Here is a 230686-nt window from a genome sequence, read left to right on the forward strand (position 1 = left end):
CGACAAGGGCTACCACGGCTACGACGACACTGGCAACCACGTGATCACACCCTACAAAGGCCGCAACAAGCCCGAATCGCAGAAGGACGCCAACCGGAACCACGCCCGTCTGCGCGGCCCCGGCGAACGCGCCCACGCCCAACTCAAAACCTGGCGCATCCTGCGCAAACTCCGCTGCTGCCCACGCCGCGCCGGCCGACTCGCCAAGGCCATCCACGTCCTACAGAACTACGAACTCGCCGGATGAAAAGGGCTCAGTGTTGTGGGTACCTTGCTTGCGAGGGCAGGTAACGACTGCAACGATATTCATGCAGCGAATACTCAGGCGCGCATTGCCTTCATGTGTGCGGATATGGCAAATCACAACGGACTGCGGGCGCGGATCCGAGGGCTGCAGTCGGCCGTTGCCCATTGGGCTGGCCAGCCAAAGCAGGCGCTCCGTTATGCTCAGTCGGGAGCGGTGTTCGCGTCGGGTATTCGTAGTACATCCGCTGTGCGGCTCCCTATGAGCGAGGCTCGGGCCTGGGCGGTGCTGGGCAACGCCGAACAGGCCTACGCGGCCATCCTGCGGGCAGAACGGGCCTTGGACCAGATCGAGCCTGACGAGCTTGACCAAATGGGCGCGGTTTGCGCATTCGGTCACGCCCGGCAGTTGGAGTTCGCGGCAATGCACTGACCTGGCTGCCAGGGAACGAGATAGTCGCCGAGCGATACGCCGCCCTGGCGGTCGCGGCATACGAGGATACATCGGCTCCGGACTGGTCTTTTGCTTCCCATGCGGCTGCCCATACAGATCTAGCGATAGTACGGATCGCTCGTGGTGAGCTGGAGGGTACATTGGAAGCGTTGCGGCCAGTGCTGCAACTGTCTCCAGAGCACCGAGTGAATAGTCTCATCTTGTCTACACGGCGAGTACAAGATGCGCTCAATAGTGCAACAGTGAACAGCGCCAGCCGTGAATTACACGAACAGATTGAGGATTTCGCTCGTACCTCAAACCTGCTCCAGCACGGCGTTTGGTGAGCTCCGGCCCGGGCTGCTCTAGATCGCCGGTGAGCGAGTCGCGGGTGGGCGGCAGCTGACGCCGCCCGAGGTGCAGCCATACCACGAAGATGGCGGCGTCGAAGAGGTTGCAATGCTGAAGTGGCCGACTTCAGCGGGCTCCTGCGGTTCAGGAGGGGCGGGACCATCGGTTGCCGCCAGGCCGAGCTAACCGTCGCTGGACGACGGGAGGGCTAGGCGGCTCAGGCGGCTCAGTACGACGATGTCGGCAGTCAGCGGTTCGACGAGGGTCTGCGCCATCGGCGCCAGCGACGCGGTCTCCGTGCTGTCGCCGAGGCGGTGCGATGGAGACGGTGCTGGCGTCGAGGTGGTCAGGCCGGCTCTCGACGGTTCCCGACGGCCTCAGTGGTCTTACCTGGGAGGGCGAGCCGGTGGCTGGTTGCGCAGCCCATGCCGCGGCCGTATTTCCTGTGGGTTCCTGAACCCAGCCTTGGTAGGTGAGACCGGCGACTTCGACCCGGATGATTGGGTGGAAATTCCGACCGTCGATGTTGTCGTATCCGTGCCTGATGATTGACCGGTAGATGTCGTCGGAGACCACCAGCACCGCGGGTTCGGCGGTGGTCGTGAGGATGCGTTTGAGTTCGGGTGCGTCGAGCAGCCGGCAGGTGACGTCAATGGCCTCACCGTAGGTGCCCCACTGGTCGTAATGGATCTCTCCGGCGTGCACTGCCGCCCGCAGCTGGAATTTCTGGCTGGGGTGGTACGCGTTGTGGTCGGCGAGAAGTTGCCGCAGCACGGGGATGAGGGTGGTCAGCAGGATGGTCTTGGGTGCCTGGTCACAGGCATGAATCAGGATTAATGCCCCATCGCCACGGTCGACCGGGGGGTCATGGTGTTGCTGGGTGATCCCGGTGATTTTCAAGGCTTGGTTGAGCAGGCTGTACATCTGGGCGCGGAGTCGGGCCCTGCCCGGGTTGGCCCGGGTTGTGGAGCCCGCGATGTCCACCGCGACGATCGTCCGGTAGCGCGGGGTGCAGGGCAGCATATGTTCCCGAGCTGCGGGGAGCTCGGCGGCGTGGTCCGCCCGAATGTCGCGCGAGAGATCGATCATTGCCGTCCTCCGTCACCCGTCCGCCGGCTGGGGCAATCGCAGTCAAACGGTTCAGACCTGGGCATGGAAGGGATGGTGGTGATGGCCGCACAAGTCAGCGTGACCATGCCACGGCACGAGCTGTACGGGGTTGTGCGGACAATTCCCACTGCCTTCCGCGCCGACACAGACCGTGATCTGCTGACGTCGAAATTGACGTCAAGTTGCCATTTCGGGATCAAGAACAGGACACCGGCTAACGGGGGAACCGGTCCCACGATCGCTGGGACGGACGGCGGCGCACCAGAGGAGCCTTTCGTGTCGGACACCAATTCTGATCGTGACCCCGCGATGATCGCGACCTCCATACGATCGCGACAGGACTTCGCTCATTTTCTCACCGAGCTTCGGGAGCGGGCCGGGTTCACCGTTCGGGACGTGGCCAAGGCCGTGGGAATTCCGGACAGCACAATTGGCGGATACTTCGGCGGGCGGCATCTCCCTCCGATCAAACCGGCACGGTTGTTCACCGACATCCTCCGCGTGTGCGGTGTCGACAGCGAGGACGAGTTCGAGGCGTGGCGGCAGGCGCTCGGTCGGGTTCGCCGGGCACCGGGCCGGCGACCCTCCGATGCTCCGGTCCCGTACCGCGGGCTGGAGAGCTTCCAACCGGAGCATGCGCAGTGGTTCCACGGCCGCGACAAGCTGGCCCGGGTTCTTGTCGAGCGCGTGGCGCACCAATGGCCTCACGGCGGCCCGGTGATAGTCGTCGGTCCGTCCGGATCCGGAAAGTCGTCGTTGCTGCGGGCGGGGTTGATCCCAGCGTTCTGCGGATGTGAATCACCGGTGGCCGGCGTGCCGTCGTGGCAGGCGGTACTGTTCACGCCGGGCGCGCACCCGACCGCCGAGCTGGACGGCCAACTCGCCCGCGTTTCCGGCGACGACGTCGGCCTGTTGATCGTGGTCGATCAGTTCGAGGAGCTGTTCACGCTCTGTTCCAGCTACGCCGAAAGACGCGCGTTCCTGACCGCCTTGTCCGACGCGCAGCGGAGTTCGCGGGCAACGCTGGTCGTGCTGGGGTTGCGGGCCGACTTCTACCCGCACGCATCCCGGTACCCGGAACTGGTTGACGCGCTTCAGGACGCGCAGGTCCTGGTCGGCCCGATGAGTAAGTCCGAGCTACGACACGCCATCGTCGAACCGGCCCGGACAGCGCGAATTGACGTCGACGAAGGCCTGGTTGAGTTGCTGCTGCGGGAACTGGAGCCGAGCCCGCACGGATCCCCGGAATCGGCTCACGAGCCGGGCGCGCTGCCGTTGCTCTCCCACGCCCTGCATGCCACCTGGCAACGCGCCAGACGGGGAACAATGACCATCGTCGACTACACCGCGACCGGTGGGATCAGCGGCGCGATCGCCTACACCGCTGACGCGGTCTTCGACAGCCTCACCGAAGCCCAGCAACCTGTCGCCCGGCGACTGTTGCTCCGCCTCGTCCACCTCGGCGACCGGGTGGCAGACACCCGCAGGCACGTGCCGTACACCGAGATCCTGCCCGAAGGCACCAACGACGAAGCCGCCGCCGTAAGCGAGGTGCTGGACACTTTCGTCGAGCAACGACTGATCACCGCGGACACCGAAACTGTCAACATCACCCATGAGGCGTTGCTGACCGCCTGGCCTCGCCTGCGCGGCTGGATCGACGCCGATCGCGCCGGCCTACGCATCCACGGACAACTCGCGCAGGACGCAAAAACCTGGCGGGAGGCCGATCGCGATGTCAGCGCGCTCTACCGCGGCGGCCGGCTGATCACCACGCAGGAATGGGCCACCGATCCGGACCACCGGCGCGACCTCAACCCACTCGAACGCGAGTTCCTCGACGCAAGCATCCATCAGCAGGACACCGAGCAACGCGCCCAACGCCGACGCACCCGACAATTACGCCGACTGGTCGCCGCTCTCACCGCTCTCGTTCTCATCGCCGCCGGCCTCACCACATACGTGTTTCGCCAGCGCGCCACCGCGATCACCGAACGCGACATGGCCATCTCTCGCCAGGTGGCCGGGGAGGCCAACCGGCTGCGCGACCACGACGTCGCCCTAGCCAAGCAACTGGCCGTCGCTGCCTACGCGATCAGCCCGACACCCGAGGCTCGCGGCAGTCTGCTCGACGCGACGGCGAATACCTCTGCCACGCGCATAGTCGGACCCGAGGGTGCCATGCAGGCACTCGCAGTCACTCCCAACGGGCAGCTCATGGCGACCGGAGGCACCGATAAAACCGTCCGGCTGTGGCGGCTGGGCCACCGCAGCAGAGCAACCCCGCTCGGCACGCCGTTGACCGGACCCACCGAAACAGTCTTCACGGCGTCGTTCAGCCCCGACGCCCATCTCCTCGCCGCAGCCGGCGGTGACCGAACCGTGCGACTGTGGAACATCACCAACCCCACTGCACCAGTGCCCCTGAACCCGCTGCCCGCAGCCGGCAACACCATCTACTCCATCGCGTTCAGTCCCGACGGCCGCATGCTGGCCGCCGGGAGCGCGGACAACCAGATCCACCTGTGGAATCTGACCAACCCGACGGTGCCGGTCAGCATGGGGTCGCTGAGCGGGTTCACCGACTACGTTCAAACCGTGGGGTTCAGCACGGACGGCGCCACGCTCGCCGCCGGCAGTGCCGACGGCACAGTGCGCTTGTGGGACACCAGCAGCGGAATCCGAGCCGAACCACTCGGCGCGGCGCTGACCGGCCCGGCCCGGAAAGTGTTCTCGGTCGCCTTCAGCCCCGACGGCCACACCCTGGCCGCTGGCAGCGCCGACAAGAACGTCTACCTGTGGAACATCGCCCGACGGGACGCACCAAAACCGCTTGGCGACCCCCTGACCGGCGCCACCAGCTGGATCAACGCCATCGCCTTTAGCCCCGACGGCCAGACCCTGGCCGCGGGCAGTTCAGACGCAAGCGTACGACTGTGGGATTTGGCCACCCGGACAACCAGCCTCAAACTCCCCCACCCCAGCCCAGTCACCGCCCTCAGTTACACCACGGACGGCATGACACTCGCGACCGGCGCCACCGACGGCGTAGCCAGGCTCTGGACCATCCCCGGTCCGATCATCACCGACTCCGCCGACACGATCTTCAACGCCATCTTCGGACCCGATGGCAAGACACTGATCACCGGCAGCGGCGCGACAGACGCCAAGTTCAGGCTATGGGACATCACCGACATCCAACGACCAACACGACTCGGCCCACCACGAGAAAACCCCATCGAAAGCAACCGAGCCGTCGGCTCAACCGCACTGACACCCGACGGCCGAACCCTGGCCTCCGGCGGCGTCGACGGCCGCGTACAACTCTGGAACATCGAAGACCCCGAACACGCCACGCCGCTAGGCCCACCCCTGCCCGGACCCACCGCACAGTCGCAATTCGTGACCTTCAGCCCAAACGGAAGGCTACTGGCAGCCAGCGGCGACGAACACACGGTCTGGCTGTGGGACATCACCAACCGGACCCACCCTGGACCACCAACCGCCATCACCGGCCCGAGCAACAACAACCTCACCCTCGCCTTCAGCCCCGACAGCCAAACGCTGGCCGCCGGCAGCCTGGACAAGACCGTGTGGCTGTGGGACATCACCAATCCGACCTCCCCCAGCCACCTGGCGACACTGACCGGACCGGTCAACTTCATCTACTCCGTCGCGTTCAGCCCAGACGGCCACACCCTCGCGGCCAGCAGCGCGGACAAGACGGTCCGCTTCTGGGACATCACCAACCGGGCGCACCCCACACCACTCGGACCAATACTCACCGGCCCCAGCAACTACATCTACAACATCTCCTTCCGACCAGATGGCCGCATGCTCGCCGCCAGCGCCGCCGACCAGACCATATGGCTGTGGGACATCACCGACTTCCATCAACCCGAACACCTAGCCACCCTCACCGTGGCCGGAAGCGCCGTCAACTCCGTGATGTTCAGCCCCGACGGCCACATCATCGCAGGAAGCAGCTACGACCGAACCGCCCGCCTGTGGCTGGTCGACCCCGAACAAGCGATCACCTACATCTGCACGATATCCGGCGACCCCATCACACCCGCCGAATGGAACCAATACATCAAGGGCATCCCGTACCGCGCCATCTGCCCGCCGTAAGGCCCGAGGACAACGTGCGGCCGTCCGGGTCCTCCGTTCGTTGGGAGCGCACACCAGATGAGGGCTAATAGCCGTGCCGCATGACAACGGCGTCTCCAAGCCACCCTTGCCCTGTACCCGTGGTCCTCCCCGGTCCACTCAGGCAGCGCACACAACACGCCCCAGTGCACACCTCAACCCCGATATGAGCTCATGGATACCAGTAGGGAATTGGTGAGTTGCCTGGAGTGTCTAGGACGATCGCCACGCTCTGCTCGGCCCTGGTGACGGCCACGTAGAAATCCGCCGCTGCTCGGTCCTCGAGTCGCGCGCCGCTGCGCAAGAATTTGCAGATGTTGCCGGTGGGCCAGATCATGACCCGGGGCCAGGACAGGCCTTTCGCCAAGCGGAAGTTCATGAAGTTGTACGGCTTGTTCTTCGCAGAGCCTGCACTCTGACGCAGCAGAAGCGGGTCGAATCGTTCAAGATAGGCCGGCACGTCCCCTTCGCGGACGAGGAAGAGACCGTCGTGGTCGGTATGCGTGGTGTTCACCGAGATTGTCGGCGAGAATTCCCAAGATGGGTCGAAGAGACTGTCCGCGAAGGAGGCGATCTCCTGGCGGCACCGCCAGGTTTGGGAACGCTGCTCGATGAGCAGGTGTCCTTTCTTCTGCTGCTCGCGAAACCAGTCCCAGATTCTCATGTACTGGTAGCGCTTGTGCTTGCTTTCCCGATCGTTGGTCAGTATGGCGGCTTGGCGAACGTCACCGACCATGCGCACTGCGATAGGCGCTTTCATGAGCTGGAGGAGGATTTCCAGGTCATATCCGCATAGGTCCTGCGTTTCGTCGATGTAGATTGTGTTGTAGATCCGGCTGAGACACGCTACGGCTGCTCCCCTGCTCGCGTCCGCGACGCGTGTGGCAAGTTGCGCCAGGTGCACCCGCCGGGCCTGTGCCTGCGCGTTGAAGTACCTTCCGTATGCCTTGTTGCTGGTGTAGTGCTGCGGATCGCTGGCAAAGTCGAACCCTGCGACACGTGCGCCTGGGTAGACGAACGGCAACGCTGGCTTGACGAAGTGGCGGATCAGGAACGTGAACCAGCCCATGATCTCGATGGGCGGACGTGACCCGACTTGGCTTACGATGCGGCGCCGCAGCTCGTCCTGGTTGGCCGTGGTGTAGGTCAGGACCAGGATCCGCTCATCCGGCGACGCCGCAGCGCAGGCTTCCACGATGCTTTGGGTCTTCCGCGAACCCGCGACCGCCAAGGTGAGCTGGTTGTCAGGCATGGTGGATGAACTTGACGGCGTCGGCGATGTACTCCGGCGGCGTTAGGTTGTGCGACGAGTCGGCGATGCGGATGGCCGCGTCAGTCTTGTTGTTCGTCATCCAGGTCGCTGTGTCGGCCTGGGAGGTAATGCGCAGTACCCGTCGCGCGTTCGCATCGGAGTTTGCGTGCAGTAGCTGAGGCTCGAGGGTGTGGCCGTGGGACGGGGCACCAATGAACACCTCGCGACGAGTCCCGTCGAGGTAGTGCGCGAGGCCCGCACGGAGCACTTCGGGTGACTGGCCGTCGTTGTCGCGCAGGACTACGCAGCGCTTGTCGAGTGCGGCAGCCAGTTCCAAGCAGCGCTTGAACGACAGTCCGCGCATGCTGAGTACGTCGATGCCATCCTCGATCGGACGCCTCTGAAATTGGTCGCGATAGAAACGCTCGAACACGATCTCGTCGGATGGCCCCTCGACGAGGACCACACGGTCTGCAAGAACCAGCCGCAGTGTGTCGTAGCCTGGCAGCTTGCGGAAGTAGGCCACCGTCTCGTCGCTGATGTCGCCAAACGTGCACGTGCTGCCATCGTTCACCAGGCGCAGTGCATCGAGCCCCAGCCGGTTGAGCACGTACGAACTGTGCGTCGACATGAAGATCTGTTGGTTCTCACCGCGGAGATCACGGATCTTCGACACGAGCCTGTTTAGGCTCGTGTGCGAAAGGTGGTTCTCTGGCTCCTCGATGGTGACCACCCGTGCCGTGCTGCTGTTGCGGTCCATTGCGAGCGCGAGCTTGATCGACACCTGCTGGCCGAGGCCGGCCATGGCGAAGGGCAACTCCGAGACGTGGGGCACAACGCTCAGGTCCCATGCCGACCGGGAGGACTGGTCCATCGCCAGGCTGAGCTGATGGCCGTCGAGCGGACCGTCCAGGTCCCGAAGCATCTGGTTCACACCCGCCAAGTGCTGCTGGGTCATCGCCTCTTTGACCGACCGGTACGCCACGGGCACCGCCGCGCGCTCCGCCGGCGCCAAGCGCTCATGCAGTAGCTGACGGACGTGGTAGTCGACGGCATTGGTGGATCGAACCGTGCGCGAGTCGATGACCGCTACCGTCAACTCCCGAGGTCGGGCGCGGAGCACCTCGTCTCTGAAGGTTCGCCAGATAACTCTGAAGTACTCGACAGGTAGGACTCCTGTCCCGGAGTCTAGGTGCTGCTCAACCTCCTCGGCATACGCCTGATCCGGCTCGACAGCGAGTTCGACACCCGGACACATCCGAACGGGACGATCCGAGTGGTTGGCGCCGGCAAGCGTCTGCAGAGCGTCCTCGTCCTTCAGAAAGACCTCGATCGAGATGGTCGGTAGCGTCGGTTGCTCACCGGCCCGCCGGGCAGCGAAAAATTCCCGGACCAAGCCATGGTTGAACCAATACGGGCTCAGCTCTTCTGCGACCGAGCGTCCATTGATCCGGCCTGTCAGGGCCATGGCGACCGCTTCGAGGATCGTCGACTTGCCGCTCTCGTTGTCACCCACAAAGATGTTCAGGTCACCGGACGCCGCCACCGTGATGTCCCTAAACTTCCGATAACCGCGAATCCGAACCCTCTCGATCACCGATAACCCTTCACCGCAAGCTGATCTCGCCCACACTCGACCGCAAGATCGCCTGGTTCAAGATGAGACTTCAAGGCCCACTTGATCTTCAGTCACGAACTGAGTCGCGCCACGATGGCGGTCCGTTACCACCCTTGTGGCGAGTTTGGGATAGGTTGTCAGCAGGGCAGGCCTTCCGCGCACCCACCGAGATCCACAATCACATCACCGACAAGGTGAAACCGCCTCCCACAGCACAACCAGAACCGGTCCGCTGACCAAGACACTCCGCCCAGCCAACATCGACCCTATCCAGGCTGGTTGCCGAGCGCGGCCGACCCTCGCGACAACGGACCTGGACACCGAATCACCTGTGATCCCAGTGGGTGCCCGTAATGACCGTCATCGACGCACCGCTCAGCTGCCCCTCTCGGCAAGGTCTCCGGCCGCCCATGCTCGCATCGGTAGGCCCTACTCCCCTGCCGTACGGGCAGTTCGCAACCATTGAGCACGACCACCACCGTGCGTCACTACCTCATCTCGTCGCCGTCTAACTCGAACTGTCTCAAGGCCCGCCACGTGTAGACAACCTCGGGCCTAATCCAACCGATCGAGGGGCGTCAGCTTCTCTCGACACAGGCAGTCGCAGAACACTGTCGCAGCGCGCTCCCGATCGCGTCTGGATCACGCCCGCCATCAGGTTCCTCGGCCGCGTACGGCCGTGTCGCCACACGGCGAAGGTCATCGACGGCAACCGGATCACTCCATGGAGTGATCCGCCAGGGAAGGAACGTGGCCGACTCTTGACGCGGCGACAAGTGCTGTCGCTCTGGCCAGTGCCGATAGCCACGGTGGTCGCACTGTGGTCGCGGCGTGCGAACAGCAGGACTTGAAGGCACCGAGTGGCCAGTGCTTCGATCCCGAGAGCCGACGACCATGAAGAACCCTACCCGCGGACGGGTATACCGACGCTGCGGCTGCCGCGACGCCGACGGCAACCAGCTAGGTGCCCGCTGCCCAACCCTCGCTACCCGTAATCACGGGCGATGGACCTATGCCGTCGATCTGACCACCACCACTGGCACGCGCAAGACGCAGCGTCGTGGCGGCTTTTCTACCAAGCATGACGCGCAGGTCGCCCTGGGCAAGGCGTTGGAGTATGAACGTACCGGCGTTGCTGTCGATGATCGGCAGACGGTCGGCGAATACCTTGTGGAGTGGTTGCGTGCCAAGGAGTTCTTGCTCAAGCCGACCACAATGGTCAGTTACCGCACCTACGTGACCAAAGATCTTGTCCCCTACCTCGGCAGTATCCGGCTCGAGGCGCTCTGTCATCAGCACGTGATGCTGTTCGTTCGCGATCAGTTGGCGGCCGGTCGCGGTGCCACAACTCTGCGCCGCTGTGTGGCGACGTTGTCCAGCGCGCTATCGACAGCCGTTGCCCAGCACCGACTGCCGCACAACGCTGCTCGCCATGCCGTCATCCCACGGTCACCCAAGTACGAACCAGTCTGTTGGTCAGCCGGCGAGGCGGCCCGGTTCTTGCGCTACTGCGCCGACCACAAGGAGCCCCTCGCCAACCTCTTCGAGTTGATCATTGGCACCGGCATGCGCCGCGGAGAAGCGCTCGGGTTGCATTGGGCCGATGTGCATCTCGACGAGCGGCTGCTGTTCGTGCGCTACACCCTGTCCAACGTCAACAACGCTACCCCGGTGTTCACCGCACCCAAGACCCGTAGCAGCCGCGCCTGGATCAGCCTGTCGCCGCGAGTCGCCGCCGCGCTGAGCAACCAATCCAGCCGCCAACGCGGCCGCGACCTGGTCTTCATCCAACCCTCGGGGAAGCCCCTGCGGCCCGAACGCGTGCTGCGCAGGTTCCGCGCCCTGACGGCCGCAGCCGGTCTGCCCAAGATCAGGATTCACGATCTGCGGCACTTCGCCGCGACCACCATGCTCAGCGCCCACGTGCCGCTGGTCATGGCCTCCAAGACCCTGCGGCACTCCACCGTCTCGGTCACCACCGAGGTTTATGCCCACCTGCTGCGACCTATGGCCAACGACGCCGTCAACACCATCGAAGCCGCGCTCAATGCCGCCGACACCGAGGCCGCCGGACGCGACCACAAGGCGACCACATGCGCCTAGAAACAGACCAGCGGGTTTGCTTTCGGCAGCAAACCCGCTGGTCAACGCTGTCGGGCTGACAGGATTTGAACCTGCGACCCCTTGACCCCCAGTCGCATAAAGTTCAGCGCTGTACTCAGAGCCGTTTGTCCAGCTCACCGAGAAGCGTACCACCCCAAGTTTTCGGGTCTGACACTCGCACCGAAAACCCCGCCATAGACTCCATTTAGTCAAGTAACGTTTCCGCAGATCAAGTGCAGTCTAGCTGATCGACATCTCATCGTGACAGCCGTGCAGGCACGCTCCATAGACCACTTTACTACCCGTCGCCCAGTCCTACGCCGAACACGCCGTCGTTCGCAGCAGCGCCAACTTAGCTGTCAGTGCCAGCTGTCGACAGCAGCATCGATACCAGTGCCAATCGCCCATCGCCGACAGCCGCTGGCCCCACCAGCCCTGACCACCATCCCGCCTGTCACCCACCGAGTGCGGTCACTTCTCACCGACATTGATCAAGCACTTGATCGGCAAATGCGGTCACAACACACAAACATCCGCGGTCACTTCACACGGACAAAGCCAGGTAGTCCATTGCCAGGGCCGCGTAGCTACGCTCGGCGAGGTGATCGGCGCGGCGGCGCTGAATGTCGTTGAGACCGATTCCGTCGTGCCCAATGAGCACCGCTGACCAGGCCCCTCACCGTCCGGTAACGCTAGATGACCGACCATCGTCAGACCGTCGGCATCGTAGGTGGCCTCGCGGTGTGATCACGCAGTGGACGCTAGCGAGTGCGGACCGCCCGCGGGTTGGCGTTCACTCTTGGCCGAGCCAACTGCGGCGCCTCCGTGTCCCACTGCTGGGTTCATGATGGCTGGTCGTTGTCCTTTTGCGCCGGGAGTAGGCGCGGTCCAGTTCGTGGTCGAGGAGCAGGCATGCGCTCTGCGTGATCAGAACAGTATGTGGGAGCGTGGTCATCTGGATCCGATGATGACCACGCACAGTGTTGCCGCTAGCAGAGCCACACCCAGGACTTCGGCTGACATCGCGGCAAGGAGGAGCAGGGCCTTGAGGTCATTGGCGCTTCGGGCGGTCGCCAGCAGCCGCGCGGTCGTGGACGTGACACGAGCCCGCGCTGTTGATTCGTGGTCAGCCCAGTGTTCCCGCATCGTCTGGACCATGGCGGCCGCATTGATCGCCCGGTGCCGCAGCGGCGCGTTCGTGACCAACGCCAAGATCGCCGCGACCAGCAGCGCGACCCCGCCGCCGACCAGCAGGTACGCGCTCGGGCCCGGCATCGGTACGGCGTCACGCTGTCTGAACAGAGCCAGCGAACCGAACCCGAGCGTCGCCAACACCCCGCTGGAGGTGATCACGGCCAGTCCGCGCTGCTCCAGCGACGTTCTGCGTGTCTCCTCCGCAGCCAGTTGGTCCTGCATGAACACCGCATACACCGCCGAGCCGGCATCCCCCGGTTCCACTGCTCAGCGCCTATCCTGACCGCCGCCCGAGCGGAACACCGAGTCGTCGAGCGTGAAACCCTCCCACGGGTCATCCACCGTGGCGCCTTCAACGGGCGCAACCGCGCCAGACACCTCCGCCCCCTCCTGTGAAGCCCTGTCCGGGTCTTTCCGCTGCTCAGTGATGGTCTGCTCCTCACCGGTCGCTGTGGACATCACAGCGTAGCGGACAATGCTGTCATCCCGACCCATCCGAGATCCGATGGAACACAGTGATGCAAGATGCGTGACCCGCTCATAGCGTCGATCACAGCACGGCTGGCGCGTGCCGAGGCACAACAGGTTCCCGGAGTGGTTCTCGCGCCGGGCGCACTCCTTGCTGCCGAACGGCTTGCTGAGATCGCGCGTGATGACGACGACGACCTCAAAGCCCGCCATGTGCTCGGCTGGTTTCACTGGTACCGCTACCTCGCCCTGTCAGACGGCGCGGCACAGGGCGCCCTTGACGCCGCATGTCAAGCGCTCACCCCGTGCTTCGTCGCCGGAATCGAACAACTGCCCGAGCCACTGTTGGCGTTACTCGCCGAGGAAGCCACCCAGACCGCCCATGCCTGGACCGAGCAGGTGCCGACCACGACCGATCTCGCTCTGGTCTCCGCCGCGATCGGGCTGTGGCAACGGATCCTCGCTTCGATCGGTGCCGACCACCCTGAGCGAGCGGCTTACCTGGCCAATCTCGCGATCGTCCTGAGGGTGAGCTATGAGCGAACGGGCAACCACGAAGACCTCGAGCACGCTATCCGCATAGGGCGTCATGCGGCGGAACTGTGTCCGAGCGATCATCCGGACCGAGCCGGCATTCTGTCCAACCTCAGCAGCACTCTGCTCGCCCGGTTCGAGCGAGCCGGCAACCGCGAGGATATTCAGGAGGCGATCGGCGCCGCGCGCTCAGCGGTCGCCTGCAGACCGTCCGACGATCCCGACCGGGCCGCCTACCTGGCCGTGCTCTGCGCCGGGCTGCTCCATAACTTCAGGCAGACCGGTATCACAACCAATCTGGACGAAGGGATCCTCGCCGCCAAAGCAGCAGTGGAAGCTACTCCAACCAGCACCCCGGACCACTTCAAATACCTGACCAACCTGGCCGCGTCATACCTCGAGCGGTTCACGCATCTCGGCAGTGAAGCTGATCTCAACGATGCGATCAGCGTTGGTCGACGCGCCGCGGAGGCCATCCCGGCCGGTGACCCCGATCGTGTCGCCGTGCTGTCGAATCTCAGCGCCGCCCTGCGAACAAGGTTCACCCATACCGGGGCTTCGGCTGATCTGGACGAGGCCATCAGCATCACGCGAGCGACCATCGGCACTACTCCGGCCGATAACCCCTGGCAGGTGGCACTTCTCATTCAGCTCGGTGGCGCTCTGCGGACTCGGTTCACGCGAACCGGTGATCTGACGGACCTGGCCGGAGCGATCAGCAATGCTCGGGAGGCCATCGAACGCATGCCTCGTGATCACATCAATTTCCCCCGGTGTCTGCACAATCTCGGCGCTGCGCTACTCAACCGGTTCGAGCGGCTAGGGGATCGGGCGGATCTGGACGAAGCAATCGACGTCGCGCGGGCGGCGGTGGACAGCGCTCCTGCCGACCTGCCGGATCGAGCGCGCATGTTGTCGATGCTCAGCGGCGCCCTCCGCGACCGGTCCCAACTCACTGGCACCGTAACGGATCTCGATGAAGCGATCAGCGTGGCTCGGGCTGCGATCGACGCCGCGCCTCCTAACCACGCCGAGCGAAACAGCTACCTTGGCAACCTCAGTGCCGCGCTACGCATTCGATTCGAGCACACAGGTGCCCGTACCGATTTGGACCAGGCGATCAGTGCGTTGCGGGAAGCAGTCGAGGCGATGCCGGTCGGCCACTCCGATCGGCCGGGCTTGCTGTCGATGCTCGGCAGCGCTTTGGAGATTCGGTTCCAGCGGTCAGGCTCAGCTGCCGATCTTGACGAAGCTATTGCCGTCGGGCGCCAAGCCGTCCACACCGCACCCGTCAACCAACCCGACAGGGCTAATTACCTCACCATTCTCGGCAACTGCTTAAGTACCCGATTCATGCGCGCCAGAGCCATAGCCGATCTTGACGAGGCCGTCATGTTCGGGCGGCAAGCACTCGATGCGGCACCCACCGATCACCGGCTCCGGGAAGCATACCTGTCTAACCTCGCGATCGCCCTGCGCTTCCGCGCCGAACACACCGGTCGGGAAGCGGACTGGGAGCAGGCGATCGCCCTGAGCCGCCAGGCGGTCGCGACAACTCCCACCGATCAACCCAACTACGCAGAACGCTTGATCAACCTTGGCAACGTACTGAACAGCCGAGGTACACCAGCAGCCCGCGAGGAGGCGATCACCACTTACATCCAGGCGGCAGCCCTGGCGTCGGGGAAACCATCGGTCCGACTCAATGCCGCTCAGGTGGCGGCCGCCCTGACCACACCGACGCAGGCCGGCCGCATGAGTGGCCTGCTGGAAACGGCGGTCTGGCTACTTCCCGAAGTGGCGTCCTTGCGGCTCCACCGCAGCGACCAGCAACACGCTCTCAGCAAGGTCGCCGGCTTGGCAAGCGATGCCGCAGCGGCGGCGCTCGCCCACGAGGTGGCGGGTGAACCACCAGCAGTACGGGCGTTGCGCCTGCTGGAGTTAGGCCGAGGGGTCATGCTCAGCCTGGCTTTGGGCGCCCGCAGCGACGTGACCGATCTACGAGTCCGCCATCCTGAGCTGGCTGACCGGTTCATCCACCTGCGAAACCTGCTCGATCACATCGATACTGACGCATCGCTAGCAGCCGGGGTGACCGGGTTTGGACAGCAAGCCGAGGACCGGCACCACGTGGCAAGTGCGTTCCACGCGACGATCGCCGAGATCCGGGCCTTGGAGGGTTACAAGGCTTTTCTCTTACCCCCTGAGCCAGCACAGATGGTTCGCCATGCCGAGCGCGGGCCCATCGTTGTGATCAACGTCAGCAGATACCGCAGCGACGCCATTCTTGTTCAGCAGCAAGGAGTCACCTCAATTGCGTTACCGGACGTCGGCCGTGACGTACTGATCGATCGAATTCGTACCTTCTATCACGCCCTCGATTCAGCACACGAACCCGGCTCCAACCCAGAGCAGCGACGCCACGCACAGGAAATGATCCATGAGGTCCTGGCTTGGCTGTGGGACGCCGCAGCCAAGCCGATTCTCGACGAGCTAGGCTATTGCCACACCCCGGAGCCGGGAGCCGCGTGGCCACGACTGTGGTGGGCATCCGGCGGCATCATGGGGTTCCTGCCGATCCACGCTGCCGGCCATCACGCCGAGGCGCGCGGAGCCTGCGATCGCCCAACGGTCATGGACCGGGTGATCTCCTCTTACACACCCACCATCCGTGCGCTCGGATACGCCCGAGAGTGCGACACCGCAATGACCGCACCCGAACAAGCATTAATCGTGGCCATGCCGACCACACCTGGCGAGCACAGCCACCTTCCCTACGCCGGCATGGAAGCCGATCTGGTGCACGCTCACCTCCCCTCGGCCACCCTGTTGATCGAAAACTCCGCAGCCGACGCCCAGTTACCGACCAAGACCGCGGTCCTCGCCCACCTTCGCGAATGTGCAATCGCGCACTTCGCCTGTCACGGCGGCAGCGACCCGGACGACCCATCGCAAAGCCGGCTCCTCCTCCACGATCACGACACGGACCCGCTCACCGTCGCCAGCCTCGTACCGATACAACTCGAGCACGCCAAATTGGCCTACCTGTCCGCCTGCCATACCGCGTTCAACCCGTCATTTGACCTGGCCGACGAAGCCATCCATCTCACTACCGCCTTCCAACTCGCCGGCTACCCCCACGTGGTCGGCACTCTCTGGCAAATCAGCGACCAACTGGCTATCCGAATTGCCGATGCCTTTTACGCGGCGATCACCACGCACGACAATAGAATCGACACCAACACGGCGGCCGAAGCCATCCATCGCGCCGTACGCGTCATTCGTGACAAGCTACCCACCACACCGTCACTATGGGCCGCCTACCTTCATGCCGGTACGTGAGGCCCTCTGCCGGTTCGTCGGGCGAGTGGCGCGAATCCCACGCGCTCCCCCGGTATGAACCCCATTCGCCGCTGGCTGGAATGTGAGGGCTGCAACCAACCATCCAAGCGTGGACTGGGCACGCATGTGCGCCTGGTGTGACGCCCCATCCTGTGCGCTCGGCAGCATTTAACCGAACTAGCAGTTGATCTTGCTCGAGGTTATGCCTCATGCGTCACCACTTCCGGCTGGTTAACGCAGCTACGAGCTTTCTGCTAGTGATATTGGTTCCTGTCCAGACTGGGGCGCGAGGTAGTGGCGAAGGGTGGCTATTACTGATTCGAGAACCGGACTGTGACCAGCGAGGTAAACCTTGTCGGGACCGACCGCGATCACGGCCTGGAGTACTCCAGAGAGACCGATTTCACGGGTGCCGTTCACCGCGAGGATCTCCTCGACGACAGCGTTGGCTTGGTCGCTGTCACCTTCCCGGAGTACGCGAATCAGCTTGCCCAGCCAATTGCGGAGCGGCATGAGTGGCCATAGCGTCGGAGGCACCAGGTTGGAATCGGCCAGCGCGGCCAGCGTTCGGCGGATGATAGCGATATCAAATTGGTCACCGGCTACCAGGTTCCAGCCCCGTTCGCCAGCATGGATGCTTTGAAGCGCGCGAGCCAACGCTTTCCAGGTCTTGGTCTTTGATTCGGTTTCCCGTAATGTTTGGTCAACCAGTTTTTTCGCTTGCTCGTCCCCGTCTGCCGAGGCGACGATGCCGGAGATGATCGGGTCCCATGTGGCGAGAAACTGTACGAGGTCCAGGTCGTCTTTTGCGGCGGATGCCAGAATCGTGTCCACCATGTTGGCGAATGCTCGTTTTAGGTTGTCGCGATTGGGCCAATACAAGGATAACAACTGGCCCAATCGTAGGCCGTCGAACTGATCTATTTCCTCCTGTACTGCGTCCAGCGTTGCTGGGACTGCACCCACGGCACGTAGACCTTTGGCAAGCCGGGAAAGCGATTCTGGCACCAATGCTCGACCGATGAGAGTACCCAGGAACGCGCCGACCAGCGTATGCAGGTAGCCGTCCGAAAAGTCTTTCGCATAAACGATGAGGCAACGGCCGAGATCGCTGTGCCCGTCCGCGATGTCTGTGACGTCTCTCGTCAGGTAGAAATAGCGGAGAGCGGTTCGGAGGTGCTCGATCGTGACGTCGCCATGACCCCGTTGGTCTTCGACATGTCCGAGTGCCGCGTGGGTCTTGCCGAGGTGACGCATATCCCGGACCCGTTCGAAGACTTCGCGGCATTCGGATAACACCATGCGGGCCTCTTCGATCCGGCCGAGGCGCAGTAACGGTCCGTAGCAGCTGAATCGGGTGATCGCCGTGTGACCGACTGGTGCGTCACGACGCTTCTCCAACTCGCAGACGGCAGCATAGTAGTCTAGGGCCTCCTGCCAACGTTCGGCCTGGAGGGCCACATTCGCTGATGTCAGTAACAGCTGCTCACGCACCTGCCAGGGCTGGAAGAACTCTCCTTCGCCATCACCTTCCCCGAGTTCGTCCGACTCCTCGCGAAGCTGCCGCATTTCCTCGACAGCGTCGAATTCCTCATGCAGTTGGACCCGGAGTAGCACGCGCTCAGCGCGGAAGCAGAGTCGTGTCTGCGGCCCGCACTCACGCTGAAGCAGATCCTCAATCTTGGAAAGTGACTCGGCCAGCCGCCCGCTCGCCTGGTAGTAATGAGCCAGTTTGTGAGTCATTTTGACGATGTCGGAATTTCGGCCGAACCCGGGCTTCGCAAGCGCGGCAAGAGCCAGGTTCTCCGCTGCGGGCGGGTCTACGACGAGGAGAGCAGACACCAGCAGGCACTGCGCCGACATCTCATCATCGGTGTCTCTAGCGCGGTCGACGATGGCCCGGGTAGCGGGCAACATAGCCTGGACGGTTTCGACTGAATGATCACGGGCAATCAGCTGCTCTAGCATCGCTGCCGCTGTCTGCCAGTCACCGAGACGCAGCAGGTAGGGCACCGCGCCCCGACTGGCCTTACGTACCAGCCAGCCCGTGCGCACCAACCAGTTGTCGTTACCGTCATGTTCGTGTCGACTCGCCACCACAATGCCCGACAGCCACCCGTCGGCGGCTAAGCGGTCCACCTGGGCGCGGAAGTCTGCTTCGGCCAGCGCGTGGCCAACGGCCGCGACGGCGGGATGCACCTGATAAACCAGGATGTCGCCGCCGGGGAATAAGCTGGCCGTGACAAGCCCGGAAACGGCTAGCACTCTCAGTGGCGAGCCAAGGTCCGGCACCTCGGTCTCGCCCATCTGGTGCAGCTTCTCCCAGATACCCTCTACCACCGGCTGGAGCCGGTCATCGCCCTCGAGCAGAGACAGCATGATGAACAGCCGCCCTGCGTCTTCCGTCAACGACCCAACCACGCCTCGGGTCCACGTATCCAGCACCCTTAGGTAGTCATCGGCAACGGCACCGGCCTGCCCGGTGCCGAAAAAGTCCTCCATACGGATGCCGCTCTCACTCCACACCTGATCAGCTTCGGCCAACCTGGCCCGCAGCAACGCCAGCCGCCCATGATCGGCGGCTTGGCGGTCGGCCAGCTCTAGCAGCGCTGGATGGCCTTGGGCGGTGCGCAGGACGCGTACTGCCAACTGCCTGCCATCATCGATCGCCAGGCCAGGAACCGTGCCCTCGATCAAGGCACGTAGATGAGGGAGCTCGCGCGCCAACAGCAACACCTCGTCCGCAGACAGCGGGTTCACAAGGTGCGCTGATATCCGGTCACCGAGGCCGACGATCAGCCGTCGCGAGGTGAGCAGCACTCGTGACAATCCACGGTGTCCGATCAATGCGGCGATCACCTCTCCCCACCGGGCATCTCGCCAGACACCATCATCGGTGACCAGCGACTCCAGGTTGTCCAAGACGAACAACACCCGCACAGTCCGACAGAACTCTGTCAACGTCGGGAGGAAACGCCTCAGTTCATGCGTGTCGTCCAGCCGGTGCCGAAGCGCTAAGCCGGGCAGCGCGGCTTCCAGGCGCTCAGCGAGATCGGCCAACGCATCGGCGACATGGTCGCCCTTGGTGGGTGCCCGGTACCAGACCATGGCGCGGAAACCCTCGCGGTGGGTGTATGCCAATTCCAGCGCGCTGGCGGTTTTCCCGACGCCAGCCATTCCGTACAACAGCACTCCGGAGTGTCCGCTGCCGGGCGCGAGCACCTGACCCGCCTGGGTCAGCACCATCGACCGGCCGACAAAGCGTTCTGGTTGCTCTGGGAACCGCGCCATCTTGCGTACCTGGTGCTCGTCGAACACGACCGGACCGCCCGGCGGTGCAAGCACCACCGCATCGACCGCGCGTGAACCGAACAGAGCGGGTGTGCCGACGGAAATCGCAGGCCATGACGGTGTCGCGGGATCGGGCACAACCTTCGGCAGCGCGAGCGCAAGGGCGCGGGCGACCGGTTGTCCCCGACCCAGCAACAGGCCGTACAACTCCGCGGACAGGCCGATCGCGAACTCGTCCGTGATCGGGTATCGCATTCCAATAGCTGCCACGTCCAACCGGTCGGCAAGGTCGGCTGCCAGCACGGGTATCACCTGGCCAGGCTGCGAACCCTCTGGCCATGACTGCTCGTCGGATAACGGCGATGGTCCCGCCGGTGCTCTGCCGAGCCCGAGCAGGCGTCGATGCTCGGCGATGGTGAGCGCCGCAGACGAGCAGGAAGACAACGTCACCAGCCGCACCCGGTCGGCCGTTGCCCCTAGCATGTCAACCAACTCGCGACCGGTAACTAGGTCCGGGGTGCCATCCTCGTTCTCCAACAGCAGGCCTCCTCCCAAACCGTGCGCCGAAATGTGGATCACGTCCCAACCGTCGGCCTCCTCAACCACTTCCCGTAGTCGTGCCCTGGTAACGCCGTACTGCACTACGCGGAGCAGAATTGACCGATTCTGAGTCTGGGCAACGGCCTGGACAAGGCGGGTCAGTCCGTGTCGTTCACGCCGCAGGTTTAGCACCGAGGTACCCGTCGGCAGGCTGAACAGACCGAGCATCCGCACATGGTCAGTGATCGGTGCCTTGGTGCGGACAGGCCCACGGGCACCTGCCTCAACCTGCATGACCAGACTGACTCGTGCCAGCGCGAGAACCGTGTTTTGCACGCGCGCCAATTCCAGCGGACGGAACGCCAGCACGCGGGCTGCCTCGGGAATCACAACCCGCACGGTGACCGGGGCTCGCGCGACCAGAGCCTCACCCATCGGGCCGAAAACTTCACTGCCGATCCAGCGCCCGAGTTTCGCCATTATGTCGGCTTCCGACACGGTCCGACGATCGGGCGCCGCGTGCAAGCGAAGGTATCGATAGGCGTCGGTAAACGCCTCGTACTGCCAACACGACTCGTCCAGCGACACCTCGTGGTCGGCCAGAAACTCGCCACCGGGACCACTCAGCACCCACCACCACCGACCAGGTCCGTCGAACCGCTTCACTTTCAGCGTGAGCACCAGAACTCCTAGCCAACGCGAACAACGGCGACCGCATTATGGCGCGGCCACCGACGCCCAAGCTGTTCGCATGAAACATGGGGCCAGCCGATGGAGGGTCGAACCACCAGTCGGCCCGATAGCCGTTGCACGATCCGCTTGGCGCACAGTCGGGTCCCCCGGCCCTGCTGAGCTGGGCGGGCCGCAGCACGCTCAAAAGGCCGCCCGCACCGCGGCACAGTACGCTGAGCAGCGTAGAAGCCTCCATACGCACACCCCTTGGTGTCTAAGGTTGAGCCAGGCAGACCAGAGGGGCGGCCGTTGCCCGAGCAACCAACCCTTGAGCAGCTTTTCCTTGCCCTGCGGGAGCGTCTGGAATATCACGAGCGCACCGGCGACACCAAGGCGGTACTGGATCCGCAGGCGTGCGCCCAGGCCGAGGCGTTGCGGGACTTCGGCGTGTACCTGCCCAAGGACGGTGCTTGGCCGCCGCTGGTGCTGGATTGGAACATCACCCGTCTCCTGGCCACGTGGCACTACGCCCGGTCGGAGCTGGACGCGGCGGCATTCCTTTTCTCCTTGGTCGACCGGGTGGCACCGGACGCCGTCCCGGAGCCGTTGCGGGCACGAGTGCGCGCCCTACCCACGCCGGAGGTCGCCGACCTGCCCGGCGTATCCGCCCAGTTCCGCGACGCCTTCGCCCGCTGGGAGGCCGGCGACGTGGACGCGCTGGAGATCATGATCCGGTTGTCGTCCTGGGCCACCGCAGGGACCCCGGACGGCCACCCGGGCAAGCCGATGCTGCTGTCCCACCTGTGCACGGGCCTGCGCTGCCGGTTCGTCCTCAACGGCGACCCGGCCGACCTGGAAGGTGCGGTCGCGGTGGGCCGGCGCTCGGTGGAGCTCGCGCCGGCCGACCACCCGGAGCGGGCGATCATTCTGCACAACTGCAGCTTCGCGCTGCAGGACCGATTCGGCACGACGCGGTCGGCTGAGGATCTCGACGCCGCCATCGACCTGGCCAGAGACGCCGTAGCGGCCATGCCCGAGGACGCGCCGTACCGTGCGGTGTGCCTGTCCAACGCCGGCATGACGCTGATGCGTCGGTTCGAGCGGCGCGGCCAGCGTCCGGATATCACCGAGGCCGTCGCGTCGCTCAGGGCGGCGCTGCGCGCGGCGCCCGCCGGCAACCGGCCGCTCCGGGCGACCCTCCTGATCAACACCGCGCTCGCTCTGCACGCGCGGTTCACGTGGTTCGGCAACCCGGTCGACCTGGACGCCGCCGTGCGCGGGGCCACCGCCGCGGTCCGGGTCTGCCCGCCGAACCACCCCGACACGGCGCGCTTCCTCGCCCACCTCTGCCAGGCGCTCATGACGAGGTTCGAACACCTGACGGACCCGGCCGACGCCGACGCCGCGGTGGACGCCGCCCGGCGCGCCGCCGCCTCGGACGACCGCCCGCCGCGGGCGTACCAGCTCGACACGCTCGGCGCCGCGCTGCGGCATCGCGGACAGCACCGGCACGACCTCGGTGATCTCACTGAGGCCGTACGCGTGCACGAGCAGGCCGTGTCCGCGGTGCCGCACGGATCTGCCGAGCACGCCGGATGTCTGGCCAGCCTGTGCACCAGCCGGTTGGCGTTGTTCGAACACACCGGGCAGCTCGCCGATGTGGACGCTGCCGTGGACGCCGGCCGGCAGGCGCTGCACGACGGCGCGGACGCCGCCGAGCGGTTCGTCATTCTGACGGCCCTCGCCGCGGCGCTGCGGGCCCGAGCCGAACGCACCCGGTCCGCCGGGGATCTCGACGACGCCATCGCGCTCTTCGAGCAGGCGAGCCGAGCCGTCCCTGACGGGCATCCGGCACTGGTGACCTGCCTGTCCGAGTTGGGTTCCGCGCATACGAGCCGGTTCCGGCACACCGGCGACATCGCCGATCTCGACAGGGGCATAACGGCAAGCGAGCGGTCCGTCGAGCTGGCCGGGCAGCACGACACGCGACGCATGATCGACGCGACCAATCTCGCCAACGCATACCGGCTGAGGTTCTTTCACGCAGGAGATCTCGCGGACCTGCACGCGGCCATCGACTGGGGCCGGGAAGCGGTCCTGGCGTCTCCTGACGACGACCCGAACCGGGCGAGCGCGGAGTTCAACCTCGGCAGCAGTATGCAGGCGCGATTCCAGCGCACCGGATCCCTCACCGACCTCGACGAGGCCGTCCGGCTGATGGAGCTCGCCGAGCGGTGCGTCCACTCCGACCACGAGCGGCACGCGGTACTGCTGGCCGGCCTTGGCGCTGCGCTGCGGCTCAGGTACGAGCGCCTGGACCGGCAGGCGGACGGGGACCGGGCGATCGAGTTGTGCCGGCGGGCGGTGGACGTGCTCCCGGCCGGCCACCCGGACCGGGCCGGCCACCTGACCAACCTGGCCGGCGCGCTGAGCGCCCGCTGCATCAGGACCGGGGCGCCGGAGGATTCCGAGGCCGCGGTGGCGGCCGGCCGCGAGGCGCTGCGGCTCACCTCCGGCAAGAACGTCGACCTGGCCACCACCCTGGCCACCCTGGCCAACGCGTTGCGCGAGCGGTACGAGCAGACCTTCGCGCTGTCCGACCTGGACGAGGCGATCCAGGCCCACCGCTCTGCTGTCGACGCCATACCCGCCGACCACCCGTTATGCCCGCTGCTGCAGTCCAACTTCTCCGGTGCCCTGATGTCCCGGTTCCTGCGCACCCGGGACCCGGCCGGTGTGAACGAGATGGTCGGGCTGGCCCGCTCGGCGGTCGAGGCCACACCCGCCGGCCACGCCGACCGGCCGAGGTACCTGTCCAGGTACACCTACGCCCTGCACCTGCGGCACGGCACAACCATGGACTCCGAGGACGCGGAGGCGGAGTTGGCCGCCATCCAGGAAGCGGTGCGGCTCACCTCGGACGACCACCCGAACCGCCTGCTGTATTTGGGCAACCTGGCCGCGGCGCTGCACGACCGCTACCTCCATTCCCAGCGGCGCCTCGATCTCGACGCCGTGATCGAGGCGGCCCGGGCCGCCCTGCGGACGGCCCCTGCCGGCCATCCCGACAACGGCCGAATTCAGCACCACCTGGGCTGGGCGCTGATCAACCGCGCCGAGCGGACCGGGTCGCTTACCGACTTGCAGACCGCGATCGGCCAGTTCCGGGACGTGGCCCGCGCCGCGGCCGCACCGACCGAACTGCGCATCCGCGCCGCCCGCCAGTGGGGCGCCGTGGCCAGCTGGCTGAAACGCTGGGCGGAGGCGGTGGCCGGCTACCGGACCGCGATCGAGCTGCTGCCGCTGCTGGCCTGGCACGGCCTCGACCGCGCGGACCGGGTCAGCGCGCTCGGCGAGTTCACCGGGCTGGCCAGCACGGCCGCGGCCGCCGCGCTGATGCTCGACGACCCGGGGCAAGCGCTGCAGCTACTCGAGCAGGGCCGGGGTGTGCTGCTCGCCCAGGCGCTGGACGCCCGGCGCGACCTGAGCGAGCTGGCCGCGCTCGACCCGGACCTGGCCGCGCGCCTGCGGACCGTTCGGGCCGAGCTGGACTCAACGGGCCCTCCCGCCGCCGACGACGAAGGCGCCGAGCGGGCGCTGGCCGACCGGCGGCGGGAGCTGGCCCGCGAATGGGACACCCTGCTGACCCGGGCCCGGAAACTACCCGGGCTGACGGACTTGCTGCGTCTGCCGTCACTAGACCGGTTGCATGCCGCGGCCGCCGGCGGCCCGGTGGTGGTGATCAACGTCCACCCGCGGCGATGTGACGCTTTGATCGTGACCGCCACTGGGCTGAGCACCGTACGGCTGCGCGGGCTCGACCCGGAGCAGGTCCGAGACCACGCGACCACACTGCTCGACGCCCTTGCCGGCACGGGCGACTCGGTGGCCGGCGCGTGGCGGGCCCAGCGGGCGCTCGACAAGGTGCTCGCCTGGCTGTGGGACACGGTGGCCGAGCCCGTCCTCGACGCGCTGCCGTCCGATCCGGCGCGGCTGTGGTGGTGCCCGACCGGCCTGCTGACCTTCCTGCCGGTGCACGCCGCGGGCCACCACAGCTCCGGTTCGGGACGCACGCTGCTGGACCGGGTGGTCTGCTCCTACACGCCGACCCTGCGGGCGCTCGCCGAGGTCCGGTCCGGCCCACCCGCGCCGGTCAGAATGCTGGCCGTCGGCCAACCGGCGACCCCCGGTCTGTCCCCGCTGCCGCAAGCCATGACCGAGGTGCGCCGGCTGGCGTCCCTGGTGCCCGGGACCACCCTGCTCTGCGCCGACGCGGCCACCCGCCAGGCCGTGCTCACTGCCCTGCCCGACCACACCCACCTGCACTTCGCCGGCCACGGCGGGCAGAACCCGCGCGATGGCGGCGGCGGCGCCCTGTACTGCGCCGACCATCAGCCGGCCGGGCCGATCACCGTCGCGGACATCTCCGGTCTGCGGCTCGCCCGGGCGGAGCTGGTGTTCCTGTCCGCCTGCGAGACCGCGCGCGGGGTGATCTCCGTGCCCGACGAGGCGGTGCACCTGGCCGGCGCGTTGCGGCTCGCGGGTTTCCCGCACGTCGTGGCCACCCAGTGGATGATTAGCGACAAGCACGCGGCGGACATCGCGGAGCACTTCTACACCGGCCTCACCGGCGAGTCCGGCCGACTGGTGAGCTCACGAGCCGCAGCCGCATTGCACGCGGCAGTGCGGCGACTGCGTGACCAGCACGCGTATCCCCTGCTGTGGGCGTCATATATCCACACAGGACCCTAGAATGGCAGCCGCACCAGCCGCGTGGGTTATGTTCACTGCTTGCCAGACCGCATCATCGATGCTGGTACAACGTGCAAGTACAGCTTTTCGGTGGTGACCGGGTAGTCGAGCCGCGGCAGCGCCTGCGAACACAGGTTGAGCAGTGCGATCACTTTGTCACGGGGGCCAGTGGCGCCACACTCACGGCAGTACCAAAGCACGACGAGCAACTCGTTCCGCGAAATGGAATCGGCTTTGGATCGAAACCCGCATCCAACAAGCGCTGAAACAAGCCTGGCTCGACGCCCGCCACACCATCGCCGACCACCCCACCCCACCACCCGTGCCGCCGCGCGACGGGATCATCCGACGCCACCTACCCGAGGACGACAACAGTGCCATGCACCCCACAGGGACCGTCATGAGTGCCACCATCCCAATCCCCCAACCCAGGACGCCGACTAGCACCAACACCACGACACCAAGAAGAAACGCAGATCAAATATGGAGCACAGTACCCCAGAGACACCCCATATTCGATCAAGCCCACAATTGAAGATGATCAACGAAGATCAACAGAGCTGACGAGAAAGGCCGTTGACCTGGTACGACCACGTCAACGGCCACCACACGCCGTCGGACTGAGGGGATTTTGAACCTGCGAATCCTTGACCCCCAGACCACCCCAAGTTTTCGGGTCTGACACTCTCCCCGGAAAATCCCGCCATAGACCCCATTTAGTCAAGTAACGTTTCCGCAGATCAAGTACGGTCTACTCCGTCCACTCTCACATAGGGTGGTCGTGCAAGCACGCACCCCAAGTACGTGAATACCGCCTGAGCCGGTCGCTGTCGCTCGTCGTGTTGCTCGAGCTTCGCTGGTGGGGGCCGTCACATCCCGAACTGGCCGTAGTAGTTCTCGCGCTCACCTTCCTCGATGGCCTCTACCGCACGCAGCAGTTCGGCCGCTCGGGCAGCTACAGTTTGGTCCTGGTCAAGGATGAGCTTGCGGGCAAGATCATTTGGAACGGCGCGCGGCTCGATCCTGGCTACCTCGAGTAGGTCTGCAGCTGCGTATTCTCGGTCGTCCGGGTCATGGCTTGCTGCCATCCGGTCGAAGACCGCTCGGGCTGCGGCGCGGGCCAGCAGCAGCTGTTTCGCACCGGCTCGGGCCGCAGCATGCACGTACCAGTCCTCCGTGCTGGGCAGAGTAAGCCTGCCCAGCAGGGCGATGGGCACGCGACCGGGGATGGCCTTTGCCCACTGCCACATCAGCACTGCCGCACTGCTTCGTAGCGAGTCATCGGCTGACCGGGCGAGACCTTCCACGTCGTCGATCGTGATGAGCATCGGGTCCAGCCGATCAGCGGCCTCCAGCAGCGAGCAGGCGAGCAGCTGAGTCGTGTGATCCCTCGTGGCAGTGGCCACCCGGATAATCGCCTCGACTGCGGCGCGCTGCTGGTTTCGAAACAGCGGCAAGCACAGCCGGTTCACGCGGCGTTCCGCTTCGTCATGATCACCGAGGACGAGGCCGTGCAGCAACTGCTCCACATGAAGCGCAACATCGATATCGGCCATCGCCAGGGAAGCACGTTGTGCAGGTGGGTAGGCGGTGTCCAGCCGATCGAGGGCTTCCTGGATTGCGACCCCGATCTGGCGAACCGCGTCATGGGTCTGCTGCACCTGCAGATGGGTCACATCGTGGTTCAGCTGTGCCGCCAACGGCTTCAGCGGGCCACCCCGCGATGCCCGCGTGACGACTTCCCGCACCAGGTGGGTGGCCAGTGTCTCAGCCAACACCTTGCCCGACACTCCGAGCACATCGGCCGACGAATGGCCCTGCCCAGTCAGCGTGGCGTCGTCCAGGACCGCCAGTTAGCCACCGATGCCGGACCGCAGCGCGTCCAGCACGCTGGTGTGGTTGCCGAACACGTCCTCCGGCACCGGCTTGCTGAAGACCTGATTGATCACCCTGCGCTAGCTGCTCGGCCTGCTCATCGTCGGTTGGGTGCAGATCTCCGGCCGTCGATTGAACCGCCGCCGAGGCGGCCGAGCGCAGTGCCCGCTCCTGCTCCGTGCCGAAGACGAGTGTGGTCAGCTTCTTTCGGCCTGACTCGGCCAGCAACTTGATTACCCAGGACCCAAGATCGAACATGTGCTGCAGTATCCCAGACCCGTTACATTGCACAGGCACCGTGAGCAGCGCCAGGGTGTGGATGCCGATCGAGGGGCCGATACGCGACCGGTGCGGCAAGGCGTGCTCGCTGTTTATCGAAGCCGATCCGACCCGGCGGCGATTCAGTCAAGGTCCGAGGAGTCCTGTACTCGTCCGCTTCGGCCTTCGTGGACCGGGGTCGCGCTTCCCACTAGGCAACCGCTGGCCATGCGACGTCGTCTACCCCCGGCACGCAGACATGTTGACGCGAAACGTCAGGCTAACGATAACTTCAACAGGCCAATGGTCGTGTCTCATTATTGTTCTGCCGACAGAAAGGTCACGAGAATAGACCCGTAGCGGGACTCCACGGGCAATTTATAAAGAGCATAGCTACTGGGCCAGTAGACGCCATCTAGTCAAATCGGTGACCCGACGTAGTCAAGGGGTCAAGCCGAGTTAAACGGGTCTATGAGCGCTGTACCCCAAAGATAACGTCGCTGCGGACGTCATGAAGATCAACAAAAGCGGCTCCCGCAGCCTCCGAGCTGCGAGAACCCGCTTTCGCCGTCGGGCTGACAGGATTTGAACCTGCGACCCCTTGACCCCCAGCGGGCCAAAGGGTTCCACAGATTCCAATTCAGTCCGATCGGCTGGTCAGAGCCCAGAGAAAGTCCAGGTTAGGGCCTCCAATCCGGCCCCGTCCCAGCAGTCTGTGAGACGTGCGTGAGACGTGGACCGCCTAGGAGGTCCACAATGGACGACTCTCGCCATCCAGAACCGCCCACCGTCAACGGGCATCCCGATCCCATCTTGATCCAAGAGAACGGCGCCCCGCCCGATCCCTCGGACCCGGGAAGGTCACACGGAACCGCTGCCGGAACCAACCAGCAACTGACCGACCAGATCCGCAGGTTGCGAGCCGAAGCCCGCCAGGCTGGTGAGCGAATCCCCGGGCGGCCGGCACTGGCGGCAGCGACCGGTGCAACCGAGCACCAGGTTCGAAAGGTCCTGGATGAGATCGCCAGCGAAGACGCCACCAGCCACCAGGCCGCACCAGCTCACACCAGCAATGGCGACAACCCCCACGGAACCCCTTCCGAAGCCTCCCCCACACCCACCCTCGACGAAGATCAACCGACGGAACCGACACCAACCAGCACCAGCCAGGTTCGCCATGGTGCCGATTCGCAGCGCCATCGGCGACCACCCTCGTGGCCGCTGGTGATCATCGGCCTCGCCGCCGCAATCTCCGTCTGGTCCGGCTGGGTCGGCCTCGGCCAACTCGCCGGCTTTGGCATGATCCAACCCCTCCCCGGCGTCTGGGACGACCTCCGCATCAACACCGCGGTCGTCCTCCCCATCTCCGTCGAGGCCTACGCCGCCTACGCCCTGCGCTGCTGGCTCACCACCCGCACCATCACCCCACGCGCCAGAACCTTCGCCCGCCGCTCCGCCATCACCAGCCTGACCATCGGAGCCACCGCCCAAATCGCCTTCCACCTCATGACCGCCGCCGGCCTCAACCACGCCCCCTGGCCCGTCACCGTCGGCGTCGCCACCATCCCCGTCATCGTCCTCGGCCTCGCCACCGCTCTCGCCAACCTCATCAGCGACACCCGAGGGGGTACGGCGTGAGCACGCAACTCCCTCCCCTCCCACCCGGCCCAGCCGACACCACTCACCCTCGTCGAGCGCTCGCCCGGCTCGCCCTGTCCCACGCCTACTACGAAGCAGCCGACTTCGCCGCTGGCGGCGTACCCACCATTAGCGACGAGTACGGCGATCCCTGGGACTACGTCGACCACGCGGCCCGCCTACTCGCCATCGCCCAGGACGTCCTGGCCTGCGTCGCTGGCGTGGCCGGGTGGATCAACTCGACCAGGTTCGCCGCATCCTGACCCGCGATCCGGACTCGCGGCAGGCCGTGATCCAGTTGTTCGATCCCGAGCGCGACACGCGTGGCCACCGAGACGTGCCCTGCACCCTGAACTACCGGTTCTTCCTGCGCGATGGCCGGCTGCACATGCACACCACCATGCGCAGTCAGGATCTCTGGCTCGGCTTCCCCTACGACGTCTTCGCCGCGACCGTGCTCCAGGAGCTGCTCGCGGGCTGGCTGGATGTCGAACTCGGTGAATACCACCACTTCGTCGACTCTCTTCACCTGTACGAGAAGCACACGAACGCGGCAGCCAACCTGGCCGTCGACCCGCCGCCATCACCGGCAACGCCACCGATAGCCACCGAGTGGGAGGGTCTGGCAACGCTGCTGTCCGATGTGGTCGCCGGGTGCGTCCCACTGCACGCCGCCGCGCCATGGCGGGTATTCGCGGCGGTCCTGGCCAGCTACCGATGCTGGACCAGTGGCGACCGCAGCCAAGCCCGAACCACTGCCGCGGCGATTCCCGACGAGTTGGGCCGCGCTCTCGAACGCTGGTACGGCCATCTCGCTGGCCTGATGGCAAGCACCGCTGCCGAGGCCGCGCGATGATCCGGCATACACCCAGGAGTTGCGTTCTCGGGCTGTGCTCGTACACCCACGACTCTGCCGCCGCCCTCATCATCGATGGCGAGCTGGTCGGGTTCGCCGAAGAGGAAAGGCTCGTGGGCGACAAACACACCTCGGCCTACCCCGCGCAGGCCGTCTCCTGGCTCCTTGCCGAAGCTGGAATCGCACCGGAACAGATCACCGTGGTCGGCTACAACTTCCAAGCCCACCGCTACCTCGGCACCCTGGCCCAGACGCCCGGCCAACTCCTCCGTTCCACGACGCGCGGCCGCGCCATCCCGCGAGCACGCAGCTTCATCCGGGTTGCCCGACGCACCCGAGCCCGCCTCGCCGACCTGTCCGCCCGTTTCCCACGGGCCAGGCTCACAGCTGTGCAGCACCACCGCGCCCACGGGTTGTACGCCTTCGCTTCCTCCGCCTACGAGGACGCCGCAGTTCTCGTGGCAGACAGCCTCGGCGAGGTGCAGACCACGACCATTGGTCACGCCCGCGCTCCGCTCAGCGGAGGATGCGAGTACCGCATAACGGAGGCGATCGACGACCCCGCCTCCCTGGGCTACGCCTACGGAGCCGTCACCGAACACCTGGGCTGGCGACGCGGTGACGAGGAGGGCACTGTCATGGCCCTGGCCGCCCTCGGCGACCCGGCCCGCTTCCGAAAGCTTTTCGCCGCAGCCATTCCGCTCACCGACACCGGATTCGCCCTGAACTCCGAGTTGCTGCCCCTGCGCGTCTTGTCCAGCCAGTACGCCCGCATCGCCAGTGCGTTCACCGGTGCCACCTGCCCACCGCGCCGCCCGGACGAACCCCTCGAGCAGGTGCATCGTGACCTGGCCGCTGCGCTCCAGGAACGCACCGAACAGGTTATGCTTCACCTCGCCCAACGCGCCAGGCGCCTAACCGGTTCGGGCCTGCTGTGCCTGGGTGGCGGGGTTGCGGCCAACTGCGTCGCAGTCGGCAAGATCGTCGAAGCCGGGATCTTCGACGAGGTCCATGTGCCGCCCGCCCCCGGCGACTCCGGCACTGCGATCGGCGCAGCCATCGCGCTGCACCTGGCCGGGTCTGGCACGCTGCCCGCCGGCGTCACCGATCGCTGCTATCTCGGGCCGGCCTACCCAGATCTCGACCCTCCCGCCGAACTCCGCCCTGGCCTGTCCGCCCACCGACCCGCCGAGCCGGCCCGGACGTTGGCCCGCCACCTTGCCGACGGCCGCATCGTCGGGTTGTTCCAAGGCAGGCTGGAAGCCGGGCCACGGGCACTGGGCAACCGATCGATCCTGGCCTCTCCATTGCTGCCCGGCGTCGTCGAGCGACTCAACGCCACGGTCAAGTTCCGCGAGCCGTTCCGCCCGTTTGCCCCGATCGTGCTGGCCGACGCGGCTGCCGACTACTTCACCCTCCCCCAGCCTGCGCCCTTCATGTCCATCGCCTCCGGCGTCACCCAACTGACCCGCGACAAGATCCGCGCGGTCGTCCACGTCAACGACACCGCCCGTGTCCAGACACTCACACCCGAGCAGAACCCGTTCCTGGCCCAGGTCCTGACCGAGTTCGCGACCTTGACCGGCCTCCCCGTGGTGATCAATACCTCGCTCAACGTCAAGGGCAAACCGATCTGCGGTACCCCCGAGATGGCCCTGGACTGCCTGGCCGGCAGCGGTCTGGACGCGCTGTTGATGGAAGGCTGGTGGATCACGAAGTGAAGATCGGATACAGCTTCTGGGGATTCCTCGGTTCCGGCGTGACCGACACCCCAGACGGCGGCCGAAGCCACCGTCGGGTCCTGATCGACGGCCTGCGCTCCCGCGGGCACGACCTGTTATTCCTGCAACCCGACCGGGATTTCATCGAGGCTGGCCTGGACCTTTCCGGGACCTACACCTGGGACGTTGGTCTGCCGGAGATCGACATTCTGTTCCTGGAATGGCGCTGGCCGATCCCCCGCCGCAACACGACCTGGTGCGGCGCCGCCGGCCACACTTGCGACCTGCACCGCCAGCAGGAGCTGCTCGACCACTACACGTACGGTCGCGGCACCTTGACGATCTTGTGGGACAAGGACCGACAGCTACCCGCCGATGACCCACTGCGCACCACCGGCAATGTCGTTGTCTGCGAGGCCGCCGTGCACCCAACTCCAGGAGCTGTCTCGCTGCTGTTTCCCATTGCCGACGCCGCGCTGACCGCCGCCGACCCAGCCGCGCTGGCCGCCCGGCAGAGAGACCTGCCGCTGGCCTACGTCGGCAACCAGTACGACCGGGATGCCGCGTTCGACACGTTCTTCGCGCCGGCCGCCGCGTCCCACCGGCATGTCGTCGCCGGGAAGTGGACCCGGACGGACGGCTGGCCCCACGTGACGTTCACCGGCCGCGTGCCGTTTGCCGAGGTAGCCGAGATCTACGGCCGGGCTCTGGCCACAGTGCTGCTACTGCCGGACCGCTACGCCCGCGCAGGGCAGATGACCCAACGGCTGTTCGAGGCGGCCCTGACCGGGTGCCTGCCCCTGACCCCGAGCATGATCCGCAGCGCCGATCGGTTCACTCCTCGATGGCTGCACGTCGACGATAGCTCCGAGGTGGTGGCCAAGCTCACTCACCTGGAGCGCATCGCCGGGACCAGCGAGCATGCGGAGTTGATCAGCGTCTGTCTGCAAGCACTCGACCTGTTCCGCGTGTCGCGTCAACTCGATGCCCTGGACAAAATCCTCGCAGGTTCACCCGGTCGTGAGGTGGCTGCGTCGTGAACCGTCGTGTCTCCGCAAGCCGATCATGGGATGCCGGTAACGTCCGCCCGCGTGGACAGAATCACGATCATCGGCTGCGGAGGATCTGGCAAGACGTACTTGGCCAACAGACTGGCTGCGCTGCTCAGCTTGCCTTTGACCCATTTGGACGGTGTCTACTACGACGCCGACTGGAATCCGTTGCCGCAAGAGGAATTCGCCGCCAAACAGCGCGACCTGGTGTCACCGCCACGATGGATCATCGAAGGCAACTACGCCGGCACCCTGCACATCCGGCTGGACGCTGCCGACACCGTGATCTTCCTCGACCTGCCACCGATCACTTGCCTGATCGGGATTGCTCGGAGGCGGTGGCGCTACCGCGGCGGTCAACACGCGCAAGAGGGTGTCTACGACCGCCTGACCTGGAACTTCATCCGCTACATCTGGGGATATCGCAAGACCATGCGCCCCCGGGTTCAGGGGCTCCTGGCCGAGCATGGGGGCAATGTGCGGTTGATCACCCTGACCAGCCGCAGGCAGGCAGACCGGTTCGTCGCGCAGCTCGAAGCGGAGGCCGCCGCCCGTACCTGATCGCCACCGGGTGGGTGGTGACCCCGAGGATGACGGATTCTCCCTTCACCGACCCCGGTCTGATCGCCGGTTCGCTCTACGCCACGGCCGACCGGCTCACCCAGCGCACCAGTGCACTCCACGCCGCCAAGATCACCGGCGAGGACGCGACGGAGACGATCGCCGACCTCGCCGCGCGATATGGCCCAGCCGAGCCGGTCATGTGTGACATCGGCTGCGGACGCGGCACCACGACGCTGCGCCTGGCCAGCCGTCTTGCCCCGGCACGGCTGATCGCCCTGGACCGTTCACCAGCGCTGCTGACGGTCGTCGCCGATCGAGCGGGCCGTGCCCGGCACCCTGTCGAGACAGTGTGTGCGGACTACCACCACCTGCCACTACTCCCGGCCAGCATCGACACCGCCATCGCCGCCTTCTGCCTCTACCACGCCCTGCACCCCGAGAAGGTCATCGCCGAGATCGCGCGCTGCCTGACCCCAACTGGGCACGCCATCCTGGTCACCAAGTCGGCCGACAGCTACCACGAAATCGACCAAGTGATCGCCGTCTCCGGACTCGACCCGAAGGCGACAAGCCGGCCCAGCCTTTACGCCAGCTTCCACGGCGACGTCGCCACCGAGATCACCGCAACCACGCTCCATGTTGAGCACGTCCTACGGCAACGTCACGTCTTCCGGTTCAGCGGACTCGATCATCTCGCCGCGTATCTGGCCACGTCGCCCAAGTACAAGTTGCCCGAACACCTCACGGGCAAAGCCGCTGAACTGGCCACGGAACTCCGGCACCGGATTCCGGACGAACCGATCACGGCAACGTCCACCATCACCTACCTCGTGGCAGTGCGGCTGTGACCAACGCAAGGTTCGTCAAGCCTTACTCGAACCCAGACCGTGCCGCTGCGGCTCGTGTCCACTGGCGCTGGCTGGCCAGGCTGGGCTCCGACGTTCGTCTGCCTCATCTCCACTCGGCAACAGCTCACGAGTTGGTCTTCGAACACCTCGGGTCGCGGTGCCCTCGTGCTCATAACCTCAGTGTGCTGGCCGCGACCCTGGGCAGACTGCACGCCGCCGCGTACCGCAGACACCTACACGCCGCTCGGCTCGACGAGCCGTTCCCTACCCAGGACGGCCTGATCATCAGCGACTTCATCTCTCCGCGCCGAACGGCGCTGGAGAAGATCCCTCTGCCCGTGAACGGGCTGCCAGCTGCGCTGTACAAGGACGCCAACATCCGCAACTTCCTCCTCACCGCCGACGGTGCCGCCATCGTCGACTTCGATGACCTGACGCTCGCCCCGTTCGGCTACGACCTGGCCAAGCTCCTGGTCAGCACCGCGATGACCCACGGTCGGATTGATCGACACCAAGCCGATTCGGCGCTCGCGGCATACAACTCGCACACCGCCCAGGAGGGCCCCCAAACAACGTGCTCCGTCGAACAACTGCGGGTCTATGCGGAGTTCCATCACCTGCTCACCGGCCCATATCTGGGCCGAAACGGGTACCGCTATCCCTGGCCCGAGGTTCGTCCCTGGCGAGATTCGGAGGTGCCCCAATGACCGCGGTATCGACCTCCCCGGCACACGCCGGTCTTGGCCGCGTTCTGGACGACATCACCGCCGAACGCGAATCCCAGTACACCCTCTGGAGCTTCCAGCATCAGATGCCGGACGGTACGGGTCCACAGTGGACCAATCTGGCCGATACGGCGCGCCGCGAATGCGAGCACGCCAGCGAGACCGGACAGCTTTCCTGGCGCCACGTCCTGGTCGAAGAGGTCGCCGAGGCTCTCGCCGAAGCAGACCCGGCTCGATTGCGCCGTGAACTCGTCCAGGTCGCCGCCGTCGCCGTCCAGTGGCTCCAAGCCATCGATCATCGCAGCACGCCAGCCGCACAGAACGGGGAGAACGTATGGCCCTCACCACCGAGCTGCTCCTCGCCCGCCACGGCGAGGCCGTCTGCAACGTCGCCGGGATCGTCGGCGGCGACCAAGGCTGCACCGGCCTGACCACCCGAGGCCGCTGGCAGGTTGAACGACTGGCCGCCCGACTCGCCCGCGACCACGCCGACCGTCCGATCGATGTCATCTACACCACGCCGCGCCGCCGGGCGCAGGAGACCGCCGAGGTCGTCACTCGCACGCTCGCCCTGCCGGCCGTGATCGAAGCCGATCTCCGCGGCCCCGACCACGGCGAAGCCGACGGACACCCGTGGCATGAGGTCAAGTCCGCGTTCGGCGGACCACCGCAACACAACCCCGACCAGCCCTACGCGGCCGGCTCGGAATCCTGGAACACCTACCTCGATCGGGCCACCCGCACCTTGGAGGACATCCTGTCCCGCTACGACGGACACCGCGTCCTCGTGCTGGCCCACGGCGAAACCATTGAAGCCGCCCACACCCTCCTGCTCAACCTCCCACCCGGCACCTGCCGCCACGCCAGGTTCGTGACCGACCACGCCTGCCTGACCCACTGGCAGCGGCACATCAACCGCCTCAATCAAGCAGTGTGGATGCTCCTGGCCCACAACGACATTCGCCACCTCTCCGAGGACCAACCGTGACAACGGCACACGATTTGCTGAACCTCTGCCGCCAGCACTTCGACCCGCGTGCCGAACCGATCGCACACTCCGCCGGCCGCGAACAGACCGCGGTGCTGCGGGCGGCCACCCGCCACGGCGAAGTGATCGTCAAAGCCCACCGCGACCGTGAACGGCACAACAGTGAGCGAAACGCCTACCGACGCTGGGCGCCGGCACTGGGCGAACGGGCGCCGCGTCTGCTCACCGAGATCGACGATCCGCCAGCGGTCGTCATCACCGCCCTACCCGGCGCCCCAGTCGCCGGGCTCCCACTGCCGCCCGACGCTGAGCGCGACGTCTTCGCCCAAGCCGGCGCCATCCTCGCGGCCTGGCACACCGCAGGACCACCACACGACACGCCGAACATGGCGGCCTGGCTCGCCGACCGCGGCACGCAATGGCTCCAGCTCGCCGACCCGATCCTGCCCGCCACCCGTCGGTTCGAGATCCGCGCACATCTACGCGACCTCGCCACACTCGGCCCGATTCCCACTGTGCCGTGCCATCTGGACTTCACCCCACACAACCTCATGCGCGCACCTGACGGCGCCGTTCGCATCATCGATTTCGAGCACGCCCGGTACGACCTCGCCGCGCGCGACCTGGTCCGCATCGCCAGCCGGATCTGGCCGGACCGCCCCGACCTCGAAGACGCTTTCCTGGCCACCCACGGGCCGTTATCCGATCTCGACCGGCAGGTCATCGAGCACTGCACTCACCTGGACAACCTCACGGCCACAGTGCGCGCCACCGGCCGCGCACTGCCCGCTGTCACCCCGACGTAGACACCCGGAGCGTTCATGATCCCCACCACCCGCATCACCGTCATCGGCAGCGGCTACGTCGGGCTGACTACCGGAGCCTGCCTGGCCTCTCTGGGCCACACCGTGACCTGTGTCGACAACGACCCGGACACGGTCGGGGCACTGCGCAATGGCCGAACACACCTCGCCGAGCCGGACATGGACAATCTCATCCGCGGTGGACTCGACAGCGGCACGCTCAAGTTCGACACGGCAACCGTTACCGCCGTCGCCGACGCTGACATCGTCTTCCTATGCCTACCAACGCCCGGCCACGCGGACGGTTCTGCCGACCTGTCAGCTATTGAGCAGACCGTCGCAGCGATACGCGATCGGCTGCGCTCCGGCACCGTCCTGGTCATCAAGTCCACGGTTCCAGTGGGCACCAACAACGCGCTCCGCGCAGCCCTGGAACGGCCGGACATCGCGGTCACATCCAACCCGGAGTTCCTCCGCGAAGGCCACGCCGTCTACGACTTCCTCCACCCCACCCGCATCCTCATCGGCGCGGAAGACCCAGCCGCAGCCAAGAAGGTCACCGCGCTCTACGACGCCGTGCGCGCCGAGACCATCATCACCGACCCAGCCACCACAGAGCTGGCCAAGTACGCCGCCAACTGCTTCCTCGCCACCAAACTCTCCTACGTCAACACCCTCGCCGAGCTGTGCGAGACCTTCGGCGCCGACATCACCGACCTGACCTACGTACTCGGCGCCGATCCCCGTATCGGCGCCGACTACCTACGCCCCGGCCCAGGCTGGGGCGGCCCCTGCCTACCCAAGGACGCGCGCGCACTCCTCCACCAGTCCCAGCAAGCCGAAGTCAACTTCCCCATCCTGGCCGCCGCGATCGCCAGCAATGCCCACCACCACGACCGCGTGATCGCCCGCCTCACCACCGAACTTGGTCACTGCCTCGCCGGAGCCCACATCGGCGTCCTCGGCCTGACCTTCAAGGCCGGCACCAACGACCTACGCGCCTCCCCCGCGACTCAGATCGTTCAAGCGCTGACCGACCACGGCGCCATCGTCACCGCCCACGATCCCACCGTCGACCGTGACGTTCTCGGGCTCACCGTGGTCTCCGACCCGCACGACGTCGCCACCGATGCCACCGCGCTCGTGTTGCTCACCGACTGGTCCGAATACCGCACACTCGACTGGACCCGCATCAGCTCCCGCATGACCGGCGACCTGGTCCTGGACAGCCACAACGCGCTCGACGACCGACGCCTGGCCGACGCCGGCCTGCGTTACCTCGGCGTTGGCCGCCGGTCGACAGGCTAACCGCGCTTCCTGTGCCGACCCGACCGCCTTACCTGCTAGAGATCCGACTCCGCTCGCTGCACAAACGCGGCAGAGCACGATGGCGTCGTGGTGAGCGACGATGTCCACGCGGCAGCCCGGCGACTGGCCGCGCAAGCCCACGAAGTCGGTCGCGCGTCCGGCCGGAATCGGTGGCATAAGGCCCTGCAGCGGATCAGCCGAGGAAGACTCGCCCAGCCAAAGGGCGGGCCGACCGCTTCTATCTCAGGCACGCCATGGCAAGACACACCCTCGCATGAGCGGCAGGGATGGCTCGAGCGAGCCGCCAAGCTCGACGGCGAGATCGTGTTCGCCGTCGACTACCAGATCTGCGATCGCTGCCGATGTGGCTGGGTCGAACAGCCTTACACCGAACCAGAGTATCAACGGTGTGGCCTGGCCAGCGCAGGTCTGGCCGCACTGCGCGCCGAACATCCAGGGCTAAGTTGGCACACCCTCGGCGGGCACTTCCGCGACTCAGAAGCATTCTGGACAGCCGTCGGTACCGGCATACCCGGTGGTTATCAGCAGCGGCTGCCCTGTCCGCACATTGACTCAAGCTGACTTCCTACCCAGGTGCGCCCCATGGATAACCTGGCAGGCGAGGCACGTACTGGCAGGCTCGGGTATTCGTTCGAGCGTATTCGCGTCGTCTCATCTCGTTCCGGCTGCGTGTGGTCAGTAGGACGCTGCTGCTGCTAGCACCACCGTGGCCAAGAGCAGGCTGATCGAGGCCAGCAGTAGCCATGTTGCTCTGCGGAGTTTGAGGTAGCGGTAGCGGTGCAGGTGGGAAATTCACCACAACTCGTCAAGGGCTCCTTGGAGCTGTTGTTCCGCAGATTGAGCCATCATCGTCACTCGGAACTGCTCGAAAGTTGGCCACCTGCGACTGATGCCGGACAGGTCGTAGAGCGTCGATGCGTCGCTGCGCGGCTCGGAGAATCTGCGTTCGGTGCGACGCAGCATGACCAACGCCTGCGTCGCGTGCGCGACCGAGCCAGCGACGAGCAACAAGGTGCCGAGCGTCGCTGCGAACACCCACGGGCTCAGCGACCCGGATCCTTTGAGCGAAAACGCCAGCGCTGTCCCGGCAACAACCAGCGTGTTCGTATTCAATACCGCCCCGGCCCGCGTCGACACGGCAGTACGCTGCCCATCTTCCCGAACGAGGTGCCAGTGAACGGTTTCGAGGGCCATGCCTCTTGCCCTGTCGGTAGAGCCTTCTGTAGTCACCAAACGATTATCGATATCAAGTCGCGGATGACATTGGGTTTGCCGGTCGCCGCCGAGGATCACATGGGCTGTCGACATGGCGGGTGTTCATGTTCGGGCGCTTGGGTCGCGCTAGTCGAGGGTGTAGAGACCGCTGGTCAGCGCGGGTGCTCCGAGCTCGGCTCGTGCGGCATTGACGAATGCCGCTTCGGCAGCGCGCAGTCCAGCCAGTCCCTTATCACCGACGACTCCGTCGGGGTTGTTGGCCCGGGCCACGGCCAGAGCAAACAGTGTGGTTCGCAGGTTCCGCGCACTCTGCACGGTCTCGGCGCTGCGAACAACGAGCAGCACTTCAGCTGAAGCGCTCTCCAACTCGAGGTGGAAAGTTGGGTCTTGGAGAACGTGGATCGGTCCGGCCGACCCCAGGTGGGGCACGATGGTGATCTCCGTGTTGAGGTCTTTGACGTAGGAGACGAACCGCCGTGCGGCAGCCACGTAGCCGCCGCCAGCGGCGCGGATGGCGTCTCGTTCACGCCGCTCCTGCTCGCGTTGCCAGGTCTCACGCTGACTGCGTGAGGAGAGCACTCCACCGATCCAAACTCCGATCAATGCAGCAATCGGTCCCATCACCAACGTCAGGCTGGTCATGTCGTTGGTATCGCCGAATCGCGGCGCAAGTTGCACCCCGCCCCCGGACAGTGCAGCTGACCTGGCACCTCGCCATGCAGAACGTCGCCCTCGAGCAGCTCCGCGCGGACCGCGTTCTCCACGAAGCCCTCGCCGTTGACGCCGACCCCCTGCACCTCGCGAAGGCGTTCGGCGTGAGCACACAGACCGCGATCGACTACTCCGAGATCGCCCGCACCCTGCTCGCCCGCCCCGTCGAGGACCAGCCACCAACCCTCAACAAGCAACCACACCCAACACCCCCAACACCGTCCATGCCTCGCGTTCGAGAACCGGATTCATACGAACCCACCGCGTTCTAAACACTGGCGACCAAAATTGGTTGGGTTCCCACCAGTAAAGCTTCAGCCCCAGTGAACACGAGCAAGTCTGCCGGGCAAGTCTGCTACTGGCAGGCTCGCGTATTCGTTTGACGCGTATTCGTTTGACGCGTATTCGCGTGTGCCGACTACCTAACGCTGCAATGGCGACGGGCGCTGGTGGGTCAAGTCTTGCGGACAGCGCTGGTGAAACCGGCGATGAACAGGGTGGCGAAGGCCCACGCCGACAAGCGCAGTGTCCAGCCGGTGGCCATGAGGACCTGACCAGTGGTGGTGTCGGTGGTGTCGCAGCGTGCGCGAGCGCCAGTGGTGATCAACGGGGTGCCCAAGTCGAGGCCGACGCTGATTCGTTCCACCAGGGTGCAGCCGAGTGATGTGGATGTTGTTCGAGTCTGCATGAGGCCGCCGTGGCCACCGAGGATGACTGCGAGCACCACAGCGATGAAAACGACGGCGAACAAGCCGATGAGTGCCCGCCACGGTTGGTAGCCGTAGCCGAGAGTGAGTCCGGTGATGCGAGCCCAGGCACGTTCGGTGCGTTCGGTGATCGCTCCGCGGCGGATCTGGTTGCGGCGTTGTTCCATCAGGATCCGGCGAGCTTCGCTGTCGTGTCCGGCAGCGCGGTGTGCAGCGGCTAGTTGCTGGTAAGGCTGAGCCGCGTAGTCAGGGGTGCCCTCAGACAGCAGCTTCAGCCATGAACCGGCGGAGAGGCCGACGGGGAGCTGTCTGTAGGTCAGCCCATCGACATTGAGCCGCGCTTGTGGATCGGTTAGGTGCTCGAGCTGCGCCGGGTTGAACACCAGAACGCCATTCACCCGAGCATCGGCCAGGTAGACAGCGACATCATCGCCGGCGCCAGTCGCTTTAAACCGGCCACGCAGATACACGATCTGGTCGACCTGGAGGCCGCCAGCGTTGAGGGCGGGCCCGGAGTCGTTGCGCAGTGTCGCGTCGCTGCAATCCAGCAGGCCGATGTGGGCGGCAATCAGCCGGACTGTCGCGAACTCACCTGCGCCGGTCGCCTCGAACCCACCACACAACGACACGGACTGGTCGACCTTGAGGCCACTGGCGTTGAGGGCGGGCCCGGAGTCGTTGCGCAGTGTCGCGTCGGTGCAATCCAGCAGGCCGAAGTGGGCCCAGTATGCGTTTATTGCGCCGTCGTTGCTATGTCCCTGGACCGTTGCGGAGTCGACAGCGAGCACGGCGGTGGTGAGCCTAGCTACGTGTAACGCGGGCTCATGAGGGTGCTCGAGTCGACACCCAGACAGGACAAGCCCAGCGAGGTGGGCGTCATTGGCCACGAGTCCCTCGGCGAGCAGGCAGTCGGACAGTTCGAGCCAAATCTTGCTCATAATCTTCTCAAGATCCACGCGGCCGGCGATACGGGCTCCACGCAGACGCAGCCCGTGTGGGTCCGGGTCGGTGGCTAGTCGTCCTCGCATGATGTCGCGCACTACCCACGCGCGGATGGTTCGTGACATATCCCATCCACGCATAGCGGCTTCGTTGACGGGTTGCTCACCGGCCAAGTCGAGGAGCTCTCCGCGCTCGACGTACTCGACCAATAGCCGCTCTACGGGTGTAAGCGCACCGAGTTCCTCAGCCGCAGTAGCCATGTCCATAGGTCGACGGGAAGGCCCGTCCCCGTTACTGCCGATGCGGCAGAAGTTAACCGCTCGGCGTCCACAGCCGCAGCACTGACGTGCCCGAGTAGGCATTCGATCAGAACCAGGCTGTGAAGGTTCGCGTCGCGAGCGTTGATGCCCCTCGTCGAGGAACACAGCTGGTGAACTCAAGCGAGATTGTGCTGGGTTAGGTCGTCCAGGTCGAGCCAGCCAGCGACGCGGGCTCCCCGCACCCGCAGACGTGCGGGTCGAGATCGGCAACGACCTGGCCGCGCCGGATATCCCGGAGCAACCTTGCGACACCGTTCGGGTCGTGCCCACCCCCGCATAGCGACCTCATCAACCAGCCCATCTGCAGTTCATTGCCGCTTCGGTTAGCAGCGCGCAGCGCGCCGCGCGACCTTGCCGGACGTGCGCACGTCGCGCGCCGTGAAGCTTCAGGGGATCGACGAGCGCTCCGACCACTACACCTCCGAGCGCGGCCGCGGCGCCGATCAATGCTGGTGTCACAAACTGCCACATGGCCCTAGAGATCCGGCGATCTTGGCGTTGGTGCTACCCGCCAACCGAGTGATTCGAGAGCGAGGAGTTGCAGGCACACTGGTTCGTCTGCCGCCACTGTTACGTAGGTTGCCGCTGGTCGGTGCATGCCGGCGGGCGAGCGTGTTCTTTGCAATGCCAAGCTACCCGTAATCGCATCAGACGGAATACGCCACTTTGCTACTGGCAGGCTCGCGTATTCGATCGACGCGTATTCGTGCCTGATCGGGTGGCGGGGTGCTGGTGGGCCGGTTGATGGGTGGGGTGGCTCAGGTTTTGCGGACGGCGGTGGTGAAGCCGGCGACGAACAGGGTGGCGAAGGCCCAGGCCAGCAGGCGCAGAATCCAGCCGGCGGCAGCCAGGGTTTGGCCGGTGGTGGTGTTGGTGGTCTGGCAACGAGTTTGGGTGCCGGTGGTGATCAGGGGGGCGCCCAGGTCGATGCCGACGCCGACTCGCTCGGTCCAGGTGCATTCGGTGGACGAGGTGCGGACTTGGGTCAGGCCGCCGTGGCCGCCGAGGATGACCGCGAGCGTCACGGCGGTGGTGGTCACGAGTGCCAGGCCGAGGAGGGCTCGCCAGGGTTGGTAGCCGTAGCCTAGGACCAGTCCGGTGAACCGGGCCCAGGTTCGTTCAGCACCTCCGGTCAGCGCGCGACGGTCGATCTGGTCGCGGCGTTGCGCCATCAGGATCTGTCTGGCCTCCCGGTCGTGTCCGGCCGCGCGGTGCACAGCGGCAAGGTGCTGATAGGGCTGGGCTGCATACTCCGGGGTGCCCTCCCGCAATAGCTCCAACCACGCCCTACCGGAAATCCCTCGGGGTAGCCCGGGGTAGACCAAACCGTCTACCCGCAGCCGACGGCGCGTGGTGACACGGTGTTCCAAGCGCCGGGGATCGAAAACCAGCACCCCACCGACCCGCACACCAGTCAGGTCAACGGCAACATCATCACCGCCGCCCACGACCTCAAACCCCGCGCAGAGCAACACGTTCCGGTCGACCTTGAGGTTGCCGGCGCGTAGCGCGGGTCCGGTGTCGTTGCGCAGGCTCGCACCGACACACTCCAGGATGCCGAGGTGGGCGCCGTGCAGCCGAACCGCACCCAGCCTGCCGGCACCAACCGCGGTAAACCCGTCACGAAGAAACACCCTTCGGTCGACGCGCAGTCCGTCGGCGTTCAGCGCGGGGCCGGTGTCGTTGCGCAGGTTCGCCCCATCGCATTCCAGCCTGCGGATGTGGGCGCCGAACAGTCGGACCGCACCCGGCTCGCCGGCACCTACCGCGGTGAAGCCGCCACGGAGGAACATGTTCTGGTCGACCTCGAGGTGGTCGGCGTGCAGGGCAGGGCCGGTGTCGTTGCGCAGGCTCGCACCGCTACCGTCCAGGCTGCCGAGGTGGGCACCGAGCAGCCGGACAGCACCGAGTGCGGTGTGCGCGCGGGCAGTTGTGTGTGCAAAGCCGAGCACGGTGGCGGTGAGCCGTGTGGCGTCCAGTGCCGCAGCGCTGGGGTGTTCGAGGAGGCATTCGGTTAGGACCAGGCGATGCAAGGTGGCGTCGCGAGCGTTGATGCCCTCGTCGAGGACACAGTTGGTGAGCTCGAGTGAGATGACGCTGGTGAGGTTTTCCAGGTCGAGCCGGCCGGCGATGCGGGCTCCGCGCAGTCGCAGTCCGTGCGGGTCGGGATCGGAAACGAGCCGGCCGCGCAGGACGTTACGGATCAACCTCGCCGGCACCGTTCGGGTCGTACCCCACGAACGCATGACGGCCTCATCCACAGCTCCATCGCCGACTAAGTCGAGCACCTCACCACGCTCGACAGCGTTGATCAGCCGCTGCTCGATGTCGTCCGCCCAACCTGATTCATCTGGTGCGATTGCCGCCACATCCACAGCATCGCCACACCTTCAGCGACGTTAGTGCACCCCACATGTAATCCCGGTCCACACCAGTCCGGCCGCGACCTTGGCGGCAACCCCGTCATCGTCTTGCGCTGCCGGACCCACTAACTCGTTCAGTTCGGGGTTGAATGTCGCGTTCCGCCTGCCACCCGGCGCCGCATTTCTGCCGATGCGGGGGTGGCGCGGTGGAAAGCTAGGCGTCTGCGCCACGACCAGCGGGCAGACGCCAGGACAGCTGGCGCAGCACGGTTTCCAGAATCCAGCACACCGTAATCGCATCAGATGCAATAGGCGTCACGATACTGGCAGGCTCGCGTATTCGTTTGACGCGTATTCGACGTCAGGTTTTCCGGACGGCGCTGGTGAAGCCGACGATGAAGAGTGTGGCGAAGGCCCATGCCAGCAGTCGGAGGACCCAACCGGTGACGGTCAGGATCTGACCAGTAGGGGTGTTGGTGGCCTCGCAGCGGGCCTTAGCGCCGGTGGTGATTAACGGGGTACCGAGGTCCAGGCCTACCCCGATCCGGTCGACCACGGTACAGCCCATTGGGGTGGGTGAAGGCGGGTTGTGGACCTGGGTTAGGCCGCCGTGGGCGCCCAGATGGACCGCCAGCAGCACGGCGGCGATGACGACCGTGAGAAGGCCGATGAGGGCCCGCCAAGGTTGGTAGCCATAGCCGAGGGTCACCCCAGTGAACCGGGCCCAGGCTCGTGCGGCTCTGCCAGTCAGGGCTCTTCGCCAGATCTGGTCGTGGCGTTGGAGCCGCAGCACGCGTCGCGCCTGGCCGTCGTCTCCCGCAGCTCGGTGCGCCGCAGCGAGCTGCTGGTAGGGCTGAGCCGCATAGGTTCGTGTGCCGGCGCGCACTAGGGTCAACCACCCGCCGGGCCCGACCCCTCTCGGCAACCCGGTGTAGACCATTCCATCCACGGCGAGCCGAGCAATGGGGTCGCTACTGTGCTCGATCGCAGCCGGATCAAGCTCTAGGAGGCCGCCGACCTGCACGCCGGTGAGATCGACAGCCACGTTGTCTCCGCCGCCGATCGCCGCAAACCCACCACGGAAGAGCAAGCTCAGTTCGATGCGTAGCTGGCCAGCCGTGACGGCGGGGCCGGAGTCGTTACGCACGCGCGCTGCTCTAAAGTCCAAGTGGCCGAGGTGGGCGGCGGGCAGCCGGACTGCACCCAGTTCGCCGGCACCGATCGCCTCAAACCCGTCACGGAGGAACACGCTCCGGTCCACGTGCAGGCGGTCAGCGAAGAGGGCGGGGCCGGAGCCGTTGCGCAGGTTTGCGCCGTCACATTCCAACTGTCCGAGGTGAGCGTCGAGCAGCCGGACTGCACCCAGCTCGCCGGCACCAATCGCCTCAAACCCGCGACGGAGGAGCAAGCTCAGGTCGACACGCAGACTATCGGCGAGTAAGGCGGGGCCGGAGCCGTTGCGCAAACGTGCGGTCCCGCAGTTCAGTTGTCCGAGGTGTGCGCCGAGCAGTCGAACCGCACCTAATTCGCCGGCACCGATCGCCTCTAACCGGCTGAGGCGCATGCTCTGGACGACGCGCAGGTGGCCAGCATCGACGGCGGGGCCGGAGTCGTTGCGCAAACGTGCGGCCCTGCAGGTCAGGCCGCCGAGATGGGCGCCGGACACTGTGATTGCCCCGCGGGCGTTGTGAGCCGTTGCTATAACGCTTGCGAGGTTGAGCACCGTAGTGGTGAGCCGATCGGCGTCCAGCGCAGGTTCGGTGGGATGTTCCAGGAGACACCCGGTCAATACAAGGCCTGCAAGTGTCGCGTCTCGAGCGATCATGCCTTCCTCGAGCAGGCAGTTGTAAAGTGCGACCCCAACAGTGCTGGTGATGTTCTCCAGATCGATGCGGCCGCTGATCCGCGCTCCCCGCAACCGCAGACCATGCGGGTCAGGGTCGGGTGCGAGCCGACCGCGCACAATGTCGCGGATCACTGCGGCGGACACCGTTCGAGACTGCCCCCAGGTCCGCATCACGGCCTCGTCTACCGGCGCATCGCCTGCTAGATCAAGAAGCTCACCGCGTTCGACGTGCTCGACCAGCATCCGCTCGACGGGTTCCAGAGCCCGGCCGTTGTGATCCTCAGTAGTAGCCACGCTCACTGCATCGCTCCGCGACGTCCAGTGTTAGACGCCAGTACCGTTCCGAGCTCATATGGTCATGGGTCGGACCTAGAAACGGACGCCATTGTGCTGACGCGCGAATCGGTAGCCTTCATAGAGCGCCCTGCAGCGCCGATGAAACCGGCGACGAATAAAAAGGCAACAACACCCCGGTTTGAGCGCAGTGCGCGCCGTCGAAGGCTTGGTCTGGATGGTCAGGGCCTGGGCCAGTGTCCCGGGCTGGAGTACTAAGTTCGTGCGAACCCGCAGCGTTTCGCGCATCGGTGCCCAGCAATTGGTTTGGGTTCCTACCGACAAAGTTTCAGCCCACGTGAACACGAGCAGATTTGCTACGGGCAGGCTCGCGTATTCGAATGTCGCGTATTCGCCAGGTATGAGTGCGTGTCCCCCACTGGTCGAGCTGCCTCAGTTAGGGTGCTGAAGCGGTTGGAGTTGCTTCACGCCAACACTTGACGGCACGTTCGATGTCGCCGGTGTGCTGCAGCGACGTGCCCAAGGTTTCCAGAGCAGTGGCGGAGCTTGGCGGATACCGGTGATCGCCTCCAATGCTCAACGCCTGCTCGCATAGCGCGATTGCCTCAGAGTGCGCGCCCATGCCCTGCCTGGCCCGCGCAACTTGAACTAACGCGAGGGGTTCGCCCGCCCAGTCGCCGGCCTGCCGGCGGAGGGCCAGGCCGCGTTCGGCGTGGGACAGGGCCTGATCGTGGTGGCCCAAGTCGATGAGGACGGTGCCGAGATTGCCTTCAATGACGCCTTCCAGCCGTCCGCGTTGCGCGTCTGTGCTGAGCGGTAGTGCTTGCCGGAGATAGTCGAGCGCCTCAGCATAGCGACCCTAGGGGTGGTCGGGCCGGCTGATCCACGCCACCGTGGCGGTTTCCTTTACGAGGATCCGCGCCGAGCGATAGGTGGTGGAATCGCAGGCCGGCCTGTGGCGGACCACCTCGTCGAAGAACCAGCCAGAGGTAACCATGGCGAGCACTCCCGGGGATTCGGCCAGTGCGACCCTCAGCGGAGCGGCGTCAAGCAGGCGAAACGCCAGGTTGACCGCGGCCGCGGTGACGCCGTGCTTGTCGTAGTGCTGTGCCTCAGAAGGTTGATGAGGTAATTGCCCCTGGGTTGGCGGGTGGGTAGTGCCTGGCAGGCTGCTGGCGGAGGTGGTGCTGGGTGGCTCGTCAGCCTGAGGTGTTTGTGCATGCGCTGGAGCCGGAGCAGGCGCAGAGGTTGGTGAAGATCACGCGGTCGACGCGGGATCGGGTCCGGTTGCGCGGTGCTGGGGTGGTGTTGGCCTCGGTGCAAGGCCGCAGCGCGGGCGAGATCGCGATGATGTTCGCCGCGACCGAGAACTATGTGCGGGAGGTGATCCACGCGTTCAACGAGCAGGGGTTCGCGGCGTTGGACCCAAAATGGAACGGCGGCCGACCACTTAAGTTCGGTTCGGCCGCCCGCGAACTCATCTGCCGCATCGCGCGTAGCGCCCCGAGCGGGCTGGGCCAGCCCTTCACCACGTGGAGCCTGTCCAAACTGGTTGCCTACCTGGCCGAACACCACCGGTTGGTCGTGTCGGCCGAGACCGCCCGACGTGTGCTCCGCCAGGCCGGGATCACCTGGCAACAGACGAAGGCCTGGAAGAGCAGCCGCGACCCGGACTTCGCGACCAAGATGGCCCGCATCCTCGATCTCTACGATCATCCACCCACCGACGGCCGGGTCCTGTGTGTGGACGAGTTCGGGCCGCTCAACCTGCAACCCCGACCTGGCCACGGCTGTTTCCGGCGCAGTCAGCCGGCCCGCCGGCGGGCTACCTACACCCGCCCCGCCGGGGTGCGGCAGATGTTCGCCGCGCTGGACCTGGCCTCCGGGCAGCTGTTCTACCGGTTCCGCGACCGCAAACGCTGGCCGCAGTTCCTCGACTTCTGCAAACAACTCCGCCGCCGATTCCCCGCGGGGACGTTATATCTGATCTGCGACAACTACGGCCCACACGGCAAGGCCGAAGTCACCGACTGGTGTACCGGACATGCCATCGAGCTGGTCTACACACCCACCAACGCCTCGTGGCTCAACTGGGTCGAGTCCGAGTTCACCGCGCTGCGTTACTTCACCCTCGACGGCAGCGACTACCCCACCCACACCGCGCAAGAAGCTGCCATCGCCAGCTACCTCCGCTGGCACAACCGCCGCTGCCACCCCAAACGCAACTTCGCCGCCAACTCCAAGATCCGCCGACCCGATTACCTACCCAACGTTGCGTGACGCGGCAGTAGGTGACTTCACCAGCGTGCAGGGCCATCCGCAGCCGGATCCGCGCCTCCACCGAGTGAGTGGCATTGTGCTCACGCAGCGCCCTCACCAGCCCGTCCGGCACTGCATCCGCGAACAACGCCTTGGGCACCTCGGCAGGTGCCAGAATGACGACCCCACCACCGCGATCCTCATGATCGCAGGCGGCCCACGACACCCCCGCGTGCTCGAAAGCCTGCTGTAGCACCCGGTACAGACCAGCGCGAACCGCGACCTGGTGCGCGTTGGTCCGATGCCGATCACCGAACCCTTCAACATCCACCACAACGATCGTGCGATGGACCGCCGGGCCCGGTCGCTCCATCCCTTCTCCTACCTAAGAAGACGCTGGCTTTGCTCAACTCGACCAGCGTCACACCGGTCCGCATGTCAACGACCGCACCTGGGCCAATCTGTCGGCCATATAGCCACAACTTGTCAAGTTGCCCACAATCGCATCAAACGGAATACGCGACGTGCTACTGGCAGGCTCGCGTATTCGTTTGACGCGTAATCGCGGGCTGCGGGAGCAGCGGCTCTGTCCCACGGGCACAGGCGCCTGACCGTTATCCCCAGTGCAGGCGACGCTGACGACCGGCACACTGGCATCCAAGGACAGCAGGGTGCTGGAGGAACGCGTGTCGAAGGAGAAGCGGACGCCCAAGGGTGGACACCGCGTTGGACGCGAGTGGGGAGTCGTTGTGCGGTTGACCAACGGGTCCACCGCGTACTACTGCCGCGACGTTTCCAGACGCACCCGCGACGGCAACCAGCTCGAAAGCTGGGGCCGACTCACCCAAGCGCACCGGTTCCCGTCAGAGCAGGAAGCTCACCGGGCTGCGGCAGCCATGCCGACCAACGCGATGGCGAAGGAATACACCGTTGTGCAACTCCCGGTGAACCAACCGACGACCTGAGCAGATCCGGTCACGACAGGGAACCCATCGTTTGACGCGATGCGTAATCGCTAGGTCCTTGAAGCCGCACACCATCGTGAATTCGCATCAGATGAACCGGCGACGTGTTACTGGTAGGCTCGCGTATTCAAATGACGGCGTATTCACTGGTGCCAAGGGCCTGCTGCACCACGCGCATAACAACGTCATCGAACTCGGCTCAGCCGGGTCAAGATGAGCCCTGCAGCACGACGCAACCACGCGCCCATCTCATCAAGCGGTACCAGCCTGCGTGACTGGTGGAGAGTCGACGACGAACACACCGCCGAGGATGAGCCGAGCTTTGTTCAGCTTCCGAAGTAGGAGTGGTGTGTCTGGTGACAATGGCACCGAACGGCAGGCAAGTCTGAAGTTACGGGCGCCCGCCGGCATAGTCGTACCCGTGTCCCTACGTGTCGTTGCCTGAGATCCTCGTTCTCCCGTGGGGAAAGCCCCGAGAAGCGACGTCACCCGAGAGGCGAACTGCTGCCACTCTGGCGGCGAGGCAAGTTGGAGCGTCAACGGCAGCGTCAGCGTCGGATCAGCGTGCACCTCCACGTTCACGTAGAGCACATCGGGAGAGACTGGCCAATCACCCCGACTCCGCCATTCGGAAAGCGGTAGCGGCGCGACGGGCTGCGTCGGCGGCAAGCTTTGCCGCTGGACATGATGCCACTCGATCTGCAACGGACCGAGTTGCACCGGCGCGACCTCGTTGGTCTGGACACTCCACACACCGATCTCGGCGAGCTTGTCCGCGCTGGCGGCAAGCTGGCTGGTGAACCAGAGAGCAGGGCTGGTGGGGACAGAGAGTTTCGCCAGTTCCGGTGGTACCCCGCTGTGAAACCTTTGTGCCAGCACTCCTGCTTCCCGGAGCATCTGCACTGCCAGGCCGGTGGCTTCGACAGCAGCGGACCGGATGGTGTCGAGCTCCATGCGCACTTGGTGGCCAACTTGCCTGCGGGGCACACCCTGTCGTTCAACTTGCTCGGTTGCCTTCGCCAGAGCGGCCTGGTGCTGATACGCCTGCGCAGACTCCAGCACGGTCTCGAAGGCGGCGCTATTGAGGCGGGCAAGGGCGTTGCGGGCAGCGTCATCGCGCCCGAGCGCGAACGCGCACAGCAACAAGTACCGCTCGGCGAGTGCGATCTGAAGCTTGGAGCGGGCGGACGCACTCGCGTCACGGAAGATGTCCCGCGCGCGCAGGAACTCGTCCTCGCGAATCTTCGGATCAATGGCCGTTCCCGCATCGACCAGGGTGCGTAGGCCGCTTCCGATGGCCGTGATGTAGGACTGCTCCAGCACCTCGTCCAGGCGGCTTTCGATAGCAGCCAGCCGGACACCCAACCGGTCCTCGCTGGCCGACAAGGCGCCAAGCAACTCCGCTGTTAGGTTACCTAGACCGGGATTCCCAGTGATCGCGCCGATCAGCTGCTCTAGACCATACTGGGCCGCCACCATCGTGACCGCCGTCAACGGCTCCACTCACGCAGACTATACAGACCGGCCAGGAGTGCGGCGTCAACTCAGTAACCCATGGCTACTGCGGCACCCCCAAGAACGAACGACCCGGCTACCAGGCCACTGCCGATGCTGGTCCGGAGGGCATCGACGCAGATCGAAACCCTCGCCGAGGTTCCCACGCGGGTGCACATGTACTGCGCCGCCGGGGACGGGAACGTTGAATGGCCACGCTACTGGCAGGCTCGCGTATTCGTTCGAACGTATTCGCCGTCCAGCCGTATGCGGCTGTGCCGGTCGGGGTTCAGGTTTTGCGGATCGCACCGGTGAAGCCGGCGATGAAGAGGGTGGCGAAGGCCCAGGCCAGCAGTCGCAGCACCCAGCCGGCGATGGTGAGGACCTGGCCTGTGCCGGTGGTGGTGGGCTCGCAGCGGGACCGGGCGCCGGTGGTGACCAGGGGGGTGCCCAGGTCCAAGCCGACGCCGATGCGGTCGACCACGGGGCACTCCGAGGATACGGCTGGGGTTGGGGTGCGGACCTGGGCCAGACCGCCGTGGCCGCCGAGGAGTATGGCGAGCACTATGGCACCGGTGATCACGATGAGGAGGCCGATGAGTGCGCGCCAGGGTTGATAGCCATAGCCCAGCGCGAGCCCGGTGAAACGGGCCCAGGCACGTTCAGCGGGCCCGGTGATGGCGTGGCGGTGGATTTGATCGCGGCGTTGGGACATGAGGATGTGGCGGGCTTGGCTGTCGTGCCCGGCGGACCGGTGCGCGGCAGCGAGTTGTTGGTAGGGCTGGGCGGCATATTCCGGGGTACCTTCGCGCAGCAGGCGCAACCAGTCTGGGGTGGACTTTCCTTCTGGCAGGCCGGCATAGAGCAGTCCGTTTATGCGCAGCCGTCGCTGCGGATCGGTGGTGTGTGCAAGACGTTTCGGAGCGAACACCAGCACACCGCCCACCCGCGCATCGGACAGGTCAACCGCAACGTCGCCACCGCCGCCGACGACGTCGAACCCGTCACGGAGGAACATGTTCCGGTCGACCCGCAGGCTGTCGCCTTTCAGGGCGGGGCCGGTGTAGTTGCGTAGCCTCGCGCCCGCGCAATCCAAGCCGCCGAGATGCGCGCCGAGCAGCCGGATCGCGCCATTATCGCGCCCGCCGATCGCCGTGAACCGATTGGTGAGGACGACGCTTTGATCGACTCGCAGATTGTCGGCATGCAGCGCGGGCCCGGCGTAGTTGCGCAGGCTCGCACCTGAGCAGTCCAGTTGGCCGCCTATGTACGCGCCCTGCAGGCGGACCGCGCCATCCGCGCTCATCCCGATCGCTTTGAACCCATCCCGGAGAAACACGGACTGATCGACGCAGAGGTTGTCGGCGTGCAGTGCGGAGCCGGCGTAGTTGCGTAGCCTCGCGCCGTCACACTCCAACCTGCCGACGTGCGCGCCGAGCAGCCGAACCGCGCCATTATCCTTGTCCCCGCCGACCGCCGTCAACCCTCGAAGAAGCACGCTCTGATCCACTCGCAGTTTGTCCGCGTGCAGTGCGGGCCCTGCCTTGTTGCGCAGGCGCGCGCCGTTGCCTTCCAAGGCCCTGAGGTGGGCGCCGAGCAGCCGAACCGCACCCGCCTCGGTCGCGCCGACCGCCCTGAACCCATCGCTGAGGAACACGCTCTGGTCTACTCGCAGGTTCTCGGCATGTAGCGCAGGCCCGGTATCGTTGCGCAGACTTGCACCAGCGCAAATCAACCAGCCGACATGGGCGCCGTGCAGCCGGACCGCACCCATCTCGCCCCTGCCGACCGCCCTGAACCCATCGCTGAGGAACACGCTCTGGTCTACTCGCAGGTTCTCGGCATCCAGCGCGGACCCGGTGTCGTTGTGGAGGTGCGCACCCCTACACCTCAGCTCGCCGAGGTGGGCGCCGACCAGCCGGACCGTACCCCGGATCGTGGCGTGCTCGAGGTTGAGCGTTGGAGCGGTAAGCCGCGCCGCGTTCAGCGCAGGTTCGCTGGGATGTTCAATCACGCATCCGGCCAGCTCGAGGCATGCGAGGGTCGCGTCGCAAGCTATCAAGCCGTGCTCGAACAGACAGTGGTCGAACTTCAGAGCCACCCCGCTGGTGATGTTCTCCAAGTCGAGCCGGCCGGAAACCCGTGCTCCGCGTAGACGGAGTCCGTGAGGGTCGGGATCGGTTGCAAGACGGCCACGCGCGATGTCGCGGATTACCCAGGCATGAACCGTTTGGGATGCATCCCACGAGCGCATCGCGGCCTCGTCCACCGGCAGGCCACGGGCCAGATCTAGGAGTTCACCATGCTCGACGTGATCAACGAGATCGCGTTCCACCGGTTCCAACGAGCCAGTTTCGTCCACCGCGGTAGCCACGCCCATCGCATCGCGGCCCAGGACGCGGATGTTAGAGCCCACCCGTTCATGCCTGAACGTTACGTTGCTCAGGATCTTGTTGTGACGTAGCGGTTCCAAGTACCGCCTGCGTGGTGGTTTGCCGTGGGGTGGTGGTGTGGTGGAAGCCGAGGGCGTGCGCGGCGACGGGCGCCGGAACCTCCAAGACGAGTTGGCGGAGGGCGGCGACTCGCGCGAGGCGGAGTGGGATGCCGAGGTCGCGGAGGCGTCGGGCGAGGCCGCGGTCGGACATGGGTTGGCCGATCGAGCGGCCGGAGAATAGCCACCGATCTCCGCCAGCGCGGGTGCGCTGGTCGACGAGTTGGAGTAGCAGGCCGGCGAACGGCTCGGGGACGGGCGATGGTGGGTCGCCGAGCCGCAGGACGACGTCGGTGTCGGTGTGGGTGATGTCGTCGAAGGTGATGGCCAGGATGCGGGTGATGGGCTGGCGTAGAGCAGCACGATGCACCCGGCGACGCGCGGCGCGAGGTGCTTTTCGTCGCCATCGATCAGTTGGCGCAGCAGGTTACGCTGCCGCGACGGCTACACTGCCGTCCTTGAAGCCGCATGCCGTCGTGTATTCGCATCAGATGTCTTCGTGTGCCGATACTGGCAGGCTCGCGTATCCGACCGACGCGTATTCGCGGAGCAGCAAACTCAGCCGTGATCCGTGCCGTCCAAGACTCCGGTCAGGTGCTGGCAGTGCGCTCACGCTTGCGGTGCCGGGCGACGAGCCAAACGCCTGCGATGAAGATCGGGACCATCACCATGAAGTACACGTTGAGGAAGAACTCGCCGTTGCCGAGCGTTGCCGCTCCGTTCCATATGGCGTGAAGTATCACGGCGCCGAGGTAGCCATATATTGGACCGAAGACCGTCGCCCGACGCTTGGTTGTCATGGCCGCCAGCCCGATTCCAACGCCGACTATGCAGGTGAACAGGGGGTGGGTGAAGGGTGAAAGCATGCCGCGCAGGATGAAGGAAGTGACCAGTCCCGCCGTGTTGGTGTCGCCCAACCCGTGCTCAGCGAAGGCCCGGCCGAAGTAGTAGATGTTCTCCGTGAAGGCGAACCCTGCACCAACGAATCCAGCGTAGATGACGCCGTCAATCACGCCGTTGATCTTGGACTTGACGAACAGCAAGATTCCGAGCACGAACACGCCCTTGGCGGCCTCCTCGAAGAGTGGAGCGGACACGATCGAACTCACCTTGTCGCCGTTTCCCTTACCCAACAGCAGATCCCCGACCGCCTCGGCGGTGTTGTTGATCACGAGTGCGGTGGTGGTCGCGATGCATGCTCCCCAGCCGAAGCCCAGCCAACGCAACCCGACCTGTCCCCGCTTCCAGCGGCCGACGCGGTGGAACACGACGACGACCGATACGACCGCGAGCAGTGCGCCGCCCAGCCCTACCAACTCGGCCACCACGCCGACCCGGGCTGTACTGATTGCCAGCAAGGTGACACCGCTGCTGGCGAGCACCACCAACCCGGCCCTCCTCCGAAACTTCTGTCGGCGGGCGTCGCGGCCGAGCCTAGAGACGAGGCCGGCAACCGAGCGGTGTGCGCGATGCGCCACTGCAGAGGCGGCGAATCCAGCTGCGCACAAGAGTTTCAGCAACTTGCCCGGTGCGTTTCCTACGACGTCCTCGAGTTCTTCGGCCCTGATGGCCAATCGCTCAGGGTCGTGTCGGTAACGCAGCCGAGCGGACCACCTGACCAGTCGCCGAGCCAGCCACGGCGAGACTTCGCCTAACTCGTTCGTGACGAGTCCGAGCGCAATACTCAGAAGGACGATCTGCCCGGTCAAGGCTCACCACCTGCAACCCGGGGACGTGGCTCGGTAGCGATGTGCCGTGTAGTCAGCTTCCGCAGACGGTCCGGCCTTCGCTCGTTGAGAAGCTTCCGCGCTAGCACCAGTCCTTCGGGATTGAGCTGATAGAACCGGCGACGAGGCTTGTTTGGTTGAGGGTTCTGAGCTTCCCAGCGACCCGCGATCAAACCTGCATCCTCAAGCCGGTCGATGACGCCATAGACCGTTGGCCCTGACCGGTCGACCTGTTTCATGATGGCCCAGCCGTGAAGTTCTTCGCCTTGCATGAACGCATCCACCAACACCTCCAGGACGTCCAGGAGAGGTTGGGTAATCCGACGAGGCTCACCGACCACCCGCTAATATTATCTAGGTCGAGCAACACGCACCATCGTCCAACCTGGTGATCTGATTGGTCAGGTCCTGGTGGTGATGTAGCGGTTCCAGGTGCCGCCGGCGTGGTGGTTTTGGCGGTGGGTGGTCGTGTGGTGGAAGCCGAGTGCGTGCGAAGCGACGGGCGCAGGAACCTCGAGGACGAGTTGGCGGAGAGCGGCGATTCGCGCGAGACGCAGGGGGGATGCCGAGGTCGCGGAGGCGTCGGGCGAGGCCGCGGTCGGACATGGGTTGGCCGATCGAGCGTCCGGAGAACAGCCACCGGTCTCCGCCGGCTTGGGCGCGCTGGTCGGCGAGTCGGAGTAGGAGGTCGGCGAAGGGTTCGGGGACCGGTGATGGTGGGTCACCGAGCCGCAGGACAACGCCGGTGTCGGTGCGGACGATGTCGTCAAGGGTGATGGCGAGGATGCGGGGGATGGGCTGGGCATAGAGCAGCAGGATGCACCCGGCGACGCGCGGCGCGAGGCGCTGGTCGTCGCCGTCGAGCAGGTGGCCGAGCAGGTCGAGCCGGCGTTGCTGGTCGAGGGCTTCGCCAGTGCGGAACCGCGGCCTGGCGAACTGCAGCCGGGGCATGCGCTTGGTGGTGATCGCCCAGTTCAAGAACCCGCGCAGGGACTGCCGGTAGGCCGTGCTGAGACCGCCGTAGTAGCGGTCAAACGTGGGCTGGCTGAGCTGGTCGAGCCGGTGGTCGTGCTCGGCAAGCCAGGTGCAGAACTCGACTGCGCGGTTGAACTCGAAGACGGCGTAGGTGCGTGCGTTGGGGCTCAGTGCCTGCTGCTGGGCTTTGGCGCGCATCTTCGACAGTTGGTGCCACACCCCGAACTGCCGCAAGACTCGTTCGTGCGGGTGGCCGGCGAGCTTGGAGAGGCGGTTGCGCAGCCAGGTCTCGAAGTTGTGCATGGCGCGATCAAGGTCGGGCAGACAGCCGGCAGCGACGAGCAGCGCACGGAGGTAGGGAATGCTGCGCTGGTCGGGATAGACGTCCAGGGCAGCATGGTCGACGGCGACGCGACCGGTGGCCAGCGCGGCCAGAAGCTGTTTGGTGCGGCCAAGGTTGAGCCAGGCAAGGCGGCTTCCGGGTGGGGTCTTGTAGCAGCTGGCGAGCACGGCGACGAGCGGTTGCAGGTCGGGCCGGACGGTGCCGGTGCCGTCGTCGAGGCGCTCAGCGGCGAGGTCGTGCAGCCTGCAGCGGATGCAGACCTTGCGGTAGTAGAGCCGGCCCTCCGCGCCGCAACGGACGCAGTCGAACGAGCGAGGAACAGCCGCGCAGTCCCGGCAGATGGCCGATCCGCCGGTGTCGCGGCCGGGCAGCAGCCGCTGGCGGCCGCACCCGGCGCAGGTGCCGTGGATGCGGGTGGCGTGGATGTAGCAGGGCCTGCAGATGTAGCCATCGGGCCAGCGGTCGAAGAACCGGCGCAGACGGCCGCACCGCCCACACTCGTACTCCGCGAGCCGTTCGACGCTGCTCACCGGCGGGGTTGTCCGGCGGTTCGCCATCACGATTCCGGACGCAGCCGAGCCCGCTTGGGCCGCAGGCCCGCATCGGCCAGCACGGGTGCCAACTCGGCGCTGGCGGTCTTGCGAAGTTGGGCGTTCTGCGCGGTAACCGGGACCAGCTCGTCCGGGGTGACCTCGAGGATGTCGCACAACGCGGCCAGCACGTACAGCGAGAGCCGTTCCGGAGTGCCGGTGACCAACCGGTGCACCTGCGATGCGGACAACTCGATGCCCCGCTCGGCCAGCAGCGGGGTGAGCTGGGTCGTGGTGAACAGGCCCCGGCTGGCCATGATTTCGCGCAGCCGCCACCGGTAGCCGACCTGCCGTCTCACCGGCTGCTCCCGTCGGCTGCCAGCGCCCCGGCGATCGCCTTGTCCAAGGCGTGACGCAACGTCTTGGTGCGGTAATCGGACGAAACACAGGTGTAGATCGACGTCGTCGAGGCATGCTCATGTCCAGCCTGCTGCTGCACAAACAACGGATCCCACCCTGCCTCAATGAGGTGCGTAACGTAGGAGCGGCGCAGCGAATGGAAGTCCAACACCGAGTCCAGGCCGAGCTCGTCGCGGATCGCGGCGAACCGCGCGTCAATCAGTTGCAGGCCGACCCGGCCGCCGCGTTCGGACGGCCACAGCGCCGGGTTGCCGTCCCGGGCCAGCCGGGGCCGAATGTCCACGATCCACTCCTCGAGGATCTCGGCCGTCCACTCCCAGACGGTCAGCACGCTGCGCCGCTTCGGCGGCGAGCCCTTCATCGCCTTGCCGTACCGGACGTGACAGACGCCGCGACTACCGAATTCCGGAGCGTGCGGGTTGCGTCCGAAGTCGTGCAGGTCCAACATCTGCACCTCGCGGCGCCGCAGCCCGAAGCCGTAGGCAACCTTGAACAGCGTGGCGTCCCGAAACGCCGGCAGCCACCCCTTGCGGCCTAGCGTCCGGATCCGGGCGACCCGCTCGTCCGCGCGGTCGAACAACGCCTGCAACTCCTCTACTGTCAAGGCCCGTTTGCGCGGATCACCCTCGTTGGCTTGGACGTGGACCGCGGTGTTCCACTCGTGCACGACCTGCACCGGGTGCGTGCCGAACCGCGCCTCGCACTCATCAGCCCAGCTGTAGTTCGGATCGGTCAGGTAGTCGCAGAAAGCCTGCACATAGGACTGATAGCCACGCAGCGTCGAGTACCGCAGCCTGCGCACCGAGCGCAGATCACCGAGCCACTCGTCGACCAACTGCGGGCTCCACAGCCACGGAAACGTGTTCGTGTAGGCGGTGAACGCGCGGACCGCGTTGACCCGCTTCTCCACCGTGGACGTGGCCAGGTTGCGGGCCAGCTGCTGGTTCTCCCAGCCCTGCAGCATCGCGTCGAACACCTGCTCATCCGGCCGCAACAGCGCAACACTGTCGGCCAGCTGCAGCCGGGCCGACCCCGGCATCGGCGTCGTGCCTCCCACGGCGGATCTCACCTTCCATGCTCGCGTTGAGCGCGAGAATCTCGCATTCAACGCGAGTCCGCAGGTAACGCCACTGGTCATTCACCCCAAGAGGTGACACGCGCCCTACGCCGTGTCGCCACACGCACACAAACCCGCAGTGGTTTCCTGGGCGAGTCGCGGCAGGTCAGCCGCCGCGCCGGGCTACAGTGCCGTCTTTGCAGCCGCACACCGTCGTGAATTCACATCTTGCCCGGCGACGTGCCGGGCAAGATGTGCATCAGCTAGCGCTGATGCAAACCGCTGGTCGGATAGCCGAGCGGGTACGCTCGCGAACAGGGCGGGCCGCGGGGGCGGCCCCCGTTGGGGGAAGTTCCGGGGGGAACATCATGAACACCGACTGGCGCGCGTTGATCGGACCGCACGGCCGGCTGTCGCGCATCGACGGAGGCCGCAAGGCACAGCATCTCGTGCGGTTCGCCGAGGGCACCGAAGACGCGCAGATCCGCGCCCGCGCGGCCGGCTACGGCCTCACCGTGCCCGCGCTGCTACACCTGGCCGGGCTGTACTTTCGGCCACCCGCCGGCGCGCCAGCCCGGTTCCGCGACGGCGGATTATCCTCGCGGATCGCCCGCACGGTCGCTGCGGATCTGGACCCGATCCGGCTGGTGCTGGCCGGGATGGGACGCAACCTCAACCAGCTCGCTCGACGCGCCAACGCCGGCGAACTCATCGCCGACGGGGAGCTACAGGCCACCCTCGCCTACGTGACCCGGACCATGGACCGGCTGACCCGAGTGGTGGATCTCCTGGACCCGGACCACCAGGTTCACCGTCGCTGACACCGCGGTGTTTCCGAAGATCCTGCCGCGCCACCACAACCTGCGCGGCGCAGTGTTCTACGTGTTCACCACCGGCGGTCGCACCGTGCACACCGACCCGCACATCGTCGCCGCCTGGGACGAACAGCTCTGCGACCCGGTGCTCGCTCGCCCGGACAAGACCGGCCTACGCGCCCTGGTCGACCGCATGGACGCACCTCGCGTCCTGCGAGCCATCGAGGTCAAAGCCGGCCACGTCTACCACGTCCCAATCGCCGCGCACCGCGACGACGGCTTGCTCGGCGACGACCAATGGCGCCAGCTCGCCTACGAAGTCGTCGGCCGGCTTGGCTTGTCCGGCTGCCGCTGGATCGCCGTGCACCACGGCCCCAGCCGCGCCGGCAACGACCACATCCACCTCATCGTCCAACTCGTCGGCGACAACGGAAAACTCGCCCGCCTCTCCTACGACAAGACCAAGATCCGCGCCTGGGCGCGCGAAGTCGAAGAACGCCTCGACCTCGTCCGCACCGGCCCCGACGGCACCGGCGCCCGCCCACTCTCCCGCGCCGAACACGACCGCGCCCGCACCACCGGCATCGAACCCCAACGCCGCACCCTCGAACGCCTCGTCCGCGCCGCTGCCGGCGCAGCCCACTCCGCCGAACAGTTCGTCGCCACCCTCCACGACCAGGACGTGACCGTCCACCCGCGCATCCACGCTGGCCGCGTAGTCGGCTACTCCGTCGCTCTGCATCCTGACCTCGTCCACGACGACGCACCCGCCCTGGAACTGTCCGGCTCCCAACTCGCCCGCGACCTGTCCTTGGCCCGCTTGCAAGCCCGATGGGCCGACGACTACACCAGCGATCACCCCGACCACTGGACCACCTCAAGGCCCGTCTACCACGGCGGAGCGGCCCGATGGCGGACGGGCCACCGCCGCGTCCAAGAGGCGCTCCGCGAGCTCTCTCACCTCCATCCCAACGACCGATCCGCTTGGCACGCCGCTATCGACCAGGCCGCCGACTTCGCCGCCATGCTGTCCGTCCAAGTCGACCCAACCGACACACACGGCCTACGCGAACCCCTCCGCGCGGCCGCCACCGACCTTGCCGCCGCAGCCCGACTCAGCCGACCCAACACAAGGAGCCCGGCCGGCCGACCCCACCCGATCGTGTTACCCACCCTGCTCGCCGCCACCCGCCTCCTGGCCCGCACCCACGCCCCCGAACTTGCGGTTGCCCTGCTCGTAATCGCCGCCTTCGCCGCGCTCGTCTTGGCTCTCGCCGACCGCCAGCGCTATGACCGCAAACCCGGCCAATCCGGCGCCCACCTCCGCACCGCCGCCGCCCGACTCGCCCCATATCAACCTCGGACTGAACCTGCCAGGCCGTCAACGACGACCGCCCGTCAGCCGAAAGCACCGACGAGCGCACCATCCGTCGGTGAACGGCCCCCGATCTACCGTCCACCCACCCAGGTGCCACGCGGTCGGACCAGATGAACCGCATCAGCATCACGCGACCTGATCACATGCCCCGGGCGATCTAGGTCGACGGGACAGATGTGGATCTACGACTGCCGGCTGATCAGCTCATCGAGTTCCACATGAGCAAGTAGCTCCTCAATGGCGGACTCGTGGCTCAGATCCAGGGCCTGCAGCTCGTTGGTTGTACGCCGGAGCTTGGTCGGACATTCCGTCGCCGCGTCATCAACGATGGTGCCTGCTTCCGCCTGATCCCACCGAACAGCGGCGAGCCGTGTGCGTTCAAAATTTGCAGCAAGCAGGACGTCGACCCTCGGCCTGCCGAAAGCGTCATTCCGAGAATGCTGCAACGCCACAACGCGAACACCGGTGATGCCAGGAGCGACCGCGAGTGCTTCGCGTACGGTCAGCAGCACGTGCGAGGCGACCATCGTGGTATGCAGCCCGCCACGCTCGGCCTTCGCAAGTTTCTTGAGCGTCAGGTTCCCAGCCGGTGTGGTAGCCGGCCGGCGCTCCGGCACGATGTCGATGCTGGGTACCAGCACAACCACGGACAGCTCACTGCCATTAACGCCTACCGCGGCAGCAGGTGCCTCGTTGTCCTCGAACGCCTCGGCAAGCACGCTGAGCACAACATCCTCGTCGTTGCCAACGAGCGCAGCCCACCACTGGTCCAACTGAGCTTGATACCGAACCCGCTGCTGTTCCTGATTCAGCGTCTGCCGTTCGATCTCCCGCTGCGCCGCCTGATCAGCCGCCGCGAGAGCGGCCTTGCGCGCTGCTCGCTGGAACAGACCGATGCCCTTTACCGCTTGGGCGCGATGTGCCGAGATGATCGCCTTGGTGTGGATCGGCGGGGGTGCCGGAGCTATGGGACGGACAGCCTCCGGAAAGTCCTGGCGATGGAGGTTGAGGAACTCGTTGAGCGCATCGCGCAACTCCTGTGCCTGCTCCAGCTTCGCGGACTGCGCCAGCGCACGTTGAGACGAACCCGCGCGAGCGGTACGCGACGCCGACGACCGTCCGGTTCGTCGACGGGAGCCAGACAGCGATGTGTAGAAGCTCACCGGTCCCGCCCCGGTGGAGAATCCCGTTCTCCCGCCACCAACGTGAAGGCGAGCGGCCCGCGGCCCGAGACTGGTCCGGATGCCACGACTCGAAGCCCGAACCCGAACACCCGGCGCGACCTTGAACGAGAACCCCACGATTCGCCTCCTGGATCACTCGACTCAAACCAAGTCGCTGCAGGACGCTGACCGGTTACACCTCGGCGCTCGATTCGCAAGGTAGGTAACGCGCTCGCACGTTGACCCGCCAGGCATGGCGATCGATGCCTAGGCTGTCGCAGTGGACGCCGACTACAACTTGCCCGGCGAAGCATGGCCAATCCAGGTACGCCTGGACCGATGGGGACCAAGGATTCCGCCTGACGCCTGGCCGCCCTTCCCACCCGAGACGAACGCCTTATGGCGCCGGCAGGTCTTTGCTGTAGCCGATCGGTGACACGCTCGCCGGTGTACCGCGCGAGAGTTGTTGGTCGCCGTCCTGATGTGGGGATACGGCGTACGGGGCTACGGACCGGTTCGCACGCTTGCGGCGTTGAACTCCGACCCGGAGGGCGCCAAGCTTAAGTACAACCTCGCCCCCCTTAGGACAGGCCGGCCGTCGGAACATGATCTGTACGCCGCCTATGACAGATTCACCCCGGCTTCCCCGACGCACCTGCAACAGCTTGGCCCTGCGTTCTTCACCAAGATGCTGTACTTCGTCGGCTACCGTCGCGGCATCGGCGGCGTGCAACCACTGATCTTGGATCGCGTCGTCGCCAAGCGCCTCCCGGAGCAGGCAGGTCCCGCATGCTCGAGAAGCTGGGGCTGGCCCAGTCAGCACTGGCTTACCTACCTGCGCTGGGCCGCAGAAGAGGCGCTCGATCCCGCCTTCGGCGGCGAACCTGACGGTGTGGAACTGGCATTATTCAACGACAATTGGTCACGCGCATCCAATGACGGTCAGATCGTCCCATAGTCCTGTCACCGTCCTTCTAGTGCTGTGTAGAAGGTTGTCCAGGAGAGCGAGGCTGTACGAATCGGGGCTCGGGTGACCGGCCTGCGACGCGGCTCGCGCCTGATCGTGTACAGCCTGCAGCAAGTGTGGCTGAACGATGGCGACCCTGGTCTTGTCGGTCGCCACGCGTGTGTGCAACTGCTGGACGAAGTCAGCGCTCTTGGCTCGGTGGCCGGAATTCCACGCGGCAGGTGCGGCGATACGCGGTTTGCTGAGCCGCTCGATCAGAGCGTCATTGCCTAGCAGCCGGATGTTCTTTTCGGCCTGGCTGACTACCTGTTCGAACCGTGTGACAGCGACACGGCGGTCCAGAGATTGGTTATCGGCCGCCTTGACATGGATTGCGGTCAGGGTGCCCTCGTTGTCGAGGTGTAGGAAATCAGCGATCTCGCCGGCGCCGTCATCGCACAGCAGCCAATCGCCTCCATATCGCCGGACCACCCAGGCGAACAGCGAGTCGTCTCCCTTGCGGGCGATTGCGTCATGGATTGCCTGATCGCCGCTGACCTTCGGCTTCTCCTTGGCCACCATGAAGCCGGTGAAGTCCTCGAACAGCAAGTTGGGGAACGGCGTGCTCGTAAGATTCTCCCGCGAGATCTCGCGCCCACGGAACGCGTGGCCGGACTCGTAGAACACGGTGAGCAGGTCGCCTTCCGCGATCGCTTCCTTGATCTCCCGCGCGATGGACTCGACGGCCGGCGGGCCAGCGTATCGGACGTCGAGCGCGAAGGCTCCAGCGTCTTCGACCGGCTTGATCGTCAATGTGCCAGCGGGTATCCCGTCCCGACCAACGTCCACAATGGCTTTGGCTGAGCCCGGCTCGCCCCGTACCTCGAGTAGTGCATCGCGCAGCAGCTCGGCGCGCTCCACCCGCTGCTCGTCGGCATCGGGCTCGCCACGCACCTGATCTGGGTCGGCGACCGAGATGTCGAACGCGCCGCGAACCCGACTCAAGTCCGTCTCCCGAATCGCAAGCTCCGAGAACAGCGCCTCTGGTACATCTTCGCCGACCAGGGCCTTCTCCAGCAGGTCGAGCGCTTCCACGGCTGCCGCCAGGAACATCGGGAAGTGCGACGTCCGCTTCCACGCGATGCGCGACTTGTTCGGAGAGACGGTGAGGAGATCACGGAGTACAGCTGCATCGTCCTCTGGACGGAAGTCGATCTTCGCCGCGGTCATCGCATAAGAGCCGTCTTCGATGGTGTCCAACGCATCCTGAAGCCGGATACCGCCCAGCGCCTTGGTGTCAGCCTTCGTCGATCGCCGTCGGTGCACACCGTGCATCCATAGCATCTTTCCGTCACCACGGAACGTTCCGGCCAATATGTCTGCCGGGATGAACCGGTACGGTGCGGCGCCCTGACGCAACCACTTCCGAAGCTCAGCCTCGCTAGTGATGTCACTCCACACAGCCACAAGTCGGTTGCGACGCAGCGCTATCGTGAGCTGATTGGTCACGTCAGTAAAGGCCGAATCCGGACCTGCCCAACTGGGAGGGCGTAGCTGTTCTCTTGAAATGCCATACAGGCCCTCGAAGCCGACGTCGGCAAGTACGCCGACTTCATCGATGGCATCATCTCCGCCCAGCGTGATCTCGGCACGGACTCGGACTGCGACAGCTCGGCCACGTGTGCTCGCCGACCTTCGCAGGAATCGAACGAGTGAACGAAAGGCGACTACGGCGTCGTCACTGGTGCACTCCAGCACTGTGATCGACAGAAACGGGGTCACATCCGCCAGACGAAGCGGCTCCAAGCCTTCCGTCGGCGTGGGGGTCGTCATACTTCGCGGACGATAGCTTGCGCTACCGTCTACTCGCGAGTCGCACCTCACCCTCAATCAACTTGTCATTGAATTGTCCACAACAGACATTCAATCGACCGCCGCCATTCACCCCTTGTGGTCGATCAATACCACGACGTATTTACGTCAACGCAGGCGTCCACTTGCGGCGAAATTCGACAGGCCGATCGGCGAGATAGAAAGAATCATTCTAACGATTAATATCGCCTGGTGTTGACCGCTCTGATGAAACGGAGCCGTGAGCTTCGGTGCCACCGGGCCTATGTCTACGTGTCGACTCGGCCTCGACCCTGGACAGCGCGTGCGCGATGGATTCGGTGACTACGACTCGCCTTCGGGCACCAAGCCGGATGACCTTCGCTGGGAACTCGTTTCGGGTGATGAGTTCGTAGGCGTGGCTGGTGGAGATCCCGAAGGCGGCCGCGGCCATGCGTACGCTGACGGTGGCGGGCCAGCTTTTGATCTCGGTCAGGGTGGGTGTGTCGGGCCGGTCGGGCTGACCTGGGTTGTTCGGCTCCTGCTCCATCTCTCCCCCATGTGCTCATCTGTCCGAATTTCAAGCCTTCCAAGCTCATAGTTCTGGGCCAATCAGTCCTTGTCAACCGGACAAGTCATGTGCCAGGGTGTCTGGCGTGGAGGCACCGCAGGCGGTGGGGGCCGTTGTTGGGGAGAACCTGCGACGGTTGCGTGAGCAGAGTCGGTTGACGCAGTACGAGGCTGCGCACCTGGTCAAGCAGTATGGGTTGCGGTGGAGCCGGAGCAAGGTGGCGGCGATCGAGGCTGGGGAGCGGTCGACGGTCAGCCTGGCGGATGTGCTGCTGCTGGCGTTGGCGTTCCGGGTGTCGATCACGGAGTTCTTCGAGGGGGACGGTGACGTGGTGCTGGCGGAGCATCTTGCGCCACTCCCCCGCGAGTGGGTCATCGGGATCATGCAGGGGAACCATCCCCGGCCGGAGATCGCGCCACGGGAGGCCGTTGAGAAAGAGGCCCGCGATGTGGAGCAGATGTTTGCCACGGTCGACGCGTTCAAGCGCGGGTCGGATGCCATCGAGGCTGATCAAGGGCTGGCGCGCCGGTTGAAGGTGTCGGTGGAGGACGTGGTTCGGGTTGCGCGGGCGATGTGGGGGCGGACGCTGACCGATGAGCGGGATGCTCGGGTGGTTGAGCTGGGGGCGGTGGAGACCGCGGAGCGGCAGGCGCGTCGGGGGCACATCACGCGGGAGCTGTCGCAGCAGATCGAGGAGCAGCTCCGCGGCCAGGACTCACCGTTGTCAGACGGAGAGAGGAGGACAGATTGAGTGATCAGATCAAGAAGATCGAGTTAGCCGGCGGCAAGGTCCGGTACCGGTTCGTGGTCGACATCGGGCGTGATCCGAAGACCGGACGTCGGCGGCAGCTGACCAAGACCTACGACACCAAGAAGGAGGCACGCGCCGCGTACGCCAAGATCCGGCACCGGACCGAGGAAGGCACGTTCGTCGCGCCGGCCAAGATGACCGTGCGGGATTGGCTGGAGACGTGGCTGAAGTCGGCGGCGATCGACGTGGAGAAGGCCACCGCACACAACTACGCCGATGCGCTGCGGCCGGTGCTGCAGCAGTTGGGTGATCGCAAGCTCCAGGAGTTGTCCGAAGAGGACATCGACGAGTTGGTGAGCTGGATGCTCACGGCCGGACGGGTCCGCGGTGGCAAGCCGGGAACCGGGCTCGGAGTGCGATCGGTGCAGTTGACCCTCGGACGGCTGCGGTCAGCGCTGAATGTCGCGGTGCGGCGGAAGTTGGTGGTGCGCAACGTGGCGCAGTACACCCAGATTCCACGCGAGGCACGGAACAAGGCGGCCGCTCAACGAGCCGTGCGGACACCGTGGGCCGACAGCGAGGTCAAGGCGTTCCTGGCGGCTAACCGGGAGGATCGGCTCTATGCGCCGGTGCTGCTGTCGCTGATCGGGATGCGGCCAGCCGAGGTGTGCGGGCTGCGCTGGGAGGCGGTCGACCTGGAGGCCGGGACGCTCACCATCGTCCTTACCAGGACGCTGGTCGAGGGTGAGGTGGAGGAGAAGGGTCCCAAGTCGGAGATGGGCAAGCGGATGCTGCCGTTACCCAAACTGGTGTTGGCGGCGCTGAAGTCCGCCAGGGCACGCCAGGCGAAGGAGAAACTGGCGGCTGGCGCCGCTTATGGCGACGCTGGTTACGTCCTGGTGGATGAGGTGGGCCTGCCGTTCAAGACAGATCAGCTCCGGCGGGCGATCTACAAACTGATGGAGCATGCGGAGGTTCGGAAGGTGCGGCCGTACGACGCCCGGCATGGGTGCCTGACCTACCTGGCAACCTCGGGTGTGCCGGACGTGATCGTGAGTGCCTGGGCGGGTCACGCGGATCTGAGTTTCACGAAGCGGGTGTACGTGCATCCGAACGTCGAACATCTCAGGGAAGCGGCTGATCGGCTCGACGTGTTGTTCGGATAGGCAAGCAGTACAAGCGTTCGTGAGGATGTGAGACGAGATGGGTCAGACAGCAGTCAGGGCCTCGTCTCACTGGAAGTGAAACAAGGCCCTGACCTGGACTTTCGCCCTCAAGCTAGCCGTCGGGCTGACAGGATTTGAACCTGCGACCCCTTGACCCCCAGTCAAGTGCGCTACCAAACTGCGCCACAGCCCGGCTGCACCCCCCGGGGAGGGGGTGCAGGGAGAGTGTAGGGGATGGGGGTGGGGGTTAGTGCTTGCGGGGGCGTTTTTCGCGGACGCGGACTGAGATGCGGATGGGGGTGCCGGGGAAGCCGAAGTGGTCGCGGAGCTTGCGTTCAAGGAAACGGCGGTAGCCGGCCTCGAGGAAGCCGGTGGTGAAGAGGACCAGGGTGGGGGGGCGGGTTTGGGCTTGGGTGGCGAAGAGGATCTTGGGTTGGCGGCCGCTGCGGACCGGGGGTGGGGTGGCGGCGACGATGTCGTTCAGCCAGCTGTTGAGGGGGCCGGTGGGGATGCGCTTGTCCCAGGAGTCGAGGGCGGTGCGCAGGGCGGGCGCCAGTTTGCGCACGGAGCGGCCGGTCAGGGCGGAGACGTTGACCTTCTCCGCCCAGGGGATGCGGACTAGGTCGCGGTCGAGTTCCCGGGAGAGTTGGTGGCGGCGGTCTTCGTCGACGAGGTCCCATTTGTTGAACGCGAGGACGAGGGCGCGGCCGGCGTCGACGACCATGGTGAGAACCCGGAGGTCCTGTTCGGTGATGGGTTCGCTGGCGTCGAGCAGCACGATGGCGACTTCGGCGGCTTCGATGGCGGCGCGGGTACGCAGGGAGGCGTAGTACTCGGTGCCGCTGGCGGTGTTGACGCGTTTGCGCATGCCGGCCGTGTCGATGAAGCGCCAGAGGTCGTCGTCGAGCTCGACCAGGGAGTCGACCGGGTCGACCGTGGTGCCGGCGACGGGGTCGACGACGGCGCGGTTCTCGCCGGTCAGGCGGTTGAGCAGGCTGGATTTGCCGACGTTGGGCTTGCCGACGAGGGCGACGCGACGCGGGCCACCGGTCGACCCGAAGGTGTCCCGGGGGGATTCCGGCAGCGCGACCAGGATGGCGTCGAGGAGATCGCCGGAGTTGCGGCCGTGCAGGGCACTGACCGGGTGGGGGTGGCCGAGCCCAAGGGACCACAGGGCCGCCGTGTCGGAGAGCAACCGGTCGTCGTCGACCTTGTTGGCCGCGAGGAGTACGGGGGTCTTGGAACGGCGCAGGACCTTGGCGGCGGCCTCGTCGGTAGCGGTGGCGCCGACGGTGGCGTCCACCACCAGGAGCACGGCGTCGGCGGTGGCCATGGCCAGCTCGGCCTGTTCGGTGACGGCGGCGCCGAGACCGTGCGCGGCGGGGTCCCAGCCGCCGGTGTCGACCACGGTGAACCGGCGGCCGTTCCACAGCGCGTCGTAGGCGACCCGGTCCCGGGTGACACCGGGCTTGTCCTGCACCACCGCCTCGCGCCGGCCGAGGATGCGGTTGACCAGGGTGGACTTGCCGACGTTCGGGCGACCGACCACGGCGAGTACCGGCTGCGGGGGCTGGGCACCGGGATCGTCGCCGTGGCCGAACTCCTCGTCCACCACGGTCCACTCGGACTCGTCGGCCCAGCTGCCGTCTGTCTCGGTCATCGTGTCACGCTCTGCTCTCGCATCTGGTCCAGCTCACGAACCAGCTCGGCCAGTTGGAGTCGGATCTCTTCGGTGGCGGCGACCAGACCGTTCCGTCCACGATGGACGGAGACGGGGAAAGGCTTGCCCACCAACACGTCCACCCGCGGGCGGAAGCGGCGGCGGGCGCCCGGCGGACGGTTGGTACCCCGGGTGGCCACCGGCAGCACCTGCGCGCCGGAGGAGCGTACCAGCCAGGCGGCGCCCTGCTCGGCGCGCAGCACGTCGCCGGCGCCGCGGGTGCCCTCCGGAAACACTCCAACCAGGCCGCCGGCGCGCAGGAACCGGACCGCGGCCATCAGCGGCCCGCGATCGGCCTCGCCACGGCGAATGGTGAGCTGGCCGATCCAGCGCAGCGGCGGGCCGGCCGGGCCGCGAGCCAGTTCCTCCTTGACCAGAAACACCGCCCGCCGCCGGACCAGGCCGAAGATCAGCTGCGGCTCGATCATCGAGCTGTGGTTGGCCACCAGCACCACCGGACCGGTGGCGGGGACGCGTTCCCGGCCGTGGATCCGGATCCGGTAGGTCGGGCGGTGCAGCCACGTGGCCACCCAGCGGCCGAAGTCATGCAGCCACGGCTTGGCACCGTCCGGCAGGGTGGGGTGGTTCGGCACGGATCACCGTCCGGCGCGCTCGGCCGCCACCCCGCGCAGACCGCGTTCGTCCACAATGGTCAACAGCAGGTCGACCACCCCGGCCAGGTCGAGATCCGTGGTGTCCAACCGAACCGCGTCGTCGGCCGCCCGCAGTGGCGATGCCGACCGGGAGGAGTCCAGCCGGTCCCGCCGGTCCACGTCCAACCGGGTAGCATCCACAGTGGACGGACGCCCCTCGGCGGCGTCCTGTCGCGCCCGGCGCAGCGCCCTTGCGTCCGACGACGCGGTGAGGAACACCTTGAGCGGCGCGTCCGGCGCCACCGCGGTGCCGATGTCCCGGCCCTCCACCACGATCCCGTGCCCGCCGCCCACCTCCCGCTGGATGATCGCGCGCTGCTCGGCCTTGAGCAGCTCACGAACCCCAGGGATGGCCGAGACCGCGGACACCGCGAGGGTCACCGGCCGGCCGCGGATCTCGGCGGCGACGTCCTCGTCGCCGATGTGCACGGTCGACCGGTCCGGGTCGGTCCCCATCCGCAGGTCGAGGCCCTCGGCGATGGGCACGATCCGGGCCTCGTCGTCCGGATCGAGGCCGGCCCGGAGGGTGGCGAGCGTCACCGCCCGGTACATCGCGCCGGTGTCCAGGTACCGCGCGCCGAGCCGCCTGGCCAGGCGGCGGGCGACGGTCGACTTGCCGGTGCCCGACGGGCCGTCCAGCGCGATCACACCGCGCAGATCGCCAGCATCCACCCGTGTGCCTCCTGCCCGCCGCCGCCTGTCCACCTCCATTCTGCCTGGGCCATCCCGGGGCCGCTCCGGCCGGGCGGTGCGGCGGTGAGTTCGGTCTCATCGCAGGTCGCGGAACTGATCACAAAAACGGTCACGGTGGGTGTCAGGCCAATTCTGGTAAATGGGGTTGCGAATCATCCGATTGATGCAAGAAATTGATGACCACCGCTGTTAACCTCGATCACTGATGACCACTTCAGGCCCGGGCGCTCCGGAACCCGACGACGTGCCGGCGAGCGCCGAAGGCACTCAGTCGTCGGTGGAGACCGAGCAGCCGGTCGAGTCCGAGCCGGTGGCCGAGTCTGACGTGGGGGAACGGGAATCCCCGCCGCCGCCGTGGCTGTACGAACCGTACGGCTCGACCGCGACCCGGGTCATCCCGGAAACGCCGCGCCCCGGTTTCCTCGTTTCAGGTTCGGCCATCCTGCTGCTGATCGGCGGCCTGCTCGCGGTGATCGCATTTTTCGCCATCAAAGGGCCGGTGGACGTGGTCGCCGGAGCGGCCCGACCGGGTGCGGCGCTGCTGCCGGCCACCGGCGGTAACAGCAGCAGCCAGCCGGCCCCGACCACGACCACCGCGCCGACCACGGATGTGCCCGCGATCACCCCCACGGATGATCCGTCGCCGGCTCCCGCGTCACCCGGTGGTCTGATGGCGGTGCTCGCCGCCCATCCGCTGTCCTCCGCCAAGGTCACGACGGCGGACGTGACCTGCACGCTGAGCCGGTTCGACCCGGCCGACGACCGCCAGGCGGTGTTCTTCCAGGAGGCCAAGGCATGCGCCGACGCGGCCTGGGCTGCGCTGCTCGACGCGGCCGGCATCCCCGCGCCCGGCATCGAGCTGGTGATCGTCAGCGCCCCGCTGACCACCCCGTGCGGTCCGCTCGGCCCCGCCGACCCGGCCACCAGCTGCCAGGCCACGGTCTACATGACGCCTGCGCACCTGCGGGACGTGGAAAGCAACGGACGCTACCCCGGCCGCTACTTCGGGGTGTTCCTGCGCGCCTACGCCGGGGCGATGCAGCACGTGACCGGGCTCACCATCGTGTACGCCACCGCACGCAACCAGCCGGACGCGCCGGTGGACGAGCTGGACACCCGGCTGAGCCAGCAGGCGACCTGCCTCGCCGGCGTGCTGGCCGCCGGTATGGCCGGGCGCGGCGCGGTGGATGGCAACATCACCAACGAGATCCGCGAGCGACTGTCCACTATAGACTCTCCGGACGGCGCCGCCGACTGGCTGGACCAGGGGTTCCAGACCCGCTCACTCAGCTCCTGCAACAGCTGGCTGTAGCGGGTCATCGAACGGTCGGAGTCACCGCGGCGCGCAGCTGGGCGAACTCGGCGGTGAGCCGGTCGAGCTGGAAGTGGGCGTTGAGGCCGCTCGGGTTGGGCAGCACCCACAGCCGGCTGCCGGCCAGCGGGCCGGGCTGCTCCCCCATCGCCGCCCGGGGCCGGTCGAAACCGGTGCGGTAGGCGGTGATGCCGAGCACGGCCACGGTGTGCGGGCGGTAGCGCCGGACCAGCCGGGTGAGCCGGTCCGCGCCGGCCCGCAGCTCGTCGGGGGTGAGCTCGTCGGCTCGCGCGGTGGCCCGGGCGGCCACGTTGGTCACGCCGAGACCGAACGACGGCAGCAGGTGCTGCTCATCCGGGCGCAGCAGGCGTGGGGTCAGGCCGGAGTGGTACAGGACGGGCCAGAACCGGTTGCCGGGACGGGCGAAGTGGAAGCCGGTGGCGGCCGAGTACAGGCCCGGGTTGATTCCGCAGAACAGCACCGAAAGTCCCGGTGCGATCACGTCGGGAATGGTCCGGTCACGGGCCGCGGCCAGTTCGGCGGCGGTCGGGCGGGCCACCGCTCAGACGGTGAAGCCGAGCGCGCGCAGCTGCTCGCGGCCGTCCTCGGTGATCTTCTCCGGGCCCCACGGCGGCATCCAGACCCAGTTGATCCGGAAGTCGCTCACCAGGCCGCCGCCGGGTCCACCGGTCAGCGCGGCGCGGGTCTGGTCCTCGATCACGTCGGTCAGCGGGCACGCCGCCGAGGTCAGCGTCATGTCGATGGTGGCGGTGTTGTCCTCCTCCACCCGGATGTCGTACACCAGACCGAGATCGACGACGTTGATCCCCAGTTCGGGGTCGACCACGTCCCGCATGGCTTCCTCGACGTCCTCGATCGCGGCCAGATCGGCCTGCTCGGTACTCATCGGATCTCGCCTCCATCGGCCCTGGACACCGCGTCCTTGAACGCCATCCAGCCCAGCAAAGCACACTTCACCCGGGCCGGATACCTGGCGACTCCGGCGAACGCGACGGCGTCCTCCAGCTTCTCCTCGTCCGGACTCACCTGACCGCGGCCCTGGATCAGCTCGACGAAGGCGTCCATTGTGGACATCGCGTCGTCCAGGCCGTGGCCGACGACCAGGTCGGTGAGCACCGACGTGGACGCCTGGCTGATCGAGCAGCCCTGGCCCTCGTAGGACACGTCTTCGACGGTGCCGCCGGACAGCTTCACCCGCAACGTCACCTCGTCCCCGCAGGTCGGGTTGACCTGGAAGGACTCGGCGTCGAACGGCTCCCGCAGGCCGCGCCGGTGCGGGTTCTTGTAGTGGTCCAGGATGATCTCCTGGTACATCGAGTCGAGGTTCATCCGCCGAACACCTTCCGCACCCGGGCCAGCCCGCCGACCAGCGCGTCCACCTCGGCCGGCGTGTTGTACAGGTAGAACGACGCCCGGGTGGTCGCCGGAATTCCGAACCGGATGACGGCGGGGCGGGCGCAGTGGTGCCCGACCCGGACCGCGATGCCCTGCTCGTCGAGCACCTGCCCGACGTCGTGCGGGTGGATGCCGTCCAGCGCGAAGGACACCTCGGCCACCCGGCCCTCGGCCGTGTCCGGTCCGATGATCCGCAAGCCCGGCACGGTGCGCAGCCGCTCCAGCACGTACCGGGTCAACTCGGCCTCGTGCGCGGCGATCGCGTCCATCCCGACGGCGGTCAGGTAGTCCACGGCGGCGCCGAGGCCCACCGCCTCGGCGATCGGCGGGGTGCCCGCCTCGTACTTGTGCGGCGGCTGGGCGAACGTCGAGCGCTCCATCGTGACCAACTCGATCATCTCGCCGCCGCCGAGGAACGGCGGCAGGGCGCGGAGCAGTTCCAGCCGTCCCCACAGCACGCCGATGCCGGTCGGACCGAGCATCTTGTGGCCGGTGAACGCGACGAAGTCGGCGTCGAGCGTCCGCACGTTCAGCGGCAGGTGCGGCGCGGACTGCGAAGCGTCCAGCAGCACCAGCGCGCCCACCTCGCGGGCCCGCCGGATCACCGTCTCCACCGGGTTGACCGTGCCGAGCAGGTTGGACACGTGCACCATCGACACGATCTTCGTCCGCTCGTTGACCACTTCGTCCAATGTCGACAGATCGAGTCGACCGTCGTCGGTGATCCGGAACCAGCGCAGGGTCGCGCCGGTGCGCTCGGCGAGCTGGTGCCACGGAACGATGTTGGAGTGGTGCTCCATCTCGGTGATGACGATCTCGTCACCGGGCCCGACCCGGTACGGCGGCTCGGCGTCGCCGAGCACCCGGGCCACCAGGTTCATCGCCTCGGACGAGTTCTTGGTGAAGATCACCTCGTCCCGGCTGGGCGCCGAGATGAACGCCGCCACCCGGTCCCGAGCGGACTCGTACAGCGCCGTGGCCTCCTCGGCCAGCGTGTGGATGCCGCGGTGCACGTTGGCGTTGTGCCGTTCGTAGTACGACACGATCGCCTCGATCACCTGCCGCGGCTTCTGCGACGTGGCCGCGTTGTCCAGGTACACCAACGGTTTGTCGCCGTGCACGACACGGTCCAGGATCGGGAAGTCCTTGCGGATCGCCTCGACGTCCAGAGTCACCGCTCCCCCTCTCAGCCGATCCGGGCGGCTTCCTGCTTGCCGGTGAACCGCACGTAGCCGTCGTTCTCGAGCTGCTCGGCCAGTTCCGAACCACCGGACTCGACGATCCGGCCGCCGGCGAAGACGTGCACGTAGTCCGGGGTGATGTGCCGCAGGATCCGCGTGTAGTGCGTGATCAGCATGACGCCGACCTCCCCCGAGGACTTGAAGTGGTTGATACCCGCGGAAACCACCCGCAGCGCGTCCACGTCCAGTCCGGAGTCGGTCTCGTCCAGGATCGCGATCTTCGGCTGGAGCAGCGCCAGTTGCAGGATCTCGTGGCGCTTCTTCTCACCACCGGAGAAGCCCTCGTTCACGCTGCGCTCGGCGAAGGCCGGGTCGATGTCCAGCCCGGCCATCGCCTCCTTGACCTCCTTGACCCACAGCCGCAGCTTGGGTGCCTCGCCCCGGATCGCGGTGACGGCCGTGCGCAGGAAATTGGACATGGACACGCCGGGAACCTCGACCGGGTACTGCATGGCCAGGAACAGACCGGCCCGCGCCCGCTCGTCCACGGACATGTCCAGCACGTTCTCGCCGTCCAGCGACACCGATCCGGAGGTCACCTGGTACTTGGGGTGGCCGGCGATCGCGTAGGACAGGGTGGACTTGCCCGACCCGTTCGGTCCCATGATCGCGTGCGTCTCGCCGGCCCGGATCGTCAGGTCGACGCCGGACAGGATCTCCTTGTCGGTCTCGTCGGCGACGACCGAGACGTGCAGGTCCTTGATCTCGAGGGTGGACATCTACATCCTTCAGCTGTGGTGGTTGACCGGGGTCGGGTCCACGTAGACCTGACCGTCGGTGATCGTCACGGAAAACACGTCGACCGGCTCGGTGGCCGGCGGGGCGGACGGCGCTCCGGTGCGCAGGTCGAAGCAGGAGCCGTGCAGCCAGCACTCCAGGCCCTTGGCGGTCAGCTCGCCCTCGGACAGCGCCAACTCCGCGTGCGAGCACTCGTCGCGCAGCGCGTGCACCTGATCGCCTTGCCGCACAAGGACGACCGGCACGTCTGCGATCTCGGTGCCGAACGGCTTGCCATCGTCCAGTTCGGACAGTGCGCACACCGGGACGGTCATATCCCGACCGCCTCGAGCTCGGTCTCGATCGCCGCCTCCAGCCGTTCGCGCAGCTCCGGCACGTCGATCTTCTGCAGGACCTCGTGGAAGAACCCGCGGACCACCAGCCGCCGGGCCTGGTCGACCGGGATTCCCCTGGCCTGCAGGTAGAACAGCTGCTCGTCGTCGAACCGGCCGGTGGCGCTGGCGTGCCCGGCGCCCTCGATCTCCCCGGTCTCGATCTCCAGGTTCGGCACCGAGTCGGCCCGCGCGCCGTCGGTGAGCACCAGGTTCCGGTTCAGCTCGAAGGTGTCGGTACCCTCGGCCGCGGCCCGGATCAGCACGTCGCCGATCCACACCGTGTGCGCGCCCTCGCCCTGCAGCGCGCCCTTGTAGGTCACCCGGCTGCGGCAGTTGGGCTGTGCGTGGTCGACGAACGTGCGGTGCTCGAGGTGCTGGCCGGCGTCGGCGAAGTACAGCCCGAGCAGTTCGACGTCGCCGCCCCGGTCGGTGAACGTGGCGGTCGGGTTGACCCGCACCAGGTCGCCGCCAAGGGTGATCACGGTGTGCTTGAGGGTGGCGTCCCGGCCGATGCTGGCATGGTGCGCGGAGACGTGCACCGCGTCGTCGGCCCAGTCGTGCACGGCCACGACGGTCAGCTTCGCCCCGTCCGCCACCACGAACTCGAGGTTGTCGGCGTAGGTTCCGCCGCCCCGGTGGTCGAGCACCACGACCGCCTCGGCGAACCGCTCGGCCCGCACCTGCAGGTGCCCGTAGGCGATCGTGCCCTCCCCCGGCCCGGTCACGGTGACCATGACGGGCGCGGCCGGGACCACATCGCGCGGAATGGTCAGCACGGTGGCCTCGGTGAACGAGCACCAGGCCTGCGCGGCGATCCGGTCCGCCGGTGTGCCGGCCACCCCGAGCCGCTCGTCGCCGCGGGCCACGGTGTCCACCCGAACCTCGGGTCCGGCGCCGACCTCCACCGTCGCCGTGCCGGTGGCCGCCGCGCCGCTGTGCAGCCCGTGCAGCCGCTTCATCGGCGTGAAGCGCCAGATCTCCTCCCGGCCGCCGGGCACCTCGAAGGCGTCCACGTCGAAGGAGGTGAACCACTCCGCGCGGGAGGACTGCGGTACCACCGCACCGTGCGAGTGCGGTTGAGTCGTGGTCGACATCTAGCCGACGGCCCCTTCCATCTGCAGCTCGATCAGCCGGTTCAGCTCGAGCGCGTACTCCATCGGCAGTTCGCGGGCGATCGGCTCGACGAACCCACGCACCACCATCGCCATCGCCTCGTCCTCGGTGAGGCCGCGCGACATCAGGTAGAACAGCTGGTCGTCGCTGATCTTGGACACGGTGGCCTCGTGACCCATCGAGACGTCGTCCTCGCGGATGTCCACGTAGGGATAGGTGTCCGACCGGCTGATCGTGTCCACCAGCAGCGCGTCGCACTTCACCGTGGAGCGGGAGTTGTGGGCCCGCTTGTTCACCTGCACCAGACCGCGGTAGGAGGTGCGGCCGCCGCCCCGCGCGACCGACTTGGACACGATCGTCGAGGACGTGTGCGGTGCCATGTGGACCATCTTCGCGCCGGCGTCCTGGTGCTGGCCCTCGCCGGCGAAGGCGATCGAGAGCACCTCGCCCTTGGCGTGCTCGCCCATCAGGAACACCGAGGGGTACTTCATCGTCACCTTGGAGCCGATGTTGCCGTCGATCCACTCCATGGTCGCGCCCGCCTCGGCCTTGGCCCGCTTGGTGACCAGGTTGTAGACGTTGTTCGACCAGTTCTGGATGGTGGTGTACCGGCAGCGGCCGCCCTTCTTGACGATGATCTCCACGACCGCCGAGTGCAGCGAGTCGGACGAGTAGATCGGCGCGGTGCAGCCCTCGACGTAGTGCACGTAGGCGCCCTCGTCGACGATGATCAGGGTCCGCTCGAACTGCCCCATGTTCTCCGTGTTGATCCGGAAGTAGGCCTGCAGCGGGATGTCCACGTGCACGCCCGGCGGCACGTAGATGAACGACCCGCCGGACCACACGGCGCCGTTGAGCGCGGAGAACTTGTTGTCCCCGTGCGGGATCACCGAGCCGAAGTACTCCTCGAACAGCTCCGGGTGCTCACGCAGGCCGGTATCGGTGTCCAGGAAGATCACGCCAAGGGCCTCGAGGTCCTCGCGGATCTTGTGATAGACCACCTCGGACTCGTACTGCGCGGCGACCCCGGCCACCAGGCGCTGCTTCTCCGCCTCAGGGATGCCCAGCCGGTCGTAGGTGTTCTTGATGTCCTCGGGCAGGTCCTCCCAACTGGCCGCCTGCTTCTCGGTCGAGCGCACGAAGTACTTGATCTTGTCGAAGTGGATGCCGGACAGGTCGGCGCCCCAGTTGGGCATCGGCTTGCGGTCGAACAGCCGCAGTGCCTTGAGCCGGGACTCCAGCATCCACTCCGGCTCGTCCTTCTTGGCCGAGATGTCGCGGACGACGGCTTCGGACAGGCCGCGCTGAGCGCTCGAACCGGCGACGTCGGAGTCGGCCCAGCCGAACGCGTAGCGGCCGAGCGTCGCGAGCGTCTCCTCCTGGCTCAGGGGCGCACCGCCGGTGCGCTCCGGTGCGGTGGTCATGAAGGCGTCCCTTCGGTTGTGGTGGTTGTCCGCTGCGCGGGTACGGGACCGCCGAGCGGAACGTGTGTGGTGCACGCGGCGTCGCCGCGCGCGATGGTGGCCAGCCGCTGCACGTGGATGCCGAGCAGGTCGGCGAACGCCGCCGTCTCGACCTCGCACAGCTGCGGGAACTCGGCCGCGACGTGGGCGACCGGGCAGTGGTGCTGGCAGAGTTGCTCCCCCGCGCCGACCTGCCGTGTTGACGCAGCGTATCCCTCGCGGCTGAGCGCGGCCGCAAGGGCCTTCGCCCGTTCGGCCGGGTCCGCGTGGGCCAGCACCGCGGCGCGGTGCGGTCCGACCAGGCTGGCCACCCGCCGCTCGGCGAACGCCCGCACGGCATCCTCGCCACCGGTCTCGGCCAGGAACCGGATCGCGCTGATCGCCAGGTCGTCGTAGGCGTGCCCGAACTGGGCCCGGCCGGTCTCGGTGAGCAGGAAGACCTTGGCCGGACGACCGCGGCCGCGGTGGCCGCGGACCGGTGCCTCGCGGGTGTACGCCTCGCCGACGGCCACCAGGGCGTCCAGATGGCGGCGCACGGCCGTCATGCTCAACCCCAGGCGCTCGGCGATCGCCGCCGCGGTGATCGGACCGTCCTCGAGCAGCAGACGGGCCACACCCACGCGGGTGCGTCCCTCGGCAAGCTGCTCGTTTTTCACAACACAAGTGTGTCGTATTTCGGTGACGGAGGCAAAGTCGCATGCATAGAAGGTGACTGGCCTCACGGGCCGCCGGGCTCGCTACCCTTCGCTGGTGGTCGCGGGAGAAACACGAGGTGACACCGCATACCGCAGCGCACCCGAGGAGCCCGGACCGGCCTCCGGGACGCCCGCCGCGGACATGCCGGGCTCGAGCGAACCGTTAGACCCCACCGAGCGCCGCCAGCTCGACATCATCCGGCGGTTCGGCACGGTCGGCGCGCTGCTGCTGGCCCTCGGGTCGCTGGGCACCGGCGCGGCGCCGGTGTTCAACCCGGTCTTCCAGCTGCCCGTGCTCGGTCTGTTCACCCGGATGAACACGGTCGCCCTCGCCATCGCGTTCACCGGCATGTTCATGGTCGTGCTGGCCTGGCTGGCGCTCGGCCGGCTGGCCCGGCCCGGCCGGCGGCGGCTGATGTCGGTCTCACAGATGGCCCGCACGCTGGTCATGTGGACCACTCCCCTGGTGTTCACCGTCCCGATGTTCAGCCGGGACGTCTACAGCTACCTGGCGCAGAGCGAGATCGCCGCCCGCGGGCTCGACCCCTACGAGGTCGGCCCGGCCGAGGCGCTCGGCAACGACGACCAGCTCACCCGGGGGGTGCCGACGGTCTGGCGGGACACCCCGTCGCCGTACGGCCCGCTGTTCATCACGGTCGGCAAGGCGATCAACTGGCTGACCGGCAACCACGTGGTGTGGGGCGTGGCGCTGCACCGGGTGCTCGCCCTGATCGGACTGGCCATGATCGTCTGGGCGCTGCCCCGGCTGGCCCGCCGGTTCGGCGTCGAGCCGGTGAGCGCGCTGTGGCTGGGCGCGGCCAACCCGCTGGTGCTGTTCCACCTGGTGATCGGCGTGCACAACGAGGCGTTGGCGATCGGTCTCATGCTGGTCGGGTTCGAGCTGGCGCTGCGCAGGATGCCCCGGGTCGGCCCGGACGGGCCGTTCCCGCCGTGGCAGCGCGGCGAGCTGCTCTGGTACGCGGCCGGCGCGAGCGTGATCACGCTGGGCGCCGCGGTGAAGATCCCGGCGGCCCTCGCCCTCGGGTTCCTCGGCGTGATGATCGCCAGACGGATGGGCGGCCGGTGGTCGCACCTGCTGCTCACCGCGGCCGGGCTGCTGGTGGTGTTCCTGGTCGTGCTCACCGTCGCGGCGCTGTCCAGCGGGCTCGGCTGGAACGGCTACGGCTGGGTGAGCACGCTCAACACGGCCAGCACGATCCGGAGCTGGATGGCACCCATGACCTCGCTCGGCTTCGCCGCCGGCGGGCTGGGCATCGTGCTCGGGCTCGGCAATCACATCGACGCGGCGATCGCGGCCAGTCGGGTGGTCGGCGCCCTGTTGGGGCCGATGATCGCGGCCAAGCTGCTGTGGGACAGCTTCCGCTGGCGGCTGCGGCCGATGATCGGGCTGGGTGCCGGGCTCGGCGCCGTGCTGCTGTTCGGGGTGGTCGTGCAGCCGTGGTACCTGGTCTGGGCCGCCGTGCCGCTGGCCGCGGCCGCCGGCGGCACCCGGTTCCGCACCGCGGCCACCGCGATCAGCGCGCTGCTCGCCGTCGCGTTGCCGCCGACCGGCAGCACCTTCGACGGCCGGACCTTCGTACTGCCCTACACCTACGCCGCCGCGCTGATCGCCGTGGCGGTGGCCGTCGCGCTGGTCTACCGGTACCTGCCGCGCCGGGCCTGACCCGACCCCACCAGGTGGATCCCATCCAGCCGCAGCCGATTTGCACACCCTAGGCTTTACATCCGTGACCAGTACCGCCACCGCGCCTGCCGTGACGGTTTCCGGTCTGGTCAAGCGGTACGGCGCCACGACCGCGGTGGCCGGCCTCGACCTGCGGGTGGAGCGCGGGCAGGTGTTCGCGCTGCTCGGGCCGAACGGCGCCGGCAAGACCACCACGATCGAGGTGTGTGAGGGGTTCCTGCGGGCCGACGCCGGCACGGTCCGGGTGCTCGGGCTCGACCCGGCGACCGAGGGCGACCGGCTGCGGCCCCGGATCGGCGTGATGCCCCAGGGCGGCGGCGCCTATCCGGGCGTGCGGGCCGGCGAGATGATGAACCTGGTGGCGGCGTGCGCGGCCGATCCGATCGACCCGGCCTGGCTGATCGACGTGCTCGGGCTCGGCCCGGTCCGGCGGATCCCGTACAAGCGCCTGTCCGGCGGGCAGCAGCAGCGGCTGTCCCTGGCCTGCGCGCTGGTCGGCCGGCCCGAGCTGGTCTTCCTCGACGAGCCGACCGCCGGGCTCGATCCGCAGGCCCGCCGGCTGGTCTGGGACCTGATCGCCGCGCTGCGCACCGACGGGGTCAGCGTGCTGCTCACCACCCACCTGATGGAGGAGGCGGAGACGCTCGCCGACCACGTGGTGATCATCGACCACGGGCACGCGGTGGCCGAGGGCACGCCGCGCCAGCTCACCCTTGAGCAGCCCGACACCGCACAGCTGCGGTTCCGCACCGCGCCCGGGCTGGACACGACGCTGCTGACCGGCGCGCTCCCGGAGGGCTGCGAGGTGCGCGAGCCGACCCCGGGCTGGTACCTGGTGTCCGGTCGGGCGGACCCCCAGGTGCTCTCCGCGGTCACCGCCTGGTGCGCACAGCAGGGCGTGCTGGCCGAGGAGCTCAAGGTCGGCCGGCGCAGCCTCGAGGACGTGTTCCTCGAGCTGACCGGACGGGAGCTGCGCCAATGACGACCACCCAGTTCCCGCCCGGCACGTTCCGGCCGGCACCGGGCCGCGGCCGTCCGGCCCGGATGCTGTTCATCCATGCCCGCACCGAGGCCGTGCTGACCCTGCGCAACAGCGAGCAGATCCTGCTCACCCTGCTGATCCCGCTGGCGCTGCTGGTCGGCCTGACCGTGATGACCGTGTTCACCATCCCGGAGCCGCGGATCGACACGGTCGCCCCGCGGATCTTCGCGCTGGCCGTGATGTCCTCCGCGTTTACCGGGCAGGCGATCGCGCTCGGCTTCGACCGCCGCTACGGGGTGCTCAAGCGGCTCGCCGCCACCGCACTCCCCCGCTGGCTGCTGGTCACCGGGCGGGTGCTGGCCGGTCTGGTGGTGGTGTTCATCCAGCTGGTCGTGCTCGGCGTGGTGGCCGCGATGCTCGGCTGGTCGCCCGAGCCGGCCGGGATCGCCTGGGCCGTGCTGCTGGTGATCCTCGGCACGCTCACCTTCGGGGCGCTCGGCGTGCTGCTCGGCGGAATGTTCAAGGCCGAGATCGTGCTGGCGCTGGCCAACATCATCTGGTTCGTGCTGCTGTTCGCCGGCGGGATCGTGTTCCCCGCCGACTCGATGCCGGGCCTGACCGGCGACGTCGTGGCACTGCTGCCGTCCGCCGGGCTCGCCAGCGGGCTGCACACCGCGTTGGTGCACGGCGCCGCGCCGGGCCTGCCGGTGTTCGCCGTGCTGCTGGCCTGGGGCCTGGCCGCCGGCGCGCTCGCTACCCGGACCACTCGGCTGTCCTGATCGCGGCGAAACTACGATCGCACCGTGCTCGACTGGCTTCGCCGGCTGCCCGCTCCCGGTCTCGGACTGCAACGCGCCTGCGCCATCGCGGTCGTCGTGACCCAGGCGCTGATCGCCGTCACCGGCTCGATCGTCCGGGTCACCGGCTCCGGCCTCGGCTGTCCGACCTGGCCGCAGTGCCTGCCGGGCAGCATGTTCCCGGTCGAGCACCCCGAGTTCGCCACGCTGCACCAGTGGATCGAGTACGGCAACCGGCTGTTCACCGGGGTGGTCGGGATCGTCGCGCTGGCCAGCTTCGCGCTCGCCTGGCTGTCCCGGCGCCGGGGCCGCTACCTGTGGCTGGCCGCCGCGATGCCGCTCGGGGTCCTGGTGCAGGGTCTGATCGGCGGCGTCACGGTGCAGCTGGACCTGCTCTGGTGGACCGTCGCGGTGCACCTGCTCGCCTCCACCGTGATGGTCTGGCTGGCCGTGCTGCTGGTGCACGCGGTCGACGAGGGCGACGCGCCGCCGCGCCCGGTGGGGCCGGCCGGGGTGCGCGGGGTGCTGCTGGCCATGACCGTGGTGCTGGCCTGCCTGCTGGTCGCCGGCACGATGGTGACCGGCGCCGGACCGCACGCCGGCGACCCGGACACCCCGCGCCTGGCGCTGCCGGTGCAGACCCTGGCGCACGTGCATGCCGCGTTCCTGTTCGTCTACCTCGGCCTGCTGATCGGGCTGGGGGTGCTGCTGGCCCTCGGCGCACCGCGCCCGCTGTGGCTGCGGTTCGCGCTGCTGGTCGCCGCCGTGCTCGGTCAGGGCGTGCTGGGTTTCGTGCAGTACTGGACCGGGGTTCCAGAGATCCTGGTGTCGCTGCACGTGCTCGGTGCCATGCTGGTGATCATCGCCACCGTGACGATGTGGTGCGCGGCGCGGGACCGCGGCCGCCTCGGGGAAGGAGCGCACAGTGCCCCAAGCGATTCTGGTGCGGCGGACCGGGGGTCCGGAGGTGCTGGAGTACACGGAGATCGACCGGTCGTCCCCGCACGCGGGTGAGCTGCTGGTCGAGGCGGCCGCGGCCGGGGTCAACTACATCGACGTCTACCACCGCATCGGCCTCTACCCCAGGGAGCTGCCGTTCGTGCCGGGCCTTGAGGGCGCCGGGACGGTGCTCGCGGTGGGCGAGGACGTGTCCGGGTTCGCCGTAGGCGACCGGGTGGCCTGGATGGGCGCGCCGGGCAGCTACGCCCGACAGGTCGTGGTCAAGGCGGACGTGGCTGTGCGGGTGCCGGACGGGATCGGCGACGAGGTCGCGGCGGCGGCCCTGCTGCAGGGGGTGACGGCGCACTACCTGGTGACCTCGACGTACCCGCTCAAGCCGGGCGACACCGCGCTGGTGCACGCGGCGGCCGGCGGCACCGGGCTGCTGCTGGTGCAGTTGGCCAAGGCGCGCGGGGCGCGGGTGATCGGCACGGTGTCCACACCGGAGAAGGAGGAGCTGGCCCGCGGCGCCGGGGCGGACGAGGTGATCCGCTACACCGAGACCGACTTCACCGAGGAGACCCGCCGGCTCACCGACGGCGCGGGCGTCGAGGTGGTCTACGACGGCGTCGGCGCCACGACCTTCGACGGCAGCCTGGCCAGCGTGGCGCGGCGCGGGATGCTGGTGCTGTTCGGCCAGTCCAGCGGCCCGGTGCCGCCGGTCGAACCGCAGCGGCTGAGCGCGGCCGGCTCGGTCTTCCTCACCCGACCCACCTCGGCGCACTACACCGCCACCCCGGACGAGCTGCGCTGGCGGGCCGGCGAGGTGTACGACGCGATCACGTCCGGCGCGCTGTCCGTGCGGATCGGCGCCACCTACCCGCTGGCCGACGCCCGGACCGCGCACGAGGACCTGCAGAGCCGGCGCACCACCGGAAAGCTGCTGCTCAACACCGACTGAGCCGGTCGGGCAACCCGGCCAGACCCGCTCCCGCTGGGCGGTCAATGACTGCAGGTCAGGGGTGAAAGCACGCCGGCATCGTAAATCAACGGTTGTGCGTCATGTTGTCACCGGAGCGTAATTGTCCGGTGACTTCTGGTGACATACTGTGAATGGGTACCGTCACCCTAAAATCCTATTTCACCTGGCAGCCCTTGGGCGTACAGTAACTCCACGCGCTTGACCGGACACAGTGCGCGTTCGTCTGGCCGGGCGCAGTCAAGGAGGTGACCTACCTTGCGCGCGGACGCTCAGGGCCGCGGCAGCAACCCGATTCAAGAGATCTTCTGGACCAGAACAGGTCTGCTACTGCTGATTCTGATCGTGGTCTCGGGTGGGTCGATGATCGTTTCGGCGTCCATGCCGACCGGCACCGGAAAGAACCTGGTCACCGCGCTGGCGACCGGCACCATGATCACCGCCATCGTGGGGTTCGGGCAAACCCTGATCACCACGAGTGCCTCCCAGCGCGCCATGGTCACCCCCCTGATCGAGGAGAACCGGCGCGCCCTGCGGGAGCTGGCCGCCGAGTACCGGTCGCTGAACCGCGAGTTCTTTCCCACCCACGTCTTCGAACCCACCAACGAGCCGGATGCCGCGTTCAACCAGCTGATGATGCAGGACCTGCGCAACACCCGGCAGTACTTCTTCCGCGGCTTCTCCGGCCGGCACGCGGCGGCCCGGTTGCTGCTCGCCCGGGCCGAGTGGGAGCTGCGCGCGGTGGTCGCCGACCCGCGGGAGCGCACGGCGATCACCGGCCGGGCCCGCTACCTGATCCGCAACGAGGGCGTGGTCGCCGACTTCGAGACCATCCAGGACCGGCTGCACGAGGACATCCAGATCGGTCTGCTCGGGCTGTACCTGGCCCGCAGCCGGTGCAGCCGGATCGACGTGACCGCGATCGCCGACCCGCCGCTCGACCGGCTGGAGATGTTCGACGAGAGCGTGTGGATAACCCTCTACAGCGACGCCGGCTCGACCACGCTCTACCCGCGCACGCTGCGGTTCTCCGAGGGCTCGTTCATCTACAACATGGAGCGCGCGGAGTTCGGCCGGCTGCGCAACTCCCGGGACGCCCGGCACATGGTGATCACGCCGGAGACCACCCGCGGCGAGTTCCTCGCCCAGTTCGAGAAGGTCACCGGCGGCCGGCTGACCCCGGAGCGGTTCGAGGACCTGGAGAGCAAGTTCCACGCGTTCCGGCACGAGTTCACCCTGGCCGCGGGATTGGGGAGCTGATGGTCATGGCGATCGCGGTGTCCGGGCTGGCCGGGCTGGCCGGACTACTCAATCGGGTGGACCAACCGCTGCGGGTGCGCTGGGACCTGGTCGACGAGCGCTTCCAGTCCTGGGTGGACCGGCCGGACCTGCGCATCGTGCTGCGCGACCACGTGCACGACCTGAGCCCGGCGGCGGCCAACGACGTGATCGCCCGGTCCCGGGAGACCACCACGCACTTCGCCTGGTGCCTGCGCGACCGGCCGGACGAGCCGTTCACGTTCTGGCTGCACGAGTACAAGCCGCAGCGGGACTGGCGGCCCGGCTACGCCGACTCGGTGCACAACCACCGGTACCACTTCTGCACCACGATCGTGCGCGGCGCCTACCTGCACGAGAGCTACCAGGCGCAGATCGACCCGGCCACCGAGCTGATCGCGGACGCCGAACTGGTGTGCGCCCGGCCGTGCGAGGTGGGTGCGGTGGGCACCATGTGGTCCACCGAGTTCCACCGCATTCCGGTCGCCGCCGACGCGACCATGACATTTCTCGTCAAATCCCGGGAGGTGACCGGCTGGAGCCTGTCCTTCGACCCCAACACCCAGGTCAGCCACCGTCATGTGCCGGTGGAATCCCGGCTTGACGAACTGGTCAGGCGTATCTGACAAAGCTGACATTCACTGACAAGGAGGAGTTCCAAAGAAGACAGAATCGAATCCGCCGTCTACCATCCACCCCACCGGCTTGCCGCCTTTGCCGGCCGATAGAGGGGTGCGATGTCTGCTGAACGTGCCGTCCGCGCGACGGACGGAGTCAGCACGCTGTCCCGAGCGTCGATCGACGCCGTCAGCGGTCACGTCCACACGCTGTGCCAGCGCTATGCCCAGCGGCTTCCGTTCCACGGTTGGCACCATGTGAGCTTCGTGCGGGCCAAGGCGGTCGAGTTCGCCGAGGCCAACGGCGCCGACGCCGGCCTGGTCGAGGTCGCCGCGCTGGTGCACGACGTGAACTACATCGTCGCGCGCAACTCCGCCGCCGTGGCCGGGCGCCGGCTGCGGTTGCAGATCCTGGCCCTCGCCGACGTCGACCCGGCGGCCGCCACGCGGATCGACGAGATCGTCCGGGAGGCCGAGATGGCGACCCGGCATCGGGACATCTCCCTCGAGGCGCAGGCCCTTTCCGACGCGGACACGCTGTTCAAGGCGCTGCCGGTGACGCCGGTGGTGCTCGCCCACCGCTATCTGGCCGAGAACGGCGTGAGCCTGCGCGAGCTGGCCAACAAGATCGTCACCGAGCAGCAGGTCGTACACGACGACGGCTACTACTTCTACAACCCCGAGGCCGCGGCCATGTACTCGCGCTGGGCCGAGGCGAACCTGCAACTGTGGCGGTGTATCAGGGAGTCGCTGGACGACCCGACCGTCGAGCAACTGCTGCGGGCCGTCTCATAGCGCAACCCGGCCGGCGGCGAAGAATTCGGCGAGCAGCTCGCCCACCCGGTCCGGCGCCTCCTCCTGGATGAAGTGTCCGCAGTCGGGCAATGTGGTGACCTCGGCGCCGGGCAGGTCGCGCCGCACCCTGGCCATGGTCTCGGCGACGTCCGGCAGCACCCGGTCCCGCTCGCCGTAGATGATCCGGACCGGCACGTCCAGCGCCGGCAGGCGGTCGGCGATCTCGGCGAAGCCGCGTGGGTTGAGGTTGAACCCGGCCCTGGCCAGCGCCAGCCGGGCGGCCGGGTCGGCGTAGGGCCGCTGGACGGCGGCGATGGCCTCGTCGGACAGCCGGGCCTCCTCGGCGCAGCCGAGCCGCATGATGCGGGCCAGGCCAGCCGGGCTGACCAGGTCGTCCCGGGTCTCCGGGCGGGCCAGCGCGGTGGCGAACTCCACCACCTCGGGGTGCAGCTCCGGGTACAGCAGGGTGTTGAGCAGGGCCAGCCGGCGCACCCGGCCGGGGTTGCGCAGCGCCCAGTGCACGGCGATCGGTCCGCTGATGTCGTGCACGGCGAGGTCGACCGGGTCCATCTCGAGCCGGTCCAGGAACCCGTCCAGCACCCGGGCGTAGAGGTCGAAGTCGTACCGGACGTCCAGCGGCTTGTCCGAACCGCCGAACCCGGGCAGGTCCAGCGCGATGACGCAGCTGTGCCGGGCGATCGCCGGCATCACGCCGCGCCAGAGGTAGGACGAGGTCGGCCAGCCGTGCAGCAGCAGCACCGGCGGGCCGGAGCCCAGCTCGCGATAGGCCAGCCTCATCCCGTCGTCGAGGGTGAGCGTGGTCAGGGCGGGTGCGGTCACGGTGCTGGTCATGCGGGCTCCCCTGGTCCGAAGACAAACCGACTGTCGGTCGGTAAATTAACAGACCGACTGTCGGTCGGCTACTCTTTTCGCCGTGGACATGCGGGTGGAGCGCGGGAAGACCACGCGGGAGCGGCTGATCACGGCCGGCTTCGAGCTGTTCGGCCGGCACGGCTACGAGGCGACCTCGGTGAGCACCCTGCTGGAGACCACGGGCCTGGCCCGGGGCGCCTTCTACCACCACTTCGCGACCAAGGCGGAGCTGTTCGACGCCGTCCTGGACCGGGTGATCGGCGAGATCGCCGAGGCGTCGGCCGACGCGGCCCGCAAGTTCGACGACCCGGTGGAGAGCCTGCGGGCCGGCTGCACGACCTGGCTGGACCACACCGTCGACCCGGTCATCCAGCGGATCGTCATGCTCGAGGCGACCGCGGTGGTGGGCTGGGACCGGTGCCGCCAGCTCGACGAGCTGCACACGCTCGGCCGCACCAAGGCCACGCTGCGCCGGATCGCCCGGACCGGCCGGCTGCCCGAGGAGAACGTGGACATGCTGGCGCACATGGTGCTGGCCGCGGTCGGCGAGGCCGCGATGCTGATCGCCAGGGCGGCCGACAAGCAGGCGGCCCGGCGCACCGGTCAGGCCGCGCTGGACACCCTGCTGAACCGGTTGGTCACCCCGTCACCAGCGGAAGGCCCAGCGCCGAGTCCACCGCGAGAGCCACGAACACCAGCGTGAGATAGCTGTTGGACAGGTGGAACAGCCGGATCGGGTTGCCCTTCTCGCCGCGCCGCACGCTGGCGTGCAGCCGGTGCGCGTAGCTGAGGAACCAGCCCCCGGCGAGCACCGCAACGGCCAGGTAGATCCAGCCGGTGACCGGAACCAGCAGCAGCGTCCAGGCGACCATCACCCACGAGTAGATGACGATCTGCCGGGCCACCCGCTCGGCCGTGGCGACCACCGGCAGCATCGGCACCCCGGCCCGGGCGTAGTCGTCGCGGAACCGCATGGCCAGCGCCCAGAAGTGCGGCGGGGTCCAGAAGAAGATCACCCCGAACATCACCAGCGCGGGCCAGGCCACCTCGCCGGTCACCGCGGCCCAGCCGATCACCACCGGCATGCAGCCGGCCGCGCCGCCCCACACGATGTTCTGCGCGGTACGCCGCTTGAGCACCAGCGTGTAGACCAGGACGTAGAACAGGATCGCGCCGACCGCCATCGCCGCGGCGAGCAGGTTGGTGGTGGCGTAGAGCCAGGTGAACGCGACCACGCCGAGCACCACCCCGAACACCAGCGCGTGCCGGGTGGGCACCTCGTGCCGGGCCAGCGGGCGGGACCTGGTCCGCTTCATGATCGCGTCGATGTCCGCGTCCGCCACGCAGTTGAGCACGTTGGCACTGGCCGCGGCCATGGTCCCGCCGAACAGCGTGGCGAGCACCAGCCAGGGCGACGGAATCCCGCGGGCGGCGAGCATCATGGCCGGCACCGTGGTGATCAGGAGCAGCTCGATGATCCGCGGCTTGGTCATGGCCACGTACGCGCGGAGCACACGCCGGCGGCTGCGCGGCGTGGTCGGGTCCACACCGGCGGTGCGCACCGCCATGTCGCTCCTCGATCGGTCGGCTCGGGTAACGCCGAAATCCTAGCCGCGCCGCCGCAGGTCACCCGGCGCGGGTGCGGCCCGGAGCACCAGATCGGTTACAGATCACACGACGGCGGGTAGCCGACTAGGCTGGCCCGGAACGAGGGATGACATGGGGCGGAGAGATCGCCCAAGCGACAACGGGAGTTCATGTTCGTGTCCATCAGCGTTGACGTACCTGCCAATCTCGCCGATCGGGTGCGGACCCGTGTTCCCGACGACTGGACCGACCTCGACCGGCGGGCCGTGGACACCGTCCGGGTGCTGGCCGCCGAGGCCGTGCAGAAGGTCGGCAACGGCCACCCCGGCACCGCGATGAGCCTGGCACCGACCGCCTACGCGCTGTATCAGCGGGTGATGCGGCACGACCCGAGCGATCCGGAGTGGATCGGCCGGGACCGGTTCGTGCTCTCCGCCGGGCACTCCAGCCTGACCCTGTACCTGCAACTGTTCCTGTCCGGCTACGGGCTGGAGATCGAGGACATCGCGGCGCTGCGCACCTGGGGCTCGAAGACCCCGGGACACCCGGAGCACGGCCACACCCGGGGCGTCGAGGTCACCACCGGTCCGCTGGGCCAAGGCCTGGCCAACGCGGTCGGGATGGCGATGGCCGCCCGGCGCGAGCGCGGACTGTTCGATCCGGACACTCCGCCGGGGCAGAGCATCTTCGACCACCACATCTACGTCATCGCCTCGGACGGCGACATCGAGGAGGGCGTCACCTCCGAGGCGTCGTCCATCGCCGGGCGCCAACAGCTCGGCAACCTGGTGGTGATCTACGACGCCAACGAGATCTCCATCGAGGACGACACCAACATCGCGCTGTCCGAGGACACCGCGCTGCGCTACGAGGCCTACGGCTGGCACGTGCAGACCGTGGACAGCGGCGAGGACGTCACCGCCATCCTCGCGGCCATCGAGGCGGCCAAGGCGGAGACCGGACGGCCATCGTTCATCAAGCTGCGCACGGTGATCGGCTATCCGGCACCGACCAAGATGAACACCGGCAAGGCGCACGGCGCGGCGCTGGGCGAGGACGAGGTGCGCGAGGTCAAGAAGATCCTCGGCTTCGATCCGGACGCCTCCTTCGCGGTCGATGACGACGTGCTGACGCACGCCCGCCGGGTGGCCGAGCGCGGCAAGCAGGCCAGGGCCGACTGGGACCGGCGGTTCGAGGAGTGGGCCAAGGCCAACCCGGAGCGCAAGGCGCTGCTGGACCGGGCCGGCGCCTACCGGCTGCCGGACGGCTGGACCGACCGGCTGCCCAGCTGGGACCCGGACCCGAAGGGCCTGGCCACCCGCAAGGCCTCCGGCGAGGTGCTCAGCGCGCTCGCCGAGGTGCTGCCCGAGTTGTGGGGCGGGTCGGCCGACCTGGCCGAGAGCAACAACACCACGATCAAGGGGGCCGACTCGTTCGGCCCCGTCGAAGCGTCCACAAAGGAATGGCAGGCCCAACCGTACGGCCGGACCCTGCACTTCGGGGTCCGCGAGCACGCGATGGGCTCGATCCTCAACGGGATCGTGCTGCACGGGCCGACCCGCCCGTACGGCGCGACGTTCCTGGTGTTCAGCGACTACATGCGTCCGCCTGCGCGGCTGGCCGCGGTGATGCGGCTGCCGGTGACCTACGTGTGGACGCACGACTCGATCGGGCTCGGCGAGGACGGGCCCACCCACCAGCCGATCGAGCACCTGGCCGCGCTGCGGGCGGTGCCCGGCCTGGTGATCGTGCGGCCGGGTGACGCCAACGAGACCGCCGCGGCCTGGCGGGCCGTGCTCGAGCAGCACGAGCACCCGGTCGGCCTGGCGCTGACCCGGCAGAACCTGCCGGTGCTTGACGGCACCAGGGAGCGGGCCGCCGAGGGCGTGGCCCGCGGTGGCTACGTGCTGGCCGACGCCGCGGACGGCGACCCGCGGCTGCTGATCATCGCCACCGGCTCCGAGCTGCAGCTGGCCGTCGAGGCCAGGAAGGTCCTGGAGGCCGACGGCGTTGCCACGAGAGTGGTCTCGATGCCGTCCGTCGAATGGTTCGACGCACAGGACGAGACCTATCGCAACCAGGTGATCCCGCCGTCCGTGCGGGCCAGGGTCACGGTGGAGGCCGGCGTCGCGCAGCCGTGGTACCGGTTTGCCGGCGACGCCGGAGAGATCGTCGCCATCGAGCACTACGGCGCCTCCGCCGACTATCAGACCCTGTTCCGCGAGTTCGGGTTCACCACCGAGAACGTCGTGGCTGCGGCGCGCCGCAGCCTCAGGAAGGTGGAAGGCGATGACTGACCGACTGGGCCTGCTGGCCGAGGCCGGGATATCGATCTGGCTCGACGACCTGTCCCGGGAGCGCCTGGTGACCGGCACCCTGGACGAGCTGATCCGGGACCGGCACGTGGTCGGGGTGACCACCAACCCGACGATCTTCGCCACGGCGCTGGCGCACGGCGAGTCCTACGACGAGCAGGTGCGTGACCTGGCCGCGCGCGGGGCCACGCTGGACGCCGTGGTGCGCGAGCTGACCACGACCGACGTGCGCAACGCCTGCGACCGGTTCCGCGCGGTGTGGCAGGCGACCGGCGGCGTGGACGGCCGGGTGTCCATCGAGGTGGATCCCCGGCTCGCGCACGACACCGACCGGACCGTGGCCGAGGCACTCGACCTGTGGAAGACGGTGGACCGGCCGAACGTGCTGGTGAAGATCCCGGCCACCAAGGCCGGGCTGCCGGCGATCACCCGCACGCTCGCCGAAGGGGTGAGCGTGAACGTCACGCTGATCTTCTCGGTGCAGCGCTACCGCGAGGTGATGGACGCGTTCCTGGCCGGGCTGGAGCAGGCCCGGGCCAACGGGCACGATCTCGCGTCGATCGACTCGGTGGCCTCGTTCTTCGTGTCCCGAGTGGACACCGAGGTGGATAAGCGGCTGGAGGAGATCGGCACGGACGCCGCGCTGGCCCTGCGCGGCACCGCGGCCGTGGCCAACGCACGCCTCGCCTATGCGGCGTTCCTCGAGGTGTTCGGCACCGAGCGGTGGGCCGCCCTGGCCGGCGCCGGCGCCCGCCCGCAGCGTCCACTGTGGGCATCCACCGGAACCAAGAACCCGGAGTACTCCGACACCAAGTACATCGAGGAGCTGATCGTCGCCGACACCGTGAACACGATGCCGGAGAAGACGTTGCTCGCCTTCGCCGACCACGGCGAGGTGCCCGGCGATACGGTCAGCGGCCGGGCCGAGGAGGCCCGCCGGGTGTTCGGGGAGCTGACCGCGGTCGGCATCGACATCGACGACGTCTACGAGGTGCTCGAGCGCGAGGGCGTGGACAAGTTCGAGAAGTCCTGGACCGAGCTGCTCGAGACGGTCAAGGGACAGCTCGAGGCGGCCGCGGGACGAGCGGGCTGAGCGCGCCGATGGCAGACGTGTCCGCCGAGGTTGCGGTGTCCATTGTGGACGAACGGCTGGCCGAGGAGACCGCCCCGCTCGTCGAGCAGCTGGTGGCGGAGCGGGTCGGATCCCGACTGGCCGGCAGGGACCACACGCTCTGGGGCCCGGAAGCCGAGGCGGAGGCCCGGATCCGGCTGGCCTGGACCGACCTGCACGAGACGTCCCGGCCGCTGCTGGCCGAGATCGACGCGCTGCGGGCGGAGCTGCGCGCCGAGGGCCTTGACCGGATCGTGCTGGCCGGCATGGGCGGCTCGTCGCTGGCCCCCGAGGTGATCACCAGTACCGCGGGGGTTCCGTTGGTGGTGCTGGACACCACCGATCCCGGCCAGGTCGCCGACGCGCTGGCCGGGGATCTCGACCGGACGGTGCTGGTCGTCTCGTCCAAGTCCGGCACAACGGTGGAGACCGACAGTCACCGCCGAATCTTCGAGAAGGCCTTCGGCGACAACGGAATCGCCCCGGCGTCCCGGATCGTCGTGGTCACCGACCCGGGCTCGCCGCTGGACGAGGCGGCAACGGCGGCCGGATATCGCAGGGTGTTCCGGGCCGACCCGAACGTCGGCGGCCGGTACTCGGCGCTGAGCGCGTTCGGGCTGGTGCCCTCCGGGCTGGCCGGCGCCGACGTGGCCGCACTGCTGGACGAGGCCGCGGCCGCCGCGCCGCTGCTTTCCGTCGACAGTGCGGAAAACCCGGCGCTGCGGCTGGCCTGTGCGATCGGCGCGGCACACGCGCGCGGCGCGGAGAAGGTGGTGCTGGCCGACACCGGGTCCGGCATCAAGGGCTTCGGCGACTGGGCCGAGCAGCTGATCGCCGAGTCCACCGGCAAGAACGGCACCGGCGTACTGCCGGTGGTGGTCGAGGGACCGGACGCGCCCGGCTTCGCCGATGCCGGTTCGGACGCCACCGCGGTCGCCATCGGCAAGCCGGAGGGTGCCGCGCGGCTCGGCACCGACGGCCCGCTGGGCGGCCTGATGTTGTTGTGGGAGTACGCGACCGCCGTGACCGGGCGGCTGCTCGCGATCAACCCGTTCGACCAGCCGGACGTGGAGGCGGCCAAGAAGGCCGCGCGGGCACTGCTCGACGCGCCCACCGCGGAGACGGGCCGGCCCGTCCTCGTCGACGGTCCGGTCGAGGTGCACGCCGCCGAGGGGCTGCTCCCGGCCGGGACGCAGACCCTGGCACAGGCCCTGCGGGCGCTGCTGGACGGCGCGCCGGCGCACGGCTACCTGTCCGTGCAGGCCTACCTGGACCGGATCGAGGACGCCTCGGCCATCGTGCTGCGCCCGGAGCTGGCCCGGCGCTCGGGGTTGCAGACCACGTTCGGCTGGGGGCCCCGCTTCCTGCACTCCACCGGCCAGTACCACAAGGGTGGTCACCAGAACGCGGTGTTCCTGCAGCTGACCGGCGCGGTCGAGCACGACCTCGAGGTCCCCGGCCGGCCCTACACGCTGGGCACCCTGCAACACGCCCAGGCCCTCGGCGACGGACAGGTTCTCATCGGGCACGGCCGGCCGCTGCTGCGGCTGCACCTGACCGACCGGCTCGCCGGCATCGCCCACGTGGCCCGAGTCATCCAGGAGGTCGAGTAGTGGCACGCGAGTGGGTCAATCCGCTGCGGGACCCACGGGACAAGCGGTTACCTCGGATCGCCGGGCCGTCCGGACTGGTGATCTTCGGGGTGACCGGGGACCTGTCCCGCAAGAAGCTCATGCCGGCGATCTACGACCTGGCCAACCGGGGCCTGCTGCCGCCGGGCTTCGCGCTGGTCGGGTTCGCCCGCCGGGACTGGGCCGACGAGGACTTCATGAAGGTGGTACACGACGCGGTCAAACAGCACGCGCGCACCCCCTTCCGGGAGGCGGTCTGGGACCGGCTGGCCGAGGGCCTGCGGTTCGTGCAGGGCACCTTCGACGACGACAACGCCTTCGACAACCTGGCCAAGGTCCTCGAGGACCTGGACCGGGAACGCGGCACCGGCGGCAACCACGCCTTCTACCTGTCCATTCCGCCGAACGCGTTTCCGGTGGTGTGCAAGCAACTCGCCCGCGCCGGGCTGTCGGCGCCGCAGCCGAACCAGTGGCGCCGCGTGGTGATCGAGAAGCCGTTCGGGCACGACCTGAAGAGCGCCCGCGAGCTCAACGAGATCGTCAACGACGTCTTCCCCGAGGAGTCGGTGTTCCGCATCGACCACTACCTCGGCAAGGAGACCGTGCAGAACATCCTGGCGCTGCGGTTCGCCAACCAGCTCTGGGAACCGATCTGGAACGCCAACTACGTCGACCACGTGCAGATCACCATGGCCGAGGACATCGGTCTCGGCGGCCGGGCCGGCTACTACGACGGGATCGGCGCGGCCCGGGACGTGATCCAGAACCACCTGCTGCAGCTGCTCGCGCTGACCGCGATGGAGGAGCCGATCTCCTTCCGCCCCAAGGCACTGCGCGCCGAGAAGATCAAGATCCTGGAGGCCACCCGGCCGGTCGAGCCGTTCGCCTCCACCACCGCCCGCGGCCAGTACACCGGCGGCTGGCAGGGCGCGCAGAAGGTGCCCGGACTGCTGGAGGAAGAGGGCTTCGCGAAGGACTCCATCACCGAGACCTACGCCGCGATCACGCTCGCCGTGGACACCCGCCGGTGGGCCGGGGTGCCGTTCTACCTGCGCACCGGCAAGCGGCTCGGCCGCCGGGTCACCGAGATCGCCGTGGTGTTCAAACGTGCCCCGCACCTGCCCTTCGACGACACCGCCACCGAGGAGCTCGGCCAGAACGCGCTGGTGGTCCGGGTGCAGCCGGACGAGGGCGTGACCATGCGGTTCGGCTCCAAGGTGCCGGGCAACGCGATGGACATCCGGGACGTGTCGATGGACTTCAGCTACGGCCACGCGTTCACCGAGTCCTCCCCGGAGGCCTACGAGCGGCTGCTGCTCGACTTGCTGCTCGGCGAGCCCTCGCTGTTCCCGAACAGCGAGGAGGTCGAGCTGTCCTGGCAGATCCTCGAGCCGGTGCTGGACCACTGGGAAAAGCACGGCCGGCCGGAGCCCTATCCCGCCGGCACCTGGGGACCCGAATCCGCCGACGAGATGCTCGCCCGCACCGGCCGGCACTGGAGGCGACCGTGAGCGGGAGCGAACCATTCAACACCGTGAGCGGGAGCGAACCATTCAACACAGCGGCCGAGCCGGAGCGAACCGGGAGATACAGTGATCATCGACCTGCCGGCGACGACCACATCGCAGGTGAACAGCAAGCTGGTGCACCTGCGTGAGCAGGGCGGGGTGAACGCGCTCGGCCGAGTGCTCACGCTGGTCATCGTGACCGACGACGACGAGCGCACCGAGGAGATCATCGACGCGGCCAACCAGGCCAGCCGGGAGCACCCGTGCCGGGTGATCGTGGTGGCCAAGGGGGCGAAGAAGGCCTCACCGCGACTGGACGCGCAGATCCGGGTCGGCGGGGACGCCGGGGCCAGCGAGGTGATCGTGCTGCGGCTGTACGGTCCGCTGGCCGACCACGGGGACAGCTGCGTGGTGCCGCTGCTGCTGCCGGACGCGCCGGTGGTGGCCTGGTGGCCGTTCGCCGCACCGTCCGTGCCCGCGGCCGACCCGATCGGCAAGCTCGCCCAGCGGCGGATCACCGACGCGGCGGCCGACCGCAACCCGATCAAGGCGCTGGACGTTCGGGCCAAGTCCTACACCGAGGGCGACTCCGACCTGGCGTGGGCGCGGCTGACCCTGTGGCGGGCGCTGCTGGCCGCGGCACTGGACCTGCCGCCGCATGACAAGATCACCTCGGCGTCGGTGGTCGGCGAGGCCGACTCACCGTCGGCCGACCTGCTGGCCGGCTGGCTCGCGGCCCGGCTGGGCGTGCCGGTCCGGCGCGGCAAGGCCACCGAGGGCGAGGGCGTGGTCTCGGTGGGTCTGCAGCGGCGCTCCGGCGACGTCGAGCTGTACCGGCCGGACGGTCGGATCGGCACGCTCACCCAACCCGATCAGCCACCCCGCCGGGTCGCGCTGGCCCGGCGTCCGGTGGCCGAGTGCATCGCCGAGGAGCTGCGCCGCCTCGACCCGGACGAGACCTACCATTCCGCCTTGCAGGGTCTGAGCAAGGTCACCCGCGGCCGGGTGGTCCAGAAAGTACGAGCGTGAGTGGGCCGGCGGTGTCTGGACTGAGGAGCAGCGCAGGGCGCGAGGAACGAGCGGCCGAGCAGCGCACGAGGGAAGGCACCGCTTCAAGGCCCGCACCCGCGAACGGAGCGAGCCAAAAGGACACAGCATGAGTACTCCCCAGGTCGTGGCCTACGCCAACGCGGAGCTGCTGGCCGCGGCGACGGCGGCGCGGCTGGTCACCCGGCTGGTCGACGCCCAGGCCGCCCGGGGCTCGGCGTCGCTGGTGCTCACCGGCGGCGGCATCGGGATCGCCGTGCTGGAGCAGCTGCGGGCGACGCCGGCGCGGGACGCGATCGACTGGTCGCGGGTGGACCTGTACTGGGGCGACGAGCGGTTCCTGCCGGCCGGGCATCCCGACCGCAACGAGACGCAGGCCCGGGCCGCGCTGCTCGACCACGTGCGGGTGGTGCCGGACCGGGTGCACGTGCTGGAGCCGTCGGACGGCAAGTTCGGCGACGACCCCGAGGCCGCCGCCGACGCCTACGCCGACGTGCTGGCCGGTGCGGCCCGGCCGGAGGATCACGGACCGGTCCCCCGGTTCGACGTGTGCCTGCTGGGGGTGGGCGGCGAAGGGCACACGGCCTCGGTGTTCCCGGCCTCGCCCGCGGTCTACGAAACCGACCGGACGGTGGTCGCGGTGCACGGCTGCCCCAAGCCGCCGCCGACCCGGATCACCATGACGTTGCCGGCCCTGCGCCGGGCCACCGAGGTGTGGCTGATGACGACCGGCCCGACCAAGGCCGCGGCGGTCGCCATGGCCCTCGGCGGCGCCGGCGAGATCCAGGTGCCCGCGGCCGGCGCCCGCGGCCAACGCCGCACCCTCTGGCTCCTCGACCGCGCCGCCGCCGCCAAGGTCCCCGGCGTCTTCTCCCCACCCCTGGCCTGACCCGGCTGTCCGCGCTGTGGTCCGGTTACCGGATCAGGCGGTGCGGCCGGGGAAGTCGATGCCGAGCAGGGTGAGCATGGCGGTGGCTTTGACGGCGGTTTCCTCGAACTCGGCGGCCGGGTCGGAGCCGGCGATGATCGCGCCGCCGGTGCCGAAGGTGGCCGTGCCCGGGCGGACCACCAGGGTGCGGATCACGATGCTCAGATCGGCGGCGCCGGAGAGGGCGAAATAGCCGATGGCACCGGAGTACACGCCGCGCGGAGCGGCCTCGAGGTCGTCGATCAACTCCATGGTGCGGATCTTGGGGGCTCCGGTCATCGACCCGCCAGGGAACGCGGCCCGAACGCAGTCGACCGCGGTGCGACCCGGCGCCAGGGTGGCCCGGATCGTGCTGACCAGCTGGTGCACGGTCGCGTAGGTCTCCACCTCGAAGATCCGGGACACGTGCACCGAGCCGACCTCGGCCACCCGGCCAAGGTCGTTGCGCACCAGGTCGACGATCATCAGGTTCTCCGCGCGGTCCTTCTCGCTGGTGGCGAGGTCTCGGCGCAGCCGGGCGTCCCGCTCCGGGGTGCCGCCGCGCGGACGGGTGCCCTTGATCGGTCGGGACTCCACGGACCCGGCCGCGGACACCGAGAGGAACCGCTCCGGCGAGGTGCTCAACACGGAGAGCTCGCCCAGCCGCAGCAGCGCGCCGAACGGGGCCGGGCTGGCCCGCCGCAGCGACCGGTAGGCCGGCCACGGGTCGATCGACGCGGCCACGCTCACCATGTTGGTCAGGCAGATCTCGTAGGACTCGCCGCGTTCGATGGCGGTCAGGCACTCGTCGATCAGCCTCAGGTAGGACTCGCGGTCGTGCCGCAGCCGTACGTCGCATGCTCCAGCCGGCGGGACCACCGGCTCGGTCATTCCTCGCCCGGCCAGCTCGTGCAGCCGGCCCCGGGTCTGCTCGAGCCAGCACCGCGCGGCCGACTCGTCGCCGGCTGTCAGGGTCAGCAGGTATACCTCGCCGGTGTGATGGTCGAACACCAGCCCGCGGTCGGCGAAGATCAGGACCGCGTCCGGATCGGGCGCGCGGTGTGCCCGCCGGCCCTGACACTGCGCCTTCAGTTCGTAGCCGAGATAACCCACCCAGCCGAGGGTGAACCCGAACGGCAGGTCAGGTGCGTCCACGGCGTGCTCGGCGAGATCCCGGGCGAGCCAGTCGAACAGGCCCGACCGGATCGTCCGCTCCCCCGCCGCCGAGGAGATTCGTACCTGTCCGGACCACACATCGGCCCTGGCCACGCGGGCAAACGGTCCGGCTGCGTCACCCATGACCGAGAACCGCGACAGGCCATTGCCATCCAGCCAGAACGCGTGTTCGGACGCACAATAGAATTGATCAAACACCAGCTCGGCGGGGACGTTGGCGCGGACCCGTTCGACAAGCAGCCGTAGCCGCCGGTTGGTCCGGCCGGACCCCGATTTGCTGTCGCACATTTCACCCGTGCCCGCCGTCCCCTCCGCGCCACCGGCCTGTCTAACTCCATGACGAGCAACTTGGAGGCCGAGCCGTGTCGCAGCCACAGCGTCATCCGGCCCAGCGCAGCCGCACGGCCGCCGACGAGTTGCCGACCAACGGAACCGTCGCGGACCAGGACACGGGAGGGATACCTCTGGTCGCCCATACGCTCACGAACGACAGCATGGCCGATGGCCGCGGCGCGTCCGACAGCTCCCCCGCCGCGACCTCGGTCGTGCAGGACTGGATGACCAGAATCCGGGACAGCCGCGTGGCCAGGGGCATCGCCTCCGATGCCCTGGTGCTCGCGATCGCCGCGCTGGACGTCTGGCTGGTCACCCCCGAGAAGGCGGAGACCTACTCGATCTGGCTGTCCTGGCTCTCCGTCGGGGCCACGCTGCTGCGCCGGCACTTTCCGTTCGTGGCGATGCTGCTGGTCTTCCCCGGCTTCCTGGCCGGCTGGGCCCAGCTCGCCGCGATGATCGTCCTTGGCACGCTGGCCTACCGCTACAAGGTGAGCTGGCAGACCGGCGTCGGCGTCGGGCTGGTCTGGCTCGGCCGGTTCGTGCTCTGGCCGTGGCAGGACTTCCTCGACCGGACCTGGCGGGAGCACGTGCTGGCCGCCATCTACGGCGTGATCGTCGCCGGCATGCCGGTGGCCATCGCGTTGCTGATCTCGGTCCGCCAGGAGCTCTCCGACCGGATCGCCCAACTCGCCGAGAGCCGGGACCGGGAGACGCGGCTGCAGGCCGAGACCGTCCGGTCGGCCGAGCGCGCCCGGCTCGCCCGGGAGATGCACGATCTGGTCTCCCACCAGGTGACGCTGATCGCCATGCAGGCCGGCGCGTTACAGGTTTCGGCCCCGGACGACGAGACCCGGCGGTCGGCCAACACGATCCGGGAGCTGTCCACCCGGACCCTGGAGGAGCTGCGCAACCTGGTCGGCGTGCTGCGTTCGGGTACCGCCGAGGAGGACACCCAGCCCGGCCTCGATGAGCTGGACACGCTGGCCAAGGACTTCGACATCGAGGTCGACCTGGCCATGGACGCGGTGCCCGAACTGCTGCCGGCGCCGGTGTCCAAGGCGGCCTACCGGACCGTTCAGGAAGCGCTCACCAACGTGCGCAAGCACGCCGTCGGGGCGGGTGCCTCGGTGCGGATCGAGGCCCGGAAGGACACCCTCTACGTGGAGGTGGCCAACGACCGGCCGCGCAAGCGCGCCTCCGGCTTACCCTCCGGCGGACACGGGCTGCTCGGCTTACGGGAACGGACCGGCCTGCTCGGCGGCACGTTCCATGCCGGCCCGACCCCGGACGGCGGGTTCCGGGTCGAGGCGACCTACCCCATCGAGCTCAGGGCCTGACCCGACCCGGTCGGTCAGTGGATCATCGGGTGAAGTCTCGGCCCTACCAACGCAACCTCAGGGGCACCGTGACGGCACCCAGCCACCATCGCCCCGTCAACCGCACCACCGGCTGGAACGCGACAACAGCAGTTAATCCCGGAGAGGCGGACTAGCGAGGCGGGCTGCTAGTCCCGCTGCGCGCGCAGCTTGGCGAGGGCTTCGGCCAGGATGGCCTCGCCGTCGGCGTCGGAGCGGCGCTCCTTCACGTACGCCAGGTGCGTCTTGTAGGGCTCGTTGCGCGGGGCGTCCGGCGGGTCCTCCTGGTTGCGGCCGCCGGGCAGGCCGCACCGTGGACAGTCCCAGGACTCCGGCTCCTCCGCGTCCAGCGCGAAGGACGGTCGCGACTCGTGCCCGTTGGCGCACCAGTAGGAGACCCTTCGGCGCGGAGCGGATTCCCCTCGCTCCGACTCGCCCATTGGTCCCGCGCCGACCCGGGTACCCCGGATCGCGTTACCACCGGCCATCGACCTTCACACCCCCACCACGTGGTTCACAGCAGGAATCGTCGCATTGCTGGTTGGACCCCTAGATGACCTTGATCAACAGGCCGAGACCGATCACGCAGATGAGCCAGATCGCGCCGACGAAAAGGGTGGCACGGTCGAGGTTCTTCTCCGCGACGCTCGAGCCCGACAGGCTGGACTGCATCCCACCGCCGAACAGCGAAGAAAGACCGCCACCCCGGCCGCGGTGCAGCAGCACCAGCAGGATCAGCAGGAGGCTGGTGACGATCAAACCGATCTGCAGGGCAAGAACCATCTCATCCTCGCTGTTGGACACAGAAGCCGTAGCAGCCCACAGGTTACCTGGTGGGTTGCGCGTGTTCGACCAACGGGCCGGAATTGGGTCATGGAAGTGGGCCGCCGGCCGCCAGCGCGCACAGCTTGGCGAAGTCCTCGGCGTCCAGGCTGGCCCCGCCGACCAGCGCACCGTCGATGTCGTCCTGGGCGATCAGCTCGGCGATGTTGCTGGACTTCACCGACCCGCCGTAGAGCACCCGCACCCCGTCCGCCACCGGCTGGCCGTACTTGTCGGCAAGCTGGGCGCGCAGCGCTCGGCAGACCTCCTGGGCATCGGCGGGGGTGGCCACCCGGCCGGTGCCGATCGCCCAGACCGGCTCGTAGGCCACCACCACGCCGGACACCTGCTCGGCCTTCAGGCCCTTGAGCGCGGCGATCAGCTGCCCGGTGCAGTGCTCGACGTGGGTGCCCTGCTCGCGCACCTCGATCCGCTCGCCGACGCACAGGATCGGGGTCATGCCGTGCCGCAGGGCGGCCCGCACCTTGGCGGCAACCAGCTCGTCGTCCTCGTGGTGGTGCTCGCGGCGCTCGGAGTGGCCGACCACGACGTAGGTGCAGCCGAGCTTGGCCAGCATCGGCCCGGACACGTCCCCGGTGTAGGCGCCGGAGTCGTGCGCGGAGAGATCCTGGGCGCCATAGCGCAGCAGCAGCTTGTCGCCGTCCACCAGGGTCTGCACGCTGCGGATGTCCGTGAACGGCGGCAGCACGGCCACCTCCACCTTGGCGAAGTACTTCTCCGGCAGCGAGAACGCGAGCTTCTGCACCAGGGCGATGGCCTCGAGGTGATTGAGGTTCATCTTCCAGTTGCCGGCGATCAGCGGCTGCCTGCTCACGACCCCTCCAAGACGCTCACACCGGGAAGCTCCTTGCCCTCCAGGAACTCCAGCGACGCGCCGCCGCCGGTGGAGATGTGCGAGAAGCCGTCATCGGGCAGGCCGAGCTGGCGTACCGCGGCCGCCGAGTCGCCCCCGCCGACCACGCTGAACGCTTCGGAGTCGGCGATGGCCATGGCCACACCCCGGGTCCCCTCGGCGAACGGGGCCAGCTCGAACACGCCCATCGGCCCGTTCCAGAACACCGTGCGGGCGTCGGCGAGGGCCCCGGCGAACGCACGCACCGTGTCCGGGCCGATGTCCAGGCCCTTCCAACCGTCCGGGATCGCGTCCGCGGTGACCACCCGGGTGTTCGCCTCGGCCGAGAAGTCGTCGGCCACCACCACATCGGTGGGCAGCAGGATCTTGCCGCCGGCGTCGCCGAGCAGCCGCTTGCAGGTGTCCACCATGTCCGCCTCGAGCAGCGAGTCGCCCACCCCGTGGCCCTGCGCGGCAAGGAAGGTGAAGCACATGCCGCCGCCGACCAGCAGCCGGTCGACCTTGGGCAGCAGCGCGTCGATCACGGCCAACTTGTCGGAGACCTTGGACCCGCCGAGCACCACGACGTAGGGCCGGTCCGGGTCGCCGGTGAGCCGGCGCAGCACGGTCAGCTCGGCGAGCACCAGATCGCCCGCGTAGGCCGGCAGCCGGTGCGCGATCTCGTACACCGAGGTCTGCTTGCGGTGCACCACACCGAACCCGTCGGACACGAACGCGCCGGACGGCTCGACCAGAGCGGCCAGTTCGTCGGCCAGGTCGGTCCGCTCGGCGGCGTCCTTGCTGGTCTCCCGCGGGTCGAACCGCACGTTCTCCAGCAGCGCCACCGCGCCCGGCGCCAGATCGTCCACTGTGGACCGGGCGGACGGGCCGGTCAGGTCGGCGGCCAGCGGGACCGTGGTGCCGAGCAGTTCGCCCAGCCGGGCGGCCACCGGACGCAGCGAGTACTTCGGATCGGGTGCGCCCTTGGGCCGCCCCAGGTGCGCGGTGACCACCACCCGGGCGCCCGCCTCGGTGAGCTTGCGCAGGGTGGGCAGCGACGCGCGCACCCGGCCGTCGTCGGTGATCCTCGCGCCGTCCAGCGGGACGTTGAGGTCGGCGCGCACCAGCACGCGCCGCCCGTCGACTCCCTCGGCGAGCAGGTCGTCGAGCGTTCTCACAGCGTCACCTCGCAAGCTCGGTAACGCCCAACCCCGCCGCCTCGCAAGCTCAGCGCCGGGGCAGTGCTTGATGGTTCACTCGCACGCTCGCTCACAGCTTCGAACCGACCAGCACGGTCAGGTCGGCCAGGCGGTTGGAGTAGCCCCACTCGTTGTCGTACCAGCCGACCACCTTGACCTGGTTGCCGATCACCTTGGTCAGCGGGGCGTCGTAGATGCAGGAGGCCGGGTCACCGACGATGTCGGCGGAGACGATCGGCTCGTCGCTGTAGCGCAGGATGCCCTTCAGCGGGCCTTCGGCCGCCGCCCGGAACACGCCGTTCACCTCGTCCACCGAGGTCTCCCGGCCGACGGTGACGGTGAGGTCGGTGGCCGAGCCGTCCGACACCGGCACCCGCAGGGCGTAGCCGTCCAGCTTGCCGTTGAGGTCCGGCAGCACCAGGCCGATGGCCTTGGCGGCGCCGGTGGAGGTGGGCACGATGCTCAGCGCCGCCGCCCGGGCCCTGCGCAGGTCCTTGTGCGGCCCGTCCTGCAGGTTCTGGTCCTGTGTGTAGGCGTGGATCGTGGTCATCAGGCCGCGCTCGATGGTGAACTCGTCGTGCAACACCTTGGCCAGCGGGGCGAGGCAGTTGGTGGTGCAGGAGGCGTTGGAGATGATCGCCTGCGAGCCGTCGTAGGCCGTCTCGTTGGCGCCGAGCACGACGGTGAGATCCTCGCCCTTGGCCGGCGCGGAGATGATCACCTTCTGGGCGCCGCCCTCGTCGATGTGCTTGCGGGCGTCCTTGGCGTTGGTGAAGAACCCGGTGGACTCGATGACCACCTCGACGCCGAGGTCCTTCCACGGCAGCTTGCCCGGATCGCGCTCGGCGAAGCCCTTGATCGTGTCGCCGTCGACCTCGATGCCGTCCGCGGTGGCCCGGACATCGTGCGGCAGCTTGCCGAACACGCTGTCGTACTTCAGCAGGTGCGCCATGGTCGGCACGTCGCCGAGGTCGTTGAAGGCGACGATCTCGATGTCCTGACCGCCGGCTTTGACGGCCCGCCAGAAGTTGCGCCCGATACGACCGAAGCCGTTGACCCCTACCCGAACCGTCACGATAAGTCTCCTCGTGCTGTGCCGCTGCCTGGTCCCGCGAATCACCATAGCGGCACGGTGCGCACGGAACCCCGGCGTGTCAGGGAGTCAACTGTATCGAATCAGAGACCCGGCTTCACGAGTGGGAGAAGTGAAACCCGCCCGACCCCCAAAAGCCAGGCGGGTTCCACCGGTTATCCATCCACTTCATCCACTCCCGCTGGCCGAGGTGAGCGGCCCCTCGCCTCGCCACCTCGACCAACGCCCCCCACTAGGACAGGAGTGTGGGACCCCCATCGAGATACAGCCGAGGTACGAAGTTTTCGCCCCGAAGTGCGGAACCGGTGGCCCGAACGGGCGACACAGGTGCTGGAGCCCGGAACTCGGCCGCCGGGGTCGGCAACTCGGGTGCCGGCCGGCGACTCGGGGTGGGGTTGGGGCTCGGTGCGGTCAGACTTCGGCCTCGAGCATTTCGGGGGTGACGGCGGATTCGGTGTCGGGGACACCGAGTTCCTTGGCGCGTTTGTCGGCCATGGCGAGCAGGCGGCGGATGCGGCCGGCGACGGCGTCCTTGGTCATGGGGGGTTCGGAGAGTTGGCCGAGTTCCTCGAGGGATGCTTGGCGGTTGGCCAGGCGGAGTTTGCCGGCGGCGGTGAGGTGGTCGGGGGCGTCGGGGCCGAGGATCTCCATGGCGCGTTGGACGCGGGCGGCGGCGGCGACGGCGGCGCGGGCGGAGCGGCGGAGGTTGGCGTCGTCGAAGTTGGCCAGGCGGTTGGCGGTGGCGCGGACCTCGCGGCGCATGCGGCGTTCCTCCCAGGCCAGGACCGAAGAGTGTGCGCCGAGGCGGGTGAGCATGGCGCTGATCGCGTCGCCGTCGCGGACCACGACCCGGTCGGCGCCGCGGACCTCGCGGGACTTGGCCTGGATGCCCATGCGGCGGGCGGCGCCGACCAGGGCCAGGGCGGCTTCGGGGCCGGGGCAGGTGACCTCGAGGGCGGAGGAGCGACCGGGTTCGGTGAGCGAGCCGTGGGCCAGGAAGGCGCCGCGCCAGGCGGCTTCGGCATCGCAGACGCCGCCGGAGACCACGGGTGCGGGCAGGCCGCGGACCGGGCGGCCGCGCGGATCGAGGAGGCCGGTCTGGCGGGCCAGGCCGTCGCCGTCCTTCACCACGCGCACCACGTAGCGGGTGCCCTTGCGCAGGCCGCCGGGCGAGATCACGTGCACGTCGGACTGGTGACCGAACAGGTCATGGATCTCCTTGCGCAGCCGCCGGGCCGCCGCCCCGGTGTCCAGCTCCGCCTCGACCACCACCCGCCCGCCGACGATGTGCAGCCCCCCGGCGAAGCGCAACAGGGAGGAGACCTCCGCCCGCCGGCAGCAGGTCTTGGACACCGGCAGCCGGCTCAGCTCGTCCTTGACCGCAGCCGTCATCGCCACGACTCCTCCTCTCCCACGCATCCAGCGCACTCCCGCGGACTACATCCCACCACCTACCGACTCCCGGCGCTTGCGTCACGTTCCCCCGACCACCCCCAGGGCCCGGCGAAGGCTGTCCGCGAGGGCGACCGGGTCGTGCCGTTCGGACGACCCGGAGGCCGCCACCCGATCCAGCAGGGTCGTCGCGCCGAGCACGCCGGCCGCGCGTCGCAGCCGGTCCGGTGTGGACACCGAGTCGCCGTCGGCGATCACCGCGTCCACCCGCAGCCGCGGCGCGTGTTCGCGCAGCACCTGCAGGTGCCGCTCCGGCGAGAAGCCCTCGGTTTCGCCCGGCTGGGGGACAAGGTTGAGCACCACGATCCGTTTGGCGGCCGTGTCGACCAGCGCCTCGTGTAACTCGGGCACCAGCAGATGCGGCAACACGCTGGTGAACCACGAACCGGGACCGAGCAGCACCACGTCCGCCGCCCGGACCGCGGCCAGCGCGTCCGGGCAGGCCTTGGGCAGCGTGCCAGGGGCGCCCGCGGCGTGCAGCCGGATCCGCTGCACCTGACCGGGGGTGGTGGCCACCGCGACCTGTCCTCGGATCCGGCGCACCGCCGTGCGGTCCTCGTCAAGGCCGAGCACGTCCGCCTCGATGTCCAGCGGCTCGGTGCACATCGGCAGCACCCGCCCGTGCACGTCGAGCAGCCGGCCCACCTCGTCCAGCACCGCCACCGGATCGCCGAGCACCTCGAGCAGCCCGGCAAGCACCAGGTTCCCCACCGCGTGCCCGGCCAGCGCGCCGGTGCCGCCGAACCGGTGCTCGAACAGCGTGGTCCACAGCGAACCGCCGTCCCCGGCCAGTGCGGCCAGCGCCTTGCGCAGGTCACCCGGCGGCAGCAGGCCGAGCTCCCGGCGCAACCGGCCGGACGAACCGCCGTCGTCGGCGACGGTCACCACGGCGGTCACCTCGTCGGTGATCAACCGCAGCGCCGCGAGCGAGGCGTGCAGTCCCCGGCCGCCACCAAGCGCCACCGCTCGCACCGTCATTCCGCCACCACCTCGCACGCTCGGTGGTGGTCGACCCCGCCGCCGCGCAGGCTCGGCGCCGGGGCGGTGTTCAATGGTTCGCTCGCAAGCTCACTCACGTCCCAGATCCCGGTGCACCACCTTGACCGCCATGCCGTCCTCATCGGACAGCCGGCGGGCCAGCTCCTCGGAGATCGCCACGCTGCGGTGCTTTCCGCCGGTGCACCCGATGGCCAGCGTCAGGTAACGCTTGCCCTCCCGCCGGTAGCCGGCGCCGATCAGCCGGAGCAGCTCGTGGTAGCGGTCCAGGAACTCCTCCGCGCCCTCCTGGCTGAGCACGTAGTTGCGGACGTCGCTGTCCTTGCCGGTGAGGTCCTTCAGCTCCGGGATCCAGAACGGGTTGGGCAGGAACCGCAGGTCCATCACCAGGTCGGCGTCCATCGGGATGCCGTACTTGTAGCCGAACGACAACACCGTCACCCGGGTGCGCGCGCTCGCGTCGGTGCCGAACGCGTCCTCGATCTTGGCCCGCAGCTGGTGCACCGAAAGCGTGCTGGTGTCCAGGATCAGGTCGGCCTCCACGCGCAGCGGCGTGAGCAGCTCCCGCTCCGCCTTGATCCCGTCGATCAGCCGGCCGTCGCCCTGCAGCGGGTGGCCGCGCCGGACCGCCTCGAACCGGCGGACCAGCACGTCGTCGGTGGCCTCCAGGAACAGCACCCTGGGCTTGTAGCCGCGCGCGTCCAGATCCTTGATGATCGCCGCGAGGTCGTCGGTGAACGCCCGGCTGCGCACGTCCATCACCACCGCCACCTTGGTGACCGCGCCGCGGGCCTGCGCACCGAGCTCGACCATCGTGGAGATCAGCTCCGGTGGCAGGTTGTCCACCACGAACCAGCCCAGGTCCTCGAGGCACTTGGCCGCGGTGCTGCGCCCGGCGCCGGACAGCCCGGTCACCACGGCCACCTCGACACCCGAGCTGGGTGTGGCGGGCGCCGCCGTCGAATCCGCTTCCTCGGTCACGTTCTTCTACGTCCCCTCGTCCTGCGTCGGGTCGGTACTGGGTTCTCTCGCGGGCACCGTGGTGAGCGCCGCGTGCACCGCCTGCGCGGTGTGGGCGCCGATGCCCGGCGCCCCGCTGATTTCCTCGAGGCTCGCCTCACGCAGTCGCTTGAGCGAGCCGAAATGCTTCAGCAGGGCGGATTTCCGGGTCTGTCCGAGCCCGGGGATGCCGTCGAGGGCGGACGTGATCATCCGCTTGGACCGGCGCTGGCGGTGGTAGCTGATGGCGAACCGGTGCGCCTCGTCCCGCACCCGCTGCAACAGGTAGAGCGCCTCGCTGGCGCGCGGCAGGATGCACGGCTCGGCCTCGGCGGGTAACCAGACCTCCTCCAGCCGCTTGGCCAGACCGACCACCGCCACGTCGCTGACCCCCAGCTTGACCAGCACGTCCGCGGCCGCGTTGGCCTGCGGGCCGGCGCCGTCCACCACGAGCAGGTTCGGGGCGTAGGCGAACTTGCGCGGCCGGCCGGTCTCCGGGTCGATCCCCGGGTTGGGCCCGGGGTTCGCGGACTCGTTGAGGTAGCGGTAGAACCGCCGGCGGACCACCTCGGCGATCGCGGCCACGTCGCCCTCGCCGGCCGCTTCCTTGACCGCGAACCGGCGGTACTCGGACTTGCGGGCCAGCCCGTCCTCGAACACCACCAGCGAGGCCACCACGTCGCTGCCCTGGATGTGGCTGATGTCCACGCACTCGATCCGCAGTGGCGCGGTGTCCAGCCCGAGCGCGTCCTGCAGCTCCTGCAGCGCGGCCGAGCGCGCGCTCAGGTCACCGGCCCGGCGCAGCTTGTGCTGGGTGAACGCCTCCTTGGCGTTGCGCGCCACGGTCTCCATCAGCGCCTTCTTGTCCCCGCGCTGCGGCACCCGCAGCCGCACCCGGGCACCGCGCAGGCCGCACAGCCACTGCTCGATCGGGCCGGTGTCCTCCGGCAGCTCGGGCACCAGCACCTCGCGCGGCACCCCGCCGCCCTCGGCGCCACTCTCCGCGGCGTACTCCGCCTGGTCGCCGTAGAACTGGGTGAGGAACTGGGTCACCAGGTTCGACGTGTTTCCGGCTGTGTTGTCCACCTCCACCTTGTCGACCACCCAGCCGCGCTGACCGCGGACCCGCCCGCCACGCACGTGGAACACCTGGACCGCGGCCTCAAGGTCGTCCTGGGCGAAGGCCACCACGTCGGCGTCGGTGCCCGAGCCCAGCACCACGGCCTGCTTCTCCATCGCCCGGCGCAGTGCCCCGAGGTCGTCGCGCAGCCGGGCGGCCCGCTCGAACTCCAGCCCGGCCGACGCCGCGTTCATCTCCCGTTCCAACCGGCGCATCATCGTGTCGGTGCGCCCGGCGAGAAAGTCGCAGAAGTCGGTGACGATCGACCGGTGCTCCGCCTCGGACACCCGGCCGACGCACGGCGCCGAGCACTTGCCGATGTAGCCGAGCAGGCACGGACGGCCGATCTGCCCGTGCCGCTTGAACACCCCGGCCGAGCAGGTGCGCGACGGGAACACCCGCAGCAGCAGGTCCAGCGTCTCCCGGATGGCCCAGGCGTGCGCGTACGGACCGAAGTAGCGCACCCCGCGCCGGCGCGGGCCGCGGTAGACGTGCAACCGCGGGAACTCCTCGTTCAGGGTCACGGCGAGCACGGGATAGGACTTGTCGTCCCGGTAGCGGACGTTGAACCGCGGGTCGAACTCCTTGATCCAGTTGTACTCCAGCTGCAACGCCTCGACCTCGGTGGACACCACGGTCCACTCGACGGCGGCGGCCGTGGTGACCATCTGCGCGGTGCGCGGGTGCAGCAGGGCCACGTCGGCGAAGTAGGAGTTCAGCCGGCCGCGCAGGCTCTTGGCCTTGCCGACGTAGATCACCCGGCCGGCGGCGTCCCGGAACTTGTAGACGCCCGGAGCGTCCGGAATGGTCCCGGGAGATGGACGGTAGGTGGACGGATCGGCCACCCACCCAGCCTACGGCGGAGCACCGACGGCGCCGCCGAGGTGGTCAGCCCACCGGCGTGACCGCCGGCACCCGCGCCCGGCTGGACACGCCGATACGCGCGGCGAGCTCGTCGAGGGCCTCGTTCATCAGCCGCTCGTGCCAGACGGTCCGGACGATGTGCGCCTCGACCCGGGCCTGTTGCAGGTCGAGCCAGGCCTTGTGAATGACCCGCTCGAGATCACGATTGGAGACAGGAAGGCGGCGCATCGTCTACCCCCGGGCATGTCCAACAGCCACAACGGTCCCATCCATGGTGGCTGAGGAGAGTGGAGCCGGGCTGGACGGTCGGTCGAGCCGTCCCGCCTACGCTCCCGGGAGTTCAGGACAGCGTCACGTTGCCGCTTGCCACCGACACCGGCACGGTGCTCAGCGGGGCGGTCGCCGGACCCCGCTTGACGTCACCGGTGGCCGCGTCGAACTCGCTGCCGTGGTTGGGACAGGTGATCGTGTCGCCGTCCGGCGGGTCCACGGTGGTGCCCTGGTGGGTGCAGGACGCGTCGTAGGCCTTCACCTCGTCGCCGGACCGGATCAGCAGCAGCTTTCCGCCGCCCGGCTTGTCCACGATCAGCCCACCGCCATCGGGCACGTCGGTCAGCGCGGCCAGCGTGGTGCCGCCACCACCTCCGCCGCCACCGGTGGGGGCTCCCCCGGTCGGCGCGCCGCCACCGCCGCCACCGCCGCTGCCGCCGCCTCCGCTCGAGCCGCTGTCACTGCACGCGGCGGCGAGTGCGCCCGGGGCCAGCAACGCGACGACGAGACCGCACAGCATCTCGCGCCGCGAGCTGGTGGACTCCGGATCTGTGGTGGGCTCGACAGCAGTCACGCAACTCCTCCTAGCGGAATCACCTATGTATGTGCTCGATTACTTAGGCATACACCCAAACGTACGCACCGGCCTGTCCAACGGTTCAGTCCTGACAGCCGAATGACAGCATGACCGGGCCCGTACCCTGCCCCGGTGACCCTTGACGCCGTCTGGACGCGGGCCCTGCTCGCGGCCGGTCTGGTTGCGGTCGCCCTGCTCGGGGCGAGCCTACCGACGCACGCCCTGCCGTCCACCGTGGTCGTGCTGGTGCCCTCGGCGCTGATCCTGGTGCTCGCCGTACGCCGCACGCCGGAGCCGGCGGAGAAGTCCCCGCGGATGCGGCGCGGCGTGCTGCTCTGGTCGCTGCTGGCGCTGGCCGGGCTGGCCTGGGAGGCCTATGCGTTCGTCCGGCAGCCGGACTGGAGCCGGGCGGACCCGGCCAACCCGACCCTGTCCACCCTGCTGGACCCGGTGCTCGAGCAGGGACCGCTGCGGATCGCCGGGTGGCTGTTGTGGCTGTGGGCCGGCTGGCGGCTGGTGACCCGATGAGCGAGCTTGCGAGCGAATCATGACCGACCGCACGGTGATCATCATCGGCTTCGTCGTGGTGCTGACCGCAACGGTGGCCGCGGTGCTGCTGTCCCACCTGCGCCGGGACCGGGTGGCCACGCTGGCCGAGACGGTCGCCCAGCTGACCAGGACCCGGGCCGCGAAGATCGTCGCCGTGCTGGTCTGGGCCTGGCTCGGCTGGCACTTCCTGGCCCGGTGAGCGCAGTCAGGTCGCGTCGCGGTGCAGCCGGCGCAGGGTGCGCATGGCGGCGACGGCGCGCTCGCCGTCCATAGCCTGGATCGCCAGCACCGGCACGTACTCGTCGGCCGGCAGCTCAAGGCGGGCCCACCGGGCGCCGTCCGGGAAGGCCACGTGCCGCACCTGGTCCCAGTTGAACCGGCGCGCGCCCAGCATGTTGCGCACCTCGATGCCGGTGCGGTCGGCCCGGACCCGTGGCCAGGTCGGCCACAGTGCGGCCGCGGCCAGCGCCAGGCCGATGCCGATCATGGCCACCTGGTCGGAGGTGTGGAAGTTGACCCCGGTGTCGCCTCGCTTGAGCAGCACCGCGACCACGACGAACGCCCCGAACAACAGCCCCGCCGCGATCCCGGCGACCAGCCGGACCCGGCGCGGCCGGACCTCCAGGATCACTTCCGTGGTCATCGGAATCCCAGCGCGTTCCCGGGCCGGCGCAGGTCCCGTAACACCAGCGCGGACTCGATCGCGGCCAGGCACGCTTCGAAGCCCTTGTCCTCGGCCGCGCCCGGCAGCCCGCACCGGTCCAGCGCCTGCTGCTCGTCCTCGACGGTCAGTACGCCGTTGCCCACCGGCGTGGCCTCGTCCAGCGACACCCGGGTCAGGCCCGCGGTCACCGAGTCGCACACGTACTCGAAGTGCGGCGTGCCACCGCGGATCACCACGCCGAGCGCGACCACCGCGTCGTGTCCCCTGGCCAGTTCCTGGCAGACCACCGGCAGCTCGATCGCGCCGGCCACCCGCACCACGGTCGGCTCGGCGATGCCCGCCCGCTTCGCCGCGGCCAGCGCCCGGTCCAGCAGCGTGCCGGTGATCTCGGCGTGCCAGCGGGTGGCGGCGATGCCGAGCGTGAGGCCCGAGCCGTCCGGCACCTCCGGCTCCGGCCTACCGGTTCCACTCATTTGCCCGCTCCGTCGTACTGGTCCAGGTCGGACAGCTCGTGCCCCATGCGGTCCCGCTTGGTGCGCAGGTAGCGCAGGTTCTCCGGGTTGGGCCGGATCGGCAGCGGCACCCGGTCGAGCACCATGAGCCCGTAGCCGTCCAGGCCGACCCGCTTGGCCGGGTTGTTGGTGAGCAGCCGCATCGACTTCACCCCGAGGTCGACCAGGATCTGCGCGCCCTGGCCGTAGTCCCGGGCGTCGGCCGGCACGCCGAGCGCCAGGTTCGCGTCCACCGTGTCCATGCCGTCGGTGTCCTGGAGCTGGTAGGCCTGCAGCTTGTGGATCAGGCCGATCCCCCGGCCCTCGTGCCCGCGCATGTACAGCACCACGCCTCGCCCCTCGGCGGCGACGGCCATCAGCGCGGCGTCCAGCTGCGGCCCGCAGTCGCAGCGCAGCGAGCCGAACACGTCGCCGGTCAGGCACTCCGAGTGCACCCGGACCAGCACGTCCTCGCCGTCCGCCAACTCGCCGTAGACCAGCGCGATGTGCTCGATGCCGTCCAGCACGCTGTCGTAGCCGACGCCCCGGAACGCGCCGTACTGGGTCGGTATCCGGGCCTCGCCGACCCGGACCACCTGCTTCTCCGTGCGCCGCCGGTACATGATCAGGTCGGCGATCGAGATCAGCGCCAGGTCGTGCTCGGCGGCGAACACCTCCAGTTCGTCCCGCCGGGCCATGTCCCCCTCGTCCTTCTGGGACACGATCTCGCACAGCACGCCGGCCGGGCGCAGGCCGGCCATCCGGGCCAGGTCCACCGCCGCCTCGGTGTGCCCGGGCCGGCGCAACACGCCGCCTTCCTTGGCACGCAACGGAACCACGTGACCGGGCCGGGTGAAGTCGGTGGGCTTGGCGTCCGGGTCGGCGAGCAGCCGGATGGTGTGCGCCCGGTCGGCGGCCGAGATGCCGGTGCTCACGCCCTCCCGGGCGTCCACGGTGACCGTGTACGCGGTGCCCCTGCGGTCCTGGTTGGTGTGGTACATCGGCGGCAGGTCGAGCCGGTCGCAGTCCGGCTCGGTCAGCGGCACGCAGATGTAGCCGGACGTGTAGCGCACCATGAACGCGACCAGTTCCGGCGTCGCCTTCTCGGCGGCGAAGATCAGATCGCCCTCGTTCTCCCGGTCCTCGTCGTCGACCACGACGACGGGCCGGCCGCTCGCGATGTCGGCGACCGCCCGGGCGATCGCGTCGAAATCAGGCACCTGTGGCCTCCTCGTCGGGGATATTCTCCCTCTCCCCGGCATCCCGACGCTGTGTGACGTGTGGCATGGCCAGCTTTTCCACGTACTTGGCGAGCACGTCCACCTCGAGGTTGACCGGATCGCCCGGTTGCTTGCGGCCGAGGGTGGTCAGCTCGAGGGTGGTCGGGATCAGTGCGACGGAGAATCCCTCGGTGTCCACGTCCACCACGGTCAGCGACGCGCCGTCCACCGTGATCGAGCCCTTCTCCACGATGTAGCGGGTCAGCTGGGCCGGCGCGCCGAACCGGGTCAGTCCGTTCTCGTCCCGGGAGCGCAGCACCCCGGTGCCGTCCACGTGGCCCTGCACGATGTGCCCGCCGAGCCGCTGGCCGAGCGCGGCCGCCCGCTCCAGGTTCACCCGGTCACCGACCTGCACCTTGTCCAGGCTGGAGCGACGCAGGGTCTCGTGCACCACGTCGACGGTGAACGCGCCACCGGCCGTGGCCTCGACCACGGTCAGGCACACCCCGTTGACCGAGATCGAGTCGCCCGGCCGGGCATCCGATGTGACCAGCGGGCCCTGCACGGTCAGCCGGGCCGCGTTGGGCAGCGCCTCGACCGCCGTGATCTCCCCGAGTTCCTCGACGATCCCGGTGAACACCGTGTCCCCCTCCTTCAGCTCCGCCCGGATGCTCCGGCCGCCAGCCGCCGCAGTTGCGCCACCGTCTTCGCCGGGTCCGGCGCACCGTAGACCGCCGACCCGGCGACGAAGCAGTCCACTCCGGCCTCGGCAGCCCGCTCGATGGTCTCCTCGTTGATCCCGCCGTCGATCTCGACCAGCACGGTGAGCTCGCCGCTGTCCACCAGCCGGCGGGCGGCGCGCACCTTCTCCAGGACGTCCGGGATGAACCGCTGGCCGCCGAAGCCGGGCTCGACCGACATCACCAGCAGCGTGTCGTAGTGCCGCAGCAGCTCGACGTAGGGCTCCAGCGGGGTGTTCGGCTTCACCGACAGGCCGGCGAGCGCCCCCGCGGCGCGCAGGTCCTTCGCGATCTTGACCGGGTCCTCGGCCGCCTCAACGTGCACGGTCACGTTGTGCACCCCGGCCTCGGCGTAGCGCACCGCCCAGGTGTCCGGGTCGTCGATCATCAGGTGGCAGTCCAACGGGATGTCGGTGACCTTGCGCAGGGCCTCGACGACCGGAAGGCCGATGGTGAGGTTGGGCACGAAGTGCGCGTCCATCACGTCGACATGCAGCCAGTCGGCCCCGCGCACGGCCGCGACCTCGTCGGCGAGCCGGGCGAAGTCCGCGGACAGGATGCTCGGCGCGATCATCGGTCCGTCACTCACACCGTCGAGCTTATTCGCTCGGCTCACCCGAACCGCTCGAACGTTGCGGTGATGCCGGCTCGACTCGCGCCGTCGGCGAGCAGAAGGTGAAGTAGCACCCGGGCCTTGTACGGGTCGAGGAAACCGGACGGGATCAAGCCGCGGCCGATCAGGTCCAGCTCCGAGCCCGGATACGAGTAGGTGTGGGTGAGCATCGCCCCGGCTCCGGCGCGGGAGGCCAGCACCACCGGGATGCGCGCGGCGAGCGCTGTGACGTCCGGCACCACGCCTTCCGGCACGTGGCCGGCGCCCACTCCGGCCAGCACCAGGCCGTCGAAGCCGTCGCCGACCCGGCGCAGCAGCTCGCCGTCGTCACCGAGCGCCATCGGGACCACGCCCACCCGGATCCGGGTCAGGCCGGCGCCGATCGGCAGACAGTGCCGCGGGCCCGGCGTGGTGAGCAGCCGGGGCACGCCCTCCACGACCAGGCCGAGCGGGCCGAACCCGGGCGAGACGAACGCGCCGGTGCTCGCCGTGTGGGTCTTGCGGACCAGCCGGGCGGCGTGCACCTCGTCGGAGAACACGACCAGCGCGCCGAGGCCGCGCGCGGCGGGGCTGGCCGCCACCTGGATCGCGGCCAGCAGGTTGGCCGGGCCGTCCGGACCGGCCAGGCTCGGGTGGCGCATCGCGCCGGTCACCACGACCGGCTCCGGCCCGGGCACCGTGAGGTCGAGGAAGTACGCCACCTCCTCGAGGGTGTCGGTGCCCTGGGTGACCACCACGCCGCCGGCTCCGGCCGCGATCTGCTCGGCGATCGCGGCGGTCAGCCCGGCCAGGTGCGCGAAGGTGATCGACGGGCTGGGCAGCGACCACAGGGAGTGGGTGGTGATCTCCACGCCGAGGTCGGCCAGGCCCGGGACGACGGCGAGGACGTCGGCGGCGGTCAGCGTGGGCACCACCCCGCCACCGCCGTCCGGCGTCATCGCGATCGTGCCGCCCATGGCGATCACCGCCACCTTCACGGCAACTCCAGCAGATCCAGCAACGGCTCCCAGGGTGCGTCGGCCGGACCGTCGTCGACGAGCACGCCGGCCGCGCGCAGGGTGGCCAGGTGGCCGGGGAAGGCCGGGTGGTGGCGCTGGTTGTCGTCGGCCTGCGGGCGGACCACCATCGGCAGCCGGGCGCCGAGCGCCTCGCCGAGCGCGGTGAGCGCCTGGTTGTCGGCGATCCCCACGGCCAGTTTGGCCAGCGAGTTGGCGGTGGCCGGGACGAACAGGAACGCGTCCGGCATCGGGTAGGGCTTGGGCTCGGTGGGCAGCCGCGAGGTGCTGCGCACCGGCAGCTCGGTGAGCGTCTGGAGCCGGTCCAGCTCCCCGGCCGCGGCCAGCCAGTGCGCCGCCGTCGGCGTGACGGTGATCGCCAGCCGCCAGCCCCGGCGGGCTGCGGGCCCGGCCAGCTCGAGCCGCAGCCGGTCGGTCATCCCCCAGCCGGCCGAGGCGACCAGCCCGAGCGTCGCGGTCACCGTTGGAGCAACGCGCAGAACATCGCGTCCGTGCCGTGCCGATGCGGCCACAGCTGCGCGTACGGGCCGTCGCCGAGACCGGGCAGGTCCGGCAGGAACTCCCGGACGTCCAGCGGGGTCACCCCGGTCCGGCGGATCACGTCGGACACCACGCCGACGGTCTCGGCCAGGTGCGGCGAGCACACCACGTAGGCCACCACGCCGCCGGGCCGCACCAGTTCTACGGCCGCGCCGAGCAGCTCGCGCTGCAACCGGGTCAGCTCGCCCACGTCGGAGGGCTGGCGCCGCCAGCGCGCCTCCGGCCGGCGGCGCAACGCACCGAGGCCGGTGCACGGGGCGTCGACCAGCACCCGGTCGAAGCCGCCGGGCAGCCCGCTGTCCCGGCCGTCCGCGACGTGCACGGTGACCGGCAGGCCGTCGGTGGCCTGCTCGACCAGCTTGGCCCGGTGCGGCGTCTTGTCCACCGCGTCCACCGTGCCGCCGTTGATCGCGGCCAGCGCGCCGAGCAGCGCGGCCTTGCCGCCCGGCCCGGCGCACAGGTCCAGCCAGCGCAGGTCCGGCCCGGCCAGCTCGGGGCGGGTCAGCGCGAGCGCGCACAGCTGGCTGCCCTCGTCCTGCACCGCGGCCAGCCGTTCGCGGACCGGGCCGAGCTGGCCCGGATCCCCCGCTCCCGGCTCCAGCCGGACCCCGTAGGGCGAGTAGGGCGCCTCCTCGCCGCCGGTCATCGCGGCCAGCTCCTCGGCGCTCACCTCGCCGGGCCGGGCCACCAGGTGCACGGCCGGCCGCTCGTTGTCCGCGGTCAGCGCGGCGGCGAGTTCTTCCCCGGTGTCGCCGAGCGCGTCGGCGAACGCCCGGGCCACCCAGCGCGGGTGCGCGGTGCGCACGGCCAGGTTGCCGACCGGGTCCTGTTCGGGATCCGGGGCGAGCTGGCGGATCCAGGTCTCCTCGTCCTGTTCGGACACCTTGCGCAGCACCGCGTTGGCGAACCCGGCGACCCGGGAGCCCAGCTCGGCGCGCACCAGGTCCACTGTGGACCCGACCGCGGCGTGTGGCGGAATCCTGGTGCGCAGCAGCTGATAGCAACCCAGCCGCAGCGCGTCCAGCAGCTGAGGCTCCACTTTGGACAGCGGGCGGTCGATGCATTCGCCGAGCACCTGGTCCAGCAGGCCGGACATGCGGCACGCGCCATAGGCCAGCTCGGTGGCCAGGGCCGCGTCCCGGCCGGTGATCCGCCGCTCCCGCAACAGCTGCGGCAGCAGCAGGTTCGCGTAGGCGTCCCGGTGCCGGACCGCGCGCAGCGTGTCCAGTGCCGCCTGGCGGGCCGGGTCGTCGGCCGGCGGCCGGCGCGGCTGGTCCGCGCGCCGCGGCGGATGCGGTCCGCGCGGCCGGGACGGCCGCGCGGAGCGGCGGCCGGCCTCGCTCATGTCAACCTCTCCCCCGGCTCGATCCGCACGCCGCGGGCCCAGTCCGTGGCCGGCATGCGCTTCTTGGCCTGAGCCTGCACCTCGCCCAGCCGCACCGGCCCGGTCGCGGTGCCGACCAGCACCTGCCGGCGCTCCACCCGCAGCTCGCCGGGACCCAGTCGCTCGGCGTCGGCCTGCGCCACCGGACCGAGCTTGATCCGCTCGTCGCGGAAACCGGCCCAGGCGCCGGGATCCGGGGTCATCGCCCGGACCAGCCGGTCCACCGCCAGCGCCGGCAGGGCGAAGTCCACCCGCGCGTCCTCCACGGTGACCTTCGGCGCGTAGCTCGCCCCGTCCGGGATCTGCTCCTTCGGTTCCAGCAGGCCGCCCTCCACACCGTCCACAGTGGACAGGAGCAGATCGGCGCCGGCATCGGCGAGGCGGTCCAACAGATCACCCGCGGTGTCACCGGGCCGGATCGGCTCGGTGAGCACCCCGAACACCGGCCCGGCGTCCAACTCCTTGACGATCCGGAACGTGCTCGCCCCGGTGATCTCGTCGCCGGCCCGCACCGCCGCCTGCACCGGCGCCGCGCCCCGCCAGGCCGGCAGCACCGAGAAGTGCAGGTTGATCCAGCCGTGCGGCGGGATGTCCAGCGCCGCCTGCGGCAACAGCGCGCCGTAGGCCACCACCGGGCAGCAGTCCGGGGCCAGTTCGCGCAGCCGGTCCAGGAACGCCGGGTCGGACGCCTTACGCGGGGTGAGCACCTCGATGCCGTGCTCGTCGGCCAGCGCGGCCACCGGCGAGCGGACCACGTGCCGACCCCGGCCGGCCTGCGCGTCCGGGCGAGTGACCACGGCAAGCACCTCGTGCCGGCCGGAGTCCAGAAACGCCCGCAACGACGGCAGCGCCGGCGCCGGCGTCCCGGCGAACACCACCCGCATCAGGATCTGCCCACCGTCTCCCCGCCGAACAACGGGTGCGGGCTCTCCTTGATCGTCGGCAGGGTGCCGTCGAACCAGTCGGCCGCCCGGATCGCCTTCATCGCCGCCTTGCGGGTCTCGGCGTCGAGCCGGTCGACGAACAGCACCCCGTCCAGGTGGTCGGTCTCGTGCTGGATGCACCGGGCCAGCATGTCGCTGCCGCGCACCTCGATCGGCTCGCCGTGCATGTCCCAGCCGCGGGCCACCACGTCGCGGTGCCGCCGGCAGTCCCAGTACATGCCGGGAATGGACAGGCAGCCCTCCTCGCCGTCCTGGTACTCCTCGCCGAGCGCCGTCCAGGTCGGATTGACCAGGTGGCCGGCGGCGCCGTCGCAGTGGTAGGTGAACACCCGCAGGCCCACGCCCAGCTGCGGGGCGGCCAGGCCGGCTCCGCCCTGCGACTCCATCGTTTCCCACAGGTCCCGGACCAGGATGGCCAGTTCCTTGTCGAAGTCGACCACCTCGGCCGCCGGGGTACGCAGGACCGGGTCCCCGAAAAGCCGGATCGGTTGAACGGTCACGGAACTCCCTCGAATCGCAGTGGATCGGCGCCCAGTCTAGGCACCGCCCGGCCGAGATCGCCGCAACAGTCACGGCGCAGCGGGCACATCCAGGTATGAGAACCTCGACGGATCCAACTGGGAGTGCGAATGCCGGCCCAGCCTGACACCGTGCCCGCCGCAACCAGCGACGGCACGCTGTGGACCCGCGCGGCGGGCGGCGACCGGTCCGCGTTCACGGAGCTGTTCGAGCGGCACGCCGAGGCGGTGTGGAACCACGCCTACCGGTTGACCGGGTCGTGGAGCCGCGCCGAGGACCTCGCCTCCGCCACGTTCCTCACCGCGTGGCGGCGGCGGGGCTCGGTGACGCTGGTCCGGGACAGCGCGCTGCCCTGGCTGTACGCGGTGGCCGCCAACCTGGCCCGCACCGAGTACCGCAGCAGCACCCGGTTCCTGCGCGCGGTGCGCAGACTGCCGGCGCCTGACGCGGTCACCGACCATGCCGACGCCGTGGCCGACCGGATCGACGACGAGAACCGGCTGCGCGCCGTGCTGGCCGCGATCCGCACCCTGCCCAAGGCCGAGCGGCAGGCCGTCGAGCTGTGCCTGCTCGGCGAGCTGAGCACGGCCGACGCCGCGGAACTGCTCGGCGTGGCCGAGGTCAGCATCCGCTCCCGAATCTCCCGGGCCCGGGCCCGGCTGCGCACCCAGTTGGAGGACACGCCATGACCGACCTCGACGAGTCGACCCTGCCCCCGCGCCGCCCGCTGCCCGACGAGGTGCGCGACCGGATGCGCGTCACCGTGCTGGCCGGCGGGCGCCCGGCACACTTCCGGCCGAACCGGACCCGCCGGCCACTCGCCGTGGCCGCGAGCGTGATCGCACTCATGGCCGGCGCCGCGGTTGCCGTACAGACCGTGACCGGCCCAGACGAGATCACCGGGGACCAGCCCCCACCGCTGGACCGGGCCACCGCCGACGCCAACCTGGACCGGTGCTGGCGGGCGCTGGCCGACAAGCAGCGCACGGTGCCCGGCCGCGACACCTGGATGCCGGTGCTCATGGTCGCGAACCGCGGTATCACGGTGACCGCCGCTCGGGCTGCGGGCAAGCCGCTGTTCTGCGAGACCACCGGCACCACGGCCACGGTCTCGGACCCGAACGCGGTCCCGCACCCCATCGAAGACACCGGGACCGCCGCCATGCTGGTCGGCAGCGCCGGCTCGGTCAGCGGCGTCGTCGATCCGGAGTGGCGGCAGCTGGCACTGGAAGTCAAGACGGAAGGCCCCGGTAAGCCGGTCGCGCTCACCGGAACCGTGATCAAGGACGGGCTGTTCGTCGGCTTCGCCCCAATGACCTTGGGCCGCCCCACCGATCGGATTCGCGCCCTGCGGGAGGTGCCAGGGCGGCCGAGCCCGGAGTATCCCTGGCAGGACCTCCCGGCAGCGCCGGACCCGCTCGTGCCGAACGCGGTGGACGCCGTGCCGCCCCCGGTCGACCGAACCGCCGAGATGGCCGAGGTGTTCGACGACTGCAAGAGGGGGTCCAACGGGTCGTTGGACTGGACCGGCTGGGAGCCGGTGGCCATCGCCGGCACCGCACCCAACCGAACCCTGCTGCTGAGGTCCGGTCTGCGGATCATGAAATGCACCATCCATCCCTCCAGCTGGGACGGTTACGACGGCCCGGGCTACACGTACGGGCCGTGGCCGCACGGCACCATCGCGCCGGCCGAGCCACTGTCGTACGTCACGTGGGAGTCGGTCGGCCCCGAGCAGGCGGTATTCGGCCTGCTCCGGTCGGACGTTGCGACGATGGAGCTGATCGGACCCGGCGGTTTCCCGATCAATGTGCCGATCGAGGGGGGATATTTCACCGTGACCTTCCCGACGTTCGGCATCTACGGGCCGGAGCTGACTGTGGTGCTCAGAAACGGCTCGGGCACCGAGGTTCACCGCGGGCCGCTGCCCGTCATGGCCGACACCATGACTAGATGAGCTCGAGCGGATCGAGCTGGACCCGGAGCGGGTCCAGCTCCTTCCGCGCGGTGCGGACGGCCTGGGTGGCGGCGAGGGCGGCGGCCAGGGCCCGGCCGTCCGGGCGGGCCACCCGGAGCAGGGCGCGCTCGCGTTCCGGGTCACCGGCCTGGTGGTCACCGCCGAGCGGGACCGGGCCGAGGATCTCGCCGGAGGTGGGGAGCGACAGCTCGTCCAGGAACGCGGCGACCGCATTGGGCGGGCCGTCCACGGTGGCCATCCGCACGGCCGGCGGGAAGCCCAGCTCGGTGCGGGCGGCCAGCTCCTGCGCCGCGTGCCAGGCCGGGTCCCAGCGCACCAGGGCCTGCACCGGGGCCAGCGCCGACTCGGCCAGTACCACCACCCGGCCCCCGGCGGCACCGGGGCGGACCAGCGCGGCCGCCGCCATCCAGCGGCGCAGCGCCTCCTCCGCGGCGCGCAGGTCGGCCCGGCCGAGCAGGGCCCAGCCGTCCAGCAGCAGCGCGGCACCGTAGCCGCCGGCGGCCACCGGCTCCGCGCCGGGTGTGGCCACCACCAGCGCCGCCTTTCCGTCCACTTCGGACAGGACGTGGCTGGCGCCGGAGGTGAGCACCGGGACATCCGGAAACGACCGGCCCAGTTCCTCGGCGGTGCGCCGGGCGCCGACCAGCACCGCCCGCAGCCGCCGGGAGCCGCATTCGGTACACCGGAAGGTGGCGTCCGGGGCCCCGCACCAGCGGCAGTACGGGGGGCTGGGCATTCCGCCGGACTCGCCGCCGCGCAGCGCCAGCGGGCCGGCGCAGCGGCGGCACCTGGCCGGCGCACGGCAGGTCTGGCAGGACAGCGCCGGGACGTAGCCGGCCCTGGGCACCTGCACCAGCACCGGCGTCCCGGCGGCCAGCGCGCCGCGGGCCGCGTCGAACGCCACCGACGGGATCCGGGCCGCTCGCGCCGCCGGGTCCCTGGCCAGTTGGGAGTCGTGCTCGCCGATCGCGGTGACCCTCGGCGCGGCGTCCCGGACCGTGTCCCGAGCGGCGACGATCTCCGGCGCCCAACCCGAGTCGACCAGCAGCTGCGCCTCCGCGGTGCGGGCGAACCCGCCGACCAGCATCGCCGCGCCGGACAGGTGGGCCCGCTGCACCAGCACGTCGCGCACGTGCGGATACGGCGAGCGCGGCTCGGCGTGCAGGTCGTCCCCGTCGTCCCAGACCGCGAACACCCCGGGCCGCACCAGCGGGGCGAACGCGGTCGCCCGGGTGCCCACGACGATCCGGGCGGCACCGCGCAGCGCGGCCAGCCAGCGCCGGTACCGCTGGGCCGGGCCCAGGTCCGCGGACAGCGCGACCACCGCCGGCTCGCCGGCCAGCGCCACGCACGCCGCGTGCAGCCTTGCCACGTCCCGGTGGTCCGGAACCACCAGCAGCGCGCCCCGGCCGGTTGCCGCCGCGGTGGCCGCCACCTCGGCCAACCGGGCCGGCCAGTCCTCGTCGGGCAGCGCCTGCCACACCGCCTGCGCCCGGCGGCCCTCGCGCAGCGCGTCCAGGAACGCGGATCCGCGCGGGTAGCGCCGCCAGCCGTCCGCGGCGGGGGGGTCCGGCGCCGGGGGCGGTTCGGCCGGCGGCTCGGCCTCGACCCGGGCGTGCCGGGGCGGCACGGCCAGCCGCAACACGTCGATCATGGTGCCGCCGTACCGGTCGGCCACCGCCCGGGCCAGCGTGGCGATCTCCGGTGCGAGCACCGGCTCGGCCGACACCACCCGGTCCAGGAACTCCAGCCGCCCGGTGTGCTCGGACTCCTCGACCCGGTCCAGCAGGAACCCGTCGACGCGCTGTCCGGCGAACCGCACGCGCACCCGGCAGCCGGGCACCGCGGTGGCATCGAGCTGCTCCGGCACCAGGTAGTCGAACGGCCGGTCCAGGTGGGCGAGCGGCACGTCCACCTGCACGCGCGCGACCGGCAGCGTCGCCGCGGGTTTCCGCTCGCCCTTCACGACGCCGCCTCCGCGGGAGAGAGCACGTCGGCGGTCACGACGCCGGTCTACCAGAACGACCCGTCAGACATCCGGCTCGGTGGTGTAGTACGCCGCGTACATGGCCGCCAGCTCGGACCGCTGGGCGCCGCTGGACTCCTCCCGGATCTTGCGGTTCAGTCCGACCGGGAACCCCTGCCGGATCAGCCGGCGCTCCGAGGCGTCCTCGATGAAGGCCAGCGAGAAGAACAGCCCGACCGACACCCCGGTCACGACCATCCAGATCCGCAGGGTCAGCGGGATCGGCAGCAGCAACAGCAACAGCCACACGGAGTGCTGCACCATCGCCCGGCACAGGTGCCGGAGCACCCAGGTCGGGGCGGTCAGGTCGTAGAGCACCCACTCGCGGTACTCGTCGGGCAGCCGGCCACCGACCGCGTACCACAGCCAGCGGATCGGACCTGGGCGACTGCGCCCCATCTCTGCGACTCTACTGCCGGCGATCGACGCGGACCGGCCGAGCGGAAAGCCGCGCCGGTTGCCAACGGCGCGGCTTTCCGTGGCGGTTCAGGCGCCCGCGGCGCTCTTCAGCGCGTCGGCGCGGTCGATGCGCTCCCACGGCAGGTCCAGGTCCGGCCGGCCGAAGTGCCCGTAGGCCGCGGTCTGCGCGTAGATCGGACGCAGCAGGTCCAGGTCGCGGATGATCGCGGCCGGGCGCAGGTCGAACACCTGGGTGATCGCCTGCTGGATCTTGCTCGGATCCACGGTCTCGGTGCCGAACGTCTCCACGAACAGGCCGACCGGGGCGGCCTTGCCGATCGCGTAGGCCACCTGCACCTCAACCCGCGAGGCCAGGCCGGCGGCCACGGTGTTCTTGGCCACCCAGCGCATCGCGTAGGCCGCCGAGCGGTCCACCTTCGACGGGTCCTTGCCGGAGAACGCGCCGCCGCCGTGCCGGGCCATCCCGCCGTAGGTGTCCACGATGATCTTGCGACCGGTCAGCCCGGCGTCGCCCATCGGACCGCCGATGACGAACCGGCCGGTCGGGTTGACCAGCAGCCGGACGTTGGTCGTGTCCAGCTCCAGCTCGGCCAGCTCCGGGGCCATGACCTGCTCGCGGATGTCCACGCCGAGCAGCCGGTCCAGGTCGATGCCGTCGGCGTGCTGGCTGGACACCACCACGGTGTCCAGGCGCACCGCCTGGTCGCCGGCGTACTCGATGGTCACCTGGGTCTTGCCGTCCGGCCGCAGGTAGGGCAGCACACCGTTCTTGCGGGCGTTGGTCAGTCGCCGGGACAGCCGGTGGGCCAGCGCGATCGGCAGCGGCATCAGCTCGGGCGTGTCGGTGCACGCGTAGCCGAACATCAGGCCCTGGTCGCCCGCACCCTGCCGGGCGATCTCATCTTCGGCCAGCTCCACCCGGGACTCGTAGGCGGTGTCCACGCCCTGCGCGATGTCCGGGGACTGCGCGCCGATCGCGATGTTCACCCCGCACGAGTTGCCGTCGAAACCCTTCGCCGAGGAGTCGTAGCCGATCTTGAGAATGACATCGCGCACGATGGTCGGGATGTCGGCCCAGGCTTCGGTGGTCACCTCGCCGGCGACGTGAACCTGGCCCGTGGTGACCATGGTCTCCACGGCGACTCGGGAGCGGGGGTCCTTGGCGAGCAGAGCGTCCAGGATGGAGTCGCTGATGGCATCGCAGATCTTGTCCGGATGGCCCTCGGTCACCGACTCTGAAGTGAACAATCTGGACGTCACGACAGCAAACCTACCTAACTTCGTTTGAGTACCGCTGGACCTGCGGAACAGCTGGTGACAACCCCTATTGCAGCTCACCGTTGAGCAGACCGACCACCGCGTCCCACACCTCGGACGACAGTTGGGCCTTCGAGCCGAGTGCTATCGGCCGTTCGGTCCCGTCCGTGGATAGTAGCCACCCGGCGTTATCTTCTGTCTCGAAGGCTTTCCCCTCGCCGACAGCGTTCACCACCAGTAGGTCGCAGCCCTTGGCCCGGTGTTTCACCCGGGCATGTTCCAGCACGTCAGCGGACGTGTCCCCGGTCTCAGCGGCGAATCCGACGATGACCTGGCCGGGGGTGCGGGCGGCCACCAGCTCGACCAGGATGTCGGGGTTGCGGGTGAGCGCCAGTGGGTCCGGGTCCCGCCCGGTTTTCTTGATCTTGTGCTCGGCCCGGTGCGCCGGCCGGAAGTCGGCGACGGCCGCGGCCATCACGATCACGTCCGCGTTCGCCGCGCTCTTGTGCATCGCCTGGCGCAGCTCCTCGGCGGTGCTCACCCGCACCACCTCGGCACCGGCCGGATCGGGCAGCGCGGCGGTGTTCGCGGCGACCAGCGTCACGGTCGCGCCGCGGGCCACCGCGGTCCGGGCCAGCGCCCAGCCCTGCTTGCCGGACGAGCGGTTGCCCAGGTAGCGGACCGGGTCCAGCGGCTCCCGGGTGCCGCCGGCCGAGATCACCACCCGCCGGCCGGCCAGGTCCCTTGGCAGCGCGTCGGCCCGGGCGAGCAGCAGCCGGGCCAGGTCGACGATCTCGACGGGGTCGGCCAGCCGCCCCTTGCCGGTGTCCACGCCGGTGAGCCGTCCGCTGGCCGGCTCGGTGACCACCACCCCGCGGCGGCGCAGCGTGGCCACGTTGTCCTGGGTGGCCGGGTGCTCCCACATCTCGGTGTGCATGGCCGGCACCATCAGCACCGGGCACCGGGCGGTGAGCAGCGTGTTGGTGAGCAGATCGTCGGCCAGCCCGTGCGCGGCCTTGGCCAGCAGGTCGGCGGTGGCCGGGACGACCAGCACCAGGTCGGCGGCCTGCCCGATCCGCACGTGCGGGACCGCGGGCACGTCGGCGAACACGCCGGTCTGCACCGGGTTTCCGGACAGCGCCTCGAAGGTGGCGGCGCCGACGAACCGCAGCGCGGCCTCGGTGGGGACGACGCGGACAGCGTGGCCCGACTCGGTCAACCCACGCAGGACCTCGCAGGCCTTGTAGGCGGCGATTCCGCCCCCCACGCCCAGAACCACGGCGGGGCGGGCCGCCGGCGACATCAGGCCGTCACTCGCCCTCGGTGTGCTCGAGCAGGCCGGAGTGGATCTCGCGCAGCGCGATGGACAGCGGCTTCTCCCGCGGGCCGGGCTCGACCAGCGGCCCGACGTACTCGAGCAGACCCTCGCCGAGCTGCGCGTAGTAGTCGTTGATCTGGCGCGCCCGCTTGGCGGCGTAGATCACCAACGCGTACTTCGAGCTGACCTTGTCGAGCAGGTCGTCGATCGGCGGGTTGGTAATGCCCTCGAGGGTGTGCCCGGTCGGGTCACCCAGTGCGCCCAGCTCGGTGGGGGTGATCACTCGCAACGCTCCAGCTTATGTGGGGGGATCAGCTGTCAACAAGGTTAGCAAGTCCTGGGCGGCGGTCCGGACGTCGGTGTTCACCACGACCTCGTCGAACTCGTCCTGCGCGGCGATCTCCTCCTTGGCCGTGCGCAGCCGCCGGTCCACCACCTCGGGTGGTTCGGTGCCCCGGCCGGTCAGCCGCTCGACCAGGTGGTCCCAGCTCGGCGGGGCGAGAAACACCAGCAGCGCCTCCGGCGCGGCCAGTCGCAACGCGCGCGCACCCTGGAGATCCACCTCGACCAGCGCCGGGAGACCGGCGGTCAGCCGGTGCTCGATCGGCGCCCTCGGGGTGCCGGAGCGGTGGATGCCGCCGTGGATGTTCGCCCACTCCAGCAGCTCGCCCGCCGCGACCATGCGGTCGAACTCGGCCGGACTGACGAAGTGGTAGTCCCGGCCGTCGACCTCGCCGGGGCGTTGCTCCCGGGTGGTCACCGAGACGCTGAACCACAGTTCGGGATGCAGCGCGCGCAACTCGTGCACCACGCTGCTCTTACCTACACCAGAGGGGCCGGCCAAGACGACGAGCCGGCCCCGCTGCTGCGCACGATTCACTCGCCGCCAAACTCCGCGAGCAACGCCTTGCGCTGACGGTCGCCGAGACCGCGAAGGCGACGGCTAGGAGCGATCTCAAGCCGCTCGATGATCTGCTGGGCGCGCACCTTGCCGACGCCCGGGAGGGCTTCCAGCAGGGCGGTGACCTTCATCTTGCCCAGGACCTCATCGTTGTCAGCCTTGGCCAGCACGTCCTTGAGGGTGGTGCCGCCTCGCTTCAGGCGCTCCTTGAGCTCTGCCCGGGCGCGTCGGGCGGCAGCCGCCTTCTCCAGCGCTGCGGCCCGCTGCTCCTCGGTCAGCTGGGGAAGGGCCACGATTTCCTCCGTGGGGGTGATCTCTATGGGTGGATCGGTGCAGCGACGTTACCGACCTTGGATAGTCCAGGACAACGCGGGTCCCGATAGTGCGTTCCGTAACCCTCGCCTCCCAAAAGGTAACTCTATGTGCCGATTCTGCTTCGACCTGCACGAATGAGTGATACCCGGTTAATCAAACTCAAAGCATGGCCGCGAGGGAATCCCGAACATTGAGCACGGCTGACCGCAATGCGTCCGGATCCGGACCATGTCGCAGCACCGCCCGGGACGTCGAGGCCAACACCTGGGGCAGGTTCGCGCCGAACGCCGCGCGCAGATCGGCCACGGTGCCGCCCTGGCTGCCGAACCCGGGCGCCAGGATCGGCCCGCGCAGCTCGGACAGGTCCAGGCCGGTGGCGCCGAGGTTGGCCCCGACCACCACCCCGACCCCGCGCGCCGCCGCCGCGTCGACCACCGCCTGCGCGACCGTCCGGCCATCCGGCCCGGCGGCGTGCTGCACCTGTGCCCCCTCCGGGTTGGACGTCCTGGCCAGCACGAACACCCCGCGCCCGGTCCGCTCGGCCAGCTCGATGGCCGGGTCGAGCGAGCCGAACCCCAGGTAGGGCGAGAGGGTGACCGCGTCGCCGGCCAGCGGCGAGGAGTCGCCGAGGTAGGCCGCCGCGTAGGCCGCCATGGTCGACCCGATGTCCCCGCGCTTGACGTCCACCAGGACCAGCGCGCCGGCGGCCTGTGCCGCCGCGATCACCCGCTCCAGCACCGCCACCCCCGGCGAGCCGAACGCCTCGAAGAACGCCGACTGCGGCTTGACCACGGCGACCTCGCCGGCCACCGCGGTCACCGCGGTCAGCGCGAACCGCTCCAGCCCGCCCGGGTCGACCGGCAGCCCCCAGGCGGTCAGCAGCTCCGGGTGCGGGTCGATGCCCACACACAGCGGCCCGCGCCCGGCCACCGCCGCGCCCAGCCGGTCGTCGAACGGGGTCACCGGCGGGTCCGCAGGGCGGCCTGCAGCTCCTGCAGCGACTCGACCCCGATGTCCTGGCTGATCAGCGCCTCGATGCCGTGCACGGCGGCGGCGGCGCCCTGCACCGTGGTCACGCACGGGATGTCCCGATACACCGCGGCGGTGCGGATCTCGTAGCCGTCCAGCCGGGGCCCGTGGTTGCCGTACGGGGTGTTGATCACCATCTGGACCTCGCCGTTCTTGATCAGATCCACGATGTTGCCCGGCCCCTCGAAGTGCTTGCGCACCACCGTGCACGGGATCCCGTTGCGGCGCAGGACCTGGGCCGTCCCGGCGGTGGCCAGCACCTCGAAGCCCAGGTCGGCCAGGCGCTTGACCGGGAACACCATCGCCCGCTTGTCCCGGTTGGCCACCGAGACGAACACCTTGCCGCAGGTCGGCAGCGAGCCGTACGCGGCCGACTGCGACTTGGCGAACGCCTTGCCGAACGAGACGTCGATGCCCATCACCTCGCCGGTGGACTTCATCTCCGGGCCGAGCAGCGAGTCCACCCCGTGCCCCTCCGGGGTGCGGAACCGGTGGAACGGCAGCACGGCCTCCTTCACCGCGATCGGCGCGTCCGGCGGCAGGTCGCCCCCGTCGCCGTGCGCCGGCAGCAGGCCCTCCTCGCGCAGCTCGCTGATGGTCGCGCCGAGCATGATCCGCGCGGCCGCCTTGGCCAGCGGCACCGCGGTCGCCTTGGACACGAACGGCACCGTGCGCGACGCCCTCGGGTTGGCCTCGAGCACGTAGAGCACGTCGTCCTTGAGCGCGTACTGGACGTTGAGCAGCCCGCGCACCCCGATGCCCCGGGCGATGGCCTCGGTGGACCGGCGGATGACGTCCATGTCGGACCGGCCGAGCGTGATCGGCGGCAGCGCGCAGGAGGAGTCGCCGGAGTGGATACCGGCCTCCTCGATGTGCTCCATCACTCCGCCGATGACCACCTCGACGCCGTCGTGCAGGGCGTCCACGTCGATCTCGACCGCGTCGTCCAGGAACCGGTCGACCAGGACCGGGTGCTCCGGGGAGACCTCGGTGGCCCGCTTGATGTAGCCGGCAAGGGACATCTCGTCGTAGACGATCTCCATGCCGCGCCCGCCGAGCACGTAGGACGGGCGGACCAGGACCGGGTAGCCGATCTCGTCGGCGATCCGCTTGGCCCCGGCGAACGAGGTGGCCGTGCCGTACCGGGGCGCGGGCAGGCCGGCCTGGGTGAGCAACTCGCCGAACGCGCCGCGGTCCTCGGCCAGGTGGATCGCCTCCGGCGGGGTGCCAACCACCGGCACCCCGGCCTCGGCGAGGCGCCGGGCCAGCCCGAGCGGCGTCTGCCCACCCAGCTGCACGATCACCCCGGCGACGGTGCCGGACTGCCGCTCGGCGTGCACCACCTCCAGCACGTCCTCGAAGGTGAGCGGCTCGAAGTAGAGCCGGTCGGCGGTGTCGTAGTCGGTGGACACCGTCTCCGGGTTGCAGTTGATCATCACGGTCTCGAACCCGGCCGCCCGCAGCGCCATCGCGGCGTGCACGCACGAGTAGTCGAACTCGATCCCCTGGCCGATCCGGTTCGGACCGGAGCCAAGGATCAACACCTTGGGCCGGTCGCGCTGCTCGGCCACCTCGGACTCGGCGTCCGGGTCCAGCTCGTAGGCCGAGTAGTGGTACGGGGTGCGGGCGGCGAACTCGGCGGCACAGGTGTCCACGGTCTTGAACACCGGCCGGATGCCCAGCCGGTGCCGCAGCGTGCGCACCCCGTCCTCGCCGGCCAGCTCCGGGCGCAGCGCCGCCACCTGCCGGTCGGACAGGCCCGCGCGCTTGGCCACCCGCAGCATCCGACCGTCCAGCACCGGCTCCGCGATCACCTCCTCGCGCAACTCCACCAGCGCGGCGATCTGGTCGACGAACCACGGATCGATTCCGGACGCCTCGGCCACCTCGGCCACGCTCGCGCCCAGCCGCAGCGCCCGCTCCACCGTGTACAGCCGGCCGTCGTGCGGGATGCGCAGCGCGTCCACACAGGACTCGCGGTCGACGCCGGCCGGGTCCGGCCTGGTCCAGAACCCGCTGTCCTTGGTCTCCATCGACCGCAGCGCCTTGCCAAGCGCCTCAACGAAGTTGCGGCCGATCGACATCGCCTCGCCGACACTTTTCATGGTCGTGGTCAGCGTCGGGTCCGCACCCGGAAACTTCTCGAAGGCGAACCGCGGCACCTTCACCACGACGTAGTCCAGCGTCGGCTCGAAGCACGCCGGGGTCTCGCCGGTGATGTCGTTGCGGATCTCGTCCAATGTGTACCCGATGGCCAGCTTGGCGGCGATCTTGGCGATCGGGAAGCCGGTCGCCTTGGAGGCCAACGCCGAGGACCGGGACACCCGGGGGTTCATCTCGATCACCACCAGCCGGCCGGTGCGCGGGTGCACGGCGAACTGGATGTTGCACCCGCCGGTGTCCACCCCGACCTCGCGCAGCACCGCGATCCCCACGTCGCGCATGTGCTGGTACTCCCGGTCGGTCAGGGTCATCGCCGGCGCCACGGTCACCGAGTCCCCGGTGTGCACGCCCATCGGATCGACGTTCTCGATCGAGCAGACCACCACCACGTTGTCGTGCTGGTCGCGCATCAGCTCGAGCTCGAACTCCTTCCAGCCGAGCACGCTCTCCTCGATCAGCACCTCGGTCACCGGGCTCTCGACCAACCCGGCCGCGGCCAGCCGCTCCAACTCGTCGTCGGTGTGCGCCATCCCCGAGCCGAGGCCGCCCATCGTGAACGACGGCCGGATCACCACCGGCAGCCCGAGCTCCTTGACCGCGGACCGGACCTGCTCCATCGACCGGCACACGGCGCTGCGCGGCACCTCCGCGCCGACCGCCCGCACGATGTCCTTGAACCGTTGCCGGTCCTCACCGCGCTGGATGGCCTCGATGTCCGCGCCGATCAACTCGACGTCGTACTTGTCCAACACCCCGCGCTCGTGCAGCGCGACCGCGGTGTTCAGCGCGGTCTGCCCGCCGAGCGTGGCCAGCAGCGCGTCCGGTCGCTCCCGGGCGATCACCTTCTCCACGAAGTCAGGGGTGATCGGCTCGATGTAGGTGGCGTCGGCGAACTCCGGGTCGGTCATGATCGTCGCCGGGTTGGAGTTGACCAGCGTGACCCGCAGCCCCTCCGCGCGCAGCACCCGGCAGGCCTGCGTGCCCGAGTAGTCGAACTCGCACGCCTGCCCGATCACGATCGGCCCGGAACCGATCACCAGCACGTGCCGGATGTCGGTGCGCCTAGGCATCCCGCGACCCCCGCTCCATCAGCCCCAGGAACTCGTCGAACAGCAGCGCGGCATCGTGCGGTCCGGCCGCCGCCTCCGGGTGGTACTGCACTCCGAAGGCCGGCACCTCGAGGGCCCGAACGCCCTCCACGCACCCGTCGTTGGGGCAGTAGTGGCTCACCGTCGCCGGGCCGAACGGGGTGTCGAACCGCTCCCCCGCCTCGCCCTCAAGCGCGAACCCGTGGTTCTGCGCGGTGATCGCCACCCGGCCGGTGGCCGTGTCGATCACCGGGATGTTGATCCCGCGGTGCCCGTAGCGCAGCTTGTAGGTGCCCCGGCCGAGCGCGCGGCCGAGGACCTGGTTGCCGAAGCAGATCCCGAACAGCGGGATCCGCCGCTCCAGCACCGATTTCGTCAGCGCCACCGCGTGGTCCATCGCCGCCGGGTCGCCCGGTCCGTTGGACAGGAACACCCCGTCCGGCTCGACCGCGAGCAGCTCGTCGGCGGTGGCCGAGGCGGGCAGCACGTGCGTCTCGATGCCGCGCGCGGCCAGCATCCGCGGGGTGTTCGACTTGATGCCGAGGTCGAGCGCGGCCACCCGGAACCGGACGGTGCCGACCGCCGGGACCACGTACGGCCGGGCCGTGCTGACCTCGCCGGCCAGGTCCGCGCCGAGCATCGGCGGGCCGCCGCGCACCTGGTCCACCAACGTGTCCACATCGGCGAATGCGGAGCCGGAGAACACCCCGGCGCGCATCGCCCCGCGTTCCCGGATGTGCCGGGTCAGCGACCGGGTGTCCACCCCGGCGACGCCGACCACGCCCTGCCGGGCCAGTTCGTCCGGCAGCGAGCGCCGGGACCGCCAGTTGGACGGCACCCTGGCCGGGTCCCGCACCACGTAGCCGGCCACCCAGATCCGGCCCGACTCGTCGTCCTCGTCGTTCCAGCCGGTGTTGCCGATCTGCGGGGCCGTGGCCACCACGATCTGCCGGTGGTAGGACGGGTCGGTCAGGGTCTCCTGGTAGCCGGTCATCCCGGTGCAGAAGACCACCTCGCCGAGCGTGCTGCCGGTGGCCCCGAACGCCTCGCCGCGGAACACCCGGCCGTCCTCGAGCACCAGCGCCGCAGGAATCCGAACGGTCATGAGAGCACCTTCCCGTCGTGCGCGGTGATCCGACCACGCAGCAGCGTGGTGACCACCCGGCCGGGCAGCCGCATGCCCTCGTACGGAGTGTTGCCGGCGATGCTGGCCAGCTCGACGCCGCGCACCGTCCAGCTCGCGTCCGGATCGACCAGGGTCAGCGTGGCCGGTTCGCCGGGCTCGAGCGGGCGGCCGTGGTCGGGCAGCCCGGCGATCTCGGCCGGCCGCTCGCTCATCACCCTGGCCACCCCGCGCCAGTCCAGCAGGCCCGGCCGGACCATGGTTTCCACCACCACCGACAGCGCGGTCTGCAGGCCGAGCATGCCGGGCCGGGCCGCCGACCACTCACAGTCCTTGTCCTGCGGCGCGTGCGGGGCGTGGTCGGTGGCCACGCAGTCCAGCACGCCCTCGGCCAGCGCCGCGCGCAGCGCCTTGGTGTCGGACAGTGCCCGCAGCGGCGGGTTGACCTTGTTCACCGGGTCGAACGTGGTCAGCCGGTCCTCGTCGAGCAGCAGGTGGTGCGGGGTCACCTCGGCGGACACGCCGATCCCCTGGCCCTTGGCCCAGCGCAGGATCTCGGCCGCCCCCGCGGTGGACACGTGGCAGACGTGCAGCCGGGCCGCGGTGGCCCGGGCCAGCAGGCAGTCCCTGGCCACGATCGCCTCCTCGGCCACCGCCGGCCAGCCGGCCAGGCCCAGCCGGGCGGCCAGCTCGCCGTCGTGCGCCTGGGCACCCTCGGTCATCCTCGGCTCTTCCGCGTGCTGGGCGATCACCGCGTCCAGCGCGGTGCAGTACTCCATCGCCCGGCGCATCAGCAGCGGGTCGGCCACGCAGTGCCCGTCGTCGGAGAACATCCGCACGCCGGCCGCGGACCGGGCCATCGTGCCCAGCTCGGCGAGCCGCTCGCCGGCCAGGCCGACGGTGACCGCGCCCACCGGGTGCACGTCGACAAGGCCCACCTCGCGACCGCGCCGCCACACGTGCTCGACCACCACGGCGTTGTCGGCCACCGGGTCGGTGTTGGCCATGGCGAACACGGCGGTGTAGCCGCCGAGCGCCGCGGCCGCCGAGCCGGTGGCGATCGTCTCGGCGTCCTCCCGGCCCGGCTCCCGCAGGTGGGTGTGCAGGTCGACGAACCCGGGCAGGGCGACCAGCCCACCCGCGTCGATCACCTCGGCCCCGGTCGCGTCCAGGCCCGCGCCGAGCCCGGCGATCAGGCCGTCGCGGACCAGCAGGTCCACCGGGTCGCCCGCGCCGTAGGGCCGGACCCCGCGCAGCAGCACCGTCACGGCTTCGCCTCCTCGTGCGCGAGCAGGTGGTAGAGCACGGCCATGCGCACGTGCACGCCGTTGGCGACCTGCTGGGTGATGGCCGCGGCCGGGGAGTCGGCCACGGCGGCGGCGATCTCCATGCCGCGCAGCATCGGACCCGGGTGCAGCACCACCGCGTGCTCGGGCAGCAACCGCATTCGGGCCTCGGTCAAGCCGTAGCCGATCGAGTACTCGCGCGCGGACGGGAAGAAGCCGCCGTGCATCCGCTCGGCCTGCACCCGCAGCATCATCACCGCGTCCACGCTGGGCAACTCGGCGTCCAGCTCATGACTGACCGCGACCTTGACCCCGTCCAGCCAGCGCCGCAGCCCGGCCGGCACCAGCGTCGGCGGGGCGACCAGCACCACCTCGGCGCCGAGCGTACGCAGCAGGTGCAGGTTCGAACGCGCCACCCGGCTGTGCAGCACGTCGCCGACGATCGCCACCCGGCGCTCGGCGATGCCGCCCAGCCGTTCGCGCAGCGTCGCGGCGTCCAGCAGCGCCTGGGTCGGGTGCTCGTGCGTGCCGTCGCCGGCGTTGATCACCACGGTCCTGGTCTCGGCGAGCCAGCCGGCCAGCCGGTGTGCCGCGCCGGAGGCCGGATGTCGGATGATCACGCAGTCGGCGCCGGCCGCGGCCAGCGTGAGCGCGGTGTCCCGCAGCGACTCACCCTTGTCGACCGACGAGCCGCCGGCCGAGACGTTGATCACGTCCGCGCTCATCCACTTCCCGGCGATCTCGAACGAGACCCTGGTGCGGGTGGAGTTCTCGTAGAACATCGTCACGACGGTGCGGCCGCGCAGCGTGGGCAGCTTGCGCACCTCCCGGCCGAGCAGCGTGCGCTTGAGATTGTCCGCGGTGTCCAGCACGGCGGTGGCCGTGTCGGCATCCAGCCCCTCGGTCGACAGCAGATGTTTCATGCCGGCACCTCGCAGGCTCGGTGCCGTCCAATCCGCCGCCTCGCAGGCTCGGCGGCGGGACTGTGCCCAATGGCTCGCTCGCAAGCTCGCTCGCTCATGCGGAAACCTCGCTCGGTCGGCGCAGCAGCACGGCATCCTGGCCGTCGATCTCCTCGATCAGCACCGCGATGTCCTCGTCCCGGGCGGTCGGCACGTTCTTGCCGACGTAGTCCGCCCGGATCGGCAACTCGCGGTGGCCGCGGTCGATCAGCGCGGCGAGTTGGACCGCGCGCGGCCGGCCGACGTCGCGCAGCGCGTCCAGGGCGGCCCGGACGGTGCGGCCGGAGAACAGCACGTCGTCGACCAGGATCACCAGCGCCTCGTCGATCCCGGTGTCCGGCACGGCGGTGGCCAGCAGCGGCCGGGTCGGCCCGCGCCGCAGGTCGTCGCGGTAGAGCGTGACGTCCAGCACGCCGGTGGGCAGTCGCGCCCCGCTGAACTCGGCGACCAGCGCGGCCAGCCGGACGGCCAGCGGCGCTCCCCGGGTCGGGATACCGAGCAGGACTACTCCCGGTGGGCCGGTCGACTCGACACCGATGGCCGTCTTCTCGATGATCTGATGGGCCATTCGGGCGACGGTGCGCGCGACATCTCCGGGTCCGAGTAGCTGACGCTGCCCGGCCGGGTCCGTCGCGCCACGTGTGCGCGGCGCCACGGTCTGCCTCCTTCCCCGCCTCACGGGACGGGTCGTTAAAGGATGCTCTCCCTACCCCACCTGGGGTTTCACCGAGCCTATCAAGCCGGATCCGGTCCGGCCGGCAGGGCGCGGCGCGTCGGATTCGTTATCTGCGGACGCCGGATCAACTTGACCTGGTGACAACTCTGGGTAACCATTACTCTGCGTGTTGATCTGAGGCTAACCCGCGGCAGTCCCACAGAGCCGGCCGTCGGGGCGAACGATTGGAGAATCGCCACATGGGCGACTACGCCAAGGCCCTTGGAGGCAAACTGCGGGGCATCCGCCAGCAGCAGGGTTTGTCCCTGCACGGGGTGGAGCAGAAGTCGGGCGGCCGGTGGAAGGCGGTCGTCGTCGGGTCCTACGAGCGCGGCGACCGCGCGGTGACCGTGCAGAAGCTGGCCGAGCTGGCCGACTTCTACGGGGTGCCGGTGATGGAGCTGCTTCCGGAGGGCCGGGTTCCGTCCGGCGCCGAGCCGGCGACCAAGATCGTCATCAACCTGGAACGGCTGCAGCAGCTGCCGGCCGAGAAGGTCGGCCCGCTGGCCCGCTACGCCGCCACCATCCAGAGCCAGCGCGGCGACTACAACGGCAAGGTGCTCTCCATCCGCACCGAGGACCTGCGCTCGCTGGCGATCATCTACGACATGACTCCTGGCGAGCTGACCGAGCAGCTGATCGACTGGGGTGTCCTGCCGCCGGAGGCGCGCCCGTCCAAGGAGGACTGAGCCCACGACGAAGGGGCCCTTCGCCGGATGGCGAAGGGCCCCTGTTCCACTTCCGACTCAGACCGGGCGACCGGCCCGAGCGATGAACGAACGCCAAGCGTCCGGGCGGACCCAGAACGCGCCCCCAGCCGGGTTCTTGGAGTCCCGCACGCCGACCGCCGCCGTGCCGAAGCGGACCTCGACACACGTGTCGTTGCCCGCAACGCTCGCGGTGCTCTTGAACCAACCGGTGCTGTCCCGGTGCGCAGGTTGTTGATCTTTCACGCGCACAGGCTAACTCGCCGAGCCGACCTGTGCCAGCAGAGTGGCGATCATGGCCCGGGACTCGTCCGGGGGCATGGCGAGATCCCGCACTCGAGCGAACGCCCGGGCCAGCCGTTCCGTGTCATCCGGATCGTCCAGATAAGTGGACGGTCCATACGCGACCGGAAGAAAGCCGATCGGGTGCTGCTGGGCTCCGAGCCGCAGCAGGATCAGGCCGGCGCTCGGAGCCGGGTTGTGCGAGGCGGTCGAGGACAACACCTGGATGCTGACATTGGGCCATTCGTCCAGCAGGGACAGCAGGTGCTCGAGTTGCCGGCCCATCGTCCGCGGGTCGCCCACCTCGGTGCGCAGCGCGTCGTCGGTGATCACGAACCGCATGATCTTGGCCGGCCGGGCCTGCAGGATGGTCCGCTGGCGTTCCAGGTGGAAGGTCACCCAGTTACGCCGCTGCTCCCAGGACGGCCCCCACCAGATCCCCTCGGTGTCCGCGACGATCGCCTCGAAGTACTCCGGGATCTGCAGCAGGCCGGGGATCACGCCACGCTCGTACCAGTCGATCTCGGCGGCCATCGACTGCAGGTCGATGATCCGCTCGAAGACGGTGGGCAGCAGGTCGGTGTAGGGCCGGCGGGTGGGCCGCTTGCGCGCTTCGGCGCCCAGCGCCAGCAGCCCGGACTTCTTGCTCGGGTCGGCGCCGAGGAAGTCCAGCAGCCGGGCCAGTTCCTCGGCGGTGAGCGTGCCCTTGCCGTCCAGCACGTTGATCAGCCGGGCCCGGCTCTTGCCGATCGCCGCCGCGGTCTCGTCCAGGGTCTTCTTCGACTCGGCGCGCAGCCGCTTGAGTGCTTCGCCGAGGAACAGGCGGGGCACGGTGAGCACACCGGCAGCCATCTCGTCCTCCAAGGATGCGACCTTGGGTGGATACCGTATCCGCTCGCGACCGGATACAGCATCGTTTCAGGGCCGCTGGCTACAGCGTGGCGCGCAACCGGTCGGCGATCGTGGCGATGCGACCCAGCACGCCGTTGACGAACCGCGGCGAATCGTCGGTGGACAACGACTTGGCCAGCGCCACCGCCTCGTCGATGGCCACCGGATCCGGCACGTCGGAGACCCAGAGCAGCTCGTAGAGCCCTAACCGGAGCACCGCGAGGTCGACCGCGGGCATCCGGCTCAGCGTCCAGCCCTCGGAGTGCTCGGTGAGCAGCTCGTCGATCCGGTCGCGATGCGCGGCGACGCCCTCGACCAGGCTGACCGTGTAGTCGTTGATCGGCGGCGCGTCCGGTTCCGCGGTGCGCTCACCGAGCAGCGCGACCGGGTCCGCGCCGCGCAGTTGGGCGGCATAGAGCACGTCGACCGCGCGCTTGCGAGCCTTGCTTCGCGCCCCCACCGCACTCAGCCGCTGACGCGGCCGAGGTAGCGCCCGTCGCGGGTGTCCACCTTGACCTTCTCGCCGGTGGACAGGAACAGCGGCACCTGGATCTCCGCGCCGGTCTCCAGCGTGGCCGGCTTCGTGCCACCGGTGGACCGGTCACCCTGCAGGCCCGGGTCGGTGTGCTTGATCACCAGCTCGACCGAGGTGGGCAGCTCGATGAACAGCGGCGCGCCCTCGTGCGTGGCCACCATCGCGGTCTGGTTCTCCAGCATCCACTTGGCCGCGTCCCCGACCGTCTCGGCCGAGATGTGGATCTGCTCGTAGGTCTCGCCGTCCATGAACACGAACTCCGAGCCGTCGGAGTACAGGTAGGTCATCTCCCGCCGGTCGACGGTCGCCGTGTCCACCTTCACCCCGGCGTTGAACGTCTTGTCGACGACCTTGCCGGACAGCACGTGCTTGAGCTTCGTGCGCACGAAGGCCGGGCCCTTGCCGGGCTTGACGTGCTGGAACTCGACGACCGACCAGAGCTGTCCCTCGAGGTTCAGCACGAGGCCGTTCTTCAGGTCGTTGGTGGAAGCCACGGAAAGGTCTCTCCTGTACTACACGACAATGAGCTGCTTGGTGGTCAGCGTCAGCAGTTCGGGATCGTCGTCCCGCACGACGAGGGTGTCCTCGATCCGGACACCGCCCTTCCCGGACAGATACACACCCGGTTCCACGGTGACTGCCATACCGGCCGCGATCCTACCTTGACCGGTCTTGGCCAGACTCGGCGCCTCGTGGATCTCCAGCCCGACACCGTGGCCGAGGCCGTGCAGGAAATGCTCGCCGTGCCCGGCGTCCTCGATCACCTTTCGGGCCGCGGCATCCACCTCGCTGGTGGCCGTCCCGACCCGCAGCGCCGCCCGGCCGGCCGCCTGCGCGGCGGCGACCAGGTCGTACAGCTCACGCTGCCAGCCGGCCGGCTCGCCGAGCACGACGGTCCTGGTCATGTCCGAGTGGTAGCCGTCGACCAGGGCCCCGAAGTCCAGCTTGACCAGGTCCCCCGGCCGCAGCATCGCGTCGGTCGGCCGGTGGTGCGGCACCGCGGAGTTGGCCCCGGTGGCCACGATCGACTCGAACGACGGGCCGGCCGCGCCGTGATCCAGCATCCGGTTCTCCAGGTCCCTGGCCACCTCGCGCTCGGTGCGGCCGGGTGCCAGGCCGCCGTGGTCGATCAGCCCGGCCAGCGCCCGGTCCGCGGCGGCGCACGCCATCCGCAGCGCCTCCACCTCGGTGTCGTCCTTGATCAGCCGAAGCCGTTCGACCCGGCCCGGGGTGCGGACCAGCTCGACCTTCGCGCCCGCGGCCGAGGCCAGCTCGTCGAGCTGCTCCACGGTCACGTGCTGGCTCTCGTAACCGGTCCGGGCGACGCCGCGCTCGCCGGCCAGTGCGGCGACCGCGATGGTGCTCTGCCGCTCGATGAGTCGTTCCAGGTCCGGCACCTGCCGCTCGGACTGGGTCAGGTAGCGGCCGTCGGTGCAGAACACCGTGCGGCGCTCGTCCTCGGCGTGCACCAGCAGGGCGGCGTTGGATCCGGTGAACCCGGTGAGGTACCGGATGTTGAGCAGGTCGACGACGAGCAAAGCGTCCACGTCGTGCTCGCGCAGGTGGGCGCGGAGCGCGTCGCGGCGCCGGCCGTGGATCTCAGGCATGCGGTCAGCCTATGAGGTCGGTGCGGCCTAGGCTGGTGCGATGCGAACCTGGCTGCTCCGGGGCGGTGTCCTCGCCGTGCTGCACGCCGCGGCGCAGGTGGCCGTGGCCGCGTTCACCGCTCGCAACCCGACAGCACAGACCACGATCGCCGCCATCGTGCTCGCCGTGCTGGTCGGGGTGGCGGCGGTGTGGGGTGCCCTGGACCGGTGGCGCGGCCTGGATCGGCCGGAGGTCACCTGGCTGATCGCCGCGCTGGTGGCCGGTTGGGGAGCGGGCGTGCTGTCCGTGATCGGACGGGCGGCGTTCGTCGACCAGACCGGCGCCAGTGAACTGGGCAGCGCGCTGACCGGCGGGGCCGCCTTCACCGCCCTGCTGGTGTTCGTTCCGGCCGTCGCCGGCCTCCTCGCCGGCCGGTGGATCACTGCGCCGCCGCTCCGGGATTAACTGTTCCGCCGCTCCGGGTTTTACTGCTGTTGTTGCGTTCCAGCGGGAGTGCGGTTGGCGGGGTGATTGTGGCTGGGTTGCGTCACGGTCCCCTGAGGTTGCGTTGGTTGGGCCGAGACTTTGTCTCGATGATCCGCTGTGATCAGGGCCTGACTTGGATCCTTGGACGGAGGGTGGTTTCGATCGGTCGGGCCGGGTCGGGGTGGCGGCGCGGGTGCGGCGGTGGGGGCGGGATTTCGTCACGGAGCGCCATGCCGCTGTCGGGCGGCGCTTTGCCGGTCAACCGGGGTGGTTGTCCGCCAGCCAGCGCAGGGCCAGTGGATAACCCTGGATGCCCAATCCCACGATGACGCCGGTCGCCACCGCCGAGATGTAGCTGTGGTGCCGGAACTCCTCGCGGTTGTGCACGTTCGAGATGTGCACCTCGACCAGCGGCGCGGTCAACGCGGCACACGCATCGCGCACCGCGATCGAGTAGTGCGTCCACGCCCCCGCGTTCAGCACCACCGCGACCCCGTCATCCGCCGCCTGGTGCAGCCACTCGAGCATCTCCCCCTCGTGGTTGGTCTGCCGGACCTCCACCTCGATCCCCAGCTCCCGTCCCGCCTTCTCGCACAGCGCGACGAGGTCGGCATAGGTGTCGCTGCCGTAGATCACCGGCTCCCGCGAACCCAACCTCGCCAGGTTGGGTCCGTTGAGCACCAACACGTTCACCGGCTTCCCTCCCTCCCGGCTCCGCCGTCGTCCGGCGCGGCTCCGTCGGCTCCGGTCCCGTCCGCGGCGACCGCCGTGTACGCGGCGGCGAGCAGTTCCGGGGTCGGACCTTCGAGGCGCCCGGGTTTGGCCAGCGCGTCCAACACGACGAACCGCAGCACGCCGAACCGGGTCTTCTTGTCGGTGAACATGATCTCGACAAGTTCGGGCAGGGCGTCGGCCTGGTAGCGGGTGGGCAGCCCGATCGACTCGAGCGCCGACCGGTGCCGGTCGGCCGTGGCGTCGTCCAGCCGGCCGGTCAGCCGGGCCAGCTCGGCGGCGAACACCAGACCGACGCTCACCGCGGCGCCGTGCCGCCACCGGTAGTCCTCGCGCCGCTCGATCGCGTGGCCCAAGGTGTGGCCGTAGTTGAGGATCTCGCGCAGGTTCGACTCGCGCAGGTCCGCCGCCACCACGTCCGCCTTGATCTGGATGGTCCGCTGGACCAACTCGGCGAGCACGTCCCCGGCGGGGTCGAGCGCCGCCACCGGGTCCGCCTCCACCAACTCGAGGATCCGGGGATCGGCGATGAACCCGCCCTTGATCACCTCGGCCATGCCGGCGACCAGTTCGGGCCGGGGCAGCGTCAGCAGCGTGTCCAGATCGACCAGCACGGCGGCCGGTTCGTGGAACACACCGACCAGGTTCTTGCCCGCCTCGGTGTTGATCCCGGTCTTGCCGCCGATCGCGGCGTCCACCATGCCGAGCAGCGTGGTGGGCACGTTGACCAGCCGAACCCCGCGCAACCAGGTGCCGGCCACGAACCCACCGAGGTCGGTGGTCGCACCGCCGCCAACGGCCACGATGGAACCCAGCCGGTCGAGACCGATCCGGCCGAGCACCTCCCAGCAGAACCCGGCGACCGAGAGCGCCTTGCCGTCCTCGGCATCCGGGATCTCGATCCGGTGCGCGTCGACCCCGGCCCCCACCAGGTCGTCGCGGAGGGTCTCCGCCACGCCGGCCAGGGTCGGCTGATGGATGATCGCCACCCGGGAGGACTCGCGCACGGTGTCGATCAGCTCGGCGCGCAGGCCGCGCCCGACGACGACGTCGTACGGCCGGTCGGTGGCCGCGTGAATCCGCACCGGCTGCACCCGTCACGCTCCCGCGGTTGATCTCTGTGCCGTCTGGGTCAACCCTCCCACAGCACGTGCGGCTCCAATGCCCCGGCGCCACGCACCGCGGCGAGCAGCTCCGCCTGGTCCCCGACCGCCGCACGCACCCCCTTGTGCATCTTGCCCGATGGCGTCACGTACACGGACACCGTGCGCCCCGAGATCCGCTGCCGCCAGGTGCCGGCCACCTCGCCGTCCACCAGCAGCACCCCGGGACTCACCTGCGCCCGCCAGACCCGCTTGGCCACCTCTCGGTCGGGCACCACGAACTCCCGGTTGCCGAGCAGGTAGGGATCGCGGGGCGCAAGCAGCACCGCCACCGGTGGCGCCGGCGCGTCCCCGACCGCATCCGCTTCCGCCCGGTCCATCAGATACGAACCCCCGTCGATCTCCACCCGGGCCGCACGGTCGACGATCTCCGCCCAACCGTGCGGCTTCGGCACCGACTTCCCCGACACGCTTCCGGCGACCACCCATCCGGCGGCGTCGCCGACCCGCAGCGGTCCGGCGTAGCGCAGGAAGTCCCGCAACAGCGGGCTTTCCGCCGTTCCCGCCGGCCCGGTGCTTCGCTTCCTGCCCCGCGGCGCGTCCGGCTCCGGGCGGAAGACCAGCTTGCGGTCACCGCGCTCGAGCTCGAGGCCGGCAAGCAGCGTGCCGAGCCGAAACAGGTTCTCGATCACATGGTCGGCCTGGCATCCCTCGCACCACGGCCGGGCCGGCGCCGGGAGCAACGGGCTGATCACCGCGGACAGTTCCCCCTTGCTCGCCCGCTTTCCCGGGAACCGCTCACGCAGCAACGTGACCACCAGGTCCAGCACCCCGAGCGGGTCGACCCCGGAGTCGAGGAACGCCGGCCCATGGCCACCGAGCCACAGCAGCAGATCCTCGGCCCGCCGCGGCCGCAGCACTGCCCGCAGCGCGGGCAGATCCCGCCGCCGGTGCACATGGGGTGCGCCCCGGATGCTCAGCACCCGAACCAACTCCGGATCCTCGTCGGTCCGAACCGCACCCGACCGCACCGCGAGAGCCTGACCGGCCGAACCCGACGGCGTGTCCTGGATGCCGATGTCCAGGACACCAACCTCGGTAGCCCGCCCGAGGCCGGCGTGCAGGCCCTGCGTGTTGGCCCGGTGCGCGACCACCGCCTGACGGCTCAGCGCCTTCATGCGACCTTGTCTATCAAGTACGACCGACAGGTACTGCCGGTCGGGGTCGCCCGATCAGGCATCGCCGACCAGGCCGCCCGTCAGACCACCGGTCAGGCACCGCCACCAGACCGCCCCTTCGGACCGCCCGGTCAGGCGCCGCCAACCAGGCCGAGCCCGGCGAGCGCCTCCTTCGCGATCTGTTTCGGCGACCTGCCGTCCGTGGTCACCTCGACGGTCGCGACCGCTCGGTAGAGCGGCAGCCGGGCCTCGAGCAACTCTCGGAACCGGGCCCGCGGGTTCACTCCGGCCAACAGCGGCCGGGCCGAGGACAACCCGGTACGACGCACCCCTTCGGCCAGACCGACGTGGAGGAACACCACGGAGTGCCCGGTCAGCAGTTCGCGGGTGCGCGGGGACAACACGGCTCCGCCGCCGAGGGCGAGCACCCCCGGATGCTCACCCAGCGCGGTGCGCACCGCGCGCTCCTCCTCGGCCCGGAACACCGCCTCCCCGTCGTCGGTGAAGATCGCGCTGATGGTCTTGCCCACGCGCCGCTCAACGTCGGCATCGGTGTCCCGGAACGACACGCCGAGCGCGTCGGCCAGGGCGCGGCCCACCGTCGTCTTCCCCGAGCCGGGCGGGCCGACCAGCACGACCACCGGTCCGTGCGCCATCACGCGCGGAGGATATCCGGCGGGTCGTCCGCCCGCCGAGCCAACCGCAGCCAGTCGGCCCGCAGCAGTTCGTACTCGACCTCCCCGTGCTCCGCTCCGTCGATCGGGTCGTCCCAGGTGCGGTGGAAGGTCCGCACCAGCCGCAGTCCGGCCTTCTCCATCACCCGCCGCGAGGCCGTGTTGACCGCCATCGTCTCGGCCCACACCCGGCGCAGCCCGAGTTCGGTGAACGCCCGACGGATCAGCGCACGCGCTCCCTCGGTGGCGTAACCCCTTCCCCACGCCGAAGCGCGCAACCGGTAGCCGAGTTCGGCCTGGGCCGCCGCCGCGTCGTCGCCCGACACCCGCAGCTCGAACCAGCCGAGGAACCGCCCGGTCGACCGTTCGGCGGCCGCCCAGGTGCCGCATCCCGGCACCCGCTGGTAGTCGGCCAGGATGCCCGGCAGTACCTCGCTCTCGATCTTCTCGCGTGGTGTCGGCCGGCCACCGGTGAGGTAGCGCATCACGCGCGGATCCCCGTCGAGATCGACCAGACTGTCCACATCGGCCTCGGTGAACCGTCGCAGCACCAGCCGTTCCGTCTCCAGAACGACCTCGCCAACGGTCACCACCGCTCCTGCAGCGACGTGACATAGCCATCGGCGTTGCGCCGGGTCTCCCCGAGCGAGTCACCGCCGAACTTCTCCAGCGCGGCGTCCGCGAGTATCAAGGCCACCACCGACTCCAGCACCACCCCGGCGCGCGGCACGGCACAGACGTCGGAGCGCTGGTGGATCGCGACCGCCGGCTCTCCCGTTCGGACGTCCACTGTCGACAGTGCACGTGGGACGGTGGAGATCGGCTTCATCGCCACCCGGACCCGCAGTGGTTCCCCGTTGGTGATCCCCCCCTCCAGGCCGCCCGCCCGGTTGGTCCGCCGGCTGACCCCGCTGGCGTTGTCGGCCCGGTCGATCTCGTCGTGGGCCTGGCTTCCCCAGCGCCGGGCCGTGGTGAAGCCGTCGCCGATCTCCACGCCCTTCATGGCCTGTACACCCATCAGCGCGCCGGCCAGCCGGGCGTCGAGCCTGCGGTCCCAGTGCACGTGCGAGCCCAGGCCCGGGGGCAGACCGTAGGCGATCACCTCGATCACCCCGCCGACCGTGTCTCCGGCCGCCTTCACCGCTTCCACCTCGGCGACCATCGCCTCGGTGGCCGCCGGGTCGAACGCCCGAACCGGGCTCTCGTCGATCGCGGCAAGGTCCTGCGGCCGCGGCGGCTCGCCCTCCGCAGCGGTCACCGAACCGATCGACACCACGTGGCTGATCACCTCGACGCCGAGCACCTGCCGCAGGAAGCCGCGGGCGACGGTGCCCAGGACGGTCCGTGCTGCGGTCTCCCGCGCGCTGGCCCGCTCGAGAACCGGCCGGGCCTCGTCGAAGCCGTACTTCTGCATCCCGGGCAGGTCGGCATGGCCGGGACGGGGCCGGGTGAGCGGCTCGTTGCGGCTCAGGCTGGCCAGCTCGGCCGGATCCACCGGGTCGGCGGCCATGACCTTCTCCCACTTGGGCCACTCGGCGTTCTCGATCCGGATGGCGATCGGCCCACCCTGGGTCACGCCGTGCCGGATCCCGCCGAGAAACTCGACCTTGTCGGTCTCGAACCCCATTCGAGGGCTCCGGCCGAAGCCGAGCCGGCGGCGGGCGAGCTGCTGGTCCAATTCGGCACTGGTGATCGTTACTCCCGCCACCATCCCCTCGAGGACGGCGACAAGTGCGGGTCCGTGTGACTCTCCGGCGGTCAGCCAACGCAGCACCCCGTGATCCTGTCACGACCCACCTGCCATGGTGAGAGCCGTTCCCGGGAACAGCGTGATCAGACAGGTCGCCGCGAGCATCCCCGGCCCGTGCGGGATGCCATTCCACCAGGACGCGGCGATCTGGCGGGGAGCAACCAGGCGTAAGACCACCGTGCAACAGGCGGCCAGTCCAGCGGCGAACACGAGCGCCGGCCAGCCGACCGCACCGAGGACGCCACCCAGGCTGCCGGCGAGCTTCACGTCTCCGGCCCCGAGTGCCTTCGGCCGCAGCAGGTGCACGGCCGCGTGCACGGTGAAGAACGTCATGGCGCCGATCGCGGCACCGACCGCCAGCGGCCAGCCGCCGCCGAACCCGGCGGCCGTGCCGAGCACGATCGCGGCCACCGGATAGGCGGGCAGGGTGAGCGCGTCGGGCAGCCGCCGGTGCCGAAGGTCGGTGGCGGTGAGCAGCACCGCGAACCAGATCAACAGCAGCGGCACCGGAAGCCACCAGGACGGCAGCCGGCCACCGGCGAACCGCCAGCCGAGGACGCCCCACAACACGGCGACGGCGGCCTCGCACCATCCGCTGTGGACGGACGCGCCCCGGCGCAGCCGGCCGAGCAGCCAGCGGCCAAGGGCACCGGCAAGGCCGCCGGCGCCGGCGAAGGTCAGGGTCGTTGCGATGTCGTTCATGCCTCCACGCTTCGCCCGCGCGAGTGGGATGGCAAGGAGATGTCCGTACGAATGGACCGTTCGTGCGGACTCGACCGGGTTTTCGGCTCCGGTTGTCGGACCGCCGTGCCAGAGTGTCCTCATCGGACGGCCATGGCGGACGACCGCGGCGGCACCGCGGTGGCCGGCAGCTAGGTGACGGAAGGAGGTGGGCAGGCGCGGGCGAGGATCTCGCCGATGACGCCGGACTTGGCGTCGGCGTAGTGCTGGACGTACTTCCAGGAGCGCCGGGCGAGCTCGAGCTTCGTGGCGGCGTAGAGATCACGGTCGGCTGCGTTGGCGCGTAGCCATTCGCGGAAGGTGAGCATGCGATCGATTTCCGGGCCGCCGGTGGCGGTGGCGAAGACATGCAGGTTGACGTCGCGGTCGCCGCCCTGGTCACGGCGGCGGTAGAACAGGCGGTGTTCGTACCACTCGGGTTCACGGGCACGCAGGACATAACCCGCTCGTTCCAGCGCCGGGACGTAGGTGGGCTCGGCGGTGGTGTCGGCGACGACGAGGACGATGTCGATCACCGGTTTGGCGGGGAGGCCGGGTACCGATGTCGAGCCGGTGTGCTCGATCCGGAGGGCACGGGAACCGAGGGCGGCGCGGATCCTGGCCTCTTCGGTGGCATACCAGCTCGGCCACTCGGGGTTGTACCGCTCGAGGACCACCCGCACCGCATACGGCTCCAACTCACCGAGGATGGCACCCCGGATCTCGTCGTCGCGTTCGCCGGCCGGGTCCAACGGCAGCTCGAGCAGATCACCGGTCGCGGAACGCAGTGCCACGCGCATCGCCTCGCGCGGAGCGGCCCGGCCGGTGAACCGCTCGACCTGGGTGAATGCCTGATGTAGCAACATGTCCAGGCCGGTCGCGATCCGGCCGTCGCGGTGTTGCACGGCGGTAGCCAGAGCGGTCGGCCATGGGTGGTAGATCACATCGAGCACGCAGCCGGCCCGCGCCAGACTGTCCGCATCGGACTCGACGGCGGATGCCGGCGTGGTGTTCACCAGCACCGCGGCACCGGCGGCGAGCGCGGCGAAATCGGCTTCGGACCAGCGCACGATGTCGATCGGGAGCCCCAGCCGGTCGGCGCAGGCCCGTGCCGGGCCGGTGCGACCTGGGTCGAGCGCCACGACCGCCACCTGCCGCACGCCCAGCTCGGCGAGTCCGGCAAGCGCGGCGCAGGCGGTGCCGCCCGCACCGAGGACCACGGCCGTCGCATCCGGCACCGGGGTGTATCCGACCGCGCGGAGCGCCCCGGTCACCCCGTCGACGTCCGTGCAGTCCGCCTGCCAGTCGCCAGAACCCTTGTGCACCAAGGTGTTCGCCGCCCCGACGGCGGTGGCCCGGTCGGTCGCCCCTGCCGCCACCCGGAGCGCCGCCTGCTTGCCGGGCATGGTGACGGACAGTCCGGTCCACTCCGGCCCGAGCGACGCCACCAGGTCAGGCAGTCCGGCCGCGTCCCGCTCGATCCGGTCGTAGGTCCACCCGTCCAGGCCGAGCGCCTGGTAAGCGGCCTCATGCAGCACCGGCGAGAGCGAATGCGCCACCGGGGAGCCGACGACCGCCGCCCGCTTCGGCTCAGTAGGCACCGTTGGCCTGGGCCTGCTCAACATTCTGCTCATGCTGCTGGATGTTCTCGGCGAAGCACGACGTGCCGTCCTTCTGGCACCGCACGAAGTACAGCCACGGACCTTCCGCGGGCTTGGCCGCCGCCTCGATCGCCGTCTGGCTCGGGGCGGCGATCGGACCTGGCGGCAGGCCCTTGCGCGAATAGGTGTTGTACGGGCCGGCCTGTTCCCGGTCCTCGGCCCTGGTCCGGATGTCCGGCCGGTCCAGCACGTAGTTGACCGTCGAGTCGTACTGCAGCTGGATGTCGCTTGCCAGCCGGTTGTAGGTCACCCGCGACACTTTGGTGAAGTCCTTCTCGATGGCCTCCCGCTCGATCAGGGACGCCATGGTCAACACCTGGTACGGGGTGAAGCCGGTGTCTTCGGCGATCTTCGGCAGGCCGAACGCCTGAAGTCGGGTGGCCGACTCGGTGACCACCTTCTGCCAGAGCTCCTGGGCCGTGGAGCCGGGCCGGACGTCGTACACGCCCGGCATGATCAGGCCTTCGAGCCGGCGCTGTGGCTCCAGCGCGCTGGCCACCGGCACCGCCCATTCGGGCACCCCGAGCGCGGCGAGGTCCCCGGTCCGTGCGACCTCGACCAGCTCCTCCACCGGCACACACGTGCTCTTGCCGTTGAGCTCCGCGCACGAGGCGGTGGCCAGGCGCTGGATGATGCCGGGCTCGACGCTCTGGTCCTGCTTGATGATGTTCTCCAGCTGCCAGCCGCCGCGGATCTCCAGCTGGCCCTTCCGGGACTCCGGGTTGAGGATCTGAGCGATCGCGTCCTGTCCGGAGACCTTCGTCTTCATGACGTAGAACCCCGGCTGGATGCCGAGCACCTTCTGGTTGCCCTCCGCGGCCTTCACGAACGCCTTGGTGCTCGCGACCACGCCGCCCTCGTGCAGCTGGCTGGCGATGACCCCGGTGGACGCGCCGTCCGGGATCTCGACCACCACGTCCTGCTCCCCCGGACCGGCGTAGTCGTCGTACCCGCCGAAGTCGATGCCGATGATCTGGGTGAGGCCGTACCACACGCCGCCGCCGATCAGGGCGAGGACGACCAGCACGCTCAGCCAGATCCCGACCTTCCGGCCGGCGCTGCGCCGCGGCTTGCGGCGCCGGCGGGTCGGCTGGTGTCGGCTCCGGTCAGTACGTCGTTCATCGAACAGGCCGAGCTCGTCAGTCACCACTTCGCCTCCGCAGCAGGGCTGCCCGCGCGTCCAGCCAGGCCTGCAGTATCTCGACGGCCGCGGCCTGGTCGACGACCGCGCGCTGTCGCTTGCCTCGGACCCCTCGCTGGCTGAGCATTCGCGATGCGCTCACCGTGGTCAACCGTTCGTCGGCGAGCCGCACCGGAACTGGATCGATTCTGGTCCTCAACTCCGCCGCATAGGCCGACGCCGCCTCGGCGGCGGCACCGTGGCGCGCCGAAAGTGTCGTTGGTAAACCCACTACGACTTCGACCACCTCGTATTCGGCAACGAGTTCGGCCAGCCGGTCGACGTCACTCGACCGTTGGTCGCGAGACAGCGTAACCAGCGGCGTGGCGAGCACCGGACCCGGATCGCTCAGCGCGACCCCCACCCGGACCGACCCGACGTCCACGGCCAGGCGCCGGCCAGGTCCGGGATCCTGCTCGCCCGGCCGGTCCGGGCCGGCCTGGGTCATGCCCGCGGCCCGAGCGGGCGCGGGCCCGGCCTTGTTCGGGGCCGGGCCCAGACCGCTCCGGCCGGGCGGAGGGCCCTGGCCACGCCGGGGGGTGTGGCCGGAGGGTGGGGGGTCATGACGTGCCGAGGGCGGTGCGGAGCAGGGTGATGGCGGCGCCGACACCGGCGGGGTTGGTGCCGCCGCCCTGGGCCAGGTCGGGCTTGCCGCCGCCGCGGGCCTCGATCGCGGGGGCGAAGGCCGGGACCAGTTTGCCGGCGGCCACACCCCGGTCGCGAGCCGCGGCGGTGGTGGCCACCACGAAGTTGACCTTGGGGCCGTCCGTCGAGAACAGCGCGACGACGCCGGGGCGGGCGCCGAGGCGGTTGCGGACCTCGGAGGCGAGGGTGCGCAGGTCGTTGCCGGAGACGGCGTCCGGCGCCGCCAACGCCACCAGGGAGATGCCGCCGACGTCCTCGGCCTGGTCGGCGAGGGTGCCGGCGGACGAGAGCAGCTGGGCGGCGCGGAGGTGGCCGAGTTCCTTCTCGGCGACCCGCAGCTTCTCCACGATCGCGTTGATGCGTTCGGGGAGCTCCTCGGGGCGCGCCTTGAACTGCTCGGCGAGTTGGGCCACGAGGACGTGCTCGCGGGCCAGGAACCGGAACGCGTCCAGCCCGACCAGGGCTTCGACCCGACGCACGCCGGCGCCGATGGAGGCTTCGGAGAGCAGCTTGACCACGCCGATCTCGCCGGACCGGTGCACGTGGGTGCCGCCGCACAGCTCCTTGGAGTACTCGCCGATGCTGATCACCCGGACCTTGTCGCCGTACTTCTCGCCGAAGAAGGCGATGGCACCGGACTTGCGGGCCTCGTCGAGCGTGGTGATCTCGGCGCGGACGTCGTAGTCGTGCAGCAGGACGTCGTTCACCTCGTCCTCGACGTCGGTCAGCACGCTCGGCGGGACGGCACCACCGGGCGAGGTGAAGTCGAACCGCAGCCGGCCCGGCGCGTTGAGCGAGCCGGCCTGGGCGGCCTGGGTGCCAAGGGCCTTGCGCATGCCGGCGTGCACCAGGTGGGTGGCCGAGTGGGCGCGGGACACCGCCCGGCGCCGGGTGGCGTCGACCCGGGCGTGCACGGTCTCGTCCAGGGTGACCTCGCCGGTGAGCACGACGCCGCGGTGCACGTTCAACCCCGCCACCGGGGACTGCACGTCGCGGACCTCGATCTCGACGGCCGACCCGACGATCCGCCCGGTGTCGGCCTGCTGGCCGCCGCCCTCGGCGTAGAACGGCGTGCGGTCCAGCACGATCTCCACCTCGGTGCCGGCACCGGCGGCGGGGGCGGGCTCGCCGTCGACCAGCAGCCCGACCACCCGGCCCTCCGCGGTCAGCTCCCGGTAGCCGAGGAAGTCGGTGGTGCCGTGCGTGTCCAGGATCGAGCGGTACCCGCCGCCGCCCGCGTGGCCGACCTTGCGCTCTTCGGCGTGCTTCCTGGACCGCGCGCGCTGCTCGGCCATCAGCCGGCGGAAGCCCGCCTCGTCCACCGTGAGGCCCTGCTCGGCCGCCATCTCCAGGGTCAGGTCGATCGGGAAACCGTAGGTGTCGTGCAGCTGGAACGCCTTGTCCCCGGGCAACACCTCGCCGCCGCGCTGCTTGGTCTCCGACGCGGCCAGGTCGAAGATCCGCGACCCGCTGGACAGCGTGGCGAGGAACGACTCCTCCTCGTTGCGCACCACCGCGTCGATCCGGGCGAAGTCGGTGGCCAGCTCCGGGTAGAACGGGCTCATCGTGTCCCGCACGACCGCCGCGAACTCGCCGAGCACGGGCTCCTGCACGCCCATCAGGCGCACCGACCGGACGATCCGGCGCAGCAACCGGCGCAGCACGTAGCCGCGCGCCTCGTTGCCCGGGCTGACCCCGTCGCCGATCAGCAGCACGCCGCTGCGGGCGTGGTCGGCGATCACCCGGAACCGGACGTCGTCGGCGCGGTCCGCGCCGTAGCGCCGGCCGGACATCTCCTCCGCCTTGACGATCACCGGCCGGACCAGGTCGGTCTCGTAGACGTTCTCAACGCCCTGGAGCAGGGTGGCCACCCGCTCGATGCCGAGGCCGGTGTCGATGTTCTTCTTCGGCAGCTCGCCGAGTACCGGGTGCCCCTTCTTGGGACTGCCCTCACCCCGGACGTCCTGCATGAACACCAGGTTCCAGATCTCCAGGAACCGGTCCTCGTCCACCACCGGGCCGCCCTCGCGACCGTAGGCCGGGCCCCGGTCCACGTAGATCTCCGAGCACGGTCCGCCAGGCCCGGGCACCCCCATGTCCCAGTAGTTGTCCTCGGCGCCGCGCCGCTGGATCCGCTCCTCCGGCAGCCCGGAAATCTTCCGCCACAACGCGAACGCCTCGTCGTCGTCGTGGTAGACGGTGGCCCACAGGCGTTCCGGGTCGAATCCGTAGCCGCCGTCGGCCGGGCTGCCGGTGATCAGGTTCCAGGCGTGCTCGATCGCGCCCTCCTTGAAGTAGTCGCCGAACGAGAAGTTTCCGGCCATCTGGAAGAACGTGGCGTGCCGGGTGGTCTTGCCGACCTCTTCGATGTCGCCGGTGCGCACACATTTCTGGATGCTGGTCGCGCGCGGGTAAGGCGGCGGTTCCTCGCCGAGGAAATACGGCTTGAACTGCACCATTCCGGCGTTGACGAACAACAGGTTGGGATCGTTGAGAATGAGCGAGGCGCTGGGCACCTCGGTATGGCCGTTGTTCCTGAAGTAGCTCAGGAACCGGTTGCTGATGTCGTGGGTCTGCACGGTGTGTCCTCTGTGGTCTCAATTCGGTCCGACAGGGCTGCGGCAGGCGAACGGCGGGCGCCAGATGGCGCGTGGTCTCAGCCGTTCGCCCGGCGAGCTCGCGCGTCAGCGGCGTGCGCGCCCAGCGCGCGGTGAGCCAACGGGCTCACCCCGGACCGCTGCTCGACCATCTCGGACAACTCCTCTTCCCGCTCGGCCATCCCGGCACGGATGTCCGCGCCGAAGGCGCCGACGGCACCGGCCAACTCGCGCATCGCCTCGCCGAGGTTGGCGGCGATGCCGGCCGGGCTGGCCGCCCGGGCGGCCCGGCTGGCCTTACGACTCAACGCTACGCCGGCCGCCATGCCCACCCCAAGCCAAAAAAGCCGGCGCATCAGCCGGCCCTCCCCCGCCGGGCCAGCCGGGCGTGCCGGCCATCGGTCACGGCCTTGGCCTTGCGCCGGGCCTTTAACGCGCGGTTGACGCCGTAGGAGAAGGCCGCGACCTTGACCAGCGGACCGCCGAGGGTGGCGGTGAACACCGAGGTGAGCGCGGAGACGTTGCCGGTGACGGCCTGGGTGTTGGCCGTGATCCCGTCGACCCGCTCGAGCTGGGTGTTCAGGTGGTTGATCGTGGTGTTCGCCCCGGTGAACAGCGGGTCGCTGTTCACCCGGAGGTTGTGCAGGGCGAGCGTGGCTTCGTCCAGGGTGCGGCACAGTTTGATCAACACGATCACCATGACCACGGACAGCAGCAGGAACACCGCGGTGGCGATCAGCGCAACCCATTCGCCTGGTGACACGAGCCCTCCTCGCCGCTGAACTGCCTGATCGGGCGTCAGGTTACCGCGCCGCCTATTCGGTCGCGTCCTGCCCGCGCACCACGCGCCGCAGCCGGGGCAGCCGCTCGGCGACGGCGCGCTCGGCACCGCGCTGGGTTGGCTGGTAGTAGTCCCGGCCGACCAGCTCGTCCGGCGGGTACTGCTGCGCGAGCACGCCGTCCGGCACGTCGTGCGGATACCGGTAGCCGGTGGCGTTGCCCAGCTTCTTGGCGCCGGCGTAGTGCCCGTCGCGCAGGTGCGCCGGCACCGACCCGATCGCGCCGCCGCGCACGTCGGCCATGGCCGCGGAGATCGCCGTGGTGACCGCGTTGGACTTGGGCGCGGTGGCGATGTGCACGGTCGCCTGGGCGAGGTTGAGCGTGCACTCGGGCAGGCCGATCAGCTGCACCGCCTGGGCGGCGGCGACGGCCACCTGCAACGCCGTCGGGTCGGCCATGCCGACCTCCTCGCTGGCCTGGATCACCAGCCGCCGGGCGATGAACCGCGGGTCCTCCCCCGCCTCGATCATCCTGGCCAGGTAGTGCAGCGCGGCGTCCACGTCGGATCCGCGCAGCGACTTGATGAACGCGCTGATCACGTCGTAGTGCTGGTCGCCCTGCCGGTCGTACCGGACCGCCGCCTTGTCCACAGTGGACTCGACGATGGCCAGGCCGATCTCCGGCTGACCCGTGGCGACGGCCGAGTCGGCGGCGGCCTCGAGCGCGGTGAGCGCCCGCCGGGCGTCGCCGCCGGCCAGCCGGACGATGTGGTCCTCGGCGTCGGCGGCCAGCCCCACGGCGCCGGCCAGCCCGCGCTCGTCGGTCAGAGCGCGCCGGACCAGGGTGCGCACGTCCTCGTCGCCGAGCGGGCGCAACTGCAGCACCAGCGAGCGGGACAGCAGCGGGGAGACCACGGAGAAGAACGGGTTCTCGGTGGTGGCGGCGATCAGCAGCACGATGCGGTCCTCGACCGCGCCGAGCAGGGCGTCCTGCTGGGTCCGGGAGAACCGGTGCACCTCGTCGATGAACAGCACGGTCGGCTCGCCGGAATGGGTCAGCCGGCGGCGCGCCTCGTCGATGACCGCGCGGACCTCCTTGACCCCGGCCGACACCGCGGACAGCGCCGCGAACCGCCGGCCGATCGCCCGGGAAACCAGCATCGCCAGGGTGGTCTTGCCGGTCCCGGGCGGCCCGTAGAGCAGCACCGACGCCGGGGCAGCGCCCTCGACCAGCCGGCGCAGCGGCGTGCCCGGACCGAGCAGGTGGTCCTGGCCGAGCACCTCGTCCAGCGACCGCGGCCGCATGCGCACGGCCAGCGGCGTGTTCGCGGTGATCCGCGCGTCGCGCTGCGCCAACCCGTCGGACGGCGTGTCGAACAGGTCGAGGTCCAGGCCATCCTCCACGGTGGCGAACGCTACTCGCCGGGACCGACGATCAACGAAACGCGGGGTAGAGCGGCAGCAGGTGCTCACCGTCGAGCCGGGACTCCAGCGCCCGCACCACGATCCCGGCGTGCTCGGCAACCGGGTCGGCGCCACAGGCCGCGGCGTAGCGGGCCAGCCGGCGCCAGCGCGCGGCCAGCACCCTGGACCGGTCCGGCGTCTCGATCGACTTGGCCGCGTGCGGGCAACCCTCCAGCTCCGGGTTGGTCAGCAGCTGCCAGGTGGTGTACCAGACCCAGAACATCTGCGCGTCCAGCAGCCGGGGCAGCAGCACGGTGTCGTCGGTCAGGTCCGGCCACACCCCGCGCACCTCGGCCCGCCAACCGGCGAGCATCGCGTCGGTCATCCCGGTCGGCAGGCCGAACGCGCACCAGCACACCGGGAACGGCACCCGCAGGTAGGCCGCGTCGAACAGGACGTTGCGCACGCAGCCGCCCTCGAAGTCCAGGAACCGCACGCCCCGGCTGGTGATCAGGTTGTTGTCCGGGCAGGAGTCGGCCGGGCTGCATGCCCGGTGGTGCTCGACACCGAGCAGTTCCCTGGCGCGCGCGGCGCATTCCCGGGCGGCCGTCGAGGTGGCCACGCCGAACCGGGTCTCGAGCAGGTCGGGCAGCTCGGCGAGCGCGGTGGGCCCGTCCGCGGCCAGCGGATCCTTCGCGCCGAGCCGGCCGAGCCGCCGCTGCAGCGCGTCGAAGTCGGCCTCCCGCCCGGCGGTGGTGGCGTGCAGCCGGCCGAGGGAGTGCGCCCAGGACAGCAGCGCCCGCTCGGCCGCCCTGGCGTCAGTGCCCATCAGCTTGCCGGCCAGGGTCGGCGCCAGACCGAGATCCTCCATGACCAGCAGCCGGCTGTCCCCGGAGTGCGCGAACAGCTCCGGGCACACCCGGTCCTCGGTGGCCAGCGAGGTGTAGAGCTGGTAGCTGACCGCCTCGCGCACGAAGCTGTCGCTCGGCCCGCCGTCCGGCGGCGGCACGTACCGCTTCAGCACCAGGCTGCGCGGCAGCGCGAACGGGCTGGACGCGACCTTCACCCGCAGCACGATCGACCGCTCACTGCCACCGAGGTCCACCGGCTCGGGCGCCAGCGTGATCCGCGCCCCGAAACGCTTGCTGAGCAGCGACTCCGCCGCCAGCACGGTTGCCACGATCTCCGCGTCATTGTGGATGGTCGGCGGGTCGGCGGCGAGGTCCACACTCATCGCCTCCGACCCTACTCGCGCGGAACCGCCCCGGCCCGATGTCAACGACGGTAATCGTGTCAACCGATTCAGTACGACACTGTTTCAGCCCTTGGGCAGCGGACGCTTCACCTCGGCCGCGTGCCAGGTTCCCCGGCGCAGCAACAACACCAGCACCGCGGCGAGCACGATGCCGATCAGGTTCACGGCCAGCTGCGTGACCGACCCGAGAAACTTCGCCCACTCGCCGAAGATCAGGGCCAGCGGCGCGTAGCCGGCGGCCGGAACCGTGGTGACCGAGATGAACACGCCGACAAGGGCCGCCGACTTCGCCGAGGTCAGCGACAGCATCCCGGCGGCACCCGCGAGCAGCGCCACGATCAGCGAGAACCAGCCCACCTGGTAGACGAAGTCGATCTGGTGATCGGCTCCGAACACCGCCGCGGCGTCGAACAGTCCGACCAGATGACCGAGCCACGTGGCCACCGCCGTGATCGTCATCGCCAGCGGGAACCCGACCGCAAGCGCCAGGCCACCGCGCCGGACCAGATCCCCGCGGCGCAGCACCAGACCGACGGCGATCGCGGCCAGCGGCCCGAACTCGGGGCCGACCACCATCGCGCCGACGATCGTGATCGGCGAGTTGGTGATCGCGCCGACCGCGGCCAGCAGGCAGGCGATGGCCAGGAATGCCAGGAACGTGCCGTTGAGCCGGGACTCCTCGCCGGTCTTGGCCAACAATTCCTGCCACACCACGGCGTCGGCCGGGTCGCCGGGTGCCCTGATTCCGGCCACGTCCGCCGCGTCGGACAGCGCGGTGTCGATCTGTTCCAGCGTGATGCCGCCGGTGTGATCGACGCCGACCGCGCACAGCGCCGCGATCAGGCCGTCGACGGCCTCCCTGGCCACATCGGCCTCGACGAGGTCGCCGGACGGTTGCACGCCGGCGTCGCGCAGCAGCACCACGTGGGTGGCGCCGGGTGCGGCGCGCAGGATCGACAGCACGTCCTCGGTGCTCCCGGCCGGGGAGATCACCCGCAGGTGCAGCACGGCTCAGTGCGCCGCGGGCGCCGGCTTGGCGTCGACGCCGGCCTCCCGGCGCTGTTCGGCGGTGATCGGCGCGGGGGCGCCGGTGAGCGGGTCGTAGCCGCCACCCGACTTGGGGAAGGCGATCACGTCCCGGATGGAGTCGCTGCCGGCGAGCAGCATCACGGTCCGGTCCCAGCCGATGGCCACCCCGCCGTGCGGCGGCGGTCCGTATTTGAGCGCCTCGAGCAGGAAGCCGAACTTCTCCCTGGCCTCCTCCGGCGGGATGCCCATCACGGCGAGCACCCGCTCCTGCACGTCGGCCCGGTGGATCCGGATGGACCCGCCGCCAAGCTCGTTGCCGTTGCAGACGATGTCGTAGGCGTAGGCCAGCGCGTTGCCCGGGTCGTCCTCGAACCGGTCCAGCCAGTCCGGCGTCGGCGCGGTGAACGCGTGGTGCACCGCGGTCCACCGGCCGCCACCGACCGCGACGTCGCCGTGACTGCGGGCGGCCTCGGCCTCCTCGAACAGCGGGGCGTCCACCACCCAGACGAACGCCCAGGCCGACTCGTCGATCAGCCCGCAGCGCCGGCCGATCTCCAGCCGCGCGGCGCCGAGCAACGCCCGGGCCTCGGACACCGGGCCGGCGGCGAAGAAGATGCAGTCACCCGGCTCGGCACCGGCCGCCTTGGCCAGGCCGTCCCGTTCGGCCTCGGAGAGGTTCTTGGCGACCGGTCCGCCGAGCGTGCCGTCCTCACCGACCAGCACGTAGGCCAGCCCCTTGCCGCCGCGCTGGCGAGCCCAGTCCTGCCAGGCGTCGAGTTGTTTGCGCGGCTGGCCGGCCCCGCCCGGCATCACCACCGAGCCGACGTAGGGCGCCCGGAACACCCGGAACGGGCTGTCCGCGAAGTACTCGGTCAGGTCGGTGAGCTCGGTGGCCAGCCGCAGGTCCGGCTTGTCGGTGCCGTACCGGGCCATCGACTCGGCATAGGTGATCCGCGGGATCGGCTGCGGAACCTCGTAGCCGGCCAGCTCGCGCCACAGCGCCGCCATGATGCGTTCGGTCAGCGCGATCACGTCGTCCTGGTCGACGAAGCTCATCTCGATGTCGAGCTGGGTGAACTCGGGCTGCCGGTCGGCCCGGAAGTCCTCGTCCCGGTAACAGCGGGCGATCTGGTAGTACCGCTCCAACCCGCCGACCATGAGCAGCTGCTTGAACAGCTGGGGCGACTGCGGCAGCGCGTACCAGGAGCCGGGCCGAAGCCGGGCGGGCACCACGAAGTCGCGGGCGCCCTCCGGCGTGGACCGGGTCAGCGTCGGGGTCTCGACCTCGACGAAGTTCTCCCGGTGCAACAGCTCGCGGGCGATCCGGTTGGCCTCGCTGCGCATCCGGATGGCCCGCGCCTGGCTGGCCCGGCGCAGGTCGAGATAGCGGTGCCGCAGCCGCACCTCCTCGCCGACGGTCAGATGCTCGTCGACCGGGAACGGCAGCGGGGCGGCCTCGCTGAGCACGTCGAGCCCGGTGGCCAGCAGCTCGATCTCGCCGGTGGCCAGCTCCGGGTTCTCGTTGCCGGCCGGCCGGCGGCCGACCTCCCCGGTCACCCGCACGCAGAACTCGGCGCGCAGGTGGTGGGCCCGCTCGGCCATCTCGCCCTCGCGGAAGACCACCTGCGAGACACCGGAGGCGTCCCGGAGATCCACGAAGATGACCCCACCGTGATCGCGCCGGTGCGCCACCCAGCCGCTCAGCGTCACGGTCTGCCCGACGTGCTCGGCCCGGAGCGTTCCGGCCTCGTGGGTGCGGATCACCGGTGGCCTCTCTACATGTTCGTGGATGGTGGACCCCTCACGATGAGGCTAGCCAACCCCCCGCCCCGCGAGTCCACCAGGTTAGGTGTCCGATAACCGAACGTAGCTAACTGTTTACGGCCAGATTTAACGTGAACGCTACCCATCGCCCTGCTCACGTCGTACTGTGCTACCACGGCGTAAGGAATCAGGGGAGATCCAATGGGTAGCGGTATCACCCGCGAGCCAGTTCGAGAGCTTCACACAAACAGCACCTTGCAGCGTGCAATTGTTAGTGAACAACCGGACTCCCTGGTCGCGGATGCATTTCCAACAGCTTTACGTGCGGCAATCCAGGCAAGCGGGCTCAGTCTGGATCGCATCCAGTATCGATTGCGTTCGCGCGGCGTGTCGGTGAGCGTCACCGCCCTGAGCTATTGGCAGTCCGGCCGGCGCCGTCCCGAGCGCGCGGAGTCCCTCGCGGCCCTCGGCCATCTGGAATCCGTGCTCGGCGTGGCGCCCGGATCGCTGATGGCGCTGCTCGGACCGCCCCGGCCGCGCGGGCGGGCCAACCGGGAGTCCAACCGGCTGCCGATCGAGTCGCTGTGGACCAACAGCGAGCAGGTTTCCCGGTTGCTCAAACGGATCGACTTCACCACCGAGGCGGCGCTCACCAAGATCAGCCAGCAGGACGTGATGGAGCTGGCCGCCGACCAGGGCGAGAAGCGGATCAACGTGCGGCAGGTGCTGCGCGCCGAGCGGGACGGCGCCGAGCGCACGATCATGGTCTACGACCTCGAGCGGGTCGGCCGCCCGTTCCCGACGGTGAGCGCGGCACACGGCTGCACGATCGGCCGGGTGGCGCACGATCCGGCCGCCGGGATCATGGCCGCGGAGATCCTGCTCGAGGCGCCGCTGCACCGCGCCGAGACGGTGATCCTGGACTACGCGCTCACCCACCCCGGACCGCCCTACTCGCGCGGCGACGACAGCTACTGCCGCAAGTTCACCACGCCGGTCCGTGAGTTCGTGCTCGAGCTGCGGTTCGACCCGCGGATGCTGCCCCGCTACTGCGAGCAGTACACCACCGACCCGGACAACCAGATCACCAGCCGCCGGCGAGTCGAGATCAACGCCGACGGACACGGCCACGCGGTCGCCCTCGACTTCGGGCCGGGCATCTTCTGCGTGCGCTGGGAATGGCCGGACGGCCGCCAGATCACCATCTAGCCTGTTCCTGGATCACGGTGTGCAGCCTTGGCCCGACCAACGGGCGAAGTCGATGAGCCGCCGGGCGTCCACCCGGTCGAGCACCGGCCCGCCGGGATTCTTGGTGTCCCGCACCAGCCGGTAGGTGTGCGCGATCTCGACGCAGTTCGACTCGCCGCCAGACCTGCTGGACTTCTTGAACCGCAAGGGTTCCCCGTGCATCTCGGTTCAGCTCCCCATGATCAGTCTTTCTACCAGACTCTCGATTTTATCCCGGCTTTCCTGCTCTCCCAGGGCGATCCGGTCCAGCCGCGACCTGGCCGCGACGTAGGCGGCGGTCTCCTTGTCGAACAGGAACGTGGCCGACCGCAGGTGCTCGAGGTGAACCACCGGCCCGGTGTGCTCGAAGTCCATCAGGTACCAGCTGCCCAGCGTGAACGACGTCGGCGCGTCGACGATCCGGACGGTCACCCCTTCCCGGGTGGAGACCCGGATCAGGTGGCGTAGCTGGCGGACGAACTCGTCCGTGCCGCAGAGCCGGTTGCACAGTGCCGCGACACCGACGAACGCGGTGTAGTCGACCTCGCGGCGGGCCAGCAGTTCCTGGCGCTGCATCCGGGCGCCGAGCCGCGGGTTGACGTCGTTGTCCGCCACGCCCCAGTCGCGCATGATCGCGATCGAGTACTCCTTGGTCTGCAACAGACCGGGCACCACGCCAGGGCTCCAGTCGGTCAGCCGGGTGGCCTCGTGCTCGTAGGAGGCCAGCGCGCCGAGCGAGTTGGTCAGCCCGGCCGGCGGGCGGTCCCACCAGCCGAGCGCGACCGGTTCCCTGGCCCTGGCCAGCAGCGCGTCGCGCCGTTGCGAGGACAGTTCGTAGATGACCGCGAGGCCCTGGATGGCCTCGGGCGAGATGTGCCGCTGACCGCGTTCGAGTCGACTCAAGGTGGACACGTTCCAGTGGATGGCACCGGCGACGTCGGCGAGACTTTTGCCCGCCTGTTCCCGCAGCACGCGCAGTTCCGCGCCCAGTGCCCTGTCCCGCGGTGTTCCTGGCCGGTGTTTGCCGCCCATCGCTCCCCTCCGAGTCCGTATCGCCGTTTGACGCCTCTGCGAGTCAGACCCGCAGATGCGGCCGGCGATGACGAAAACGGATGAAGTTGTCCCAAACCGCGTCCTTTGCGGGCGGTCAGGACACCGTGCGCCACCAGTGCTCTGCACGGGGGAGGTCGTCCAGATCGAGCGGCTCGCCCGGCCGGGGCACGACGACCCGGGCCCCTTCGGCGGCGGCGGCCGCGAGCAGCCGCTCGACCGGTTCGTCCCAGGAGTGCAGGGCCAGGTTGAAGGTCGCCCAGTGCACCGGAACCAGCACGCCACCGCCCACCGCGAGATGGGTGGCAAGGCCCTCCTCGGGCGTCATGTGGATGTCCGGCCAGTACGGCGAATAGGCGCCGATCTGCACCAGCGTCAGGTCGAACGGGCCGTGCCCGGCGCCGATCTTGGCGTAGTCGTCGAAGAACCCGGAGTCGCCGGTGTAGAAGACCCGCCGGTCCCGGCCGGCGACCACCCAGGACGCCCACAGCGTGCTGTTCTCCCCCGGCCGGCGGCGCCCGGAGAAGTGCCGCGCGGCGGTGGCGACCAGCTCGACCCCGCCGACCGTCGCGCGCTCCTCCCAGTCCAGCTCGACGATCCGGGCCGGCGGCACGCCCCAGCGTTCCAGGTGCGCGCCCACGCCGAGCGGGACCACGAACGGCACCGGCCCGGCCGCCGCCAGGCTTCGGATCGTGCGCATGTCCAGGTGGTCGTAGTGGTCGTGGGAGATCACCACCGCGTCCAGCGCGGGCAGCACGTCCAGCGGGACGGGCATCGGGTGCAGCCGGCGCGGGCCGACCGCCTGGGACGGCGAGACCCGCTCGCTCCACACCGGGTCGAACAGCACCCGGGTGCCGTCCAGCTCGACCAGCACCGACGCGTGGCCGAACCAGGTGGCGCGCAGACCGCCGGCCGACGCCGCGGCCAGGTCGGACGTGGACGGGACGACCAGCGGCACCGCGGAGCGCGGCCGGCGGCGCACCCGGTCCCGGGCCATCTCGCGCAGGATGCCGGGCCCGCTCGAGGCCGGCGCGATGCTCGCCGGAACCTCGTTGTGGAACACGCCGTCGCGAAACCGCGGCGACTGGCGCATCCGCTCGAGGCGCGCACCGGTCGCCTGGCCGCCGAGCGACGCCGGTACCTCCCACACCGCGCGGGCCAGCGCGGCGGCGGCGCCGACCGGGACGAGCAGGGCGGAGCGTCGAACGGCAATGGGCATCCGGGGCACGGGCACATCCTCTCCGGCGTCGATCAACACGCGGCTTGCCTGCGTATACCCCAATGTTGCCCGGCCACGCTGAGGCCCGGCTGAGAAGTATCGGGTGGGCCGAGACTTTGTCTCGGTGATCCACTGTGACAGGCCTTACAGCAGGGCTAGTTGCTCCTGTTGGACCGGGACATCGGTGGGTGCGCCGGCGGGGAGGCTGCCGGCCGGCCAGCCTTCGGCGTCCGGGCCCGCCTCGTGGGTGCTGTCCCGAGTGGGCGCGGGCGGGCCGAGGCCGTGCCGGCGCAGCAGCGGCTGGACGCGGGCGGCGAGCCAGCGCCGGTAGTCGCGGCCGGCGGTGCGGCGGTGGCCGTAGATCTCGCGGTAGGACGGCACCAGGTCGGGGTGCTCGCGGCCGAGCCAGCCGGCGAACCACTCCCGGGCACCGGGGCGCAGGTGCAGCGGCAGCACGGTCACCCCGGTGGCCCCGGCCTCGGCGATGGCCGAGAACAGCGCGTCGAGCGCCTCGATCGAGTCGGTCAGCCGGGGCAACACCGGCGCCACGAACACCCCGCACGGCAGCCCGGCCTCGCGTACCCGGCGGACCAGCTCCAGCCGGGCCTGCGGGCTCGCGGTGCCCGGCTCGAGCGAGCGCTGCAGGTCCCGGTCCACCAGCGCGATCGACACGCCGATCCCCACCGACACGTCGGCGGCCGCGGCGGCGAGCAGCGGGAGGTCCCGGGACAGCACGGTGCCCTTGGTGAGGATGGAGAACGGGGTGCCGCTGTCGGCAAGCGCCCGGATGATGCCGGGCATCAGGGCGTAGCGGCCCTCGGCCCGCTGGTACGGGTCGGTGTTGGTGCCCATGGCCACGTGCTCGCGGGTCCACCGCGGCGAGCGCAGCTGCGCGGCCAGCACCTCGGGCGCGTTCACCTTCACCACGATCTGGTTGTCGAAGTCGGTGCCGGAGTCGAGGTCGAGGTAGGTGTGCGAGTGCCGGGCGTAGCAGTTGTGGCTGATCACGCCGTTGGCGATGAAGTCCCCGGTGCCGGTGGTGATGTCGAACAGCGGCAGCTCGAGACCGAGCGGTTCGACCGCGACGACGTCGAGCCGGGCGCCGGACTTGACCGCGGTCCCGTCCAGGTTCCGGTGTTCGAGCACCGCCGGGTCGACCGTGTGGAAGAACCGCAGCCGCCCGGGCAGCCCGCCGAGCAGCCGCACCCAGGGCAGCTCCTCGGTCCACCGGGACTTCTCCACCACGCAGGCGAAGCCAAGGCCGCGCAGCGCGGTCTCGGTGAGCCGGGTCAGCTCGGCGGTGCCGGTGGCGATCCGGGCGATGCCCCGGGCGCCGGTGCCGCGCGCGTCGAACACCCCGGCCAGCAGGCCCTTGGACCACTCCGCACCGGCCGGCCGCGGCACCTCGAGCAGCCGGTCGGAGGCGACGTCCAGCTCGGCGAGGTAGGTCCGGGCCCTGGCCAGCGCCGCAGGCGCCCGGCCGCCGCCGCGGATCAGCCCGCACAGGTAGCCCAGCCGGTACTCGGTGAGCTGTTTGGGCGGCGCGGCGAACGCCCCGGTGCCGACCAGCTTGTTGCCGGTGGTCAGGTGCGGCCTGCGGTCCGGCCCGCGCATGGCGCCGGTGACGTGCTTCCAGCCGCGTTCGGTGAGGAACCGGTGGTCGCCGCTGGCGATCAGCGTGGTGCCGTCCGCGAGCGAGACCCGGTAGGCCGGCTTGACCGTCGACCAGTGGTCCAGCACCACGGTGGGCACGTAGCGCCGGTAGTTGCCGCGCCGTTCGGTGCCGTAGATCCGGTCACCGGGCCGCAGCTCGGCCAGCGGTCGGGTGCGCCCGTCGGCGAGCAGGATCGGGGTGTCGCCGGCCAGGCAGTAGCGGCAGCCGTGCGAGCACCCCCGGTACGGGTTGACCGACCAGTTGAACGGCATCGACGAGGCGGGCACCTTGTTGAGCACCGACTTCGCCCGAACCTCGTGGAAGACCATCCCGGCGAACTCCGGGGTCCGTACGCTGCGCACCAGGCCGGGCAGGCCCGGGAGGACCTGCTCGTCGACTCCGGTCAGCTGGCTGTCCCATCGCACGGCCCATAGTCGAACACATGTTCGACGCCGAGTCAACGGGCGGCGGGCGGCAGCTCCTCGGGGTCGCCGGCCGGCCAGCGCAGCGGGTCCGGCCCGAGCGAGCGCAGCGCCTCGACCTGCAGCCGGCACCACGGCGAGACCTCCCGTTCGCCGGCAAGCACGGCACCGGCGAACGGCTCCCAGGCCACCCACTCCAGCGCGCCCACCTCGGCCGGCTCCGGCCGCGGCTGGTCCCGGGTGACCGCCCGGAACACCGGGCACAGCTCGTTCTCCACCACCCCGCTGGCCATCGTCGCCCGGTACCGGAACGCCGGCAGGAGCAGGTCCAATTCAGCGGCCGGCAGGCCGAGCTCGTCGTGCAGCCGGCGGACCACCGCGTCCGCGACCGGCTCGCCGGGCGCCGGGTGCCCGCAGCAGCTGTTGGTCCAGACCCCCGGCCAGGTTCGCTTGGTGTCCGCCCGGCGGGTCAGCAGCAGCGCTCCGCCCCGATCGAAGACGTAACAGGAAAACGCCAGGTGCAATGGCGTGTCCCGGTCGTGCACGGTGGCCTTGTCCGCCACCCCGACCGCTTGTCCGCGCTCGTCGAGCAGGACGACCTGCTCCATCGCAACGGCCTCCTCCGACCCTCGCCCACCCCAACTCATCCGATTGAAGCACGGTTCGCGCGAACCGCGTTACTCCGCCGATGTCCATTTGCGACGGTCGATCCAAAAAATTCGCGAAGCCGGCATCGGCAATTGGCGGACCGTAAATCCGGGAAATGGTCGATTCCACGAAACCCGGATGCCTTTTTTCGCAGCTGACCGGCGGCCGGCCGGCAACCGGCCGAGCCGGTTTGTAGGGTGCACCCCATGCGCGAGACCGACACCCAGCCGATACCCCGGGTGCGGGACGACCGGCAAATGGGCCATGGCCACCACCACGGCCCGCCGCCGCCCGCCTCCGGCCGGGTGCGCCGGCTGCTGGCCGTCCTGCTCGCGCCGTTCGCCCTGGCCGCCCTTGCCGGCACCGTGCTGCTGTTCCCCACCGGGGACGCCCCCGCGCCGGCCGGTTCCCAGCCGGTGCACGGCGACGTCACCGCCGCCCGGTCCGGGTCGTGCGGCGGCGAGGTCCAGGTGACCGCGCCGCCGGCCGCGGGCGAGTGCCTGACCGTCACGGTGCGGATGACCGACGGACCGGCCCCGGACCGCGAGGTGAGCCTGGTCGTGCCGATCGAGCCGAGCACGCCGCGGTTCAGCCCGGGCGATGCGGTGGTGCTCGCCTACGCCGGCGGTGACCCGCTGGCGGGCCAGTCCTACCAGTTGGTGGATTTCCAGCGGGACCTGCCGCTGGTGCTGCTCGCCGTGCTGTTCGCCGGCGCCGTGCTGCTGCTCGGCCGGTGGCAGGGGGCCAAGTCGCTGCTCGCGCTCGGGCTGAGCTTCCTGGTCCTGGTGCTGTTCGTGCTGCCGGCGATCATCGCCGGGGAGAACCCGCTGCTGGTCGCCTCCGCCGGCGCCGGCGTGATCATGTTCGCGGTGCTGTACCTCACCCACGGTCTGTCCGCCCGGACCTCGACGGCGGTGCTCGGCACCATGATCAGCCTGGCCCTGATCGGCGGGCTGAGCGCGCTGTTCTCCGCGCTGACCGCGCTGACCGGGCTGGACGACGAGACCGCAACGCTGATCGGCACGCTCGGACACGGGATCGACGCGCGCGGGCTGCTGCTGGCCGGCATCGTGATCGGCGCGCTCGGCGTGCTCGACGACGTCACGGTCACTCAAACCAGCGCGGTGTGGGAGCTCCGCGCGGCCAACCCGACGTTCGGCGCCCGGCAGCTGTACGCCTCGGCGACCCGGATCGGCCGCGCGCACGTGTCCGCCGCGGTGAACACGCTCGTGATGGCCTACGCCGGTGCGGCACTGCCGGTGCTGCTTTACACCTCGATCTCCGGGGTGGGGCTGGGCGGAATCCTGACCACCGAGTCGATCGCGCAGGAGATCGTTCGGACTCTGGTCGGCAGCATCGGTCTGGTCGCCGCGGTGCCCATTACCACCGCGGTTGCCGCCATTGTGGCCGTACAGGAGCTACCATCCCCGATCAATGACGGAATCCCGCGCCGGTGACGAACTGTTCCTGATCTCCATGCTCAGGAACCCGGTCGCGACCCTGGACTCAGCACTGCGCACCGGCGCCGCCATCGTGCCGGCCGTGCTCGACGCCCTGCGCGCGGTACCCCGGCTGGCCGACGCCATGGAGAAGCTCACGCCCGCGCTGCAAGCCGCGCAGGGTTCGCTGGACCGGATCGACCGGCTGGTCACCTTCGTCGGCCAGGAGGTGCCGGAAACCCAGCTGCAGCTTGAGGAACTGCGCAAGCAGCTGATCGCGGCCACCGCCGTCAACCGGGCGCTCAACGAGTCGGTCCGGCTGCTGTCCCGGGGATTGTCCGCGATGCAGGGCGCCACCGACTTATTCGGCCGCGTCCTCGGCCCGCGCAAAGCCCCCTGAGATCAATCAAGGCTTGCCACGAAGCGGGTGACGGCCTCGGTCTTCAGCCGCTGCGCCAGGCGGCCGGACGGGGCGAGGGAGGCCAGCCGGTAGAGCGGGCGCTCGGCCGGCGGATCGCCCTTGGCCTCCGCGCGCAGTTGGGCGACCAGCAGCTCGGAGAACACCAGCGCGCTGGTGTTCTCGCTGCCGGCCAGCGCGTCGGCGAGCCGGCGCAGCATCAGGATGCCGAGCTCGCGGCCGCCGGTGCCGGAGTACATCGCGATCGGCAGGTTGATCGTCTTGCCCCCGGCGCCGAGCAGCAGGCCGATCGTCCTGGTGCCGCGCACGTCGGTGACCACCAGCTCGATCCGCTCCACCTGACGCAGGTCCACCCGCTTGCGACCGATCGTCTTGGCCACCAGCGTGCTGCCCTCCAGCCACAGTTCCCGGCGACCGGACACCCAGGCCAGCCCGATCAGCAACAGCACCACGACGGCCGCCGTGACCAGACCCGCGACCCGCCCGGCGATCAGCCCGATCACCCCGCCGACCGCTGCGCCGAGCACCATGGCCACCGCGAGCCCCACGGCGCGCTGCCGGCGCCCCGTGCCCGGCTCGGTCACGTTGATCGGAATCCGCTCCGGCCCCGGCTGTCCCGTCACAGGCCCCGCCGCCCCGGCAGCGGCTGACCCGGCTCGGCCAGGTCGAGCAGGAACGGGTTGCTGACCCGCTCCCGGCCGATCGTCGTGCTCGGACCGTGGCCGGGCAGCACGACGGTGTCGTCCGGCTGGGTCAACAGCTTGGTACGCAAGGTTTCCATCATCGTTCGGGAGTCGCCGCCGGGCAGGTCGGTCCGGCCGATGGAACCGGCGAACAGGGTGTCACCGGCGAACAGCAGCCGGCCGCCCTCGTCCAGCTCGCTGCGGAAGACGACCGAGCCGCGGGTATGGCCCGGGGTGTGGTCCACGGTGACCGACAATCCGGCCAGGTCGAGCACCGCGCCGTCGGCCAACTCGCGCACCTCGGCCGGCTCACGCATCTCCAGCCGGCCGCCGAAGAACTCGGTGGCCTGCGCGCTGAGTCCCTTGAGCGGGTCGGTGAGCATCGCCCGGTCCTCCGGGTGGATCCAGGCCGGGATGTCGTTCCCGTCGCACACCGGGGTCACCGCGTAGACGTGGTCGAAATGGCCGTGGGTGAGCAGCACCGCAACCGGGGACAGCCGGTGCTTGGCCAACGCCTCCCGGATCGGCTCCTCGGCGTCCTGACCGGGGTCGACGATCAGGCACGGCTCCCCCTCCCCGGCCGCGATCAGGTAGCAGTTGGCCTGAAACGCGCCGGTAGGAAAGCCGACGACGAGCACCGCGGAACCTCCAACGACAACGGAATGGTGTTGACCAGCCTAGTGGCAGTGGACCTCCACACTCTCCTTACCTGGTGTCCCCATAGACTGCCGCCTTGCCAGGTGGACTTTTTGGGGTCAGTCAGGGAGGACGTCGGTGCCGACCAACGAGCAGCGCCGCCAGACCGCCAAGCGCAAGCTGGAGCGCCAGCTTGCCCGACGGGCGGAACGGGCCAAGCGACGGCGGATCATCGGTGTCGCGGTCACCGTCGTGTCCGTGATCGCGGCGGTCGGGCTCGTCTACTGGCTGGTCAACCTCGGCGACGGCGAGCCACCGGCCGCGGACGCGAACCCGAGCGAGACCGCTCCGCCCGAGGGGACTCCGGAGACACCGACCTCGATCCCCAGCGAGATGGCGCCCAAACCGGCCCGCCCGAACCCGCTGGCGGCCACGGTCAACTGCGAGTACCCGGCCGGCACCGAGCCGGCGGCCAAGCCGGCCACCCCGCCGAACGGCCAGAACATCTCGGCACAGGGCACGGTTCCGGCCACGATCTCGATGTCCGGCAACGACCTCAAGGCCACGCTGGACCGGTCGCTCGCGCCGTGCACCGTGAACAGCTTCGTCAGCCTGGCCGGCCAGGGCTACTTCAACGAGACGCCGTGCCACCGGTTGACCGTGACCGGTCTGCAGGTGCTGCAGTGCGGTGACCCATCCGGTCAGGGCAACGGCGGCCCCGGCTACACCTTCGCCGACGAGGTGTACCCCGAGCTGAAGTACGGCCGCGGCATCCTGGCCATGGCCAACTCCGGCCCGAACACCAACGGCAGCCAGTTCTTCATCGTCTACGGCAACGCCGAGCTGCCGCCGAACTACACCGTGTTCGGCACCCTGGACGAGGAGAGCATCAAGAAGGTGGACGAGATCGCCAAGGCCGGCACCATCGCCACCCAGCCCGGCTCCGGCGACGGCAAGCCGGCCAACACGGTGACCATCAGCAAGGTCACGGTCGAGGGCTGACCGGGCCGGCGGTGACCTCGGCTCAGGAGGCCGAGGTCACCCGGTACACGTCGTAGACGCCCTCGACGCTGCGCACCGCCTTGAGGACGTGGCCGAGGTGCTTCGGGTCGCCCATCTCGAAGGCGAACCGGCTGACCGCCACCCGGTCCCGGGAGGTGGTCACCGACGCGGACAGGATGTTGACCCGCTCGTCGGCCAGCACCTTGGTCACGTCGGAGAGCAGCCGGTGCCGGTCCAGCGCCTCGACCTGGATGGCCACCAGGAACACCGACGAGTCTGACGGCGCCCACTCCACGTCCACCAGCCGCTCCGGCTCGCTCATCAGGTCCTGGGCGTTGGTGCAGTCGGTGCGGTGCACGCTCACCCCGCCGCCCCGGGTGACGAAGCCGAGGATGTCGTCGCCCGGCACCGGGGTGCAGCACCGCGCCAGCTTGACCCAGACGTCGCTGGCGTCCTTGACCACCACGCCGGCGTCCCCGGTCGGCCGGCGCCGGGTGATCGTGGACGGCGTGGACCGCTCGGCCAACTCGTCCTCGGCGTGCTCGACGCCGCCGAGCAGCGCCACCAGCCGCTGCACCACCTGCCGGGCGGATGCCTGGCCCTCCCCCACCGCGGCGTAGAGCGCGCTCACCTCCGGGTAACGCAGCTCGCGGGCCAGCGCGGTCACCGAGTCCACCGACACCAGCCGCTGCATGGGCAGCCCGACCCGGCGCACCTCCTTGGCGATCGCCTCCTGGCCCTTCTCGATCGCCTCTTCCTTGCGCTCCTTGGCAAACCACTGCTTGATCTTGGCGCGGGCCCGGGGCGACCCGACGAAGCCCAGCCAGTCCCGGCTCGGCCCGGCGCCCTCGGCCTTGGAGGTGAAGATCTCGACGACGTCACCGTTCTCCAGGCTGCGCTCCAGCGCCACCAGCCGGGAGTTCACCCTGGCGCCGATGCACCGGTGCCCGACCTCGGTGTGCACGGCGTAGGCGAAGTCCACCGGGGTCGACCCGGCCGGCAGCGTGTACACGTCGCCCTTGGGCGAGAAGACGAAGATCTCCTTGGTCTGCAGGTCGAACCGGAGCTGCTCGAGGAACTCGCCCGGGTCGGCGGCCTCCCGCTGCCAGTCCAGCAGCTGGCGCATCCAGGCCATCTCGTCGATCTCGACGGCCTTGCCGTCGTGCGTGCCGCGGGTCTCCTTGTACCGCCAGTGCGCGGCGATGCCGTACTCGGCGGTGCTGTGCATGTCGTGCGTGCGGATCTGCACCTCGAGCGGTTTGCCGTCCGGTCCGATCACCGTGGTGTGCAGGGACTGGTACACCCCGAACCGGGGCTGGGCGATGTAGTCCTTGAACCGGCCGGGCATCGGCTGCCACAGCGCGTGCACCACGCCCATCGCGGCGTAGCAGTCCCGCACGTCCTCGACCAGGATGCGCACGCCGACCAGATCGTGAATGTCGTCGAACTCCCGGCCGCGGACGATCATCTTCTGGTTGATCGAGTAGTAGTGCTTAGGCCGGCCCTCCACCTTGGCGGTGATCCGTGCGGCCTCCAGCTGCGCGGTCAGCTCGTCGGTCACCTTGTGCAGGTAGGTGTCCCGGGACGGCGCCCGGTTGGCCACCAGCCGGACGATCTCGTCGTACTTCTTGGGCTGCAGGATCGCGAAGGCGAGGTCCTCCAGCTCCCACTTGACCGTGGCCATGCCCAGCCGGTGCGCGAGCGGGGCGAGCACCTCCAGCGTCTCGCGCGCCTTCTTGGCCTGCTTCTCCGGCGGCAGGAAGCGCATCGTGCGCATGTTGTGCAGCCGGTCGGCCAGCTTGATCACCAGCACCCGGGGGTCCTCGGCCATGGCGATCACCATCTTGCGGATGGTCTCCGCCTCCGCGGTCGGCCCGAGCTTGACCTTGTCCAGCTTGGTGACCCCGTCGACCAGCCTGCTGACCTCCTGGCCGAAGTCCTCGCGCAGCCGCTCGAGCGAGTACGCGGTGTCCTCAACGGTGTCGTGCAGCAACGCGGCGACCAGCGTGGTGGTGTCCATGCCCAGCTCGGCCAGGATCGTGGCGACCGCGAGCGGGTGGGTGATGTACGGGTCGCCGGACTTGCGCCGCTGGTCGCGGTGCATCTCCTCGGCCACGTCGTAGGCGTGCTGGAGCAGGGCGAGGTCGGCCTTGGGGTGCAACTCCCGGTGCACCGCGGCCAGCGGCTCGAGCACCTGCTTGACCGGGGCGGAGCGCTGCGCGGTGATCCGGCGGGCCAGGCGGGAGCGGACCCGGCGGGTCGCCGACGGCGGGCGCGGGACGGCCTGGGCCTGCGTCCCCTCGGGGGCGGCGTCCGCCTCCAGATCTTGGCTCATAGCACCTACCGCTCAGTCACCCTAAAAATCGAGGATAACCGCGAGGCCCCCGGTAATCCGCGCTCAGGGGACCAACGACACGCTCAACGCACGGCTCAGAGCGTTCGAAGCGCATGCACCGACCGCCCGGCGAGCCTGCCCCGACCACCCAGCGCACCGATCTCCAGCACCACACAGACCCCGGTGACCACGCCGCCGGCCCGCTCGACCAGTTCGCAGGCCGCCGCCGCGGTGCCGCCGGTGGCCAGTACGTCGTCCACGACCAGCACGCCCCGGCCCGGCTCGACCACCCCGGCCGGGATCTCCAGCACGGCCGAGCCGTACTCCAGCCGGTACTCCAACCGGTGCCCGACCACCGGCAGCTTGCCGGCCTTGCGCACCGGCAGCACGCCGTAGCCGTTGGCGGCGGCGAACGCCGCGCCGAACAGGAACCCGCGCGCCTCGACCGCGGCCACCAGACCGGTGCCGGTCCGGTCGTGCGCCTCGGCGAAGCCGGCCACCACCGCGGTCATGGCGTCCGGGTCGGCCAGCATCGGGGTCAGGTCCCAGAACAGCACGCCGGGCTCCGGGAAGTCCGGAACCGACCTCGCCAGATCCAGGGCACGGTCGAGCGCGGCCGGGCCCGGCATCCGCCGGCTACCGCCGCTTCTTGCCGGTCGGCCGGGACGGCCGCGCGCCGGCCGCCTTGCCCGCCGGCCGGCCGCGCTTGGCGTCGGCCGCCTTCGGGTTGCGCGCCGGCACGCTGGACGCCGCGGCCATGGCCTTCTCCTGGCGTAGCTCGGATTCGAGGGTCTCGTCGTCGGACAGGTCCACCGCGATCGGCTCGCCGGTGACCGCAACGGCCGCCTCGCGCTCGGCCGCCTTGCGGGCCAGGTTCTCCCGGCGGTTGCGCACCCGGGCCGCCTGCTGCTGGAACCGCGGATCGCGCATCTTGAGGTCCACCAGCAGCGGCGTGGCCAGGAAGATCGACGACATGGCGCCGATGGTCATACCGGTGAGCTGCACCAGCGCCAGGTCCTTGAGCGTGCCGACGCCGAGCAGGCCGACGCCGACCACCATCAGGCCGACCACCGGGAGCAGCGCGATCAGCGAGGTGTTGATCGAGCGCATCAGCGTCTGGTTGAGCGCCAGGTTGGCCGCCTCGCCGTAGGTCCGCCTGGTCAGGCCGAGCAGACCGCGGGTGTTCTCCTTGACCTTGTCGAACACCACCACCGTGTCGTACAGCGAGAAACCGAGGATGGTCAGCAGGCCGATCACCGTCGCCGGGGTGACCTCGAAGCCGACCAGCGAGTAGAGGCCGGAGGTGATCACGACGTCGTGGATCAGCGCGGTCAGCGCGGCGACGGCCATCCAGCGCTCGAAGTACATCGCCAGGAAGATCGTCACCAGCACCAGGAACACGCCGAGGGCGATCAGCGCCTGCCGGGAGATCTCGCCGCCCCAGGAGCCGCTGACCGCGCTGTCACTGATCACGTCCGAACCGGTGTCGCCGTCGGCCGCGATCGGGTTCAGCTGCTCGACCAGCGCCTGGTTGACCCGGACGACGTCGCCGACGTTGAGCGCCTCGGACTTCACCTGGATCGAGGTGGTCTCCCCGGTGCCGACCAGCTGCACCGACGCCGGATCCCGGCCGAGCGTCTCGCTGAACACGTCGGTGACCTGCTCGGTCGTGATCGGTCCGGCGGCGTTCCTGGCCGGCAGCTGCAGCTTGGTCCCGCCCTCGAACTCGATGCCGAGGTGGAACCCGCGGAAGATGATCGAACCGATGCAGATCAGCATCAGCACACCGAACATCACGTACCAGCGCTTGCGCTTGCCGACGATGTCGAACGCACCGGTGCCGGTGTAGAGCCTGGTGAAGAACGGCGTGCGGGTGCTCGTCGGCTTCTTGGTCGGTGCCTCGGTCACGTCACGCCCCCTTTTCGGCGGTGCTGAGGGCTGCCCGGTTCGCGGCGGCCATCCGCTGCATGGCACCCAGCCCGGAGAGCCGCGGGCCGGACAGGAACTTGGACTTCGACGCGTACACGACCAGCGGGTGGGTCACCAGGAACACCACGATCAGGTCGAGCACGGTGGACATGCCCAGGGTGAAGGCGAAGCCCTTCACCTGACCGACGGCCAGGAGGTAGAGCACTGCGGCGGCGAGGAAGCTCACCGCGTCCGCGGACAGAATCGTGCGCCGGGCCCGGATCCAGGCGCGCGGTACCGCGGACCGGAACGTGCGGCCCTCGCGTATCTCGTCCTTCAACCGTTCGAAGAAGATGATGAACGAGTCCGCGGTGATACCGATCGCCACGATGAAACCGGCGATGCCGGCCAGGTCCAGGGTGAACCCGATCCACCGGCCGAGCAGCACCAGGATCGCGTACACGATCACCCCGGACAGCGCCAGCGACAGGATGGTCAGCACGCCGAGCGCCCGGTAGTAGAACAGGCAGTAGACGAACACCAGGGCCAGGCCGATCGCGCCGGCGATCAGGCCGGCGGCCAGCGACGCAAGGCCCAGCGTCGCGGACACCGTCTCGGCCTCGGACGCCTCGAAGGACAGCGGCAGCGAGCCGTACTTCAGCACGTTGGCCAGGTCCCGGGACTCGGTCTGGGAGAAGCCGCCCGCGCCGCCGGTGATTCGGGTGCTGCCGCCGACGATCGGCTCCTGGATGGTCGGCGCCGACACCACCTCGGTGTCCAGCACGAACGCGGCCTGCTTCTGGACGTTCTTGGTGGTGTAGTCGCCCCAGACCCGGCCGCCGGTGGCCTTGAAGTCGAGGGTCACGACGTAGCCGACGCCCTGGTCGTCGACCTGGGAGTTGGCGTTGGCGATCTCGGTGCCGTCCAGGAACGACGGGCCGAGCACGTAGGCGACCGGCTGCTCGCGGTCGCAGGTCACCAGCGGCTTGGTCGGGTCGTCGTTACCGACCAGCGGATCCTGGTGGTTGGGCGAGCAGTCCAGCGTGGCGACGGCCGCCTGCTGGGCTTCCGGGATCGCCTGCCGCGAGCCGTCCGTGGCGGGGGCGAGGAACTCGTTCTGCCGGCACGCCTTGGCCTCGGTGATCAGCGTGGCGGTCTCGACCGAAGAGTCCCGCTTGGCCGCCACGTCGGCGGTGTGCGTGTCGAGGTCGGTCTTGTACTTCTGGCAGGCGGTGATCGGGTCGGTCGGCTCGGTGGCCGGTGGCGTGGCCGGCGGCGTGCTCGGCGCGGTGCTGGGGGTGTCGCTGCCCGGGGCCGGGGTGGTGGTGCCTGGCTGGGCGGCGGCGGCCGGGGCCGGGCGGCCCTGCGGAGCCGGCGAGCTTGGCGGGTTCGCGGCGCTGGCCGGGGCCGACGGCGGCGCGCTCGACGAGGGCGGCGGCTGCTGCTCCTGCTGCGGCTGCACCTGGGTGGACGTGATCACCTCGCGGAAGTGCAGCCGCGCGGTCTGACCGAGGGTCTTGGCCTGGTCGCCGCCGCTGCCCGGCACCGTGATCACGATCTGGTTACCGTCCAGGACGACCTCGGCGCCGCTCACCCCGATGCCGTTGACCCGGGTCTCGATGAGCGAGCGGGCCTGGTCGAGCGACTCCTTGCTCGGGTCCTGCCCGGTCTCGGTGCGCGCGGTGAGCACCACCCGGGTGCCGCCCTGCAGGTCGATGCCCAGCTTGGGCTTCGCCTGGTGGTCACCCGTGGCGAACACCAGCGTGTAGAGGAGAACCACGATGAACACGAAGAACGCGAGATAACGCGCTGGGCGAATCTGCCCGGCCGGTGGTGCCACGGTCGGTTGCTCTCCTCAACTTGCTCGGACCCTCGACATGCGCTCGACACTGCGCCCGCACCCCGACGAGCACAGGCGGGTGCGGGCGCAGCGTACAGGCCACGACGTAAGCCCAGTGTCACCCGGGCACGCCGCTACGTACTCGTCAGCTCTGCTGCTTGGTGGGCTTGGCCTCGGCCTCGGCGACCGGCTCCTCGACGAACTCCTCCTCGTCGAGGACCTCTTCGTCGTCGAGGTCCTCCTCGATGCCGCTGTCCACGACCTTCTCCCGGATCGCCGCGCGCAGCCAGGTGGTTTCGACTCCCGGCGCGATCTCGATCTCGATCGTCGAGTCGTCGGAGACGTCGATGACGGTTCCGTACAGGCCGGACGTGGTCATGACCCGGTCACCGACGTTCAGCGAACTCTGAAGCTCCTGCTGCTGCTGCATGGCCCTGCGCTGACGCCGGCTCATGAAATACATCATCAGGCCGAGCATCCCGAAGAGCAGAAGCAAGGGAAGCAGTTCCATTTTTCTCCATCCGGCGGACGTCACCGGGAGGTGGTACGTCCGTTTTGTTCTGAAGTTTTCACCGACGAGTGTGCCAGTTGCTACTCGTCGATGTGCGCGGGGTCACGCTCGTCGAACAGGCTGGGTGGCGCCTGACCGGCCGCGTCCCGAGGGACCGGCAGGCCCACATGTTTCCACGCCGCGGCGGTCGCCACCCTCCCCCGTGGGGTCCTGGCGAGCATGCCCGCCCGGACAAGGTACGGCTCGCACACCTCTTCCACGGTAGCCGGCTCCTCGCCAACCGCAACGGCCAACGTCGAGACGCCCACCGGTCCCCCGCCGAAGGATCGGACCAGGGCGCTGAGCACCGCGCGGTCCAACCGGTCCAAGCCTAGCTCGTCGACGTCGTAGACCTCGAGCGCCGCCTGGGCCACCGCCCTGGTGACCGAGCCGTCCGCGCGCACCTCGGCGAAGTCGCGCACCCGGCGCAGCAGCCGGTTGGCGATCCGCGGCGTGCCCCGGGCCCGGCCGGCGATCTCGGTGCCGCCGTCCGGGCGCAGGTCGACCCCGAGGATGGCGGCCGAGCGGCGCAGCACCCGCTCCAACTCCTCGGCGGAGTAGAACTCCATGTGCGCGGTGAAGCCGAACCGGTCGCGCAGCGGGCCGGTCAGCGAGCCGGACCGGGTGGTGGCGCCGACCAGGGTGAACGGAGCGATCTCCAGCGGGATGCTGGTCGCGCCCGGCCCCTTGCCGACCACCACGTCCACCCGGAAGTCCTCCATCGCGATGTAGAGCAACTCCTCCGCCGGCCGGGCGATCCGGTGGATCTCGTCGATGAACAGCACGTCGCCCTCGACCAGGTTGGACAGCATCGCGGCCAGGTCGCCGGCGCGCTCGAGGGCCGGACCGGAGGTGATCCGGATCGCGCTGCCCAGCTCCGCGGCGATGATCATCGCCAGGCTGGTCTTGCCGAGGCCCGGCGGTCCGGACAGCAGCACGTGGTCGGGCGGGGCGCCGCGCCGGGTGGCGCCGGCCAGCACCAGCTCGAGCTGCTCGCGCACCCGGTGCTGGCCGACGAACTCGGCCAGCCGGCGCGGCCGCAGCGAGGACTCGTCCTCGCGCTCCCCCGGCGCCGCGATCGGGGACAGCTCGGGTGATCCGGCGGCGTCCTCGGTCATGAGGTCATCGTGCATCAGCGGTTGCCGCCGAGGGTGGCCAGTGCCCGGCGAAGGACGGCGGGCGTGTCCGGCGCGCCGTTCTCCCGCAGCACGCCGTCCACCGCCTGCTCGGCCTGCCGGGCCGGGAAGCCGAGCCCGACCAGCGCATCGACCACCGACGAGCGCACCCCGCCGCCGCCACCACCGGCGTCGGCCTGCGGGGCGGCGGGCAGCGCGCCCACCTTGTCGCGCAGCTCGATGATCAGCCGCTCGGCGCCCTTGCGGCCGATGCCCGGGACCTGGGTGAGCATCGCGATGCTGCCGTCCACCAGCGCGGCGCGCAGCGCGGCCGGCTCCAGCACCGCCAGGGTGGCAAGGGCCAGCCGCGGCCCGATCCCGGAAACCGTCTGCAGCAACCGGAACAGCTCGCGCGCCTCGGCGTCGGCGAACCCGAACAGGGTCAGCGAGTCCTCCCGGACCACCAGCGCGGTGGCCAGGCTCGCCTCCTCGCCGCGGCGCAGCATGGCCAGCGTGGCCGGGGTGGCCTGCACCGCGAACCCGATCCCGCCGACGTCGACCACCGCGTGGTCCAGTCCAACCGCGAGCACCCGCCCGCGCACCGAAGCGATCATGTTCGGGTCCTCTCCCGGGCAGCGGCGGCCAGCCGGGCCCGGTGCCGGCGGGCCAGTTGGGCGGCCTGCGCCTCGGCTTCGGCCAGCCGGTTGCGCAGCGGCGCCCGCCAGATGTGGCAGATGGCCAGCGCCAGCGCGTCGGCGGCGTCGGCGGGCTTCGGCCGGGCGGGCAGCTCGAGCAGCCGGGTCACCATGGTCGTCACCTGTGCCTTGTCCGCCCGGCCGGACCCGGTCACGGCGGCCTTCACCTCGCTCGGCGTGTGGAACATGACCGGCAGCCCGCGCCGCGCGGCGGCCAGCGCCACCACGCCACCCGCCTGCGCGGTGCCCATCGCCGTGCGCACGTTGTACTGGCTGAACACCCGCTCGACCGCCACCACGTCCGGCCGGTACTCGTCCAGCCAGCGCTCCACCACGTCGGCAACGCTCAGCAGCCGCACCGCCAGATCGGCTTCCACCGGCGTGCGCACCACGTCCACGGCCACACACCGGACCTCGCGCCCCGCCCCACCGTCCACGACCGCGATCCCGCACCGGGTCAGTCCGGGGTCGACACCCAACACCCGCACCGCTGCGCTCCCGCCGTCCGTGAACACTCGTTCGACGACACTAGGCCGCCCGGCGCCCCGAATCCGCCCGACACGCCGAGCGCCCCGGCACGGCCGGCGCACTTGGCCGTGGGTCAGGTGCTCGACCGGGGGACGGTGATCGGATCCTCGATGAGCACCGGGGACAGCGCGGTGCCGTCCGGGCGCAGCCACGGGTCACTCGGCGCGCCCTCGGGGTGCACCGTCCAGCGCCGGCAGACGGTGGGCAGCTTCACCGGGTACAGGGTCAGCTCGCCGGTCGAGGAGATCCGCATGCGCAGGAAGCCCTTGTAGTCCTCGATGCTCTGGCCGGCGAAGGCCTCGTTGAGGTTGACGCAGCGAGTGCTGGCGATCAGCAGGTACACGGCGACCACCTCGGCGTCGACGAAGCCGATCACCACCGGCGTGCCGATCAGCACGATCGCGATCAACACCAGATCGGGCCCGACCCCGGCGGGCAGCACCGACTGGTCCAGCCAGCGGATCACCACGGCCCAGCCGAAGCTCAGGCCCAGATGCGAGGCCGCGTGCAGCACCCCGGCCCGGGTGTTCGTTCTGGCGCTCTTGGGCAGGTCGATCCTGGCGAAGGCGATCCCGCCGAGCACCAGGACCGCGGCCACCAGCAGCGCCGGCATCCAGGCGGCGAGGACCCGGAACGTGCCCGCGTCCGACCCGGCGAGGCCGAGCAGCACCGCGAGCGTCATCGCGGTCTGCGCGATGCCGGTCAGCAGCCAGAAACCCGGGTTGCGCCACGGCAACCGGAAGATGCCGCCGGCCAGCCGGCGCGACTGCGACTTCTCCGGGTAGCGGGTGGGCAGGGTGAACCGCGTGACCTCGGACGGCTCGCGCACCCGGGACTTGGGCGGCGGCAGCTCGAGCTCCTCGGGCAGCTTGTGCGTCGCCGACAGGTAGGCGCCGCCGAGCCCGCAGGTGATCCGCTGCCCGGTGCCGTCGACCTCGGCGTAGCGGGCGTAGTGGTGCCGGTCGCCGGACAGCATCACCCGGATCTCGGCGCCGCGCGGCCGGACGATCTCCCGGTTGAAGAACTCGATCGTGTCGTAGCCCTTGGTGTCCCCGCCCGACCCGGCCGCCACCCAGGACGGCGAGGAGGTGCACAGGATGACCGCGTCGCCCTCCCGCAGGTCCTGGGACACGGTGCGGAAGTACTCCAGCTGCGGCGAGTCCACGTAGTCGTTGAGCTGAGTGTCGATCGCCAGCAGCCACCACCGGCGCGGCAGCTGCACGGCGAAGTAGCTGCGGGTCTGCTCGGTGCGCCAGCCGCCGAACGGCCGGCGCTGGGCGAACACCCGGAGGAACGCGGTCAGCCCGTCGTACCAGTCGTGGTTGCCCGGCAACGCGAACAGCGTCGGCGCCACCCCGTGCGGCACCGGCAGCGCCGCCCGGTACACGCCCTTGCTGCGGTCCTCGTAGTCCCTGGTGGATGCGAACGGGTACACCTGGTCGCCGCCCATCACCAGCAGCCGCCCGCGCGGCAGCTTCCCGGCGCCGGGCACCTCGAGCGTCTCGGCGGCCAGCAGCGAGGCGATCGAGAACGTGGCGTCGAACCCGTCGCCGAGGTCGGCCACATAGTCCAGCCACAGCTCGGATCCGCTGTCGTGCCGGTGGATCACCGCCGGCAGACCACCCTGCAGTTCGCGCTTGTCCGCGAACGATCCGAAGATCGCGGCGAGCAGCGACTGGGCACCGGTCTTGACCAGCACCCCGGGCCGCAGCCAGCGCACCGCGCGCTGCCGGCGGAATCCGAGCTGCTCCTCGGTCAGGTCGGTGGGGCGGGGCCGGGCGACCGGCGCTTCCACGGGCGGGACCGGGTCGGTGATCGCCACGGGTACGGGCCTCCTCACGGGCAGCGACGGCCTTCGATATTAATCACGTGATCGCACCAGGTAAGCGTTGCGTAACCTGCCGACGTGCCAGATCTGCCGAATCCGACACAGATCGTGACCGAGCTGGGTCTCCGCGAGCTGCCCACCGAGGGCGGGCGGTGGAGCCAGAGCTGGCGCGGCGCGGAATGCTCGGCGATCTACTACCTGCTGGCGGCGCCGGAGTTCTCCGCGCTGCACCGGTTGGACCGGTTGGAGATCTACAGCTATCACGCGGGCGCGCCGGCCCGGCTGCTGCTGCTCGACGGCGACCGGGTCAGCGAACCGGTGCTCGGACCCGATGTCGGCGCCGGGCAGCGACCGCAGGTGGTCGTACCGCCGGGCGTGTGGCAGGGCTCGGTGAGCCTGGGTGCGTGGACGCTGATGGGCACCGTCGTGGTTCCGCCGTACACCGACGACTGCGTCGAGTTCGCCGGAGTGGAGCCGTTGTGCACGCGGTATCCGGCGCACGCGGACCGGATCCGCGCGTTGTGCCGTTGACCGGTTATCGGTAAACGGCGACGGCTTCCAGCTCGTCACCGAAGAAGGCGCGCAGCGGGTCGCGGTGCGCCACCTCGCTGGTCCAGTCGTTGTCGATGTTCTCCGCGACGTGGTGCTCGGCGAGGAGTCGCCCCTGCCGGTAGTGCCGCACCACCGGGTGCAGCGCCGCGTCGGCGGTGTACTCCAGGGTCACGGTGAAGAAGTTCTCCCGGCTGGCCACCCGGCCCTCGTGCACGTAATCGACCGGCAGTTCCTCGTAGTAGGCCACCTCGGCGCCCTCAAGCACCACCAGGTCGCACAGCCGGCCGAACTGCTGCCACAGCGCGGAGGTCCGGTTCGCCCGGCAGAGCACCGCGACCGCCAGCGCCTCCGGGTCCGCCGGCAGTCCCCTCGGCGGCCAGGGAACGTCGTGGTAGCGCTGCTCCATGATCCGGTGCAGGGCCTTGACGCAGTACCGGAAACCGTGGATGAAGCCGGTTGTGGACCGCTTGAAGTCGCGCACCTGCATGAGGCTGCCGGCGAAGTAGAGGTCGGGCACGTTCACCGACTCCCACTCCGAGGTGAGCGCCGGGAACCGATCGTCGATCACCAGTTCCGGCCGGCAGTCCTCGGCGAAGATCGAGTTGTCGAACCGGAAGCCGGTGCAGACGATCACCCGGTCGTACGGGATGCGCTGGGCGCCCTTGTCGCACCGGGACAGGCTGACCGTGACCAGGTAGCCGTCGTCGGCCCGGTCGATCCGGCGGATATGCCCCTCCAGCAAGGCTTCGCGCAGGTGCCCGATGTGGTGGCTGCGCCAGGTCATGCCGACCGAGCTCGGTCCGGCGAGGTGGATCACCGCCGCGGTCTCGACCAGGTTCTCGGCGGTCTCGAACGCGGAGTTGCCCCGGCCGACGATGAGCACCCGCTGATCGAGAAAGTCCCGCGGGTTCACCGTGACCGTGCCGTACAGCTCGGCCGTCTCGATCCCGGGAATGTCCGGCACGTACGGCTTCGACGGGCCGGTGGCGACGATCAGCAACGGCGCCTCGTACTCCGAGCCGTGCTGATCGACGACGTGGAAATACTCCTCTCGGGTTACCCGGATCACCCGGCAGCCGTAATGGATATTGAGACCGAGCGCCTCGGCGAAGTCGCTGAGGTAACGCACCATCGTGTCGGCGTCCGGAAAATAGCGCTCGGTGTAGCGGGTGAACAGCAGGCGTTCCCGGTCGGAAAGCAACGAGTTCCAGTCCATCCGGAGGTTGAGCTCCGGGTCACTGGAGCCGGTGTGCTGTTTGTTGATCGAGAGCAGCTGACGGTGTCGGGGGAAGGTGCGGAAGAAGGTCCCGGCGGTGGGTCCGGCCTCGAGGATCAGATAGTCCCGCCCGGCGCGCTCGAGAAAGTACCCGAGTTGTAAGCCGGCCGGACCAGCGCCGATGACGAGGTAGTCGGTTCTCGTGACCATGAGCCGCCTCCCAGTCCGACAAGCTCACCCCTGCGCATTTACGACGGCGGACCGGAAACGGTTCAGGCACGGGCAAAATGCTTTAGCAAAGTTTGGACCAGGCTAAGGCCCGTCGACCCCGGGAATCCAGCTTTCCGGCGTCCCGCTCTGGGTGAGTACCGGTTGGTGGTCGGCGAACCCGGCCGGCGCGTCGGCCTCCCACGGCCATTTCCCTTGGGGGGTGGCGACGATGAGTTGTACCGCCGGGAAGTCGCCGTTCGGATACATCAGCAGCGCGCTGCCGAAGAACTCCGGGTAGTGGCCGCGGGTGACCCGTTCGAACACCACCGGCGCGTTGTCGAAGAAGTCGTGGTACGGCTTGCCGAGCGCGAACCGCTCCCCCTCCCGGGCCCGGCGCAGGTACGTGTTCAGCAGCATCCGCCCCATGCCCTCGGGCAGCCCGATGATCACCGCCTCCGGCACCCCGAAGCCGCGCCATGCCCCGACCGAGAACACGTACCCGGCCCCGAACTCGTCCGCCCCCACCTCAACGGTCGCGAACCCGTGCTGCTCGGCCTGCCCCTCCAGCCACCGCCGCAGGGCTTCCTGCTCTTCGGGCAGTTCCTCCGCCACTGGTCAGCCGACCGCTTCCATCACCTCGTCGGAGACGTCGAAGTTGGCGTAGACGTTCTGCACGTCGTCGCAGTCTTCGAGGGCGTCGATGAGGCGGAAGACCTTGCGGGCGCCGTCGACGTCGAGCGGGACCGAGACCGAGGGGAGGAAGCTGGCCTCGGCGGACTCGTAGTCGTAGCCGGCGGACTGCAGGGCGGTGCGCACGTTGACCAGGTCGGTGGCCTCGGAGACCACCTCGAAGGTGTCGCCGAGGTCGTTGACCTCCTCCGCGCCCGCGTCCAGGACGGCCATCAGCACGTCGTCCTCGGACAGTTCGTTCTTGGGCAGGATCACCACGCCCTTGCGGTTGAACAGGTAGGCCACCGAGCCCGGGTCGGCCATCGAGCCGCCATTGCGGGTCATCGCGGTACGCACCTCGCCTGCGGCACGGTTGCGGTTGTCGGTGAGGCACTCGACCAGCACCGCCACGCCGCTGGGGGCGTAGCCCTCGTACATGATGGTCTGCCAGTCGGCGCCGCCGGCCTCCTCACCGCCGCCGCGCTTGCGGGCGCGCTCGATGTTGTCCTGCGGCACCGAGTTCTTCTTGGCCTTCTGGATGGCGTCGAACAGCGTCGGGTTGCCCTCGGGGTCGCCGCCCCCGGTTCGCGCGGCCACCTCGATGTTCTTGATCAACTTGGCGAACAGCTTGCCTCGTTTGGCGTCGAGTGCGGCCTTCTTGTGCTTGGTCGTGGCCCACTTGGAGTGGCCGCTCATCTCTCCTCCGTAACCTCACGCGGCAGCGCGGACCATATCCACGAAGAGGCGGTGCACCCGGATGTCACCGGTCAGCTCCGGATGGAACGCCGTGGCGAGCGTGGCCCCCTGCCGAACGGCAACGATCCTACCGGCGGCCGGACCGGCGCCCGGCACGTCCGGCACCGTGCCGAGGACCTCCACCTCGGACGACGCCGATTCGACCCATGGGGCCCGGATGAACACCGCCCGGACCGGCCCGCCGGCCACGCCGGTCAGCTCAAGGTCCTCCTCGAACGAGTCGACCTGCCGGCCGAAGGCGTTGCGCCGGACGGTGATGTCCAGCCCGCCGAGCTGGTGCTGGTCCGGCCGGCCGCCAAGCACGGTCGTGGCCAGCAGAATCATCCCGGCACACGAGCCGTACACGGGCAGCCCGTCGGCGATCCGTTTGCGCACCGGCTCGAGCAGCTCGAACGTGTCCAGCAGCCGCGAGATCGTCGTCGACTCGCCGCCCGGGATCACCAGTCCGTCCACATCGGACAGCTCGCTCTCCCTGCGGACCGCGACGAACTCGGCGCCGCTGGCCCGCACGGCGTGCGCGTGCTCACGCACGTCGCCCTGCAGGGCAAGCACTCCGACCAGTGGTCGAGCCACCGTTCCACCTCCGGTATCCAGCGTAAACGTCACGGGACGCCGAGCAGTCGCAGCCCGGCGGTGACCCCGGCGGCGACCAGGACCACGACGATGAACGGCGCCCGCCGCCAGGCCAGCACCCCGCCGGCGAGCACTCCGGCCGGCAGCGCGAAGCCGGCGAAGCGCTGCCCGTCCATCAGGGCGGCGGTGGCGATCAGCGCGAACAGCAGCACGACCGCGGCGGTGGACAGCAGCCGCCGGATCCGGTCCGGCACCTCGAACCGGTCCCGCAGCAGCGGCCCGGCCACCCGGAACGCGTAGGTGCCGGCGGCCAGTACCAGCACGGCGACGATGTTCATGCCAGCACCGCCCGCCTGCGCGGCACCGCCACCAGGCCGGCCAGGGCCAGCAGCACCGGCACTCCTGGCGGCAGGAACGGGCTCGCGGCCAGCGCGATCGCGCCGCCGAGCAGGGCCGGCCGCCGGGTGGCCGGGTCGCGCAGGCCGGGCAGCACCAGGGCGAGCAGGGCCGCCGGGAACGCCGCGTCCAGCCCGAAGGCCGCCGGGTCGCCGATCGCCGAGCCGACCAGGACGCCGGCCACGGTGCCAAGGTTCCAGGCGGTGAACAGGGCCACCCCGCAGGTCCAGTAGGCCGTCCGGGCGCGCGCCGGGTCGCGCTGGGCCAGGGCGAACGCGACCGACTCGTCGGTCATCAGATGGCTGCCGAGCAGCCGGCCCCTGCCGATGGTCCCCCCGATGGCCAGCCCGAACGGCAGGTGCCGGGCGTTGAGCACCAGACCACCGAGCACCGCGGCCAGCGGGGCGCCGCCGGCCGCGATCACGCCGACCGCCAGGAACTGCGAACCGCCCGCGAACACCAGCACGGACAGCAGCACCGGCTGCCAGGCGGGCAGGCCGGCCGACACCGCGATGGCGCCGAACGACATGCCGACCGCGGCCACCGCCGCGGCGACGGCAAGCACGTCCCGGACCAGGCTCCGATCCAGGGTTCGCCATAACGAACGCATGACTCCTACAATGAACGCACGCCCTGGCGTTCGTCAAGGCGAACGGATGGACTTCTCTACCGAACGCGAGGCGTCGATGACCGAGCCGCAGCGGGGTGCCCCGCTCGACGTGATCGCCCACGCCTTGCGCCGCGAGCGGACCCGGGTCGGACTGTCGCTGTCCGAGGTGGCCAAGCGCGCCGGCATCGCCAAGTCGACGCTGTCCCAGCTCGAGTCCGGCGCCGGCAACCCGAGCGTGGAGACGCTCTGGGCGCTGTCCGTCGCGCTCGACGTGCCGTTCAGCCGGCTGGTCGACCCGCCCCGGCCGCGGGTCCAGGTGATCCGCGCCGGCGAGGGCCCGGCCGTGTACTCCGAGCGGGCCAGCTACGTGGCCACCCTGCTGGCCTCCTGCCCGCCCAACGCCCGCCGTGACCTCTACCTGATCACCGCGGAACCCGGCCAGGCCAAGACGTCCGAACCGCACATGCCCGGGGTGGTCGAGCACGTGGTGCTCGCCGCCGGGCGGGCCCTCGTCGGCCTCGCCGAGGATCCGGTCGAGCTGGCCCCCGGCGACTACGTCGCCTATCCCGGAGACCTCGCGCACGTGTTCCAGGCCCTCGAGCCGGGCACGGCGGCCGTGATGATCTCCGAGCACGTGTAGGAGAACTACCAGCCGCGGTCGGCCAGCCGGTGCGGCTGCGGGATGTCGTCCACGTTGATCCCCACCATGGCCTCGCCAAGACCGCGGGACACCTTGGCGATCACGTCCGGGTCGTCGAAGAACGTGGTGGCCTTGACGATCGCCTCGGCACGCCGCGCCGGGTCGCCGGACTTGAAGATGCCGGAACCGACGAACACGCCCTCGGCACCGAGCTGCATCATCATCGCCGCGTCGGCCGGCGTGGCGATCCCGCCCGCGGTGAACAGCACCACCGGCAGCTTGCCGAGGGTGGCCACCTCGCGGACCAGTTCGTAGGGCGCCTGCAGTTCCTTGGCCGCAACGAAGAGCTCGTCCTCCGGCAGCGAGGTGAGCCGGCGGATCTCCGCGCGGATCTGCCGCATGTGCGTGGTCGCGTTGGACACGTCGCCGGTGCCCGCCTCGCCCTTGGACCGGATCATGGCCGCGCCCTCGGTGATCCGTCGCAGCGCCTCGCCGAGATTGGTCGCACCGCACACGAACGGCACGGTGAACTGCCACTTGTCGATGTGGTTGGCGTAGTCGGCCGGGGTGAGCACCTCGGACTCGTCGACGTAGTCCACACCGAGCGCCTGCAACACCTGCGCCTCGACGAAGTGCCCGATGCGCGCCTTGGCCATCACCGGGATGGACACCGTGCTGATGATCGCCTCGATCAGGTCCGGGTCGCTCATCCGCGCGACGCCGCCCTGGGCCCGGATGTCGGCCGGCACCCGCTCGAGCGCCATCACCGCCACCGCCCCGGCGTCCTCGGCGATCTTGGCCTGCTCGGCGGTGACCACGTCCATGATCACGCCGCCCTTGAGCATCTCCGCCATGCCGCGCTTGACCCGCGCGGTGCCGGTCTGGGCGGCGGTTGACTGAACGTCAGACACTTTGACCTTCCGATTCTCTTGCCCGTGAAACTTCTCTGACCTGATGTTACGGCGGACGTGGACCGGTCAACCGGGCCAATCCCGGGCGTTCTCACCAGGCCACTCTCCAGTGCGTCCCGAGTACCTGTCCGATTGCTACGAGTGAGTGGTGAACGCAGGGAGGACTTGTCCTGAACGGGCGTACGGTGTGGGATCGACCACATCGTTTTCTCCGGGGTCCCCAGACAGCGCGGTCTCGTTCGGGAGGTTGAGAGGTATGGCTGCAAAAAGTACCGACAACGGTGACGGCGGAGCTGCGGTCGCTGTAGACGACCCCGCCAAGGTGCGAAACATCGTTCTGGTCGGCCCGTCCGGGTCGGGCAAGACCACGTTGACCGAGGCGCTTCTCACCGCGGCGGGAGTGATCTCCCGGGCCGGCTCCGTCACCGACGGAACCACCGTCTGCGACCACGACCCCGCCGCTGTGCGCCAGCAGCGTTCGGTCGGACTGGCCGTCGCGCCGCTCATGCACGGCGGCGTCAAGATCAACCTGATCGACACACCGGGCTACGCGGACTTCGTGGGCGAGGTCCGAGCCGGGTTGCGTGCCGCCGACGCGGCCCTGTTCGTGGTGAGTGCCGCCGAGGGCGTGGACCCGGCCACCACCGCGCTCTGGGAGGAGTGTGCCGCGGTCGGCATGCCGAGAGCCGTCGTGATCGCCAGGCTCGACCACCAGCGTGCGGATCTCGCCGCCGAACTGGCCGCCTGCCAGGAGGCCTTCGGTGCCGGCGTGATGCCGCTCTACCTGCCGGCTTCCGGGGGGAAGCCGGGCCTCGTCGGGCTGATCACCCAGCGGTACTTCGACTACACCGACGGCTATCCACCCAAGGTCACCGACCCGGATTCGGCCGACCTGGACCAGATCACCGATGCCCGGAACCAGCTCATCGAAGGGATCATCGCCGAGAGCGAGGACGAGTCCCTGATGGACCGGTACCTCGAGGGCGAGGCCATCGAGGCGGAGACGCTGATCTCCGACCTGGAGACGGCCGTGGCCAAGGGCTCGTTCCACCCGGTGATCCCGGTCTGCGCGGCGACCGGGCTCGGCCTGGCCGAGGTGCTGGAGGCGCTGGCCGGCGCGTTCCCCTCGCCGCTCGAGCACGGCATCCCGAACGTGACCGACCCGCAGGGCAACCCGCAGGGCAAGCTGACCGCCGACCCCAACGGTCCGCTGGCCGCCGAGGTGATCCGCACCTCGGTCGACTCCTACGTCGGTCGGGTCTCGCTGGTCCGGGTGTTCTCCGGAACGCTGCGGCCGGAGCGGCCGGTGCACGTGTCCGGACACGGCATGGCCGAGCGCGGGCACGAGGACCACGACGTGGACGAGCGGGTGGCGCACATCTACTCCCCACTCGGGGCGAACCTGCGCGAGGTGCCCTACTGCGTGGCCGGCGACGTGTGCGCGCTGACCAAGGTCACCTCGGCGGAGACCGGCGACACCGTCTCGGCGCCGGACAAGCCGCTGCTGATGACCCCGTGGCAGATGCCGGAGCCGCTGCTGCCGGTGGCCATCGTGGCCAAGACCCGCAGCGACGAGGATGCCTTGTCCCGCAACCTGAACCGGCTGGTCGCCGGGGACCCGACGCTGCGCCTTGAGCGCAACGCCGAGACCCACCAGTTGGTGTTGTGGTGCATGGGCGAGGCGCACGCCGACGTGGTGCTGGCCCGGTTGCGGGCCGGCGGCGCGGACGTGGACACCGAGCCGGTCAGGGTGGCGCTGCGCGAGACGTTCGCCGGCAAGGCCCGCGGGCACGGGCGGCACGTCAAGCAGTCCGGCGGGCACGGCCAGTACGCCGTGTGCGACATCGAGGTCGAGCCGCTGCCGGTGGGCGGCGGGTTCGAGTTCCTGGACAAGGTGGTCGGCGGCTCGGTGCCCCACCAGTTCATCGGCAGCGTGGAGAAGGGCGTGCGGGCCCAGCTCACCAAGGGCCTGGTGGGTGGCTTCCCGGTGGTGGATCTGCGGGTGACGCTGTTCGACGGCAAGGCGCACAGCGTGGACTCCTCCGACGCCGCGTTCCAGACCGCAGGCGCGCTTGCGCTCAAGGACGCCGCGAGCAACGGCCGGATCTCCCTGCTGGAGCCGATCGACGAGGTCGTCGTGCGGCTGCCCGACGATCACCTGGGCACGGTGCTCGGCGACCTGTCCAGCCGGCGCGGCCGGGTGCTCGGCACCGAGGCGGACAGCGCCGCGGGCTACAGCAGGGTGCGCGCCGAGGTCCCGGCAACGGCGCTGCTGCGCTACGCCATCGACCTGCGCTCGATGACCTCGGGCTCGGCCACGTTCACCCGCTCCTTCACCCGTTTCGACCCGCTGCCCGACGCCCTCGCCGCGAACGCCCTGGCGAAGGACAAGAAGGACTAGGGCGGTCCTACCGGACGGTGCGCACCGTGCCGTCCCACTGGGTGGTGAGCAGGTCCGGCAGCAGCTCGCCGAGCTGCACCGGGTAGACGGTCTCCGTGGTGGAGCGCAGTTCCTCGGCGCTCCACCACCGGTGGCCGTCCACCACCCGGCGCTCGACGTCGGTGAAGCCGCCGGTGTTCACCCGCACCTCGACCTGCTTGCCGTTGACCGGCGGCAGGGTGGCCAGGAAGAACCACTCCTCGCCGTCGTAGCTGCGCCCGTCGAAGCTGAACACCACCCGGCGCCGCCACATCGGCCCGATCAGCGCCTCGTCCGGTAACGCGATCCCGGTCTCCTCGACCAGCTCCCTGGCGGCCGCCGCGCGCAGGTTCTCCCCCGCCTCGACGCCGCCGCCGACGGTGAACCACCACGACTCGTCGGCCCGCCGGGGATCGTGGCCGCTGAACAGCAGCACCCGGCCCCGCCCGTCGAGCAACACCACCCGGGCCGACGGCCGGGGCATCGGCGCCGCGTCCGGTTCCCCGGCCAGCGCCGGCTCGACGATCTCGAAGTACTCCGGCTGTGGCGCACTGCCGGCCAGCCGCAGCCAGCGCGCCGCCCGGCGGCGGCGCTGGGCCAGCGTGTCGCGCACCGCGTCGTTGTGCACCCGCCGGGCGATCACCACCCGCTGCTCGGCGTCCACCAGTTCGGTGGACAGCGCCAGCGGCAGGTGCGCCCGGTCGACGGCGGCGAGCTGCAGGGTGAGGTCGTTCTCGGCGGCCTCCCGGTCCATCCGGGGTGCCTGCTCGGCCCGTTCGGCCACCGAGCGCAGCGTGTCCGCGCCGCGCGGGTCGAACGAGCCGGCCGCGGCCACCGCGCGGGCCACCACCGCGCGCCGGGCCAGCGCGGCGTCCAGGGCCGCCCAGGCGGCATCCGTGCGCACGTGCAGCCGGTCCAGCCGGTTGGCCGTGCCGACCAGCCACGGGATCACGACCAGGGCCACCACGATCAGCACGACCAGGGTCGTGACCAATGCGCTCATGCTCATGCCACTCCCTCCCCCCTGCCGCGCATGATCATGCCGGCAGTCCGGATTCGCCCACCCGCCGCGGGTAGGCGGCAATCGCCTGTTCGTAGACCCGGAGCACCTGGCCGGCCACCACCGACCAGTCGTACGCCGCGACCCTGCGCCGGGCCGACGCGGTGAGCGTGGCCCGCCGGCCCGGATCGGTCAACAGCCCGCGCAGCTCGACGGCGAGGGCATCGGGGTCGCCGACCGGGGTGAGCACCCCGGCCCGGCCGTCGTCGAGCACCCGGCGAAACGCCGGCAGGTCGCTGGCCACCACCGCGGCGCCTGCGGACATCGCCTCGGTGAGGATGATGCCGAAGCTCTCGCCGCCGGTGTTCGGCGCGCAGTACACCTCGATGCCGCGCAGTGCCCGCGCCTTGGTCTCGTCGTCGACCTGGCCGAGCAGCACCAGCCGGTCGGCCAGCCCGGGCCCGGCCATGCGGCGCAGCTCGTCCTCGTCGCCGCGGCCGACCACGAGCAACCGCACGTCCGGCAGCTCGGACTCGAGCCGGCGCATCGCCTCGATCAGCACCGTCATGCCCTTGCGCGGCTCGCCGAACCGTCCGACGAAACCGACCGTGCCGCCCGGGTGCGGGTAGCCGGGCAGCGGCTCGGCGCCGGCGAAGAACCCGACGTCGACCCCGTTCGGGATCTCCACCGCGTTCCCGCCGAGGTGCTCGACCTGGACCCGCCGGGCCAGCTCGGACACCGCGATCCGGGCGGTGATCTTCTCCAGCCGCGGCCGCAGCACGCCCTGCAGCGCCGAGAGCGTACGGGACCGCGCCGTTGACGTGTGGAAGGTGGCCACGACCGGACCGTCGGCCAGCATCAGCGCCTGCATCGACAGGCTGGGCGCGACCGGCTCGTGCAGGTGCAGCACGTCGAACTCGTGCTCACGCAGCCAGCGGCGGACCCGGGTGTAGGACACCGGTCCGAACGACAGCCGGGCCACCGAACCGTTGTACGGGATGCGCACCGACCGGCCGGTCGGGCGGACGAAGTCGGGCAACGGCGTCTCCTCGCCGGCCGGGCCGAGCACCTCGACCTGGTGGCCAAGCGCGCCAAGCGCCTTGGCCAGGTCCACGACGTGCGCCTGCACCCCTCCGGGCACCTCGAAGGAGTACGGGCAGACGATCCCGATCTTCATGGTCCGGTCCTCACGGGGCCGCCTCGGGCTCGGCCGCGGCCAGCACCCGCTGCCGCTCGTCCGGCAGGTCGGAGATCCACAGCGGCTGGAGCATGTGCCAGTCCACCGGGTTGGCCGCGATGTCGGCGGCGAACGCGTCGGCCATCCGCTGGGTGACCGCCGGGATCTGCTCGCGCTCGTGCACGATCATCGGGGTGTGCAGGGTGAGGCCCCAGCCGTCCTCGGTGAAGCTCTGGTTCACGATCAGCAGCGTGGCTCCGGTTATCGCGGCCAGCCGGGCCGGTCCGGCCGGCATCCGGGTCGGCTCGCCGAAGAAGGTCACCGGCACGCCACGCCGGGACAGGTCCCGGTCGGCCGGCAGGCAGACCACCCGGTTCTGCCGCAGCCGCTCGATCAGCGTCCGGTAGGGCGCCACGTCGCCGCCCGAGGTCGGCAGGATCTCGAAGCCGAGCGACTCGCGGAAGGCGAGGAACCGGCGGAACACCGACTCGGGCCGCAGCCGCTCGGCCACCGTGGTGAACGGGCCGGAGTGGTTGACCAGCCAGATCCCGGAGACGTCCCAGTTGCCGGTGTGCGGCAGGGCGATGACCAGGCCCTTGCCCCGGTCCAGCGCCTCGTCGATCATCACCCGGTTCACCATCACGTCGTCGACCTGCCGGTAGATCGCCTTGTGGTCCATGGCCGGCAGCCGGAAGGTCTCCTTCCAGTACCGGGCGTAGGAGCGCAGCCCGGCGCGCACCAGCTCGTCCAGCTCGGCCGCGCCGGCCTGCGGAACCACCCGGGCCAGGTTGCGGCGCAGCTGGGCGGTGCCGCGTCCGTTACGCCGGGCGGCGAGGTCGGCGGCCGAGCGGAACAAGGCGCCGGCCATGCCGTCCGGCATCCGGCGCACCAGGCCCCAGCCGGCGCCGTAGGCCCAGTCGGTCAGGCGGTGCCCCCAATTGCTCACGTCTTCTCCGCTTCCGTCATGTCCGGTTCACCCTCCGCCGAGCGCCACACCGCCATGATCCGCTGCGCCACCGTGATCACGGACAACCCGACCAGCAGCCACATGGCCACGTCCAGGGCGTAGGGCACACCGAATCCGGTCAGCCCGGTCCCGCCGAGCACGATGATCAGCCGTTCGGCCCGCTCGACCAGACCGACGTTCGCGGTGAGCCCGGTCGCCTCGGCCCGGGCCTTGATGTAGGAGGTCACCTGCGCCAGCACCAGGCAGATCAGGGTGGCGGCGGCCAGCGCGTCGTCCCGCGCGACGACGAAGCAGTACCAGGCGATCCCGGCCAGCAGCGCGCCGTCGGCGATCCGGTCGCAGGTGGCGTCCAACACGGTGCCGAACTTCGTGCCGCCGCCGCGGGCCCGCGCCATCGCCCCGTCCAAGAGGTCGAACATGGCGAAGGCCGTCACCACGAACGCCCCGGCGAGCAGCCGACCGGTGGGGAACAGCCAGAGCGAGCCTGCGACCGCGCCGGCCGTGCCGATCACGGTCATCGCGTTCGGCGACAGGCCGCTGCGCACCACCCACGCCCCGACCGGGTCGGTGACGCGGGATATCGAGGCTCTGGCGAAGATGTTCAACATAGGCGGACCGGAGCCTAACGGCGAGCGTCCCGAGGGGCGAAGCCCGGTGGTTACACCCCACGAGCAGGCAGCGAGGTGTCCGCGTTTCCCCTGGAGTGTCGCCGTAGACTCGCGGCTCCGGGTGAGCGGAAGGGACCAGGTGTCCGAGATTGTCGGTAGCTTCGTCGGTGGGGTGGCCGGCGCGACAGCGGATCATGCCGTGCAGCGCCGCCGCGCAAGGCGGCTGCACAGGGTCGATCGGCTGGAATGCAGCATTCGTGTGGTCACTGGCACACACGACGGGTTGACCGGGAAGTGGTGGGCCGGGACGGCCACACTGTCGCCGGAGCGGATCCACTTCGTTCCCGTCGTTGGTGGCGTTCGGTTTCTGCGCCGCAAGGCCGTGGAGATCCAGGTCGACAAGATCGACGTGAGCCAACGGCGCAGCCCCACCGGCCGGGAGGTGTTCTCGGTCGCCCCCGACACGTACGTGGTCCGCCTGGTGACGCCCACGGCGACCCTGGAATGGGCGGTGCTGATAAACGAGCTGAGCTGGGCACTCGGCCGAATGTCGGGCGGCTAGCCGAGGCCGACAGTCGTCTTGGGCAACGGGATCACCGGGCGGGCGGGCGCGGGTCCCGGCAACCGAGTCCGGCCAGGATCGCCTTGCTGATCTCGCCGAGCGCGCTGACCTGTTCCGGGGTCAACTGGTCGAACAGCCGCTCCCGGACGGCGGTGACGTGTCCGGGCGCCGCGGCCGCCAGCGCGGCGAAGCCGGCGTCGGTGAGCACCGCGTACGAGCCGCGCTTGTCGGTCGGGCAGGTGCGCCTGGTCACCCAGCCCACCTCCTCGAGCCGGGCCACGGCGTGCGAGAGCCGGCTGCGCGACGACCCGCGCGCGCCGGCCAGCTCACTCATCCGCAGCGTGCGGTTCGGCGCCTCGGACAGCGCGACCAGGATCTCGTAGTAGGTGTAGGGCATCGCCGAGTCGCGTTGGAGCTGGCGGTCGAAGTGGTCGGTCAGGCCCTCGACCGCGGTGACGAAGGCGCGCCAGATCTCCTGCTCGCTGTCGTCCAGCCACCGAGTGACACCCACGACATCATTCTAGCTTTTGTTGAACGCTCAACGCAGCCCTGCTAGGGTCATGGTTGAGAGTTCAATCGAATTGCGGGAGGCAATCGAAATGACCAGCGCCACGACGCTCCAGATCCCCGACTACACCGCGGGCACCTGGGACTTCGACCCGGCCCACAGCTATGTGGGCTTCGTCGTCCGGCATCTGGTGGTGACCAAGGTCCGCGGCCGGTTCGAGGACGTCGATGGCCACATCGTCACCGCCGAGAACCCGCTGGACTCCTCGGTCGAGGTCGCGATCGACCTCAACTCGGTCAACACCAACAACGAGACTCGGGACAACCACCTGCGCTCGGCCGACTTCTTCGAGGTCGAGAAGTTCCCGAAGATGACCTTCCGGTCCACCGGCCTGCGCCAGGCCGGCGACGAGTTCGTGCTGGACGGCGAGCTGACCATCAAGGACGTCACCCGACCGGTTCCGCTGGCCTTCGAGCTCAACGGGTTCAGCGCCGACCCGTGGGGCGGCACCCGGATCGGCCTTTCGGCCAAGGGCGAGATCAACCGCAAGGACTTCAACGTCAACTTCGAGGGCGTGAACAACGGCCTGGCCGTGGTCGCCGACAAGATCGAGCTGGTGATCGACGTCGAGGCCACGCTGCGGACGCCGGCCGCCGGCTAGTCCTACTCGGCCCACGCCTTCGCCAGCAGCGCGCGGGTCTCACTGAGCAACTGGGGCAGCACCTTGGTGTGCCCGATCACCGGCATGAAGTTGGCGTCCCCGCCCCACCGCGGGACCAGGTGCTGGTGCAGGTGCGCGGCGATCCCGGCACCGGCGATCACCCCCTGGTTCATGCCGATGTTGAACCCGTGCGGTGAGGACACCCGGCGGGCGACCACCATCGCCCGCTGGGTGAACTCGGCCAGCTCCACGGTCTCCGCCGGGGTCAGCTCGGTGTAGTCGGGCACGTGCCGGTAGGGCACCACCATCAGATGGCCGGGGTTGTACGGGTACAGGTTGAGCACCGCGTACACCAGCGCACCGCGCGCGATGATCAAGCCCTCGGCATCCTCGAGGTCGATCAGCCGGCAGAACGGGCAGCCCTCCGCGGCGTCATGATCCGGCTTGTTCTCGCCGAGGATGTAGGCCATCCGGTGCGGAGTCCACAGCCGCTGCAGGGCGTCCGGAACGCCGACGCCCTCCTGCGCCACGAGCTCGGGCCCGGACCAACCGCCAGCGGTCATGCGTCGATCCTAAGGGTGACTCATTCCGGAATGACCAGCGTCTCCGCCGAGGGCGAGACGTTCTTCCTGGTCGCGATCCAGGCCTCGATCGCCTCCACCGCCCGGTCCACCGGCACGCCGTTGACCTGCCCGCCGTCCCGGAACCGGAACGACACCGCGCCGGCCTCCACGTCCTTGCCGCCGGCCAGCAGCAGGAACGGCACCTTGGCCGTGGTGTGGTTGCGGATCTTCTTCTGCATCCGATCGTCCGATGTGTCCACCTCGACCCGGATTCCCTTGGCCCGCAACGCCTTCGCCACGCGCACCAGGTGCTCGGCGTGCTCGTCGGCGATCGGGATGCCGACCGCCTGCACCGGCGCCAGCCAGGCCGGGAACGCGCCGGCGTAATGCTCGGTGAGGATGCCGAAGAACCGCTCGATCGAGCCGAACAGCGCCCGGTGGATCATCACCGGCTGCTGCCGGCTGCCGTCCGGCGCGGTGTACTCCAGCCCGAACCGCTTCGGCTGCTGGAAGTCCACCTGCACCGTGGACATCTGCCAGGTCCGACCGATCGCGTCGCGCGCCTGCACGGAGATCTTCGGCCCGTAGAAGGCCGCACCACCCGGGTCCGGCACCAGCTCCAGCCCGGAGGCCTCGGCCGCCTCGCGCAGCGCCTCGGTCGCCTCCGCCCATTCCTGCGGCTCACCGACGAACTTCGGCGAGTCGTCCCGTGTGGACAGTTCGAGGTAGAAGTCGTTCAGACCGTAGTCGCGCAACAGGTCCAGCACGAAGTCCAGCAGCGAGCGCAGCTCCCCCTGCATCTGCTCGCGGCTGCAGTAGATGTGCGAGTCGTCCATGGTCAGCCCGCGCACCCGGGTCAGGCCGTGCACCACACCGGACTTCTCGTACCGGTACACCGCGCCGAACTCGAACAGCCGCAACGGAAGCTCCCGGTAGGACCGCCCGCGGGACCGGAAGATCAGGTTGTGCATCGGGCAGTTCATGGCCTTGAGGTAGTAGTCCTCACCCTCGAGGTGCATCGGCGGGAACATGGTGTCCGCGTAGTACGGCAGGTGCCCGGAGGTGTGGAACAGCCCGCCCTTGGTGATGTGCGGGGTGTTGACGAACTCGTAGCCGGCCTCGTCGTGCCGGCGCCGGGAGTAGTTCTCCAGCTCCCGCCGGATGATGCCGCCCTTGGGATGGAACACCGGCAGGCCGGAGCCGAGCTCCTCGGGAAAGCTGAACAGGTCGAGTTCTGCGCCCAGCCTGCGGTGGTCGCGGCGCTCGGCCTCGGCGATCAGCTCGAGGTGGTGGTCCAGCGCCTCCTGCGTCTCCCACGCGGTGCCGTAGATCCGCTGCAGCTGCGGGTTCTGCTCGCTGCCCCGCCAGTACGCCGCCGCCACCCGGGTCAGCGTGAACGCCGGGATGTGCTTGGTGGTCGGCACGTGCGGACCTCGGCACAGGTCGCCCCAGACCCGCTCCCCGGTGCGCGGATCGAGGTTGTCGTAGATCGTCAGCTCGCCCGCGCCGACCTCCATCACCTCGGTGGTGTCCACGTCGCTCTTGATGTCGACCAGCTCGAGCTTGTACGGCTCCGCGGTCAGCTCCGCCTTGGCCGCGTCCACCGACTCCAGCACGCGGCGGGAGAACCGCTGAGCCCCCTTGATGATCTGCTTCATCCGCTTCTCCAGCGCCTGCAGATCCTCCGGGGTGAACGGCCGCTCGACGTCGAAGTCGTAGTAGAACCCGTCCTTGACCGGCGGCCCGATCCCCAGCTTGGCCTCCGGGAACATCTGTTGCACCGCCTGGGCCAGCACGTGCGCGCACGAGTGCCGGATCACGCTGCGCCCGTCCTCGGTGTCCGCGGCCACCGCCGCCACCTCGGTGTCGCGCTCCGGCGTCCAGGCCAGGTCCCGCAACCGCCCCTCGCCGTCCCGGACCACGACCACGGCGTCCGGCCCCTTGCCCGGCAGTCCCGCGTCGCGCACCGCCGCGCCGGCCGTCGTTCCCGCCGGCACCAGCACGCGCGGTGCGGCTGCGGCGGACGGTGAGATCGGCTGGACCACGGAAACTCCTTGCTCGGCGGACAGGCGGGTAACCACGCCAGACGATGGTATCGAGGCCGCGCGGCCGGCCCCGGGTCAGCGGCCCAGTAGCGCGCGCATCTGGTTGATCTCGTCGGTCTGGGTGGCGATCACGTCGTCGGCCATCTCCTGCACCCGGACCTCGGCGCCCGTGGTCTGGATCGCGTAGGCCATGGTCAGCGCGCCTTGGTGGTGGGCGATCATCAACTCGAGGAACTCGTTGTCGAAGGCCGAACCGGTGGCCGCGCGCAGCGCCTCCAACTGTGCCGGCGTGGCCATGCCGGGCATGTCCCCGTGGCCGGTGTGCCCGCCGTGCTCCGGGTCGATCGTGGGCTGGTCGTGCCGGCGCAGCCAGGCGTTCATCCCGTCGATCTCCGCAGGCTGGGCCGCGCCGATCCGCTCGGCGAGCCGCTTGACGGTGTCGTTGACCGCGCGATCGGGCACCAGCCGGGCCATCTCCACGGCCTGGTGGTGGTGCACGATCATGTTGCGCACGTAGGCCAGATCCGCGTCGTTGGGCGGCACGGCCGGGATCGGGCTTACCCGATCGGGTGGAATCGTGCTGGCCGGCTCGCCGGGGCGGCCCGGGGCGATCACCGGCGCGTGTTCCTCATCGGGTGGGCTGGTGCAGGCGGCCACGACGAGCACGGCGGCGACGGCACCGGCCAGCCTGCGCCAGGTCATCGGACACCCCCGTCGGGATCGACGCACCCCTACCACCGCAACCTACTCCGTTGGTACCTCGACCTACCTAAGCATCGTCAACTGGTGAAATTAACCGCCCAAAGTTGCTGGTTGGAAGATGGGGCAAGGGCAATACTGGGGCCACCGCACGTTCATGAGAGGGGACTCGCCGTGAACTCGACGCTGAGGGGCCGGCGCCGCAGGGCGTCGACCGCAGCAGTGGGGGCAGTGGCCTTGGCCCTGTCCATGCTGGCCGGACTGCCTTCGGCCAGCGCGCAGGACTTCCCGGGTGAGGATGAGCTCGTCAGCAGCCCGAACATGAGGCTGATCGCCAACATCCCGGCCACCGCGCCGCTCGCCGGCGACGGATCGGTCGGCTCCGACCTCGCGTTCCAGGACAACTTCGCGTTCGTCGGCAACTTCCTCGGCTTCACCATCTACGACATCAGGAACCCGCGCCGGCCGCGGATCGTCAGCCAGGTGCTCTGCCCCGGCTCGCAGAACGACATCTCGGTCTCGGGCGACCTGCTGTTCCTGTCCACCGACTCGCGCCGGACCGACAACTCCTGCAGCTCCAGTGCGGCCACCGATACCACCTCGCCCTACTGGGAGGGCATCAAGATCTTCGACATCAGCAACAAGCGCGCGCCGCGCTACGTCCAGTCGGTCGAGACCGCCTGCGGGTCGCACACCCACACCCTGGTGCCGGAGGCCAGGCACCGCGGCCACGACGCGAGCACGGCGGGCGCCGACGGCCGCGGCCGGGACCGGTCGCTGTACCTGTACATCTCCTCGTACTCGCCGAACCCGGCGCTGAGCAAATGCCAGCCGCCGCACGACAAGATCTCGATCGTCAAGGTGCCGGTGCGCAACCCGGCGGCCGCCTCGGTGGTGGCCACCCCGGTGCTGTTCCCCGATGGCGGCAACCCCGGCGTCGTCGCGCCGTTCCCGAACGGCCGGACGGCCACCAGCGGCTGCCACGACCTCACCGTGTACCCGGAGAAGAACCTGATGGCCGGCGCCTGCATGGGTGACGGCGTGCTGTTCGACATCTCCAACCGGGAGGCACCGCGGACCATCAGCCGGGTGCAGGACCTGACCAACTTCGCCTTCTGGCACTCGGCGACGTTCAACAACGACGGCACCAAGGTCATCTTCACCGACGAGCTCGGCGGTGGCCTGACGCCGACGTGCAACGCCACGCTCGGCCCGACCCGCGGCGCGGACGGCGTCTACGACATCGTCGGGCGCGGCGACTCGCGCACGCTCGAGTTCCGCAGCTACTTCAAGATCTCCCGGCACCAGGCCGAGAACGAGAACTGCGTGGCGCACAACGGTTCCCTGATCCCGGTGCGCGGCCGGGACATCATGGTGCAGGCCTGGTACCAAGGCGGCATTCAGGTGTGGGACTTCACCGACTCCCGCAACCCAAGGGAGATCGGCTTCATCGAGCGCGGGCCACTACCCGACGGTGAAGACGGCGGCGAGTGGTCGGCCTACTGGTACAACGGCTTCATCTACGGATCCGACCTCGTCAAGGGCTTCGACGTCGTCGAACTCAACGACCCGCGCACCAACCCCGCCCGCCGCGTCCGGATCGACGAACTGAACGTCCAAACCCAAGAACACTTCGACCGCCGCTAGCCCACCAAACAGTCCGAACAGGACCAACGAACAGTGGCCGCACCCGGCTCTCCGCCAGGTGCGGCCACTCTCGTTCCCCCACCCCGTATCCCACGCACCCACACACCCATACACCCGCACCACACACACACCCACACCCGCGCACTCGTCACCGTCACCGCGCCGCCACATCACCCTCACATCGCTGGACCACAAACTCGTTTGCCGGAACCGACAACTCGGCTGCCACAACCGGCAACTCGCCGACCCGGGACCAGCGACTCGGTTGCCACAACCGGCAACTCGCCGACCCGGAACCGGCGACTCGGTTGCCACAACCGGGAACTCGCCGACCCGGGACCGGCGACTCGGTGGTCTGGAACTGGGGACTCGCCGATGATCGAGGCCCGGGCTCGGCGAGTTGCCATGTCGGGCAATCGACTGGTCGGCTCCGGCACACGAGTTGCCGATGCGGGGCTGAGGTGGTCAGGCGTCGCGGCGGGTGAAGGCGAGGGTGCCCCAGGCGAGGGCGGCGACGATGTAGAGCGCCATCGTCAGCAGCACGGCCCATGGCGGGAGCACCACGAACTCGAACGTGGGGTCCAGTTGCGGGGCGAGGTTGGGCAGCATCACCGCCGCGATGCGGAGGTCCCAGGGTACGGGGAGCAGGAAGGCCACCGACGGCAACACCCACAGCAGCGCGGCGAGGGTGACAAGGGCGCCGGCGGTGGAGCGGATCAGCAGCCCGATGCCCAGACCCACGAGTGCGCACACGGTGACGGACAGGCCGGAGGCGAGCACCGAGGGGATCGCGTCGGAGACCGACGGCCAGAGCCACAGCGGGGCCGGGTGCGCCCCGGCGATCCACCAGCTGAGCAGGAACGTGCCGAACGCGACCAGCTGCCCGACCACCAGGCTCAGCGCGGCAACGACCGCCGCCTTCCCGGCCACCATGGCGAGCCGGTCGGGCACGGCGACCAGGCTCGGCCGGATCATGCCGGTGCCGAACTCCGCGGTCACCGCGAGGGCTCCGAGCGCGGCCAGGCAGAACTGCGCGTACGGGATGACCACCACCCGGGCGTCGGCGGTGGCGAAGTGGGCCCGCTCCTCCGCGGCGGCGCCGTTCCAGTCGGCGGTCATGGCGATGTCGACGACCACGCCGACCACGATCAGCGCGGCGACCGAGGCGAGCAGGCCGTAGGTCGACCGGACGGTGCGGATCTTCAGGAACTCGGCGGCGATCACGTCGGTCATCGGACACCCGCCCCGGTCCGGTACTCCACGCTGTCGTCGGTGAGCTGGAGATAGGCCTCCTCGAGGGACGCGCTGCGCGGGGTCAGCTCGTGCACCGGGATCCGCAGCTCCAACGCCAGGTCCGCGATCCGCGCCGGCTCCAGCTCGCGCACCGCGAGCCCGCCGTCCGGTTCGGTGTGCACGGTCGCGCCGGCCGCGGTCATCGCTTCGGCCAGCGCGGTCGCCTGGGGCGAGCGGACCAGCACGCCCCGGCGGAAGCGCCCGGCCAACTCCCCCACCGACGTCTCGGCGATCAACCGGCCGCGCCCGATCACCACGACCACGTCGGCGGTGAGCGCCATCTCGCTCATCAGGTGGCTGGAGATCAGCACCGTGCGGCCCTCCGCGGCCAGCGCGCGCATCAGCTCCCGGATCCACCGGATGCCCTCCGGGTCCAGCCCGTTCACCGGCTCGTCGAACAGCAGCACGCCGGGATCGCCGAGCAGCGCGTTGGCGATGCCCAGGCGCTGCTTCATGCCCAGCGAGAACTCCTCGACCCGCTTGCGCGCGGCCCCGGCCAGCCCGACCTGCTCGAGCACGGCGGTGACCCGCGCCGGACCGATCCCGTTGCCGCGGGCCAGGCAGCGCAGGTGGTGGTACGCGGTGCGGCCGCCGTGCACCGCGTTCGCGTCCAGCAGGGCACCCACCTCGTGGATCGGCCGGCGCAGGGTCGCATACCGGCGGCCGCCCACCAGCGCCTGCCCCGACGTGGGCCGGTCCAGGCCGAGCACGGTGCGCATGGTGGTGGACTTGCCGGCGCCGTTCGGTCCGAGGAACCCGGTGACCCGCCCGGGCCGCACGGTGAAGGTCAGCTCGTCGACGGCGACCGTGCCGCCGAACCGCTTGGTCAGCTCTCGCACTTCGATCATGTGACCACGGTGACCGGGCCGGCGCGCCGACACATCGCCCCGGAGTCCGACCTACTCCGGTCTGACGTGCGGGGCCGGCCAAGCGGTTACCGTCGAGCCGTGCACGATCAGGGTCCGGTGCGGTTGCGGCGCGGCCAGCTGATCGCCATCGACGTGCTGGTGGCGGTCGGGCCGATGCTACTGATCATGGCCGCGGTGGGCGACCACGACGCCACCCGCGGCTTCGTGGGGCCGGCCTGGCTCGGCGGGGTGATCGCCCTGGCCATCGGGCTGCCGGTGGCCGTGCGCCGGGTGTGGCCGCTGGGCGCGCTGAGCGTGATGTGCCTGGCGCTCGCCGTGGCGACGATGACCGGGATGGCGTGGGGCCCGAGCGGGCTGGCGTTCCTGGTGCCGGTGGCGCTGGCGCTCTACACGCTCGGGCTGCTGGAACCGCGCCGCCGCTCGGTGCTGGCGCTGGCGGTGTGCCTGGCCGGGACCACGGCGGCGATCGTGGCCACCTGGTCGAGCTGGGACGGAGCGGCACTGCTGCTCCTGGACTGGCTGCTGCTGGTCACCCCGTGGGCGGCTGGTCGGGCGGTGCGCGCCCGACGGGCGTACGCGGCGGCGGCGGCGGCGCAGCTGACCCGGCAGGCGGTCAGCGACGAGCGGCTGCGGATCGCCAGGGAGTTGCACGACATCGTGGCGCACAGCCTGAGCCTGATCACGGTGCAGGCGTCGATCGCCAACCACGTCGCGGGCGAGCGGCCGGCGGAGGCCCTTGCGGCGCTGCGGGTGATCGAGGACACCAGCCGCGGCACGCTGACCGACATGCGCCGCCTGCTCGGCGTGCTGCGCTCGGACTCGACCACGCCGGAGCTGGCCCCGAGCCCCGGCCTGGCCGGGCTGCCCGAGTTGGCCGAGCGCGCCGGCCTTGCCGGGGTCCGGGTCGACCTCGAGGTGCACGCCCCGGACCGGCTGCCGGACGGCGTCGAGCTGACGATCTACCGGATCGTGCAGGAGGCGCTGACCAACGTGGTCAAGCACGCGGCCCCGGCCGGGTGCCGGGTCACGGTCACCGCGGACGAGGCGGGTGCAACGGTCCGCGTCGTCGACGACGGTCCCGGCGTGCGCACCCTGCCGGCCGCCGGCGCCGGGCACGGCATCATCGGCATGCGCGAGCGGGTGATGATGTACGACGGCGAGTTCAGCGCCGGCCCGGCTCCGGGCGGCGGATTCGCCGTGTCCGCCCGGCTGCCCTTCCAACTGGCCGGCGAACCCGCGTGATCCGGGTGCTGATCGCCGACGACCAGGCGCTGCTGCGCGGCAGTTTCCGCCTCCTCGTCGACACCGCACCGGACCTCGTCACGGTCGCCGAAGCCGCCACCGGCACCGAGGCCGTCGCCCTCGCCGCCCAGGAGCACCCCGACGTGATCCTGATGGACATCCGCATGCCCGAAATGGACGGCATCGAGGCCACCCGCCAGATCTGCGCCACCCCCGGCCCGCACGTCCTCATCCTCACCACGTTCGACCTCGACGCCTACGTGTACTCGGCGCTGCGCGCAGGCGCCAGCGGCTTCCTGCTCAAGGACACCCCGCCCGACGACCTGCTCTCCGCCATCCACGTGATCGCCGCCGGGGACGCCCTCCTCTCCCCCACCATCACCCGCCGCCTCATCGCCGAGTTCACCCGCCGCCCCACCGCCCCACACCCGCCACCCCCCGTCCTGGCCAGCACCACCGACCGCGAACGCGAAGTCCTCACCCTGATCGCCCGCGGCCTGTCCAACACCGAGATCGCCACCCACCTCCACCTCAGCCCGGCCACCGTCAAAACCCACATCGGCCGCCTGCTGGCCAAACTCCACGCCCGCGACCGCGCCCAACTCGTCATCGCCGCCTACGAGTCCGGCCTGGTGAGCATCCGGGCAACGAAAGATGAGCCGCGGTAGCACGGCAAACCCCTAGCCACATTGCCCGCCACCCATCGCCCCGGTCGACAGGCGTCGTTCGCCTTGCTGTGAGGCACTTTCGGTGGGTGCGGCCTCGTTGCCGGGTCTGCGACTGGGGCGCTCAGGGCATGAAAGCGCCGGTCCAGGATCGGCTGGTTTGCAGTAACCACAATGGATCGGGAGCATCACGGAGATCCGCACGCTCCGGCGCCACCTGGATTTCGATCAAAGAGGTTGCGGTTCACGCACACCGGCATGGCGGTCAGTCCTGGCCACGCCTGGCACGAGACCAGAAAGCCCCGGCCGAAGCCGGGGCTGACCTGGGAACTTGGTGGGCGATACTGGGATTGAACCAGTGACCTCTACCGTGTCAAGGTAGCGCTCTCCCACTGAGCTAATCGCCCGCCGAGGCGGAGGCGGGAATCGAACCCGCGTACAGGGCTTTGCAGGCCCTTGCCTAAACCACTCGGCCACTCCGCCAACCGTTTTCCCGAGGGTAACTCGGGAGTCCGGCCCTTGGTCCGAGGGGCCGATCCGAGCGGACGACGGGACTCGAACCCGCGACCCTCACCTTGGCAAGGTGATGCGCTACCAACTGCGCTACGTCCGCGAGCCACGGCTTGGACGGCGGGGTTCCCCCTACGGGCCGGCTGCCGTGGTGCGAGCGAAACCTTATCCGACCGACGAAACCTGGATCAACTCGGGTTCCGGTTGTCCCAGCACCCGGACGGTCAGGTCAAATCAGTGGAGATCAGGTGGGTGAGCGCCTCGTCGACATCCACCCACAGATGCTCGTTGCCGGGCACCACCACGTCGTACGTCCGGTCCAGGAAGTCCGCCAACTCCTGGGCCGACGCCTCGAACACGGCGTGGCCGGACGGCGAGCTCAGCTCGATGACGACCACCTCGGGGTCGTCGGCCGCGGGCCGGATGCGCACGTCCCCGTCGCCGGCCTCGGCGATCAGCCCGTCGGCCAGCAGGTCGCGGGCGTACACCCACTCCACCCAGCCGGCCCGGCCGGTGCGGAAGGCCGCGACGACGGCGTACGGGTCACGCGTGTCATAGCGAAGCTCGACCTTCACCGGCACCGCAGGCGTGCGGGGCGCAAGCAGGTCGAACACCGCCGTTGAGCGGAGCGTGACGTGATCGTTGCGCATCGTCGTACCCTTCTGCTCCCTTCCCAGTCCATTGAACGACTGAGCCCTGACAATGTGACGGCTCAGCGGCCCAAATGGTCCCAAAGCCCGCCAAAATCACCCGTCCGGTCCAACGCTACCGACCTGACTCGGGTCAGTCTGCCCGGTCCTCACCCCATAGTGGCAAGCTTCGATCGATTCCCGGCAGGACTGTGGCCTGAATGTTGCTTGCGCCACGCTCGGGCGCCACCGGGCCGCCCGGAACCGGGCACAATGGCGGAGGTGGGGAACGCCGACGTGGAGAACGCGACGACCGAGCGGCCGCGGCATCGCAAGCGACGGCCGCGCTGGGCCACCCGGAGCCCGGGGATGCTGGCGCTCTACCGGGTCTCGGTGGCCGCGCTCGGCGGACTGGTCCTCATCGTCGGCATCGTGCTGATCCCCTACCCCGGCCCCGGCTGGCTGATCGTGTTCGCCGGCCTGGCCATCCTCGCCACCGAGTTCCACTGGGCGCACCGGGCGCTGACCTTCGCGCGCGGCCGGTACACCGCCTGGACCCACTGGCTGCGCCGTCAGCATGTGCTGGTCCGGCTGACCATGTATGCCCTCACCTGCCTCGTCGTCCTCACCACCCTCTACCTCCTCGGCGTGTTCGGGCTGGTCGGAGGCTGGCTGGGGATCGACTGGCCGTGGTTGGACTCCCCGTTTTTCGGGTGATCCACCTCAACCTGTACCGTATCGTCGTCGTTACGGGCGATTAGCTCAGCGGGAGAGCGCTCCGCTCACACCGGAGAGGTCACTGGTTCGATCCCAGTATCGCCCACGCGTTCGATACGCGGGCCCCGCTCCGAGAGTGGGGCCCGCGTCCTTTTGTCCACTGTGGACGATCCCGGTCAGCTCGCGGCCGAGCCGAAGGCGACCACCCAGGCGATGCACACGACGAGGCCGAGGCTGGACAGCACGGCGCCGGCGATCGCGAGGCCGCCGTTGTTGGCCTGGCCGGCGCTGACCTTGTGCACGCCGACGAACGAGAACACCAGGCCGAGGATCACCAGCGGCCAGGAGACCATGCCGATGACCGGGATCGGAGAGAAGATCAACCCGAGCAGCCCGAGCACGAACCCGGTGGTACCGAGGGCGTTCTGCGGTACGGGCGGCGCGACCGGGTAGTGCTGGTGCGGATGCTGGGTGGGTTGCGTCATGACATGGGCTCCTCGAGCGGTTGATCACGGTGGTCACCGGTCCAGTCGCTCGGGCCCGGGCGGATGTTGCGCATCGCAGGTTGCGGCGCGGTGCGTGGAAGAATTGATTGGTTGATCAAGCAACGGATTACGTCGACGATTCCAGGTATTTCCGGGCCAGGCGTTTGGGAGCGCGCAGCAACCAGGCCTCGGTGAGCAGTTCGGTGAGTTCGGCAACCGCGATTTCGTCCAGTCGTACCAAGATTGCCGGAAAGCCGTCGAAGTGCGGGATGGTGAAGTAGACCGAAGGATCGTCGGCGATGAGCGCCGCCGCCACACCGACGTCCGGCACCCGGACCCCGAGGATCGGACCGTCGGGAGCGTTGGGACCAAGGGCTTCCTGGTCCGCACGACCCAACGGGCGCTCCCAGCCGAACGTCTTGTCCTTCACCTTCCAGGCCATCCAGCCATAGGACGTGCCCTCGCTGGTCTCGGGTAACGCGCGCGCGATTTTCCGAACGTCATTCCAGCTCGCCACTTTCGTCCTTCTTTCGGGTACGGATGCAGAAACGCCGTTTGGTCGCCGGGCGACACATGGTAGCGATACGTAAAGTGCTTGACACCCAAGCGAGAGGACAACGGCGATGACCGCGTCGCGCGAGTGCGCGTCGGGCCGGGTCGGCATCGATGTTCCCAGTGTCGCCCGCGTCTACGACTACCTGCTGGGTGGCGGGCACAACTTTCCGGCCGACCGTGCCCTCGCCGAGCGGATCTCGCGACTGCTGCCCGATGTCGAGCTGATCGCCAGCGCGAACCGGGCGTTCCTGCGCCGGGCGGTACTGCACATGGTCGGTCGCGGGATCACCCAGTTTCTCGACCTGGGCTCGGGTATTCCGACGGTGGGCAACGTGCACGAGGTCGCCCGCAGGGCTGCCCCCGGAGCCCGGGTGGTCTACGTGGACCACGACGAGGTGGCCGTCGCGCACACCGAGCTGATCCTCGACGGCGACCCCGACACCGCGGTCGTGCACGCCGACATCTGCGCGCCGTGGCGGGTGCTCGGTTCGCCGGAAGTGGTGCGGTTGCTGGACTTCCGCCGGCCGATCGGGCTTTTGATGGTCGCCGTGCTGCACTACGTGCCGGACAAGCGGGATCCGCGCAGCGTGGTGGCCGCCTACCGCGACGCGGTGCCGTCGGGCAGCGCGCTCGCGATCAGCCACGGGACCGCCGACCACCGGCCCGAGATCACCGCGGCGGCCAAGATCCTCGAGGACAGCCTGGATCCGGCCCATCCGCGCCCGTACGACGAGATCGCCGCCCTGTTCACCGGGTTCGACGTGGTCCCGCCCGGGGTGGTCAGCGCCCCGCTGTGGCGGCCGGACCTGCGCCGGTACACGCACAACGGCCCGGACGATCTCTACGCCGGGCTCGGAGTCAAGGCCTGACCAGCGCGGCGCGTTTCGGTTCGGCCCGCGCGGCAACCCCACAGGGGTGACACAGAACCGGTTGATCGCGCACCGGTACCGCCTGGTCGAACGGCTCGGCGGTGGCGGGATGGGCGTGGTGTGGCGGGCCTACGACGAGCGGCTGCACCGCAAGGTCGCCGTCAAGCAACTGGTGCTCCCGCCCGAGCTCGCCGAATCCGAGACAAGGGACGCCAAGCGCCGGGCCATGCGCGAGGGCCGGATCGCCGCCCGGCTCCAGCATCCGCACTCGATCGCGGTGTTCGACGTGATCGAGGAGGACGGCGAGCCGTACCTGATCATGGAGTACCTGCCGTCCCGGAGCCTGTGGGAGGTGCTGGCCGAACGCGGCGTGTTGCCGCCGGACGAGGCCGCCAAGATCGGCACGCAACTCGCCGCCGCCCTGACCTCGGCACACGCGGCCGGCGTCGTACACCGCGATGTCAAGCCGGGCAACGTGTTGCTCGATCCGGACGGCACCGTGAAGATCACCGACTTCGGCATCTCGCGGGCGGTCGAGGACGTCACGCTGACCGCCACCGGGATGATCGCCGGCACCCCCGCCTACCTGGCCCCCGAGGTGGCCAGGGGCGAGCCGGCGACGTTCGCCTCCGACGTGTACTCGCTCGGCGCCACGCTGTACGCGGCGGTCGAGGGGCGGCCGCCGTTCGGCACCACCGACAACGCGATCGCGCTGCTGCACAAGGTGGCCTCCGGACAGTCCGACCCGCCGGTCCAGGCTGGACCGTTGACCGGCCTGCTCACCCGGATGCTGGACAACGACCCGGCCGCCCGCCCGACCATGGCCGAGGTCGGCACCGAGCTGGCCGACGAGCCCGCCGCACCGGTCCCCGCGGTGGCTCCGCCCGCGCCGCCCACGGTCCGGATGGCTCCCGAGGCCCCCCGGCCCGAGCCGGCGCGGCCCTGGCGCCGCCGGCCGGTGCTCGCGGTCGCCGCCGTCGTGCTGCTCGCGGTGATCGGCGTCGTGCTGGCACTGGTGTCGAACCGGGACACACCGAGCACCGGCACCGCCGCGCCGCCGGCCAGCTCGGCCGGGCCCGCGCCCACCACCGCGCCCACCAGCGAGCCCGCGCCCACGTCCGCCGCGGGGCAACAGCCGGCCGGCACCGTCACCGAGCCGCAGCAGCCACCGGAAACCCGGTCGCCGCAAGAACAACCGCAGACACCGGCCACCCCGCAGGACACGATCACCGACTACTACCGGCTGGTTCCCGGCAACCTGACCGAGGCATGGACCTGGCTGACCCCGAAGTACCAGCGCAGCCCGGCAGGTGGCTGGTCCGGCTACCAGACCTTCTGGGGCCGGATGCGCGGCGTGCAGGCCTCCGAGGTCCAGGCGACCGGGGCGGACACCGTCGAGGCGACGGTGGAGTACCAGGTCCGGGACGGCCGGGTGATCCGCGAACGGCACCGCTACACGCTGATCGACTCCGGCGGCCGGTGGATGATCGACGAGTCCACGGTGCTGAGCAGCGTGTAGCAGTCCGCCTCTCCGGAGATTTACTGCTGTTGTTGCGTTCCAGCGGGAAGTGATGGGCCTAATCTCCGCGGGCGCGGGCGCGGCGCTTGCCTTCGTGCATGGCCTGCACGCGGGCGATCGGGATGGCGTGGCCCTCCTCGAGCAGTTCGGCGCCCAGGCGTTGGGGTTGCGGCATCCGGTCGGCCCACGGGTCGCCGCCGCCGAGCAGATCCACGGCGGTGTGCACGGTGAAGTCGGCCGGACTCACCTGGTCCAGCTCGTCCCAGGGCACCGGGAACGACACCGGCGTGCCCGGCCGCACCCGGGGACTGTAGGCGGCCACCACGGTCGCCCCGCCGGCCCTGGTCGAGTCCAGGAACACCTTGCCGCCGCGGTCCTCCCGGATGAACGCGGTGGTGGCAAGGTCGGGGTCGATGCGCTCGGCGCGGGCGGCGATCGCCCGGGTGGCCGCGGCCGCGTCGTCGGCCGCAGTCTCGGCGGCCAGCGGCACGAACACGTGCAGCCCCTTGGCCCCGCTGGTCTTGGCCACCCCGGAGAGCCCGGAGTCGGCCAGCGCGGCGCGGACCAGGTGCGCGGCCCGCACGGCCTGCCCGAAGGCGGCGCCCTCGGGCGGGTCGATGTCGAGCACCAGATAGGTCGGGTGGGCCCAGTCGCCGGCCGGGACCAGGGTCGGGTGGTACTCCACGGCGCGCTGGTTGGCGAACCACAGCAGGGTTCTGCGGTCGTCGCACAGCGCGTAGGCGACCTCGCGCTTGGAACTCTCCGCCCACAGGGACACGGTGCGCACCCAGTCCGGGGTGTACTTCGGAATGTTCTTCTGCATGAAGGGTTTCTGGCCACGCAACACGCGGATCACCGACAGCGGCCGGCCGGACAGCTCGGGCAGGATCACCGCGCGCACCGCGTCCAGATAGTCCACCAGGTCCCGTTTGGTCGCCCCGGAGCCGTCGAACAACGGCTGGTCGAGGTTGGTCAGCCGAACCTCGTCCCGAACCTCTTCGCTGGCCACGTGATCAGCCTAGGCCTGGGCGAGCCGCAGCGTGGTGAACCGGGCCTCGAAGCCGGACCCCTCGGGGGCGGCGCACATCGGCCCGGCGAGCACCTCGTCCGCGGGCGGCAGATAGGCCATGCGCACCATGGTGACCGGCGCCGCGGCGGTGCGGTAGCGCACGGTCACCGTCTCGCCGTCGCGCTCCAGCTCGACGGTCACCGGGCCGTCGGCGGCCTCGGGCGCCGGCAGCACCGACCAGTCCGAGAAGTCCCTGGTCACCACCGCGCTCATGTGCAGCCCGCCGTCCAGCTCGATCCCGGCCTTGATCCAGTTGCGCTCGTCGATCCGGATCATCAGACCAGCCTGGTCGTACCGGTCGCGGTAGTCGGCGCTGAACGTGGCGGTCATCCGGAAGTCACCGGTGAGCATGCGGCCGAGCACGTGGCCGTCGTCGCGCTCCTGGCCGTTGTGCGTGGTGCGCCAGAAGTCGGTGCCCGGTCCGGAAACCAGCCGCAGCCCGCGCTCGTCGACGTGCCAGTCCGGGGGCGGGTTCAGCCATCGCCAACCGTCACCGCCGAACGCCGCGACCCTGTCCATGCTCATCCTGAAGATCCTGCCGGGGGATTTCGTCCTCGTCCATCGCACGGACGTCGCGCGGCGGCAGGTACGGCTCCTGGTCCGGTGGGGCACCGGCCTCGATCTCCCGGCTCCTGGCCAGCTCCGCGTCGAACTCGACGCCGAGCAGAATGGCCAGGTTGGAGATCCACAGCCAGATCAGGAACACCACCACGCCGGCCAGCGAGCCATAGGTCTTGTTGTACGAGGCGAAGTTCGCGACGTAGAACGCGAACCCCCCGGAGGCGAGCAGCCACAGCAGGACGGCCAGCACGCTTCCCGGGGTCAGCCAGCGGAAGCCGGGGTGGCGCACGTTGGGCGCGGCCCAGTAGAGCAGCGCGATGGCCAGGCTGACCAGCAGCGCCAACACCGGCCACTTGGCCACGTTCCAGACCGTGAGGCCGACCGAGCCGATGCCGAGCCACTGACCCACCTGGTCGGCGATCGAACCGGTGAGCACCACACTGACCGCGCACAGGCCCGCGAGGATCAGCAGCCCCACCGTCAGCACCAGGCGCAGCGGCAGCGTCTTCCACAGCGGCCGGCCCTCGGCAACCTCGTAGACCGCGTTCGACGCGCGGATGAACGCGCCCACGTAGGCCGACGCGCCCCACACCGCGGCCAACAGACCGAACAACGCCACCCAGCCGGCCACCCCGCGCGAGCTGTCCAGCTCGCGCAGCGCGCCGAGCATGAGCTCCCGCGCCTGGCCCGGCGCGAAGGACTGGACGTTGTCGACCAGCGCCTGGATCGCCGAGGGGCCGACCACACCCAGCAGCGCGGTGAGCACCACGATCGCCGGGAAGATCGACAGGATGGCGTAGTAGGTGAGCGCGGCGGACCAGTCGGTCAGGTTGTCCTTCTGGAACTCCTTGACCGTGCGCTTGAGCACCTCCCACCAGGCGCGTGGGGGGAGGTCGGTCGGTCCACGGGCACGTCGACTCATGGATCGGGCGTACCCCACCGGGACCGGGCCAATCGGGGCGGGCCGGGTGGAATGGGTCGCGAGCCGGGCGCCTGGGGGGACCACCCGGCCCGCGACCTCTTACCCAGCGTGGTCGGACGCCGGGAGTCCGGTGAGCGGGATGGTGAACCAGTGCCGGTGCAGGCACTGGGTGCGCACGTGCTCGAGCGGGCCGTCGGTGCTCGGGAGCACGAACCGGTCGACGATCTCGGCGACCGTGCCGCACTCGGGGCAGGTGGTGAACGTCATGGCTGGTCCGCCTCCCCGGATTCAACCCTTGTCGTCACGTTGGGTCGGCACCGCCGATTTCGGCGGTTTCCGGTGGCCGAGTGGCGTCCCGTTCCCCTTAGGTGCGGTTGGCAGCTGCTCGGCTCAGACAGGCGCCGCGCGCAGCGGCGACCTGAGGTCGACCCAACGGGCGTCATGACCGGACCACCTCATGGACCGGCGGGGCGGTGTGCCGGGTCGCGGGCCGGCCGAACCGGCCGAGCGCCGGGGTGATGACGCTCGGCCGGAACAGCGCGGGCGGGCGATCGATCATGTTCAACACCCGCAGTACCGCCGCGTTGACCGTCGGGTCGACGGCCGCCGCGGCGAACACCCGGTCCCGGTAGCGGTGACCGAACCGGGTGCCGATGCTGGACTTCGCACCCTCGGTGCCGGGATAGCGCAGATCCTCCCCCGCGGCCATCGGCCACACGCCATCCGCCACCTTCGCCACCGCGCGCTGGATCCGCCGGGAGTCCGATGGGGACCCCGCCGATGCGCGCAGCGCCGAGACGAGCGCCGCAACCTGCAGGGCCGCCACCATCGTGCCCTGCCCGTGAACCGGATTGAACGCGCACAGGCTGTCCCCGACGACCAGCAGCCGGCCGGGCATCCCGCGCAGCGTCTCGTAGTGCCGCCGCTGGTTGGCCGTCCCCCGGTGGGCCCGCACCGGCGAGACCGGCTCGGCGGTGGCGATCGCGTCGTGCAGCACCGGGTCGCGCAGGCTTGCCGCGAACGCCACGAACCCGGGACCGTCGGTCGGCGGGTGGTCCCGGCCGCCGCCGGCCAGGGTGACCGCCCACCGGTCACCCTCGATCGGAACCAGCGTGCCGGCCCGCAGCTGTCGGGGCGGGGCGGCCGGCAGGAAGATCGCCTTCCAGTCGGCGCCGGCGCCGCTCGGCGTGGCGTAGTAGCGGGTCGCACAACCGAGGTCGGCGTCCACCGTGATCTCCTTCGGCCGCGGCCGGCCGAGCGCGGCCAGCCAGCCGGGCAAGCCGGAGTCGCGTCCGCCGGCGTCCACCACGAGGTCCGCGTGCAGCTCGAAGATGGCACCGGTGCGCCGGGACCTGGCCGTGACGGCGGTTGCGTCACCGGTGCGGTCCAGTCGCAGGCCGACCGCGTCCAGCTCGGCCACCAGGTTGATCCGCCCGGCCCGCAGGACGCGGGCCCGCAGCAGCCACTCGATCAGCGGCCGGCTGGCCGACAGCGTCCGGGCCGAGGCCGGGAACCGCTCGGACCAGTGACCGGGCGGGGTGAGCCAGAGTGCGTCCGTGGGCAGGTGCAGCGGCCGCGCACCGGCGGCGCGCAGCTCTCGCTCGAACCCGGGCAGCAGCCGCTCGACGGCGGGCAGGCCGGTGACCCACAACCCGGGCAGGTGCCCGTGCGGCACGCCGGCGCGAAACCGCGGCCCGGCCGGCAACCGATCCCGGTCGATCACGGTCACGTCGGCGAAGTGGTCGTGCAGCGCCAGCGCGGTGAGCAGGCCCGCCATGCTCGCGCCGATCACCACTGCGTGGTCGCGGCTCATCAGATCCCCTCGTTCCTCCCCCGGACCAAGCCTGCGACCCGACGCACCGTCGAGGTATCCGGCAACCACCTCAGAACTCTTGTAGGTATGCCCTAATTCATCGCTTGGGCGGGCTTAGGGCACGGACGGCGACGAGGTAGGCACATGACGTGCGCTGTGGACGGTTATCCGGTCGCCTGCCCTCGGCCGGACCTGGTCGGGCGGGACGACGAACTGATCAGGCTGCGGGCGGTACTGGACCGGACCCTGGCCGGCGAACCCGGGTTGTGCCTGATCGCGGGCGAGGCCGGGGTGGGCAAGACCCGGCTGCTAGCCGAGCTGGCCCGGCTGGCCGAGCAGCGCGGCGCCCGCGTGTTGACCGGCGGATGCCTGCCCCTTGCCGCGGCGGAGCTGCCGTTCGCCCCGGTGATCGAGGCGCTGCGGGGGGACGAGAGCGGGCTCGACCTGGTTCCGGTCGGCTCGCCCGGTGCCACCGCGCAGCACCGGATGTTCGAGCTGTTCCTCGGCACGCTCGGCCGGCTGGCCCGGCGGCAGCCGGTGGTGCTGGCCGTCGAGGACCTGCACTGGGCCGACCGGTCCACGCTCGACCTGATCGCGTTCCTGGCCAGGAACCTGCGTGCCGAGCGGGTGCTGCTGGTGCTGACCTGCCGCGACCACGATCTGGACGGCGCCAGCGACGGCGCCCGCGACGTGGTCCGCCGGCTGCCGGAGCTGCTGCGGCTGCGCGACGCGGAGCGGATCGACCTGGACCGCCTGACCCGGGCGCAGACCACCGAGCAGCTGGTCAACCTGCTCGGCACCGAACCGGATCCGGCCTTCGTGGACACGGTGTTCTCCCGCTCGGAGGGCAACCCGCTGGTGACCGAGGCGCTGGCCCGCTCGCCCGGCGGCGACCCGGTGCCCGCGTCGCTGCGCGACTTCGTGCTCGGCCGGCTGGCCGCGTTGCCGGCCGAGGCCGCCGTCCTGCTGCGGGTGGCCGCGATCGCCGGCCGCAGGGTGCGCCACGAGCTGCTGGCCGCGCTGTCCGGGCTGCCCGAGCCCGAGATGTTCGCGGCGCTGCGGCACGCGGTCGAGGCGAATGTGCTGGCCTCCGGTGCCGACGGGGTGAGCTACGCGTTCCGGCACGCGCTGATCCGCGAGGTGATCTACGAACGGATCCTGCCGGCCGAGCGGCGGATGCTGCACGCCCGGCTGGCCACCGCCCTCGAGGACAGCCCGACGCTGCGCGCGGCGGACCGGGCCGCGCACACCGCCGAGGTCGCCTACCACTGGCACGCCGCCGACGACCACGTGCGGGCGCTGCCGGCCGCGGTGCGGGCCGGGTTCGACGCGTTCGACCGCAACGGGTTCGCCGAGGCGCTGCGCCACCTGCGCCGCGCGCTGGACGCCTGGCAGCGGATCGGCCACCCGGTCGAGCTGGGCGGTGAGCTGGCCGGCACCGACCGGGCCGCGGTGGAGACCCGGGCCGCCGACGCCGCGCACCTGCTCGGCGAGGACGACCAGGCCGTGGCGCTTGCGCACGACGCGCTGCGCCGGTTCTCCCACGAACACGACCCGCGGCGCGCGGCCGAGCTGTGGAACCGGATCGGCCAGTTCCACTACGCCGCCGGGCACCGGGAGGCGGCGGCCGCCGCGTTCGACACGGCGCTGCTCGTGCTGCCGGCCTGCTCGGCGACGCCGGAGGCGGCCCGGGCGATGGCTGGGCTGGCCAAGATCCACGTCGCCTGGTCCGACCTGGACGCGGGGCAGCGGCTGGCCGAGCGCGCGATCGCCGCGGCCGAGACGGCCGGCGACCGCCGGGTGGAGGCCAGGGCCCGCAACGTGCTCGGCCTCGCCCTGGCGCACCGCGGCGAGCTGGCGGTCGGGCTGGCCGAGCTGGAACGGTCGCTACGGCTGGCCCGCGAGCTGGTCGAGCCGGACGACGTCTACTTCGGCTACATCAACACCGGCTACGTCCTTGGTCTCGCCGCCCGGTACACCGACGCCGCCCGGCTGTCCCTCGAGGGCTACCGGGAGATGCGCCGGCTCGGCCTTGAACGGCAGAACGGCTGTCACCTGCAGGCCAACGCGGCCGGCAACCTGCTGTCCGCGGGTCAGCTCGGCGCGGCCGCCGAGCTGCTCGCCAAGGCCGAGGGCCACGGCACCCGGGGGGCCCGGGCGTTCCCGGTATTGATCTACCAGGCCCGCCGGCAGATCTGGCAGGGCGAGCTGGACGGCGCCCGGCGCCGGCTGGCGCAGGCCGGCCGGCTGGTCGAGCGCGGCGCGGTGATCTCCTGGCACCGCTGGTACCTGGAGCTGGTGGCCGAGCTGGCGATGTGGGACGGCGAGCCGGAGCGGGCCAGGGCGGCGGTGCGCGATGGCCTGCGGGTGCTGGCCGGGACCGACGAGGAACGGTTCGCCGGTCCGCTGGTCGAGCTCGGCCTGCGGGCCGAGGCCGACCTGGCCGAGCGGGCCAGGGCGGTGCGCGACGAGCAACTCGCCGCCGCGGCCGGGCGCGCGGCCGACGAGCTGCTTGAGCTGGTGCGCGGGTTCCGGCGCGACCCGCTCGACCCGGCCGACGCGACCGTCCCGGAGGGTGCCGCGGCCGCGCACACCGCGCGCGCCGAGCTGGCCCGGGTGCACGGCGCGGCGGATCCGACGGTCTGGCTCACCGCCGCCGAGTCCTGGTCCACGCTCGGCAAGGCGTATCCGGCGGCCTACTGCACGTTCCGCGCGGCCGAGGCGCGGCTGACCGCGCCCGGCGGTCCGGCCGCGGCCGGAGCCGAGCTGCTGCGCCGGGCGCACGCGGCGGCCGCGCGGCTCGAGGCGCACCCGTTGCGCGCGGAGTGCGAGCGGCTGGCCACCTGGCACCGGGTGATCCTGCACGCCAAGCCGGCCGAGTCGCCCGGCCCGGCCGGTCAGGGGACGCTGGCCACGCTGACCGCGCGCGAGCGGGAGATCCTGGCGCTGATCACCGCCGGGGCCACCAACCGGGAGATCGCCACCGACCTGGTGATCAGCCCGAAGACGGCGAGCGTGCACGTGTCCAACATCCTGCGCAAGCTGGGGGTGTCCAGCCGGACCGACGCCGCCCGGATCGGTCACCGCGGCGGTGTGGGGCGAGACTGAGCGGGTGCCGCGCGGATTGGCCTACGGGCTGGGTGGACTGCTGCTCGTCGTCGCGCTGCTGCTGACCCTGTTCTATCTTTTCCAGCGCCGGTTGATCTATCTGCCGGCCACCGCGGCGCCGCCGCCGGCCGGCTCGGTGCTGCCCGGCGCGAGCGACGTGAGCTTCGAGACGGCGGACGGGTTGCGGTTGGCGGCCTGGTTCGTGCCGGCCGGGGCGCCGGAGCGTGGGCTGACGGTCCTGGTGGCGCCGGGCAACGCGGGTGACCGCTCGCTGCGGGCGCCGCTCGCCGATGCGTTGCGCCGGCACGGTTACTCCGTGCTGCTGGTCGACTATCGCGGCTACGGCGGCAACCCGGGCGCGCCCACCGAATCCGGACTGGCGCTGGACATCCGCGCGGCGCGGGACTTCCTGCTGGCGGAGAAGGGAGTCCGGGCCGAGGAGCTGATCTGCTTCGGGGAGAGCCTGGGGGCGGCGGTGATCGCCGGACTGGCGGCCGAGCGACCGTGTGCCGGGGTGCTGCTCCGCTCACCGTTCGCCGACCTCGCCTCGGTCGGCTCGGTGCACTACCCGTTCCTGCCGGTGCGGGCGTTGCTCAAGGACGAGTTCCCGGTCGCGGAGACGGTCCGCCACGTGCGGGCACCGACCGTGGTGGTGCTCGGCACCGCGGACTCGATCGTGCCGCCGGAGCAGAGCCGGCAGGTTGCCGCCGCGGCGGCCGGGCTGACCGAGGTCGTCGAGGTGGCCGGAGCCGAGCACAACGACCTGGCCCTGCTGGCCGGCGCGGACCTGATCGGAGCGGTCGACCGGCTGGCCGAGCTGATCACGCGGCGGTGAGCCGGTCCTTGTCCCCGCTCGGGTCGAACAGCTCGGCCCAGACGGTCTTGCCGGTCCGGGTGCGCCGCGCCCCCCAGCTCCGGCACAGTTCCTCGACCATCCGCAGCCCGCGACCCCGGTAGCTGTCCGGTGGTGGTCGGCGCAGGATGGGCATCCTGGTCGAGGAGTCGTCCACTTCGATCCGCAGGCCGTCCCGCCCGGCCGGCTCGATCCGGACCTGACCGGGCATCGATCCGTGCTCGTACGCGTTCGCGATCAACTCGGTGCAGATCAACTGGAGGTCGTAGCCGGCCTCCTCGCCGAGCCCGCGCAGGTGAGTTCTGATCCATCTGCGCAGCTCCGCCGTCGGCGGGACCTGCGCGTCGCACAGGTCGAGGCAGAGTGCCTTGTCGTTGTCGACACTGGCCGTCATAGGTCCCGCCGTCCTCTCTGTTGAAGACGCCAGCATTGCGTCGGCGAAGGCCTACCCGGAAAGATTCGGCGCAAAACGGCGCGGCGAGCGTGGCTCAGCCCATCTGTTAGCGGCGCCCGCGTGGGCCGCTACTCGGACCCGACCGCCGCATCGATCCGGTCGTAGATGGCGAGCATCCGATCCAGGCCGGTCAGCTCGATCGTCCGGTGCACCGCGTGGTTGCCCCTGGTGAAGACGATGCGCAGCGACTTGCCGGTCCGCCGGGCCATCGCGTCGCCCTCGGCCAGCACGGCCAGGCCGGTCGACCCCATGAAGCTCACCCCGGTCAGGTCGATCACGACCAGGTGGCCGGTCCGGTCGAGGGCGTCCTGGACGGCCTCCTGCAGGCGCGGCGCGGTCACGATGTCGATCTCCCCGGTCACCCCGACGACGACCGCACCGCCCACATGACGACTGTCGACGGTGAGCTGGTCCTCGGGTGCCGGGTGATCGAACCGCGAGTCGCGCACGGCGGCACCGTACCGCGCGATATATCCACCGGCCCAGATATCACGGGAGAACGGTTCGGTATCAACAGCGGCGCTTACTCGATCTCTTCGCCGGGCTCCACCGGCGGGTTGTTCCGTGCGGCTTTCCGGGCCGCCTTGGCCTCCGCCCGCGCCGCTTTCTCCGCCGCCTTGTCGGCCTGTCGCTGCTCCTTGGCGGCCGCCCTGTCCTCCTGGTTGGTACCGGCCTGCGCCGGCGCCTCCGGATCGGGCGTTGCCGAGGTGGATTCCGGCGCCGACGGCCCGGTCGACTCGGTCGGACCCGCCGGGGGCGCCTCGCCGGTCCCGGCGGACCTGTCCGGCCGGTCCGACCCGGTGGTCGGGGTGCGCTCCGGCCGGGGCCGTTCGGCGACCGGGGCGGACACCGACGGCCGGTCCGGGACCGATGCGGGCGGGGGCGGCAGCACCGTGGTGACCGCGGCCGCGGTGGCCAGCGCGGTCCCGGCGACGACGGCCTTCATCGCCGACACGTAGCCAACCGAGGTCTGGACGACGGCACCGGCCAGCACCCCGCCGGAGGTGGCCAGCGAACCGGCGGCCGGGGTGAGGTAGGCGAGGGCGAACGGGGCGCCGAGCACCACCGGGCCGATGATCCCGCGCAGTTCGTCGTTGATCCGGGACAGCCGGTTGGCCAGCCGCCGGCAGTCCGCGCACCCGTTCAGGTGTGCGGTGATCCGCCGCCGTTTCGGGGCGGCGATGCCGCGGCGCACCCAGCCGGCCAGTTGGGTGGCGACCGCCCGGCACTCGCGGCGGTCCACGCTCGGCAGGTACTGCTGCAGGTAGGCCTGGCGCAGCCCTTCCCTGGCGCGGTAGGCCAGGGCGGCGGCGCTGTTCGGGGTCAAGCCGAGCATCGGCGCCACCTCGGCCGGGCTGTCGCCCTCGATCTCGGTGTGCCACAACACCGTGCGCCATCGCTCGGGCAGGCTGGCGAACGCGTTCGCGGCGACCTCGGCGTGCAACCGGTCGCTCGTCGGGTCGTTCCGCGGGCTCAGCCGCCGCTCGTCCGGCACCCCGCCGTAGAGCATGACGTCCACCCCGGCGCGGTTGGCGTTGATCGCCGCGTTGCGCATGGTGACCAGCAGGTACGGCCGGAACTCCTCGCTCGGCCCGCGGCCGTTGCGGACCACCCGCAGCACTCTGGTGAACGCCTCGGCGACCAGGTCCTCGCGCTCGGCGGCGGTCCCGGCCAGCGAGGTGGCCGCCCGGCGCGCCGCGCCGAGGTGACGTTCGTAGAGGAGTCCGTACGCCGCCGTGTCTCCCGAGCGGACGGCGGCGATGAGCGCCGCGTCGCTGGGTACACCGGCCGTCTCTTCGAGGGCCTCGGTCACCACCACACCTCTCGGGAGGGTTTGCCCGCCGTCGGTACGTTATCTGCATCGCAGGCAGGCGCCGGCGGTAACGCCGGGACCCAAAGGGTGACGCACGTCACAGTCAGCGGCGGTTAGCCAGCCAGGTGCTCGGTGACGGTAGGTAGTGGAATCTCGGCCCAGACGGTCGTCCGGTCATCGTGCCGGTTTTCGCCGCGAGCGCTGGTGATCCGGTCCAGAATGCCGGTCCGCGAGTCGACCTGAGTGTCCAGTGCCCGGTCCTGATGGTGGTCGACCTCGATGCGCAGCCGCGATTCGCCGGTGCCGATCAGGAACTGGAGCCGCAGGGTGATCGGCGGATCCCCGTACCGGAAGGAGTCGCTGGCCAGCATCACGGTCACCAGCACGACGTCGGCAACCACGGGCTCGCCCACGCCGGACAGGAACAGGCGCACATGCTGGCGCACCCTTCCCAGATCGAGCGCGCCCTCGATCAGCAGCGAGATGGCCTGGTCGCCACTGGGCCGGCCGTCACTCAACGTTACCTCCGCTCGCTGCTGAACGGCGCAGATCACACGACGGGTACCCCGCTCAACCGACGACCAAACCCCCTGGTGTGCGGCGACTATTGACAACCCGCCAGCCCGGCCGTTAGCTCGATCTTGGGGACGGGGCGTGCTGACCAGACTACGGAGGGTCGTTCCATGGGGCGGACCGGGTGTGGCCGCGCAGGCGAACCAGCGGCAGGATGGCGGCCACCTGAAGGGCCGTGGTCACCCAGAGCACGCCGGTCACCGGCAGCACGCAGCCGAGCGCCCCGCCAAGCAGCCCGCCGACCGGGAGCGTGGCCCACACCAGGAACCGGTTCGACGCGCTCACCGCACCGAGCATCCCGGGCGGGCTGGCCAACTGGCCGGTGGTGAGCTGCGCCAGGTTGTACCGGGTGGCGCCGTAGCTGGACACGGCCATGCCGAGACAGACCAGGGTCAGGGCGCCCGGGCCGGCGGCCAGCGGCACCAGCGCGCCCAGCGCCTGGGTCCACACCAGCAGCCACCACAGGTTCGCCGGCGCGACCCGGCCCGGCCCCAGCGCGGCGAGCACCCCGCCGGCCCCGCTCGCCGCGGTCGCGATGCCGATCTCGGTCGGCCCGAACCCCAGCTCGAGCAGGAAGATCACCAGCACCGCGGCCCGTGCGGACAGGGCCACGTTCACCCCCGCGGTGCACAGCGCCAGTCCGCGCATGGTCGGCGTACCGACCGCGCACCGCAGGCCCCGGCCGGTGTCGGCCCAGACCGACCGCCACGGTCGCGCCTCCGGCGGCGGCTCCCGGTGCCGGATCCGGCCGAGCAGCACGGCGGACACCGCGTAGCCCAGCGCCACCCCGGCCGTGGTCGCGGCCGCCCCGACCAGTGCCGCGGCGCCGCCCGCCGCGACCGGCGCGCCCACCGAGGTCGCCGACGACACCCCCTGCAGACCGCCGTTGGCCGGTCCGAGCCGGTGCCGCCCGACCAGTTGCGTCAGGTAGGCCAGCGCGGCGACGTCGAAGAACACGCTCGCGCAGCCGATCAGCGCGACCAGCACGATCAGCGCGCCGACCCCGAGCAGGCCGGCCCACCAGAGCAGGAGCAGCACGGCGCCCAGCCCCATCCGGAGCAGGTCCATCGCGATCATCGTGCGGCGCTTGCGGACCCGGTCCACGACCGCGCCGGCCGGCAGTCCGATGACGACGAACGCGATCGTCTGGGCGGCGAGCAGTACCCCGACCTCGAACGGCGTGGCGCCGAGCGCGGTGACCGCGAGCAGCGGCACGGCGGTGCGTCCCACCCCGGCGCCGAAGGATCCGGCCGCGGTGGCCCCCAGCAAGAAATTCCGGTCGACAACCGATCTCGTCGAAAGCGTTATTGCGAACTGGATATCGCCACCACCGGAACGCTTGGATTCGATGGTTCCCAAATCGCTGACGCGTTCCATTCGCATACCTCTGGTGAAGCTCAACGCGCCTGTTCGCGGCCGTGCGCATACCCTTGACCCAGCCGCTATCACCAGGTTATCGCGAGATTACCGCGCCGCGCTGACCAGGATAATTAGCCAAATAAGCGCTGCGATATAGCGGCAATGCGACCGGTTCATAGCGTCGTGACCGAGCACTCGAAAAGAGTTTGAGAGCCACAGAAATGGAGAGGTCACGATGCGCGCAGTTCGGACGATCGCCGTTGGTATTGTCGCCGCTGTCACCATCATCGCCGGCCCCGCACTGGTCGCCGGCACCACCGCGAGCGCTGCCCCGGGTCAGGCCAGCAGCGGTGCCATCACCTCGGGTATGGCCGACTTTCCGTGGGTGTGACCGGGTTCCGGCCGCTCTCGCCAGCCCGCCAAGGGCGCGAGCGGTCGGTCATCTGGCCAGCTTCGAGTCGGTGAGCGTGGCGAGCAGCCGGCGCGCCTCGCTCTCCAACTCCGCCGCCCGGCGCTGACCGAACAGCGAAGCGGCGTGCTCCGCCAGCTCGATCGCCCCGGCCTGGTCGCCCTGGTCGGCCAGCAACGGAGCCAGATCCAGCCGTACCCGGGCCGCCCCGACGTGGTCCATGATCCGCTCCCGCACGCCGATCGCCGCCAGCATCAGCTGCCGTGCCTCGGCCCGGCGACCGAGCCGGACCCGCACCAGGCCCAACGTGTGCAGCACCATCCCCTCGCCCATCAGATCGTCCAGGTCGCGGACCAGATCCAACACCGTCCCGAGGACGAGATCGGCCTCCTCGAACCGCCGCTGCCGCATCAGGTTGTCCCCGAGTCGGAACAGCACCTGGGCCTCGACCCGGCGACTGCCGGCGTCCCGGCACATCGCCAGCGCCTCGCCGAACTGGTCGGTGGCGCGCTGGTAGTCACCGCGCTCCGAGGAGATCTGACCGAGCCTGCTGAGCACGTAGGCCTGGCCGACGGTGTCGCCGAGCTCGCCGAACCCGTCGAATGCGGCGGTGTAGTTGGTGGCCGCGCTGTCGATGTCGCCCTGCAGCTTGTAGCCGACGGCCATGTTCCGCCGTACGGTCGCCAGGCCGAGAACGTCGCCCAGTTCCTCGAACTGCCGCAGGGCCGGCTCCAGCATGGCCAGTGCCTCGGCCGGCCGGCGGCGGAAGAGGTACAGCGAGCTCAGCGAGCAGAGCACCGCCGCCTCGCCGCGCTTGTTTCCGGCCAACCGGACCGCCTCAAGGGCGCGCTCGTGCGTCAGTTCCCACTCGTTGCCGTAGCCGCCCACCTCGAACAGGGTCACCAGGCAAATTGCCAGGTCCCAGGCCAGCTCGGCGAGACCCTCGTCGGCGGCCTGCTTGACCGCCGCAACCAGGTTCACGCACTCCGCCTCCAGCCAGCGCATCGAGGCACCCGCCGACACGCCGGCATCGCCAGGCGGGTACCACCGCCGCGCGGAGCCGCTCAGCACCGTGTGCTCCGTGCCGTACAGCTCGGCCCGGGCCCGCTCGGCGTTCGCCAGCCAGCCGCCGAGCACCCGCTCGACGGCCTCGGCGCGGACCGCCGTGCTCTCCCGTTCGGCCAGCTCCTCGCGGGCGAACAGCCGGATGATCGCGTGCAGCCCGTAACGTGGCTCGCCGTCCAGGTCCGGGCCGATCACGTCGAGCAGCTGCATGTCCACCAGCCGCTCCAACTGGGCGGCGACCACGGCCGGCTCGTCGTCCAGCAGCGCCGCGGCCGCCCAGGTCGGGAAGCTGCCCTCGGTCAGCGCGCCGAGCATCCGGAACAACAAGGCGTCGCGCGGCTCCAGGCCCTCGTAGGTCAACCGCAGGCTGGCCCGCACCATCAGATCACCGTGGGTCAGCTCGTCCAGCCGGCGCCGCTCGTCGGCCAACCGACCGACCATCGAGGCCAGCGACCAGTGCGGCCGGGCGGCCAGCCGGGCGGCCACGATCCGCAGCGCCAGCGGCAGCCCGCCGACCATCCGCACCAGCGCCATCGCCGCGGTGGACTCGTTGCCGACCCGCTGCGCGCCGACCACGTTGCCCAACAGCTCCATCGCCTTGTCCGCAGCCAGCAGGCCGACGTCGAGCAGCCGCGCGCCGGGGATCTCGGTCAGCCGCATCCGGCTGGTCACGATCACCGCGCAGCTCCCGCTGCCGGGCAGCAGCGGCATCACCTCGCGCACCGCGGCCACATCGTCGAGCACCACCAGCATCTGCCGTCCGGCCATCAGGCTGCGGTACATCTCGGCCCGCTCGTCCAGCCCGTCCGGGATTGCCGAACCGAGGATGCCGAGGGCGCGCAGGAACCGGCCAAGCGCGTCGGCCGCGGACACCGGCTCGTGGTGCGCGCCGGCCAGGTTGCAGTACAGCTGGCCGTCGAGGAACCGGCGCTGCGCCAACCGATGCGCCACGTGCACGGCCAGCGCGCTCTTGCCGATGCCGGCCTTGCCGGTGATCAGCACGACCCGCATCGCCGGCGACCGGTCGGCCGGGTCCGCCCCGTCCAGCAACGCCGCCTCGGCCGCGGCGACCAGCTCCTCGCGGCCGGTGAAGTCCACGATGTCGGCCGGCAGCTGATGCGGACCGGCCGGGGAACGCACCTGGAGGTGCGCCGGGGAATCCTGCGCCTCCACCTGCAAGCTGTGGTCCTCGGCCAGGATCAGCGCCTCCAGGTTGCGCAGCTCCTCCCCCGGCTCCAACCCCAGCTCGTCCACCATGATCCGCCAGCCGGCCCGGTACACCTCCAGCGCCTCGGCCGGCCGGCCGGACCGGTACAGCGCCAGCATCAGCTGGCCGCGCAGCCGCTCCCGCAGCGGCTGCTCGCTGACCAGACTGCCCAGCTCGCCGATCAGCAGGTGATGCCGGCCCAGCCGCAGCTCGAGATCGATGCACGTCTCCAGCGCGGTGAGCTTGGCCTCCTCCAACCGCACCGCCGCGCTGCCCAGCACCGACCCGGTCGCGCCGCCCAGCGCCGGGCCCCGCCACAGCGCCACCGCCTTACGCAGCAACACCACCGCGTCCTCGACCAGACCCTCCCGCTCGGCCGCGGCCGCCTCGGCCAGCAGCCGGGAGAACAGCTGACTGTCCAGCTGACCGTCGGCCACCCGTAACAGGTAGCCCGGTGCGCGGGTCTCGATCGGCTGGTCCACCCCGAGCCCGGCGAACGTCTGACGCAGCGCCGACACGCAGATCTGCACCTGGGTACGGGCGGTGGCCGGCGGCTTCTCGTCCCACACCACGTCGATCAACCGGTCGATGCTGACCACCCGGTTCGGCTCAAGCAGCAGCGCACCCAGGATCACCGGCTGCCGGCCAGGCGGGATCCGCACCGGTGCCTCGGCGCTGGTCACCTCGATCGGACCGAGGATCTTGAACTGCACGCCGTCGGTGGACCTCGCCACGTCCATCTTCAGACCTCCGCCAACCCGGCCCCACGCAGGATTATCTCCGCGCGGGCCGCGAGCGTTCCTTCGCCTGGCCTAAAACTGACCGGCAGATGGCGCCCCCGGCACGATAACGCCGCCATAGCGGCGCCGGTCACCATGGGATACATCCCGGCTACGAACTGGATGGTTCGCCCATGACGACACACGAAACGCCCACCCTGTGGCGGCCGGAGAACGTACTGGCCGCGACCGCGGCGGACAGCGTCCGGCTCAGCTACTACTACCTCGACGGCGGCGACGTCGATGGCTATTGCTCGCTGTTCGCCAACGAGGCCGTGTTGCGCGCGCCCGGCACCGAGCCGGTCGCCGGCCGCCGCGAGTTGGAGCGGATCGAGACCACCCGGCGCACCACCAGGTTTGTTCGGCACGCGGTCCGCGACGTATTCGGCTCCGGCCGCCGGGTGGCCGCCGTGGGCCGGCTGCGCACCCTGCTCGGCCCGGAACCCGACGTCGACTTCGTCGACGTGTTCACCGTCGCCGACGACGGCCTGCTCGCCGACCGCACCACGTTTCTTTTCACCCCAGCGCAGTCGCACGATCACCCCTAGCAACCTACGACGCTAGGGGCGCGTACACCAGGCACCACCGTCACCAATTGCCGTCCGGCCACCATTTGTCCCGCCCTCGGTTAACGGAGCTCAATTCCGATCCGCGCCGCCGCCGAGCGCCAATCCCCCGTCGCCGCCCGCGGCTGATAACCCGCGGACGCCGGCGTCACCATCGCCTCCCGGCCGGCCACCCGGGCCTGCACCAGAATGTTGCCGATCGCGGTGGCCTCCACCGGCCCGGCGTGCACCGGCAGCCCGCACGCGTCGGCGGTGAGTTGGCAGAGCAGAGCATTGCGGGCGCCCCCGCCGACCAGGTGGACGCGTTCCACCGGGTGGCCGGCGAGCCGGGCGGCGGTGTGCACCGCGTCGGCATGGGCGGCGGCGAGCGAGTCCAGGACGGTGCGCACCACGGCGGCGGGCGTACCGGGAACGGGCTGGCCGGTCTCCCGGCAGCGGGTGGCGATCCGCGCGGGGATGTCGCCGGGCGCGAGGAAGATCTCGTCGTTGGGGTCGATCACGCTGCGCAGGGCGGGTTCCGCGGCGGCGGCGGCGAGCAGGTCGGGCAGCGCCGCGTCCCAGGTTCGCAGCGACTCGCTGAGCAGCCACAGGCCCATGGTGTTGCGCAGGAACCGGGTCGATCCGTCCACTGCGGACTCGTTGGTGAAGTTGGCCGCCCGGGCGGCCGGGGTCAGGACCGGGGCGGGCAGCCGCAGGCCGACCAGCGACCAGGTGCCGCACGAGATGTAGGCGAACTTCTCGTCGGGGGCCGGCACCGCCATGACCGCCGACGCGGTGTCGTGCGAGCCGACCGCCACCACCGCGGTGCCGGAACCGGTGTGGCCGACCAGCGCACCGGGCCGGCGCAGCGCGGGCAGCAGCGAAGGCGGGATTCCGGTGCGGGACAGCAGGTCCGCCGACCAGTTCCGGGTGGTGGCGTCGAGCAGGCCGGTGGTCGAGGCGTTGGTCAGCTCGGCACCGGTGGCGCCGGTGAGCCAGTAGCCGACCAGGTCCGGCAGCAGCAGCATGGTGTGCCCGGCCAGGCGCTGCGGCGGCTCGGACATCAGCTGGTAGATCGTGTTGAACGGCAGGTACTGCAGGCCGTTGATCCGGTACAGGGTCTCGTCGTCGACCAGCGTCCGGAGCCGCTCGGCCATGCCCGCGGTGCGCGGGTCGCGGTAACAGCGCACCTCGCCGTCCAGCCGGCCGTCGCCGTCGATCAGCCCGTAGTCCACCGCCCACGAGTCGATCCCGATCGAGACCGGTTGCGGGGCGAGGGAAAGCCCGTGCCGGACCTCGCGCATCAGCGCCTCGACGTCCCAGCGCAGCCCGCCGCCCGGCATCGGCACCGGGCCGTTGGCGAACCGGTGCAGCTCGGTCAGGGCGACGGTGCCGCCGGCCGTGCCGTCGACTTCGCCCAGCATCACCCGCCCGCTGGTCGCGCCGAGATCGACGGCGACGAACCCGGTCATCGCAGGAACGCGGCGGCAACGCCGGCGTCGACCGGGATGTGCAGGCCGGTGGTCTGGGACAGCTCGCCACCGGTCAGCGCGAACACCGCGGCGGCAACGTGTTCCGGCAGCACCTCACGGCCGAGCAGGGTCCGCGCCGCGTAGAACTCGCCGAGCTTGTTCTCCGGCACCCCGTACACCGCGGCCCGCTGTGCCCCCCAGCCGCCGGCGAAGATCCCGGAGTCGCGCACCACGGCGTCCGGGTTGATGCCGTTGACCCGGATGCCGTGCTCGCCCAGTTCCGCGGCGAGCAGCCGCACCTGGTGCGCCTGGTCGGCCTTGGTCGCCCCGTACGCGACGTTGTTCGGGCCGGCGAACACCGCGTTCTTGCTGCTGATGTAGACGATGTCGCCGCCCATCCGCTGCTCGATCATCACCCGGGCGGCCTCCCGTGACACCAGGAACGAGCCGCGCGCCATCACCGCGTGCTGCCGGTCCCAGTCCTCGGTCGTGGTGTCCAGCAACGGTTTCGACACCGACAACCCGGCGTTGTTGACCACCAGGTCCAGGCCGCCGAAGGCGAGACAGGCCGCCCGCACCGCGCCGGCCACCGCGGCCTCGTCGGTCACGTCCGCCGCGACCGCGACCCCGCCGATCTCGCCGGCCACGGTGGCCGCTGCGGCGCCATCCAGGTCGGCGACCACCACGCAGGCCCCCTCGGCGGCCAGCCGGCGGACGGTGGCCCGACCGATGCCGGAGCCGCCGCCGGTCACCAGCGCGATCCTGGTGGCCAGCGGTCTTGCCGCCGGCATCCGGCGCAGCTTCGCCTCTTCCAGTTCCCAGTACTCGATCCGGAACTTCTCCGCCTCGCCGATCGGCTCGTACTGCGACACCGACTCGGCGCCGCGCATCACGTTGATCGCATTGAGGTAGAACTCGCCGGCCACCCGCGCGGTCTGCGCGTCCCGCCCGAAGCTGAACATGCCCACCCCGGGCACCAGCACGATGGCCGGGTCGGCGCCGCGCATCGACGGCGAGTCCGCGGTCGCGTGCCGCCGGTAGTACGCCGCGTACTCGGCCCGGTAGTCCGCGTGCAGCTCGGCCACCCGCGCGATCACCTCCGGCAGTGCGGCGGTGCCCGGCAGGTCGACCACCAGCGGCCGGACCTTGGTGCGCAGGAAGTGGTCCGGGCACGAGGTGCCGAGCGCGGCCAGCCGCGGATGCTCGGCCCGGGCCAGGAAGTCCAGCACCTCCGGGCCGTCGGTGAACTGCCCGACCACCCGGCTGTCGGTGGACGCCAACCCGCGCAGGACCGGGAACAGCGCCGCCGCCCGGGCCCGGCGGTCCACTTCGGACAGTGCGGCGTACCCGGGCAGCACCGGACCGAACGGATCCGGCCGGCCGTGCTCGGCGAGGTAGCGCTCCGCGGTCCGGATGATCTCCAACGAGTTGGCCGCGCACTCGGCACTGGTCGCACCCCACGCGGTGATCCCGTGCCCGCCGAGCACGCAGCCGATCGCGTCCGGGTTCTCCCGGTGCAGTGCCGCGATGTCCAGGCCAAGCTGGAAACCCGGGCGGCGCCACGGCACCCAACCCACCCGGTCGCCGAACACCTTGCGGGTCAACTCCTCCCCGTCGACCGCCGTGGCCAGCGCGATCCCCGAGTCCGGGTGCAGATGGTCCACATGCGACACATCGAGCAGCCCGTGCATGGCCGTGTCGATGCTGGGTGCCGCGCCGCCCCGGCCGTGCAGGCAGTAGTCCAGCGCGGCCACCATCTCGTCCTCCCGGTGCGGCCCCGGATACACCGCGGGCAGCGCGCGCAGCCGGTCCATCCGCAGCACGGCCAGTCCGGCCTCGGTGAGCGTGCCGAGATCGCCGCCCGATCCCTTGACCCACATCAGCTCGACCTCGGCGCCGGTCGCCGGGTCGGTCGCGACGCCCTTGGCCGACGCGTTCCCGCCGGCGTAGTTGGTGTTGCGCCGGTCCGCGCCGAGCAGGTGCGCGCGCTGCAGCAGTTCGGCGACGGCCGGATGGCTGGTCATCGGTCTCCTCTCAGCCGAGCCGGAAGTCGGCGACCCGGATCGGCGACGGCGTGGTCCCGGTGGAGCGTTGCTGGTAGAGCACGGACAGCACGCCCTCCCCGGCCAGCCGCGCGTAGTCGACGGTCACCTCGCCGAAGGCGTTGTTCGCCGGCCGGTCGAACACCGTGGCCCAGTCGGTCCAGTTGCTCGCCCGGGACGCGGCCACGATCCGGCCGAACGGCAGGATCAGGTAGGCGTTGTCGTTGCGGTCGAAGACGATCCGGGTGCGGCCGGTGGAGTTCAGCGGCACCGGGATCTCCCGCTTGGTCCACGTGCCGTTGGAGTTGCGGAACACGTGGAACGCCCGGCCCCACCGGGTCCGGTCGGCCGCGTAGCCGGTGACGCACTGGGTGAACCGGCCGGGCACGTAGCTGATCACCACGTGCGGCGTGCCGGTCGAGTCCACCGCCTGGCTCTCCTGGTTCATCAGGCCGTGGTTGGGATCCAGCGGATCCACCACCAGGCTCGGCGACACCGCCACCGCGGACCCGCCGGTGCTGCCGGCGACCGCCCCGGCCGGGGTGCGCCAGGTGCGGCCCCGGTCGTCGCTGTAGACGTAGCCGGTGTCGTGGTTGGTCAGCCCGCCTGCGTTGCACAGCACGCCGGCGTTGCCCTCGCGCCAGGTGAATGCCGCGTGCAGCCGGCCGCCCGGCCCGTAGGTCAGCCCGTGCAGGTACATGTTCCGGGTGGTGCTGGTGACACCGTTTGGCGCCCGGTAGGAGCCGGTGGCCGAGGACCACCGGCCGAGCCGGCGCCAGGCGGTTCCGTCGTACTCGGCCAGTTCGTTGGTGCCGTTGCCGGATCCGCCGGTGCGGTAGCTGAGCTGCAGCCGGTTCTCCGGCGTGCGGACGAACTGCGGGTAGGTGATGGAAC

General features: G+C 69.8%; 211 protein-coding genes, 5 tRNA genes and 3 pseudogenes (1 of these 219 cut by a window edge). 70 read left to right on the top strand and 149 right to left on the bottom strand.

Annotation, left to right across the window (positions count from 1 at the left end):
- Window positions 1-247: transposase family protein (locus tag VFV67_RS18810; RefSeq protein WP_326471691.1), on the top strand; the 247-nt coding region annotated here is incomplete at its 5' end.
- A 15-nt stretch (window positions 248-262) separates the two neighbouring features.
- Window positions 263-676, top strand: coding sequence for a hypothetical protein (locus VFV67_RS18815; RefSeq protein WP_326471692.1), 414 nt, complete (start codon window positions 263-265; stop codon window positions 674-676).
- A gap of 495 nt (window positions 677-1171) precedes the next feature.
- Here the strand turns inward: VFV67_RS18815 and VFV67_RS18820 are convergent, their stop codons facing one another.
- Window positions 1172-2116 (bottom strand): hypothetical protein, encoded by a 945-nt coding sequence (locus tag VFV67_RS18820; RefSeq protein WP_326471693.1) that lies wholly within the window; start codon window positions 2114-2116, stop codon window positions 1172-1174.
- A 63-nt stretch (window positions 2117-2179) separates the two neighbouring features.
- Here VFV67_RS18820 and VFV67_RS18825 point away from each other — a divergent pair, with 63 nt between their 5' ends.
- On the top strand, window positions 2180-6268 hold the full coding sequence (locus VFV67_RS18825) for a helix-turn-helix domain-containing protein (protein ID WP_326471694.1): 4089 nt from the start codon (window positions 2180-2182) through the stop codon (window positions 6266-6268).
- Between the two features lie 190 nt (window positions 6269-6458).
- On the opposite strand, the gene VFV67_RS18830 is transcribed toward VFV67_RS18825, so the two are convergent.
- Together VFV67_RS18830 and VFV67_RS18835 are read right to left on the bottom strand one after the other, a co-directional pair.
- A complete protein-coding gene (locus tag VFV67_RS18830) occupies window positions 6459-7538 on the bottom strand; it encodes a UvrD-helicase domain-containing protein (protein ID WP_326471695.1) in 1080 nt (359 codons plus the stop codon).
- On the bottom strand, window positions 7531-9171 hold the full coding sequence (locus VFV67_RS18835; RefSeq protein ID WP_326471697.1) for an ATP-dependent nuclease: 1641 nt from the start codon (window positions 9169-9171) through the stop codon (window positions 7531-7533). Before VFV67_RS18835 ends, VFV67_RS18830 begins: the two co-directional genes overlap by 8 nt.
- Window positions 9172-10050: 879 nt before the next feature.
- Here VFV67_RS18835 and VFV67_RS18840 point away from each other — a divergent pair.
- Complete coding sequence (locus VFV67_RS18840) at window positions 10051-11259, top strand: tyrosine-type recombinase/integrase (RefSeq protein ID WP_326471699.1); 1209 nt, start codon at window positions 10051-10053, stop codon at window positions 11257-11259.
- Between the two features lie 951 nt (window positions 11260-12210).
- On the opposite strand, the gene VFV67_RS18845 is transcribed toward VFV67_RS18840, so the two are convergent.
- On the bottom strand, window positions 12211-12681 hold the full coding sequence (locus VFV67_RS18845) for a hypothetical protein (protein WP_326471700.1): 471 nt from the start codon (window positions 12679-12681) through the stop codon (window positions 12211-12213).
- A 297-nt stretch (window positions 12682-12978) separates the two neighbouring features.
- Between VFV67_RS18845 and VFV67_RS18850 the strand changes: the two genes are divergently transcribed.
- Window positions 12979-16797, top strand: coding sequence for a CHAT domain-containing tetratricopeptide repeat protein (locus tag VFV67_RS18850; RefSeq protein ID WP_326471701.1), 3819 nt, complete (start codon window positions 12979-12981; stop codon window positions 16795-16797).
- A 240-nt stretch (window positions 16798-17037) separates the two neighbouring features.
- On the opposite strand, the gene VFV67_RS18855 is transcribed toward VFV67_RS18850, so the two are convergent.
- The gene (locus tag VFV67_RS18855; protein ID WP_326471702.1) at window positions 17038-21309 is read right to left on the bottom strand and encodes a CHAT domain-containing protein; all 4272 of its coding nucleotides are present in this window, start codon (window positions 21307-21309) and stop codon (window positions 17038-17040) included.
- A 300-nt stretch (window positions 21310-21609) separates the two neighbouring features.
- Between VFV67_RS18855 and VFV67_RS18860 the strand changes: the two genes are divergently transcribed.
- Window positions 21610-26052: a CHAT domain-containing protein gene (locus tag VFV67_RS18860; RefSeq protein WP_326471703.1), complete on the top strand. Its 4443-nt coding sequence runs from the start codon at window positions 21610-21612 to the stop codon at window positions 26050-26052.
- A gap of 869 nt (window positions 26053-26921) precedes the next feature.
- Here the strand turns inward: VFV67_RS18860 and VFV67_RS18865 are convergent.
- The gene (locus VFV67_RS18865) at window positions 26922-27842 is read right to left on the bottom strand and encodes a hypothetical protein (protein WP_326471705.1); all 921 of its coding nucleotides are present in this window, start codon (window positions 27840-27842) and stop codon (window positions 26922-26924) included.
- A gap of 1099 nt (window positions 27843-28941) precedes the next feature.
- Between VFV67_RS18865 and VFV67_RS18870 the strand changes: the two genes are divergently transcribed.
- The 13 genes from VFV67_RS18870 to VFV67_RS18930 all read left to right on the top strand — a co-directional run bounded on the left by VFV67_RS18870 (window position 28942) and on the right by VFV67_RS18930 (window position 39270).
- The gene (locus tag VFV67_RS18870; RefSeq protein ID WP_326471707.1) at window positions 28942-29823 is read left to right on the top strand and encodes a hypothetical protein; all 882 of its coding nucleotides are present in this window, start codon (window positions 28942-28944) and stop codon (window positions 29821-29823) included.
- Complete coding sequence (locus VFV67_RS18875) at window positions 29820-30086, top strand: hypothetical protein (RefSeq protein ID WP_326471709.1); 267 nt, start codon at window positions 29820-29822, stop codon at window positions 30084-30086. Before VFV67_RS18870 ends, VFV67_RS18875 begins: the two co-directional genes overlap by 4 nt.
- A complete protein-coding gene (locus VFV67_RS18880) occupies window positions 30053-30679 on the top strand; it encodes a thymidylate synthase (protein WP_326471710.1) in 627 nt (208 codons plus the stop codon). The genes VFV67_RS18875 and VFV67_RS18880 overlap by 34 nt, the downstream gene beginning before the upstream one ends.
- On the top strand, window positions 30676-32400 hold the full coding sequence (locus VFV67_RS18885; protein WP_326471711.1) for a carbamoyltransferase family protein: 1725 nt from the start codon (window positions 30676-30678) through the stop codon (window positions 32398-32400). Before VFV67_RS18880 ends, VFV67_RS18885 begins: the two co-directional genes overlap by 4 nt.
- Window positions 32385-33440 carry a glycosyltransferase family protein gene (locus tag VFV67_RS18890; RefSeq protein WP_326471712.1) on the top strand — a complete coding sequence of 352 codons (1056 nt, stop codon included), beginning with the start codon at window positions 32385-32387 and terminating at the stop codon, window positions 33438-33440. Before VFV67_RS18885 ends, VFV67_RS18890 begins: the two co-directional genes overlap by 16 nt.
- Before the next feature lie 51 nt (window positions 33441-33491).
- Window positions 33492-34013 carry a DNA topology modulation protein FlaR gene (locus VFV67_RS18895; RefSeq protein WP_326471713.1) on the top strand — a complete coding sequence of 174 codons (522 nt, stop codon included), beginning with the start codon at window positions 33492-33494 and terminating at the stop codon, window positions 34011-34013.
- 17 nt (window positions 34014-34030) lie between these two features.
- The gene (locus VFV67_RS18900; protein WP_326471714.1) at window positions 34031-34864 is read left to right on the top strand and encodes a class I SAM-dependent methyltransferase; all 834 of its coding nucleotides are present in this window, start codon (window positions 34031-34033) and stop codon (window positions 34862-34864) included.
- 182 nt (window positions 34865-35046) lie between these two features.
- Complete coding sequence (locus tag VFV67_RS18905; protein WP_326471715.1) at window positions 35047-35571, top strand: phosphotransferase; 525 nt, start codon at window positions 35047-35049, stop codon at window positions 35569-35571.
- Complete coding sequence (locus VFV67_RS18910; RefSeq protein ID WP_326471717.1) at window positions 35568-36020, top strand: hypothetical protein; 453 nt, start codon at window positions 35568-35570, stop codon at window positions 36018-36020. The genes VFV67_RS18905 and VFV67_RS18910 overlap by 4 nt, the downstream gene beginning before the upstream one ends.
- The gene (locus VFV67_RS18915) at window positions 35924-36577 is read left to right on the top strand and encodes a histidine phosphatase family protein (RefSeq protein ID WP_326471719.1); all 654 of its coding nucleotides are present in this window, start codon (window positions 35924-35926) and stop codon (window positions 36575-36577) included. Before VFV67_RS18910 ends, VFV67_RS18915 begins: the two co-directional genes overlap by 97 nt.
- Window positions 36574-37383: an aminoglycoside phosphotransferase family protein gene (locus VFV67_RS18920; RefSeq protein WP_326471721.1), complete on the top strand. Its 810-nt coding sequence runs from the start codon at window positions 36574-36576 to the stop codon at window positions 37381-37383. The genes VFV67_RS18915 and VFV67_RS18920 overlap by 4 nt, the downstream gene beginning before the upstream one ends.
- A 15-nt stretch (window positions 37384-37398) precedes the next feature.
- The gene (locus tag VFV67_RS18925; protein WP_326471723.1) at window positions 37399-38688 is read left to right on the top strand and encodes a UDP-glucose/GDP-mannose dehydrogenase family protein; all 1290 of its coding nucleotides are present in this window, start codon (window positions 37399-37401) and stop codon (window positions 38686-38688) included.
- 87 nt (window positions 38689-38775) lie between these two features.
- Window positions 38776-39270, top strand: a complete 495-nt coding sequence (locus VFV67_RS18930) for a hypothetical protein (protein ID WP_326471724.1) — start codon at window positions 38776-38778, stop codon at window positions 39268-39270.
- A 231-nt stretch (window positions 39271-39501) separates the two neighbouring features.
- Here VFV67_RS18930 and VFV67_RS18935 read toward each other — a convergent pair whose 3' ends face one another.
- The gene (locus VFV67_RS18935; RefSeq protein ID WP_326471725.1) at window positions 39502-40017 is read right to left on the bottom strand and encodes a hypothetical protein; all 516 of its coding nucleotides are present in this window, start codon (window positions 40015-40017) and stop codon (window positions 39502-39504) included.
- A gap of 33 nt (window positions 40018-40050) precedes the next feature.
- The gene (locus tag VFV67_RS18940; RefSeq protein ID WP_326471726.1) at window positions 40051-40566 is read right to left on the bottom strand and encodes a hypothetical protein; all 516 of its coding nucleotides are present in this window, start codon (window positions 40564-40566) and stop codon (window positions 40051-40053) included.
- Between the two features lie 50 nt (window positions 40567-40616).
- On the opposite strand from VFV67_RS18940, the gene VFV67_RS18945 reads away from it, so the two are divergent.
- Window positions 40617-40907: a hypothetical protein gene (locus VFV67_RS18945; protein WP_326471727.1), complete on the top strand. Its 291-nt coding sequence runs from the start codon at window positions 40617-40619 to the stop codon at window positions 40905-40907.
- Window positions 40908-41089: 182 nt separating this feature from the next.
- On the opposite strand, the gene VFV67_RS18950 is transcribed toward VFV67_RS18945, so the two are convergent.
- From VFV67_RS18950 to VFV67_RS36825, 4 genes and pseudogenes are all read right to left on the bottom strand, one after another.
- Complete coding sequence (locus VFV67_RS18950) at window positions 41090-42550, bottom strand: hypothetical protein (RefSeq protein ID WP_326471728.1); 1461 nt, start codon at window positions 42548-42550, stop codon at window positions 41090-41092.
- A gap of 812 nt (window positions 42551-43362) precedes the next feature.
- Complete coding sequence (locus VFV67_RS18955) at window positions 43363-44973, bottom strand: hypothetical protein (protein WP_326471729.1); 1611 nt, start codon at window positions 44971-44973, stop codon at window positions 43363-43365.
- Window positions 44974-45328: 355 nt separating this feature from the next.
- Window positions 45329-47113 (bottom strand): hypothetical protein, encoded by a 1785-nt coding sequence (locus VFV67_RS18960; protein WP_326471730.1) that lies wholly within the window; start codon window positions 47111-47113, stop codon window positions 45329-45331.
- A gap of 430 nt (window positions 47114-47543) precedes the next feature.
- Window positions 47544-47954 (bottom strand): annotated as a pseudogene (locus tag VFV67_RS36825) (tetratricopeptide repeat protein); the annotation flags it as partial.
- A 344-nt stretch (window positions 47955-48298) separates the two neighbouring features.
- Between VFV67_RS36825 and VFV67_RS18965 the strand changes: the two are divergent.
- Together VFV67_RS18965 and VFV67_RS18970 are read left to right on the top strand one after the other, a co-directional pair.
- Window positions 48299-49387 carry an IS630 family transposase gene (locus VFV67_RS18965; protein ID WP_326471731.1) on the top strand — a complete coding sequence of 363 codons (1089 nt, stop codon included), beginning with the start codon at window positions 48299-48301 and terminating at the stop codon, window positions 49385-49387.
- Window positions 49388-49989: 602 nt separating this feature from the next.
- A complete protein-coding gene (locus tag VFV67_RS18970; protein ID WP_326471733.1) occupies window positions 49990-50331 on the top strand; it encodes a hypothetical protein in 342 nt (113 codons plus the stop codon).
- A gap of 252 nt (window positions 50332-50583) precedes the next feature.
- Here VFV67_RS18970 and VFV67_RS18975 read toward each other — a convergent pair whose 3' ends face one another.
- The 8 genes from VFV67_RS18975 to VFV67_RS19010 form a co-directional block, all read right to left on the bottom strand.
- A complete protein-coding gene (locus tag VFV67_RS18975) occupies window positions 50584-51834 on the bottom strand; it encodes a hypothetical protein (protein WP_326471735.1) in 1251 nt (416 codons plus the stop codon).
- 280 nt (window positions 51835-52114) lie between these two features.
- A complete protein-coding gene (locus tag VFV67_RS18980; protein WP_326471737.1) occupies window positions 52115-54241 on the bottom strand; it encodes a hypothetical protein in 2127 nt (708 codons plus the stop codon).
- Window positions 54242-54245: 4 nt separating this feature from the next.
- Window positions 54246-54686 (bottom strand): hypothetical protein, encoded by a 441-nt coding sequence (locus VFV67_RS18985; protein WP_326471738.1) that lies wholly within the window; start codon window positions 54684-54686, stop codon window positions 54246-54248.
- A gap of 220 nt (window positions 54687-54906) precedes the next feature.
- Complete coding sequence (locus tag VFV67_RS18990; protein WP_326471740.1) at window positions 54907-56025, bottom strand: PrsW family intramembrane metalloprotease; 1119 nt, start codon at window positions 56023-56025, stop codon at window positions 54907-54909.
- The gene (locus VFV67_RS18995; RefSeq protein WP_326471742.1) at window positions 56022-56327 is read right to left on the bottom strand and encodes a PadR family transcriptional regulator; all 306 of its coding nucleotides are present in this window, start codon (window positions 56325-56327) and stop codon (window positions 56022-56024) included. The genes VFV67_RS18990 and VFV67_RS18995 overlap by 4 nt, the downstream gene beginning before the upstream one ends.
- 70 nt (window positions 56328-56397) lie before the next feature.
- Window positions 56398-57891, bottom strand: coding sequence for a hypothetical protein (locus VFV67_RS19000; RefSeq protein ID WP_326471744.1), 1494 nt, complete (start codon window positions 57889-57891; stop codon window positions 56398-56400).
- Window positions 57892-57917: 26 nt separating this feature from the next.
- Window positions 57918-58250 carry a helix-turn-helix transcriptional regulator gene (locus VFV67_RS19005; RefSeq protein WP_326471746.1) on the bottom strand — a complete coding sequence of 111 codons (333 nt, stop codon included), beginning with the start codon at window positions 58248-58250 and terminating at the stop codon, window positions 57918-57920.
- Window positions 58247-59368: a site-specific integrase gene (locus tag VFV67_RS19010; protein WP_326471748.1), complete on the bottom strand. Its 1122-nt coding sequence runs from the start codon at window positions 59366-59368 to the stop codon at window positions 58247-58249. Before VFV67_RS19010 ends, VFV67_RS19005 begins: the two co-directional genes overlap by 4 nt.
- A 368-nt stretch (window positions 59369-59736) precedes the next feature.
- Between VFV67_RS19010 and mobC the strand changes: the two genes are divergently transcribed.
- Together mobC and VFV67_RS19020 are read left to right on the top strand one after the other, a co-directional pair.
- A complete protein-coding gene (gene mobC, locus VFV67_RS19015) occupies window positions 59737-60189 on the top strand; it encodes a plasmid mobilization relaxosome protein MobC (protein WP_326471749.1) in 453 nt (150 codons plus the stop codon).
- Between the two features lie 7 nt (window positions 60190-60196).
- On the top strand, window positions 60197-61675 hold the full coding sequence (locus VFV67_RS19020; RefSeq protein WP_326471751.1) for a relaxase/mobilization nuclease domain-containing protein: 1479 nt from the start codon (window positions 60197-60199) through the stop codon (window positions 61673-61675).
- A 68-nt stretch (window positions 61676-61743) separates the two neighbouring features.
- Here the strand turns inward: VFV67_RS19020 and VFV67_RS19025 are convergent, their stop codons facing one another.
- The gene (locus VFV67_RS19025) at window positions 61744-62724 is read right to left on the bottom strand and encodes a hypothetical protein (RefSeq protein WP_326471753.1); all 981 of its coding nucleotides are present in this window, start codon (window positions 62722-62724) and stop codon (window positions 61744-61746) included.
- 460 nt (window positions 62725-63184) lie between these two features.
- Here VFV67_RS19025 and VFV67_RS19030 point away from each other — a divergent pair.
- Window positions 63185-63682 (top strand): annotated as a pseudogene (locus VFV67_RS19030) (hypothetical protein); the annotation flags it as partial.
- Here VFV67_RS19030 and VFV67_RS19035 read toward each other — a convergent pair.
- Complete coding sequence (locus VFV67_RS19035) at window positions 63647-65503, bottom strand: hypothetical protein (protein WP_326471755.1); 1857 nt, start codon at window positions 65501-65503, stop codon at window positions 63647-63649. The pseudogene VFV67_RS19030 and the gene VFV67_RS19035 overlap by 36 nt on opposite strands.
- 211 nt (window positions 65504-65714) lie before the next feature.
- Window positions 65715-66050, bottom strand: coding sequence for an AlpA family phage regulatory protein (locus VFV67_RS19040; protein WP_326471756.1), 336 nt, complete (start codon window positions 66048-66050; stop codon window positions 65715-65717).
- A gap of 124 nt (window positions 66051-66174) precedes the next feature.
- Here VFV67_RS19040 and VFV67_RS19045 point away from each other — a divergent pair, with 124 nt between their 5' ends.
- Window positions 66175-66822: a helix-turn-helix transcriptional regulator gene (locus VFV67_RS19045; RefSeq protein ID WP_326472012.1), complete on the top strand. Its 648-nt coding sequence runs from the start codon at window positions 66175-66177 to the stop codon at window positions 66820-66822.
- A gap of 53 nt (window positions 66823-66875) precedes the next feature.
- Window positions 66876-67988, top strand: a complete 1113-nt coding sequence (locus VFV67_RS19050) for a tyrosine-type recombinase/integrase (protein ID WP_326471758.1) — start codon at window positions 66876-66878, stop codon at window positions 67986-67988.
- Window positions 67989-68107: 119 nt separating this feature from the next.
- Here the strand turns inward: VFV67_RS19050 and VFV67_RS19055 are convergent.
- The 4 genes from VFV67_RS19055 to cmk form a co-directional block, all read right to left on the bottom strand.
- Window positions 68108-68181, bottom strand: a tRNA-Pro gene (locus VFV67_RS19055).
- Between the two features lie 54 nt (window positions 68182-68235).
- Window positions 68236-69648, bottom strand: coding sequence for a ribosome biogenesis GTPase Der (gene der / locus VFV67_RS19060; protein WP_326471760.1), 1413 nt, complete (start codon window positions 69646-69648; stop codon window positions 68236-68238).
- On the bottom strand, window positions 69645-70301 hold the full coding sequence (locus tag VFV67_RS19065; RefSeq protein ID WP_326471762.1) for a lysophospholipid acyltransferase family protein: 657 nt from the start codon (window positions 70299-70301) through the stop codon (window positions 69645-69647). The genes der and VFV67_RS19065 overlap by 4 nt, the downstream gene beginning before the upstream one ends.
- A gap of 3 nt (window positions 70302-70304) precedes the next feature.
- Complete coding sequence (gene cmk / locus VFV67_RS19070) at window positions 70305-71033, bottom strand: (d)CMP kinase (protein WP_326471764.1); 729 nt, start codon at window positions 71031-71033, stop codon at window positions 70305-70307.
- Window positions 71034-71259: 226 nt separating this feature from the next.
- Here cmk and VFV67_RS19075 point away from each other — a divergent pair, with 226 nt between their 5' ends.
- The gene (locus VFV67_RS19075) at window positions 71260-72366 is read left to right on the top strand and encodes a hypothetical protein (protein ID WP_326471766.1); all 1107 of its coding nucleotides are present in this window, start codon (window positions 71260-71262) and stop codon (window positions 72364-72366) included.
- A 4-nt stretch (window positions 72367-72370) separates the two neighbouring features.
- On the opposite strand, the gene mug is transcribed toward VFV67_RS19075, so the two are convergent.
- Genes mug through VFV67_RS19120 form a run of 9 tightly spaced genes read right to left on the bottom strand, consistent with a single transcriptional unit; the run spans window position 72371 to window position 79367 of the window.
- Window positions 72371-72925 carry a G/U mismatch-specific DNA glycosylase gene (gene mug, locus VFV67_RS19080; RefSeq protein ID WP_326471768.1) on the bottom strand — a complete coding sequence of 185 codons (555 nt, stop codon included), beginning with the start codon at window positions 72923-72925 and terminating at the stop codon, window positions 72371-72373.
- 3 nt (window positions 72926-72928) lie between these two features.
- A complete protein-coding gene (locus tag VFV67_RS19085) occupies window positions 72929-73273 on the bottom strand; it encodes a metal-sulfur cluster assembly factor (RefSeq protein WP_326471770.1) in 345 nt (114 codons plus the stop codon).
- Window positions 73270-73716: a Fe-S cluster assembly sulfur transfer protein SufU gene (sufU, locus tag VFV67_RS19090; protein ID WP_326471771.1), complete on the bottom strand. Its 447-nt coding sequence runs from the start codon at window positions 73714-73716 to the stop codon at window positions 73270-73272. The genes VFV67_RS19085 and sufU overlap by 4 nt, the downstream gene beginning before the upstream one ends.
- Window positions 73713-74951: a cysteine desulfurase gene (locus VFV67_RS19095; protein ID WP_326472014.1), complete on the bottom strand. Its 1239-nt coding sequence runs from the start codon at window positions 74949-74951 to the stop codon at window positions 73713-73715. The genes sufU and VFV67_RS19095 overlap by 4 nt, the downstream gene beginning before the upstream one ends.
- Window positions 74952-74968: 17 nt before the next feature.
- On the bottom strand, window positions 74969-75742 hold the full coding sequence (sufC, locus tag VFV67_RS19100; protein WP_326471773.1) for a Fe-S cluster assembly ATPase SufC: 774 nt from the start codon (window positions 75740-75742) through the stop codon (window positions 74969-74971).
- 9 nt (window positions 75743-75751) lie between these two features.
- Entirely contained in the window at window positions 75752-76075 is a 324-nt protein-coding gene (locus VFV67_RS19105; protein WP_326471775.1) for a non-heme iron oxygenase ferredoxin subunit, read from the bottom strand.
- Entirely contained in the window at window positions 76072-77229 is a 1158-nt protein-coding gene (sufD, locus tag VFV67_RS19110) for a Fe-S cluster assembly protein SufD (protein WP_326471777.1), read from the bottom strand. Before sufD ends, VFV67_RS19105 begins: the two co-directional genes overlap by 4 nt.
- A complete protein-coding gene (gene sufB, locus VFV67_RS19115; protein WP_326471778.1) occupies window positions 77230-78672 on the bottom strand; it encodes a Fe-S cluster assembly protein SufB in 1443 nt (480 codons plus the stop codon). It lies immediately after the preceding gene.
- Entirely contained in the window at window positions 78669-79367 is a 699-nt protein-coding gene (locus VFV67_RS19120) for a metalloregulator ArsR/SmtB family transcription factor (RefSeq protein WP_326471779.1), read from the bottom strand. The genes sufB and VFV67_RS19120 overlap by 4 nt, the downstream gene beginning before the upstream one ends.
- 94 nt (window positions 79368-79461) lie before the next feature.
- On the opposite strand from VFV67_RS19120, the gene mptB reads away from it, so the two are divergent.
- From mptB to VFV67_RS19160, 8 genes are all read left to right on the top strand, one after another.
- Window positions 79462-81090: a polyprenol phosphomannose-dependent alpha 1,6 mannosyltransferase MptB gene (mptB, locus tag VFV67_RS19125; protein WP_326471781.1), complete on the top strand. Its 1629-nt coding sequence runs from the start codon at window positions 79462-79464 to the stop codon at window positions 81088-81090.
- Between the two features lie 64 nt (window positions 81091-81154).
- A complete protein-coding gene (locus VFV67_RS19130) occupies window positions 81155-82093 on the top strand; it encodes an ABC transporter ATP-binding protein (RefSeq protein WP_326471782.1) in 939 nt (312 codons plus the stop codon).
- Window positions 82090-82872 carry an ABC transporter permease gene (locus tag VFV67_RS19135; RefSeq protein ID WP_326471784.1) on the top strand — a complete coding sequence of 261 codons (783 nt, stop codon included), beginning with the start codon at window positions 82090-82092 and terminating at the stop codon, window positions 82870-82872. The genes VFV67_RS19130 and VFV67_RS19135 overlap by 4 nt, the downstream gene beginning before the upstream one ends.
- Window positions 82873-82896: 24 nt before the next feature.
- Window positions 82897-83904: a COX15/CtaA family protein gene (locus VFV67_RS19140; protein WP_326471786.1), complete on the top strand. Its 1008-nt coding sequence runs from the start codon at window positions 82897-82899 to the stop codon at window positions 83902-83904.
- On the top strand, window positions 83816-84790 hold the full coding sequence (locus VFV67_RS19145) for a quinone oxidoreductase (protein WP_326471787.1): 975 nt from the start codon (window positions 83816-83818) through the stop codon (window positions 84788-84790). The genes VFV67_RS19140 and VFV67_RS19145 overlap by 89 nt, the downstream gene beginning before the upstream one ends.
- A gap of 276 nt (window positions 84791-85066) precedes the next feature.
- A complete protein-coding gene (locus VFV67_RS19150; protein WP_326471789.1) occupies window positions 85067-86068 on the top strand; it encodes a hypothetical protein in 1002 nt (333 codons plus the stop codon).
- A gap of 5 nt (window positions 86069-86073) precedes the next feature.
- Window positions 86074-86712: a hypothetical protein gene (locus VFV67_RS19155; RefSeq protein ID WP_326471791.1), complete on the top strand. Its 639-nt coding sequence runs from the start codon at window positions 86074-86076 to the stop codon at window positions 86710-86712.
- Between the two features lie 111 nt (window positions 86713-86823).
- Entirely contained in the window at window positions 86824-87498 is a 675-nt protein-coding gene (locus VFV67_RS19160) for an HD family phosphohydrolase (RefSeq protein ID WP_326471793.1), read from the top strand.
- Here the strand turns inward: VFV67_RS19160 and VFV67_RS19165 are convergent.
- Complete coding sequence (locus tag VFV67_RS19165) at window positions 87493-88350, bottom strand: alpha/beta fold hydrolase (RefSeq protein WP_326471795.1); 858 nt, start codon at window positions 88348-88350, stop codon at window positions 87493-87495. The genes VFV67_RS19160 and VFV67_RS19165 overlap by 6 nt on opposite strands.
- 88 nt (window positions 88351-88438) lie before the next feature.
- On the opposite strand from VFV67_RS19165, the gene VFV67_RS19170 reads away from it, so the two are divergent.
- A complete protein-coding gene (locus VFV67_RS19170) occupies window positions 88439-89074 on the top strand; it encodes a TetR/AcrR family transcriptional regulator (protein WP_326472015.1) in 636 nt (211 codons plus the stop codon).
- Here the strand turns inward: VFV67_RS19170 and VFV67_RS19175 are convergent.
- Window positions 89010-89939, bottom strand: coding sequence for a heme o synthase (locus tag VFV67_RS19175; protein ID WP_326471797.1), 930 nt, complete (start codon window positions 89937-89939; stop codon window positions 89010-89012). The two genes, VFV67_RS19170 and VFV67_RS19175, sit on opposite strands and share 65 nt — an antisense overlap.
- A gap of 195 nt (window positions 89940-90134) precedes the next feature.
- Here VFV67_RS19175 and tkt point away from each other — a divergent pair, with 195 nt between their 5' ends.
- The 6 genes from tkt to pgl all read left to right on the top strand — a co-directional run bounded on the left by tkt (window position 90135) and on the right by pgl (window position 98459).
- Complete coding sequence (gene tkt, locus VFV67_RS19180) at window positions 90135-92255, top strand: transketolase (protein ID WP_414636291.1); 2121 nt, start codon at window positions 90135-90137, stop codon at window positions 92253-92255.
- A complete protein-coding gene (tal, locus tag VFV67_RS19185) occupies window positions 92248-93366 on the top strand; it encodes a transaldolase (protein WP_326471799.1) in 1119 nt (372 codons plus the stop codon). The genes tkt and tal overlap by 8 nt, the downstream gene beginning before the upstream one ends.
- An 8-nt stretch (window positions 93367-93374) precedes the next feature.
- Window positions 93375-94997: a glucose-6-phosphate isomerase gene (locus VFV67_RS19190; RefSeq protein WP_326471800.1), complete on the top strand. Its 1623-nt coding sequence runs from the start codon at window positions 93375-93377 to the stop codon at window positions 94995-94997.
- Window positions 94997-96526 carry a glucose-6-phosphate dehydrogenase gene (gene zwf / locus VFV67_RS19195; RefSeq protein WP_326471802.1) on the top strand — a complete coding sequence of 510 codons (1530 nt, stop codon included), beginning with the start codon at window positions 94997-94999 and terminating at the stop codon, window positions 96524-96526. The genes VFV67_RS19190 and zwf overlap by 1 nt, the downstream gene beginning before the upstream one ends.
- Before the next feature lie 81 nt (window positions 96527-96607).
- Entirely contained in the window at window positions 96608-97552 is a 945-nt protein-coding gene (opcA, locus tag VFV67_RS19200) for a glucose-6-phosphate dehydrogenase assembly protein OpcA (protein ID WP_326471804.1), read from the top strand.
- A gap of 127 nt (window positions 97553-97679) precedes the next feature.
- Window positions 97680-98459, top strand: coding sequence for a 6-phosphogluconolactonase (gene pgl, locus VFV67_RS19205; protein ID WP_326471806.1), 780 nt, complete (start codon window positions 97680-97682; stop codon window positions 98457-98459).
- Window positions 98460-98492: 33 nt separating this feature from the next.
- On the opposite strand, the gene pabB is transcribed toward pgl, so the two are convergent.
- Entirely contained in the window at window positions 98493-99941 is a 1449-nt protein-coding gene (gene pabB / locus VFV67_RS19210; protein ID WP_326471808.1) for an aminodeoxychorismate synthase component I, read from the bottom strand.
- Between the two features lie 269 nt (window positions 99942-100210).
- Between pabB and VFV67_RS19215 the strand changes: the two genes are divergently transcribed.
- Window positions 100211-101326, top strand: coding sequence for a sensor histidine kinase (locus VFV67_RS19215; RefSeq protein WP_414636296.1), 1116 nt, complete (start codon window positions 100211-100213; stop codon window positions 101324-101326).
- A gap of 167 nt (window positions 101327-101493) precedes the next feature.
- Here the strand turns inward: VFV67_RS19215 and VFV67_RS19220 are convergent, their stop codons facing one another.
- From VFV67_RS19220 to VFV67_RS19270, 11 genes are all read right to left on the bottom strand, one after another.
- On the bottom strand, window positions 101494-101832 hold the full coding sequence (locus VFV67_RS19220) for an RNA polymerase-binding protein RbpA (RefSeq protein ID WP_326471812.1): 339 nt from the start codon (window positions 101830-101832) through the stop codon (window positions 101494-101496).
- A gap of 61 nt (window positions 101833-101893) precedes the next feature.
- On the bottom strand, window positions 101894-102127 hold the full coding sequence (gene secG / locus VFV67_RS19225; RefSeq protein WP_326471813.1) for a preprotein translocase subunit SecG: 234 nt from the start codon (window positions 102125-102127) through the stop codon (window positions 101894-101896).
- Between the two features lie 88 nt (window positions 102128-102215).
- Entirely contained in the window at window positions 102216-103001 is a 786-nt protein-coding gene (gene tpiA, locus VFV67_RS19230) for a triose-phosphate isomerase (protein WP_326471815.1), read from the bottom strand.
- Window positions 102998-104197 carry a phosphoglycerate kinase gene (locus tag VFV67_RS19235; protein ID WP_326471816.1) on the bottom strand — a complete coding sequence of 400 codons (1200 nt, stop codon included), beginning with the start codon at window positions 104195-104197 and terminating at the stop codon, window positions 102998-103000. Before VFV67_RS19235 ends, tpiA begins: the two co-directional genes overlap by 4 nt.
- A 91-nt stretch (window positions 104198-104288) precedes the next feature.
- The gene (gene gap, locus VFV67_RS19240; RefSeq protein ID WP_326471817.1) at window positions 104289-105293 is read right to left on the bottom strand and encodes a type I glyceraldehyde-3-phosphate dehydrogenase; all 1005 of its coding nucleotides are present in this window, start codon (window positions 105291-105293) and stop codon (window positions 104289-104291) included.
- Between the two features lie 429 nt (window positions 105294-105722).
- Window positions 105723-106709 (bottom strand): DNA-binding protein WhiA, encoded by a 987-nt coding sequence (gene whiA / locus VFV67_RS19245; protein WP_326471819.1) that lies wholly within the window; start codon window positions 106707-106709, stop codon window positions 105723-105725.
- Between the two features lie 75 nt (window positions 106710-106784).
- Window positions 106785-107741 carry a uridine diphosphate-N-acetylglucosamine-binding protein YvcK gene (locus VFV67_RS19250; RefSeq protein WP_326471820.1) on the bottom strand — a complete coding sequence of 319 codons (957 nt, stop codon included), beginning with the start codon at window positions 107739-107741 and terminating at the stop codon, window positions 106785-106787.
- A gap of 90 nt (window positions 107742-107831) precedes the next feature.
- A complete protein-coding gene (gene rapZ / locus VFV67_RS19255; protein ID WP_326471822.1) occupies window positions 107832-108740 on the bottom strand; it encodes an RNase adapter RapZ in 909 nt (302 codons plus the stop codon).
- Between the two features lie 6 nt (window positions 108741-108746).
- Entirely contained in the window at window positions 108747-110723 is a 1977-nt protein-coding gene (uvrC, locus tag VFV67_RS19260; RefSeq protein WP_326471824.1) for an excinuclease ABC subunit UvrC, read from the bottom strand.
- 43 nt (window positions 110724-110766) lie between these two features.
- Complete coding sequence (locus tag VFV67_RS19265; RefSeq protein ID WP_326471826.1) at window positions 110767-110970, bottom strand: hypothetical protein; 204 nt, start codon at window positions 110968-110970, stop codon at window positions 110767-110769.
- A gap of 112 nt (window positions 110971-111082) precedes the next feature.
- The gene (locus VFV67_RS19270; protein ID WP_326471827.1) at window positions 111083-111586 is read right to left on the bottom strand and encodes a Rieske (2Fe-2S) protein; all 504 of its coding nucleotides are present in this window, start codon (window positions 111584-111586) and stop codon (window positions 111083-111085) included.
- A 135-nt stretch (window positions 111587-111721) separates the two neighbouring features.
- Here VFV67_RS19270 and VFV67_RS19275 point away from each other — a divergent pair, with 135 nt between their 5' ends.
- Both VFV67_RS19275 and VFV67_RS19280 read left to right on the top strand, forming a co-directional pair.
- A complete protein-coding gene (locus VFV67_RS19275; protein WP_326471828.1) occupies window positions 111722-112117 on the top strand; it encodes a hypothetical protein in 396 nt (131 codons plus the stop codon).
- 19 nt (window positions 112118-112136) lie between these two features.
- Window positions 112137-112337: a DUF6186 family protein gene (locus VFV67_RS19280; RefSeq protein WP_326471830.1), complete on the top strand. Its 201-nt coding sequence runs from the start codon at window positions 112137-112139 to the stop codon at window positions 112335-112337.
- 6 nt (window positions 112338-112343) lie between these two features.
- On the opposite strand, the gene VFV67_RS19285 is transcribed toward VFV67_RS19280, so the two are convergent.
- Genes VFV67_RS19285 through def form a run of 10 tightly spaced genes read right to left on the bottom strand, consistent with a single transcriptional unit; the run spans window position 112344 to window position 120250 of the window.
- Window positions 112344-112781, bottom strand: a complete 438-nt coding sequence (locus VFV67_RS19285; protein ID WP_326471831.1) for a PH domain-containing protein — start codon at window positions 112779-112781, stop codon at window positions 112344-112346.
- On the bottom strand, window positions 112778-113275 hold the full coding sequence (ribH, locus tag VFV67_RS19290; RefSeq protein ID WP_326471833.1) for a 6,7-dimethyl-8-ribityllumazine synthase: 498 nt from the start codon (window positions 113273-113275) through the stop codon (window positions 112778-112780). The genes VFV67_RS19285 and ribH overlap by 4 nt, the downstream gene beginning before the upstream one ends.
- Window positions 113272-114513: a bifunctional 3,4-dihydroxy-2-butanone-4-phosphate synthase/GTP cyclohydrolase II gene (locus tag VFV67_RS19295; RefSeq protein WP_326471835.1), complete on the bottom strand. Its 1242-nt coding sequence runs from the start codon at window positions 114511-114513 to the stop codon at window positions 113272-113274. Before VFV67_RS19295 ends, ribH begins: the two co-directional genes overlap by 4 nt.
- On the bottom strand, window positions 114506-115153 hold the full coding sequence (locus tag VFV67_RS19300; protein ID WP_326471836.1) for a riboflavin synthase: 648 nt from the start codon (window positions 115151-115153) through the stop codon (window positions 114506-114508). Before VFV67_RS19300 ends, VFV67_RS19295 begins: the two co-directional genes overlap by 8 nt.
- 14 nt (window positions 115154-115167) lie before the next feature.
- The gene (gene rpe, locus VFV67_RS19305; RefSeq protein ID WP_326472019.1) at window positions 115168-115827 is read right to left on the bottom strand and encodes a ribulose-phosphate 3-epimerase; all 660 of its coding nucleotides are present in this window, start codon (window positions 115825-115827) and stop codon (window positions 115168-115170) included.
- Window positions 115828-115865: 38 nt separating this feature from the next.
- Window positions 115866-116843, bottom strand: coding sequence for an asparaginase (locus VFV67_RS19310; RefSeq protein ID WP_326471838.1), 978 nt, complete (start codon window positions 116841-116843; stop codon window positions 115866-115868).
- Window positions 116840-117343: a flavoprotein gene (locus VFV67_RS19315; protein WP_326471840.1), complete on the bottom strand. Its 504-nt coding sequence runs from the start codon at window positions 117341-117343 to the stop codon at window positions 116840-116842. Before VFV67_RS19315 ends, VFV67_RS19310 begins: the two co-directional genes overlap by 4 nt.
- A complete protein-coding gene (locus VFV67_RS19320; protein WP_326471841.1) occupies window positions 117340-118767 on the bottom strand; it encodes an RsmB/NOP family class I SAM-dependent RNA methyltransferase in 1428 nt (475 codons plus the stop codon). The genes VFV67_RS19315 and VFV67_RS19320 overlap by 4 nt, the downstream gene beginning before the upstream one ends.
- Window positions 118764-119690: a methionyl-tRNA formyltransferase gene (gene fmt, locus VFV67_RS19325; RefSeq protein WP_326471842.1), complete on the bottom strand. Its 927-nt coding sequence runs from the start codon at window positions 119688-119690 to the stop codon at window positions 118764-118766. The genes VFV67_RS19320 and fmt overlap by 4 nt, the downstream gene beginning before the upstream one ends.
- Window positions 119690-120250, bottom strand: coding sequence for a peptide deformylase (gene def / locus VFV67_RS19330; RefSeq protein ID WP_326471843.1), 561 nt, complete (start codon window positions 120248-120250; stop codon window positions 119690-119692). Before def ends, fmt begins: the two co-directional genes overlap by 1 nt.
- A gap of 129 nt (window positions 120251-120379) precedes the next feature.
- Between def and VFV67_RS19335 the strand changes: the two genes are divergently transcribed.
- Together VFV67_RS19335 and VFV67_RS19340 are read left to right on the top strand one after the other, a co-directional pair.
- Window positions 120380-120958 carry an RNA polymerase sigma factor gene (locus VFV67_RS19335; protein ID WP_326471845.1) on the top strand — a complete coding sequence of 193 codons (579 nt, stop codon included), beginning with the start codon at window positions 120380-120382 and terminating at the stop codon, window positions 120956-120958.
- Entirely contained in the window at window positions 120955-122226 is a 1272-nt protein-coding gene (locus VFV67_RS19340; RefSeq protein ID WP_326471847.1) for a hypothetical protein, read from the top strand. Before VFV67_RS19335 ends, VFV67_RS19340 begins: the two co-directional genes overlap by 4 nt.
- Here VFV67_RS19340 and VFV67_RS19345 read toward each other — a convergent pair.
- From VFV67_RS19345 to pyrR, 13 genes are all read right to left on the bottom strand, one after another.
- Window positions 122219-124213 (bottom strand): primosomal protein N', encoded by a 1995-nt coding sequence (locus VFV67_RS19345; protein ID WP_414636293.1) that lies wholly within the window; start codon window positions 124211-124213, stop codon window positions 122219-122221. The genes VFV67_RS19340 and VFV67_RS19345 overlap by 8 nt on opposite strands.
- Before the next feature lie 63 nt (window positions 124214-124276).
- On the bottom strand, window positions 124277-124672 hold the full coding sequence (locus VFV67_RS19350) for a DUF5313 family protein (protein ID WP_326471849.1): 396 nt from the start codon (window positions 124670-124672) through the stop codon (window positions 124277-124279).
- An 87-nt stretch (window positions 124673-124759) separates the two neighbouring features.
- Entirely contained in the window at window positions 124760-125941 is a 1182-nt protein-coding gene (gene metK, locus VFV67_RS19355; RefSeq protein WP_326472022.1) for a methionine adenosyltransferase, read from the bottom strand.
- A 76-nt stretch (window positions 125942-126017) separates the two neighbouring features.
- Window positions 126018-127253 (bottom strand): bifunctional phosphopantothenoylcysteine decarboxylase/phosphopantothenate--cysteine ligase CoaBC, encoded by a 1236-nt coding sequence (coaBC, locus tag VFV67_RS19360; RefSeq protein ID WP_326471851.1) that lies wholly within the window; start codon window positions 127251-127253, stop codon window positions 126018-126020.
- A 7-nt stretch (window positions 127254-127260) separates the two neighbouring features.
- Complete coding sequence (gene rpoZ, locus VFV67_RS19365; protein WP_326472024.1) at window positions 127261-127551, bottom strand: DNA-directed RNA polymerase subunit omega; 291 nt, start codon at window positions 127549-127551, stop codon at window positions 127261-127263.
- A gap of 15 nt (window positions 127552-127566) precedes the next feature.
- Window positions 127567-128148, bottom strand: coding sequence for a guanylate kinase (gene gmk, locus VFV67_RS19370; RefSeq protein WP_326471853.1), 582 nt, complete (start codon window positions 128146-128148; stop codon window positions 127567-127569).
- On the bottom strand, window positions 128145-128462 hold the full coding sequence (gene mihF, locus VFV67_RS19375; protein ID WP_325159329.1) for an integration host factor, actinobacterial type: 318 nt from the start codon (window positions 128460-128462) through the stop codon (window positions 128145-128147). Before mihF ends, gmk begins: the two co-directional genes overlap by 4 nt.
- A gap of 181 nt (window positions 128463-128643) precedes the next feature.
- Window positions 128644-129447 carry an orotidine-5'-phosphate decarboxylase gene (pyrF, locus tag VFV67_RS19380; protein ID WP_326471854.1) on the bottom strand — a complete coding sequence of 268 codons (804 nt, stop codon included), beginning with the start codon at window positions 129445-129447 and terminating at the stop codon, window positions 128644-128646.
- The gene (carB, locus tag VFV67_RS19385; protein ID WP_326471856.1) at window positions 129444-132746 is read right to left on the bottom strand and encodes a carbamoyl-phosphate synthase large subunit; all 3303 of its coding nucleotides are present in this window, start codon (window positions 132744-132746) and stop codon (window positions 129444-129446) included. The genes pyrF and carB overlap by 4 nt, the downstream gene beginning before the upstream one ends.
- On the bottom strand, window positions 132739-133869 hold the full coding sequence (carA, locus tag VFV67_RS19390; protein ID WP_326471857.1) for a glutamine-hydrolyzing carbamoyl-phosphate synthase small subunit: 1131 nt from the start codon (window positions 133867-133869) through the stop codon (window positions 132739-132741). The genes carB and carA overlap by 8 nt, the downstream gene beginning before the upstream one ends.
- On the bottom strand, window positions 133866-135155 hold the full coding sequence (locus VFV67_RS19395) for a dihydroorotase (protein WP_326471858.1): 1290 nt from the start codon (window positions 135153-135155) through the stop codon (window positions 133866-133868). Before VFV67_RS19395 ends, carA begins: the two co-directional genes overlap by 4 nt.
- Complete coding sequence (locus VFV67_RS19400) at window positions 135152-136096, bottom strand: aspartate carbamoyltransferase catalytic subunit (protein WP_326471860.1); 945 nt, start codon at window positions 136094-136096, stop codon at window positions 135152-135154. The genes VFV67_RS19395 and VFV67_RS19400 overlap by 4 nt, the downstream gene beginning before the upstream one ends.
- A gap of 94 nt (window positions 136097-136190) precedes the next feature.
- Window positions 136191-136790, bottom strand: coding sequence for a bifunctional pyr operon transcriptional regulator/uracil phosphoribosyltransferase PyrR (gene pyrR / locus VFV67_RS19405; protein ID WP_326471861.1), 600 nt, complete (start codon window positions 136788-136790; stop codon window positions 136191-136193).
- A 260-nt stretch (window positions 136791-137050) separates the two neighbouring features.
- On the opposite strand from pyrR, the gene VFV67_RS19410 reads away from it, so the two are divergent.
- Window positions 137051-137539: a transcriptional regulator gene (locus VFV67_RS19410; protein ID WP_325159347.1), complete on the top strand. Its 489-nt coding sequence runs from the start codon at window positions 137051-137053 to the stop codon at window positions 137537-137539.
- Between the two features lie 57 nt (window positions 137540-137596).
- Here VFV67_RS19410 and VFV67_RS19415 read toward each other — a convergent pair whose 3' ends face one another.
- The 5 genes from VFV67_RS19415 to VFV67_RS19435 all read right to left on the bottom strand — a co-directional run bounded on the left by VFV67_RS19415 (window position 137597) and on the right by VFV67_RS19435 (window position 140872).
- Complete coding sequence (locus tag VFV67_RS19415; RefSeq protein ID WP_326471863.1) at window positions 137597-137803, bottom strand: DUF397 domain-containing protein; 207 nt, start codon at window positions 137801-137803, stop codon at window positions 137597-137599.
- A 9-nt stretch (window positions 137804-137812) separates the two neighbouring features.
- The gene (locus tag VFV67_RS19420) at window positions 137813-138691 is read right to left on the bottom strand and encodes a helix-turn-helix transcriptional regulator (RefSeq protein ID WP_326471864.1); all 879 of its coding nucleotides are present in this window, start codon (window positions 138689-138691) and stop codon (window positions 137813-137815) included.
- Window positions 138692-138770: 79 nt separating this feature from the next.
- Window positions 138771-139190, bottom strand: a complete 420-nt coding sequence (gene nusB, locus VFV67_RS19425) for a transcription antitermination factor NusB (RefSeq protein ID WP_326471866.1) — start codon at window positions 139188-139190, stop codon at window positions 138771-138773.
- 5 nt (window positions 139191-139195) lie between these two features.
- Entirely contained in the window at window positions 139196-139759 is a 564-nt protein-coding gene (efp, locus tag VFV67_RS19430) for an elongation factor P (RefSeq protein ID WP_326471868.1), read from the bottom strand.
- Between the two features lie 18 nt (window positions 139760-139777).
- Window positions 139778-140872: a Xaa-Pro peptidase family protein gene (locus VFV67_RS19435; protein WP_326471870.1), complete on the bottom strand. Its 1095-nt coding sequence runs from the start codon at window positions 140870-140872 to the stop codon at window positions 139778-139780.
- A gap of 40 nt (window positions 140873-140912) precedes the next feature.
- On the opposite strand from VFV67_RS19435, the gene VFV67_RS19440 reads away from it, so the two are divergent.
- Window positions 140913-141317, top strand: coding sequence for a B-4DMT family transporter (locus VFV67_RS19440; protein ID WP_326471871.1), 405 nt, complete (start codon window positions 140913-140915; stop codon window positions 141315-141317).
- 279 nt (window positions 141318-141596) lie between these two features.
- Here the strand turns inward: VFV67_RS19440 and aroQ are convergent, their stop codons facing one another.
- From aroQ to aspS, 18 genes and pseudogenes are all read right to left on the bottom strand, one after another.
- Window positions 141597-142031 carry a type II 3-dehydroquinate dehydratase gene (gene aroQ / locus VFV67_RS19445; protein ID WP_326471873.1) on the bottom strand — a complete coding sequence of 145 codons (435 nt, stop codon included), beginning with the start codon at window positions 142029-142031 and terminating at the stop codon, window positions 141597-141599.
- Window positions 142028-143164 (bottom strand): 3-dehydroquinate synthase, encoded by a 1137-nt coding sequence (gene aroB, locus VFV67_RS19450; protein ID WP_326471874.1) that lies wholly within the window; start codon window positions 143162-143164, stop codon window positions 142028-142030. Before aroB ends, aroQ begins: the two co-directional genes overlap by 4 nt.
- 38 nt (window positions 143165-143202) lie before the next feature.
- A complete protein-coding gene (locus tag VFV67_RS19455; RefSeq protein ID WP_326471875.1) occupies window positions 143203-144351 on the bottom strand; it encodes a DNA glycosylase AlkZ-like family protein in 1149 nt (382 codons plus the stop codon).
- A 131-nt stretch (window positions 144352-144482) separates the two neighbouring features.
- Complete coding sequence (locus tag VFV67_RS19460) at window positions 144483-145007, bottom strand: shikimate kinase (RefSeq protein ID WP_326472026.1); 525 nt, start codon at window positions 145005-145007, stop codon at window positions 144483-144485.
- On the bottom strand, window positions 145007-145615 hold the full coding sequence (locus tag VFV67_RS19465; RefSeq protein WP_326471877.1) for a GNAT family N-acetyltransferase: 609 nt from the start codon (window positions 145613-145615) through the stop codon (window positions 145007-145009). Before VFV67_RS19465 ends, VFV67_RS19460 begins: the two co-directional genes overlap by 1 nt.
- The gene (gene aroC / locus VFV67_RS19470) at window positions 145612-146799 is read right to left on the bottom strand and encodes a chorismate synthase (RefSeq protein WP_326471879.1); all 1188 of its coding nucleotides are present in this window, start codon (window positions 146797-146799) and stop codon (window positions 145612-145614) included. The genes VFV67_RS19465 and aroC overlap by 4 nt, the downstream gene beginning before the upstream one ends.
- A gap of 12 nt (window positions 146800-146811) precedes the next feature.
- Window positions 146812-147477: an A24 family peptidase gene (locus VFV67_RS19475; RefSeq protein ID WP_326471880.1), complete on the bottom strand. Its 666-nt coding sequence runs from the start codon at window positions 147475-147477 to the stop codon at window positions 146812-146814.
- 170 nt (window positions 147478-147647) lie between these two features.
- Window positions 147648-148178, bottom strand: coding sequence for a GrpB family protein (locus VFV67_RS19480; RefSeq protein WP_326472028.1), 531 nt, complete (start codon window positions 148176-148178; stop codon window positions 147648-147650).
- 63 nt (window positions 148179-148241) lie between these two features.
- A pseudogene (locus VFV67_RS19485) lies at window positions 148242-149129 on the bottom strand (shikimate dehydrogenase); the annotation flags it as partial.
- The gene (gene mltG / locus VFV67_RS19490; RefSeq protein ID WP_326471882.1) at window positions 149086-150306 is read right to left on the bottom strand and encodes an endolytic transglycosylase MltG; all 1221 of its coding nucleotides are present in this window, start codon (window positions 150304-150306) and stop codon (window positions 149086-149088) included. The gene mltG and the pseudogene VFV67_RS19485, both read right to left, overlap by 44 nt.
- Window positions 150296-150784 carry a Holliday junction resolvase RuvX gene (gene ruvX, locus VFV67_RS19495; protein WP_326471884.1) on the bottom strand — a complete coding sequence of 163 codons (489 nt, stop codon included), beginning with the start codon at window positions 150782-150784 and terminating at the stop codon, window positions 150296-150298. The genes mltG and ruvX overlap by 11 nt, the downstream gene beginning before the upstream one ends.
- 112 nt (window positions 150785-150896) lie before the next feature.
- On the bottom strand, window positions 150897-153560 hold the full coding sequence (gene alaS, locus VFV67_RS19500) for an alanine--tRNA ligase (protein WP_326471885.1): 2664 nt from the start codon (window positions 153558-153560) through the stop codon (window positions 150897-150899).
- Window positions 153561-153637: 77 nt separating this feature from the next.
- Window positions 153638-153934, bottom strand: coding sequence for a hypothetical protein (locus VFV67_RS19505; RefSeq protein WP_326471887.1), 297 nt, complete (start codon window positions 153932-153934; stop codon window positions 153638-153640).
- Window positions 153934-154341 carry a DUF948 domain-containing protein gene (locus VFV67_RS19510; RefSeq protein WP_326471888.1) on the bottom strand — a complete coding sequence of 136 codons (408 nt, stop codon included), beginning with the start codon at window positions 154339-154341 and terminating at the stop codon, window positions 153934-153936. The genes VFV67_RS19505 and VFV67_RS19510 overlap by 1 nt, the downstream gene beginning before the upstream one ends.
- A gap of 52 nt (window positions 154342-154393) precedes the next feature.
- Entirely contained in the window at window positions 154394-155737 is a 1344-nt protein-coding gene (locus tag VFV67_RS19515; RefSeq protein WP_326472030.1) for a replication-associated recombination protein A, read from the bottom strand.
- Window positions 155738-155792: 55 nt separating this feature from the next.
- On the bottom strand, window positions 155793-156995 hold the full coding sequence (locus tag VFV67_RS19520; protein ID WP_326471890.1) for a hypothetical protein: 1203 nt from the start codon (window positions 156993-156995) through the stop codon (window positions 155793-155795).
- Between the two features lie 84 nt (window positions 156996-157079).
- The gene (locus VFV67_RS19525) at window positions 157080-158024 is read right to left on the bottom strand and encodes a DUF389 domain-containing protein (protein ID WP_326471891.1); all 945 of its coding nucleotides are present in this window, start codon (window positions 158022-158024) and stop codon (window positions 157080-157082) included.
- A gap of 3 nt (window positions 158025-158027) precedes the next feature.
- The gene (gene aspS, locus VFV67_RS19530; RefSeq protein ID WP_326471892.1) at window positions 158028-159809 is read right to left on the bottom strand and encodes an aspartate--tRNA ligase; all 1782 of its coding nucleotides are present in this window, start codon (window positions 159807-159809) and stop codon (window positions 158028-158030) included.
- A 393-nt stretch (window positions 159810-160202) separates the two neighbouring features.
- Between aspS and VFV67_RS19535 the strand changes: the two genes are divergently transcribed.
- Entirely contained in the window at window positions 160203-161018 is an 816-nt protein-coding gene (locus tag VFV67_RS19535; RefSeq protein WP_326471894.1) for a hypothetical protein, read from the top strand.
- A 12-nt stretch (window positions 161019-161030) separates the two neighbouring features.
- Here the strand turns inward: VFV67_RS19535 and VFV67_RS19540 are convergent, their stop codons facing one another.
- From VFV67_RS19540 to idi, 5 genes are all read right to left on the bottom strand, one after another.
- Complete coding sequence (locus VFV67_RS19540) at window positions 161031-161219, bottom strand: DUF397 domain-containing protein (protein ID WP_326471896.1); 189 nt, start codon at window positions 161217-161219, stop codon at window positions 161031-161033.
- 6 nt (window positions 161220-161225) lie between these two features.
- Window positions 161226-162068 carry a helix-turn-helix transcriptional regulator gene (locus VFV67_RS19545; RefSeq protein ID WP_326471898.1) on the bottom strand — a complete coding sequence of 281 codons (843 nt, stop codon included), beginning with the start codon at window positions 162066-162068 and terminating at the stop codon, window positions 161226-161228.
- A gap of 115 nt (window positions 162069-162183) precedes the next feature.
- Complete coding sequence (locus VFV67_RS19550; RefSeq protein WP_326471900.1) at window positions 162184-163305, bottom strand: MBL fold metallo-hydrolase; 1122 nt, start codon at window positions 163303-163305, stop codon at window positions 162184-162186.
- A 144-nt stretch (window positions 163306-163449) separates the two neighbouring features.
- A complete protein-coding gene (locus VFV67_RS19555; protein ID WP_326471902.1) occupies window positions 163450-165384 on the bottom strand; it encodes an intein-containing Rv2578c family radical SAM protein in 1935 nt (644 codons plus the stop codon).
- A 32-nt stretch (window positions 165385-165416) separates the two neighbouring features.
- A complete protein-coding gene (gene idi / locus VFV67_RS19560; protein ID WP_326471904.1) occupies window positions 165417-165989 on the bottom strand; it encodes an isopentenyl-diphosphate Delta-isomerase in 573 nt (190 codons plus the stop codon).
- 246 nt (window positions 165990-166235) lie between these two features.
- On the opposite strand from idi, the gene VFV67_RS19565 reads away from it, so the two are divergent.
- Together VFV67_RS19565 and VFV67_RS19570 are read left to right on the top strand one after the other, a co-directional pair.
- Window positions 166236-167486, top strand: coding sequence for a YibE/F family protein (locus VFV67_RS19565; protein WP_326471906.1), 1251 nt, complete (start codon window positions 166236-166238; stop codon window positions 167484-167486).
- Window positions 167464-167868: a hypothetical protein gene (locus tag VFV67_RS19570; RefSeq protein WP_326471908.1), complete on the top strand. Its 405-nt coding sequence runs from the start codon at window positions 167464-167466 to the stop codon at window positions 167866-167868. The genes VFV67_RS19565 and VFV67_RS19570 overlap by 23 nt, the downstream gene beginning before the upstream one ends.
- A gap of 2 nt (window positions 167869-167870) precedes the next feature.
- Here the strand turns inward: VFV67_RS19570 and VFV67_RS19575 are convergent, their stop codons facing one another.
- Window positions 167871-168509, bottom strand: a complete 639-nt coding sequence (locus VFV67_RS19575; protein ID WP_326471910.1) for a hypothetical protein — start codon at window positions 168507-168509, stop codon at window positions 167871-167873.
- Entirely contained in the window at window positions 168506-169207 is a 702-nt protein-coding gene (locus tag VFV67_RS19580) for an MBL fold metallo-hydrolase (RefSeq protein ID WP_326471911.1), read from the bottom strand. The genes VFV67_RS19575 and VFV67_RS19580 overlap by 4 nt, the downstream gene beginning before the upstream one ends.
- Window positions 169208-169343: 136 nt before the next feature.
- On the opposite strand from VFV67_RS19580, the gene VFV67_RS19585 reads away from it, so the two are divergent.
- Window positions 169344-170207 (top strand): peptidylprolyl isomerase, encoded by an 864-nt coding sequence (locus VFV67_RS19585; RefSeq protein ID WP_326471913.1) that lies wholly within the window; start codon window positions 169344-169346, stop codon window positions 170205-170207.
- A gap of 22 nt (window positions 170208-170229) precedes the next feature.
- Here the strand turns inward: VFV67_RS19585 and VFV67_RS19590 are convergent, their stop codons facing one another.
- The 9 genes from VFV67_RS19590 to VFV67_RS19630 form a co-directional block, all read right to left on the bottom strand.
- Window positions 170230-172542 carry a bifunctional (p)ppGpp synthetase/guanosine-3',5'-bis(diphosphate) 3'-pyrophosphohydrolase gene (locus VFV67_RS19590; protein ID WP_326471915.1) on the bottom strand — a complete coding sequence of 771 codons (2313 nt, stop codon included), beginning with the start codon at window positions 172540-172542 and terminating at the stop codon, window positions 170230-170232.
- 95 nt (window positions 172543-172637) lie between these two features.
- Window positions 172638-173171, bottom strand: coding sequence for an adenine phosphoribosyltransferase (locus VFV67_RS19595; protein ID WP_326471917.1), 534 nt, complete (start codon window positions 173169-173171; stop codon window positions 172638-172640).
- 7 nt (window positions 173172-173178) lie between these two features.
- Window positions 173179-174450, bottom strand: a complete 1272-nt coding sequence (secF, locus tag VFV67_RS19600; protein WP_326471919.1) for a protein translocase subunit SecF — start codon at window positions 174448-174450, stop codon at window positions 173179-173181.
- Window position 174451: 1 nt separating this feature from the next.
- Window positions 174452-176290, bottom strand: a complete 1839-nt coding sequence (secD, locus tag VFV67_RS19605) for a protein translocase subunit SecD (protein WP_326471921.1) — start codon at window positions 176288-176290, stop codon at window positions 174452-174454.
- Window positions 176291-176435: 145 nt separating this feature from the next.
- On the bottom strand, window positions 176436-176801 hold the full coding sequence (gene yajC / locus VFV67_RS19610; protein WP_326471922.1) for a preprotein translocase subunit YajC: 366 nt from the start codon (window positions 176799-176801) through the stop codon (window positions 176436-176438).
- Between the two features lie 80 nt (window positions 176802-176881).
- Window positions 176882-177958 carry a Holliday junction branch migration DNA helicase RuvB gene (gene ruvB / locus VFV67_RS19615; protein WP_326471923.1) on the bottom strand — a complete coding sequence of 359 codons (1077 nt, stop codon included), beginning with the start codon at window positions 177956-177958 and terminating at the stop codon, window positions 176882-176884.
- 14 nt (window positions 177959-177972) lie between these two features.
- Window positions 177973-178569, bottom strand: coding sequence for a Holliday junction branch migration protein RuvA (ruvA, locus tag VFV67_RS19620; protein ID WP_326471924.1), 597 nt, complete (start codon window positions 178567-178569; stop codon window positions 177973-177975).
- Entirely contained in the window at window positions 178566-179138 is a 573-nt protein-coding gene (gene ruvC / locus VFV67_RS19625; protein WP_326471925.1) for a crossover junction endodeoxyribonuclease RuvC, read from the bottom strand. Before ruvC ends, ruvA begins: the two co-directional genes overlap by 4 nt.
- Window positions 179139-179251: 113 nt before the next feature.
- Entirely contained in the window at window positions 179252-181000 is a 1749-nt protein-coding gene (locus VFV67_RS19630; RefSeq protein ID WP_326471926.1) for a metallophosphoesterase, read from the bottom strand.
- Window positions 181001-181093: 93 nt separating this feature from the next.
- On the opposite strand from VFV67_RS19630, the gene VFV67_RS19635 reads away from it, so the two are divergent.
- The gene (locus tag VFV67_RS19635; protein ID WP_326472032.1) at window positions 181094-181537 is read left to right on the top strand and encodes a cupin domain-containing protein; all 444 of its coding nucleotides are present in this window, start codon (window positions 181094-181096) and stop codon (window positions 181535-181537) included.
- A 4-nt stretch (window positions 181538-181541) separates the two neighbouring features.
- Here VFV67_RS19635 and VFV67_RS19640 read toward each other — a convergent pair whose 3' ends face one another.
- The 6 genes from VFV67_RS19640 to VFV67_RS19665 form a co-directional block, all read right to left on the bottom strand.
- On the bottom strand, window positions 181542-182984 hold the full coding sequence (locus VFV67_RS19640; RefSeq protein ID WP_326471927.1) for an NAD(P)-binding domain-containing protein: 1443 nt from the start codon (window positions 182982-182984) through the stop codon (window positions 181542-181544).
- A 102-nt stretch (window positions 182985-183086) separates the two neighbouring features.
- Window positions 183087-183596, bottom strand: coding sequence for a DUF4262 domain-containing protein (locus VFV67_RS19645; protein WP_326471928.1), 510 nt, complete (start codon window positions 183594-183596; stop codon window positions 183087-183089).
- Between the two features lie 3 nt (window positions 183597-183599).
- The gene (locus VFV67_RS19650) at window positions 183600-184349 is read right to left on the bottom strand and encodes a YebC/PmpR family DNA-binding transcriptional regulator (protein ID WP_326471930.1); all 750 of its coding nucleotides are present in this window, start codon (window positions 184347-184349) and stop codon (window positions 183600-183602) included.
- Window positions 184350-184364: 15 nt separating this feature from the next.
- Window positions 184365-184982 carry a pyridoxal 5'-phosphate synthase glutaminase subunit PdxT gene (gene pdxT / locus VFV67_RS19655; RefSeq protein WP_326471932.1) on the bottom strand — a complete coding sequence of 206 codons (618 nt, stop codon included), beginning with the start codon at window positions 184980-184982 and terminating at the stop codon, window positions 184365-184367.
- 29 nt (window positions 184983-185011) lie between these two features.
- A complete protein-coding gene (locus VFV67_RS19660) occupies window positions 185012-185320 on the bottom strand; it encodes an AzlD domain-containing protein (RefSeq protein WP_326471934.1) in 309 nt (102 codons plus the stop codon).
- A complete protein-coding gene (locus tag VFV67_RS19665; protein WP_326471936.1) occupies window positions 185317-185988 on the bottom strand; it encodes an AzlC family ABC transporter permease in 672 nt (223 codons plus the stop codon). Before VFV67_RS19665 ends, VFV67_RS19660 begins: the two co-directional genes overlap by 4 nt.
- 46 nt (window positions 185989-186034) lie before the next feature.
- Between VFV67_RS19665 and VFV67_RS19670 the strand changes: the two genes are divergently transcribed.
- Window positions 186035-186628 (top strand): helix-turn-helix domain-containing protein, encoded by a 594-nt coding sequence (locus VFV67_RS19670; RefSeq protein ID WP_414636294.1) that lies wholly within the window; start codon window positions 186035-186037, stop codon window positions 186626-186628.
- 5 nt (window positions 186629-186633) lie between these two features.
- Here the strand turns inward: VFV67_RS19670 and pdxS are convergent, their stop codons facing one another.
- Entirely contained in the window at window positions 186634-187539 is a 906-nt protein-coding gene (gene pdxS / locus VFV67_RS19675; protein ID WP_326471938.1) for a pyridoxal 5'-phosphate synthase lyase subunit PdxS, read from the bottom strand.
- A gap of 256 nt (window positions 187540-187795) precedes the next feature.
- On the opposite strand from pdxS, the gene VFV67_RS19680 reads away from it, so the two are divergent.
- On the top strand, window positions 187796-189940 hold the full coding sequence (locus VFV67_RS19680) for an elongation factor G-like protein EF-G2 (protein ID WP_326471940.1): 2145 nt from the start codon (window positions 187796-187798) through the stop codon (window positions 189938-189940).
- Between the two features lie 7 nt (window positions 189941-189947).
- On the opposite strand, the gene VFV67_RS19685 is transcribed toward VFV67_RS19680, so the two are convergent.
- The 4 genes from VFV67_RS19685 to pgsA are packed head-to-tail and all read right to left on the bottom strand — an operon-like array spanning window position 189948 to window position 193710.
- The gene (locus VFV67_RS19685) at window positions 189948-190961 is read right to left on the bottom strand and encodes an NUDIX hydrolase (RefSeq protein WP_326471941.1); all 1014 of its coding nucleotides are present in this window, start codon (window positions 190959-190961) and stop codon (window positions 189948-189950) included.
- 34 nt (window positions 190962-190995) lie between these two features.
- Window positions 190996-192135 (bottom strand): glycosyltransferase family 4 protein, encoded by a 1140-nt coding sequence (locus VFV67_RS19690; RefSeq protein ID WP_326471942.1) that lies wholly within the window; start codon window positions 192133-192135, stop codon window positions 190996-190998.
- Window positions 192136-192145: 10 nt separating this feature from the next.
- The gene (locus VFV67_RS19695) at window positions 192146-193081 is read right to left on the bottom strand and encodes a phosphatidylinositol mannoside acyltransferase (protein WP_326471944.1); all 936 of its coding nucleotides are present in this window, start codon (window positions 193079-193081) and stop codon (window positions 192146-192148) included.
- On the bottom strand, window positions 193078-193710 hold the full coding sequence (gene pgsA, locus VFV67_RS19700) for a phosphatidylinositol phosphate synthase (RefSeq protein ID WP_326471946.1): 633 nt from the start codon (window positions 193708-193710) through the stop codon (window positions 193078-193080). The genes VFV67_RS19695 and pgsA overlap by 4 nt, the downstream gene beginning before the upstream one ends.
- A 139-nt stretch (window positions 193711-193849) precedes the next feature.
- Here pgsA and VFV67_RS19705 point away from each other — a divergent pair, with 139 nt between their 5' ends.
- Entirely contained in the window at window positions 193850-194272 is a 423-nt protein-coding gene (locus VFV67_RS19705; RefSeq protein WP_326471947.1) for a hypothetical protein, read from the top strand.
- Between the two features lie 31 nt (window positions 194273-194303).
- Here VFV67_RS19705 and VFV67_RS19710 read toward each other — a convergent pair whose 3' ends face one another.
- Window positions 194304-194783: a MarR family winged helix-turn-helix transcriptional regulator gene (locus tag VFV67_RS19710; protein WP_326471948.1), complete on the bottom strand. Its 480-nt coding sequence runs from the start codon at window positions 194781-194783 to the stop codon at window positions 194304-194306.
- 88 nt (window positions 194784-194871) lie between these two features.
- On the opposite strand from VFV67_RS19710, the gene VFV67_RS19715 reads away from it, so the two are divergent.
- Window positions 194872-195441 carry a YceI family protein gene (locus VFV67_RS19715; RefSeq protein ID WP_326471949.1) on the top strand — a complete coding sequence of 190 codons (570 nt, stop codon included), beginning with the start codon at window positions 194872-194874 and terminating at the stop codon, window positions 195439-195441.
- A gap of 2 nt (window positions 195442-195443) precedes the next feature.
- Here VFV67_RS19715 and VFV67_RS19720 read toward each other — a convergent pair whose 3' ends face one another.
- The 3 genes from VFV67_RS19720 to VFV67_RS19730 all read right to left on the bottom strand — a co-directional run bounded on the left by VFV67_RS19720 (window position 195444) and on the right by VFV67_RS19730 (window position 198751).
- On the bottom strand, window positions 195444-196004 hold the full coding sequence (locus VFV67_RS19720) for an HIT domain-containing protein (protein ID WP_326471950.1): 561 nt from the start codon (window positions 196002-196004) through the stop codon (window positions 195444-195446).
- A 20-nt stretch (window positions 196005-196024) separates the two neighbouring features.
- Window positions 196025-198049, bottom strand: a complete 2025-nt coding sequence (gene thrS / locus VFV67_RS19725; RefSeq protein ID WP_326471952.1) for a threonine--tRNA ligase — start codon at window positions 198047-198049, stop codon at window positions 196025-196027.
- Between the two features lie 75 nt (window positions 198050-198124).
- Window positions 198125-198751, bottom strand: a complete 627-nt coding sequence (locus tag VFV67_RS19730; RefSeq protein WP_326471954.1) for a DUF305 domain-containing protein — start codon at window positions 198749-198751, stop codon at window positions 198125-198127.
- A 183-nt stretch (window positions 198752-198934) separates the two neighbouring features.
- Here VFV67_RS19730 and VFV67_RS19735 point away from each other — a divergent pair, with 183 nt between their 5' ends.
- Window positions 198935-200395 carry an LVIVD repeat-containing protein gene (locus tag VFV67_RS19735; RefSeq protein ID WP_414636297.1) on the top strand — a complete coding sequence of 487 codons (1461 nt, stop codon included), beginning with the start codon at window positions 198935-198937 and terminating at the stop codon, window positions 200393-200395.
- A 465-nt stretch (window positions 200396-200860) separates the two neighbouring features.
- Here the strand turns inward: VFV67_RS19735 and VFV67_RS19740 are convergent, their stop codons facing one another.
- Window positions 200861-201628, bottom strand: coding sequence for an ABC transporter permease (locus tag VFV67_RS19740; RefSeq protein WP_326471956.1), 768 nt, complete (start codon window positions 201626-201628; stop codon window positions 200861-200863).
- A complete protein-coding gene (locus tag VFV67_RS19745) occupies window positions 201625-202536 on the bottom strand; it encodes an ABC transporter ATP-binding protein (RefSeq protein WP_326471958.1) in 912 nt (303 codons plus the stop codon). Before VFV67_RS19745 ends, VFV67_RS19740 begins: the two co-directional genes overlap by 4 nt.
- A gap of 99 nt (window positions 202537-202635) precedes the next feature.
- On the opposite strand from VFV67_RS19745, the gene VFV67_RS19750 reads away from it, so the two are divergent.
- Together VFV67_RS19750 and VFV67_RS19755 are read left to right on the top strand one after the other, a co-directional pair.
- On the top strand, window positions 202636-203799 hold the full coding sequence (locus tag VFV67_RS19750) for a sensor histidine kinase (RefSeq protein WP_326471959.1): 1164 nt from the start codon (window positions 202636-202638) through the stop codon (window positions 203797-203799).
- Complete coding sequence (locus tag VFV67_RS19755) at window positions 203796-204467, top strand: response regulator transcription factor (protein ID WP_326471960.1); 672 nt, start codon at window positions 203796-203798, stop codon at window positions 204465-204467. Before VFV67_RS19750 ends, VFV67_RS19755 begins: the two co-directional genes overlap by 4 nt.
- Before the next feature lie 329 nt (window positions 204468-204796).
- Here the strand turns inward: VFV67_RS19755 and VFV67_RS19760 are convergent.
- The 4 genes from VFV67_RS19760 to VFV67_RS19775 form a co-directional block, all read right to left on the bottom strand.
- A tRNA-Val gene (locus tag VFV67_RS19760) sits at window positions 204797-204871 on the bottom strand.
- 4 nt (window positions 204872-204875) lie between these two features.
- A tRNA-Cys gene (locus VFV67_RS19765) sits at window positions 204876-204947 on the bottom strand.
- 57 nt (window positions 204948-205004) lie between these two features.
- A tRNA-Gly gene (locus VFV67_RS19770) sits at window positions 205005-205077 on the bottom strand.
- A 121-nt stretch (window positions 205078-205198) separates the two neighbouring features.
- Window positions 205199-205624: an SsgA family sporulation/cell division regulator gene (locus tag VFV67_RS19775; RefSeq protein ID WP_325157115.1), complete on the bottom strand. Its 426-nt coding sequence runs from the start codon at window positions 205622-205624 to the stop codon at window positions 205199-205201.
- Between the two features lie 261 nt (window positions 205625-205885).
- On the opposite strand from VFV67_RS19775, the gene VFV67_RS19780 reads away from it, so the two are divergent.
- Complete coding sequence (locus tag VFV67_RS19780; RefSeq protein WP_326471962.1) at window positions 205886-206320, top strand: TIGR02611 family protein; 435 nt, start codon at window positions 205886-205888, stop codon at window positions 206318-206320.
- A 34-nt stretch (window positions 206321-206354) separates the two neighbouring features.
- Window positions 206355-206426: transfer RNA gene (locus VFV67_RS19785), tRNA-Val, on the top strand.
- Window positions 206427-206496: 70 nt separating this feature from the next.
- On the opposite strand, the gene VFV67_RS19790 is transcribed toward VFV67_RS19785, so the two are convergent.
- Entirely contained in the window at window positions 206497-206805 is a 309-nt protein-coding gene (locus VFV67_RS19790; protein WP_326471964.1) for a hypothetical protein, read from the bottom strand.
- A 127-nt stretch (window positions 206806-206932) separates the two neighbouring features.
- Complete coding sequence (locus VFV67_RS19795; RefSeq protein ID WP_326471966.1) at window positions 206933-207322, bottom strand: MmcQ/YjbR family DNA-binding protein; 390 nt, start codon at window positions 207320-207322, stop codon at window positions 206933-206935.
- Window positions 207323-207428: 106 nt separating this feature from the next.
- Between VFV67_RS19795 and VFV67_RS19800 the strand changes: the two genes are divergently transcribed.
- Together VFV67_RS19800 and VFV67_RS19805 are read left to right on the top strand one after the other, a co-directional pair.
- Entirely contained in the window at window positions 207429-208229 is an 801-nt protein-coding gene (locus VFV67_RS19800) for an SAM-dependent methyltransferase (RefSeq protein ID WP_326471968.1), read from the top strand.
- A 46-nt stretch (window positions 208230-208275) separates the two neighbouring features.
- Window positions 208276-209748 (top strand): serine/threonine protein kinase, encoded by a 1473-nt coding sequence (locus tag VFV67_RS19805; protein WP_326471970.1) that lies wholly within the window; start codon window positions 208276-208278, stop codon window positions 209746-209748.
- A 58-nt stretch (window positions 209749-209806) separates the two neighbouring features.
- Here the strand turns inward: VFV67_RS19805 and VFV67_RS19810 are convergent, their stop codons facing one another.
- From VFV67_RS19810 to VFV67_RS19830, 5 genes are all read right to left on the bottom strand, one after another.
- Complete coding sequence (locus VFV67_RS19810; protein ID WP_326471972.1) at window positions 209807-210757, bottom strand: ATP-dependent DNA ligase; 951 nt, start codon at window positions 210755-210757, stop codon at window positions 209807-209809.
- Between the two features lie 9 nt (window positions 210758-210766).
- Window positions 210767-211342: a DUF1349 domain-containing protein gene (locus VFV67_RS19815; protein ID WP_326471974.1), complete on the bottom strand. Its 576-nt coding sequence runs from the start codon at window positions 211340-211342 to the stop codon at window positions 210767-210769.
- Window positions 211308-212300 carry a YihY/virulence factor BrkB family protein gene (locus VFV67_RS19820; RefSeq protein WP_326471975.1) on the bottom strand — a complete coding sequence of 331 codons (993 nt, stop codon included), beginning with the start codon at window positions 212298-212300 and terminating at the stop codon, window positions 211308-211310. Before VFV67_RS19820 ends, VFV67_RS19815 begins: the two co-directional genes overlap by 35 nt.
- Before the next feature lie 99 nt (window positions 212301-212399).
- Window positions 212400-212567, bottom strand: coding sequence for a hypothetical protein (locus tag VFV67_RS19825; RefSeq protein WP_326471977.1), 168 nt, complete (start codon window positions 212565-212567; stop codon window positions 212400-212402).
- 172 nt (window positions 212568-212739) lie between these two features.
- Window positions 212740-214113 (bottom strand): FAD-binding monooxygenase, encoded by a 1374-nt coding sequence (locus VFV67_RS19830; RefSeq protein ID WP_326471978.1) that lies wholly within the window; start codon window positions 214111-214113, stop codon window positions 212740-212742.
- Between the two features lie 144 nt (window positions 214114-214257).
- On the opposite strand from VFV67_RS19830, the gene VFV67_RS19835 reads away from it, so the two are divergent.
- On the top strand, window positions 214258-217221 hold the full coding sequence (locus VFV67_RS19835; RefSeq protein WP_326471979.1) for a helix-turn-helix transcriptional regulator: 2964 nt from the start codon (window positions 214258-214260) through the stop codon (window positions 217219-217221).
- 4 nt (window positions 217222-217225) lie between these two features.
- Window positions 217226-218056 carry an alpha/beta hydrolase gene (locus tag VFV67_RS19840; protein ID WP_326471980.1) on the top strand — a complete coding sequence of 277 codons (831 nt, stop codon included), beginning with the start codon at window positions 217226-217228 and terminating at the stop codon, window positions 218054-218056.
- On the opposite strand, the gene VFV67_RS19845 is transcribed toward VFV67_RS19840, so the two are convergent.
- The 5 genes from VFV67_RS19845 to VFV67_RS19865 form a co-directional block, all read right to left on the bottom strand.
- Window positions 218043-218468, bottom strand: a complete 426-nt coding sequence (locus VFV67_RS19845; RefSeq protein ID WP_326471981.1) for an ATP-binding protein — start codon at window positions 218466-218468, stop codon at window positions 218043-218045. The genes VFV67_RS19840 and VFV67_RS19845 overlap by 14 nt on opposite strands.
- A gap of 128 nt (window positions 218469-218596) precedes the next feature.
- Window positions 218597-218977 carry an STAS domain-containing protein gene (locus VFV67_RS19850; protein ID WP_326471983.1) on the bottom strand — a complete coding sequence of 127 codons (381 nt, stop codon included), beginning with the start codon at window positions 218975-218977 and terminating at the stop codon, window positions 218597-218599.
- A 74-nt stretch (window positions 218978-219051) separates the two neighbouring features.
- Window positions 219052-220341, bottom strand: a complete 1290-nt coding sequence (locus VFV67_RS19855) for a sigma-70 family RNA polymerase sigma factor (protein ID WP_326471984.1) — start codon at window positions 220339-220341, stop codon at window positions 219052-219054.
- A 113-nt stretch (window positions 220342-220454) separates the two neighbouring features.
- Window positions 220455-220859, bottom strand: a complete 405-nt coding sequence (locus tag VFV67_RS19860) for a hypothetical protein (protein ID WP_326471986.1) — start codon at window positions 220857-220859, stop codon at window positions 220455-220457.
- A 148-nt stretch (window positions 220860-221007) separates the two neighbouring features.
- Entirely contained in the window at window positions 221008-222183 is a 1176-nt protein-coding gene (locus VFV67_RS19865; RefSeq protein WP_326471988.1) for an MFS transporter, read from the bottom strand.
- A gap of 325 nt (window positions 222184-222508) precedes the next feature.
- Between VFV67_RS19865 and VFV67_RS19870 the strand changes: the two genes are divergently transcribed.
- On the top strand, window positions 222509-222664 hold the full coding sequence (locus VFV67_RS19870) for a hypothetical protein (RefSeq protein ID WP_326471990.1): 156 nt from the start codon (window positions 222509-222511) through the stop codon (window positions 222662-222664).
- A 48-nt stretch (window positions 222665-222712) separates the two neighbouring features.
- On the opposite strand, the gene VFV67_RS19875 is transcribed toward VFV67_RS19870, so the two are convergent.
- Window positions 222713-225694, bottom strand: a complete 2982-nt coding sequence (locus VFV67_RS19875) for an AfsR/SARP family transcriptional regulator (RefSeq protein WP_326471992.1) — start codon at window positions 225692-225694, stop codon at window positions 222713-222715.
- Window positions 225695-225867: 173 nt separating this feature from the next.
- Here VFV67_RS19875 and VFV67_RS19880 point away from each other — a divergent pair, with 173 nt between their 5' ends.
- Entirely contained in the window at window positions 225868-226281 is a 414-nt protein-coding gene (locus VFV67_RS19880) for a nuclear transport factor 2 family protein (protein ID WP_326471993.1), read from the top strand.
- 80 nt (window positions 226282-226361) lie between these two features.
- Here the strand turns inward: VFV67_RS19880 and VFV67_RS19885 are convergent, their stop codons facing one another.
- The 3 genes in view from VFV67_RS19885 to VFV67_RS19895 are tightly spaced (at most 10 nt apart) and all read right to left on the bottom strand, a layout consistent with a single transcriptional unit that may run on beyond the window.
- Complete coding sequence (locus VFV67_RS19885) at window positions 226362-227750, bottom strand: rhamnulokinase family protein (RefSeq protein WP_326471995.1); 1389 nt, start codon at window positions 227748-227750, stop codon at window positions 226362-226364.
- On the bottom strand, window positions 227747-229774 hold the full coding sequence (locus VFV67_RS19890; RefSeq protein ID WP_326471996.1) for a bifunctional aldolase/short-chain dehydrogenase: 2028 nt from the start codon (window positions 229772-229774) through the stop codon (window positions 227747-227749). Before VFV67_RS19890 ends, VFV67_RS19885 begins: the two co-directional genes overlap by 4 nt.
- Before the next feature lie 10 nt (window positions 229775-229784).
- Window positions 229785-230686: the 3' portion of a BNR repeat-containing protein gene (locus VFV67_RS19895; protein WP_326471997.1), read on the bottom strand. The gene runs 493 nt beyond the window's last position; the window shows 902 of its 1395 coding nt (coding positions 494-1395); its start codon lies beyond the right edge, outside the window — the gene reads right to left on this strand; it ends in the stop codon at window positions 229785-229787.

It is taken from the genome of Actinophytocola sp. (genome assembly GCF_035762905.1).
Lineage (GTDB): Bacteria > Actinomycetota > Actinomycetes > Mycobacteriales > Pseudonocardiaceae > DASYTH01.

Excerpts from the sequence above, each read along its gene's own strand:
- VFV67_RS18820 (WP_326471693.1), bottom strand. The coding sequence starts at position 2,116 with ATGATCGATCTCTCGCGCGACATTCGGGCGGACCACGCCGCCGAGCTC.
- VFV67_RS18825 (WP_326471694.1), top strand. The coding sequence starts at position 2,180 with ATGGAAGGGATGGTGGTGATGGCCGCACAAGTCAGCGTGACCATGCCA.
- VFV67_RS18830 (WP_326471695.1), bottom strand. The coding sequence starts at position 7,538 with ATGCCTGACAACCAGCTCACCTTGGCGGTCGCGGGTTCGCGGAAGACC.
- VFV67_RS18840 (WP_326471699.1), top strand. The coding sequence starts at position 10,051 with ATGAAGAACCCTACCCGCGGACGGGTATACCGACGCTGCGGCTGCCGC.
- VFV67_RS18850 (WP_326471701.1), top strand. The coding sequence starts at position 12,979 with ATGCGTGACCCGCTCATAGCGTCGATCACAGCACGGCTGGCGCGTGCC.
- VFV67_RS18870 (WP_326471707.1), top strand. The coding sequence starts at position 28,942 with ATGGACGACTCTCGCCATCCAGAACCGCCCACCGTCAACGGGCATCCC.
- VFV67_RS18885 (WP_326471711.1), top strand. The coding sequence starts at position 30,676 with ATGATCCGGCATACACCCAGGAGTTGCGTTCTCGGGCTGTGCTCGTAC.
- VFV67_RS18910 (WP_326471717.1), top strand. The coding sequence starts at position 35,568 with ATGACCGCGGTATCGACCTCCCCGGCACACGCCGGTCTTGGCCGCGTT.
- VFV67_RS18915 (WP_326471719.1), top strand. The coding sequence starts at position 35,924 with ATGGCCCTCACCACCGAGCTGCTCCTCGCCCGCCACGGCGAGGCCGTC.
- VFV67_RS18925 (WP_326471723.1), top strand. The coding sequence starts at position 37,399 with ATGATCCCCACCACCCGCATCACCGTCATCGGCAGCGGCTACGTCGGG.
- VFV67_RS18935 (WP_326471725.1), bottom strand. The coding sequence starts at position 40,017 with ATGTCGACAGCCCATGTGATCCTCGGCGGCGACCGGCAAACCCAATGT.
- VFV67_RS18940 (WP_326471726.1), bottom strand. The coding sequence starts at position 40,566 with ATGACCAGCCTGACGTTGGTGATGGGACCGATTGCTGCATTGATCGGA.
- VFV67_RS18950 (WP_326471728.1), bottom strand. The coding sequence starts at position 42,550 with ATGGACATGGCTACTGCGGCTGAGGAACTCGGTGCGCTTACACCCGTA.
- mobC (WP_326471749.1), top strand. The coding sequence starts at position 59,737 with ATGAACACCGACTGGCGCGCGTTGATCGGACCGCACGGCCGGCTGTCG.
- VFV67_RS19035 (WP_326471755.1), bottom strand. The coding sequence starts at position 65,503 with ATGACGACCCCCACGCCGACGGAAGGCTTGGAGCCGCTTCGTCTGGCG.
- VFV67_RS19040 (WP_326471756.1), bottom strand. The coding sequence starts at position 66,050 with ATGGAGCAGGAGCCGAACAACCCAGGTCAGCCCGACCGGCCCGACACA.
- der (WP_326471760.1), bottom strand. The coding sequence starts at position 69,648 with ATGACCGAGACAGACGGCAGCTGGGCCGACGAGTCCGAGTGGACCGTG.
- VFV67_RS19075 (WP_326471766.1), top strand. The coding sequence starts at position 71,260 with ATGACCACTTCAGGCCCGGGCGCTCCGGAACCCGACGACGTGCCGGCG.
- VFV67_RS19085 (WP_326471770.1), bottom strand. The coding sequence starts at position 73,273 with ATGAGTACCGAGCAGGCCGATCTGGCCGCGATCGAGGACGTCGAGGAA.
- sufU (WP_326471771.1), bottom strand. The coding sequence starts at position 73,716 with ATGAACCTCGACTCGATGTACCAGGAGATCATCCTGGACCACTACAAG.
- sufC (WP_326471773.1), bottom strand. The coding sequence starts at position 75,742 with ATGTCCACCCTCGAGATCAAGGACCTGCACGTCTCGGTCGTCGCCGAC.
- VFV67_RS19105 (WP_326471775.1), bottom strand. The coding sequence starts at position 76,075 with ATGACCGTCCCGGTGTGCGCACTGTCCGAACTGGACGATGGCAAGCCG.
- sufD (WP_326471777.1), bottom strand. The coding sequence starts at position 77,229 with ATGTCGACCACGACTCAACCGCACTCGCACGGTGCGGTGGTACCGCAG.
- sufB (WP_326471778.1), bottom strand. The coding sequence starts at position 78,672 with ATGACCACCGCACCGGAGCGCACCGGCGGTGCGCCCCTGAGCCAGGAG.
- VFV67_RS19135 (WP_326471784.1), top strand. The coding sequence starts at position 82,090 with ATGACGACCACCCAGTTCCCGCCCGGCACGTTCCGGCCGGCACCGGGC.
- VFV67_RS19155 (WP_326471791.1), top strand. The coding sequence starts at position 86,074 with ATGGCGATCGCGGTGTCCGGGCTGGCCGGGCTGGCCGGACTACTCAAT.
- VFV67_RS19160 (WP_326471793.1), top strand. The coding sequence starts at position 86,824 with ATGTCTGCTGAACGTGCCGTCCGCGCGACGGACGGAGTCAGCACGCTG.
- VFV67_RS19165 (WP_326471795.1), bottom strand. The coding sequence starts at position 88,350 with ATGACCAGCACCGTGACCGCACCCGCCCTGACCACGCTCACCCTCGAC.
- VFV67_RS19170 (WP_326472015.1), top strand. The coding sequence starts at position 88,439 with ATGCGGGTGGAGCGCGGGAAGACCACGCGGGAGCGGCTGATCACGGCC.
- VFV67_RS19175 (WP_326471797.1), bottom strand. The coding sequence starts at position 89,939 with ATGGCGGTGCGCACCGCCGGTGTGGACCCGACCACGCCGCGCAGCCGC.
- tal (WP_326471799.1), top strand. The coding sequence starts at position 92,248 with ATGACTGACCGACTGGGCCTGCTGGCCGAGGCCGGGATATCGATCTGG.
- VFV67_RS19190 (WP_326471800.1), top strand. The coding sequence starts at position 93,375 with ATGGCAGACGTGTCCGCCGAGGTTGCGGTGTCCATTGTGGACGAACGG.
- pgl (WP_326471806.1), top strand. The coding sequence starts at position 97,680 with ATGAGTACTCCCCAGGTCGTGGCCTACGCCAACGCGGAGCTGCTGGCC.
- pabB (WP_326471808.1), bottom strand. The coding sequence starts at position 99,941 with ATGTGCGACAGCAAATCGGGGTCCGGCCGGACCAACCGGCGGCTACGG.
- VFV67_RS19215 (WP_414636296.1), top strand. The coding sequence starts at position 100,211 with ATGACCAGAATCCGGGACAGCCGCGTGGCCAGGGGCATCGCCTCCGAT.
- VFV67_RS19220 (WP_326471812.1), bottom strand. The coding sequence starts at position 101,832 with ATGGCCGGTGGTAACGCGATCCGGGGTACCCGGGTCGGCGCGGGACCA.
- secG (WP_326471813.1), bottom strand. The coding sequence starts at position 102,127 with ATGGTTCTTGCCCTGCAGATCGGTTTGATCGTCACCAGCCTCCTGCTG.
- VFV67_RS19250 (WP_326471820.1), bottom strand. The coding sequence starts at position 107,741 with ATGACGGTGCGAGCGGTGGCGCTTGGTGGCGGCCGGGGACTGCACGCC.
- VFV67_RS19265 (WP_326471826.1), bottom strand. The coding sequence starts at position 110,970 with ATGCGCCGCCTTCCTGTCTCCAATCGTGATCTCGAGCGGGTCATTCAC.
- VFV67_RS19280 (WP_326471830.1), top strand. The coding sequence starts at position 112,137 with ATGACCGACCGCACGGTGATCATCATCGGCTTCGTCGTGGTGCTGACC.
- VFV67_RS19285 (WP_326471831.1), bottom strand. The coding sequence starts at position 112,781 with ATGACCACGGAAGTGATCCTGGAGGTCCGGCCGCGCCGGGTCCGGCTG.
- ribH (WP_326471833.1), bottom strand. The coding sequence starts at position 113,275 with ATGAGTGGAACCGGTAGGCCGGAGCCGGAGGTGCCGGACGGCTCGGGC.
- rpe (WP_326472019.1), bottom strand. The coding sequence starts at position 115,827 with ATGATCGCGCCGAGCATCCTGTCCGCGGACTTCGCCCGGCTCGCCGAC.
- VFV67_RS19320 (WP_326471841.1), bottom strand. The coding sequence starts at position 118,767 with ATGAGCGAGGCCGGCCGCCGCTCCGCGCGGCCGTCCCGGCCGCGCGGA.
- fmt (WP_326471842.1), bottom strand. The coding sequence starts at position 119,690 with ATGCGGGTGGTGTTCGCCGGGACGCCGGCGCCGGCGCTGCCGTCGTTG.
- VFV67_RS19335 (WP_326471845.1), top strand. The coding sequence starts at position 120,380 with ATGCCGGCCCAGCCTGACACCGTGCCCGCCGCAACCAGCGACGGCACG.
- VFV67_RS19340 (WP_326471847.1), top strand. The coding sequence starts at position 120,955 with ATGACCGACCTCGACGAGTCGACCCTGCCCCCGCGCCGCCCGCTGCCC.
- VFV67_RS19350 (WP_326471849.1), bottom strand. The coding sequence starts at position 124,672 with ATGGGGCGCAGTCGCCCAGGTCCGATCCGCTGGCTGTGGTACGCGGTC.
- coaBC (WP_326471851.1), bottom strand. The coding sequence starts at position 127,253 with ATGTCGCCGGCGGCCCGCCCCGCCGTGGTTCTGGGCGTGGGGGGCGGA.
- carB (WP_326471856.1), bottom strand. The coding sequence starts at position 132,746 with ATGCCTAGGCGCACCGACATCCGGCACGTGCTGGTGATCGGTTCCGGG.
- carA (WP_326471857.1), bottom strand. The coding sequence starts at position 133,869 with ATGACCGTTCGGATTCCTGCGGCGCTGGTGCTCGAGGACGGCCGGGTG.
- VFV67_RS19400 (WP_326471860.1), bottom strand. The coding sequence starts at position 136,096 with ATGAAACATCTGCTGTCGACCGAGGGGCTGGATGCCGACACGGCCACC.
- VFV67_RS19410 (WP_325159347.1), top strand. The coding sequence starts at position 137,051 with ATGGGCGACTACGCCAAGGCCCTTGGAGGCAAACTGCGGGGCATCCGC.
- VFV67_RS19420 (WP_326471864.1), bottom strand. The coding sequence starts at position 138,691 with ATGGCTGCCGGTGTGCTCACCGTGCCCCGCCTGTTCCTCGGCGAAGCA.
- VFV67_RS19435 (WP_326471870.1), bottom strand. The coding sequence starts at position 140,872 with ATGCCTGAGATCCACGGCCGGCGCCGCGACGCGCTCCGCGCCCACCTG.
- VFV67_RS19440 (WP_326471871.1), top strand. The coding sequence starts at position 140,913 with ATGCGAACCTGGCTGCTCCGGGGCGGTGTCCTCGCCGTGCTGCACGCC.
- VFV67_RS19455 (WP_326471875.1), bottom strand. The coding sequence starts at position 144,351 with ATGAAGGCGCTGAGCCGTCAGGCGGTGGTCGCGCACCGGGCCAACACG.
- VFV67_RS19460 (WP_326472026.1), bottom strand. The coding sequence starts at position 145,007 with ATGGCGCACGGACCGGTGGTCGTGCTGGTCGGCCCGCCCGGCTCGGGG.
- VFV67_RS19475 (WP_326471880.1), bottom strand. The coding sequence starts at position 147,477 with ATGAACGACATCGCAACGACCCTGACCTTCGCCGGCGCCGGCGGCCTT.
- ruvX (WP_326471884.1), bottom strand. The coding sequence starts at position 150,784 with ATGACCCAGGCCGGCCCGGACCGGCCGGGCGAGCAGGATCCCGGACCT.
- VFV67_RS19505 (WP_326471887.1), bottom strand. The coding sequence starts at position 153,934 with ATGCGCCGGCTTTTTTGGCTTGGGGTGGGCATGGCGGCCGGCGTAGCG.
- VFV67_RS19520 (WP_326471890.1), bottom strand. The coding sequence starts at position 156,995 with ATGAGTGTGGACCTCGCCGCCGACCCGCCGACCATCCACAATGACGCG.
- VFV67_RS19540 (WP_326471896.1), bottom strand. The coding sequence starts at position 161,219 with ATGCACGGGGAACCCTTGCGGTTCAAGAAGTCCAGCAGGTCTGGCGGC.
- VFV67_RS19545 (WP_326471898.1), bottom strand. The coding sequence starts at position 162,068 with ATGGGCGGCAAACACCGGCCAGGAACACCGCGGGACAGGGCACTGGGC.
- VFV67_RS19550 (WP_326471900.1), bottom strand. The coding sequence starts at position 163,305 with ATGCCCATTGCCGTTCGACGCTCCGCCCTGCTCGTCCCGGTCGGCGCC.
- idi (WP_326471904.1), bottom strand. The coding sequence starts at position 165,989 with ATGGAGCAGGTCGTCCTGCTCGACGAGCGCGGACAAGCGGTCGGGGTG.
- VFV67_RS19565 (WP_326471906.1), top strand. The coding sequence starts at position 166,236 with ATGCGCGAGACCGACACCCAGCCGATACCCCGGGTGCGGGACGACCGG.
- VFV67_RS19570 (WP_326471908.1), top strand. The coding sequence starts at position 167,464 with ATGACGGAATCCCGCGCCGGTGACGAACTGTTCCTGATCTCCATGCTC.
- VFV67_RS19590 (WP_326471915.1), bottom strand. The coding sequence starts at position 172,542 with ATGAGCCAAGATCTGGAGGCGGACGCCGCCCCCGAGGGGACGCAGGCC.
- VFV67_RS19595 (WP_326471917.1), bottom strand. The coding sequence starts at position 173,171 with ATGCCGGGCCCGGCCGCGCTCGACCGTGCCCTGGATCTGGCGAGGTCG.
- yajC (WP_326471922.1), bottom strand. The coding sequence starts at position 176,801 with ATGGAACTGCTTCCCTTGCTTCTGCTCTTCGGGATGCTCGGCCTGATG.
- ruvB (WP_326471923.1), bottom strand. The coding sequence starts at position 177,958 with ATGACCGAGGACGCCGCCGGATCACCCGAGCTGTCCCCGATCGCGGCG.
- ruvA (WP_326471924.1), bottom strand. The coding sequence starts at position 178,569 with ATGATCGCTTCGGTGCGCGGGCGGGTGCTCGCGGTTGGACTGGACCAC.
- VFV67_RS19640 (WP_326471927.1), bottom strand. The coding sequence starts at position 182,984 with ATGGTCACGAGAACCGACTACCTCGTCATCGGCGCTGGTCCGGCCGGC.
- VFV67_RS19650 (WP_326471930.1), bottom strand. The coding sequence starts at position 184,349 with ATGAGCGGCCACTCCAAGTGGGCCACGACCAAGCACAAGAAGGCCGCA.
- VFV67_RS19660 (WP_326471934.1), bottom strand. The coding sequence starts at position 185,320 with ATGAACATCGTCGCCGTGCTGGTACTGGCCGCCGGCACCTACGCGTTC.
- VFV67_RS19665 (WP_326471936.1), bottom strand. The coding sequence starts at position 185,988 with ATGCGTTCGTTATGGCGAACCCTGGATCGGAGCCTGGTCCGGGACGTG.
- VFV67_RS19670 (WP_414636294.1), top strand. The coding sequence starts at position 186,035 with ATGGACTTCTCTACCGAACGCGAGGCGTCGATGACCGAGCCGCAGCGG.
- VFV67_RS19680 (WP_326471940.1), top strand. The coding sequence starts at position 187,796 with ATGGCTGCAAAAAGTACCGACAACGGTGACGGCGGAGCTGCGGTCGCT.
- VFV67_RS19685 (WP_326471941.1), bottom strand. The coding sequence starts at position 190,961 with ATGAGCGCATTGGTCACGACCCTGGTCGTGCTGATCGTGGTGGCCCTG.
- VFV67_RS19690 (WP_326471942.1), bottom strand. The coding sequence starts at position 192,135 with ATGAAGATCGGGATCGTCTGCCCGTACTCCTTCGAGGTGCCCGGAGGG.
- pgsA (WP_326471946.1), bottom strand. The coding sequence starts at position 193,710 with ATGTTGAACATCTTCGCCAGAGCCTCGATATCCCGCGTCACCGACCCG.
- VFV67_RS19715 (WP_326471949.1), top strand. The coding sequence starts at position 194,872 with ATGACCAGCGCCACGACGCTCCAGATCCCCGACTACACCGCGGGCACC.
- VFV67_RS19720 (WP_326471950.1), bottom strand. The coding sequence starts at position 196,004 with ATGACCGCTGGCGGTTGGTCCGGGCCCGAGCTCGTGGCGCAGGAGGGC.
- VFV67_RS19730 (WP_326471954.1), bottom strand. The coding sequence starts at position 198,751 with ATGACCTGGCGCAGGCTGGCCGGTGCCGTCGCCGCCGTGCTCGTCGTG.
- VFV67_RS19740 (WP_326471956.1), bottom strand. The coding sequence starts at position 201,628 with ATGACCGACGTGATCGCCGCCGAGTTCCTGAAGATCCGCACCGTCCGG.
- VFV67_RS19745 (WP_326471958.1), bottom strand. The coding sequence starts at position 202,536 with ATGATCGAAGTGCGAGAGCTGACCAAGCGGTTCGGCGGCACGGTCGCC.
- VFV67_RS19775 (WP_325157115.1), bottom strand. The coding sequence starts at position 205,624 with ATGCGCAACGATCACGTCACGCTCCGCTCAACGGCGGTGTTCGACCTG.
- VFV67_RS19790 (WP_326471964.1), bottom strand. The coding sequence starts at position 206,805 with ATGACGCAACCCACCCAGCATCCGCACCAGCACTACCCGGTCGCGCCG.
- VFV67_RS19800 (WP_326471968.1), top strand. The coding sequence starts at position 207,429 with ATGACCGCGTCGCGCGAGTGCGCGTCGGGCCGGGTCGGCATCGATGTT.
- VFV67_RS19815 (WP_326471974.1), bottom strand. The coding sequence starts at position 211,342 with ATGAGCATGGACAGGGTCGCGGCGTTCGGCGGTGACGGTTGGCGATGG.
- VFV67_RS19820 (WP_326471975.1), bottom strand. The coding sequence starts at position 212,300 with ATGAGTCGACGTGCCCGTGGACCGACCGACCTCCCCCCACGCGCCTGG.
- VFV67_RS19825 (WP_326471977.1), bottom strand. The coding sequence starts at position 212,567 with ATGACGTTCACCACCTGCCCCGAGTGCGGCACGGTCGCCGAGATCGTC.
- VFV67_RS19830 (WP_326471978.1), bottom strand. The coding sequence starts at position 214,113 with ATGAGCCGCGACCACGCAGTGGTGATCGGCGCGAGCATGGCGGGCCTG.
- VFV67_RS19835 (WP_326471979.1), top strand. The coding sequence starts at position 214,258 with ATGACGTGCGCTGTGGACGGTTATCCGGTCGCCTGCCCTCGGCCGGAC.
- VFV67_RS19845 (WP_326471981.1), bottom strand. The coding sequence starts at position 218,468 with ATGACGGCCAGTGTCGACAACGACAAGGCACTCTGCCTCGACCTGTGC.
- VFV67_RS19870 (WP_326471990.1), top strand. The coding sequence starts at position 222,509 with ATGCGCGCAGTTCGGACGATCGCCGTTGGTATTGTCGCCGCTGTCACC.
- VFV67_RS19875 (WP_326471992.1), bottom strand. The coding sequence starts at position 225,694 with ATGGACGTGGCGAGGTCCACCGACGGCGTGCAGTTCAAGATCCTCGGT.
- VFV67_RS19880 (WP_326471993.1), top strand. The coding sequence starts at position 225,868 with ATGACGACACACGAAACGCCCACCCTGTGGCGGCCGGAGAACGTACTG.
- VFV67_RS19885 (WP_326471995.1), bottom strand. The coding sequence starts at position 227,750 with ATGACCGGGTTCGTCGCCGTCGATCTCGGCGCGACCAGCGGGCGGGTG.
- VFV67_RS19890 (WP_326471996.1), bottom strand. The coding sequence starts at position 229,774 with ATGACCAGCCATCCGGCCGTCGCCGAACTGCTGCAGCGCGCGCACCTG.